We start from the raw sequence: 230,686 nt of genomic DNA, 5'->3' as shown, positions 1-230,686 counted from the left end.
TCTCGCCAATTGATGTTTTCTTCTCGTTTAGTCATTACTGCCTCTATCATGCAGCGCACTACTTCCCCTTCATCAAATTCAACTTCTGTGACCATAAAGTGCTTTTCTTTCTTCAAAGGGCTAACGGCCGTCCATTTACTGCGAAGTAGTTTCTTTGGATTGATTCGATTCATTGGTTCTGTCCTGTCTTAGTTTTTTAATACTTTATCTATAATCCTCAAAGAGTTAAAAAGATCACTTAAAGTTTAAAAAGCCCACGATTCAAACCCAGGTAAGTCATAACTAAAATCAATAAAACAAATCGTAAACTCGATACAATAGTTGTCACCAGAACAGAAACCTACTTCCCATGAGCCAAACAGAATTCCAACAAAAAATAGCGAGTTTCACTGCCATCGAACAAGCGCTTGATTACTTTGAGATTGGCTTTGATAGCAAGTTCATCGACCAAAATAGAGTCGAGCTTATGAAACGCTTTAATGGTTATCTGATCCTGTCAAAACCCGATGATTGGTTCTCAGGAAGAAGAGCGCTGAAAAACGCTTATTGTAAGGTTCAACGCAGCAAGTTAGATCGCCACACACGTTCAGCCTGTCGTGGGTGTACAACTTGTCAGCGTCGATAGATAGGAAGTACTGCTCAAAGTAGAGAACTAAAAAGTAGATAGTTGAAATAACATCTCATTACGATTTAGTTAGTGGTTTGCTCGAAAAAAAGTGTGCTAGTCTTACGGCAACTCAACTACGAGATAAAAACTACAATGAAAATTTTCAGCAATTTCGAAAGCGGCAACATTCACGTCGTTTCTGCAGATTCACCACAAAACATTCAACTGACGATCCCAGCAGACTACCAAACTGAAATCTCTCAGTGGTTTCACTTCCGCTTAGAAAGTGAAGCTCAACAATCTCACCACTTTGAAATCGGTCAATTGGCAACATCTGCCTACCCTGAAGGCTGGAAAGATTACGATGTAGTTGCATCGTATGACCGTGAAGAGTGGTTCCGTATCCCATCTCAGTTCGATGGCGATACATTAAGCTTCGATATCATCCCTGAACACGATTCAATGTACTTCGCGTACTTCGCGCCGTACTCATACGATCGTCACCAAGATCTTCTGCACAATGCTCAAACGCACCCTGCTTGTAAGCTTGAAACTCTAGGTCAGACGCTAGACAACAACGACATCACTTTGCTAACCATCGGCGAGCCAAGTGAAGAGAAGAAAAACATCTGGGTTATTGGTCGCCAACACCCTGGCGAGACGATGGCTGAATGGCTGATCGAAGGCCTGCTACAACGCCTACTTGATGAAACAGATACGGTTGGTCGCTCTCTTCTAGACAGCGTTGTGTTCAGAGTTGTACCAAACATGAACCCAGATGGCAGCATCCGCGGTCACCTGCGTACTAACGCGATTGGCGTAAACCTGAACCGCGAATGGCAATCACCTTCTATGGAACGCAGCCCAGAAGTATTCCTTGTTCGCGAGCGTATGCTAGAAACGGGCGTTGACCTGTGCCTAGATATTCATGGCGATGAAGCGATTCCATATAACTTTGTAGCAGGCAGCGAAGGCACGCCTTCATACAACGAGCGCATCGCGAAGCTAGAGAGCCACTTCAAGCAAGCACTGCTCACTATCACGCCAGAGTTCCAAGATGAATTTGGTTACGATAAAGACGAACCAGGCAAAGCAAACATGACAGTTGGCACAAACTGGATTGGTGAGCAATTCAAGTGTTTGGCTTACACCGTCGAGATGCCATTTAAAGATCACATCAGTCACGCTGACGAACTTTACGGCTGGTCTCCAGAACGAAGTGTCGCGTTTGGTCACGATATGCTAGCCGCAGTTTGGGCTACAGTAGACGAGCTATAAGGCGAACTAAGCTCATTAGCTTTACCTGTATCGCCTTTGGTTTATAAGAATCTGGGCTATAGATAGAACAAAGCCCAGCACTTGTGAAAGTGCTGGGCTTTTTAATATCGGCTTGGATGAGTGAATCTAACTTTAAAAGCTTTCTATGCCACTCTGAGGCTAGCAAAAAACACTGGGTATCTTTGCCTAATGTGGCGTTGTTCAGACACCATATCTTTGAAGCTCGGACCTTGTGATAACTGAACGATCACTTCGTCACCTTCTTGTCGCAATACAGCACCGCTAATATCGATACTGTTGTTGTCATGCAACCTCAAGGTGCCGGCCATTGAAAAGCCACGATAAACCGGAATGATGTTACGCATCATCAGGCGTACACCCTTTTCAGAAACTTCGCTGACATGAAAAAGCTCATCCTTAATTCGCATCACCGGACGAGCCTTTTGAGGGTACTTTAAGCGGTAATATTTGCGTTTCTGGGTGAATGAATCTTCACGCATTGGTGACTCCCTGTCTCTGTTATTTCGGTCAAGCAATAGGCTGTAGCTTCAATTGGTCTCAAATAAACACATTCACCAAATTGATAGCTAATAATTATATCGACTTCCCGAGCTAATGCTTTAGAGATTTATACAGAGAAACACTGATTGCTTAGCATTCAGTAAAAAATGAGAACTGAATCGGAAATGAAAACTAAGATGGAAACGAGAACTAAGCCGGAAATGAACTGAACCAATAGCTAAAAACCCAATTCTTCGCATCGCACCCTAAAGCTGAAACAATGCCAACTGAATGCTGAAGCCCACGAATAGAATCCCACACACAATGTTCATCATTTGCGAGGAGCGCTTATTATCCATACAAGCGCTTAAAGGTATCCGCCATTAAGATCACAACTAAGAACCACATCGACACCACTGACGCTTGAATTGCACCAAGTATCAAACTGTCTGTCACAATCGCATCTGTTGAAACAAATTGAGGGAATATAGAAAGATAAAACAGGACAATTTTAGGATTCAGTAGATTAGTGAGAAGCCCTTTGAAAAATTGCTTATAAAGCTTACTTCCCGATGCACTGACCACAGAGAGCACGCCCTCTTGAGCGCGCAGCGCCGCACGAAAATGGTTATACCCAAGCCAGACAAGATACAAAACCCCAGCCCACTTTAGCCCTTCAAAGGCCATGGGAGTGTTCGACAGTAATAAGCTTATGCCGTTAGCCGAGATAAAGGCATGAAAAAAGAAACCACATGACACGCCCAACACGTTCACAAATGCGAACAGCTTCCTTTGAGTTAAGGCTGTGCTTAATACCAACAGCGCATTTGGGCCCGGGATAATGGCAATAAAAAACACGATAACGATAAACAGCCAGATACTGTCCCAACTCATTTCGATCTCATTTCATGAACATTTTTAGGGCGGACATTGTACGTCCATTCAGTGCCATTACAATATGATAAACGCTTAATTATCGCGTATAGCTAACAGACATAATTCGCGCGTATAATGAATGTGTTTATCGTCTAACATACAAAACTGATTCTCTAACATTTGTAGCCCTGATAGACTCCACCTCCTTTTTGATACTTGGTTCATTTATGTCATTTGATAACCTCACCCTTAACGCAAAAACCGTCACAGCGATCCCTTCTCAATTCGACAAACCGACTGAGATACAACAAGCGGTAATTCCATCAATTATTGCGGGTAAAGACGTACTTGCGTTGGCTCAAACGGGTAGCGGAAAAACGTTGGCGTTCGGCTTACCTTTACTGAATAACATCAACCAAGATGTGAATGAACTGCAAGCACTGATCATTGTTCCAACCCGTGAACTTGCATCTCAAGTGACCAAATCTTTAGAGCCGATCGCAACAGCGCTTGATATCAAATTGGTAACGCTAACGGGCGGCGTAAATACTGATGATCAACAGCAACAATTATCGACTAAACCACAATTAGCCATCGCCACACCGGGCCGCTTACTTGCTTTAATCAAAAGTGATGAACTGGATGTCGCTCAGTGTTCATCATTGGTTCTTGATGAAGCCGACCGCCTGATCGACATGGGCTTTTGGCCAGATGTTCAAGCGATTACTTCAGCACTACCGAGCAAACGTCAGTCACTGTTGTTCTCTGCGACACTTCCGCCCGAATTAGTAGGTCAGGCTGAAGAGCTTCTTTCAAATCCAGTTAAGGTCACGACACATCAAGAAAACAGCGTGGTCGCGGCTATTGAAGAAACCCTGTATTTAGTGAACAAAGGCAGTAAAGCTCAAGCGCTCATCGCACTACTCAATCAACACACATGGCCGCAAGTATTGGTATTTATTGGCGCAAAAGACAATGCCGATGCATTAACCAAACGATTGAATAAAGCCAAAATCAGTGTGAGTGCGTTACATGGAAATAAGAGCCAAGAAGAACGAGAGCAAGCATTAGAAAGTTTCAAAAATGGCGAGACTCGTGTGCTTATCGCGACAGACGTGATGGCTAGAGGCATTCATATTGATCAATTACCTGTCGTAATTAACTTCGAATTACCCTCTCACTCAGCAACTTACGTACACCGCGTTGGTCGTACAGCAAGAGCAGGAAGTACTGGCTGCGCGGTCTCTCTGGTTAGCCACAGCGAAACTGACTACCTCAATGCGATTCGCACCTTGACCAATAAGCCGTTAGTGCTGCAACCATTAGAGGGTTTCCCGGTTACCGACAAACCTGCATCTGAAACGACCGCTCGCAAGCGTCCACCTAAAGATAAAATGGCCAATCGAAGAACAGCTAAAAAGAAAAGCATTAAGCAATTTAAAAGCAAACCAAATAGCTCTAAGTAACCAGAAATAACTCTAAGTAACCAGAAATAGAATGGTCAGCTCAGTTTGTACTGGGCTTTTTTATATGCAACAAAATACAAATTCACACCCAAAAACTTCCCTAAAGTTGCCAACTTAAATGACACTTTTGTGAATTATGATGCCAACGTATTGATTCTTGGTTGCTCAAAAAAAATACTCTTAAATCACGTTGACGCCCCTATATCTAGCAACTAGATTTTTCTATTAGTGTCTACAACAGGAGGTCATTGAAATGAAACGTGCTAGCTCTACATATCGATTACAACTGATTAAGGAAGTGGCAACTCGCCGAGATCGTCAACGTTCCAATGACCCGATGGCAAACTACATACAAACCCTAATAGATAATAAAGATGATTGTGATACTTCGGTTGAACGCAACCAGAGGTTCAGTGGCAGTCATTTTGATGAGCACATAGGTGGTTGGGTAAGTGACCACTGGGGTAACAAGTAGGACAAAGAGAGTAATCCAACCAGCATAATCGCTGTAGAATTCGTCTCCGAATTAACCTATCATCTGCAACAATTCCCTATCCTAGAGTAAGCAGAAAGTGTCTGAGTTAAAAAGAGAAAAAGAAGTGATGGTTGCCTTCCAAGTGATACCTCGCGTTAAAGAAGGCAACAACTTCGAAGTGGTTGATAAAGCCATTGAAGTTGTGAAAGCTGCCGATGTGCCTTTCCAAGTCGGTGCGATGGAAACTACGATGAAAGGTGAACTCAACCAATTACTCGATATCGTTAAAAAAGCAGAACAAGCTTGCTACGATGCAGGGGCGGTAGAAGTGATCACAAACATTAAGATTCACAGTAAAACCACCGAGGCCGATGATACATTTTGCACGTACCATCGTGGTGTAACGAAAGCGAATCACATGTTTGTTTAATCACATTTTTGTTTCTGAAAACTGAGCTTTAAGAAAGGCTCTGAAGAACCAGTGGTGTTATTGGAAAGGCATGTCTGAGAGGTGAGAAAGGATTTCCATTCGTTCTTCTTCTGACATCGAATGCCAATCACGCGGAGTCTCTTCAGGGTCATATTTTGCCCCGATCGGTTTTCGGTCAAGTGCTTTGACTGGCTCTTTTTTGATTTTTACGTTCTTTTTATTCATACCGACACCACTCCTTCAGGTACAAAGGTACCTACTTTAATATTACACCCCAACCATTATGTAAAGTAATAGTTACTTCGGAGTTAAATAAAATCTAAATACTTCCTCTTTAGCCAAAAAGATCTCTTTGGGGACTGGTATTTCCCTCTTCATCGACCTGCTTACCAATCAAGTTTTTTTGATTCATTATTTTTCTTCTATAGCGCTGACGACACAGCTTTATCACGTGCAATTGTTCTGACGGTGTCATCGACATCCAATTAAAGCGCTCTTCTCTCTTGCGCATACAACCGTTGCAATAGCCTTTGTCATCGCTTGAACAAACCCCAACGCAAGGGCTTGGAACTTGGAAAAACTCTAACTGCTCCACCATGCCTCCTTACACATTCAAAATTACGCTTACTCTCTCAAAAATAAGCGATTAATTTGTCGCCTGGCTCGTGAAATCCATACTAAACTATGACCTTATACTGACACATATAGTGTTTTGTAAACTATACTTTGAACCCATCAAGTTACACTTATCCGGTAACTTCGTTCTTTCCTTTGGAGCCTTATAATATGAAGTTTAGTTCAAAAAAATTACTAGCAGTAGCCGCTTTACCTATGATGCTAGCAGCATGCACAACAACAGGTGACAACGCGATGCAAGTAACACCAACCGATCTACAGCACCATAATTGGGAACTTGCGCAAATTGATGGCAAGGACATTGTGAAAAGCGAAGACCAAGCAGCTCCTCGTCTAGAGATCGGCGAAAAGATGACTGCAAACGGCATGGCTGGTTGTAACAACTTCTTCGGTCAAGGCGAGCTGAAAGACGGTCAATTCCGTATCAAGCAAATGGGCATGACAATGAAAATGTGTCACGGCTCTGCGATGGAAATCGAACAATCGGTTTCTGCTACTCTAAGCGAGTGGAGCGACGTAACGCTAACAAACGATACGCTAGTACTGAAAAACGATGTACACACGCTAACGTACACAATTCGTGACTGGGTAAACTAATCCGTCATCGAAACCAAATACTGATTAAAGGAGCCTGATGGCTCCTTTTTTATTGTCAGCTTGCCCTCACTACTTCTTCAAAATTGACACTCATCGCCGACTTTTCGTACCAGCCTCCAATAAACCTCAAAAATCTCTCATTTAGATGCAATAAATTCAACGGTTCAGCGGTCTGTTGCTAGGATGGCAAAAGCCTAGAGTCTGTCGAGTTTTCGAGGTGATTACAGATCGAACAAAACTCAACCGAGAACTCCCTGCTTGTTCTCAAGTAATTGATTGAATTTACTGTTGAATTAGAATTTATTTCAGAAACAGATAGAATAACTATTAGGGCATGTTGATCTTTCGTTAACCACGAAGGGTCAACACGCCCTAGGTCGTTTGAAAATACAATGCTCTTGCCCGTTCACTACCAAATGGAAAAGTTTATGAACAAGATAGTAAGTACGTTAGGAATCATGGCAACCGTTGCATACAGCGCAACCATTTATGCTGATGAAGCAACATCCACCGACAGCTGGAACCAAATAGAACAGCAGGCAGAGGGAGAAACTGTCTACTTTCACGCTTGGGGCGGAAGCCAAGAGATCAATCGTTACCTACAGTGGGCAGGCAAGAAATTACAAAGTGACTACGGTGTCACGTTAAAGCATGTGAAAGTGACCGATATTGCGGAAACCACCACTCGACTGCTTGCTGAAAAAGCAGCAGGAAAGAACAGTGAAGGCAGCGTCGATATCGTCTGGATTAATGGCGAGAACTTCCGCTCGATGAAAGACAACGCGCTATTGTTTGGGCCATTTACAGAGTCACTTCCAAATTGGCAGTATGTCGATAAGTCTCTGCCGATTGATGTTGATTTCTCAGAGCCGACAGAAGGCTTGGAAGCACCGTGGGGCGTGGGACAACTTGTGTTCATTCACGATCAAGAGACACTACACAACCCGCCACAATCGTTTTCAGAGATGTTGAGCTACGCTCAAGCTTTCCCAAATCGCTTAAGCTACCCTCGCCCACCAGAATTTCATGGCACGAGCTTCATTAAGTCTCTATTGATTGAACTAACAAACAATAACCCTGCACTGGCTCAGCCGGTTTCAGAAGACAACTTCCAAGAAGTGACGGCACCACTATGGGCTTACTTAGATAAATTCCATAAAGTGGCTTGGCGCGGTGGCAAACAATTCCCAGCAGGCACATCGGAAAGCATCCAACTTCTGGATGACGGACAGATCGATCTCGCGATTACGTTTAATCCAAACTCTGTTTATTCAGCACAAGCCAGTGGTCGCTTAGCCGAAACCACTAAGGCTTATGCTCTAGAAAGCGGCGCTCTATCTAACATTCACTTCCTGGCGATTCCTTGGAATGCCAATGCAACCGCAGGTGCTCAAGTGACCATTAACTTCTTATTGAGCCCGGAAGCACAGTCTCGCAAGGGTGACCTCAATGTTTGGGGCGATCCTTCGGTTCTGAGCAGCAAATACCTGACTGGCAGCGCTAAAAACACCCAGCAATTTAAATCGGTTGATGAACCACACCCTAGCTGGCAAAACGCGCTCGAGAAAGAGTGGCTTAAGCGATACGGTAACTAGTCTTCATGCTACGCGCTCTATATTTTGTTGTTATAGCTGTATGCATTATCCCGACCATTCCTGGGGTAGCGGGAGTCGTGGCTTCGTCACTGAGTTTCATCCCGCCCCTTGGTTTAGAGGAGCCGACACTCAACGGTTTTAGCCAAGTCTTTCAATGGGAAGGGGCTTGGCACTCTATTGGCTTAAGCCTAGGTTCAGCAATTGCAAGCAGCTATATAGCCTGCTTCCTGACCTTTTGTATTCTTCAAGCCTCTTGGGGAAACAAGTTTTGGAGAAAGATTGAGTTTACGCTATCGCCAATGCTTGCCATTCCACATGTAGCTTTCGCTATCGGCTTTGCTTTTCTGTTTAGTCCAACGGGGCTTGGCGCAAGAGCGGTACATCACTTGCTCGGCGAATCGGCTACCAGCTCTGAATTGGCGTTATTGGTGAAAGACCCATACGCGTTCGGCTTAATTATTATGCTCGCACTCAAAGAAGTCCCCTTCTTATTGCTGATGAGCATTTCGATACTTCAGCAAATTGATGTAGAGCGTATCACCAAGGTCAGTGCATCGCTCGGTTACAGCCGCGCTCAGATCTGGTGGAAATGTATTTTCCCACAATGGTTTACCAAGCTTCGTTTCCCAATGCTGGCGGTACTCGCTTACAGTGTCTCGGTTGTCGATATTGCTTTGATCATAGGCCCAACCAACCCGCCGACCTTTGCCGTTTTGGTATGGCAATGGTTCAACGATCCGGATCTTAACCTACTTCCGCGAGCTGCTGCTGGTGCCATCGTTTTGTTTGGTTTAGCTTCGTTGATCATCGCCTTGGCGCGTTTAGTTGAATGGGCGGTTCTTAAGTACTTTCGAACTTGGCAGTATTCCGGAAGAACAGGGGCAAACCTTCCGGGGAAAACGGTATTCACTGTCCTTGCTAGCCTTTCACTGCTGATCATTCCTTTAATGGTAATTTGGAGCGTTGCTCAGCGTTGGCGCTTCCCTGATTTACTGCCGAGCCGCTACAACATGCGCTTCTGGGAGTTCGAGTGGGATGCCATCATGAGTACTGTGGGTCAAAGCTTATGGATTGGTCTGATTGCCGCTTCAGTCGCTTTGTTGCTTGCGCTGGTGGCTCACGAATACAGAATCAAATACAAGTGGCAAGTTCCGAGCTTCATTATCGCTATTCCAATGCTAATACCACAGCTTTCAGTGTTGTTTGGTATGCAAGTCACGACCCTCTACATCGGCAGTAGTGCCTATGAGTTCTGGGTGATTTGGGCGCATGTTTTCTTTGCTTTCCCGTTCGTGTATCTGTCTTTGGATGGCCCGTGGAAAAGCTTCAATGATGGGTTGATTAAAGCCTCGCTGAGCCTAGGTAAATCGCCATTTCAGAGTTGGTATTCGATCAAACTACCAATCTTGCTTCCTGCGATTGCCTTTGCTTGGGCGGTCGGGATCAGCGTGAGTTTGGCCCAATACCTTCCAACATTAATGCTCGGCGCGGGCCGTATTAGCACGATCACCACAGAAGCCGTTGCACTTACCAGTGGTTTCGACCGCAGGGTGACAGCAATCTATGCCATTTGGCAGGCCCTATTGCCTCTGTTCTTTTTCTCTTTAGCGATATTAGTCAGCCGACTTCAACTCAGATATCGCCGTCTTACTTTTAAAGGTTTCCTAAGTAATGAGTCTGTACCTCAACGACCTCGCCATCCGTAAAACCGATGGAGATTCGCTGTTCTCAGCGCTAAACGTCACATTAGAATCTGGCCAAATACTGGCTTTGATGGGGCCGAGTGGCTGCGGAAAGTCGACCTTACTGGATGCGATTGCTGGTCACTTAAGTGAAGAGTTTTCGTACTCTGGCACCGTTGTGTTGAACAATATTCAGCTCGACGAGCTTCCATCACATCAGCGTGAAGTCGGTATTTTGTTTCAAGATGACTTGTTGTTTCCGCACCTCAAAGTATGGGAAAACTTGGCCTTTTCGTTACCGAACTCTGTTAAAGGTTCCGCTCGCCAAAAACAAGCAATGGCTGCACTAAAAGACATAGAGCTAACTCACTTAGCTGAATCTTTCCCGGATCAAATATCCGGCGGTCAACGCGCAAGAATAAGCTTGACTCGTATGTTGTTAGCCAAGCCTAAACTCGCCCTGCTTGACGAACCGTTCAGTAAGTTAGACCAAGAGCTCAGAGCACAATTTCGCGATTGGGTCTTCGAACAGCTGACCAAAGCGAATATCCCTACATTAATGGTCACGCACGACGAAGCCGATGTACCTCAAGGGGCAGAAGTACTGTCTTGGCCATGGAGAAGTAACCATGCTGGATAAGTACTCCATTAAGGTCATTAAGTGGCCATTAAATCAGTCTGCTAAGTTACTAAACCAATTGGGTATCACGGCCAATCAAACCACGTTATTCGGATTTCTGATTGGGTGTTTAGCGTTTCCAGCGTTGGCATTTCAACAATATGAGTGGGCGTTAGGCTTCATTGTGTTTAATAGAGTATGTGATGGGCTTGATGGAGCCTTGGCTCGAATCCAAGGCATTAGTGATGCGGGCGGTTTCCTCGATATCAGCCTAGATTTCCTATTCTACTCGCTGATCCCTTTTGGATTTGTCATTGCCAACCCAGAACACAACGCCATTGCCGGTGCATTTTTGATCTTCTCTTTTATCGGCACAGGCAGCAGCTTTTTAGCGTTTGCGGTTATGGCAGGCAAGCGAGGCATTGAAAACCCAGTCTATAAGCATAAGTCTCTGTACTACATGTCAGGGCTAACCGAAGGCACTGAAACCATCGCTTGTTTCATCGCGTTTTGTATTTGGCCTCAACACTTTGCGGTTATCGCTTACACCTTTGGTGCAGCTTGTTGGCTAACCACGTTCATGCGTATTTATTTTGGTTTTCAGACACTAAAAAACCAAGCTAGTTAATAAATGAGTTAGTTTCTTGCACCTATAAAAACGCCGCTCATTGTGAGCGGCGTTTTCTATATTAGTATGGATAATGCCCGCTAAATCATGACATCAAGCTTCAGCTGAAGCCGTGATTTTAAACCTCAATACCTTTAGGCTTGAATCAAGGTCGACATCGACAAACTCAGGCGGGTTGTCTAGGCGTTCAATAAACTCAACGCTTGGCGCTTCTTCTGCCATCGTCTCAATCAGGAAGTTTGGTGAGACTGCTGGTGAGTTCACACACGCAATCACTTCACCGCCTTCCGTTAGAAGCTCCGGCAAACGGCGTAAGATCTTTTTGTAGTCTTTAGTTAGGGCGAAGCTGCCTTTTTGGAACGAAGGTGGATCGATAATCACCAACTCATAAGGACCGCCCTTCTTGATTTTCCCCCACGACTTAAAGATATCGTAGCCAAGGAAGTTAACCGAGCGCATATCGTGTTCATTCAGACGGTGGTTATCGCGACCTTTGTTTAGCGAGCCACGTGACATGTCCACGTTCATGCATTGACGAGCGCCACCAGCGATAGCCGCGACAGAGAAACCACAAGTGTATGCAAACAGGTTAAGAACGTTCTTATCCTTGGCATTATCTTGTACCCACTGACGACCATTACGCATGTCTAGGAACAAACCGAAGTTCTGATTACGGCCAATGTCTAATTGGTACTTAAGGCCATGCTCAACCACAACCGGAGAGTCATTCAACTCACCCCATAGAACCTCTGAAGGCGCACCATCGGCATAACGGTGTTGCAGAACAATGCTTGTGCCCTGCTTTGATTGCCAGATATCTTTGTTGGTGAGTTCAACCAATCCAGCTTTAAGAGATGACAAGAATTCATCGTTGACTTCTTTAAACACGTTAACCAGTAGCTGTCCATCAACCCAGTCACATGTCAGTTGCTCTAGACCAGGCCAAAACTTACCGCGCCCGTGGAAAATACGGCGTAGTTCGTTTGGTACTTCATTAAGTTGCTGTTCAATATGACTAAAAAACAGAGGTAAAGCTGATGCTTCCATTATTTCACTCACTTAGTGTTTAGCTTTGGCCAAGTTAATGACCAAGGTTCAAGCCAACTGTCCAAACCGTTCGACACGGTTTCCTGATGCCACTTCTCACCCAAAGAGTTTAAGCTCCTTGGGTCGCAGACATATTCGTAGGCTTGTGATTGATAGGCAAATCGAATCGCGAAGGCATGTAGATAACCTCTGTCAGCCTCACTCGATGGATTATAAATAGGGTCACCAACAATGGCTGAGCCGATCGACTTCATCGCGACACGGATCTGGTGAGTTCGCCCTGTATAGGGTTTGCATAACAGCAGACGCTCACCGGGTTCAGCCGTTGCTGATAAAAACTGAGTAATCGCAGGGTTCTCTTTGGATGTCAGAAGTTTCCAACTTGAGCGTCGTGAACGCTCCATGTCTCCTGAGATCAAACCTTGCTTTTTCTTTGGCTTCTTAGAGCCAATCGCAAGGTAGTATTTTTCTACTTCACGCTTTGCAAATAGCTGTGAAAGCTCGCTCGCCGCCGACGCATTTTTTGCCAGCAGCAGAATGCCCGAAGTCATTTTATCTAGTCGATGAACGAGATACAGCTTAGGCTCATTAATTGCCTTAGCAACTTCTTGAAGCAACATGGTATCGCCATCGTCTTTGTGGACGCTGACTCCAGGATGCTTATTGATAAGTAAAAAATCAGAGTGGTTCAGAAGAATATCGAACATGTAAAGGCTAGCTCCATTGTAGAACGTGGAGTATACCTCGTCTGAACCCAGATTCCAGCTACGAAAAAGCCCAACTCACTCAATAAATATTGAATCGTTGGGCTTCTTTTCAGCAACTAGCGATCAGTGCGTGGTCTTTACTCGATTACCAATAGGTAAATAGAACCAAGCTACCGCTTTACCCCAGTTTAAACTTACCAACTAATGCTTCTAGCTCAGCAACCTTAGCGTTCAAGCCTGATGTATTTTCGGAGCTACGAGTTGCTAGCTGCAGAGATTGCTCAGAGATATCGCTAATCGCGGTAATGTCCGCTGCAATTTCTTTGGTCACAGCCGTCTGTTCTTCTGCCGCAGTCGCAATAGAGTTAACCATGCTTTGTACATTGCCCGCACCGCTCACAATCGCTTCTAGAGCCGAAACAGCACCTGAGCTTTGCTCAACACCAATCTCAACTAAACGACAGTTATCTTGAGTGTAAGTCACCGCTTCTTGAGTGCCCGATTGAATCGATTGAATGATGCCCGAGACTTCTCGTGTCGCTTTGGTTGTTCTTTCTGCTAGCGCTCGCACTTCATCGGCTACCACAGCAAAACCACGACCAAACTCGCCTGCACGTGCCGCTTCAATTGCAGCGTTAAGAGCTAACAGGTTAGTTTGCTCAGCAATGTCTTCGATTACCTTGATAACGCTACCAATCTGCTCACCGTGAGAACCTAGAGTATTCATTTGCAACGACATATCGCTCATTTGAGTCGACACTTGTTGAATACTCGCCACCATCTCAACAATCACGTTGCGGCCATCTTCTGCAGAGGTTTCTGAGCGACGTGCTTCTTCATAAGTTGAAGTACCTTGCTGCGCCACTTCAGAAATGGTCAAGCTTAGCTCTTCAGCAGCCGTTGCAATCAAGTTAGCTTTGTCTGCTTGAGCTGATGCACCAGTAACGATGTCTTGGCTAATAGAAGAGAGCTCCCCTGTCACCGATTGGACTTGGTGAGTCACAGACGAGATTGAACCTAATAGGTCTACTAGTGATTTCTGCATCTGGTTAATCGACTTAGCCAGTTCAGCCAATTCATCACCAGAATCATCAATAATGTCGCCTGCCGTTAGGTCACCATTTGCTACGCGTCGTGCTACTTGTTCTACACGAGTAAGACGATTGGTAATAGAGCTAGACAATAGATACGCAATCACACAACCAAAGACAATCGCAATAGCAGACAACACCATGATAGTGCGCTCGATGGTAGTAAACGTGTCGGTTAGTGTCAGTAGTGACTGTTCTGTATCTGCACGCTCACTTGCTGACGCTTGATCCAGTAAGTTCTCAATAGGGATAAGATTGCTCTCATACAAAGATCGTAGCTGTTGAATATTGGCTAGTAGCGCAGCTTCATCATTGATCTTCGGCACAAGCTTTGATTCAAACTCTTTAGTGAAACGCCCCATCAGGTCTTCAATTCGCTGAATACGGCGGTGGTCTTCCGAACCTCTACTCTCCAAACGCTTAGCCTGCTCGATAGCTTGAGCAAATTCGTTCTTGCTGGTTCGATAATCATTGAGTGCGTTATCAACCAGTGTAATTGCACCAAGCGCATCTCGGTATACATCACCCGCTTCATCAATCAGTACCAGGTAGGTAACAGTACCCGGAACATCGTCCATTCTAATTTCATCTGCGCTCTGGTGCGCGCCGATAACTTCTATCCATACAATACTGACTAACGTAACAAGCACCGCCAATATAGAGCCAAAACCGGCATACAGTTTCTTTCTCACTGACAATTTCACACAACACCTACCTAAATTAAATACCGATCAAAAATTCTTGATATTCAATATATCGGCTAGGTGACGGATAACTTTAGTGAATGTAATGTTTTATTTTTTGATAAGAATTAAGTATTTGAATAAAAAAACGGGAGCCATTGGCTCCCGTTTCTTAACTTACTTTAGCTCGCGATTGTAGCTTCTTAAAACTATAGCTTCTTAGAGATAAGCGCAGAGCCAGCAATAATACCAATACCTAGTAGCATGATTGCACCTTTACCGCTGTCGAAGCCAGAAGAGATACCCATGAATGCAACGATTGCGATAGCTACTGGGATGATGTACTTAACTAGCGTGTACCATAGACCGAATAGTGGGAAAGATACTTCACCATCGTTAGTGATTTCTTTCTCTAGGTCAGCACGGTTTAGTCTCCAACCAGCGAAGATACATACCAACATACCGCCAACCGCTAGGAAAATCTTATCCGTTAGTAGGTCGAAAATGTCGAACGCGCCAGTATCAAACAGTGTTGGACCGAAGCCGCCAAGTGATAGAGAAGCGAAGATACATAGAATCGCCATTACAACACTTGCAGACAGTACCGCTGTTACACGCTTCATGCCTTTCTCATCGATTAGGTAAGAAACCACAACTTCAAGTAGAGATACTGAAGATGTTAGTGCCGCAACACTCAAACCAACGAAGAACATAAGAGCAAATAGAAGACCAACTACGCCGCCCATTTCAGCGAATAGCTGAGGAACAACAACGAATACTAAACCAGGGCCCGCTGCAGGTTCCATACCGAACGCGAACATTGCAGGGAACATTGCAACACCAGCTAGAATAGCAACACCAGTATCCATTGCGGTTACCATTGCTGTTGTCTGAACTAGGTTCTCTTTCTTCTTAAGGTAAGAACCGTATGTCATCATACAACCCATACCAAGACTTAGAGAGAAGAATGCTTGACCTAGAGCGGCTAGGATTACATTGCTGTCTACTTTAGAGAAGTCAGGACTGAATAGGAACTCAAGACCAGCCATCGCGCCCGGAAGCATAATGCCTTTGATTGATACTACAATAAGGATAATGAAAAGAAGCGGCATCAGGATCTTACCTGCTTTCTCAATACCACCAGAGATACCTTTCATAACGATAACAACGTTAAGTAGTAGGTATAAGCCCATCCACATTAGTGGTTGAACTGGGTTTGAGATAAAGCCACCAAAGCTATCACCAATTGCTTCTGGTGCGTCTAGAAGACCACCTGCAATTTTACCGATGTATGCGATTGACCAACCGCCTACTACTGGGTAGAAACCCATGATAAGTAGACCACTGAATACGCCGATAACGCCAGCGAACGTCCAACGACGGTCAGTTGTTTTAAATGCACCTACTGCTGATTTTTGCGTATGACGGCCAATCGCAAATTCAGTCAGCATGACACTGAAACCAATAAAAATTACAAAAAACAGGTAAATGGCAACGAATGCACCACCGCCACTTTCGCCTGCTGTGTATGGGAATTTCCAAATGTTACCTAAGCCAACAGCAGAACCGGCTGCAGCCATTACGAATCCTAACTTCGAACCCCAGGTATCGCGGGGTGTTGTGGTTGTATTACTAGTAGCCACGTGTACTCCAAACTTTTGTGTTATGTGATGTTGTGTTTTGCTTTGGGTGGCGTCTTTAAAAGGAAGGTGTATAAATAAATTTACACACCTAAAAGATTTGATTGACGCTCGTTGTCTAGCAAGTAAACCAGTTTAAGAATAAAATTGGAAGAGCATACCGTACAAATTTCGTTAAAGATGTAAATTTTTATGGTTAAATGCCGACTTTTCATACAAAACAATCGTTTTCTTCTTAAGTTGACCAAAACTTAACAACTTTAACCTATTTACATCTTTTGCTCTATTTTGTAAATAGTTGAATCCTTAAATTCCCATATCCGTTAAATAGCATTACTATCTAAGTGTCTCTTTTTTCGAGTATTCAATGTGGATAAGCTTTATCATTTTTTAACTTTGGCCTCTGTTGTTTTGTACTGGGTTCTCGTAGCCGGTGTGACGTTTCGTGTTGTACTAAAACGACGCTCTGTCAGCGTTTCTCTTGCTTGGCTAATGGTTATCTACATTATCCCGATTGTTGGTGTAGCTTGTTACTTCCTTTTTGGTGAGCTAAACCTAGGCAGAAAAAGGGCTGAACGCGCTCATCGTATGTTTACCCCTTTCGGCGACTGGTTCCGTCAATTGAATGATTGCCAACTTCACCAACCAGGTAAAGTCGGCTCCCCTATCCATAAGATTGACGAGCTTTGTAACAATCGAATGGGCATCCCTGCACTCAGTGGAAACACTCTATCGCTGCAATCTTCACCAAACGAGATCCTACACGCAATTATCGAAGATATAGAAAATGCACAAACCAGTATCAAGATGGTTTTCTATATTTGGCATCCAGGTGGCCTGACCGATTCGGTTGCCTCTGCGCTGATTCGCGCTGCAAAACGTGGCGTAGATGTTAAAGTTTTGCTCGATTCAGCCGGTAGCCCTCGCTTTTTCAAAAGCCACTGGCAGTCAATGATGAAGGACGCAGGCGTTCAAGTCGTACAAGCACTAGAAGTGAGCCCATGGCGTATTTTCTTACGTCGCCTAGATTTAAGACAACACCGCAAAATCATTGTGATTGACGAGACTATCGCCTATACGGGTTCAATGAACATGGTCGATCCTGTTCACTTCAAACAAAGTTCCGGCGTTGGTCAGTGGATTGATGTAATGGTCAGAGTGACTGGGCCAACCGTTAATGTGTTATCCGCTATTCATGGCTGGGATTGGGAAGTTGAGACTGGTGAACGCATTCTCCCTGATATACCTGAATGCCCAGTTGAAGAAATCATGACACATCATCCGGTTCAAGTAGTGCCGTCTGGCCCTGGCATGCCGGAATATTTGATCTTACAAGTACTGACCATCGCCATCAATCAAGCGAATCATTCTGTACGTATTACTACACCTTATTTTGTGCCAAGTGCTGACTTACTCGAAACACTTAAGATGACAGCTCAACGCGGCGTAACTGTAGAACTGATCATTCCACACAATAACGATTCACTAATGGTTAAATGGGCTTCTCGTGCGTTTTATACCGAGTTGCTTGAAGCTGGCGTGAAGATCTATGAATTTTACGGTGGCCTTCTTCATACCAAATCGGTAGTGATCGATGAAGAGTTTTGCTTGATCGGAACCGTCAATATCGACATGCGCAGTTTGTGGCTCAACTTTGAAGTGACTCTGGCTGTGGATGATGTGCATTTCACGCAAAAACTGTCTGAGCTGCAGAAATCTTATATCGCTTCATCCCACTCTGTAGAGTTAGAACAGTGGGAGCAAAGAAACCTTAGTAATCGCTTCTTTGAGAGGCTGTTCTACTTGTTCAACCCACTCCTATAATTCCAGCAATGGTTCGATTATGGCTCGTTGTTTCCCCATCGATCATTTTTAACCTTTCACTGTTAACTGAGTGAAAGGTTAAAAATCGTAAGAAAAGCGCAAAAATCCCCGCTCCGCTCTTGCTTTGAACACTCTTGGCATGTTTTAAATAGGACATAACCGATTGATAAGGAATTCACAGCATGTCCGAGAACAAAACCACTAAACTTATCACTGCCGGTCGTGATAAGAAGTGGACCAATGGTGTTGTTAACCCACCAGTACAACGCGCTTCAACTGTCGTATTTAACTCAGTAGAAGAGAAGCGTAAAGCTACGATTAACCGCGCTAACAAGACCCTTTTTTACGGACGTCGTGGAACCAACACTCATTTTGCCTTCCAAGATGCGATGGTTGAAGTAGAAGGCGGCGCGGGTTGTGCACTGTACCCGTGTGGTACAGCAGCAATTTCGAATGCCATTCTCTCTTTTGTAGAAACAGGTGATCATATTTTAATGGTTGACACCTGCTACGAACCTACTCGTGATTTCTGTGACACCATCATGAAAAAGATGGGGGTAGAGACAACTTACTACGAGCCAACGATTGGTGAAGGTATCCAAGACCTTATCAAGCCAAACACTAAGGTGCTGTTTACTGAGTCTCCAGGCTCTGTCACCATGGAAGTGCAGGATATTCCAACACTAGCGCGTATCGCTCATGAACATGACATCATCGTTATGCTAGACAATACTTGGGCGGCTGGCGTGAACTTCTCACCGTTTGATTTTGGTGTTGATATCTCGATTCAAGCAGCGACCAAATACATCGTGGGTCACTCTGATGTGATGCTAGGTACGGCAGTCGCCAATGAGAAATGCTGGGATCAACTAAGAGAGCAAAGTTACTTGATGGGGCAATGTGTCTCACCTGATGATGCTTATTTAGGGCTTCGCGGCATTCGTACTCTTGATGTGCGTCTACGCCAACACGCAGAAAGCAGCTTGAAGGTCGCAAAATGGTTAGAGACTCGTCCTGAAGTTAACCACGTTCGTCACCCTGCTCTTGAGTCTTGCCCAGGCCATGAATTCTTCAAACGAGATTTTACTGGCGGTAATGGCTTGTTCTCTTTTGTACTAAACAACTCTAATATCAAAGCGACGACAGCGTTACTTGATGGAATGACACATTTTAGTATGGGTTACTCTTGGGGTGGATTTGAAAGTTTGATTCTAGCTAACGAACCAAGCAGTTTTGACAGCTTGAGAACTGTTGCCAATCCTAATTTCGAAGGTACCTTGATACGTGTTCATATTGGGTTAGAAGATGTTGATGACCTGATTGCTGATCTAGAGGCGGGATTAGAACGTTATAGCGCTCTGATTTAATCTGAGACGATAGGTCTAATATGCAAAAAAGGCAGGATATTCCTGCCTTTTTCTGTTTAAAGCATAACTCAAAATACTCATATTCAGATACTTCAGCTCATAATACAAACCGCTCATAGTCCAGAAGCTTTCAAAGCCAATATTGAACCTTAAAGCACATCCACTTAAAGATCTCAGAGCGATGAAAAATGGCTATGAATTTTTCAATTTCTAAGTGATTGTTCCGCTGAAATAAATAACACTTTATTTGTGTGGGCAACCGACTAAATGATCATTGACCATACCTGTTGCTTGCATAAACGCGTAACAGATTGTCTCACCAACAAATTTAAACCCTCTCTTCTTTAAAAACTTACTCATCGCTTTAGATTGCTCTGTAGAGGCGGGAACTTGAGACATCTCGGTCCATTGATTTTCAATCACCTTATTATCGACAAACTGCCATAAAGCATTGGATAGGGATCCAAACTCTTTCTGAAGCTCAAGGGTTGCTCGTGCATTGTTGTATACCGAAGCAATCTTGCCCTTATGCTTAACCACATCGAAGTGTTCGATAATATTCGGCACGTTGTCTTCATTCAGCTCAGCTAGCTTGTTTAGATCGTAATTATCGAACGCGGCACGATAGCCTTCACGCTTTTTAAGGATCGTAATCCAACTCAGACCTGCTTGAGCACCTTCTAAAGTAATGAACTCAAACAGAACTTGGTCATCATAAACAGGCACGCCCCACTCTGCATCGTGGTACTCCCTTTCAAGCTCATGTTTAAGCGCCCATGCACACGTTCTATCCACTGTATTAGCTTCCATTTCGATGGTCTCTTTTAGTAATCATACATAAAAATAATGCCCCAATTAGGGGCATTATTTCAAAGGTCAGTTGACGTTAAGCCACTTCAATTTTATGGAACAAACGATACAGCACAGGCACTACGATTAGCGTGAGTACAGTCGCAAAGCCTAAACCAAACATGATGGTTACTGCCATTGGTTTGAAGAAGATATCCGGTAGTAGAGGGATCATACCTAGAATGGTGGTAATCGCCGCCATACATACCGGGCGAACACGACTCAGAGCCGCATCAACAACCGCTACATACGGATCTTTACCAGATTTCATCTCAATCTCAATTTGATCAAGTAGTACGATACCGTTCTTCAGAAGCATCCCAGATAGACTCAAGAAGCCCAACAGCGCCATAAAGCCGAATGGTGTATTCAAGGCTAGCAAGCCTGTCGTCACCCCTATCAACGCCAATGGAACCGTTAACCAAACGATCAGAGGCTCTTTCACCGAGTTAAACAAGAACACAGTGATTAAGAACATGAACAAGTAACCCAGAGGCATGGTTGTGAACAGTGACGCCTGTGCATCTGCTGACGACTCATATTCACCCCCCCATTCCAATGAGTAACCCGGAGGCATCTCAATCGCTTCAATCTGTGGTTGTAAGCGTTTCTGTAGAGTTGAGGCCGTCTCTTCACCCAATAGATCAGGATCCGCCATTACCGTTAGCATACGCTTACGGTTCTTACGGATGATCAGTGGATCTTCCCATTCTAGCTCGTAACCTAACGTTACTTGTTGAAGTGGGATGTACTCACTTAATGCTGGGCTCCAGATCTTCATGCCTTCGATGTTACGAATATCGACACGCTCGTCTTCAGGCAAACGAGCCACAATCGGCATTAACGTTGTACCATCACGATACACACCAATCGACTTACCAGAGAAAGACATTGCTAGGAAATCATCAACGTCAGATTTAGTAATACCATAACGACGCGCTTGGCTTTCATTGAACTGAGGCTCTAATACCTTAGTTCTTTCACGCCAATCGTGACGAACGTTAAATGCGCCTTCATCAGCACGCATGATGTCCATCACTTGTGCAGCGATTGAACGTAAAACCGTTGGATCAGAACCCACAATTCGCGCTTCAATTTTCGCACCGCCACCAGGACCTAATTCGATCTGTTTAAGCTTGTAGTCAATCTCTGGGAACTGACCATTTACATGTTCACGGAAGCGTTTCATTAGCCCTTCAAGTACTTCATAACTTTTCACACGAACCGTTATCTCGCCGTAAGCGCTATAACTTTTCTCTGGCGCATAAGTCAGCATGAAACGTTGCAGGCCTTTACCCGCGGTTGTCGTGATATGTTCAACTTCGTCCTGCTCAGCTAGCCAACTCTCAAGCACTTTAAGCTTGGTATTGGTCGCTCGAATATCGGTACCTTCTGGCATCCACACATCCACTTGGAACATAGGTGTGGTTGAAGACGGGAAGAAGGCTTGCTTAACGAAACCAAAACCGTACACACTCGCGCCTAAACCAATAATCAGAACAAACATGGTTAACCAAGCACGCTTCATACAGAACTCAAGGAAGTTTTTGTAGATAACAAAAACCATCCCGTTGTATGGGTCCTTACCTTCGTTATCTGGATCGACCTTCTGACCTTTAAAGAACATGTCGGCAAAGAACGGCGTGAGCGAGATGGCAGTAAACCAACTCAGCATCAAGGAGATCAGTAGCACCGTGAACAAGGTGCCACAGTATTCGCCTGTTGAGTCTTCAGATAAACCAATTGGAGCAAACGCAGTCACCGCAATAACCGTCGCACCAAGCAGCGGCCATTTGGTTTGGGTTACGATATCGGTGGCGGCCTGCATCCGGGTTCGCCCCTTCTGCGTGCCGATCAATATCCCTTCCACCACCACAATGGCATTATCCACCAGCATCCCCAAGGCGATAACCAACGCGCCCAGTGAAATACGTTGTAGGTCGATCTTGAAGTACTGCATGAAAATGAATGTACCGAATACGGTCAATAGCAGTATCAAACCAATCAATAGGCCCGATCTTAGTCCCATGAAGAACAGTAACACCACGATTACGATCGCAACCGCCTGCCCTAAACTCACCACAAATCCGCTTACCGACTTGTTCACCTCTTTAGGTTGGTTATAAACCTCGGAGATGTCGATACCGACGGGTTGTTGATATTTAAGCTCGGCGAGTCTTCGATCAAAGTCTTCACCCACTGCGACCACGTTCACGCCTTGCGCAAAAGAGACACCCAGGTTAAGCGCGAGTTCGCCGTTATAACCAATGATGTTACTCGGTACCTCAACGTAACCACGGGTTACATTCGCCACATCTTTTAGATAGATAAGCCCTTGAGCGCCACCTTCTGTCAGAATTAAATCGCCAAGCTGCTCAACATTCTGGAACTCACCCGTTGGATGGATTCGAATATATTCATCACCAATCCTTACCGCTCCTGCACTTGATACAATATTTTGAGTCGATAAAAGGTTAAATACCGTGCTTGGAGACAGACCCAGAGAGCTTATCCGTTTCATCGATATCTCAATGAACACTTGCTCTTGTTGTTGGCCGGAAACAGAGACTTTACTGACCCCATCAACCAACTCTAGCTCTCGCCTTAGGTAATCAATGTAATCCAGCAGCTCTTTGTAGCTATAGCCATCCCCCGTCACCGCCAGCAAAATACCGTAAACGTCACCGAAATCATCGATGACTTGAGGATCATTGACGCCGGGTGGCAGTTCAACCTTGAGATCATTCACTTTTCGGCGAAGTTCATCCCATATTTGCGGAAGATCATCTGGGCCGTAGTTGTTCTTCATCGTCACCGTTACCTGTGATAGGCCGCGGCTAGAGATAGAGTTCACTTCGTCCACATAGGTAAGTTGTTGAATCGCTTTTTCTAGTGGGTAAGTAACTTCTTCTTCAACTTGTTGAGGTGTGGCCCCTGGGTAAGAGGTCACAACCATCGCATCTTTGATGGTAAAGGCAGGATCTTCTAAACGACCCAAGCCGAAAAAGGCAGAGACACCACCAATAAGAAAGATCAGAGATAGCATCCAGCTAATGACTTTGTTACGTATAAAGTAAGAAGCAACACCTGTGATCTGATCATCACCCTGTTGATCGTCATTTTGGGGCTTGTTATTTACTTCACTCATTGTTCGTCTCCTGAGACAATACTTCCACTGTCATCCCATCTCGCAATCGCGATACGCCTGCAACAACGACATGCTGCCCCATTTCTAATCCTTTCATGATCTGCAATGTTTTCTGATTGGCTTTTCCTATTACGACTTGCTGTTTTGAGACGGTACTGTCGTCATTAAGCACCCATACAGAAGAGTTCTGGCGCGTTAAATCATCGCCATCCGCATTAAACACAGCTTCGATTGGGATAAGTACCCCAGCTTTTAACTCCAAGCCGATATCTCGCCCATTTGACGTCACCTCAACGGCCATACCATCCAGAATCAAATCATCTTCCGGCATAGGTAGAGCAAGCGTCACCGTGAACGTGCCCGTGCTTGGGTCAGGTTCAGTGGTAAACTCCTTAATAGCCGCCGTGTATTCATTGCCACTGGGTACTCTTACCACAGCCTCAACATTCGATAACAGCTGTTCGCTAGGCTGATTCACGTAAATCTGGTCAGGCAGTTGGATAACAACCTCAACATCCTCGACACTGTGAATGTTCACGACCTGCTGGCCTACCTGAATATTTTCATATTGATCGACACTGACACGAGAAATGATCCCATCAACAGGAGCACGAAGCTTAGTGAACGACAAGCGCAGTTTTGCGAGTTCCAGCTCGGCATAAGCGATCTGGCGTTGAGCAGCAATTTCATCAAACTGTGACTTCGCCAATAAGCCTTTCTTCACTAGCGGACTTGAACGTCTGTATTGGCTGTTAATTACCGTGTAACGCGCCTGAGCATTGTCGACATCCAGTTGATAATCGGTAGGGTCAAGCTCTGCAATGATGTCTCCTTGTGAAACACGCTCACCTTCTTTCACATCAAGCTTATTGATTTCACCAGCGACTCGAAAGCTGAGATGAGCCTTCTCGGCAGCGTTTGCAACCGCTGGGAAATAGAGTTTGTCGCTAAAGTCGATGACTGAAATCTCGATAGCTTTAACCAAGGGCGTGTTATTCACTTCTACAACTTGTTTATCTTCACAAGCCGTAAGTAAAGCCAAACACGACAGTCCAGCGGCCACTTTAAGTGTTTTCATGTTATAGCCCCCTTTCCTTGATCCACTCTCGAACTTTAACGCCCGGTTCAAGACCATTAACACCAGAAGTTACGATGCGATCACCATCGTTCAACCCTGAAACAATATGGCGCTTTTCATCGATGATGATTGCGACATTTTCAACAATACCGTCGCTATTCACGCGCCACACAGAGACATCATCGCCATCAGTCATCATTGCTGATGTGGGAATTTTTGTGGCGGCTGCTAACGCTGAAACTAAATGAACTGTGCCTGACATACCCGGCAAAATACCAACATCGGTGGGTCTTTCCATTACCATGGTGACTTTGTACGACCCGGTTTTGGGATCCGCTTCAGTATCAACTTCTTGGAATGCTAAAGCGTAGGAGCTACCAGGGAAAGCATCAAAAACCATGGTTGCATCCGTCTCAAACCCTGAAGAAAAGCGCGTGATAAGTTGGTCGGGTAATAAGAATACGACTTTGAGGATTTGATTCGTTTGAATATTCATCACGCCTTGTTTAGCCGCAATGTATTCATGGTTTTCAGCAGGAATGATGGAGATAGTACCATCGTAAGGCGCAACCAAAGTGGTATAACGTAGGTTGGCTTTTGCTTGGTTAAGCACCGCTTTAGCAGAATTATGATTAGCTTTCGCTTGGTCGAAGTCTTGCTCAGATACGACGCGATCTTTGCGCAACTTAATGGAACGTTGGTATTGAACATCGGCAAGCTTAAAGTTGGCTCTCGCTTGCTTCTCTAACAACTGATATTCGTCAGGATTAAGCGTTGCAAGCCCATCACCTTTGGTAACCTGTTGACCAGATGTGACATCGATAGTCTGAAGTAGCCCTGGAACACGAAATGCCAGTACTGCTTTGTCACCAGCTTCTGTGGTGGCTGGAAAGCTACGTTCAAAAGCATTACTACCGACGGAGACAGTGAAGAGTTTGGCGGGTCTAGAATCAGGTTCAGGTACGGGAGGAAGCTCCTTACCACACCCAGACAACCCAGCTAAGGCTGTCAATAGGACAACGGAGGCTCTATACATTAGTGATCATCCATAACTATAAATATTTTTATAACATAGATTAATTACATGTAACTTACCAGTTATCGTAAGATTTATTTAGACAAAATTATTAAAAAAAATAACGGCTTGGAATAAATTTTCCTAAACCGTTATCTAATGTTTTTCAGGTTTACCACTACATGTTCTTAAATGCGCGGTCGACTTTGAAAGTATCCGAAGTCACATAAGCTTCCATATTGCGGACACTGGTCTCTAATTTCTGGAAATCACCCTCTAAAGTGCCCAGTAACGACTCTGCGGTTTGCCCTTTTTCCCAAGGTTTTTGCTTGAGCGTGTGCTCTTGTTTGGCCTTCATCTGATCGACATACTGAGGTGGTTGTTTTTCAAGCATAAATGTCAAAGCTACATACGCTAATAACACCAAAAAGCTACCACCAAGCAGTGCCGCCGAGATAACCAAGATGCGAACCAACCACACTTCAAGGCCAAAGTAGTTCGCTAACCCTGCACACACTCCAGACAACTTACCGTTAATAGGATCGCGATACAGTTCTCTACTCATAGTTTCGTCTCCAGTTAGGTGACTCCGCATCCAGTATTTTTTCTAGCGTTTTCACTCGATCTTGCATCGATTCAGCTTGAGCAGAAAGCTTGTGCAAACGCTGAAGATCCGTTTCTGAAAGACCATTACTGGATTTCTTCTTGCTGCGGTAATGTAAGAACAACCATAGCGGTGCCACGAAGATTAAAAAGACAATCAGTGGGCCTGCAATTAGAAATGTTGACATAGACAACTCCTAAAATTATTTATCGCGGTTTTCAACTTGTTGCTTCAGTTTCGCCAGCTCTTTTTCAATTTCATCTTGAGCTTGTAGATCTGCAAATTCTTGGTCTAACGATTTTGCGTTACCTGTTTTGGCGTAAACATCTGCTTCAGCTTCTAATTCATCCACTTTACGCGAGAATTGCTCAAACTTCGCCATTGCTTCGTGGGTTTTGCTTGAATGCAGATGCTTTTGAACATCACGACGATTGCTTGCCGCATTATTACGAATCATTAATGCTTGCTGCTTCGCACGTGTTTCTGCGATTTTGGTTTCAAGCTTGCCAATCTCACTGGTCAGCTTTTCGATGGTTTCGTGAACCAAGGTTTGCTCTGTGTGAAGGCTTTTGATTATATCTTCAAGTTTTTGCTTTTCTATTAGCGCCGCTCTAGCTAAGTCTTCACGTTGTTTAGTTAGTGCTAGTGTCGCTTTATTTTGCCAATCTAGAATCTGAGTTTCGATAGCTTCAACTTTACGCGCTAACTCTTTTTTATCTGCGATAGCTTTAGCGGAGTTAGTGCGAACCTCAACCAGCGTATCTTCCATTTCTTGGATAATCAGGCGAATCATCTTTTCAGGATCTTCAGCCTTGTCTAAAAGTGCACTGATGTTCGAATTTACAATGTCTGCAAAGCGAGAAAAAATACCCATGAGGAACTCCTTAATTACAATGATGGCAAATGTGCTTTAAAGCGTTATTCGATTTCTCAATCCACTTGCTCAAAAATTTACGTTTGTTGTTAAACCTACCATAAGTAATCCAAGTAACGTGCCAACTTTTAAGCCATTTATTATCAGATACTTACAATAAAATGGTGATTAACCCGAACCATGCTATGATGAATTTAGCCAAGTATTGGTATTTTTCACCACTACGACTCTTATACTTAAGCTATTTACATGATGTGATTTAAATAAAGCCCTCTAAATCACATCCATCGGCGCTCAAATCACACAAGGACCCGCTATGCAGCAGAACCTCATTGGTGAATCACCCAGTTTTCTCTCCGTTTTAGATAAAGTGTCCCAACTCGCACCAATCGAAAGACCGATTCTGATCATTGGAGAGCGTGGTACGGGTAAAGAGTTGATCGCACAAAGACTGCATTACCTTTCAAGACGTTGGGATCAACCTTTGATCTCATTGAACTGCTCAACCCTCAGTGAAGGTTTGATTGATTCTGAGTTGTTTGGTCATGAATCGGGGTCCTTTACGGGTTCGAAAGGTCGTCATCAGGGTCGATTTGAAAGAGCGGAAGGTGGAACACTGTTTCTTGATGAGCTCGCGACCACGCCCCTAGCCGTTCAAGAGAAGCTATTGCGCGTTATTGAATACGGGCAGTATGAACGTGTCGGCGGACAAAAAGCTTTAAGTGCCAACGTCAGACTGGTGTGTGCGACCAACGCTGACTTGCCAGACATGGCATTAAGGGGCGAATTCAGAGCCGACTTATTGGACAGGCTCGCGTTTGACGTGATTACTATACCCCCTCTTCGAGAGCGAAAAGAAGACATCACGCTGCTGGCAGAATACTACGCCATTAAGATGTGCCGTGAATTAGAATTGGAGTTGTTTGTTGGCTTTGCTCCGTCTGCCGTTGAGGCGCTGCTGGATTATTCATGGCCGGGGAATGTGCGAGAACTCAAGAACGTTATTGAGCGCGCAGTCTACCAGCACGGTAAAGACCCATATCCTATTGAATCTTTGGTGTTTAACCCATTCAAACCCGCATGGAAAATAGATCAAGATTCCACGCATGAAATTGGCAATGCGCCGTCCAACAGCCATACTTCATCAGAGAGCTTGTTTTCTTTGCCGCTTGATTACAAAGCATGGCAAGAACAACAAGACATCAAGCTGCTCAATCAAGCCCTAAAGCAGAGCAAGTACAACCAGAAACAAGCAGCAGAATTACTTGGATTAACCTACAACCAATTACGTGGAATGGTGAGGAAGTACGCGATTGTCGGACAAGCTAACGATAAATAGCTGTCCACGCTTGATTATTATTTGGAGCCGAATAAATAAAATGTTAAATTGTCCGGATCTTGAGGCTCCTCTAACGCCTCGTTTCGAAAAGTATTTCTTTTTATGAAAGCACTAATAAGACTATCACTGAGCATCTGTACGCTGAGCTTTCTCGCTGGATGTGGTGAGAGTGTGAATCACGAGCAAATCCGTGAAAAAGGCTTCATTTATTGCGGCCAAGGTAATCCTAGTACCTTCAACCCACAGCTGGTTGATAGTGGCATTACCGCAGAATCGCTGAGTCCTCAAATTTTCGATACACTGCTCACTCTTGATCCGATGACGTACCGACCAAAACAGAACTTGGCGACAAGTTGGTCTGTTGATAAATCAGGTACAGAGTACACGTTCAAACTGCGCCCAAATGTTGCGTTCCAAACCACAGACTGGTTCACCCCAACTCGTAGCATGAATGCACAAGATGTGGTGTTTAGCTTTGAACGTGTCATTGATAGTTCAAACCCATTTCATTATGTGGGTGGCGGCCTATACCCATGGTTTGCCGGAATCGACTTCAAAAACCTGATCGTCGATATCACCGCAGTTGATGACCTAACGGTGAAATTCCAATTAAGTCGCCCAGACAATTCGTTTCTCAACAATATCGCCACCAGCTATGCAGTCATTCACTCTAAGGAGTATGCCAATCAGCTCATTGCAGCGGATGAGAAAAATCGAATCGATTCCAATCCAGTCGGCACTGGCCCTTTCTACTTAGATGAATACCAAGTCAACGACCTAGTGCGCTTGAAAAAGAACAAGCACTACTGGAAAGGTGAAGTACAAATGGACCAAGTTGTGTTCGATACTTCGCAACGTGGAACAGGCACACTTGCCAAGCTTCTGCGTAGTGAGTGTGACGTGCTCAACTCACCAATTTCTAGCCAAATCCCTATTATTCAGGCTCATGAAGAGTTGAAGATTTCTGCTACTCCGGCGGTTAATGTCTCTTTCATCGCGCTGAATACTGAGCACCCTGCACTGCGTGACTCTCGAGTTCGTAAAGCGCTCAACTTAGCCATCAATCGTCAGAACATTCTTGATTCTGTGTATTACGGTACAGGAACCAAAGCCTACACCTTGCTTCCTCCGACTTCTTGGGCTCACCAAAAAGACAGCGTTCAAGTTCGCTACGACCGAAACTATGCGGTTGCGCTTCTCAAAGAAGCTGGCGTTGAACCTGGGTTAGAGCTTTCAATGTGGGTACCACTAGAGCCACGCGCATACAATCCAAGTCCAAGAAAAACGGCAGAACTTATCCAAGCAAACTTAGCCGATATTGGTATTGAATTGAAACTCTATACCGACGACCGATTTGACCGCACACAGTTGTCCTCTATTTCCTCAACAGACTTGTTGCTTACAGGCTGGATAGGCAATACCGGTGACCCGGACAACTTCTTACGTCCGCTGCTCTCATGCAGCTCTGAGCGTGCAGGGTTAAACGTCTCGATGTGGTGTAATTCAGACTTTGATTTCCTTCTCGACTTAGCATTAGAGATCAATCAACAAAGGCACCGTGTGAACTTGTACCGACAAGCCCAAAACATTCTCAATGAAGAAGTTCCTGTGATTCCTTTAGCTCATGGCGTGCAATTTCGCGTGCACGATCGTTCGCTAACAGGCTTTAAAGCAAGTCCTTTCAATGCCCAACCTTTTGATCAAGTCAGAAGAGAGGTGCAGTAATGTTTTGGTATACATTAAGACGTGTAAACTTATTCGTTATTACGCTAGGAATTCTGACCTTGGTAGGTTTTTCCCTGCTTCGATTAGACCAAACCTCACCTTGGGCAATTCAAGATTTTTGGCCCGGTTGGATTAGCTATATCACTGAATTATCGACGCTAAACTTTGGCCTAAGCAAACACGGTGTGCCTATCATCGATGAGTTGGTCCTGGTGTTCCCTGCAACGCTAGAGCTGTGCTTCTTTGCCTTTGTGTTGGCACTCATCATCGGTATCCCTTTCGGCACCATTGCTGGTATGAGACAAGGTAAATTTGTTGATACCACCATATCGTTCACCTCAATGGCCGGTTACTCTGCGCCTATATTTTGGGTCGCGTTGCTGATGATCATGGTGTTTTCACTGCACTTTGAAATGTTCCCAGTTGGTGGCCGATACGACCTACTTTACGAGATTGAACACGTGACTGGATTCGCGATGATTGACGCCTTTTTTGCCGAGGGTCGCTACCGTGCGCACGCACTACAAAGTGTTATCGAGCACATGGCGTTGCCTTGTCTTGTTTTAGCACTGGCGCCAACGACTCAGGTCATCCGATTGATGAGAGCGTCAGTGGCTGAAGTAATGACGCAAAACTACATCCGCGCTGCGCGAATTAAAGGTCTTTCCACTAGAGAGATCATCACGCAGCACGTGCTAAGAAACGCGATACCTCCGATTATTCCTAAGGTCGGTGTTCAGCTATCGAGTATGTTAACGCTTGCTATTGTTACCGAGTCTATCTTTAACTGGCCGGGCATTGGCCGCTGGTTATTGGATGCCTTATCGAATCAAGATTACGTTTCAATTCAAGCTGGTGTAATTGTGGTGGCTACCTTAGTTTTGACCGCTAATATTCTGTCCGATTTACTGGGCGCGATGATCAATCCACTGGTAAGGAAGGAATGGTATGCTAACAAATAACGTCTACCAAGAAGAACAGATTCCAACCCAGTTCGAACGTTTCTGGCGCAGCTTCCGCAGCAATAATCTAGCTATGTTTGGCTTGTGGTGTTTGGTGCTTATCATTCTGGTCACCGTCACTTCACCGTGGCTAGCCCCGCATGATGCACAAGAACAAACCGGTCACCTATTAACGCCGCCCTCTTGGGATCCTGCGGGAACGGTAGAATACTTTTTGGGTACGGATGACTTAGGCAGAGATATTCTCTCTCGCCTAATAATTGGCTCTCAGTTAACCTTCGGCGCCGCGGTGGTGATTACCTTTATCGCAGCCGTCATTGGTTGTCTGATTGGCGTACTTGCTGGTATGACGCGCGGTTTACTATCAAGCACGCTAAACCACCTGCTTGATACTGTTATGTCGATTCCATCTCTTCTGCTGGCGATTATCTTCGTGGCATTCCTTGGCTTTGGGGAGTTTAATATCTTGCTCGCCTTGTGCTTGGCACTGATCCCGCGCTTTATACGCTCGGTGTACATTGCCGTGCATGCTGAAGTAGAAAAAGACTATATTCTGGCTTCTCGCCTTGATGGTGCGAACGATTTTTACCTGCTATGGAACTCAATCCTTCCGAACATCCTTACCGTGATCGCTCTTGAAGTTACGCTGGCACTGTCAGTCGCAATTCTTGATATCACGGCTTTAGGTTTCCTAGGGCTTGGCGCTCAAGCACCGAGTACCGAATGGGGCTCCATCTTGGGTGATTCGGTCGAGTTGATTTACCTTGCGCCATGGACAGTTACCCTACCCGGCTTAGCTATTATGTTTACAGTTATCGTGATTAACCTCGTCGGTGAAGGTGTTCGCCAAGCGCTAAATGCAGGAATCGAATAATGCCGTTACTTGATATTCGACATCTAACCATCGAGATTGAGACCCCTCAAGGGATGGTTAAAGCCGTAGATCGAATGAGTATTACCCTCAATGAAGGGGAAATTCGTGGCTTAGTAGGTGAATCAGGCTCAGGTAAGAGTTTGGTTGCAAAAGCGATCGTCGGAGTATGTAAAGAAAACTGGAAGGTTTCTGCAGACCGAATGCGCTTAGGTAATATCGACCTACTGCAACTGACGCCGAAAGAAAGACGCCGAGTGATCGCCCGCGATATCGCAATGATCTTCCAAGAGCCATCAACGTGTCTTGACCCTTCTGAAAAAGTAGGTAATCAGCTCGTTGAAGCGATCCCTTCCCATTCGTTTGAAGGTCGTTGGTGGCAACGATTTAAGTGGCGTAAGAAGCAAGCGATCGCATTACTACACAAAGTCGGCATCAAAGACCACTCTCGCCTAATGGACAGTTACTCTTATGAGCTGACAGATGGTGAGTGTCAAAAAGTCATGATCGCAATGGCGATCGCTGCCAAGCCAAAAGTCTTGATTGCTGACGAGCCAACCAACGATTTAGACCCAATTACACAGTCTCAAATATTGCGTCTTTTGAGTCGTATGAACCAGATCAATAACACCACCATCGTGTTGATCGGCCATGACTTAACCACCATTACCCAATGGGCGACTCGCATTACCGTGATGTACTGTGGTCAATCGGTAGAATCCGCTGATACACCGAAGCTGTTGGATGCACCAAAGCACCCGTACACCGTTGCTTTGTTAAAAGCGATGCCAGACTTTAACGACTGGATTCCCCACAAGGAGAAGCTCCAGTCTTTGCCGGGGTCAATTCCACCGCTGCAACATCTTCCTATTGGTTGTCGATTAGGGCCTCGCTGCCCATACGCACAAAGGCAGTGTGTCGAGATCCCACATACGAAACGTATCAAGAACCATAAGTTCAACTGTCACTTCCCTCTGAATATGGAGAAGAAAAAGAAATCATGAGTGCATTATTAGAAGTCAGTGATTTGTCTAAAGACTTTACGACTCGCTCTGGTCTTTTCCGTAAAAAGATTCATCAGGCGGTGAAGCCAGTTAGCTTTTCTCTTGAAGCAGGCCAGACAATTGGTTTTATCGGCCAGAATGGTTCTGGCAAATCAACATTAGCCAGAATGCTCGCAGGCATGGTGGAGCCAACCGCAGGCGAGATCCGCGTGAATGGCGAAAAGCTAGAGCACAAAGACTACTCGACTCGTTGTAAGCTGATTCGAATGATCTTCCAAGATCCGAATACGTCACTTAACCCGCGTATTCAGATCGGTCGAATTCTTGAAGGTCCATTAAAGCGAAACACCAACATGCCTCCAGAAGCTCGTATGCGTCGTGTGAAAGACACACTACTGCGCGTAGGCCTTCTACCGGAACATGCGTATTTCTACCCTCAGATGCTTGCTGCAGGCCAGAAACAAAGGGTTTGTTTGGCTCGTGCCTTAATACTTCAGCCATCCATCATTGTTGCTGATGAAGCTTTAAATGGTTTGGACATGGCAATGCGCTCGCAAATCATCAATCTGTTCTTAGAGTTACAAGAAGAGATGGGCGTATCGTTCGTTTATGTATCTCAACACCTCGGTATTGTTAAGCACATTACCGACAAGATTATTGTCATGCATGAAGGCAATGTGGTTGAGAGTGGGGAAACAGATCAAGTGCTAACCAATCCAACTCACCAAATCACCCAAAGATTGGTTGAGAGCCATTTCTCCAAAGCGCCGAACCACTAACCTGGAATCACGCTACATTTAGCAGAGGGGAAAAGTATGTATCGAACAGCTTCAATGCTTCCCCTCTTGTTGGTGCTGTTGTCCTTTAACGCGACAAGCACACCGCTCACATGGCTAGATAGAAGCTTCGTCGAAACTGCCTTTTATACCGTCGCGCTTCAACACGAATACTCCCAAGGCAACAAACCGCTCGCCAAGTGGAAACAACCGATCAAGATTTGGATCGATCATCGAGTGGGCGATGAGGAACTGCATCAAGAGATCACAGAGCTTCATATCAAACACTTATCTGAAGTCACCCAACATCCAATAACAATCGTCAGTAAAGAGTCCGAAGCGAACGTTAAATGGATATACACAAGGCAGAGCCAGTGGGTATCTGAGGCGAAATCGGTGCTCAAGCTCAAATCAACTCAACATTTAAATAGCGCCATCTGCACGGCGGGCCATAGAACCAATTCTAAAGGCGAGATTGTATACGCTGGGATTGTAATCCCGGTTGATCAGGCAAGATCGCGAGGTAAGCTGGTCGCCTGTATCGTGGAAGAGATCACACAAGTTCTAGGCCTGCCGAATGATTCAGATAAAGCCTACCCTTCTATTTTCAACGACCACACGCCAGAAGACTTATTATCGCCGTTAGACGTAGTGCTACTGCAATTGCTGTATGAACCAGAATTGAAAGCTGGAATGACAAAATCTGAAGTAAAACCTATCGTTCGAAAGATACTCAAGAGATACAGCAAAACAGGTGTGCTTCAGCAAGCTTCTAAAGCCGCACAGCAAGCGCCTTTGTATCAGTTGATTGGGTATTGACGAATATACGTTGGAAGTAACTTAGATGGGATAATTGAATGATAGCGCTGCCTAAGAAAGGCAACGCTGACTGACGATGTTACTGTATTACGAAAGAACTAGCGCTTAGCTGCCTGCTTTTTCAATTCGAAGTCGAACTCATCCGGGAACAAGATAACGCCTTCTTCTTGCTCGTTCGGGAATACTACAACAGCAAGTTCGTCGTCTTCTAGACCGTTCGTCCAGCGACTGTGCCATTTGTTCAACGAAATAGACTCAGCTTTACACTCAGACCAATCACCCGTTGCCCATGATTCTGCGAACTCTTGGTTTGGCCATACTGGAACACAATCTTCATCTTCTGTGTTCAGCATTACACAACCGTGTTCATCGGTTAAGATCCATACTTCACGGTTTGCTACGATTTCTTTCACACAGTATTTCAGGCGTTGCTCGCCCGTATACTTGTTGATTTCAGCGATTTTTTTATCGTCTAGCTGTGTAGTCATCTTAATTTCCTACTTTAGTCAGTAACTTTGCTCTTAAAGCTATTTTATGCCGAGTGTTGTTAACTTCAAACATTATCGATGAAGAAGAAAGTCTACTTCAAAGAAAAACGCCTGCTAAATAAGCAGGCGTTTAATATTAAGCGACTTGATTAAACAAGCTCACCTTGTAGCCAAGGCCAGCCTTGCTTCTTACGGCTTAGTGTATTTTCCATCATTAATACGCCGCCTTTCTCGTGCTTAACCAATTTCTCAGCCCACTCACCTTTGTATAGAAGACGAGTTTGAGCAGTAGTGATATCTGTTAGCATTACCGCAGCGAACGCTAGACCGTCTTTCTCACAACGCTCTTCAAGATCAGCTTCTAGCGCTTCGATCATGCCGTCTACTTGCTCAAGAGTCGCAAGTTCAACTTGACCAACAACAACATCACGACCGTTGAATGGGTAGCCTTTAAGGTCTTTTTCTACTAGCTGTGCAGCAGATAGGCCTTCGATGTTTGTTTTTGCGATTAGAAGCGCTTTGATGAATGCATCAACGTCAGTTACGCCAGCAATTTCAGCAAGCTCAGCAACCGCGTCTTTGTCTTTTTGAGTACATGTTGGAGAAGCAAAACCAACTGTGTCTGAAAGAATTGCAGACATCATTAGTTTAGCGATTTGTTGAGAGATTGCGTGACCTTCAATCTTGAACATGTTGAAAAGTACAGTGTTTGTACAACCAACAGGCCAGATCCAAGCTTCCATTGGGTTTACTGTCATCACGTCGCCTAGACGGTGGTGATCAACAATACCTACGATCTCTGCATCAGCAACATCATCTGGTGCTTGTGCTAGATCTGAGTAGTCTACTAGCCAGATTTTCTCACCAGCAACAGAAGTACGAAGCTCTGGCTTTTCAGCACCAGCGACTTCTAGAATGTGTTGAGTTTCGCGGTTGATCTCGCCTTGGCGAATTGGTGTCGCTTCCTCGCCACGAGCCTTAAGAAGCTCAGTTGCAACTAACGCACTACAAATACTGTCACTATCAGGGTTTTTGTGACCAACAACTAAAATCATGTTTCTTCCTATTACACTAACAATTATGACTCTACCTTTAGAGCCTCTCTTTATTAGCCATACTTTACCTCATTTTTTTAGATTGGTCATGTTTCGTGGGTTTAGCCAATAGTAACAATAGATAAAAAAACAACAAATGCAATTGATAATTATTATCATTCGTATATATTTATCTTAAGCCACTAATTTTGAGTAACACCTATGGATCGACTAATCTCTTTTTTGCCAAGCAGTAGTGCTGCGAAAACAACTCAGTTTTCACTGTCATTTAAGCGCCTGCTTTTGCCTGTCTCACTTGCAGCTTTGGTTGCAGCCCCAGCTACACGAGAGCTGACGGTGACTACTTTGTCAGACGCGTTTTGGGCAGTGTCTTGTTATGTTGCTTTAACCTTGGCTATTTACCACTGGTTAAGTCTGTACATAAACAAAGATAACGTCTTCAATAAGCTCGTCCATCAATCTCGTTCAAACCAAGTGGTATTCGCGGCTCTCATGGGCGCGTTGCCCGGCTGTGGCGGTGCGATAGTGGTAACCACACAATTTATCTCGGGAAAACTCGGATTTGGTGCGGTAGTTGCGGTGCTCGTCTCAACCATGGGTGACGCGGCGTTCCTGCTCATAGCGAGCGAGCCTAAGACAGGTTTAGCCATGATGGCGATGGGCGTGATTGTGGGTACTGCGTCAGGCCGAATCATTAACTTGTTTCACGCAGACGACTTCTTACGCCCAAAAAAAGCACAGAAAAATGAAGCCGTTCACAGTTGCTCATCTCAATCCCAAGACAAAGAATCCGTCTCTAAAAAGGCGATCAACCTGCAAGGTTACCTATGGTCAGTGCTGATTATTCCCGGCGCTGCAGTAGCTCTACTTGGCTCTTTTCAAGTCGATGTAAACGAGTTACTCGCGTTGCCTGAAATGTCGATGGAATGGGCGGGAACAATTTTATTGATTAGCTCGATGTTTCTATGGGGTCTCACCCGTGAAATTGAAGATTACAAATCAGCCGTAAGTGAAGACGAGAAATGTGTAGGCTCTCATCCACTGCAAAAAACGGCTCAAGATACTAACTTCGTGACAGCGTGGGTGGTGGTTGCTTTTCTTTTCTTCGAATTTGGCTCTGTGATAGCAAATGTTGATTTTGCGACGCTATTCTCAAGCTGGGGCATCATGCTCCCCCTGGCTGGCGTGTTGATGGGTTTGCTACCGGGCTGTGGACCGCAATTATTGGTCACTAGCTTATACCTTTCAGGCGCCCTGCCACTTTCGGCTCAGGTAGGTAACGCAATTTCAAATGATGGAGATGCTCTATTCCCTGCGATTGCGATGGCACCGAAAGCAGCACTGGTCGCAACCTTGTATTCAAGTGTGCCCGCTTTAATCTGTGCTTATGGCTATTGGTTTATGTTTGAGATCTAACTTGATCAGAGTTAACTACATAGGCTTCTGTAAGGTCGGTACTTTGTATCGGCCTTTTTGTTTCCGTCTGCTTAAGTCTTTCCACAGGTTCTTTTTACATTCCCTTCCTGCTTCACTGCTTCTACCACCTCTCTCAAACAGCGCGTTACAGCCTGTCTCAAAAACGCCCTCTATTAGCCCTGTATAATGCTTATTTAGAAACACCAACACTGATATCAAAAATACAAAAAGCCCCTGTAAGAGTGCTTACAGGGGCTTTAATTCAAGCTTTAATCTTGGTTCTTAAGACAAGACTTAAGAAACTTCGATTGGACCACCGAATGAAGTTACTGGAGGCAGTTTGCCTTGGAACTTCTCGAAATCAACCAAACATGTGTTTGCTGACGTTGCTTGAGCAAGTTCAGACGTACCGATATCTTGAGTCAGTGTGTTTGGATCGCCGTATGTATCTAGCGCGCCCACTTTCTCGTTGATCGGACCGTACCAAGCACCTTCTTCGATACGAACAACACCAGGAGCGTAGCTATCCATTAGAACAGCACCTGCTAGTAGTTGACCACGGTCGTTAAACACACGTACTACATCGCCATCTTTGATGCCTTTCTTCTTAGCATCTACTGGGTTGATGTAGATTGGCTCACGGCCTTGTACCGCGTAAGTCGCACGCCACTCTTCAGATTCACACATCTGAGAGTGAAGACGCTTGTCTGGGTGACAAGATTGTAGCCAGTACGGGTGCTTGTCAGAGCCTGGACCACCGTGTGAACGTTCAGATTTCTCGAACCACATTGGGTGTTCTTGACAGTGCTCGTAACCCATGTTGCCAACAGTACGGCTTGTGATTTCGATGAAACCAGAAGGCGTGCCTAGTGCGTTGATCTCTGGATCTTCACGGAATGAAGCGTGACGAGTCCATGGCTTACCTTTGCCGAAGTCTAGGAAACCTTTCTCCCAGAACTCAGCAAACTCAGGCATTTCGAAGCTACCTTCGTTTGATGCGCGACATTCGTCGTACAGAGATTTAACCCACTGCATTTCGTCCATACCACGCGTGTAATCGTCGTAACGACCCCAACGCTTAGTTAGGCTAGACATGATCTCGAAGTCAGTCTTAGACTGGAACAGAGGATCCACTAGCTTGTGCATTGCGATCAAACCACGGCCAGAGTACGCGCCGTAACCATCGATATCGTTACGTTCCCACTGAGTACAAGCTGGAAGAACAATATCAGAGTGACGACAAGTTGCAGTCCAAGCGAAATCAACAGCCACTACAGTTTGTAGGCTCTTGAATGCTTTACGCATCTTGTTGCGATCTTGGTGGTGGTGCCACGGGTTGTTACCACTGAATACCATCATCTTGATGTCAGGCAGTGTCACTGTTGCGCCGTTTGCTTTGATCTTCTTACCTGGCTCTAACAGGCTATCTACCCAACGAGCAACAGGGATTACGCGGCTGTAACCGTTGTAATCAGTGTTAGTGTGCTTAGGCGATTGACCTTGGTCGATGTTCAGCGGGAAAGAACCCGGAGCAGCGAAGCCAGTTGAAGATACACCGATACCAGAGTAGTGGTGACCGTAAGAGATACCACCGCCCGGTAGACCAATTTGGCCAACCATTGCTGCGATAACTGCACACATCCAGTAAGGCTGTTCACCGTGCTCTTGACGTTGGATACTCCAACCAACAAGAATCTGTGTACGACCGTTAACCAGCATCTTAGCGAAGTCACGAATAGAGTCCGCGCTTGCGCCACAGATAGCAGAAGCCCATTCTGGCGTCTTCTCAACTCTGTCTTTCGTTTCACCTTGAACGTACTTGATGAAATCTTCAAAACCTAGACAGTAAGTTTCGATGAACTTCTTGTCGTATAGGCCTTCGTTGTAAAGAACGTGAGCAACACCAAGCATGAACGCCACATCAGTTTGTGGGTTGATGTACATTTGCTCGTTTTCTAGGTAACGACCTGTTTTGTTTTTAACAGGGTCAACAGAAACAACGTTGATCTCTTTCTTAGCAACTTTTTCTTTCAGCTGTTCTAGGTATGCGAACGACTCGTGAGTCTCACATGTCCAACCTACTTGAAGGTTTTTAACTGGATCGTTACCCCAAAGAACAATGTTGTCACTGTTTTCTAGGATAAGTTCCCAAGATGTACCTTGTGCGTAAACTTCAGTAGAACCTAGCACGTAAGGCATGATCGTTTGACCAGCACCTGTTGAGTAGTCACCGATTTTCTTCACAGAGTAACCGTGAAGTGCCATTGCACGTTGCATGTGGTTAGTACAGCTGTGGAACTGACCAGTTTGTCTCCAACCAGTTTGACCGGTGTGAAGCGCCCATGGACCGTAATCTTTCTGTACGCGCTCTAGTTCACGGTAAACAAGGTCTAGTGCCTCATCCCAAGTCACACGAATAAAGCGGTTGTTACCACGCGTATCTGCGCTGTATTTATGCTTCTTCAACCAATCTAGGCGAACCATTGGGTAACGCACACGTGATGGGCTGTAGATAATACCTTTAATACCTTTCAACATCTCAGTTGGGTGTTGATCGATTTCTAGAGGTTTAATTTCTTGTACTTTACCCGCATAAACACGAGCTCGGAATGCACCCCAGTGAGAACCAGAGACTTTCCACGCGCCGTCTGTTTCTGCAGCAGACGCTGATGCCGACGCCAATAAGCTTGGACCGATAACCGATGCCGCACTTGTAGTAGCGACACCTTTCAGAAAACTTCTTCTTGTAATTGCCATTGTGTTACTCCAATTGACGTCTTATTAGTGATGGCCTTCAGAAAAATCTGATGAGTGCTTCTGTAGATACTTAAGAACAAGTGCTTCTGTATCTGTATCGAAGTTAACGAACGCAATCATACCATCTAGCATGCCTACCCAACCGTTAGCGCTGAAGTGAGCTTCATCTGGCTGTGAGTGACACGTTGAACAGTTAGATTGGTACGCTTGACCAGCTGCGTTCCAGATTGGATCGAAGTTATCAACCATAGACTCTTTCTTCATCCAAAGTGCTAGGTTAACTTCTTCCCAAGGAAGACCAGTTAGCTCATCTTCTTTCTTCTCACCAACAGTGATTACGTCACTTTGAGATACTTCTTTCGTCAAGATTGCAGTCGAGATGTTCATACCGAAGTCTTCTTGGATTACACGTCCGAAGCCTTTCGCTTTACGCCAACCGTCGATTTGAATCTTAATCATGTCGCCTTTTTCGTCGATCACTGCAACTTTACTTGCAGGGCTTAATAGACCCGCTTCAACTGTTGCTGTCTCATCCGTATACATTGGTAGGTGACGAATAGAGATTACGTCTGAACCATTTGCGTAAGATGTGCTGCTTGCTACATTTTCTAGCTCGCCAACAATACCGCTCGCTGATGCCATATCTAATGGAAGGTTGTGAGCAATACCTTTGTGACAGTCAACACAGCTTTGATCACGCTCTGCCGCGTTCTTCATCTGGATACGCGCTGTTGGGCGCATGTTTTCGAAATCCATTGAATCGTAGTTGTGGCAGTTTTTACACTCTAGAGATTTGTTCGAAGAGAAGCGATCCCATTCGTGTTTAGCCAGTTCGATACGACGAGCTTCGAATTTCTCAGGCGTATCTAGGTCACCAAATACTTGAGCGAATACTTCTTTAGAAGCTTGCATCTTACGAGCGATTTTTGCTGTCCATTCATGTGGAACGTGACAGTCAGGACAAGTAGCACGTACACCAGAAGTGTTTTTCCAGTGAACCGTTTCTTGTAGTTCTACGTATACGTTGTCACGCATGGTGTGACAGCTTACACAGAATTCTTCTGTATTTGTGTGCTCTAGAGCTGTGTTAAAACCGCCCCAGAAAATAACACCCGCGATAAAGCCACCCATAGTTAGTACACCAAGACTGATGTGTACTGCTGGGCGAGTCATTGTGCGCCATAATTTAACTAAAAATGATTTCATGTTTAGCTCTCTTAAATATTGATTTTAAAAAATGTTGTTACTTAGAGGGCATTACATGCCGCCGTGAGCACCAGGAGGTCCGAATACAAACACTTGCAGTGCCCAAACTAGGAAGCCGTAACCGCCTACAAAAGCCACACTTAATATTGGGAAGAGAACCACCGCGATGAAGAGGAAAGACTTCCACTCCAGCGAATGTTTTTCGCTAGTTTCAATTTTATTAACATCACTCATACATTTTGCCTATTTTGTATTTAGTAATTTCGAGTAACCCATTCTATGGGGCTAAAGTTCTTAAGTATCTAACGACAAATTTTAGACCATACTCAAAGTAGGGTTCAATCAAATCTCCCGTTATAACCCTTGCTAATCAATACTTTTTTGAGCTCATCCAAAGTTGTTTTTAGTTAAACAAAGTTATTAAAAAGTATTAACAAATGTGAAGAATTAAGTATATTTCACAAATGTTAAATTCCAACATTTACGCAACCGTATTGTAACCAATTTTAACGTTTTACCTACTAAGTAGTAGCCAAAAAACCCTCAAATAACCATTATTTTGTACTTTGAATGTTAAATAATTGAGCCTTTTTTGAGTTCGACAGGTATGACTCTGAAATGCATCATTTGGCACTTTCAGATATGATAGAAGCCTTATTAAAAGGAAGCATTATGCAAGACGTTATTGATATATCTTGGTGGCAATTATTGTTTTTCAGTTCACTTCTCTTGCTACCAATTGTAATCAACCACAAGCTAAAACTTGGCCTTGGAAAAGAGGCTTCTATCAGCATCATTCGCATGACTGTTCAGCTATTTCTGGTTGGCCTCTACCTAGAATACCTGTTCACTTTGAATAGCTTGTGGGTCAATTTACTGTGGTTATTTACGATGATTATCGTTGGGGCAAGCTCGATTGTTGAAAAGTCCAAGTTACCCCGAAACCTCTTGTTAGTGCCTGTCGCTGTGAGCCTAGCGGTAACCTGTGTACCCATTGTCTTGTTCATCTGCTTATTTATCATTAAACCAACACCGGTTTTTAACGCTCAGTACCTTATCCCGATCGCAGGGATGTTATTGGGTAATAGCTTAAGCAGTAACATCGTGGCATTGCAGAACTTGTTCGGTGCTTTTGAAACGCAGAAATCAGAGTACGAAGCGGCTATCGCTTTAGGTGCCTCTCCTTCCTATGCTGCAGCGCCTTTTGTGCGTAATGCTATACAGAAAGCGATGTCTCCTATTATGGCCTCAATGGCAACCACAGGCTTGGTAACGCTACCAGGAATGATGACAGGACAAATCTTAGGGGGTGCTTCACCAATGATCGCGATTAAGTATCAACTGATGATCATGTTGGCTATTTTCGTGATGATGAGCTGCTCCTTAGCGCTTGCACTTCACCTATCGTTAAAGACTTCTCTGACCAAAGAAGGGCGAGTTCTCGCTCAAATACAGCCTTCAAAATAACCTCCCGACTCATCTTAGATCTGGTTACTCACTGAATTTGATACAGGTTATCCACAGAAATTGTGGATAACCAAATCAATATAGATCCTTTTTTGTCCATTTCGGCTCGCGCAAAGATCATTGCCATTGATCCTTGGGTGATTTCAAAGACATATACACACGTGCAGAACTGCGTTGTTAAGCGTTCAAATGATAATTTAAGAATTCAACGAGTAAGTTTTCCACAAATAAAAAACGGCCTGCAATGCAGGCCGTCTTGTAAATGTCATAAGTCAGTTCAATGTTTCCACTCTGAGCTTTAACTAATCTTGTCACTGAGCTAGTCACACAAGCTTTGTTGATCCGCCATCTTTATTAATCGCGTAAATAAATCAACCAATACCACATGCCAACAAAGATACCGCCGCCGATGATGTTACCGATAGTAACGGGCAGCAAGTTGTTCATCAGAAAGTCCATCATGTTTAGGTCAACATAGTCTGCTGGATTAGCCCCTGTCATTGTCCAGAATTCAGTTGGAGCAAATGTTTTGATACCGATAGCTAAAGGAACTTGGAACATATTCGCAATACAGTGCTCAAAGCCCGATGATACAAACATCGCGACAGGTAAAATCAGTACTGCAATTTTGTCAGTCAGTGTTCGTCCACTAAACGTCATCCATACCGCGATACAAACCAATACGTTACACATGATGCCAAGCGCGATAGCTTGGATAAAACCATGGTGCATTTTGTGCTGAGAGATGGCCATGGCATTCAAACCCACTTGCCCACGGTCGAACATGTACTGTTTAGTCAGAAGCATGCATGCCACTAGCAATAAAGCACCAATAAGGTTACCGATATAAACGGTCGCCCAGTTCTTTACTAGGGTTCCCCAGCTAATCTTGCCACTTGCACGAGCAACAAGAGTGAGCACCGAACTGGTAAATAGTTCACCGCCAGTAACAACAACGAGGATTAGGCCCAAGCTAAATGCAAGGCCACCTAGGACGCGAGTAATACCCCAAGGTAAATCACCAGCGCCAGTGGTTACAATTGTGTAGAACACAAACGCAATACCGATATGTATGCCAGCTGAAATCGCTAGGAGAAAAGATTTGGTTGGATCTTTGGTTGCTTTACCTACGCCAATATCTGCAGCGCGCTCAGCCATTTGTGGCGGTAATAATGAGTCAAATTGGTTTAGATTCATGATGATTTACATTTTGAAACATGTTGTCGGGAGCGCGATAATCCTCTCTTTCATTTCTGAATTCAAGAGCTATTTGGGACTCAAAATACCTCCCACAACCTTGTGGAAAGGAAATAGCCCAAGTTATTCAAAATTCATACGACTTTAGTAGTAAAAAGAAAACTATGCTGAATGATTAGTTATCAGCATAGAAAATAACACATCTATAAATATCAACAAGTTACGTTAAAAATAAAAGAATAACGTACACTAAAATGGCTCACAGAGCGCTTTTATTTCTAGATTTTGACATAGATCAACAGAACGTAAAAAAGCGCCCTAAGGCGCTTTTAACTCAATCACAAATAAAGAAATTAGTGATGCTAAACCGAAGGTTCAATCACTTCTTCTGATGATTGTTCTAGGGTTGAATCCTCTAGAGTAGATTCAACAGCTGGGGACATCACATCAGAGTCACTTTCGTTGGCCACTTTGCCACCTAAGCTTTTCAAACTATCCACTAACTCTTCTAAGCTTTTAATGTGAGCATCACTCTTGGTAATCTGCTCACCGAGCAACTCACTGTGCTTGGTCGCTTCAACCAATTTCTGTGTTTGTTTCTGATTCTCACTTTCTAACTTAGCGAGTCGTTCAGTCAAAGTTTTAATCTCTGACTTTAATGACGCCGTCATGTCTGAGCCTTTCAGCGCTTTAACACTCGCTACAATTTTTTGAGACTGAAGGCGCAATACAACATCACGGTGATCTTCATCATTAACCACTTGTGAAATGCTCAGCAACTGATTCTCTGCATTCAAAACCGATTGTTCGAACTTGTCGCCTTTTACACTCGCGAGCACTTTTACTTCATGAGCGACACTGCGCACGTGGTTCAACTCAAACTCCGCAGCGTGTACCGCATCTTCAATGATCGACTTTTCACGGGGACTGGCTTTGACTTGGCTTTCTGCCAAAGCAATTTGAGATGCTGCTTTAGCAAACGTCAGTGGAGCAACGTCATCGAAATCTTCATCTTCCAAGAACTCTAATTCGTTCTTCAAAGGTTCGATGTATTTCTTATGTGCCACTTTAACTTCTAGTAAGCGAGCATTGTTAAGAAATTCCACCTGCGCTTCTTGAGCGTCTTCAAGCTCATCGACCAGAACATACTCAAACAACTCGCTGTATTCTGAATACAAACGTTTGTAGCTCGAGGTAAACATGGTATCTGCGCCAAGAAACTTCAGGTAATCCATTTGGACAATCGAATCCGCGAGTACTCGATCAGCCTTCTTCTTTAACACTAAGATCGAGTCATAGTTTGATTTGATCAAAGCGATTTTTTCATCGAAGGCTTCAGCGTAAGTTAGGCTCGAAAAAATGGAGTAACTCTTGGTTATCCGAGTTTCGTCTTTAAGTAAGTCCGCATAAATGCTTTCAGCATCATCCCATGCGTCTAATAGTTCATTGTAATTCTCTGGTGCATAGAGAGACAATTGAGCATGGTCTTCAAGCTTAACTTCCCATTCGGAGTAAACGCTTTGGACAGACTGAAATGAACGGACCTCTATTGTCGATTCATTATTGTTGTTTGTGGTTTGGTTCGCGTCTGTCTGCTCTGAGGGTGTACTTTGACAACCTGAGATAGCAAATAGCATACTGATCGTTAATGCTACTTTGTTCGCTCTCACTTATGCATATCCTTTTTATACAATATTCGCTCAATGCAAATTATTTCTAGTCACAATATATTACAACCACTTAGCAATAAACATCACTGATGATTTAAGTGGGTGCAAATCACCCAATATAACCAAAATAAACTCATCACTCGATGATTAATCAATCAATTTGGTATCACTTATCAATTCTCTTTATTTGCTATTGCCTGAGCCGAGAATGCGCACTAAGGTGAAGGTAGAGAACGTTATGAATATATAGGTCAATTATGAAGTACAACGCTGAACATATTGCTGATTTAAACCTCCTTCTTCAATTTGATGTAAGTAGTGCAGCTACTGGAATTAAAGTCCATCAAGAGGCAGCTCAAGAAACTCAAGACGCTGTTAAGCGCCTATTCGAAAAAAACCTTTGTACTCAGCCAGACGGCGGTTACCTAACAGATGAAGGTATCGAGATGGCAGAGCGCGCAGACAAGCTTCTTCGCGTACTAAACTAAAGCTCCATTGTTCTAGTAAAAACTCCACTTGCTTCGGCCGTGGAGTTTTTTCATTTTTGGGCAAAGCTTTGTTAGGCTTATTGTAAATTCGTCATTTGCAGTTGTGAGGAACACATGGCTTCTATATTTATTGTCGGTGCAGGATGGGTAGGTGTACCTTTATCTGAACATTTAGAAAAACATGGTAACCGAGTAGTGGTCACGAAAACGACCCAAGCGGGAGCAGATGCCATTGGTAGCGAACAAATTCCATGTGAAGTGTTTAGCTTTGATTCATCCGATCCACAACAAACTATCGGGCGACTCTATTCATTGTTACTCGAAAACAACACTGAAATTGTGATTGGCAGCTTCCCTCCTGGCTTTAGAAAAGGAGCAGGACAAGAGTATGCCGACTACTGGCAGCAACTCACCAATGCATGCCAAAAGGCCAACATTAAAAAGCTCATTATGGTTAGTTCAACTACGGTATACCCAACTAAGCCGGGTGTGCTGAACGAGCTGGATGCATCACTCCCCCTTTCGACCTCAGATAACGAGCACGCGTCTTTATTTTCCGATAACGCACGAATCATGCTGCAAGCTGAACAGTCAGTGATTGATTCCGGTATCGACTACACCATTCTTCGCTTTAGTGGCTTAATCGGCCCAAGCCGTCACCCATCACGCTTCGCAAGCAAGTTAAAACAAGTCAGCACTCAAGCTCCAGCCAACATGCTGCACCTTGATGATGCAATTGGTGCTGTCGATTTCGCTATCAGTCAACTGCACAATGAAATAGTTAACGTGACCACACCAAATACAGTCAGTAAGGCGGAGTTTTATGCCGCGGCACTGAAAAGCGCCAACAGCAGTGAGCCTCTGCCCGCTGTTGTTGATACCCCAGACAAGTTAATCTCTTCGAAGAAGATTCTCGACTTAGGTTATTCATTTAAATTCGAATCCACACTGGACGCACTTCATGACTGAACAATCTATTGCTAACAAAAATCCCAACATAAAACTGCATCGCTCAGTCGACACCCTTTGGAACTTTATGTCGATGGGTCACAAGGTTACGCCTTCCGACTGTATCTTTGTATTGTGTAGCAACGATACTCGCGTAGCTGAATATGCAGCCGAGCTTTATCACCAACAGATCGCGCCTTACATCGTTTTTTCTGGCGGTGTGGGGCGCTTTACCGAAAGAAGCTTTGAACGCTCAGAAGCAGAAACATTCGCTTCTATCGCACGGGATTGTGGCGTGCCTGACTCTGACATTATCATAGAGAAACACGCAACAAATACTGGGGAAAATGTACGATTCACTCATAAGTTGCTGACAGAAAAAGGGTTATCGCCGAAGAGGCTAACCTTAGTTCAGAAGCCCTTCATGGAGAAACGTACCTACGCAACCTTCAGTAAACAATGGCCTGACGAAACTTCCGAGATTACCGTGACGTCGCGATGGCAAACTTGGGATGATTACTTTAACGAAGAGTTGCCGTTAGATATGGTGTTAGGCGCATTAATTGCTGATTACGAGCGAATCAAATCCTACCCAGAGAAAGGCTTTCAGATTGAGATGCCGATCCCCGACGACGTTGACCACGCCTATCAAGCATTGAAGAAGCTCGGTTTCGAATAAGCAAAAGTTAGACTTTGAACAAAGTAAAAGCTCGGCAGGAAATAAAACAAAAGCTCGGCTTGGAAGAAAGCAAAACACAGGCCCAATAAACAAAAACGGTGACACTTGGTCACCGTTTTTCGTTCTTTCGCGTTAGCAAATAGAGCTGCTTATTTACCTAACGCTTCTTTGTAGTGCAGACGGCAAACAGAAACGTATTTGTCGTTACCGCCAATAGCCACTTGGTCGCCCTCAGCAATCGCCACACCGTGCTCGTCGGTACGAATTACCATGTTCGCTTTACGGCCACAGTGACAAATTGTTTTAAGCTCAACAAGTTTATCTGCCCAAGACAGTAAGTAACGGCTACCTTCAAACAGTTCACCCAGGAAATCGGTACGTAGGCCGTAACAAAGTACAGGGATGTGCAGCTTATCAACCACTTCTGTTAATTGGTACACCTGCTCCTTCGATAAAAATTGGCACTCATCGATCAAAACACAATGACGCTTTTCTTCCTCATTGAGCTTTTTGATCGCATCAAACATGTTGGTGTCATTTTTAAACAGCTGAGCTTCAGATTGCAGACCAATTCGTGAGCTCACTTTACCGATACCATAGCGATCGTCCAAAGCTGCCGTAAAGATCACTGGCGTCATGCCACGTTCTTGGTAGTTGAATGAAGATTGAAGAAGCGTTGTTGATTTACCCGCATTCATTGCCGAGTAATAAAAATACATCTGAGCCACAGAAATATTCCTGTTAATTAAAAGTTGAAGATAGAAAAGGTGAAAATAGAGAATTCGTGCTAGAAAAAAGGGCTGAAAATCAGCCCTTTTTATAAGATTTACTTACGACGCCAAGTCGTACCTTCTGGGCCATCTTCCAGAACAATACCCAACTCGTTTAGCTTATCACGTGCAAGGTCGGCATTTGCCCAATCCTTTGAAGCACGAGAGTCGTTACGCAGTTTGATCAACGCTTCGATTTCAGCCACTTCGTCGTCGTTACCTGCCGCATCACCTTGTAGGAAGGCTTCTGGCTCTTGGTGAAGAATACCGATGATGTCTGCTAGTTCACGCATCAATGCACCCAGTCCGCTTGCTTTTTCAATGCTTTCAGGCTTGATACGGTTGATTTCACGAGCCATTTCAAACAGTACTGAATAAGCTTCAGGTGTGTTGAAATCATCGTTCATCGCTGTAGAGAATCGAGTCACGTACTCTTCGCCACCGGCAGGAGCGGCTGTAAGGTCTAGGCCACGAAGTGACGTGTATAGACGCTCTAGTGATGCGCGAGCTTGGTTTAGGTTATCTTCGCTGTAGTTTAGCTGGCTACGGTAGTGACCAGACATTAGGAAGTAACGTACCGTTTCAGCATCGTAATGTGCTAGCACGTCACGGATAGTGAAGAAGTTACCCAGTGATTTAGACATCTTCTCTTTGTCTACCATCACCATACCACTGTGCATCCAAGTATTTACATACTGAGTGCCGTGCGCGCAGCAAGACTGTGCGATTTCGTTTTCGTGGTGAGGGAACTGCAGATCTGAACCACCACCGTGGATATCGAAGTGGTTACCAAGAATAGACGAGTTCATTGCTGAACATTCGATGTGCCAACCTGGACGACCCGGCCCCCATGGCGATTCCCACGTCGGCTCACCAGGCTTAGACATCTTCCAAAGAACAAAGTCTAACGGGCTACGTTTTGCAGAATCGATGTCAACACGAGCACCCGCTTGAAGCTGCTCAAGATCTTGCTTAGAAAGCTTACCGTATTCGTCAAACTTCTTAACTTCGAACATCACGTCACCGTTGCTTGCAACGTAAGCAAAGCCACGTTGAATTAGCTTTTCTACTAACTCAATGATCTCTGTGATGAATTCAGTCGCACGAGGCTCGACATCTGGGCGTTTCATGTTCAATGCATCGAAGTCCGCGTGCATTTCACCGATCAGACGCTCAGTCAGAGAGTCACAAGACTCGCCGTTTTCATTAGCGCGCTTGATGATTTTGTCATCGATATCAGTGATATTACGAACGAAATTCAAATCGTAACCAAGGTAACGCAGGTAACGAGTTACCACGTCAAATGAAACGAACGTACGGCCATGACCAATATGACAGAGATCGTATATGGTTACCCCACAGACATACATACCGACTTTGCCAGCTGTAATTGGTTTGAATTCCTCTTTCTGTCTTGTGAGCGTGTTATATATCTTCAGCATGATCTCTATCTATTTTATGGATTAATCAAAATAAGCTCGCAGTATAACAAGTCATACCTTAATAGGTAATCCCTAAAAGCAGGAATTATACCAATCACGGTAAGTAGATGGTCATAAATAGCGCAGAAAAAATGCTTGAGAACAAGGAAGCTCTTTTCGACAAAAAGTTTCGATAAGTAGTTATTCTACATTCAAAATTTCTAACGACGTTATCAAGTGTTTTAACAAGCTAGGATGGCCAGTTATTTACTACGATTGGTATTACCTCAAACATCCGAGTTAAGTTAATGATTTGGTGATTTGAAAGTCTGCCAACATGCGCTAGAATTCGAACTTCATATTAAAAAGACAGTAAGGTAACAATCATGATCATCCTTCACACAAATTTTGGTGATATCAAAGTTCAACTTAACGAAGAAAAAGCACCAGAAACAAGCGCAAACTTTCTACAGTATTGCCGTGACGGTTTCTACGACAACACACTATTCCACCGTGTTATCGATGGTTTCATGATTCAAGGCGGCGGCATGACTTCTGGCCTTAAAGAAAAGGCAACTCGTGCAACGATCAAGAACGAAGCAAACAACGGTCTAGCGAACAAAGTTGGTACGCTAGCAATGGCTCGTACTATGGAACCGCATTCAGCCAGCTCTCAGTTCTTCATCAACGTTAACGACAACTCTTTCCTAAACTTCCGTAGCGAAAGCCTAGACGGTTGGGGCTACTGTGTATTCGCAGAAGTTGTTGAAGGCATGGACATCGTAAACAAGATTAAAGGTGTTAGCACTGGTTCTATGGGTATGCACCAAGATGTACCTCTAGAAGAAGTGATCATCACTGGTACTACAATCGAAGCTTAATTCATCGCTTTCGGTTAGTATTGATGAGCCGATAAAATCAGGATATAGGGAGCGAATCGCTCCCTTTTTTTAGACCTATGAAAACATATTTTATATCAGATCTGCACCTTTCTCCGTCACGAGAAGACATCACAGACTGCTTCTTAACCTTTATGAAGAAAGAAGCCGTAGAAGCGGATGCACTTTACGTATTAGGTGACCTTTTCGAATTCTGGATTGGTGACGATGATAAGAGTGAATTCGCGACTTCTATCCGCCAAGCGTTTATCGACTTAGTGAAAACAGGCGTGCCTTGTTACTTTACTCAAGGGAACCGCGACTTCTTAGTCGGCAAAAAATTTGCTAAGCAAACGGGCGTACAACTTCTCGACGAAGTTTCTACGATCGATATCTACGGGCAAAAAGCGGTAGTATTGCATGGAGACACTCTATGTACTGAAGATGTAAAGTACCTCGCCTTTCGCGAAAAAGTGCATCAGCCATGGTTACAATGGGTCTTCAACCGAATTCCATTTTTCATCAAGAAGAAAATTGTTTCAAAGGTTCAATCAGATATCAAAGATGACAAGCAGACCAAGTCTCTCGACATCATGGATGTGACACAGCAAGAAGTCGAAGATGTGATGGAACGAAACAATGTCGATCTGATGATCCACGGCCATACTCACCGCCCAGACATCCATACATTTAATGCTAACAATTGCACTAAAACCCGTATCGTACTTGGCGATTGGTATACGCAAGGCTCAGTGCTGGTGTTCACGCCGCAAAGTTTTGAACTACAGAATCGAGCGTTTAGCAATAGCTTTTAACATAACGCTTAAACTTTCACTTTGATTATTATTGTCGGTCAGACTTTCTTAGAAAGTGTATGGTAATTTCTAGTGAATTAGCTATTATCTCTCTACCAGAAATAAACCGAACACAGTACCAAGTTGAAATATTCATACGTAGCGCGTCAACCAATACTCGACACAGGCAAGAAAACCATAGGTTACGAGTTGCTATTCAGGGATGGTCCTAAGAACACTTTCCCTGAAGTAGAGCCGGAGCTCGCTACTAGCCGTTTGCTTTCCGATCACTTCTTATCGACCCACTATAATACGTTGGGTGATAAGCTTGGGTTCGTGAACTTCCCATATGCAAGCCTAATCAACTTAGTCCCTACTCTGTTCCCCAAAGAAAGCCTCGTTGTTGAGGTTCTTGAAGACTGCGAACCAACAGACGAATTACTTGAAGCAATCAAAACCATCTTTGACGCGGGTTATACCATTGCGCTAGACGACTTTGTGCCAAGTAAAGCTTGGAAGCGCTTCTTACCCTACGTTTCAATTATCAAGTTCGATATCCGTTTGACGCCAATTGCCAAAGCAGCGATGTTTATGAACTCTCTCAAAGGGCTAGATATCAAGTTCCTTGCTGAGAAAGTAGAAACGTACGAAGAATACCAAGAAGCGAAAAAAGCAGGCTTCACCTACTTTCAAGGTTATTTCTTTAGCAAGCCAGAGATGATCCAAACGCGTGCGCTCAACCCGGCATTCCTGACGACCGTTCAGCTGTTAAAAGAGATTGCGCACGACCCTATCGACTTTGGTGAAGTAGAGCGTTTAATTACGCTCGATGTGACCATGTCGTATAAGCTACTTACCTACGTAAACTCCGCTGGCGGTTCACCAACAACGATTCGTTCATTCCGCCAAGCGCTTATTTACCTTGGTGAACAGAAACTGCGTAAGTTCGTTTCACTGGTGGCTATCGCATCCGCGAAAGAAGATAAGCCGGACTCACTTTATGGCTTAGCGGTAATACGCGCACGTCAGTGTGAACTCTTGGTTGAGAAGATGAATGTTAAGGTTGAGCCTGGACAAGCCTTTTTGACCGGTATGTTCTCTCTGTTGGACTCACTCTTTGACCAACCATTGAAACAAGTACTCGATTCAGTGCCGATCGACATCGAGATCAAACAAGCCTTGATTCAACGTAAAGGCGTGTTAGGTGCTGTATTGGCGATGGTGGTTGCGTATGAGCAAGCTCGTTGGGAAGAAGCGACTCGTATTCGCCAGCTTCTCAAACTGAGTGAAGCTCAACTTGGTCAAGCTTATGACGAAGCGACGACTTGGGCTCAAGAGCTATTGTCTCCAGCCTTGAAATAGTAAACTTCGCGCTAACACTTTGATAATTTCAATAACTTCAACAGAAACTAAACTTTGGTGAGCGATCGTTTCTTGGTAAACTCCCACGCATTCACTTATGGCCTCTTAATAGAGGCCATTTTTACAGGATCTGACTATGTCTTTATGCCCATGCGGTAGCAAAAATACTTACCAACAGTGCTGTGAATCAGCGCACCTTCACCACAGTGCTGTTGAAACGCCTGAACAGTTGATGCGCTCTCGTTATTCAGCGCACGTGTTGGGTTTAGTTGACTATGTTGTTGCGACTTACCACCCTAGCTGCAACGCAGAAGCGCAAAGAGAAGGTATTGCCGAATCTATCAACAGTGATTGGGCAGGACTAGAAGTCATCGATACTGCGGTAGGCTCGCACCAAGACGAAGGCTTTGTTGAGTTTAAAGCTTACTTCAATGAAGAAGGCGCACAATACTGCATGCAAGAACGCTCTCGCTTTATACGTGAAGACGGTCTTTGGTACTACATTGATGGTACCTTCCCAGAGCAGGAACAAACTACACAACCAGAAATTGACCCACGCTTAAATCAAACCGTTGAGAGCTTTAAAATCGGCCGTAATGATCCGTGTATTTGTGGCAGTGGTAAGAAAGACAAGAAGTGCTGCGGGTAACTCGTTCGACTAAGAAGTCAGATTAAGAGAAGAGATTCCTGATGTCGCTTAGGCTCCTCGGAATGACGCAAAGTCAGAGGTTAGAAAAGTGACGTAGGGCTTAGAAATCTTGAAATCTTGAAATCTTGAAATCTTGAAAATTAAAAAATTAAAAAACTAAAAAGCCCCGTAAACATGTTTGTTTGCGGGGCTTTTGTCTGTCTTTTACGCGGTTCTATTAATCTAAAGAGAGCTTACTTATGACGCTCTTTCAGCTTATTTACCACATCATCCATCGATAAGCCTTGGTCTTGAAGAAGAACCATTAGGTGGTAAATCAAATCTGCTGATTCACACACTAACTCCGCCTTATCGCCCGACGTCGCCGCAAGCGCGACTTCAACGCCTTCTTCGCCCACTTTTTGCGAAATACGCTTGGTGCCACGGGCATATAGACTGGCAGTATAAGAAGATTCAGGATCGGCGTCCTTGCGGGCAGCCAATAGCTGCTCAAGCTGATGAAGCCACACCATCTGAGACTCTTCTTGCTTGTCTCCATCCCAACACGTTGTTGTACCTGTGTGGCACGTTGGACCAATGGGATTAACTTTAACCAGTAAGGTGTCGCTGTCACAGTCCAAGGCGATGTTTTGCAGTTGCAATACATTGCCCGACGTTTCACCTTTCGTCCAAAGACGCTCTTTTGTGCGAGAGAAAAACGTCACATTGCCAGTTTCACCCGTTTTCTCAAGTGCGGCTGGGTTCATGTATCCCATCATTAGCACTTGGCTTGACTGGTAATCTTGAACAATCGCTGGCACTAAGCCATCTACTTTTTCCCAGTTAATACGCTCTGACAATGCGCCTACTTCTGTTTTTGATAAGCTTACGGGTTCAAAACTCATAGTCGCACCTCTACATCTTGTTGTTTTAAATACTGTTTAAGTTCACCAATATTGATGACTTGTTTGTGGAATACCGAAGCCGCAAGTGCTCCATCCACGTTGGTCTTTTTATAAGCTTCAGCAAAGTGCTCCATTGCACCAGCGCCACCAGAGGCAATCAATGGCACATTACACACTTCACGCACCATGTTTAACTGATCGATATCATAGCCGTTACGAACGCCATCTTGGTTCATCATGTTTAACACAATCTCACCTGCGCCACGCTTCTGTACTTCCTGCACCCAATCTTTGGTTTCCCATTTGGTTGCTTTAGTACGCGCTTCATCGCCTGTAAATTGGTAAACCTGATATTTACCGGTTTCTTTGTCGAAGTATGAATCGATACCGACAACGATACACTGAACGCCAAACTTATCAGCAAGGTCAGTAATCAGCTGTGGATTAGCCAATGCCGGTGAGTTGATTGACACTTTATCCGCACCAAACTCAAGGATGCGCGCTGCATCTTCTGCTGATTTAATACCACCAGCGACACAGAAAGGGATATCGATCACTTCAGCTACGCGTTTCACCCAGCTTTTATCGACCACACGGCCATCACTTGATGCGGTGATGTCATAAAATACCAATTCATCGGCGCCCTCTTCTGCATAGCGTTGTGCTAGCGGAACGATGTCACCAATAATTTCGTGGTTACGGAACTGAACGCCCTTAACCACTTGTCCGTCACGGACATCCAAACAAGGGATTATGCGCTTTGCCAACATGCAAATGCCTCCTCTGCGGTAAACTTGCCATCAAGTAGTGCACGACCCACAATCACACCCGCAACACCGCTGCCTTTTAGCGCTTCGATATCAGCTAGGCTGCCAATGCCGCCCGATGATTGGAATTGCACTTGTGGGTACTGCTTACAAAGATCAACATAGAGCTCTACGTTTGATCCTTCTAGCGTGCCATCGCGTGAAATATCGGTACACAGCACGTGTTTAAGGCCAACCGTGAGGTAGTCTTCAATCAGCGCTTCAATGGTCACACCTGAATCTTCTTGCCAACCTGAAATCGCCACTTTACGTATGCCGCTTTCGTCAATATTGATGTCCAGAGCCAGCACGATTTTTTCCGCGCCGTACTTCTCCATCCAACCTTTCACCAACTCAGGTTGCTTAACGGCTGTAGAACCGACCACAACGCGCTGTGCGCCAGCTTCTAGCAGATCAACGACATCTTGTTCGTTACGCACGCCACCACCAATCTGGATGTTCGCAGGCGTGCTAGCAAGGAGCTTAGCAATCAAGTCTAACTGACGAGCCGTTGTGTCTTTTGCGCCCGTTAAGTCAACAAGGTGCAGCCAGCCAGCGCCAGCTTGGTGGTACAGATTAAACTGCTCTGCTGGGTCTACTTTGTATTCTGTTACTTGCCCGTAGTCTCCTTGGAATAAGCGAACTACTTGGCCTTCAATTAAATCTAACGCGGGAATAATCATTTACATTCCTTATATGGCAACGTTAGCCGCTGCCTAATCCTTATTACAATTCCAAGAAGTTCTGAATCAGCTTAGAGCCAGCTTTCGAAGATCGCTCTGGGTGGAACTGAACACCATAATAATTGCCACTTTGAACCGCCGCAGTGAACGGATTACCGTAATCACATTGTGCGATTGTGTAGTCGCCCACTGGCATTGCGAAGCTATGAACAAAGTAGAAGTATTCGCCTTCTTCAATGTCTTTAAATAGAGGATGATTAGGTGTTGCCGTTACGGTGTTCCAACCCATGTGTGGTAATGGCAAGTCGCCCGTTTCAAGTAAACGAACTTCACCATCACACAAACCTAGGCATTCAACTAACTCATCAGCCTTTTGACCTTTCTCTTGAGACAGTTTGCCTAACAGCTGCATACCTAGACAGATACCCAGCAGAGGCTTCTCAACTTGCTTGACAAGGGTAACAAGGTCACGCTCTTGCAGGTTCTTCATTGCCTCACTTGCTGTACCTACACCGGGTAGGAATAGCTTGTCGGCAGCAAGAACCACTTCTGGTTCTTTTGAAATTTCAACTGCGTAGCCCAAACGTTCAATCGCAAACTTCACCGATGAAACGTTGGCACAACCAGTATCAATAATAACGACTTTTTGCTCTTTCATACCGAACCCTTACAGAACGCCTTTGCTGCTTGGTAACTCGTTACCTTCAACTTTGATTGCTTGGCGAAGAGTACGGCCAAACGCTTTGAACAGGCTCTCAATGATGTGGTGATCATTATTGCCATCAGAAGAAAGGTGTAGCGTACAAGCCAATGTATCAGTTAGAGAACGGAAGAAGTGAACCACCATCTCGGTTGAAAGATCACCCACTTGCTCACGGCTGAATTTAGCATCGAACTTCAGGTATGGGCGACCAGAAAGGTCTAACGCACACTGAGCCAAACACTCATCCATTGGTAGGCTGAAACCAAAACGGCCAATACCACGTTTGTCGCCTAGTGCATCTTTCAATGCTTGGCCTAAAGCAAGAGCGGTATCTTCTACTGTGTGGTGATCATCGATGTGCAGATCGCCTTTCACAGTCAGGTTCATTTGGAAACCACCGTGTGTCGCGATTTGATCAAGCATGTGGTCGAAGAAACCCATGCCGGTATCGATCTTGTTGCCACCGGTTTCATCAAGGTTTACTGCAACCTTGATATCTGTTTCTTTAGTGGTACGAACTACTTCAGCAATACGCGCATTAACCGTCAGATCTTTAACGATTTGTGGCCAGTTAAGCGTGCCTTCAGTTTCCGCATCCGGGCTATATTGAATACCGCGGATTGCCATGTTCTCTGCCAGTTGAAGATCCGTCATTCGGTCGCCAATCACAACAGAGTGTTGGAAATCGACTTTACCGCCTTGTAGGTACTCTTTAACCATACCCAGTTTAGGCTTACGGCAAGAGCAGTTGTCTTCGTCAAAGTGAGGGCAAATAAGCACGTCGTCAAACTTAACGCCTTGAGATTCGAAGAACTCCATCATCATATTGTGTGGTGCATCGAAATCTTCTTGTGGGTAGCTATCGGTACCTAAACCATCTTGGTTAGTGACCATTACTAAGCGGTAACCAGCATCTTGCAAAGCAAGCAGGCTAGGAATTACTCGCGGTTCGAATTTTAGCTTGTCTAAACGGTCTACTTGAAAGTCAACTGGCGGCTCAACAATTAAGGTGCCGTCACGGTCTATAAAAAGTATTTTCTGTTGTTTACTCACTTGAACTTCCTTTTAATTTTAAATCTGGTGGCCTAGCTAAAATCAAACGCTAACCCAAAATATTGGTTTCACTTGCCAGCCCAATTAATCAACTCAAACTGGCAAATGTTATTACTGGTAAGCCTTTCATTACTGATAAAAGTTACGAATGAATCCAAGTGTCTTTTCGCACTCTTCGCGGTTACCAATACTAATACGAACACAGTCTTCAATAGGTGAATTACGCAAAATAATGCCCGTATCCCAAGCCGCTTTAAATAACTCATCGCCGTTCGGGAATTTCACCAGTAAGTAGTTACCCCAGCCATCAAAAACCGTCACTTGAGGCATACCTAATAGACCCGCCTGCAAATACGCTCGGTTAGCACTTAAATCTAGAACTTGGAACTTAGCTCGCGCTAGTCCTTGTTCAGAAAGCGCTTGAACGGCAATATCAGCAACTGGAATTGGAACTGGGTAAGGCGCAATCACTTTCAACAGTACATCGATAAGCGCTTTGTTCGCCAGCGTAAAGCCACAACGTAAACCCGCCAGAGCAAAAGCTTTCGACAAGGTACGCAGAATCGCAAGGTTCGGGTATTGCTCAAGCAAGTCGACCGTTGACGCTTCTGGACAGAAATCGATATACGCTTCATCCATCACCACAATCGCTTTGTCTTGCGTCATTTCAAGCAGTTTGATGATGTCTTTGCGATCAACTAAGTTACCCGTTGGGTTGTTTGGGCTACAAACAAACACTACTTTCACGTTGTCTAGTTGAGATTCAATAGCAGGAAGATCCAATTGCCATTCAGCCGTTAAAGGCACAACCTTGCGCTCAACACCAATCGTCTCGGCACTGATGGCGTACATACCGTAAGTCGGAGGGCAGTAAAGAATAGCGTCTTCGTTCGGCTCACAGAAAGCACGAATCAGTAATTCAATACCTTCGTCAGCACCACGCGTTGTCAGAGTTTGCTCTGATTTCACGCCTGCGTATTGAGCGTAAGCATCAATCAGCTCTTTTGGCTGACATTCGCTGTAACGGTTAAGACGAGACAAGTTCAGGTTGTACTCGTTATCAAACGGAGATTCGTTGGCGTTTAGCCATACATCACCAGTACCGCCTATGCGTCTTGCAGACAAGTAAGGTGTTAGAGCCTGAACTTGTTTTCTTGCTAACTTTTCCATGCCCTACCCTTATTTCGCTTTATTTAACTTTTCAACTCGGATAGTCACAGCGCGTTTGTGTGCATCCAAACCTTCGGCTTCCGCCATTGTTACTACTGTTGGCGCTAGGCCTTTCAACCCATCGGCTGTTAGCTCCTGCACCGTCATTCGCTTAGAGAAATCAGCCAAACCTAGGCTTGAATACGTCTTGGTATAACCGTAAGTCGGAAGAACGTGGTTTGTGCCGGATGCGTAGTCACCTGCAGATTCTGGAGACCAGTCACCAAGGAAAATTGAGCCTGCATTATCTAGCAATGGCAGCAATTCACGTGGGTTCTTGGTTTGAACGATCAAGTGCTCAGGACCGTAGAAATTCGAAATCGCAATCGCTTGAGTGATCGATTCAGCAATGATGATTAAGCTTGAAGCCAATGCTTGCTGAGCGATGTTCGCACGAGACAGTTCTTTCAGTTGCTTTTGAACCGCTTCTGTTACTTGGTCTGCAACCACTGGAGATGGAGTTACCAATACTACTTGAGAGTCAGGCCCGTGTTCCGCTTGGCTCAACAAATCCGCTGCAATGAAGTCTGCATCAGCCGTTTCATCAGCAATCACTAACACTTCAGATGGGCCAGCTGGCATATCAATAGCTGCTCCGCGGAAGTCATTACTCACTTGGCGCTTTGCTTCCGTAACGTAGGCATTACCTGGGCCGAAGATCTTATCGACTTTAGCCACACTCTCGGTACCGTAAGCCATTGCTGCAACCGCTTGACCACCACCAACGTTGTAAACTTCGTCGATCTTACAAAGCTTAGCGACATACAAGATTTCATCAGCGATTGGCGGAGGTGAACAAAGCACAACCTTACGACAACCCGCGATTTGAGCAGGAACACCTAACATAAGAACCGTTGACGGTAGTGGCGCACTGCCACCGGGAATATAAAGGCCAACAGTATTAATCGCGCGCGTCACTTGCTCACACACAACACCAGGCTGTGTCTCAACCTTAATTGGCTGCGGCTTTTGAGCTTCGTGAAACTTAGCAATGTTGCTATAAGCTTGCTCTAACGCTTGCTTCATCTCTGGTGTTAGACGAGCACACGCCTCTTCAATCTCACCCGAACTGACTCGGATAGATTCTGGAGTTACACCATCAAACTTTGCAGTCAGCTTTTTAAGCGCGGCATCGCCTTCATTTCGTACTTTTGCAATAACATCAGAAACAGTCGCTGTGATGTTTGCACCTTCAGTAATAGCTGGACGCTCTAATACCGAGTCTTGCTGTGATTCACTTAAAGATTGCCAAACAACGGTTCTCATCGTCACTACCCCATCATTTTTTCGATTGGTAATACTAGAATCGAGCTTGCACCCAACTCTTTCAGCTGTTCCATTGTTTCCCAGAACAAGTTCTCTGTACTTACTAGGTGCACGGCAACTTTGTCTTTGTCTGTAGATAGAGGAAGAACCGTTGGATCTTCAGCACCAGGCAGTAGTGCTTTGATTTGCTCTAGTTGAGAGGTTGGCGCGTGAAGCATGATGTACTTCGACTCTTTCGCTTGTTGAACACCCTGCATACGAGTCAGTAGTTTTTCAATCAGTGCGGTCTTGTCTGCGTCGAAGTCGCCAACACGTTGAATCAGTGTTGCTTTCGATTGGAAGATAGCTTCTGCTTCTTTTAGGCCGTTCGCTTCAAGCGTTGCACCTGTAGAAACTAAATCAGCGATAGCGTCTGCAAGGCCAGCGCGAGGCGCGACTTCAACCGAACCTGTTAGCATACAAGTGCTGAACTCAACACCCTGCTCGTCCATGTAGGCTTTAAGTAGTTGTGGGTAGGTTGTCGCAATACGTTTGCCCGCTAAGTCTTGTGGCCCGTTGTATTCTTCGTCTTTATTAATAGCGATTGAAAGGCGGCAACCACCGAAGTCTAAACGACGTAGTGTGCGGAACTCTGAAGGCTCTTTAAGAGCAACACGATCTAGACGAACTTCTTCTAGTTCATTTTCACCGATGAAACCAAGGTCAACTACACCATCCATGATAAGACCTGGGATGTCATCATCACGAACGAGTAACAAGTCGATTGGCATATTTAGTGAATGAACAACTAGGCGCTCACCCATGATGTTAAATTTAACACCACATTTTTTAAGTAGGTCTTGGCACTCTTTACTTAAGCGACCTTTCTTTTGAATTGCGATTCTTAGGCGTTGTGTCTGCATTGCTGTATCCCTGTGCAAATATTTGAATTTATTGATTATTTAAAAGCGCTAAAACTAAAAAACCCTCGGAAGACTTTGTCATCCCGAGGGTTTAAATCTAAATTCTTTGACTTAACCTCCGGGAGTAATCTTGCTCCCGGGTATACGTAAATCTCCCCGAAAGACTAGATAGGGTGATGATGGTGATGAATGTTCATTACTAATTTACGCATACTTATCAGCTCTTAGGTTGTTTGCTGTCTTGTCTCCACACTAACTAAGCTGACATCCTTTTTCAACCATTTATTCGAACTTTTTTCACGAAACTTAAAATTAAATTAACAGGCACAAAAAAGGGAGGCAAACGCCTCCCTGATAGTTTACTGATTAACTTTCAGTTTTAGCTTTTGCACGTCGCCATTTTGCAGCGAGAGAAGTAAGCCAATGCAAAACATACAGCAACAAACGTTAGAGACGCTGCGCCAAATGCGATGCCAATTGAAGATGTCATACCTAGAGTGATGAAACCAATGCACGATACGAACGCTACAGACAACGCGTATGGAAGCTGAGTCGAGACGTGGTCGATGTGGTTACAACGAGCACCAGTAGAAGACAGAATCGTCGTATCTGAGATTGGAGAACAGTGGTCACCAAATACTGCACCCGCTAGAACCGCACTTAGCATTGGAAGAATCAGTGCGATATCCGATGCTGCAGCCATATCACCCGCGATTGGTAGCATGATACCGAACGTACCCCAAGATGTACCTGTAGAGAACGCCATAACGCCCGCTAGAAGGAACAACATAACCGGTAACCAGTGGTAATCAATGCTGCCTGTTACTAGAGACGATAGGTAAGAACCCGTTTTCATGTCGCCGATAACAGAACCGATAGTCCATGCAAACACAAGAATCAGAATCGCGCCAAACATAGAGCTAGCACCGATCCACATTGTTCTTGCGATATCAGTCATAGATAGCTTTTGCTTGAATACTGTCGCTAGTGCTACTAGTAAGCCGATAACACCACCGTAAACAAGAGATTTACCAACATCTGTATTTTCGAATGCACCAAGTAGGTTAAACGCTTGACCATCAGCAGCTAACGCTTGACCGCCTGTGTAAAGCATCGCAGCTACAGTCGCTACGATCAATGAAACGATCGGCATGATTAGGTCAGAAACAGAACCGTTCTCGCTCTCTTCGATGTCTAGCTCTTCGTTTAGATCGTGAGCTTGCTGGCTATCGTTGTCGCCTTCAAAGCCACGACCTTGAGACGCTTCGATCTCGTGATCGCGCATCTTACCAACATCTAGACCGAACCACGCCACTGCGAACACCATCAATAGTGCAAATACCGCGTAGAAGTTCATTGGAATAAGACGAACATAAGCACCTAGAGCAGAATACTCTGTCACACCATGTGTTACTAAGATGCCACCAATAATAGTAATGATGTAAGCACCCCAACTAGAAGCTGGCATGATCACACACATAGGAGCCGCAGTAGAATCAAGAATATAAGCTAGCTTAGCGCGAGATACGTAGAAACGGTCTGTAACAGGACGAGAGATTGCACCCACTGCCAAGCTGTTGAAGTAATCATCAACAAAGATGAATACACCTAAAAATGCAGCAAGCAGTTTTGAACCACGCTTGCTCTTAACTCGAGACTGAGCCCACTCAGCGAATGCACGAGTACCACCAGAAAGCGTTAATAGCGCTGTTGTCATTCCAAGAATAATTAGGAAAGCAATGATGCTCATGTTCCAAGTATTGATACCACCATCTTCGATGAAAACACCAGATGCTTTAGTAAATACGTAGCTAGCGGCATTACCTACTGAATAGTCAGCCAGTAAGATGGCACCCATAACGATACCGACACCCAAAGAAACCAATACACGGCGGGTAACAATAGCAAGGCTCAAAGCCACAAGGGGCGGAAGCAAAGATAAAGGTGATGTTGCAAAATCTATTAAATTCATGATCTTCAAAAACCAGTTTTTTATTTGGCTAGAGATCTACTGCAGACAAACTTGATACGGCTGACCAAGCTCATGTTGAACTAAGCGAAAGGGAAGTGAACACTTCACCCAACCCTACAGTAGCGCTCCATAGTTTAAAATTAAGACTATGGCAGTGTTGTACCTATTGAGCACAACCCCAGCAAATTGCTTAGATATACAATTTACTTCGGCAATTACACCTTTCATTCCCGTTCATTGGCATCACCCCAACGGAAGTTACTTTTTATAATTGCACCTCTACGTGCGATAACATTATTAACCGTGTAAACCAGAGTTTAACAACAAATTAACCAACACCTCGCATCAGGTAGCCGCAATTGTACTCATCAAGAGCAACAATGCAACATATCATTCCGAGAAAAATAGCTTTTTGTTAATGAACTAATCAATAGAAGAATAGTCTACATAAGTTGACTACTCCACCTGTCACATATCATTTTTTAAGATATTCTTAATAATTATTATAAATTCAATAGAAATACTGCTCTGAATTTTCAACTATTCATCTCACTTTTATATTTAAATATGTAATAGAAGAAATACTATTTGTTTTATTCCTAGGCTCTGTTTATTATTAGGAAGATTATTTAGTTTACCTTGATGGAAAATATCATGTCTGAATTAACAAAAACTCTATTAAATATCCGCAGCCTTCGTGCGTTCTCACGTGAATTAACTCTTGAGCAACTTGAAGAAGCGCTAGACAAGCTGACTATTGTTGTACAAGAGCGTCAAGAGTCTGAAGCTGAAGAGCGTGCTGCTAAAGCAGAGCAAGAAGCTAAGCTTTCTGCTATTGCTGAACAAATTGCAAAAGACGGAATTGATGTTGCCGATCTTATTGCTGCACTTTCTGGTGAAGCAAAATCTAAAACAACAAAAGCTAAACGCGCTCCTCGCCCAGCGAAATACAAATACGTAGACGCAAACGGCGACGAGAAGACTTGGACAGGTCAAGGCCGTACGCCTTCAGCTATCCAAGAACAGCTAGATGCTGGTAAATCTCTAGAAGAGTTTGCTATCTAAACATTTAGTTTACTTAGTGAGTAATCAATTACACGCTAAGCGATAGAATTAATATTTAAGTCGACCCAAGTATTATTTACGACTTCAATATATTCAGAAACAAAAAAGGCTCCTTTCGGAGCCTTTTTTATATTTGTACTATCAGTATTAGAAACCAACTGATACTGATAGTACTACTGATTAAAGAAAGTAACTTATCTTTCCCAGTACGCTTCTTCTAGGCTATCTTCTCTTTCAGGAAGGCCACGAGATAAACGTGGAGAGTGTTGAACCAACACTTCATAGCTAGCACGGTTAGAATATTTACAAACTTGTGAGAACGAAGAGTACGTCAAGAATGAATGTTGGTGTTTACTTGAGTTTGGCACGTTTTCTTTGTGGTACTTATTAGCAGCCATATCATGTAATAAAGCTGATAACGCAGCATCACCTGCACCATTGGTATTTTTGATCTTTTCTGGTCCACCCATGTATGGCGCAATGTGCGAATACACTTTAGTTGGGTTTTCACATAAATCTTTATGCGCAGGACGGCTAAATTCAAAACGGTTGAATTCCGCAATTGAACCTGGAAGTAAAGGCAGTGACGTTTCACGCTTAGCTGCATCTTCTGTATAACCAGCCATAAATAGGCCAACAGGTCCCGCAGTACATAGAACAAGGTCTACCCAGTCTAGCGCTTTATCTGATGCAGCCAGTGGATCGCTTTCACCCGTTAACGCTTCAGCTTCGTCTTCATTCATTGCAACAACCGTTACGTGTTGCTCAAGGAAATCTTTCCAGAATTCTGGATCATCTTGAATAACGAACTTAGTACCTAGTGTAAGAACGACTGGCACATCGTATTTCTTCGCGTATTCGATCGCTTTCATTGTTGCTTCAGGCATCGGGTCGCCTGGCTTACAGCGAACTAAATAAGCCGTTAAAACTAAAGCAGAAGCACTTTTGAAGATTTTTTCAGGAATGCTTTCTGGTTTTAATTGGTTCATTTGTCCTTCGCTAATTGCGAAAGTACGTTCACCGTCTTCTGTAATTAATGCAAAGCAGCGACCAATTGCGCCATCTACCCCTTGTAAATGGTTCAGATCCATTCTGCTTGATGTATTACATAAATAGCGATAACCGTAACTACCAATCTTAATATCTTGGCTCATTACACCTAACAGTGTAGAACGGTCATCCGCTAGCACTGAATAGTTGTGTAATGTGTTACCAATTGTGCCACCAGCGTATTCATTGGTAATCAGGCACTGCTCTTTTAATTCTTGATACAAAGATTCAGCGGCTGCGTCGCCAATAACCAGTGAATGTCCCTTGCTCAAACCATACTTCTCAATAAGTTCAGAACTCACCTTTGCTTCAATATCCACCAATGTTTGGTCAATACCGATAATATGAGTGCGTGACATTCTTTTACTGCTTTGAGCTTGGCTCACTAGAGGATCACGAGCGTGAACCGGAAAGTAGTGCTTTGATTTACGTTGTCCAGGGAATTTCATAGGGCTAGTCTAAGTCAAGGGGAAATAGGTGGCGGATTCTACCGCGCTATATTTAACGCGGCAATCTTTCAAACTATAGCAAACGTTTGCTGAAGGTTTTTTTTATTCGGCTTCCATAAAGCTTAAATCAGGCAGCATACCCAAATGCTCTGCGTAACGTTTTTGATTAAACTCCGCGCCGTTTTTCATAACGTCAAATACTTCAATTGCCAGTGCACATGCCATAGCCGCAATTGCTTCTTCACGTGGAGTGCCTGTCATCATTAAACGCATCAACGTCTCTTTCACTTTCACTGGTTCGCCATCTTCAAGCTGGTTCTCGATGATCTCAATCAGCTCTTCTTCTTGCATAAATTCATTTTGTTCAGACATTTTTTTATCTCAGGTCTTGGATTTCGAGCGACTATGCCACATATACTTCTGACATCATAGCGACTCACCTCGCTCTCATGCGATTCTCTAACAAAGTCAGCGCACTATTTGTGCAAATGAAACTGTGATTCCGGTCTCGGATCTGTCACGGCGTTTCTCTTTCTGTTAGAATCTGCGACCAAGTAATAGTAACGGTGTTTAGACATGTCAGATATCAGCTCTGGAAACAGCGAAAAGAAAGTAATTGTCGGTATGTCCGGCGGTGTAGATTCGTCAGTCTCGGCGTATCTTCTTCAGCAACAAGGCTATCAGGTAGAAGGCCTTTTCATGAAAAACTGGGAAGAAGACGATAACGAAGAATACTGCACGGCAGCTGAAGATCTTGCTGATGCTCAAGCGGTATGTGACAAACTAGGTATCCACCTTCACACTATCAACTTTGCTGCAGAATACTGGGACAACGTATTCGAATACTTCCTTGAAGAGTACAAAGCAGGTCGTACACCTAACCCAGATATTCTTTGTAACAAAGAAATCAAATTTAAAGCATTCTTAGAGTTTGCGGATGAAGTGCTAGACGCAGACTACATTGCGATGGGTCACTACGTTCGTCGTACTTTCCCAACTCAAGAAGAGCTTGATGGCGGCGTAAAACCAGAAATGCTACGCGGTCTAGACAGCAACAAAGACCAAAGCTATTTCCTATACACGCTAAGCTCAGATCAAGTGGCACGCAGCCTATTCCCTGTCGGTGAATTAGAGAAGCCAGAAGTGCGACGTATTGCTGAAGAGCAAGACTTGATCACAGCTAAGAAGAAAGATTCAACAGGCATCTGCTTTATCGGTGAGCGCAAGTTCACTGAGTTCCTAGGCAAATACCTACCAGCACAACCGGGTAACATCGAAACACCTGAAGGCCAAGTGATTGGTCAACACCAAGGTTTGATGTACCACACGCTAGGTCAGCGTAAAGGCCTTCATATTGGCGGCACTAAAGGTGGTGGCGGTAACGAAGAACCATGGTTTGTTGGTGAAAAAGACCTTAAGCGTAATGTACTTATCGCAGTACAAGGTAAAGACCACCCTCTTCTGAAATCAGAAGGCTTGATCGCATCTCAACTTCATTGGGTAAATCGCACACCAATTACTGAAGTTATGACATGCACGGTAAAAACACGTTACCGTCAAACAGATATTCCTTGTACAATCATCCCAATTGATGATGAGAACATTAAGGTTATTTTTGATGAGCCACAAATCGCAGTGACCCCAGGTCAATCTGCAGTGTTCTACCAAGGCGAAGTATGTCTTGGTGGTGGTATCATCGAAAAGCGCATCTAATCAATCAAACGACAAACGATAGAAGACAACTAGGAGTTACTACGTGGCTAATACACTTTATGACCGTACTATTGCTTTCGCCGGAATTTGCCAAGCTGTGGCTTTGGTTCAACAAGTAGCGAAAGACGGCCATTGTGATAAAGATGCCTTTGAAGCTTCACTCAGTGCCATTTTAAATACCAACCCATCGAATACCGTGGGCGTATTTGGACGTGAAGCGAACCTAAAGCTTGGCCTTGAGTGCTTAGTAAAAGGTATCGATAGTACTCCAGCAGGTAGCGATATCACGCGTTACATCATCAGCTTGATGGCGCTTGAGCGTAAGCTGTCTTCTCGCAACGACTCTATGTCTCAGCTTGGTGACCGCATTCAAACTGCAGAGCGCCAAACTGAACACTTTGATCTGTTTGACGAGCAAATGATCAGCAACCTTGCAAGTATCTACCTTGATGTCGTCAGCCCTATCGGCCCTCGCATTCAGGTTTCTGGTACTCCGTCTGTACTTCAGCAGACATCGAGCCAACATAAGGTTCGCGCACTGCTTCTATCAGGGATTCGAAGCGCTGTGTTATGGCGTCAAGTTGGCGGTAAACGTCGCCACCTTATCTTCGGTCGTAAGAAGATGATCGAGCAGGCTCAAATCCTACTAGCTCGAATGTAGTTTATTAGCTCGCGCCTCGTCGCGAGCTTGTTTTTTGTATCAACACAACTCTCACGCAAACGATTGCGCAATGTGCGTGACAATTGAGATTGTTACTGGTATAAACCTCTCAAAATTTAGAAAACTCAATTCAGGAGAACACCATGGAACTGTCAGCATTGACTGCTGTTTCACCAGTAGACGGCCGTTACGGAAGTAAGACTATTGCATTACGCAGCATCTTTAGTGAGTTTGGACTACTAAAGTACCGCTCTATCGTTGAAATTCGTTGGTTACAAAAGCTTGCAGCAACTGATGCAATCAAAGAAGTACCAGCGTTCAGTGCAGAAGCTAACCAGTTTCTTGATGAACTAGCCGCTAACTTCAGCGAAGAAGATGCTCTACGTATCAAAGAGATCGAGCGCACGACTAACCACGACGTTAAAGCGGTTGAGTACTTCTTGAAAGAGAAAGTTGCTGGCGTTCCTGAACTTCACGCTGTAAACGAATTTATTCACTTTGCATGTACTTCTGAAGACATCAACAACACCTCTCACGCGCTTATGCTTAAAGAAGCTCGTGACACAGTGATTCTTCCAGAAATCCGTAACGTAATTGATGCTATCAAAGCACTTGCGAACGAGTACCGTGATATTCCATTACTGTCTCGTACACACGGTCAGCCAGCTTCTCCTTCTACTATGGGTAAAGAGATGGCTAACGTTGCGTACCGTATGGAACGTCAATACAAGCAAATCGAAAACGTTGAGATCCTAGCGAAAATCAACGGTGCTGTAGGTAACTACAACGCACACCTTTCTGCATACCCAGAAGTTGAATGGCACCAGTTCAGCGAAGAGTTCATCACTGAATCTCTTGGCGTAACTTGGAACCCGTACACAACTCAAATCGAACCTCACGATTACATCGCTGAGCTGTTTGATGCTGTTGCTCGTTTCAACACAATCCTTCTGGACTTCGACCGTGACGTTTGGGGCTACATCGCTCTTGGTCACTTCAAGCAGAAGACTATTGCTGGCGAAATCGGTTCTTCGACAATGCCGCATAAAGTTAACCCAATTGACTTCGAAAACTCTGAAGGCAACCTTGGTCTAGCGAACGCAGTATTCAGCCACCTTGCACAAAAACTTCCAGTTTCTCGCTGGCAGCGTGACCTTACTGACTCTACGGTTCTTCGTAACCTAGGTGTGGGTGTTGGCTACGCAATCATTGCATACACTTCGACTCTGAAAGGTATTAGCAAGCTTGAAGTTAACCGCGCTGCGCTACTTGCTGAACTAGACAAGAACTGGGAAGTATTGGCTGAACCAGTACAAACAGTAATGCGTCGTTACGGCATCGAAAAACCATACGAGAAGCTAAAAGAGCTAACTCGTGGTAAACGTGTAGATGGCGAAGGCATGCGTGCATTCATCGATGGTCTTGAGATTCCTGCAGACGAGAAAGTTCGTCTGAAAGAGATGACTCCAGCAAACTACATCGGTCAAGCAATCGAGCTAACTGACAAGCTGTAATATTCGAATTTCGAATCGCAGAATAGACTAAGGCTTCCCATGTGGAAGCCTTTTTGTTGAGCGGAACAAAGTGTATTGAGCACAAGAGACGTCAGCAAAATAATACAAAGCAACCCAGTATCATTACCCTACTCATCTCAATCCGTGCGATATCAACCAATCAATATCGTAATGCTTCATCACCAGTAACCCTCTATCGCCAGACACCTATTCCTCGAATACTTACTGTCTTAGATGCCAAGATCAAAAAAGACCTCCCGAAGGAAGCCTTTCAAATGTATCTTGTCGATTAGCGACTGAAGAATACGTAGCGATTACATGTTACGTAGAGAAGCAATACGCTTGTCTAGCGGCGGGTGGCTCATTAGAAGCTCTGTTAGAGACTTCTTACCGTTGATACCAAATGCCATCATAGAACCTTCTAGTTGTGGCTCATGGCTCACCTTTAGACGCTCTAGCGCTGCAATCATCTTCTCTTTACCCACTAGGTTCGCTGCACCTGCATCGGCATGGAATTCACGATGACGGCTGTACCACATCGTAATGAAGCTTGCTAAGAAACCAAATACCAATTCCAACACCATAGACACACCGAAGTACACCATCATGTTGCTGCCACCCTCTTCTTCGTTGTCATTCGACGCAACAATGTTGGCGATGAAACGAGATAGGAAGATAACGAACGTGTTCACTACACCTTGCATTAACGTCATGGTCACCATATCACCGTTCGCGATGTGGCTCACTTCATGCGCTAATACTGCTTCAGCTTCATCACGCGTCATGTTGTGCAGCAGGCCTGTTGATACTGCTACCAATGAATCGTCACGCTTAGCACCTGTCGCGAATGCGTTGATGTCTGGCGAGTCGTAGATCGCCACTGTTGGCATACCAATACCAACTTGTTGAGATTGACGGCTTACCGTCTCCATCAACCAATGTTCTGTTTCGTTACGTGGGCTTTCAATGACCATGCCGCCTACCGAGCGTAGCGCCATTTTCTTCGACATCATTAATGAAATGAATGAGCCGCCAAAACCAAATACCGCAGCCATCACCAATAAACCTGAGAGGCTACCGGGTTGCATACCTGTAACTGCGTATACAACATTAAGAACAACACTTAGTACCAATACAACCGCTAGGTTAGTTGCAAGGAACAACATTACTCGCTTCATTACTTATCTCCGCATGAAAGCTGTTTTTATAAAACTTATTGTTATAGACAAGGCAGACAGCAATAGATTCCAACCTTGAAGACTTATACTTACTTATACATATAGTCTTAGATTAAGAAAACAAGGTTAAGCATTAAATTGCAACATTTGATTACGAGACCACATCCGAATTAAATACACTCTATTAGACCTAAGTCGTATGGTGTCGATATAACAATCCGTTTACAGTGACTTCAGATGATTTATTGTCTAGTCCATGTACAAAAAGGAAAGGATCATGGTTGAAGGTACTAACACTCAAATGGCTATCGATTTACTGTGCTGTCACCTAGGGATTACTGAAGAAGAAGCGAAAAAGCAGGTTGGAATCCTAACACCGCAAACGGCACAGACAAAAATCACAGAAACTCAGCAAGCTTTAATGGGACTGACTAAAGAACATTAGTTCTAAGCTTGTTTATTAAAAGACCGGTTGTTTATCAACTCAAGGTCTAAAGGCTTAAAATAGCAAAAGGGCTGCAATCGCAGCCCTTTTCTTATTTAGTACATAACGTGGTAATTAAAGCGCAAGCAAAGGCTGCACATCAATGTACTTACCAATGTTTTTAGACTTCGCTTTTGGGACGTAAGGGATTTCACCTAACTTAGGTGCACCTAACTTATCTTCAAGCATCGCAATAATATCTGCGTAGTGCTCAGTACCTGGATTGATACGGTTTGCGACCCAACCTACTAGGTTTAGGCCATCAGCACGAATCGCTTCTGCCGTTAATAGAGCGTGGCTCAAACAACCAAGTTTAATACCCACAGTCAGTACCACTGGCAGTTGCTCTTTTTTAACCCAGCTAGAAAGATATTCATCGTCTGAAACCGGGACTCGCCAACCACCAGCACCTTCAACTAACACGATGTCAGAGTTTTTCTTATGCTCTTCTAGCTTCGCTGATAATACCGCCTCATCAATTACAACACCATCATGCTTAGCAGCGATGTGAGGCGATGATGGTAGCAACAACGCGTATGGATTGACGTCTTCGTAAGCAATATCTTGCGTCGCCGCTTCTTGAAGATGCAGTGCATCACTATTACGTAGTCCTTCAGGGGATTTTTCACTCCCTGCAGCAACTGGTTTGTAACCAATTGTTGATAAATCTTGTGCGGCCAAAGCTTGAAGAATCGCTTTTGAAACCACAGTTTTTCCCACTTCGGTATCCGTACCTGCAATGAATAATGCATCAATCATAATTGAATAACCCCTAAACAAACTTGATATGTTGCTGGTAAGAAACCTTGATGGTTCTTAAACTCTCGATATTCCCGATCAACAAGCTGCAACATGCGACGACTTGTTAAACCTTGTGAGCGACCACTTACGTGATTAGCGCCGATACCTTTAAGGTCGCGCATCAGTTCAAACGCAGTGTCGTACCAAACGGTGATGGTGGGCAAGTCTAGTTGATGAACGGTACAGCTAGATTGCGCTAACGCAATTTTTACCTTATTGATTGTAATAAAATGGTTAACGTGTTGATGTGCGTCAATTTTGGACCACGACTTTTTCAGTTCAAACAGCGACCCATCAAGCAAAGTTGAGAAAATAACACGCCCACCAGCCGCTGTAACACGCTTCATCTCTCTCAAAGGCGACGACAAATCGTCACACCATTGCAACGCAAGGCTAGAGAAAACGATGTCAAAGCACCCATCTTCAAACGGCAATTGTTCGGCATCGGCTTGTTGATATAAAGATACAGATGCACCACACCGCTTCTCTGCTGTTGCTAGCATTCCAACAGAAAGATCAGCGCAAACCACTTCGGCGCCTCGTTTTACAAGTTGCTCGGAGAAATAGCCAGTACCACAACCTAGATCCAGCACCTTAAAGCCTGACAGATCGCTGGGTAATTTATCCAGTAATCGGTGGCCAACATCGCGTTGAAATTCAGCGTGTTTGTCATAGGTTGTTGCCGCTTTACCAAAGGCTTCGGCAATCGCACTCTTATCTTGGCCAACGTAATTATGCACTACTGCTTCTTGTGACATTTACTGAGCCTCTTTATTTGATTCAAAGCTTGGATGGATACCCGGTTCAGTGCTTAAGTCGATGTTTCGTTCAATGGCTTGATGCAACGACCTGGTTAACTGGAGAATCTGTTTTGGGCTATGGTTAGCTGTTAACGTGATTCGTAATCGAGCAGTTCCAGCAGGTATGGCTGGCGGCCTTATTGCGGTCACCCAAACTTGGTTTTGCTTTAACTCTTCAGCTATTGATAATGCCGCTTGTGCTTCACCTATCACAAATGGCTTAATCGGAGTCTGAGTATCCACAAAGCCTTTCAAGCCGCTCACCTGCTCTGCATAGAGAGACCCTAACTCAGTCAGCTTTTCTCGGCGCCACTCTTGAGTTTGAGTCATCTTACAGGCATGAGATAAAGCCACCGCTTGTGAAGGTGGCATCGCCGTCGAGTACACATGATGACGAGCAAACTGAGTTAAGTAATCACCCACTTCTGACGAACAAAGAATCGCAGCACCAGAAACGCCAAATGCTTTGCCAAAGGTCACCACCAAAATATCGGGGGAGATTTGTGCTGCACTGCAACTCCCAGCTCCTTTATCACCTAATACGCCGATACCGTGGGCATCATCAACCGCCAACCAACTGTCGTATTGATGAGTCAGGTTAGATATCTGGCTGAGAGGCGCTTGATCGCCGTCCATGCTGAATACGCCCTCAGTGACGACCAAGGATTGTAGAGATCGGCTTAATAGAGACTCTAGATGCTGCGTGTCGTTGTGTTTAAAGCGTTTCATGGTTGCATGAGAAAGCATCCCCGCTTCCATCAAAGAGGCGTGATTAAGCTTGTCTTGCAGCAGAGAGTCGTCTTTTTCGAGCAGAGAAAACAACAAGGCTTGGTTCGCACTGAAACCAGAACTAAAGAGAATCGCACGTTCAAAGCCCAACCATTCACACAGCTGAGCTTCTAAATTTCTATGAGCAGGACTAAAACCCGTGACCAATGGCGATGCCGCACTGCCAGCACCATAAAGGGAAAGCCCCGCTTGCCACGCCTCTACCAATTCAGGGTCGTTCGCCAAGCCTAGGTAATCATTACTCGAAAAATTAATAAAGCGAGAACCTTCGCAATTAAGCAAAGGACCATTACTGTTTTCGAGCACTTTAAGTTGACGAGTTAGCCCCTGCTCACGGCGTTGAACAAGGGCATCTTTGATACGGGATTTAAACAGTGGCATCGTAGAACATGTCATCTTTCGTTGGACGAGCAGCAACGCGCTCCACTACTTGATCTAACAGTTCGTTTTCTTGAATTTCATCAGGCTTCTGAGCCACTTGTTGGCTGTTGATGCCTAACTTCTTAAACAGCTGCATGTCCGTGTCTTCATCTGGGTTTGGCGTAGTCAGTAGCTTACAACCGTAGAAGATAGAGTTCGCGCCAGCCATGAAGCACATCGCCTGCATCTGTTCATTCATATTCTCGCGACCTGCAGATAGACGAACCGCTGACATTGGCATCATGATACGAGCAATCGCAATCAACTTAATGAAGTCAAAAGATTCAACATCATCGACGTTTTCCATCGGTGTGCCTTTCACTTTCACGAGCATGTTGATTGGCACACTCTCAGGGTGTACCGGAAGGTTCGCTAGCTCTACCAGCAGGCCTGCACGGTCATTGGTACTTTCGCCCATACCAATAATGCCACCAGAACAGATCTTCATACCGGCATCACGTACGTGAGATAGCGTATCTAAACGATCTTGGTAAGTACGAGTGGTGATGATGCTGCCGTAAAACTCGGGAGACGTATCAAGGTTATGGTTGTAGTAATCCAAGCCTGCATCCGCTAACTCGCCAGCTTGATCAGGGGTTAACATGCCTAGTGTCATACAGGTTTCTAGACCCATACCTTTCACACCTTTGATCATATCAGTCAAGTGAGGCATATCGCGTTCTTTCGGGTTTTTCCACGCCGCGCCCATACAGAAACGAGTCGAGCCCGCGTTCTTGGCTTTTTGCGCCGCATCCAAAACACGCTCTACTTCCATTAGGCGTTCTTTGTCGACATCCGTTCGGTAGTGAGCACTTTGAGGACAATACTTACAGTCTTCAGGACAAGCACCAGTCTTAATCGATAGAAGCGTACTCACCTGCACGTGGTTGTGCTCTTGGTACTGTCTATGAACCACTTGAGCTTCAAACATTAAATCCATAAACGGTTTTTCAAGCAGTGCTGTTACTTCAGCAACTGTCCAGTCATGACGAACTTCCACGTGTCGATCCTTTTTTATTATTTGATGTTTCATCTCTATCAATAGAGATTGCATTTATGCTTGGCTAGTCTACCGACAAGCTTTAGACTGTCAACACATTGATAATATCAAAAGTTTACATATGGTTATTTTTTAACCGCACCAAGAATGGAAGTTACTATGGATCTCGCCTTTGATCGCCAGCATATCTGGCATCCCTACACATCAACGTTAACACCTCTGACCTGCTATCCAGTCACCAACGCAGACGGTGTTCACCTAGAATTAGAAGGCGGAAAACGAATTATTGATGGTATGTCATCTTGGTGGTCAACCATCCACGGCTACAATCATCCAGAGCTAAACGCTGCAGCTCATAGTCAAATCGATAAGGTTTCACACGTTATGTTTGGTGGCATCACCCACCAGCCCGCTATCGATCTATGTAAGAAGCTTTTGAATCTCGCGCCAAGTAATCTTGAGCATGTATTTTTGGCCGATTCAGGTTCAGTTGCCGTAGAAGTTAGCCTAAAAATGGCACTGCAATATTGGCACGCTAAAGGACAACCTCGTTCAAAGTTCCTCACACTAAGAGATGGCTACCACGGTGATACCTTTGCGGCGATGTCAGTGACCGACCCTGACAACTCGATGCACAGCCTCTACAAAGGCTTTTTACCGGAACATATTTTCGCTGATTCACCAAAAACAGGCTTTTGGGATGAGTGGAACTCAAGTGACATCGATAGTTTTAAAGAAAAGCTGGCAGCACACCATCAAGAAGTCGCAGCGGTGATCTTAGAGCCAATCGTTCAAGGGGCTGGTGGCATGCGCATCTACCACCCTGAGTTCCTAAAACAAGTTCGCTTACTGTGTGATGAATTCAACGTATTGCTGATCTTGGATGAGATTGCGACCGGGTTTGGCCGTACAGGGAAACTATTCGCTTGTGAGCATGCCGATGTTCAACCGGACATCTTATGCGTAGGCAAGGCTTTAACTGGTGGTTATATGACATTGTCAGCGACGCTGGCGAGTAAGGAAGTTGCTGACACGGTATGTGGCGGTGAAGCGGGCTGCTTTATGCACGGGCCAACATTCATGGGTAACCCATTAGCTTGCGCAGTCGGTGCGGCAAGTTTATCCATCATCGAGCAAGGTCATTGGAAAAATCAAACTCAACAGATCGAACAGCTTTTCTCTGAGTTGCTACCACCATTGCGAGAGCATGATCTTGTCAAAGACGTTCGCTGGTTGGGCGCGATTGGCGTCGTTGAAACCCACACACCTGTCGATATGGAAACCATCCAAGCTCACTTTGTAGAGCAAGGCGTTTGGATCCGTCCGTTTGGTAAGCTAATTTATATGATGCCTCCGTTTATTATCAAACCACAACATATTGAGCAATTGGTCGCTGCTATCGACACTGCATTACAAAATACTCATTGCTTTAAATAAGGCGTTTATTGCTCTAAACAAGAGCGACGATTATTTCTATATATCTTCATTAATAAATCATTTAATTAAACTAAAAGGCCTTACATAAAAGTAAGGCCTTAACTGCTTGAAGGTAACCGTCAGTTTAACGTAATTGGCTATCTTTACTTGCTCGACGGTTAAACAATGAATGTCGATGTGCGTCATGCTCTAATATTGACTGACATTCTATACACAAACGAACGCCTTTGATCGCGCGTCGTCTTTGTTCCGGAATCTCATCACCACACTCATCACAATAACGCAAACCCTCACCACCTCGAAGGTTTCCTCTTACACGAGAGATCTCATCATCAATGGTATTTTGTATTTGCTGGCTGACACTATCGTCACCAGCCCATCCTACGGCCATAAGCCCTCCTCAGTATTTGAACGAGAAAATCTATACCTACCGCGGTAAGAGCATATTATAGCCACATTTAAGGATTGTAATAATTATCAAAATCAATAAAACACTATTACACATAGGTAACAAAAATTATTTATTTCTCGCCCCTGCACTATTCTATAGGCAATAAAAAACCCAGCCTGTTGGCTGGGTTTTATAAGTAACCTAATGCTTAATCAATCTAATTAACCGATGTGCGTTACGCCGCCCATGTATGGTTGAAGTACTTCTGGGATAGCAATACGGCCATCTGCTTCTTGGTTGTTCTCAAGGATAGCAACCATAGTACGACCAACAGCAAGACCAGAACCGTTTAGTGTGTGTACAAGTTCAGGTTTTTTCTCGCCTTTACGACGGAAACGAGCTTGCATACGACGCGCTTGGAAATCCCACATGTTTGAACAAGAAGAAATCTCACGGTAAGTCTCTTGTGCTGGAACCCATACTTCTAAGTCGTAAGTTTTCGCAGAACCGAAGCCCATGTCACCTGTACATAGAATCACTTTACGGTAAGGAAGCTCTAGAAGTTGAAGTACTTTCTCAGCGTGGCCAGTTAGCTCTTCAAGCGCTGCCATTGAGTCTTCTGGCTTAGTGATTTGTACTAATTCAACTTTGTCGAATTGGTGCATACGGATAAGACCACGAGTGTCACGACCGTAAGAACCCGCTTCAGAACGGAAACACGGCGTGTGAGCTGTCATCTTAAGTGGCAGTTCAGCTTCATCAGTGATCGTGTCACGAACCATGTTCGTTACCGGTACTTCCGCAGTAGGGATAAGCGATAGAGTCTTAAGAGGTACGTCACTTACTTGCTCAGTTAGCGGGCTTGTGTGGAACAAGTCTTCGCCGAACTTAGGAAGTTGACCAGTACCGTAAAGGCTATCGTGGTTCACTAGATACGGTACGTACATTTCTGTGTAGCCGTGCTCATCACTGTGAAGGTCCAGCATGAACTGAGCAATAGCACGGTGTAGACGTGCAAATTTGCCTTTCATCACGATGAAACGAGAACCCGAGATTTTAACTGCGCTAGCAAAATCAAGACCGCCAGACATTTCGCCAAGATCGACGTGATCTTTCACTTCAAAGTCGTAAGTCTTAGGTTGACCCCAACGAGAAACTTCTACGTTATCGTCTTCATCTTTACCATCTGGCACTTCTGCATCAGGTAGGTTAGGAATAGACATTGTGATCGTTTCTAGCTCAGATTGAAGATCAGCCAATGCTACTTTAGCTTGGTCTAGTTCTGCGCCTAAGTTGCCTACTTCTGCAAGGATACGCTCAGCTTCTTCATGGTCGCCTTTTGCTTTCGCTTGACCAATGGACTTCGATCGAGAGTTACGTAACGCTTGTAGCTCTTCAGTTTTCATCTGAAGGGACTTACGTTTTTCTTCAAGTTCACGAATTGTCTCTACATCAAGGGTGAAGCCTCGACGTGCTAATTTTGCCGCTGTTTCATCCAGCTCAGCTCGAAGTAATTTAGAATCCAGCATTGCTAATCCTATGCTTTAGTTATTTGAATATTCAGTAGCTTGCTACTGAATCACTGCTAAACCCCTAAAACTGGTGTTATTTCGACCAATTTATAACGATTTAATTGAAATTTTATGACTAGGTAACGATATCCAAAAAAGACTACTTTTCATAGCGTTTTTGTGGGCTTTTTGCGTCCAAATCCGCCAGATAATCTAGCTTCTCGCCAATTTTGGTCTCTAAGCCTCGTTTTGTTGGGAAATAGTATTGCTTCTCTCCCATTTCAGGAGGCAGATACTTTTCACCAGCGGCGTAGGCTCCTGGTTCGTCATGAGCATAACGGTATTCTTGCCCGTAGCCCATGTCCTTCATCAAAGTTGTCGGTGCATTTCGCAAATGATGCGGCACTTCATATTCAGGAAGATTGTGAGCATCTGTTAACGCTTGCTTCCACGCGGTGTAAACGGCGTTACTCTTTGGTGCACATGCGAGATAAACAACCGCCTGCGCAATCGCACGCTCCCCTTCAGCAGGGCCAATGCGCGTGAAGCAATCCCAAGCCGACATCGCTACCTGCATGGCGCGAGGATCAGCGTTACCGATATCTTCAGAAGCAATCGCCAGCAAGCGTCTAACAATATACAAAGGATCACAACCCGCAGCAATCATTCGTGCTGACCAATACAAGGCCGCATCAGGGTTTGAGCCACGAATTGACTTATGAACCGCGGAGATTAGGTCGTACCAAATATCACCCTTGTTATCGAAACGAGCGACTTTCTCACCAGCCACTTCAGCCAACAACTGCAAGGTTATCGCTTTCTCGCCTTTATCGTTGTCTTCTGCCATGTCATACAGCAGTTCAAGGTAGTTAAGCGACATACGCGCGTCGCCGTTAACCAGTTCTGCAAGGCGATCTAAAACATTATCAGCAAAATCAACAGGCACATCACCTAACCCACGTTGCTTATCTTCAATCGCTTGGCGAATGACAAGAGAAATATCATCTGTGTTCAGGGACGTCAGTTTGTAGACACGCGCACGTGACAACAAAGCGTTGTTCAGTTCAAAAGATGGGTTTTCTGTCGTCGCACCAATAAAGGTCACGGTGCCATCTTCGATATGAGGCAGAAAAGCATCTTGCTGACTTTTGTTAAAGCGATGGACTTCGTCCACAAACAGGATGGTTCTGCGCCCTGCTTGCTTGTTCTCGCGCGCTTTTTCAATTGCAATACGAATGTCTTTTACGCCCGAGGTTACCGCCGATACGCGTTCCACTTCAGCATTCGCATAGTTTGCTGCAACTTCGGCTAACGTCGTTTTACCGGTGCCCGGAGGCCCCCACAAAATCATCGAGTGGATATGGCCCGCTTCCAACGCTCTGCGAAGTGGTTTACCTGGGCCTAATATATGCTGCTGACCGATGTACTGTTCGACAGTTTCCGGTCTCATACGAGCAGCAAGGGGACGAAAATCTTCGTCCCCCGCAAAATCTAAGCTGTAATTACTCAATTGCAATCTCTTGATTCGTTGATGGCATTAATGCCTATCGACGTACTACCAAACGATCTGCTTGTTTAGATCAGTTTCTTTGGTCGTCGACCTCGACACCTTCCGGTGCCACAAAAGTAAAGCGGTCTGCTGCAGGTTTACCCAAATCAACATTGCTAAAGGTAAACTCACCTTTTTGACCGTCTTGTTCAATCACATTAAAGCCCTGAACAATGCCCTTTTCGGTGATATTAATCTGGAAGTCGCCCTGATTAGAATCGACAGCAGTTGGCGTTAGCGTGAATTGGTTACCCGTTTGCGCCACATTATAGTTATCCCAATCACTTTCTTGGTTACGTGTAAGCAGGACAAAAGGTGTCTGTGATGTCGCTTGCTCTTGCCAATAAATGCTCACTTGCTCAATGAACGGGCTGTAGTACCACAAGCTTTGGCCATCAGATACCAACAAGTTTTCATCAGGGAACGTGGTCTCCCAGCGGAACAGGCTTGGGCGTGCAATCTCTACCGTGCCCTCACCTTCCATAACAACATCACCATCAGGGCTGGTCACGACTTGTTTAAAGTCAGCGCTGAAGCCTGCGTTTAATGCCAAGCGGCTACTCAACTCTTCTTTCGGAGAAGCAAACACTGAGAAGCTCATAAATAAAAGTGCGAATACTTTTTTCATCAATAATCCTGTTAGAACATAAGTCGGTCATATTTTCGATTTGACCGACTTAATGGGTATAAGTTCATAGGGCGTGTTGACCTTTCGTGGTTGAATTTTGTTCGAGATAAAAGCGTTTTAATCGCGGCGAGGGGGAAGTAGCCTAGTCATTCTAAGCAAATCTCCCTCAACAAAGAGTAAAACGCTTTTAGCCGAACCCTTCGGGCAGCGTTTGCTGGTCATTTCTACTACGCTATCGGCTTCTCATGTAGGCTAGCTACACATCAAAGCCTCTGCCTTGTATAAATACCCAGCAACTCGCTGCAAAAATCAGCTCGAGAGATCTACACGCCCTAGTAGAACTAATCTTTTGGTGGCGCTGGTGCTAAGACTTCTCGGTTACCGTTATGACCTGGAGCACTTACGATACCTTGAGCTTCAAGTTGCTCGACAATACGTGCAGCACGGTTGTAGCCAATCTTGAATCGACGCTGTACACCTGAAACTGAGCCACGACGTGAATGAACAACGTGTTCTACCACCTGATCAAACAGAGGATCGACCTCTTCATCACCTTCCATCTTCTCACCCGGAAGCAAGGTTTCTGGAGTTTGTTCGCCGTTGGTGATTTCATCAATATAGTTTGGCTTACCACGCGCTTTCCAGTTATTCACGACTGCGTGTACATCGTCATCAGATGCAAAGGCACCGTGAACACGAGTTGTATGGCTAGAACCAGGAGGCAAGTAAAGCATATCACCCATGCCCAATAGTGATTCCGCACCACCTTGGTCAAGGATAGTTCGTGAATCCGTTTTAGTTGATACCGTAAAGGCCACACGGGTTGGAATGTTCGCTTTAATAAGACCAGTAATAACATCCACTGATGGACGTTGCGTCGCTAGGATCAAGTGAACACCCGCCGCACGTGCTTTTTGTGCCAAACGTGCAATCAGTTCTTCAACCTTCTTACCAACCACCATGATTAGGTCGGCAAATTCATCAACGATAACCACAATGTAAGGCAGTTTCTCAAGCAATGGCGCTTCTGGGTCCATGCTGTCGCCCGGCTTCCACAGTGGATCGTGAATTGGGTGACCCGCTTCCGCTGCCATCTTAAGCTTATCGTTGTAACCTTTAATGTTACGAACGCCTAATGCTGACATCAGCTTATAACGTCGTTCCATCTCGCCAACACACCAACGAAGGGCGTTCGACGCATCTTTCATGTCGGTTACCACTTCAGACAATAGATGAGGAATACCCTCATAAACCGATAGCTCAAGCATTTTCGGGTCGATCATGATGAAGCGAACATCTTCCGGTGATGCTTTGTAAAGCATACTCAGAATCATTACGTTCACACCTACCGACTTACCAGAACCGGTTGTACCTGCAACCAGAACGTGAGGCATTTTCGATAGATCAGCAATAACGGCTTCACCAGCGATGTCTTGTCCTAGAACCACTGTCGTTGGCGATTTCGCTTCTTGGAACTGAGGGCTAGCAACCACGTCTGAGAAGAATACCGTTTGGCGACTCATATTCGGCAGTTCTAAGCCAACATAAGGTTTACCCGGAATCACTTCTACGACACGTACTGCCAATGCAGAGAGCGAACGCGCTAAGTCCATAGAAAGGCCAGAAATACGGCTTACTTTCACACCTGGAGCCAGATCAAGTTCGAATCGAGTGATTACTGGACCTGGGAAAATGTCGACAACGTCTGCTTTGATCTTGTAGTCCGCTAGCTTAGATTCAACAAGACGAGCAATTGCCTCTAGCGCATCACGGTCAATAAAGGTTTCACGCTTTTCAGGGTGGAATAACAATTCAAGCGTGGGTAATGGCTCAGCAGGCTTAGGTAAATTAACATCTTGTTGAACCAAGAACGGATTCTGCGCCGCTGCCATATTCGCTTGGGCTTCAGAAACAATGCTTTGGAATGCGGCGACATCTTGATCTTGATCTTGATGCGCAGGTTCTTCTTCCGTTACTTCTTCCCAAGGAAGATCAACAGTTGGCTCTAGGTTTTGTGCTGTTGGCTGTTCAGGTTCTGAATGTTCTTCTTGATAAGGGAAAGGTTCAAACTGTTCTTCGATTAATGCTGCGTCAGCTAATTCAGCTTCAGCCTGTTCTGATTCAAGCTCTGAGCCCTGTTGGTAGCTTTGCTCTTCCGTAACATCAAACGGTGAAGGTTGTGCAGAGAAATCGTCTTCCACGGTTGCTTCTGGCTCGCCCATAGGTGAAGCGTATAAAGATTCAGGTTGAACATCTTCAGAACCAAATTCGCCATTTACTTGTGGTGAGCTATCTAATTCTGGTTCAGCACTTCTAAGGTCAGCATGAGCAGGGCCAACTTCTGGTTGTTCGTTCTGCATGTATTGTTGGTAAGCAACCTGAGAATCATGCGCGTCAACCTGATCTTGTTCTGCTAGGTCATCTTCATACATGGCCGCATTTTCTAGCTGCTCTATCGTTGCATTCAACTGTTTAGAGCGCTCAATACCTTCTTCTAGCGGTTCTTCTGGCGCTTGGTAAACAGCTGCTGCAGGGATCGTTTGCTCTGACTCAATTACCGCTTGAGGCTGAACCTGAGGTTCTTCATGAACAGGAGCTTCTTGTTTCGCAGGAGCATCGACAGGCATATGAATATTGTAATGACGCTTCGGCGATGCAGCATTGTCTCGCGCATTTATCGCCACGTCTGCCGACTCATTGGTCGCAGAAAAACTCATCGCAGGATCTAGCGGATCATGCTCTGTTGATTCTTTGTTGCCTTCTATAGCAGGAACATCGCGGTAAGTTGGCGCTTGATGCTGCTGATGACGTTCTTCGATTAAATCGCGGTCTGCTGATTCTCTTAATTGAGGCTCAAGCAGCTCTTGGTCTTGGCCACGAGCCTTATTAACAGTAGACGTGAAGAATTTGATGGCACATTCACCCAACCATTCCACAATGCTTAGCCAAGAGATACCGGTTAATAGAGTGAAACCAGCACCCCATAAGAAAAGAAGAACCAGCGTACTACCAAGAACATTCAACGTTGGAAGTGCAAGGCTTGTTAAAACGTCACCTACCACGCCACCGGATGAAAAGTACCAGATGTCGTCAAAGTTGATATCCGCTAAACCACAACTCGTAAGAATTAGGATAGTCAGGCCAAGTAAGCGAGTGCCCCACAGCATGAAGTCGATCTGCTCGTCTTCATTACGTTTGCGGAATAAAACCCACGCAGCAACCGTCACTAAGATAGGCAGAGGGTAAGCCAAAGAGCCAAATACGAAGAAAAGCGTATCCGCCAACCAAGCACCTAGGTAGCCACCCGCATTTTGAATGTCACCACCCCACGCCGTTTGCGACCATGATGGGTCTGCAGGACTAAAAGTTAATAACGCAACGGCAAGTAGAATAGAGAAGAGAACACCGAGAATCAGACTGCACTCTTTGAGACGTTGAGAACCACTCAAACGAGGAGACTGAGGCTCTTCACTCGTTTTAATGATTGTTTCTACTTTATTACTGCTCTGCTTGAACATAAACCAACTTAATAATTAAACGGGATAAAAACATCTCGAGCGGCCAAAGCCGCTCGTTTCAATGAAACTACTGTTGATTTAACCATATCAAACAGAAAAACCCAATTCCAGAAAGCAAGAAAGCGGAACAAATGTCCGCTTTCTTTCATTTCACCAATTGTGACTAACGAGTTTTAATCACAAGTTGATTGGTTTGTTTCACTTCTTCCATTACTACGTAAGTTCGAGTGTCGTTTACGCCCGGTAGACGAAGTAACGTATCACCCAGTAGCTTACGGTAAGCACCCATATCAGATACACGTGTTTTTAGAAGATAGTCAAAATCACCCGACACTAAATGACACTCTTGGATGTCATCCAGTTTCTGCACAGCGGTGTTGAATTGTTCGAACACATCTGGCGCACCACGGTTCAATGTAATTTCAACAAACACTAAAAGTGAAGCATCAAGGTACTGTGGGTTCAGCAACGCTGTGTACCCAGTAATGTAACCTTGACGTTCTAAACGACGAACACGTTCAAGACATGGAGTTGGAGAAAGTCCTACTCGTTTTGAGAGTTCAACGTTTGAGATACGACCGTCTTTTTGCAACTCATTAAGAATGTTGCGGTCAATACGATCTAGTTCCTTGGACGGCTTCTTATAATTGTCTGCCATTTTTTATTCCACCTTATTACTTCCTTGCAAAAAAATATACTACAACTTTTTAATATTCAGTATCAAATTTTATCTAAACCTATCTATACTAGATATTAATTCGACAGAATTACCCTACACATAGATAAAACAACCAAAATAAAATGAGGAGTCAGGATGATCATTGGCGTACCTAAGGAAATCAAGAACCACGAATACCGCGTTGGTATGACCCCAGCTAGCGTGAGAGAACTAATCTCACACGGCCACCAAGTTTTTGTAGAAACCAATGCCGGTACTGGTATCGGTTTTTCAGACGATGATTACATCGCTGTAGGCGCATCCATTCTTCCTACTGCTGCTGACGTTTTCGCGAAAGCAGAGATGATTGTAAAGGTTAAAGAACCTCAAGCTGTCGAGCGAGCTATGCTTCGCGAAGGGCAAATATTATTTACCTATTTACACCTTGCACCAGATTTTCCACAAACTGAAGAGCTTATCAAGAGCAAAGCTGTCTGCGTAGCCTATGAGACTGTAACAGATAATATGGGTCGCTTGCCACTATTAGCACCAATGTCTGAAGTAGCTGGTCGTATGTCTATTCAAGCAGGTGCACAAACATTAGAGAAATCTAACGGTGGTTGTGGTCTTCTTCTTGGTGGCGTTCCAGGTGTTGAACCAGCAAAAGTTGTTGTTGTTGGTGGCGGTGTTGTAGGTGCTAACGCAGCACGTATGGCTGTAGGCCTTCGCGCTGATGTTACAATTCTTGACCGTAACGTAGATACACTGCGTCGACTTGATGAAGAATTCCAAGGTCGCGCAAAAGTGGTTTATTCTACTGAAGACGCCATTGAGAAGCATGTTCTAGAAGCAGACCTAGTAATTGGTGCAGTACTAATTCCTGGCGCAGCAGCTCCAAAATTGGTTACAAAAGAGCACATCGCTAAGATGAAGTCAGGTTCAGCAGTTGTTGATGTTGCAATCGACCAAGGCGGTTGTTTCGAGACTTCTCACGCAACCACTCACGCAGACCCAACTTACATTGTTGATGACGTAGTTCACTACTGTGTTGCAAACATGCCTGGCGCTGTTGCTCGTACTTCAACTTACGCACTAAACAATGCAACACTTCCTTACATTGTTAAGCTAGCGAACAAAGGCTACCGCGAAGCACTTCTATCTGATGAAGGCTTCCTAGAAGGTCTAAACGTTATTCACGGTAAAGTAACTTGTAAAGAAGTTGCAGAAAGCTTTGACCTTGAATACGTAGACCCAGCAGAAGCAATCGCAATGTTTAACTAATGATGTAATGACTAACTGAACGCAATAATCTTCTCGTTGAAGCGTTCAGTTAACTCATACACATTAAACAAAAAGCCAGTACGACATTATGTCGCGCTGGCTTTTTTGCATTAATGGATTTAGTTCGTAAAAACACGTAACAGTACGGTTTACCACTAGCGCTCGATTTTAACCCCATGAATCAATAGATTTCTTGGCGTAATACTGCGTTCACAGAACTCTTCAATCGTAGCTTCATAACCTTGCTCTTTCAGATAGATAGCGCGATCTAAAGCCAGCCATATCTCTAATGGTCGTCTAAAGACTTGTTGAACCAAACTCAGCTTTTCCATTTCCCAGAAAAGCGCTTCGCCTTGAATCAAATAAGAGTCAAAATCAATATCTGAGCCCAGCGATAGCTCTTTCACTTCAGATGCCCAACGGCAGAAAGATTCAAAACCCTCAGCTAACTCTGATTTTTTGATGCTCGGTACAGGAATGTATTCGTCAATGTTAAGTTCAGCCTTAAGCAACTGGCTGAAGCCTAGACGATAGCTCATCTCTAGTTGACGATGTCTTTTTACTCTTTCACCACCAGTAACGGTTTCTTGAAGCGGGATTCTCAAGTCGCTCTTACTTAACGTTAATGCTGAGCTTTTCGCGATAGAAGACATCGCTTGATAGTTTTCGTCTCGAATAAGATGATAACAACAAGGAGAAATAGTGACCGCTGGTAGCCCATGTGACACTGACTTTTTAACTAGCTCAACATGAAGATCACCACAAGCATGAAGGGCCACGGCATGTTGGTACGAATTAAACACGTCATCGGCCTTGTCTGAAAACGCATCTCCTTGAACAAAATCCATCGCTAACTTCTGGTCATCCGCAATCTTTTGTCCGCTTTCGCATAACGATTGCTGCCATTCAAAGCTAGTGACTTTTTGATCCGATTGCTGAGATAGGATTCGACCAAGAAAGCCTTTACCAGAACACCACTCGAGCCACTCTTTGCCATGGTGATGGCATAATGCAGCCTCGCCCATTGCGACAATTTGATGTAGCTTTCGGCCAGGAATACCATCAGCAGTACCACGTGGGAGGTCTAAACCAACCAAAGCAGTGTTATCGAACTGGATGTTTTGGGTAGCAGTTTCTAATTCAGGTAGGAAACGAGTCAGTTCCTCAATCAAAAGCTGAGGCTGCTCTTTTAAGGTTTGAATGCTTTCATTATCTAAGCTTTCTAACCAATCAACGAGTGGACGATTGACCTCTTTCCACGGCTGCTGTTGAGTTTGGCATAGGTGAAAAGGCTCTGAACGCCAGTAAATCTGGTGCTCTAACAAAAATGAATCGAGTATTTTAAATCGTGAATGCATGCTTCCCCCTATGATGCGTGGATTGTAGGGGTAAGAGGTCGAAATGGAAAGGCTCGATAAAGAAAACGAAAACTAAAAGCCCAAAAGAAAAACGGCCTGCAAATACAGGCCGAATAAGAATCTAGATTTACACGACGAGATTAACGAACTGGCAGCTCGATATCTTTAAACATCTCTTCGATCTCTTCATTCGATTTCAAAGAAATAGCTTGCTCAACCACAGGGCGAGTTAAGTGCGGTGCAAAACGCTCCATGAAATCAAACATGTAAGAACGCAAGAAGGTGCCTTTTCTAAAACCAATGCTGGTTGTGCTCGCACCAAATAGATGGCTCGCATCAATCGCAACCAAATCAGTATCTTGCTCGTGGTCAATAGCCATACTTGCAATTACACCAACACCAATGCCCATACGAACGTAGGTTTTGATTACGTCTGCATCGGTCGCAGTAAACACAACACGCGGTGTTAAACCTACTTTGTTAAACGCGGTATCAAGCTCAGAACGGCCAGTGAAACCAAATACATAAGTCACGAGAGAGTAAGCCGCAAGATCTTCGATCGTGATATTACGCTTCTGTGCCAGGGGATGATCTTTGGTCACGACGATCGAACGGTTCCAGTGGTAACAAGGCAGCATAATCGCATCTTGGTAAAGGTGTAGCGCTTCCGTTGCAATCGCAAAATTCGCTGTACCTTTAGCGACGGCTTCTGACATTTGGCTTGGCGTACCTTGGTGCATGTGAAGCGATACTTTTGGATAGCGCGCCGTGAAACCTTTAATCACATCAGGCAGTGCATAACGAGCTTGAGTATGAGTCGTTGAAATATTCAATGTACCCATCTCTGGATGTGTGTGTTCACCCGCTACCGCTTTAATGCTTTCAACGCGCGCCAAAATCTCTTGAGAGATACGAATGATATCCTCACCCGCTTGGGTAACCTGCGTTAGATGCTTGCCGCTACGCTCAAAAATCTGAATGCCTAGTTCGTCTTCAAGTAATCTAACTTGCTTACTAATGCCAGGCTGAGATGTGTACAAACTCTCTGCTGTAGCTGAAACATTTAGGTTATGGTTTACAACCTCAACAATGTACTTCAGTTGCTGTAACTTCATATCTAACCTCGTAATCCTTTACTCATTTCTGTGCTAACTTATTTGCAAAGAGAGCGTTATAGTCGCGTGTAATATAATTAATAGTTATAACGCTTCGAACACAAAAATGACAGGAAAATTGAGTTTTTCTAGCTTAACAAACAAAAACATCACTAACGCTTTGCAACCCAACCCTCATTCTCATACATTAGTTGGTAAGTTTTGATTGCCGATTTCGCTCAACAAGAGATAATCAGAAATTGCAATTTACGAGTGCCGATACACAATGGAATCGTGTATCCTCTCCAGTTAGCTATAGAAAATAATAAGCAGACTCAAATATATGAATATTGGTTTAATAATCGTCTTAGTAGCCGTTCTTTTGGTGTTAGTTTTAGGCTACAACATCATGCTTCAATATAAAGTTAAGGTAGAAACAGCGAAGAAACAGGAAGCTTCTCGTTATCTAACCATTATTGACGGTACAGAAGAACTGATTGGCAACGCTCATCACATGCCGTTTAGCCAAGATCTTCTTGTATGCTTAAACAATCGAATTCTTGATGCATTAGAAAACATGTATCAACTCGATCCAAAAAATAAGCAGCTTGACCAACGCATTGAAAGCGTAAAACAACAAATCACTCAGCTAAAAGAGAACTACAAAGGTGGCGAGAGTACCGCTTTCCGCGTACCAAGTAGTGACAAGCAAGCGATCATGATGCTTAAGTTAGTTAAACGCCTGCGTGATACGGTGCGCAACGAGCACAATAAAGGCCGTTTCGAGACTCAAGCTTATGTGGTTGAAAATGCTCGCCTAGAAACAATTCAAATCCGTATTAACATTGAAAATGTTATCAAACGTGCAAACGATTCGATTTCTCGCGGACAACCGGGAACAGCGATTCAGCTATTACGCAAAGGTATTGATGCTTTGGCGACTAAGAACGACTCGTACTCTAATCAAGCCAAAGAAAAGCTTCAACAGATGCTTAACGAGCTTGACCAGAAACGCCAAGACAAAAACGCTCAAGATTTGCAGCAGATGGAATCTAAAGAACGAGAAGACGATATGGATGCCCTCTTCGGTCAGAAGAAGAAATGGTAACAGTCTAACTCAACACTTAAAGGCCGCCTTATTTACATTAAATAGGCGGCCTTTTTTGTAGCTGTTGAATTTCCTTTCTCTGTATAGGGAGATCTCTTGAGCTGTGATAAAATCCCCGCATTATCAACAAACTTTCCCTGACCATGTATCAAGAATTACTCGCTCCAATCCACTCTTTTCTTAAAGCCGAAACGCCAGATTCATGGATAGATGAAGCCAAAAAGCCAGAAAATCTTCACATCATTCTACGCGATCACATGCTGTGTGAACTTAAGGCGGCACAGAGTGCTTTATTCCTTATTCGCAAGTACGCCGTCGATAAAGAAAGCGCGAAGCAACTGAATGAATGGATTTTGCCATACGAGCAATTTGCTTACCGTCGTATCGGAGACTTAGAGTCTCTGCGTGGTAAAAGCAACGTATCCAAGCAAATAACAGCGAAAGAAGGCTGTAATTACGGTGCTGACCTAATCGATAAGATGGTTTTACTGATCAAAGAAGAGCTGCATCACTTCTACCAAGTCATGGAGTTGATGGAGAAGAAAGGCGTGACTTACCAGCCAATCGAGGCGGGTCGTTACGCTAAGGGCTTGATCAAACAAGTTAAGACTTACGAGCCTGATGCTCTGGTTGATAAGCTTATCATCGGTGCGTTTATTGAAGCTCGCTCTTGTGAGCGCTTCGCTAAATTGGCTCCTTTCTTGGAAGAAGACATGGAGAAGTTTTACGTGTCTCTACTTCGTTCAGAAGCTCGCCACTACCAAGATTACCTTGAGCTAGCAGAACAGATCGCAGGGAAAGATATTTCAGAGCGTATTTCGCATTTTGCTCAAGTAGAAGCTGATCTTATCACTTCAGAAGACAGCGACTTCAAATTCCATAGTGGTGCTCCGGTTTAGGCTCCACACAGAACATTTAGTCCAGTTTAGACTAATCCAGACTAAAAAATTAAGGCCAGCAATTTGCTGGCCTTCTTTATTTATATCTCAATCCAAATATAGACTTAAGCAAGCGTACCGTTGATCTCTGCAAGTACAGCAGCAGGGTCTATCGCTTGCGTAATCGGACGACCAATAACAAGGTAGTCTGAACCTGATTCAATCGCTTTAGAAGGCGTCATGATGCGCTTCTGGTCACCAACATCTGCGCCGACAGGACGAATACCTGGAGTAACTAGCTTGAACTCTTGACCAAGTGCACCTTTAAGCAAAGAAGCCTCTTGTGCAGAACATACAACACCGTCTAAGCCAGAGTTTTTCGTTAGAGAAGCCAAGCGCATCACGTGTTGTTGTGGTTCAAGATCCAGACCGATACCCGCTAAGTCAGATTGCTCCATACTGGTGAGTACCGTTACACCGATTAACAGTGGACGATCTTTGCCATAAGGTTCTAAGATTTCGCGAGAAGCCGTCATCATACGCTCACCGCCACTTGCGTGTACGTTCACCATCCAAACACCCAGTTCAGCGGCAGCACGGACTGCTTTTGAACATGTGTTCGGGATGTCGTGGAATTTAAGGTCTAAAAATACTGAGAAACCACGCTTATGTAATTCACGAACAAATTCAGGGCCAAACAGGGTAAACATCTCTTTGCCCACTTTTAGGCGGCAAGATGCTGGGTCAATTCGATCGACAAAGGCTAACGCATCCGCTTGATTATCATAATCCAAGGCTACAATGATTTTTTGGTCGTTCATTTCATCTCCTAACGCAGTTAACTTTCTAAAAATTTCTAATCACCTAAGCAGGTGATAAATAACAGTCATAAAAATGCAGCCCGAAAGCTGCAATTAATAATTTGGTCTTAAAGTGACCACAAATCTATTCACCATCAAGCCCACGAATAGGCTTGATCGTCCCCCACCCTTTACATGAAGGGCAGTGCCAATACAAAGAGTGTGTCGAGAAACCACACTGACGACAACGGTAATGAGGCTTAACCTTAAGCTGTTCACCAACCATAGATTGAAGTGTGGTTAAGCTGTCTTTTGCTCGGCCTTCTTCTGCTTCCGCTAGGTGGTAATCGATTAATCGATAAAAACCTTTCATGGTTGGATTTTTAACAAGCTGCTTTGTCAGTAACTCTTGAGCAGAGCCTACATCTTCATGGTGAGCAACCAATTGCGCCAGCATCAGTTCGGCAGATACACCGGCTTTCTTCTGAATACACGCTTTGAGGAACTCGACCAATTGAGCTTCTTGTCCAAGCTTGTGGTAACACTCAGCAAGGGTTGGCAACACCTCACTGATAAAATCGATATCTTGTTCAAGTACCGATTCAAGACAATCAATTGTCTTTTGGTAATCTTCGTTCGCTAAGTGGAACTTCCCTAGTGCGATACTTGCGCGAACACATTTAGGGTCTTCAGAAAGCGCCTTCTTAAAATGCTGAAGCGCTTTAGAACGATTACCATCGGCTTGTTCTTGCATTGCAAGCTCACACCAGAAATGCGCGACTGTGGCACGCATCTTCATTTTTTTCTTGCCGAGCTTAACTAAGATATTTCCGTAATGGATAGCCTTGTTCCACTCACGGGTCTGCTGATAAATAGCCACCAACTGCTGTAAAGCGCCCTCTTTATGGTCAGGTTCTTCTACAAGTTGTTCAAAGATTTTTTCAGCGCGATCAAGGAAGCCAGAGACCATGTAGTCTTTAGCTAATTGTTGCAGTGCGAGATTTTTCTGATCGAGGGTAAGCCCCGAACGAGAGATGAGATTTTGGTGAATACGAATAGCGCGGTCGACTTCGCCTCTTGAGCGGAACAAGTTGCCCAAAGCCAAGTGAGTATCGATGGTTTCATTGTCTACTTGAAGCAGTTCAATAAAGTGATCAACCGCTTTGTCAGATTGATCTGACAGTAATAGGTTCAAACCCGTCACGTATTGACGGGAGATCTGGTGTGATTGCTTTTGTTTTTCTTGCTGAGCGTTACGATTACCCATATACCAGCCATAAGCGGCTGCGATGGGCAAAAGTAAGAACAGTAACTCTAACATCAAATATAGCCTTTAAGCTTTAGTATCAGCAGGGACCTGCTTTGATTGCTTATTGAGTTGCTTCTTCAAGCGATGAATTTTTAGCTGAGACCGCATGTGCATATTACCAAAGACTAACCAAGCAAGGGCGAAGCCTGAAACGAATACAACACCTAATAAACTTGATAGGTGGAAGTCACCTTGCGCTAGCAGATAGTTGAAATTCACAGTTGTTTGGTTTTGAGAGCCTAAAGCCAGTGCAATTAGGAAAAGTGCGATAACGGCGACTATTTTTATAATTTTCATAGTTCATCACTCATTGGTTGGTTAGCTGTACGATTATGCAGGAAAATTACTAATCAGACCACCATATTATGGTCATAAAAAAGCGGCATACATTATAGTATGCCGCTTTTCTTAATTCCGATAAGTAGGCTACATTCCTGAGTTTACTCGTTCACGCAGCTCTTTACCTGGTTTGAAGTGAGGAACGTATTTACCTTCTAACTCAACCTTGTCACCAGTCTTTGGGTTACGTCCAACACGAGGCTCACGATAATGCAGAGAAAAGCTGCCAAAACCGCGAATTTCGATTCGATCACCACTTTCTAGTGTTGAAGCCATATGCTCTAAAATGTCTTTTACAGCGTCTTCAATTTCTTTTGCAGAAAGATGCGTTTGCTCAGCGCACAGTCTCTCAATCAATTCAGACTTAGTCATAGTTACCCTCGTTGGTTTTCTTTTTAGAAATTATAGACCTATCGGAAAAATAAGCAAAAAAAAAGGAGCCTTACGGCTCCTTTCTTGGCTAGATAGCTATAATTCTCTTAATGAGAAGCTATTATTCGCCTTTAGCAGCTTTGAATGCGTCTGCCATTGCGTTACCGAACGCGCCTTCTTCAGACTTGTTCAGTGAAGCCATTGCTTCTTGCTCATCAGCTTCATCTTTAGCTTTGATAGATAGGTTGATTACGCGGTTCTTACGGTCTACACCAGTGAACTTCGCTTCAACGCTGTCGCCAACGCTTAGGATTAGAGATGCATCTTCGATACGGTCGCGAGAAACTTCAGAAGCGCGGATGTAACCTTCAACGCCTTCGATTAGCTCGATAGTAGCGCCTTTCGCGTCAACTGCAGTAACAGTACCGTTTACAAGAACACCTTTCTTGTTGTCAGCAACGTATGCGTTGAACGGGTCGTTTTCCATTTGCTTAACGCCAAGAGAAATACGCTCACGCTCTGCATCTACTGCTAGAACAACAGCAGAGATTTCGTCGCCTTTCTTGTATTCACGTACAGCTTCTTCGCCGGCAGCGTTCCAAGAAATGTCAGATAGGTGTACAAGACCGTCGATACCGCCTTCTAGACCGATGAAGATACCAAAGTCAGTGATAGACTTGATCTTACCAGTAACTTTGTCGCCCTTAGCTTGCATTTCTGCAAATGACTGCCATGGGTTAGCTTTACACTGTTTCAGACCTAGAGAGATACGACGACGTTCTTCGTCGATATCAAGAACCATAACCTCAACTTCGTCGCCAACATTAACAACTTTAGAAGGGTGGATGTTCTTGTTAGTCCAATCCATTTCAGAAACGTGTACTAGACCTTCAACGCCTTCTTCGATTTCAACGAAGCAGCCGTAGTCAGTTAGGTTTGTAACACGACCAGAAAGCTTGTGACCTTCTGGGTAACGCTTAGCGATTGCTACCCATGGATCTTCGCCTAGTTGCTTAAGACCTAGTGAAACACGAGTGCGCTCACGATCGAACTTAAGAACTTTAACTAGGATTTCGTCACCAACGTTAACGATCTCTGATGGGTGCTTAACGCGCTTCCAAGCCATATCTGTGATATGTAGAAGACCGTCAACACCGCCAAGGTCAACGAATGCACCGTAGTCAGTAAGGTTCTTAACGATACCTTTAACTTCAGTACCTTCTTGTAGAGTTTCAAGAAGTTCGTCACGCTCAACACTGTTTTCAGATTCGATAACAGCACGACGAGAAACAACAACGTTGTTACGCTTCTGGTCTAGCTTGATTACTTTGAACTCTAGCTCTTTGTTTTCTAGGTGAGCAGTGTCACGGATAGGACGTACGTCTACTAGAGAACCAGGAAGGAAAGCACGGATACCGTTAAGTTCAACAGTGAAACCGCCTTTAACTTTACCGTTGATGATACCAACAACAGTTTCAGCTTCTTCGCAAGCTTTCTCAAGTACGATCCAAGCTTCGTGACGCTTAGCTTTCTCACGAGAAAGTTGAGTTTCACCGAAACCATCTTCAACAGCGTCTAGAGCTACGTCTACTTCAGCACCAACTTCAACTTCAAGTTCGCCAGCAGCGTTCTTGAATTGTTCAGCAGGGATAGCAGATTCAGACTTAAGACCAGCGTCTACAAGAACGAAACCGTTCTCGATAGCTACTACAGTACCTTTAACGATGCTGCCTTGTTGGAATTCAGTTTCAGATAGAAACTCTTCAAAGAGTTGAGCAAAAGATTCAGTCATTATTTAATCTTCAATAATTAAACGTCCATGGGTATCCTACCGCATGGGGTTGATAAATTCGCCGGTCATCATCCTTGCGACCAACGTTCGTACTAGCTCGGCGAAATTACCCAGCCAGTTTCGATTCAATATAGTGTAGTGCTTTTTCTACTACCTGCTCAATATTCATTGAGGTGGAATCAAGCACTAGAGCATCCTCTGCAGGGCGAAGTGGCGCCACTGGGCGATTACGATCTCGGTCGTCTCGCTCTTGGATCTCGCTCAAAAGGTCGTCAAATTTAACATCTAACCCCTTCTGTTGCAACTGTTTAAGGCGGCGACTCGCACGCTCTTCAGCACTTGCATCTAAAAATATTTTCGCTTCAGCTTCAGGAAACACAACCGTTCCCATGTCACGACCATCTGCAACCAAACCAGGCGCAGCGCTGAATGCACGTTGACGACGAAGCAGTGCTTCGCGAACGCGAGGTAAAGCAGCAACTTTTGAAGCCGCCATGCCTGTCTCTTCTTTACGAAGTTCACTAGACACATCTTCACCTTCTAGGATAACCTTAACTAAGTCGCCTTCAGCAATAAACTGCACGTCTAAGTGTGTAGCAAGCGGTACTAAAGCATCCTCTGATTCAGTATCCACACCATGGTGAATTGCCGCTAAAGCCAATACGCGATAGATCGCGCCTGAGTCTAGAAGATGAAAGCCTAGCTTATCTGCTAGCAACATACACAGGGTACCTTTACCTGCACCACTTGGTCCATCAACCGTAATCACTGGGCTTTGAGAAGGCATCTTTTACTCCACGTTTTGTCGTAAGTTTTATTCTGTACTAGCGATTCGCCACTACTTTATAGGCGGCATATTATAGAGAAAAATTGGAACTCGAGCGAGGTAAATCTCAGATAATTCCGTGTTGATGATGCATAAACCAATGCAACTATCCCAATATCCGTTTGCTTAGGTCAATAAGACACACACGCGCTTTTCGATAGCGCACTTTTCGGTAGATAGAAAAAAGCCTCGCAATAGGCAAGGCTCATGATTTTTCATTTTGTAGAGCAAACAAGAATTCGCTCAAAGAAGCTTAACCAATAATAGCTCGAACCGCTTCTAGGTCTTCAGGCGTATCAACACCAGCCGCAGGTGCTTCCGCCGCAACGTCTACGTGGATTTTTTCACCGTACCAAAGTACTCGTAATTGCTCTAGGCACTCAATACGTTCAAGAGTGCTTGGTTCCCAGTTAATGTAGGTATTGATAAAACCCGCTCGGTAAGCATAGATACCAATATGACGAAGCAAAGGAGATTCCGCTGCAGTACCGTTGTTCGCGTAAGCATCGCGATCCCAAGGGATGGTTGCTCGGCTAAAATACAAGGCATAACCGTCTTTATCGGTTACAACTTTAACGGCATTAGGGTTAAACACTTCATCAGCATGAGTGATTTCCACACCTAACGTTGCCATCGGAGCTGTACTGTTAGCAAGATTGTTGGCAACCTGATTAATGATCGAAGGTGGGATAAGTGGCTCATCACCTTGAACATTCACGATAATATGATCATCAGGAATATTCATAACTTCAATCACCTCAGCTAGGCGTTCAGTGCCCGATTCGTGATTCGGTGATGTCATACAAACGGTCGCGCCAAATGCTTTAGCCGCTTTTTCAACTCGAGCGTCGTCGGTAGCGATAATAACGTTATCGGCACCCGCTTTCATTGACTGTTCGTATACCCATTGAATCATCGGCTTTCCACCAATGTCAGCAAGTGGCTTCCCTGGTAAACGGCTCGATTGGTATCTTGCAGGTATAACAACCGTATAAGACATTACTTACCCTCATCCATAGAAACGGTGCGAGCTTCAGGTTCTAAAAGAACAGGAATACCCTCTTTAATTGGGTAAGCAAGGCGATCAATTTTACAAACAAGCTCTTGCTTATCCTTGTCAAAAGTTAGTTTACCTTTACATACAGGGCAAGCAACGATCTCAAGTAGACGGTGATCCATAGTATTCCATAACCTCTTTTATTCTTTTTAAAATTTGCTGTTGCGAATCTTCATCGAACTGCGCAGAAACTGGAAGATACCACCAGTTATCTTGAGCATATTCTTCGCATTTTACAGCGTCTTTTTCTGTCATAATCAGATTCATACCTTTCTTAGCTAAGGCATGAAGTTCATCTTTATCAAAATCTTGATGATCGGCGAAACCCTGTGTGAATACCACATCACCATCAAGATCTTCCAATGTTTTAAAAAAGCGCGGTGGGTGGCCAATACCGGCAAAAGCAACCAGCTTCTGTAATTCAGCCACAGACCTTTTCTGACCAGTCTTTAGGTTAACCGCTTGGCTTGGAAGCAAAGACATCGAGAACTCTCGCCCATGCGCTTTACCGCCATTGTTAACCAAAAAGTCGACTTCATCTAAACGAGATACAGGCTCTCTTAACGGGCCTAAAGGAATTAGGCATTCGCTACCAAAGCGTCTTGCGCCGTCGATAACTGCAAATTCAATGTCGCGTTCAAGCGCGTAATGCTGAAGGCCATCGTCAGTGATAATCACATCAACACCTTTGCTCAGCAATGCTTTCACTGCGTTAGCTCGCACAGGGTCGACTGCGACTGGCGCACCAGTTCGCTTACGAATCAAGCGAGGTTCATCACCCGAATGCTCTGCTGGCGTATTTTCATTCAACACTAACGGATAGCTTGGTGCTTTTGCACCGTAACCACGAGACACAACTCCAGGTTTAAAGCCGTGAGCCTGAAGCATTTCTACTAACCAAATCACAACCGGGGTTTTACCATTTCCACCAGCGGTAATATTGCCCACAACAATAACAGGTAAAGGCGGGCGGTAGGTCTCTTTCTTCCCAGAGAGGTAAGCATCACGACGTTGACCACTAATCAATTTGAACAGCAGACTCAGTGGCCACAATAGCGGCCAGAGAAGATATTTCAACGGGTGATTGTTAAACCAAATCTTTTCGATCACAACAAAACCTAATTTATCCGCTGAACTGAATTCGGTGTAATTGTGCATAAGCACCATCATGCGCGATTAGCTCAGCATGTGCGCCCCTTTCTACAATATGACCATCATCAACCACTAGAATCTCATCAGCTTGCTCGATGGTAGAGAGTCTGTGTGCGATAACTAATACTGTTTTGTCTTTCTGCAGTTCTTCTAGTGCAGATTGAATCGCTCTCTCTGACTCAGTATCCAGTGCAGACGTCGCCTCATCAAGAATCAGCACAGGCGCATCTCTTAATAAAGCACGTGCAATCGCAATACGTTGTCTTTGACCACCAGAAAGGCTTGCGCCATTTTCACCAACAACGGTATCGATGCCATTTTCCATGCCTTCGATAAACTCACTTGCATGAGCAAGCTTAGCCGCGTATTCGATCTGTTCACGTGAATACTGTTCTTCTGCTGCGTAAGCGATGTTGTTAGCCACCGTATCGTTAAACAGATGTACATTTTGAGAAACGAGCGCAAAGTGCTCACGCAGATTTCTCAATTCGTAATCACGAATGTCGTGGCCATCAAGCTCAATTGAACCAGAGTCTACGTCATAAAAACGAGTGAATAGGTTAGCAATGGTACTCTTACCCGAGCCAGATCGCCCAACAAGCGCAACCGTTTTACCTTTCGGTATATTGAAGCTGATCTTATCAAGTGCTGGTTTCTCTGCACCGTCATAAGTAAACGTGACATCTTTAACAGCCACTTCACCCATTACAGTTTCAGGTTTCAACGTCCCTTTGTTTTGCTCGGTATCTAGATCCATCAAGCCAAATAGAGTCGTACTCGCAGCCATACCACGTTGGAATTCAGACGTTACGTTAGTTAACGCCTTTAGCGGACGTAATAGACCAAACATTGCAGAGAACACAACGGTAAACGTACCAGCAGTAAGCTCGGCTTTAATAGAATCGACACTAGCAAGGAATAGAACAACAACAATCGCAACTGATGCGATCATTTGAATAATCGGGTTAGCGGCCGCTTGAGCAGTGATTAACTTCATGCTTTGTTGGCGCATTTGGTTACTAACTTTATCAAAGCGGTGTTTTTCTAGATCTTGACCACCGTAAGTTAGAACCACTTTATGCCCTTTCAGCATTTGTTCAGCTGAAGAAGCAACGTGACCCATGCTAGTTTGCATGTTCTTAGAGATCTTTCTGAATCGCTTCGATACGATACTGATCGCCCACGCAACCAAAGGCGCTACAGCAAATAACACCAAAGATAACTGCCAACTATTCCAGAACATCAGCGTCAACAAGCCTATAATACTTGCACCTTCACGGACAATACTGACTAACGCTTTACTGGTTGCTGCAGACACTTGCTCTGAATCGTAAGTAATTCGAGATAGCAATGCGCCTGTCTGTTCTTTATCGAAGAAAGAAACAGGCATGTGCATGAAATGGCTGAAAATCTTACGACGAATTTCCATCACCACATTGCCAGAGACCCAACTCAAGCAATAGGTTGAAACAAAGCCACTGACGCCACGAACGAACATCATGGCAAAGATAATAAGTGGAAGTGTACGTAAAAAGTCAGATTCAGCATTACCAAAGCCTTCATCAAGTAACGGCTTTAGTAAGGAAATCATATAGGTATCAGAAACGGCATTTATAATAAGCGCAATTACCGCAACACCTAGGCCGGCCTTATATAATCGAATATAAGTCCAAAGTCTTTTAAATGTGACCCAGGTAGTTTCATCTGTTTGTGTTGACATAGAATCGCTTAATTTTCTCACAATAATCTATCTATTCTACTCCCTTACGGAGCATCTGCCTATACCACTGCCCGCCTTGTTGTTCTCTAATCGCATGATATTGCCAACCTTCTTTGCTAAGAGTGATGGTTATTTGTCCGCTTTCTCCAGTATCTAGCCAAGTACTCCCCGCTTCCTGATAACGTTCAATAACAAACTCACTCGGCATTCCCCACTGGTTGCCTTTGGCAAGAGAAGCTATCGCCAGCTGAGGAGACACCGCCTCAATAAACGACTTAATCGATGACGAATCGCTGCCATGATGCGGAACCAACATAACATCACTCCTTAGCTGTTCTCCTTCACGAGCAAGTAACCACTCACTTACCAGTTCAATATCACCAGTGAGCAACATTGAGAAATCAGCACTATGATCTGAGATCTTGACCACACACGAATGTGGGTTATACGCCCTCTTTACTTGCTTAGGCGGCCACAACACCTCAAAAACAACATCTTGCCAGTTCCAAACCTCTCCAATAGTACATGTTTGAATATTAGACGGGGCTTGAGTGATAGATTGGCGTTCTTGAATAATGTTCTGACTGGTTCTTATCCACTTTGGCGTATAGTTCTCAAGTAATGCCGGATAACCACCAGCATGGTCAGAATCGAAATGACTCACAATCACGCCTTCTAATTCATAAATCCCCCGCTGATTCAAAGTAGGAATCAACAAAGACTCAACAACCGAGCCTCCTGGCCACGCATTGCCAAGATCATAAACAACAATCTGATTGTTCTTTTCCAAGACCAAAGACAACCCATGCCCAACATCCAAGATATCAATAGTTAGTTTGTCTTGCTGGGGTTTGCTGAACTCCCACCACAGCACAAACACTGCAGTTACCAATATCGATAATGTTCGCTTGAAATACCGACTAACAAAGCTCAAAAACAAGATAAGGAATACTGATAATGCAATCGTCTGATTATCGACTTGGATCCAAAATCGCTCAGAGAAAGGAAGACTAAATACGAGAGGCTCAAGCGATAAGTCGACTAACTTCCACAGCTGACTGACCAAATCATTGTCTAGCGCTGTTATACCAACCACGCCAGACACTGACTCCGATATTAAGCTTAGAAACATTGCCAGAAACAACAGCGGGATCGTCACCATCGATACCCAAGGCAAAAGGAACAAGTTGTAGAAAACAGAGACTAAACTGACTCCTTTGAAAAACAACATCGAGGAAGGCGCGATAAGGAATGTCAGCATCAGTTGAAGCTTAATAAGTTGGAGTGCGTGGTCGATAAATGTAAAGCTTGAAGCTGAGCGCTGAGTATTACAGGCGATATAGAAAACAGCGCCCAATGCACCAAAGGACAACCAAAAACTGCTCGACAAAGCTGAAAACGGCCAAATCAGCAGAACCACGCACACACTTAAAGTAACATACCGAAGCAAACTGATATTTTGCCCACGCCACAAGAAATAACTCGCGATAACGCACATCACCAAAGCTCTCAAGGTTGGCAGCGTGAACCCAGCAAACCAACTATAGAAATACGCCAAGCCGAGCCCGAATATTGTAGGTAACCAAAGAAATGAAGGGGAAAGTAACCTTAATATCTTGCCAATCTGATAGCCGATACCAAAGGCAATCCCAATATGCAGCCCCGAAATAGCCATCAAGTGAATCAGGCCACTGCTTTTAAGCATATCCCACCGCTGAGGCGGAATAAGGTCTCGATATCCAAAACTCAAAGCGATAATGAGATCTTGATTTGCCAGCAGACTTAACCTTTCAAGGCTGGCTTCAAACCATTGGGCGCGTAAGTTGGTGCTAGAATGAATTCGGTACTTGGTATCTGCTCTGTAAGTTGCATTGGCAACCACGCCAGCACTAAACAAGTACTTTTCTCGGTCAAAGCCGGCTTCGTTGAGTTTGCCCCATATCGGCTTTATTGAGGCCGATAAATAGACATCATCTCCAAGCGTTAGCTTGAAAGGAGTAAACAAACGCAATTTTATCAATTGAGGAAAGATTAATTTTTCGCCGCCAATTGATCTGACTACTATTACGCTTTCAAAACCGTGGCTATTTTCACTAAAAAGGCTAACAACCGACGCATTTATGGTAGTATTCTGCCCTGATTGGAATAAGCGACTCGTTTGTATTTCAATCGCATTCCCTAGGCAGATAACTAGTATCAATGCTGTTACTGGACCTCTTGCACTCCGGAAAACGCTATACTTTGTTGATGCTAGCAGTAACAACAGCATCAATGGTGCCCAAACCCAATGTGGCATCACAGGCCAGAAGCTGGCAGACACAACTGTCGCAGCAAATGAAATCAAGAACCAAGTGTTAAACAAGAGAGTAGCTTCCTCCTATGCCAAGAAAGTTTATCAAACGATTTATGCCTGACCATGATCTAATCAAGCGTCAGAAAGCATTGAAAGTTTTTGGCAATGTTTTGTACAACCCCAACTTATGGTGCCTTAATCGTCGCTCTGCGGCTGGCGCGTTTGCTGTTGGGTTATTCATGGCGTTTGTCCCTCTACCAAGTCAAATGATTATGTCTGCAGGCCTTGCTGTCGCATGTGGCGTTAACCTGCCTTTAGCTGTCGCACTTGTTTGGATCAGTAACCCGGTTACCATGCCTGTTCTCTTCTACTTTGCTTATAAAGTCGGGGCGTTTGTTATGCATGTGCCACCGCAAGCCTTCCATTTCGAATTGTCTTGGGACTTCATCTTGGCGCAAATGAGCACTATAGGGCCTCCGTTCTTATTGGGTTGTCTGATTTGTGGCGTGGTTTCAGCAATGATTGGCTACTTTGGTATTCGCGGTTTATGGCGCTACTCAGTAGTAAGAAGTTGGAAGAAGCGACAAGCAAGGCACTGAACGCCATTTCTTGTTATTCAATCTAACCTTGTATGCGCTTCACTTAAAACGTACACAAGTTAAAATCGGATGAGCTACTTACCTCTGCAAGATTGGCATGTAACGAAAGTCGTAAAGAACACGAATTGAATTCAATAAAAAAGGATCCCACTGGGATCCTTTTTTGTATCGACTGAAAACTGACGGCCTGTTATTTAGGCGAATGCTATTTAGAACTCAGCACTGAGGCTGGATTCAACTTCGCCGCGCGTGATGCTGGGTACCATGTCGCCAGTAAACTCAGCACAATCGCAGTGCCGGAAACCACAACAACATCCGTCATATCAAGTTGTGATGGCAAGAAGTCGACAAAATAGATATCACCGGACAAGAACTGGTGATCGACCAACTTTTCAAGTCCTTTGATTAGTGTCGTGAGATTAAGAGCGACTAGCACACCTATTGCACTGCCCACTAAACTGCCTAACACGCCTGAGAATACGCCCTGCCAAACAAAGATGCGCTTCACAAGGCCGTCTGATGCGCCCATGGTTCTTAAAATCGCGATCTCCGATGCTCTGTCTTTGACTGCCATCATTAAGGTCGAGACAATATTGAAACAAGCAACACCAATAACCAGTACCATCACCAGATACATAATGGTGCGAACCAACTGAATATCTCGATACAAGAAGCCAAACTTTTGTTGCCAGCTTCGTAGATACACATACACATCAAGCTGGTTACCCACTTCACGCACAATAGAGTTCGCGTTCAGCACATCGGTCACTTTTAAAGAAACTCCGGTTACTGCCTCGCCTAGGTTTGCATAAGCTTGAGCATCGCCAATCGGGATTAGTGCCAAGCTGTGGTCTATTTGGCCATTAAGCGTCAGCAAGCCAACCACTTTCACTCGAACTCGTTTTGGCGCCTGAACTTTCACAGAACCGTTAACCGTTGGAATCATCAAGGTCAGATAGTCACCCACTTTCGCCCCCAACACGTTAGCCACACCAGAACCTAAGATGATTTGTTGTTGCCCTGCTTTAAACTCACTCCAAGCTTGTTTATCAATAAATTTCGATAGGCTTGATACCTGTTGTTCAAGTTGTGGATCAACACCGCGAACTTCAATTGCTTTGAGTTCTTTGCCCTTTTCAGCAAGCGCGGTAATTTTTACATAGGGTGCTGCAGCTACAACTTTATCATTTTTCACCGACTGCTCAATCACGTGCTCCCAGCGAGTCACTGGTTCATTTACACCCTCGAATTCACCATGTGGAATAACGGAAAGTACACGCGACTCAAGCTCTCGCTCAAAGCCATTCATTGCAGACAAACCGATAATGATCACCGCCACACCAACGGCAATACCAATCGTCGAAGACAAAGAGATGAACGACACCATTTTGTCTCGTTGTTTCGCTCGGCTAAATCGGCCACCTATCAATAGAGATAAAGAAGAAAACACTTAGCTCTCCTCTTTTTCTACGTTGACCAATAAACCATCTTGCATGTGAAGCTGGCGATCCATCTTACCTGCAAGTTCACCATCATGAGTTACTACCAAAAAGGCCGTGTCGTACTCGCGGTTTAGTTCACGCATTAAGTCGTAAATAGAAAGTGCGGTGTTGTGATCAAGGTTGCCGGTAGGCTCATCCGCCAACACCAAAGCAGGTTTATTGACTAAAGCTCGAGCAATCGCCACACGTTGCCTCTCACCACCAGAAAGCTCTGAAGGTCGGTGGTCAACACGATGACTCAATCCAACTTTATCCAACAGACGTTGCGCCTCTTCTTTTGCTTTAGCTGGCTTTTCACCACCAATCAGCAGCGGCATTGCCACGTTTTCTAACGCTGAAAAGTCCGAAAGAAGATGATGGAATTGATAAACAAAGCCAAGATGCTGGTTACGAAGCTTCGCCTGCTTATTTGAGCTCAAAGATGCTAAGTCTTGTCCGAGAAAGCTCACGCTGCCGTCAGACGCATCATCCAATGCCCCTAAAATATGCAATAACGTACTTTTACCGGAACCAGAGGTACCAATGATAGCGACTAGCTCACCCTTTTCGATTTCAAAGCTGACTCCCTTGAGAACCTCAGTATCTAACGAGCCTTCACGGTACGTTTTACGGATATCATTACATTGAAGAAAATTACTCATAACGAAGGGCCTCAGCAGGTTTCACAGACGATGCACGATAAGATGGGAATACAGTGGCAATCAAGCTAAGTGCAATAGCCAGAACCACAACAACGGCGATTTGAATTGGGTTAATTAAAATTGGCAACTGTCCACCAAATGAAAACAGAGCAACACCCATCGCCTCTAAAATAGTATTGAGGTTCATCGCTAGGGCAACGCCTAACACGCCACCAGAGAGCGCACCAATCACGCCACTACTTGCGCCTTGAACCATGAATATCCCCATAACTTGACCATCGGTCATGCCTTGGGTTTTAAGAATAGCCACTTCAGACTGCTTCTCCATCACCACCATGATAAGTGCCGAAATAATATTGAAAGCAGCAACACCGATGATCAGCCCAAGCATTAAGCCCATCATATTTTTTTCCATTCGAACGGCCTGGAAAAGCTCGCCACGTTGGTCACGCCAATCACTCCACACCCAACCTTCCGGTAGCGGGGTATTCGATAAATTTGCGACTTCAAATGGGTCATCAAAAAACAGTCGCCAGCCTGAAATCGTATCAGACTTATAACGCATCAATCGCCCTGCGTCTTTGATGTCGGTAACCATCAATTGAGCATCGATATCCGAGCCCGTGTTAAAAATGCCAGCTACGGTAAAATTTCGTTGACTAGGTATGCGCCCTAGTGGTGTGTATTGACTCGCGCTGGTCACCATTAGACGAACTTTGTCGCCCATCGATACTTTTAGGTTTCTCGCCAGAGTATGACCAAGAAACAGCTGATATTGCCCAGCTTGAAGTGAAGACAAGCGACCCGCGATTAAGTGGTCTTGAAGTGGATCATCAGAATTGGGTTGGATGCCAATCAAAAGGCCAGCAGAAAGCTGAGCAGGGCTCTGAATCACTGCCTCACTGCGAACAATCGGTTCAACATGACCATTAAGCGAAATTTGTTCTGCGAAGCTTGGGGCTTTTTCAGAAAGTGAGGTCGTGCCTCCTTGTTCATAAACCACCGCTTGAGGAAGAACGCCGAGAATTCGGTCTTTTAATTGCGCTTCGAATCCATTCATTACCGATAAAACAGTAATCAAAGACAGCACACCAATGGTGATACCTGCCGTCGACATGTAAGAAACAAAACGGCTAAAGCGATCACCTGAACGGCCTTTCAAATAACGCAGGCCAACAAACATTGAAATAGGATGAAACATACTTTGAACCATCAAAAAGGGATGCGGGTTAATGTAACGGGTATTGCTGTTACTGTGTAGGGGGTAATTGAAAATATAGAGTGAATTAACTCAATTAGTTAGGCCTGAAAAACAGAACCCTGTCAAAACACCAAATTTCAAACAACTATTTGATAGTTTCAATTAACTGACCTTGATTACTGCGGCCACATAGCGATAATCAATAGATCACTTCAAGGAACTAACGCATGACAGAACAAGAGTTTTTCACCGTTCACCATAGCCTTACCGCTAATATTGAACCAATGGACAGCGGCTTCACTTTACCTTCTCAAATTCAATTCGAATCTGAGATCCCAGCACCATTTGTGGTGGCAAGTGAATTTAGCCAATTGGATCTGTTAGCTGACAGCGCTCGAGCGGAACTGAAAAACAGCGACTTGAAGAATGTCACCAGTTTATTGGATGCACAAAACTCAAAATTAAACCTCTTGTTGAGCTTTATGTTATCGCAGCAAGATGATGAGAAATTTCGCACTCACACCTATTCATTTGGTGCGAGTCAGTTTTCCTGCTTTTCAAAAGCAGACATCGAACCGGGTCGCTTAGTAAAAGCCAAACTTTTTCTAGAGCACCCAGCTGCAGCCATTTATTGCTACGCAGAAGTATTTGCTAGCGAGGCGAAAGACTCAGGTTTCGAAATCAAATTTAAATACGCTCATCTTCGCGATACCGACCAAGACCTGCTAATTAAAGCGGCACTTTATCAACAACAGAAACTCTTGCGTCAACGCTCTCTAGACCGAGATAACAAGTAAATTAACATGACCAAAAAATCCATATTTACACTACCTAAACTTAAAGGTGCCGGTGACAAAAAGCACATCGGTAACCTAGTCGGTTCTTCTCTCGCTCTTGCCATTGCCAAACTCGCAGAGCAACACAACAGCCATACCGTCTTGGCTGTACCCGACCCACAAGTGGCGCTTAAGCTTCAATCTGAAATTGAACAGTTTACGGCACATGAAGTCGCATTATTCCCTGACTGGGAAACGCTGCCATACGATAGCTTCTCGCCGCACCAAGAGATCATCTCAGATCGTATCGCACGCCTTTACGCACTGCCAACACTAAAAGATGGCATCACGATCGTTCCGATCAGCACGTTATTGCAACGCCAGTCACCGCGAGACTTTTTGCTACAACACACGTTAATGGTGAAAACGGGTGATCTGTACTCGTTAGAGAAGCTGCGTCTTCAACTTGAAAAGTCTGGCTATCGTTATGTAGACCAAGTGTTTGGCCCGGGTGAGTATGCGAGTCGAGGTTCAATTCTCGACTTGTTCCCAATGGGCAGTAAAGACCCGTATCGAATCGATTTTTTCGATGACGAAATCGACACTATTCGTACTTTCGATCCTGAAAACCAGCGTTCTATCGAAGACATCTCTGAGATCCGCCTGCTGCCTGCTCACGAATTCCCAACCTCGGAAACAGCGATTGAAGATTTCCGTATTCGTTGGCGCCAACAGTTTGATGCGCGCCGCGAACCAGAATCGGTTTATATGCAGGTATCTAAAGGCACATGGCCTGCTGGTATTGAGTATTGGCAACCACTGTTCTTCGATCACACAGAAACCTTGTTTGATTACGTTGCCGATGAAGCGCAACTGCTGATTCTAGGTGATGTCGAGACTGCAGTAGACTCATTCCTAACGGACGTTGCTCATCGATACGAACAGCGCGGTGTTGACCCATTACGGCCACTTCTCACGCCTGAACAACTGTGGCTGAAGAAAGACGAGCTGTTCGCACACTTCAAACAGAAGCCACAAGTCAATCTGAGCTTAGATTCAATTGAAGAGAAAGCTGGACGTACCAACCTTCCGGTTGTGTCTCTTCCTGATCTCAGTGTTCAGCATCAGAATAAAGAGCCACTCGCAAACCTAAGAAAGTTCACTGAAGCCTTCGAAGGAAAAGTGGTCTTTTCAGTTGAGTCTGAAGGTCGTCGTGAAGCTCTGAGTGAATTACTGCGAGGCATTAAAGTTCGTCCAAGCGAAGTTGAAAACCTCGATGCGGCGATTAAAGGTATAGATAAGTTCAGCCTGATCTTAGGGTCAGCGGAACATGGCTTTATCCACGAAGAGCAAAACATCGCCCTTATCTGTGAAAGCGACCTGTTGGGTGATCGCGTTGTTCAGCGCCGTAAGAAAGACAAAAAAAGTGTTAACAGCGACACTGTCATTCGTCACTTAGCCGAACTTAAACCAGGTCAGCCTGTTGTACACATTGACCATGGTATAGGTCGCTACATCGGCCTACAGACTCTCGAAGCCGGTGGTATGAAAACCGAATACGTAACCCTTGAGTATCAAAACGATGCCAAGCTCTACGTACCTGTTGCTTCTCTGAACTTAATCGGACGTTACTCGGGTGGCGCTGAAGATTCAGCACCACTACATAAACTCGGTGGCGAAGCGTGGCAAAAAGCTCGTAAACGCGCCGCGGAGAAAGTCCGTGACGTTGCAGCAGAGCTACTTGATGTTTACGCCAAGCGAGAGCTAAAACCTGGCTACAAATTTGTGCTCGACCGTGGCCAATACGCGACTTTCAAATCTGGCTTCCCGTTTGAAGAAACCGATGACCAAGCGATGGCCATCAATGCTGTTATGTCTGATATGTGCCAAGCCAAAGCCATGGACCGTTTGGTGTGTGGTGATGTTGGCTTTGGTAAAACCGAAGTCGCGATGCGTGCAGCATTCGTTTGTACCGACAACAGCAAACAAGTAGCGGTTTTAGTTCCTACTACTCTACTTGCTCAGCAACACTTCGAAAACTTCCGTGACCGTTTCGCCAACTTGCCGATTCGTGTTGAGGTTCTATCCCGATTCAAATCAGCTAAAGAGCAAAAACTAATCATGCAAGATGTCGCCGACGGTAAAGTGGATATCCTAGTCGGGACTCACAAGCTGCTTTCGAGCGATATTAAGTTTAAAGACCTAGGCCTGCTGGTTGTCGATGAAGAACACAGATTTGGTGTACGTCAGAAAGAGAAAGTGAAAGCGATGCGTGCGGATGTCGATATTCTAACGCTTACTGCGACACCGATCCCGCGAACGCTGAACATGGCAATGAGTGGCATGCGTGACCTTTCGATCATCGCTACACCACCCGCACGACGCTTGGCAATTAAAACCTTCGTTCGCGAGAGTGATGATGCCATCGTCAGAGAAGCGGTGCTGCGTGAAATCATGCGTGGTGGCCAGGTTTACTTCCTACACAACCAAGTCGACACGATTGAGAAAACAGCAGAGTCATTGCAAAAACTGATTCCAGAAGCGCGTGTCACCGTTGCCCATGGTCAGATGCGAGAGCGAGAGCTAGAACGCATCATGAATGACTTTTATCACCAGCGTTTTAACTTGCTAGTGTGTACCACCATCATAGAAACGGGTATCGACGTACCAACGGCAAATACCATCTTAATGGACAGAGCTGATAACCTTGGTTTAGCGCAACTGCATCAATTACGTGGGCGTGTGGGTCGATCTCACCACCAAGCTTATGCCTACTTGCTAACACCTCCCCCGAAAGCAATGACCAAAGATGCCGTCAAGCGATTAGACGCCATTGCTTCACTTGAAGACTTAGGTGCAGGCTTTACGCTAGCAACCCATGACTTAGAGATTCGTGGTGCAGGTGAACTACTCGGTGATGAACAGAGTGGTCAAATCCAGTCGGTTGGCTTTACGCTTTACATGGAGATGCTTGAACAAGCGGTTGAGGCATTAAAAGAGGGACGAGAGCCATCGCTTGATGACCTACTGCGTGAACAAACTGAAATTGAGATGCGCCTGCCAGCACTGTTGCCTGATGACTACATCCCAGACATCAATACACGTTTGTCTACCTATAAGCGTATTGCGAGTGTGAGTGACACCGACGAATTGGCCGAGTTGAAAGTCGAGCTGATTGATCGCTTCGGCCTTCTACCTGATGCTACCAAAAACTTGTTGTCAGTTTCCGAGCTAAAATTAGCCGCGGCGTCAATCAAAGCGAAGAAAATTGAAGCTCACGATAAAGGTGGATTCTTAGAATTCTACCCAGATGCTGACATAAACCCGGCCTACCTTGTTAAACTGTTGCAATCTCAACCGCAAAAGTTTTCAATGGAAGGACCAACAAAGTTCAAGTTTACGATACCATTGGTCGACAGACGGAAACGAATTCAATTTGTTAGTGATTTATTGGGCGAATTCAGACAGAACTTGCTGCCTTCAGCATAAGACCCAATCCACTTGCACATATAAATTATCCAGCCGATAGATCGGCTGGAAGACGGAGTAAAAATGAAAAGACTGATCCCACTGCTACTATTGTTCGTCTCACTGCCAAGTTTGGCGCAGAGACAATTTGATATAGAAGTGATCATTTTTAAGCGTGCTGTTGATGCAGAAAAAGTGAATGAATCTTGGCCTAACACACAGCCTAAGATTTCACTTGATCGCGTTGGTTCATTTCAAGATACCCAATACCGAGCAAAGAAAGGCGTTCAAATGCTGCCTTACTCGGAATACAAGTTAACGCCTCAGAAAGACAAGCTACGTAAACACGCTGGTTTTGAAGTGCTAATGCATACCGCTTGGCGTCAGGGCGACCAAGGTAAGAGCTCGGCACCTGTATTCCACATTCAAGCAGGTAAAGATTTCTCTAAAGACTTCAACGCTGACGGTTCAGAGAAAGGTGCAGTAACTGCAGCAAATACTGATGGCTTCAAAGAAGAAACCATTGATAAGCCACTTTACGAATTAGACGGCAAGCTGCAAATCTACGTTCAGCATTACCTCTACGCTGAAACAACATTGGATTTAAAAGCGCCGAGCGTTCGTGAAGTGACTCTTCAAGAGCAACAAATCGAGCTAGATTCACCAGTAAGTGGCGCCGAAAGCAATGTTCAAGTGGGCAACCTCACTGAAATCTCTCCGACGGTTGAAGTGGAAGAGTTCCTTAAGAGCTACCGCATGGACCAAAAACGTCGTATGCGCAGTACTGAGACTCACTACCTTGATCACCCGCTTCTTGGTATGGTGATTCAAGTTCGACGTGTGGCGCAGTAAGTTACTTGCCGATTCGGCTATAATTATATAAATAATTCAATACGCCCTCCATTGTGAGGGCGTTTTATTACGCGGTACTTACTATCCTTATCTACACGTTACTTGGTACGTCCTATGAGCCCTGACTTTCAGATCAATACACAAAATCTCAGCCTCAAAATTATTGAAGCCTCAGGCGCTCAAGAATTTTCGCAGCTGGTTAAGTCCTCCCCGAGTTTATTGCCATGGCTCGACTGGTGTCATAGCGAGTTTTCTATCATCGAGGCCGAGAAATTCATTCTGGCGACTCGCTTAAACTGGGTTAAAGCCGAAGCGTTTGGCTTTGGTATCTTCGAGCGAAAAAGCGATAAGTTAGTCGGTATGGTGGCCATTAATGAGCTTTACCACACCTTTAACATGGCAAGTTTAGGTTATTGGGTAGGTGATGAATTTCAAAGAAAAGGGATAGCCAAGGAAGCGATGATTGCCTTATTTGAATTTTGCTTCGCACTGCTCAAATTAACGCGTTTGGAGGTTGTCTGCGATACAGAGAACCTACCCAGCCAAAAGCTGATCGAGAAATGTGGCGCTGAACGTGAAACCATTGCTAAGAATCGCTTTATCTTTAACGGTAAGCCGAAAGATGGCGTGGTTTATTCCGTGCTACCTCCAACCTCTTAACAGCTTAATAGCTTAATAGCTTAATAGCTTAATAGCTTAATAGAGTAACAATCCGTCACAACACGCAGTCGACACGATCAAAAAAGAACTCCGAAGAGCTCTTTTTTATTATCAGCGTAATGACCTTAGAAGGCTTACCTGATTAGTGAAGCTTTAGGTTTGGACGAAGTACACGGTTAATACGACCAACTAACATCATCAGCGATGTTTTAATTAGTCCGTGAAGCGCCATCTGATGCATACGGTACAAAGAGATGTAAACGATACGAGCAATACGACCCTCAACCATCATCGAACCTTTAGTTAGGTTACCCATCAAGCTACCTACCGTAGAAAATCGGCTTAGCGAAACAAGTGAGCCTTTGTCTTTGTAGATGTAATCTTTCAGGTCACGACCGTTCAACTTAGCAATGATGTTGCTGAATGCACAACTTGCCATCTGGTGAGCCGCCTGTGCACGTGGTGGAACGAATGAACCGTCTGCTTGCGTACATTGCGCTAAGTCACCAATAGCAAAGATGTTGTCATCAAGCGTAGTTTGTAGCGTGTTTTTCACAACCAACTGGTTGATACGGTTCGTCTCAAGACCACCGATATCTTTCATGAAATCTGGCGCTTTAATGCCTGCAGCCCAAACCATGATTTGTGCTGGGATCTTCTCACCATCTTTAGTCGTTAGGCCGTCAGCATCAGCTTGTGTAACCATTGTAGTCGTACGCACAGTTACACCAAGCTTCGTAAGCTCAGAGTGTGCTGCACTCGAAATACGAGGAGGTAAGGCTGGAAGAATACGCTCACCCGCTTCAACAAGGTTAACGTTCAGCTTGCTTGAATCTAGATCGCCAAAGCCATAAGTACGAAGCTCTTTAACCGCGTTGTGCAGTTCTGCAGAAAGCTCAACACCTGTCGCGCCAGCACCAACAATAGCAATATCTACTGTGCCTTGGCCGTTCTTAGCGTGAAGCTTTAAGAACTGGTTGTTCATTTCTGTACGGAAACGGTGCGCTTGCTCTGGACTATCAAGGAAAATACAGTTGTCGCGAACGCCTGGTGTGTTGAAGTCGTTTGACGTTGAGCCTAGCGCCATCACAAGAATATCGTATTCAAGTTCACGGCTTGGCATAAGCAGTTCACCGTGGTCATCTTTCAGTTCGCTCAGGGCGATCACTTTACGTTCACGATCGATGTCGTTCAGGCTGCCCATTTGGAAATCGAAGTAATGGTTTTTTGCGTGTGCGCGGTAGCTTAACGCATCAACACCCTCGTCCAATGAACCCGTTGCTACTTCATGAAGTAATGGTTTCCATAGGTGGCTTGCTTTACGATCTACCAGAGTAATCTGGGCACGCTTTTTACGACCTAAAGTGCGGCCTAGCTTAGTTGCTAGTTCTAAACCACCAGCTCCACCGCCTACTACGATAATTTTTGTCACAATGACAATCCTCTACAAAATGAATAAATGGGGTTCGGTTCGATTACTCCAACCGATAAATTCTATGTATCTACTCGGCCTTGAATGCGAAGGCTGTTACAAATTGGATTACCGCGAAAAAGAATAACGACAGCTCACCGAGTAGTTAGAGGGGTTACAAGCAACAAACATTGGCTTGCCGCTTTGCTCACTTGGATAAAAAAGGTGACTACCTGAGAGGTAGAGCACAAATAATGGGCAAGTTTTATCACTCGCTCTCAATTTTTCTTGATATTTATCAAAATATTTTGCTTGGGAACATTATATATAGCAAAAAGATGACCGCAACAAAAATCCTTACCCACAATGAGGATTCGCGGCGAATTAGTTAACGTTTGCGCAAACTTATCTTTAAATGCTCAAACTCTTCAAAAAATAACTACAACCATTTGATTAATGTTCGGCTCTTGGGTTCAGATGTAAAAAAAGCAGCACTCAATTGAGTGCTGCTTTTATAAAATAACTGGAATAATTAAGCGTTTTTAAACGCTTTCATTGTCTTCAAGTGCTGAGAGATTTTTTTGAACTTATGACTCTCTTTTTCGTCCCAGATGACATCATAATAATCTTCTAACGCGGCAGCTGTTTTGGTATTGTCGTGAATCTCATCTTCACGAGAAAGCACCACTAAACAGCGACCTTTGTTCTTCATACGATATTGAGCAACACACTTAGTCGCGATGTCTTCGTACTCTTCTGGACGGTCAATTCGACCTACCATGTTGTTCTCAGGGTGCAGATTCGGGTTGAACACCACCTGCTTGATACCACATAAAAAACCAATACGTTCAGACCAAAAACCACCTAAGCCTACACCACAAATAATCGGATGCGGGTCATCGGATTGCTCTATCACTTTATGCACTTCTTTTAGCAAATGTTGCATATCGTGTTTTGGATGCAAAGTACTGTAGTTAATGAAACGAACGTCATCATCAATGAATTGCAACTGCAGTATTTTTTCGTGATTGCCAGGGCTAGTTGAGTCGAAGCCATGTAGATAAATAATCATTAGTACCTCCTTGTTGAATATTGGTACGTTTTAATTAATCTAACATGAAAAATAAGGTTTTAAAGGGAACACGAACGAAATTATATTTTTCACTTCCTAAACGTGATCCTAGCTACATAAAGTGTGACTCAGCGCCTCTGCTTCACGCAGATAACTTTCATCGCCCCAGAGCTGATGCGCAAGTAAATACCACAGCATCGCCATCATTTGGCTTCTTGGTAACCATGCTTCTACCCCATCAAGCCAAGGTTGGGCATCATGGATGCCTCGCAGCTGACAGTACTGATTAACGGCTTCAGCAACTGGTAATACTGCAACAGCAATGGTCAGCGTAAGATCAAGTCTAGGGTCTGCTAATGCTGCATATTCCCAATCAATAATCTTAATCCCATCACTATTTCTCACTAAGTTATAACCACCTAAATCAAAATGGCACAAAGACAGGTCAACATTTGGGATACTTGGAGCCACGCGCCACTCTTGATAAATCTTGGTGCAGGTTTCAGTCTTATGAATCGCATCAAGTTGGAGCCAGTAATGATCGACTCGCGCCGTGAAACTGAATGGTTGCAGTGGTAATCGCGCAGTATTAACCAGATGAACAGAGATCAGCGTTTTCAACAGGTCATCGAGTTCTAGATCTTCGTAAAGTGTCTCACCCGCAATCCACTCAACCAGTAACCCCTGCTCATTCACTACCATTGGGCTTGGCCCGATACCGAGTCGCTCAATGGCAGACAGCACTTGGTACTCTTCATGGCGAGAAATGAAGAACGCTTTGGTGATAGGTGTGGTTGGCCGCCAAACATACGCAGTACCATCGGCATCGACCAACTTCCAACATCGATTGGTCAAACCGCCTGTTAATGTCTGTGCTCTAACTGGAGGCTCAGAAAAGTAACCGTCAAGCGAACTCAAACTGGTATCAAGAAGCTTAGCCTCAGACCAAGAAAAAATTGCCATATTTACTCCCTATAAACGTCTTCATTCCCTACAAAAAAGACACTGACCAAAAGCCAGTGTCTCTTCATAAACAGCACATCATGCACTGCATTGGCGTGTGACCAAGCTATACGCTGTCAAGATTAAGCGCTGCCAATACTAGACATTGTCAAATCCGGCTGCGCATAGTTGGCAAGTAAGCGAAATTAAAGGCCTAGTAGGCTCTTAGATTGTTGCTTACGGATTTCAGTCTCGTCAGCCCATTCAATCAAGCCAGACTCAAGATCCATTAGACGCATCGTCATTTTGTAGTATACGTCTTCATCGCTACCCGCTTTCTTAACGATGCTTGATAGGTTGCCGTACAGCATGTACTGAGCACCAACCATTTTACCGAATTGAATCGCTGAACTTTGGTTTACAAGCTCATCGTTGTTTTGGAAGTTCAATTGGTCACGAACAGACTCTACACGGTCCATATCAACGAAACGGAACTTACCAGAGTTCAGCATCTTAGTACTGATAGTGTCAGTGATTGACTCAGTATCGATGTGCTCACTTGTTTTGTTCTTGATTCGCTCTACAAACACGATTGGACGCTGTTCACGAGTAATGTAAGACACAGAACCAGACGCCATCATGCTATCGACCATTTCACCCGCAATCGTTTGAAGGTCAGTTGAACCGAAATCGATTGTCGTGGTTTCTACTGCTTGTGCATCACCGTAGCTTACCTTGTTTGAACAACCGCCTAAAATAACCGCTAAACCTAGTAGCGCAATGACACTCTTTTTCATTTTGTTTCCTCAACTTATCACTGAGCGGGGTTACCCACACTCTTAAATTCTTGTATTTACGAATCATGAGACCCGTTTAATCTAACTTACTGCTCTCGGAACTGGACTCTGAACTGAGTCGCTTTCGGGTTTACCGACACTTCCGACAACGAAATACTTTCAAAACCACGAACAATCGCTTGCTTCCAAGGACCTTGTTTAAGGTTGACCTCAAGCCCGGCATCGTCGTACCAGTAAAAACGATAAAGAATATGTTGATCGCCTTTATAGTTACTGTTTAAACGAACGATTCCTCGCGTATGACCGTCGACCAGATCGGTGCGAATATCTTCAACCTGTAAATGGCTGCCCAATACCTTGTCACCAAAGAAAACGTTCTGAGTCAGACTATCGACCCTTACGCCAGCTGTATTATCAGCACAACCAGCCAGAGCCATAACCGCTGCTAAGCTCACTAACCACTTTTTCATTACAGCCTCCCTAGCTGTTTATGCCACATTGTTGCATTGTTTCCTTGTCGAGAAATCCACACCAAGGTGGTCTGCCCTCCTCGAATATCAAAGTCGTACGTTTTAGCGCCCGCTTCCAACGTATATTGACCGCTGTTTGCTACAAACGTGCTGCTCTTAATCTCTGCAGGTAATGATTGCCAACTACGAGTGTCTGGTTGCTCTGTCAGTGTGTTCCACACGTTGAACAGAATATTACCGACATCATCGCCTTTGGTTGCCTCTTTACGAATGCGATCTTTCGCGACTACACGTAGCGCTTGGCGAATAACAATGCTCGTCATACGTTCAGATAGATCGTTCTGCGCCATCGCGTTTACATCAGTGATCAAATGTTCTTGTAGCGGCTGTCCGCTGATTCGCAAGGCAGAAAAGCGCTCTACGTTTTGACTTGGGTAATATGGCAGCGCAAGAGAGTATATTGCCCCCTGATCGCGACTGTCATAAACAGGTAAATCCAGTCGCCAACTGTCCATAGCTTGTACAGCGCTCTGCTCTTGAAGAACAATCACTCGCCCTTCACCTGCACTAAGTTTAGAAGATTGCTTATAGCGTTTTTCTAACGTCGCTAAATCTTGTCGCATCCCTAAACGAGCGGCTGTTGCCATGGTTCTATCGATGATTTCTTGGTTCTCTGGCATCACAGCCAAAGCGCGACGATAGTCAACGTAGGCGCTGTTTAAGTCATTTGACGCTTCATAAAGCAGACCAGACAAGAACATCAGATACGCATTCTGTACTGACTGCAGCTTTTTACCCGCATCAGGGTAATTAGCAAGGATGCTACCCACATTGGCAGACAAGCCTTGCTTCTTCGCATCGCTGGCTGCTTTGTCTAATTCTGCTTCGCGTTGCTTCTTCGCTTGTTCTTGAACTTGGTTGGCGCGACGCATTTCGATCACCGCACCTTCTAAGTCGTTTTTCTTAAGGTAATTTAAACCGAGATATAGATGAAGAAAGCCCAACTCATAATCGGCTGGCACATACTCGGTAATATTGTCATTCACAGCCAACGCACCCACACTGGTTGCACTGTCTGAGATTGAGATCACGGCTTTGCGTTGCTGCTCAGTAACCGCCTGATCAGCCACTTCAAACGAAGCCTTACTCTCAGGGTATTTTTGATCCAGCAGATTAATTCTGCCTCTTTCAAAGTTATCAAGGATGTCGCCTGCCGCGTAATCTGGTAGCTCTTGCTGAGCCTCTGAATAATCTCCAGATTTAACGGCTTGGTAGATCGCTTTGTTCTGTGCGCTGTAATGGCTGAACAGGCTTCCTGCAGACATACTCGCACAACCTACGGTCAACGCCGATAACAGGGCAATGGAAGCGAATCTAAACTGTTGCTTCACTTATCGTCTCCGTGCATGTTTAAAATGCCTACTTTATTAGGGTCTGCTGACCTTTAATGGTCTCATTATCAAAACGAAACATGTTGTAAAAAGGATCTCAAGCCAGTTGAAATCCTACTGATATAGCCTCTGCCTAAGCGATGCCGACATTCAGACAACAGATAGAACTTAAAGTTGGCATACAAACTACAAATTTTCCAACTAACTACTTGTGTTAACCCACTAATGAGCGCGTTTAAACTAGCTCATTAGCTTTCATTAACTCGTTAGCTTTTCATTAGCTCATTAATAGGGGGCCAAGTGGACGACCACCAACCAAGTGCATGTGAATATGATAAACCTCTTGGCCACCGTGAGAGTTACAGTTCACGATAAGACGATAGCCATCTTCTGCGATGCCTTCTTCTTTTGCTAACTTACGAGCAACAGTAAACATGCGCCCCATCATCGCTTCATCTTCGACTTCAACATCGTTGGTTGTCGGAATCAGCTTGTTTGGGATGATTAGGATATGGCTTGGCGCACGAGGGTTAATATCGCGGAATGCGGTTACTAAATCGTCTTGGTATAGTAGATCTGCTGGGATTTCTTTGTTGATGATCTTAGTAAAAATGGTTTCTTCAGCCATGTTTCTCTCCGATAAAACATTTATTTTTTAATGCTTTGAGTATGCGCTATGCCGCATCAAACCACAATAAATCTGCTTTAAAGCATAATAAAAAACACCGTTCAAATCAAAGAAAACGAGCCTTAGCTCTCAAGAATGGCATGTTGGTTATAACTGAGCGTTATTTTTGACGTATGCGTCATAAAACGCGTAAGCCGAGCTCAATAGAATGCTGACAATTTTGTTAGTTTTACTTTGACCTGACATTAGGTCTGCATTTTTATTTAGGGAGAAAGCCATGAAGGGATCTGTGATCAAGCGTATGTACGCTGGTTTCGCACTGATCATCATCATGTTCGCAGTCACGATAACCATCATGATGAACAGCATGAATCAGATACACAGCAATTTTGAGAGTGTCTCAGAAACCTCATTGCCACTTGTTGCGCTTTCAAATCAAACAAGTGTTCAATTGCTTTCTGCTGATAAGTCATTCAAAGATTTCTTAACCACACAAAACGCTGAACGCATGTCTGCAATGCGTACAGAATTTGCTGCATCACAAAACTCGTTTTCAGAAGTTCTCGGTAGTTTAGAAGCGGCAAGCCAAAACAATGCTTCACTTATTGAACGTATCGCGCAATTAAGAGCAATGGAAGAACGCTACTTCGCCGAAGCTGACGAAGCGATGAACAACTACGTTGCGATGTTCGAAGCGCAAGAACAAGTGCAAAAAGCCTCTCGTGACTTCCAACGTTTACATTCAGAATTAACCGTTGGCATGAAAGAGTACGTCGCCGACCAAAAAAGCATCTCTGTAAAAGTGATGGCAAAGAGCTACTTCATTAAACTGCAAGATGCAGAAGTCATCACCTCTGATGCACTTGCGAGCTCTGATGTTGCCTTCGTTCAGAAAGCCGTTAACCAAAACAAAAAGGCCGTTACTCATCTTAACTACGCTTATCGCGGCCTATCAACACAACTACCAGCACTTAAGAATGTCTTCGATGAGTCAGTTCAGAAGTTCACCAAAGACGTTGGTCAGAAAGGTGGCGTACTAGACAAACACAACAACTACCTACAAGCCAAGCAAGCGCTGTACGTGAACATCGCCAACCTAGCCGTAGAAGTTGACCAAGCAATGGCTGTTTTGGACTCGTTCAACGTGACTGCTGAAGAGCAACTCAACTCATCACTAGCAGACGCAAGCAGCATCTACGACAAAGGCCTATTCAACGCGATTGCCATTGGCATTGTTGTGACCGTGTTCGCTGCTGCAATTGGTTACCACATTGCACATAGCGTAAGAGAGCCATTAACTCGCATCCTAGGTACATTAGAAGGTCTAACCGAAGGTGATATGACTCAGCGTATCGATATTCGCTACGACAACGAGTTCAGCCGTGTGAGCCGTCACATCAATACCTTGGCGGACAACCTACACAACATCCTTGTGAAGCTGAATGACGCTTCAGATGACCTAACCAAGACAGCAAGCGTCAACCAAAAAACCTCTACAGAAACACAGGCTCAACTGAACAGCCAACGTGAGCAAACCGCTACCGTTGCGACCGCAATGACAGAGATGTCTCATTCTGTACAAGAAGTAGCGAACAGCGCGCAAAGCTCACTAAGCATGGTTCAACAAGTAGAATCGGCTTCTGAATCTGGTCGTCAGATCATGAACACCAACATCAGCACCATTAATCAGCTTGAGGTTCGCCTTACTGAATCAGTGGGCGCTGTAGGCGAACTGCAACAGATGAGTAGCCAGATTGGTTCAATCCTTGACGTTATTCGTGGTATTGCAGAACAAACCAACCTACTTGCACTTAACGCGGCAATCGAAGCAGCGCGTGCTGGTGAACAAGGCCGTGGGTTTGCAGTCGTTGCCGATGAAGTACGAGTGCTAGCGCAAAAGACCACTCAATCGACCTCTGAAATCGAGACCATGATCAGTAACCTGCAATCAAGCTCGAAAACAGCAAGCAACGTTATTGAAAGCTGTATGAGCGATATGGACATGTCGGTTCAACAAGCTTCAAGTGCAAACAGTGCGATGGAAGAGATCCAAGCCTTGATTCTAGAGATCAGCCACATGAGTACACACATCTCTCAAGCAGCCGCTGAGCAGAGTGAAACGTCTGGTGATATTGCACGCAACATCGAAGACATCAACCATATCGCAGATAAGAGTTACCAAGCGATGTCTTCAATTGCAGAAGCCAGCCAAAACCTAACAATTTTGGCGAATCAGCAAGGTGATTTAGTACATCAATTCAAACTATAGATAAATGAAGAATCGATAGATATTTAGTGAGATTGTTGAGACTTCTTACCCAATAGTGGTGACTAATTGAGCTAGGGCAACTTTTATCAAGGGTTGCCCTTGTTTTTTATGAGCTTTGTCATTATATGATTATTAAGGCTTGCTGCTTCCCGTTTTTTCTTTCACCTTTATGAGCGAGCCGCTATTAAGGAATTTATATGGCTGTTCATGTTGGCATTATCGATCAAGACCCCATTCGCTTGCTCACCCCATTACTTGATAACCGAACGGTCAGCACTCACATCGTGTTTATCGGTGACAAAAATCAAGTCAGTATGTACAAACGTTTAGACAGCGTTTTGCACAAGCGCGACATTACGAGTGAGTTTTTCGAAATTCCGACCATCGTAAATACATCTGTCATTAAAGAATCTATCCAAACCCTTGCCGAAGACCTCAAAGCACGCGGTCAAGAAGTGAAGCTCAACGCAAGTTGTGGCCTCCGTCACCGCCTACTTTCTGTGTACGAAGTATTCCGTACTTACCACTGGCCAATCTTCGTGGTTGAACCAAATAGCGACAAGCTTTGCTGGTTGTACCCTAATGGTAAAGAAGACGCACAAGTTCAAGACCGCATCACTATCGACGACTACCTAACTGTGTTCGGTGCTCGCGGTGAATTCAGCGATGTTCAGCTGTCTCCGCAACTGGATCAGAAACTTTATGAACTGGGTGAACGTTGGGCAAGTAACGCACTCGAACTAGGCCCTGGCCTTGCGACATTGAACTACCTAGCAACGACCTGCCGTAAAGAACAAAAACTTGATGTAGGCCTATCTGAGAAGCAACAAGGCTATCGCGAGCTCAACATGCTGCTGAGCGATTTGGTTGAAGCTAAAATTGCGACTTACGACAATGGTATTTTGACCTTTGCCAACGAAGACGCGCGCCGCTTCTCAAACGGTGAATGGCTTGAAACCTTGGTTCACAGCACAGTTAAGCAGATCCAAGATGACATGCCGACCATTCAAGACCGTTCTTTGAATGTTCAGGTATACCGTCAACTGGGTGAACGTGAGGTTCGTAACGAGCTTGATGTTGCCTCTGTGGTGAACAATAAGCTGCACATCATCGAATGTAAGACCAAAGGCATGCGTGATGATGGTGATGACACCTTGTACAAACTGGAATCGCTTAGAGACCTGCTAGGTGGCCTACAAGCACGTGCAATGTTAGTGAGCTTCCGCCCTCTTCGCCATAACGACATCACACGAGCTGAAGATCTTGGCCTTGCATTGATTGGCCCTGACGAATTGAAAGATCTTAAAACACACCTAACGGCATGGTTTACAGCTGCGGGTGGCAGTGAAGATCTAGAGTACTAAAAACCAATAAGCTCATGAGAGCTCAATGCTCTTAAGCAGATTGTTAAAAAGGCGAATGACGATTAAGTCACTCGCCTTTTTTGTTGTCTGTTTTCTCTATTGATTACTTTCAGACGGCACAAAAAAATGGCCGCATCATACGATGCGGCCATTTTCAAAATTTAATGTCACTTGAAGACTTAATGCTCTCTAAAACTCAGAGCACTTTAAGACTTAAAGCATTTTACGAACGGCTTCTACAACCACTTTGATTGAACGTGCTTCTGTTACTTTTAGAGTGTCGTGATCAGGCGTCTCTTTTTGAGTACGGTTGATGATTACACCAGCAACACAACCTGCTTTCAGACCAGAACTTGCACACATAGTTAGCAGTGTTGCAGATTCCATCTCGAAGTTTAGAACGCCCATGTCTTGCCATTCTTGCATAGAGCCTTGGAAGCGCTTAACAACGCGACCAGAGAACGTGTCGTAACGCTCTTGACCTGGGTAGAACGTATCGCTTGATGCCGTTACGCCCATGTGAACTGTTGCACCTGATTCATCAACTGCCGCTTTCATTGCTGTTGCAACTTCAAAGTCAGCCACTGCTGGGAACTCCATAGGAGCAAAGTGTAGGCTAGCGCCGTCTAGACGAACAGAACCTGTAGAAACAATCATGTCACCCACGTTTACGTGAGGTTGGATAGCACCAGTCGTACCAACACGTAGGAAAGTGCGAACACCAAGTTGAGCAAGCTCTTCAACTGCGATAGAAGTCGATGGACCACCAATACCTGTTGAACATACAACAACTGGTTTGCCGTCTAGCTCTGCGCGGTAAAGCGTGTATTCACGGTGACTAGCAAGGAATACTGGGTTCTCCATCTCTTCTGCAATTTTTTGCACACGAGCAGGATCACCAGGGATGATCGCAAGAGTAGCACCGTTAAGATCTGCTTCAGTAACACCTAAGTGGAAAACAGCTTGAGACATAGTTCGCTCCTTTTGGCTTATTGGGCTTTTTACCCTTATTTAAGCTCATAGTAAATTCGTGGGGTACGAACACACTCTAACCAAGCTCATTACAAAATGAAGTGACACATGTCACATGAATGATCGCAACAATAATTCAAGTTTCACAAAAAACCGATTGGCATCACAAAAATAAGCAATCCGCACACCTATGTTGCATACTAATGAGACAAAAAGCGCCTTTAACGTATTACCGCTAAAGGCGCTTTTATATTAAGAATGCTCTATGTCGGTGAGCTCGATTTAGTCCGCTTTAGATTTAAATCGAAGCAGACGCAATGCGTTCAATGTCACCAATGCAGTTGCACCACTATCCGCTAAAACTGCCACCCACAAACCGGTAATACCTAACAAGCTTGTCACCAAGAATACGACCTTCAAACCAAGCGCAAGGGCTACGTTTTGACGGATGTTGTTCATGGTCGCTTGCGACAGTTCAATCATCGCTGGCAGCTCAGTTAAACGGTTATGAGTCAGTGCTGAATCCGCCGTTTCCAAAGCGACATCCGTACCACCACCCATTGCGATGCCGACATTCGCCGTTTTCATTGCTGGTGCATCATTAATGCCATCACCGACCATCGCCACGTGCGACTGTTGAGATAACTCCTCAACGTAAGATACCTTGTCGCTTGGCAATAGGCTTGCCTTGTACTGCATACCAATCTTGCTACTGATCGCTGCTGCACTGCGCGGATTATCGCCGGTCAACATGATAGATTGAATACCTAATTCATTAAGTCGTTCAATCGCAAGCTTAGCGTCACTGCGTAACGTATCTTGCCAAGCAATCAGACCAATCACCGTCGTAGCTTGCTCTGTTGATTCTTCTTGATCTTTAACCTCAAGAGCAACCACAACCGTCTTGCCCTCACCTTCTAATGCTTCTACCTGAGAAACCACATCGGCACCAAGTTCGAACGTGACTTTAGACGGTGACAGAACCTGATACTTAACACCATCAACATCCCCTTCAACACCACTACCAATCAACGCTTTCTTGTTGTGTGATTCAGGAATCTCAATATTCAGGTCTTTTACTTTAGCGACAAGTGACTGCGCCAACGGGTGAGTAGAGCCAACTTCAATCGCCCCAACCACACGCAGCATCGCGTCTTGTTGCCACCCCGATAGAGGTTGAATATCCGTAACCTGAGGCTTACCTTCGGTCAGTGTGCCTGTCTTATCGAAGGCGATGGTTTGGATTTTACCAAGCTGCTCTAGCGCTGCGCCGCCTTTAATGAGCGCGCCACGTTTCGCTGCTGCTGCTAAGCCAGAGGTAATCGCTGCAGGAGTCGAGATAACCAAGGCACACGGACAAGCAATCAACAATAGCGCTAGGCCACGGTAAACCCATGTTTCCCATGGCTGCGCAAACAACAATGGTGGTGTGATGATGACCAACAGAGCCACTACCATCATTAACGGTGTGTACCAACGGCTGAACTTATCGAGGAATCGCTCTAGTGGTGCTTTACGAGACTCTGCTTCTTCAATCAGATGAAGAATGCGATCGATCGCGTTCTCACCCTGTTTTGAAGTGATGGTGATACGAACCACTTTATCGACCACCACAGCGCCAGCCATGATGCTATTGCCTTCGATGTGTTCAACAGGAACAGATTCACCGGTTAACGCACTTTCATCAAAGCTTGCCGCGTCTGTAATCAATTGGCCGTCAGCAGGTAAACGAGAGCCCGCGGCCACTTCAATCACATCACCTGGAACCAGTTCACTGACTGCTACTTCTACACGCTCGCCGTTGATGATCTTAGTCGAGTTTTCTGGTACCAATGCCATTAGCGCTTGAACGCCACTTCTTGCTCTTGATGAAGCAAACGCTTCTAAGCGCTCACCAATCAAGAACAACAATAGAACCATCGCTGCTTCCGCAGTTTCGCCAAGGTACAAAGCACCCAGCGCGGCAACACTCATTAAGGTTTCAATAGCAAACGGTGTACCTGAACGCGCCAGCTGAACCGCTTTCTTCGCCACCGGATATAAACCAAGCAGACAAGTTACCGTAAACAAGCCTTCACTTAATTGAGGTGAGGTGATTTTTACAAGCGCCGCAAACAGCATTGCCGCTGCAATCGCGATAATCTGTAAATTAGGTTGGATATAAGCTTGCCAAAAAGTCTCAGGTTGTTGTTTTTCTTTCTTTGAACCGACTTCCGTAAGAGGGAAACCCGTTTTGATAGAGACCTGTTCAATGGTGTCAGCAAGGCTTTGATTATCGAATTTCACAACCAGCTTTTCGGTAGCAAAGAGAACCTTCGCTTGAATAACACCGTCAATATTGCTGATCGCGTTTTCTATTTTTCTTGCACAAGCTGGGCAGTCCATTCCGGCAACCAGCCAACTTTTCGAAAATTTGGCGTCGAGAGATAAAGTTGAGGACTGACTGTCTTCTTCTCCACTGTCCGACGAACTACAACAATCATCTCCAGACGATGACGAAGTAGCAGAAGAGCTACAACAACCAGATGAAGTACCTGCTGCTGTGATGCTTGAAATTTTAGGGCTAGAGCAACTTGCTCCTGCCGCTTGAGGTTGAACGTCCACTTTTGCTGAGCGGCACGCTGCATGTTTTGCGCACATAATGTATCTCCTTAATACTCAAAAGCCTTGAGGTTGTTGCTAACTCACGAGCAACAGAACCTTAAGTTCATCAAAAGTATAAACCTTGGAGGCTACTCCAAGGTCAAGAAGAAGTTTCAAGAAAACAAAAATATTATGCCAGCGCCGATGGCTTACTGAGATTTAAGCTCCGCACACTCTTCACGGTTCGCCGATACATCATCAATAAGCACCGCATCGTGTGAACAGAATGGCTGTGTGTTTAGGCTGACAATCGACACATCGTCTTCCACTGGATCAACTTGAGATCCTTGCATCAGTTCAGCGATATGATGTCGAAGCACCAAGATACCTAAAATTCCGAACAGAACATTACCCAAAGCTTGACCATAAAGAACACCCAAAGCGCCATACCACTCCGAACCTAGATAGACGAACGGCAGAGTACCTAACGTGGCTTTGCCCAAATTCAATGCTGTCGAATAAAGCGGTTTGCCTAAGTTATTAAAAGAGGTGTTGGCAACAAATAGCGCACCGTTAAAGGTGAAGGTTAACGCCACATAGGTACAGAAAGCTGCCACAATGATTGCTGCATCACCTTGTAGACTAAAACCTTGAATGACATAACCTTGAACGAAGTACAACAGAATACAAACAGCGATAGTGTATGCCGTAGTAACCAGCAATGAGTTATTGAGTGTTTCCTTCACTCGGTCCATGCGTTCAGCACCAAAGTTCTGACCAATGATTGGCCCCACAGCGCCAGACAAGGCAAAGATAACCGCAAAACAAACTGGCGTCAGACGACCTATCACGGCAAAGCCCGCGACAAAGTCCTCACCATATTGTGCGATACCCGTTGTCACAATCGCATTACCGATAGGCGTTGCAGTATTAGTGATAATCGCAGGCAGCGCAATCGCCAATATTGGTCGAATATTAATGCGCCATTGCACAAAAGAAGGCGGAGCTACCAGCTGATGGCTGCGAATAAGAGGATAAAGCGAAAAGAATAGCACCGAGAAACGAGCGACAACCGAAGCGATAGCCGCCCCTTCGATGTTCCAACCAAAACCAAAAATAAACAGAGGATCGAGAATCGCGTTAACAATGCCGCCAGACAAAGTTGCCCACATCGAACGCTTAGCATCACCTGCCGCTCTTAAGCCCGCACCCGCTGCCATCGCTAACGCCAAAAATGGACCACTAGGTAGCAAAATCTGTAGGTAAGCTTGAGCGCGTTCGGCTGCAATGCCTTTGGCGCCTATCGCGGCTAGCAGCTCTGGAATATAAGCGAACATGATTGCAGTTATGGTTGAACTGATAACAAACGCAGTCAGCATGATACTGGTGCTTAGGTTTCGAGCGTGCTCTTGATTCTTGGAGCCGATGGCTTTGGACACTAATGCGCCCATGGCAATGGAAGTACCGATAGAAACGGAGGTAGAAAAGAAAGTCAGCGTACCTGCAAAGCCTACCGCAGCAGCCAATTCAACCTGTCCGAGCATACTGATAAACAGCATGTCGAGCAGATCGACCACAAATAACGCCATCAAACCGACAGAGCCAGCCCCCGACATCACCAATATGTGGCGCATCGTTGAACCTTCAACAAACTTTGCCGTTTGATTTGACATGAAACCTCCAAAAGTTGGAATACCCAAGAGCTAAAGCCTAATCAACTGTTCAACTGGCTAGGGATCCAAAAAGAAAGGATCGACCAAGAAAAGCGCTATACAGAAAAAAGGCGCTAGTGCGCCTTTTTTCAATTGAGAGTATTGAGAAAAATAATCGTTCTTAACACGCTACTATACCTGATGTTTGAAGCATTCTTCCAAGTTCTTGCCAATTGCTCTCAAAACATCAGTTCTGGTGATAATACCCACCAGTTTTCGATTATCGATCACAGGGTATGCTTTAGGTTTTCCAACCTGCATCATGTCCGCCAATTCAATAATGGATAAGTCAGGTGACACCGACAGCACTTCTTGGTACATACAGTCACCCACAAGGTGTGTGTCTTGGCAGAAGTAACTGACCTTCACAAGTTTCTCGAGTAAATCCTGCTCTGAAAGGAAGCCAATCACTTGTTCGTTATCATCGATTACGGGCCCACCCATATGGTGGCTACGCATCACTTTGTCTAACGCTAGACTTAACGGCATATCAGGAGTAAATGTCACAACCTGCTGCGTCATGTAATCTTTCACTTTAATAGAATGCATTGCGTTCTCCCTAAATACTTTGCGTCATATATTTTCTATCTTGTTAAGTTAATTGTTGTCTAAAATCTTGATTTTACTAAATGGATTTCAACAATTTTATTGATAGGCAAAACCTAACAAGACAAAAAAGTGAGACAAACAAAGGGTTGAGCACGTTTTCGAACGCCAGAAAAAAGAAAAAAAAGAGCCCTTACAAAGCCTTACTTTCCCTTGCTTAACCTTACTTAGCCGAGCTAGCCTGCGTAAATAAACCCTGTAATCTTCACCTCACTAATAATTAGAAATCCCGTTTTAGGAAGTTCATGCAACACGACAACAACATGTACGCGTATATTTACGCAGGTAACGACGGCACAGAAAACACACTCATCGCCACTATCGATAATCAAGAAAAACCGCTGATATCAAGCTGCGTTGATGAGATAAAACGCATGTCATGCTTAGCCATTGATTTAGCAGCAAAACACGACCTAAAAGTGAAGCTGGTGAAATATCAAAGAGAACAAGAGATCGACTTCGGCCTATTCGTTAAATAGTGAATCCGACACTGATTTGGTTAATCTCTAACTGGCAGCCATAGTAGCATTAGCAAGCGCAATAGCCGTGAATGGCTGCCGAATTCGACCTGACAAGCCTAACGGGTAAAGGCTATAATGATCAGACGGCGCCCTTGCCGATTTTCATTGTCCAAATACGGTTTACTATGTCTTCCCAAACCCCACCTAAAACGTATCTAACGAATTCCTTATCTAAGTTAAAAAGCTACTTTAGTGAGTTATTGGATTTCCAATCACGCATTTGGGTGGTTCATATCTTTGAAGACTCTATTACCGATCAGTCGTTTGTGATTAATGAAGATGGCTTTAAAGAACCGCTAGAGTGGATGAAAAAACGTGATTACCAAGCGAGAATGCTTGATCGTGTTGATAAGATGAAAATCTCACAGGTGATTGAGATTCAGTTCGAAGACAAAATGCATCGCTTGATGCGAGTGAAGTAGCTTTATTGTTTGGGCGTTCACGAAAAGCCCTTGCTAGAAATCAAGTATAAAAAGGCCAGCGCTCGCTGACCTTCTCTCATTGATTACAAACCACCATCTAACGCGCACAATACTCATGCCACAGGCGCACCGCTTTCTGGTATGCCTCAGTTTTATCGTGCGTTTCTGCAAAGAGAATGGCTGTCATGCTGTCGACAACGGTATTCGCCATTAGCGCCATATCTTCAGCCGATGTGCCAAGTACACATTGACTAGGAAGTGGCAGCTCTAGGTTCATCATCTCTTCCCAGTAGAACGATTCGACTTTGTCAGGAGAGCTCATCCATACCGTTTGGCTAACTTTAGGATTATATTCCGACTCACCGTTCATCCCTTTGAATGAAATCACCGAGTGGGATTTATTTCCGATAACATGCTCAACTTCCGCATGAAGTTGTGGAAAGCCAGGATGGAAACTGCCACGCAGACCTAAACGGCCACCACCAGGATTCAATGCTCGAACTACCGTGTTAATTGGTGTTCTCAAACCGTAGCGGTGTTTCCAACCAATCATGGTTTGTGCTTCGGGCGCAAAGTTAGCTAGCGGTAAATAAGCAATGCCGTCTTGTTCAAGAATCGACTTAGCATGTTCAGGGCTCTCAGCACTTTGCACACCGACATCTTGCAAATGGCTTTCAACGTGCGTCCTACCGCTCGGCTTATCCATATAGCCATGCATTAACACTTTATAGCCATTGTCAGCTAAGATTTTTGCCGCCAACAAGTTCCAAGGCTTGCCACTGGCGTTATCGTTACGCTTACCTGCATAACACGGCCAATCAATATCAGCGCCTAAATCTGGCACTCGAGATTGAAACGCTTTTACAAAGCCAGCGATCTCTTCATTGGTTTCATTCTGCACACGAATCAACATCAGTAGCATAGCCATTTGGTCGTCACCGACTTCTCCGCTTAAATACTCATCCATGATGCGGTAGGCTTGTTCGAACGATAAAGGCTTACGCCCTCTTTCTCCTCGTCCAACTGTACGAATACACTCTAAAATACTACTCATTGATTGTTTATTCTCTTCCGTTGATATCAATAAAATTCGAATACACTTTCGATTCTATGATACCCACCGTGCATTGCAAAGCGATTCAGTTGCTCTCGACCGAATTACCAATACGCGGATTGGTGTTCTAAAAGTAAACTTACTGGTGTAAAATTAGCGTATGTAATGCTAACCGCGACATATTGAGTAGTATCCCGATGACTGTAAAAAAAACGCTGAGCCAAAGAAAACGTGAATCGATCGTTGCCGCTGCTATCGCAGAGTTTACTGAGCATGGCTACAAGGCCACCAGCATGGATAAAATATCGAGTCGCGCAGAAGTATCAAAGCGCACCGTATACAATCACTTTGCCAGCAAAGAACTGCTTTTAGATGAGATTCTAGACAGCATTTGGAGCAAAACTCTGGCCGCAACGCATTTCCCTTATCAAGCAGAACTGCCACTTGAAGAACAGCTTTCGTCGATAGCCAATCAAGAACTTGAGTTACTTGAGTCTGAAGGCTTCATCGACCTGTCACGCGTGTTGTTCTCAGAGTATTTCCATAACGCCGAACTGGCGCATCAAGCGATGGAAAAATATTCCCAAGCAGAAAGTGGACTTACAACCTGGATTAAAGCCGCGTTGGCAGACGGTCGTTTAGTAGAACTAGACCCACAATTCGCCTCCACGCAGTTCATTGGTCTGCTTAAGTCTTTTGCGTTTTGGCCGCAAATCATTGGTCATGTGCCGTCACCGGATGCTGCGCACAAACAAGTGATCATTACTTCAAGTGTCGAGATGTTCCTTAAACAATATCAGGCGTGATTTTGGTGGTTGATGAGAATTCAACCACAATAAAACCATCACTGGTATCCGCTGTTATTTTCCCTATACTGCAACCCACTTTCGTCATTACGACTCAGTAAAACTTCAACTTTAGGTAACCCTATGATTACTTTCACCACCAACTTTGGCGATATCGAGATTGAACTGAACCTTGAAAAAGCGCCAGTAACGTCGAAAAACTTCCTTAAATACTGCCAAGACGGTTTCTACGAAGGCACGACATTTCACCGTGTTATTGAAGGTTTCATGATTCAAGGTGGTGGTCACACTATCGACATGACAGAAAAACCAACTCGCGCCCCAATCGTCAACGAAGCAAACCGTGGTTTGAAGAATGTGATTGGTTCTGTGGCAATGGCTCGGACTGATGCACCACATTCTGCAACGGCGCAGTTCTTCATCAACCTTGATGACAACGATTTCCTAGATCACACCTCAACAACCAATGCTGGCTGGGGTTACGCGGTATTCGGTAAGGTTTCAGCAGGTATGGATGTGGTAAACAAAATTGCGAAAGCACCAACAACCATTCGCTGGGGACACGAAGATGTGCCTTGCGAAGATATTGTGATTACAAAAGTCACTATTCGCGACTAATTCATTCACGTCCTTTCCCGCCCCTAGTGCATTCGAATTGATGGCATAAAGAAAAGAAGGCTGTGCGATAGGACTATGGTGGTAAGGGTTCGACTTTACCACCTGTATTCAAAGCTCGTTGTTAGAATAGTTACCAGCGAGAACGATAAGTACGGTGACACCCTTTGCACGTCTTATTCGCAGAATTTAACCCTTGCTCTGCACTCGACAAGTCTTGTTCAACACTCGCCTGATAAGGCTCAGAAAAGCACTTGAAGAACAACCCACACTCGGCCTTGCGCCGAGTGTTTTATTTTCGTCTCGACCATTTGATATAGCAAAATAGTGAAGCAATGATCACCGCCCCACCGAGCAGCTTCTGCATCTCTACACTTTCGCCAAGCACACTCACACTTAACAGCAGCGTCCACACAGGCTCAAGAATCATGATCAATGCCGCCACTTCCATGTTCACGGAGTGCTGACCGACCGTTTGTAGCAAGTAACGAATAGACGTTGCGATCACCGCAGAGACAATAAACCAGAAGACTAAGGTTTTGGTGATTTCGAACTCCGGCTGAGCTGTCATAGAAGCAAAGGCTAAACCACTCACACCCACCACAAACAGTTGCACACAGATTGATGCGATAGGCTTGATATTGGTAATCACACGCTTGTTCATCACAAAGTGAACAGACAACAAAATCGATGCTAGTAAGAAATAAATCTGACTCTGCTCAACATGCCAGCCGTTACCCAAAGTCAGCAACAGCATGCCAATAATCGCGATCGGGAAAGACATCCAAAACGCGCGATTAGGCTTAACTCGAAACAAAATCCAAGACACAAACGGTGCAATGATCATGGCTAAGCTCATGATGAATGCCCCTTCCGACAAGCTTTCAGTCACCGAAACTGCAAACACCCATACCTGCAATGAGGCAGACAACAACAAACCCACGCCGCAAAGAGACAGAATCTGCTTAAACGAAAGCTTACGAATATGGTGAATACAAAATGGCAGAAGAATAAGACTCGCGACGAGGAATCGCACACCAATGAACACTGGCCCAGGCATTTCTAATACCACCAGCTTAGATGCAATCCATCCCACCCCAGCTAGCAGGGTGGCAAATAGAAGGTAAAGCTCTCCGCGCATCGCTTTCACGTTCATCATTTTACTTAGTCCAATAACAAAAAAAGCAACCCGACTCTGCAAGGTTGCTTTTTATAAACATTCAACAGGATCGAGATACTATCTCAATACTCTGCTTCAGGCAGCTGTTTTTAGCCTGCGTATTCTGGGTAATCCGTTAAACCTTTTTCAGCACCACCGAACAATGTGTTTGGATCGTGCGCTGCAAGTGGGTAACCATTTTGAATACGAGCTGGTAAATCTGGGTTCGCAACGAATGGACGACCAAAACCAACCATGTCAGTTACGCCTTCAGCAACGGCTTTTTCGCCACGCTCGCTATCGTATTTACCCGCATAAATAAGGACACCCTCGTAGGCTTCACGAACTGCTGCTTTAAATGCTTTTGGCGTTTCAGGTGCATCGTCCCAATCAACTTCTGCAATGTGTAGGTAAACAATTTTGTATAGGTTAAGTAGTGCTGCCGCCGCTGTGTAAGTCTCTACTGGTGTAGCGTCAACCGTACCATTCAACGATGTGAACGGAGCAAGGCGTACACCAACACGGTCAGCACCAATCGCTTCAACCATAGCTTCAACCACTTCGCCTAGGAAACGTAAACGGTTTTCAATTGAACCACCGTATTCGTCAGTGCGGTTGTTTGCTTCAGAATCGATGAATTGGTTGATTAAGTAACCATTCGCTGCGTGAAGTTCGATACCATCAAAGCCTGCTTCAACCGCATTCAAAGCCGCTTGGCGATACTGTTCAACCACCTCTTTGATGTCTTGTTTCGTCATTTCACGAGGTTCAACCACATCAACAAAGCCCGGTTCATCAGTACCGTTATCGATGAATACCTTTACGTTTTGTGCTTTAAGTGCAGAAGACGAGATTGGCTGTTCACCACCAATGTTGTCTGGGTGTGTTACACGGCCTACATGCCAAAGTTGAGCGAAGATAACGCCCTCTTTTTCATGTACGGCATCAGTCACTTTTTTCCAACCAGCGATCTGCTCATCAGAATAGATACCCGGAGTCCAAGCATAGCCTTGACCCATAGGTGAAATTTGTGTGCCTTCAGCAATAATCAAACCTGCAGAAGCACGCTGAGCGTAGTAAGCCGCCATCATATCGTTTGCTGAATTACCAGGTTGCGTTGCGCGAGAACGCGTCATCGGTGGCATAACAATACGGTTTTTAAGCTCGATATTACCAAGTTGAATTGGTTGAAATAGTGCGTTTGTCATTGTTATATCCTCGATTAACCTAGTTGAATCAGTTCGATTTGGTAGCCGTCTGGGTCAGTAATAAAAGCGATATGAGTTGAGCCGCCTTTCACTGGACCCGCTTCGCGAGTGACGTTGCCACCTAGCGATTTGATTTTGTCACATGCTGCGTAAATATCTTCTACACCCAATGCCAGATGACCAAACGCGCTGCCCATCTCGTACTCATTCGTATCCCAGTTGTACGTTAGCTCGATAGTCGTGCCGCCTTGCTCATAGCCAACAAAAACCAATGTGTAGCGGTACTCTTTGTTTTCGTGGCGTTCAAGTTCCTTCATTCCCAATACCTTGGTGTAGAACTCGATAGACTTGTCTAAATCAGTAACTCGGATCATTGTGTGTAGGAATTTCATATTTCGCCCTTTTTAGCCCAGCAACCTGAGCCGATATAATCGTGAGTGGAGGTTACCCACTTCTTTGTTAGGGTTAATATACGAGCTGACAGCAAATAAATGAAATTATCATAAATTCTCATTGTGATAATTTTTTATTATAACTCACTTAATACAAGTGATTTGTTAAGAAGATATTTGGCAAACAAAAGATAGGGCGACGATCAGAAAGCGGAGCGCCAACTGTTTAGTGATTTAGACATGTCATTAGTCGTATTGATGATCTGCTCTCTCAACCACTTATGTGCCGGATCGGTGTTCTGTTTTTTCAACCAAATGAGGTAATGAGAGATAGGCTGATAATCGAAAGGCGGTTTGAACAACTGTAACCCAAGACGTTCCTGATACTGGTTCGCCATAGAAAGCGGCACAACAGTGATGTAATCAGTCTGGCTACACAGCATTAGGTTACTGGCCATAGAGCTGCCGTGAATTACAATTTTACGCGAGGATAAGTCTAACGAAGTGTAGTGAGTCAAACTTCTTACTTGGCGACGTGTTCTGGCTAAAACCGCATGTTGCTCACTGAGATATTGCGCCTCGGTGATCTCACCTTTGATCCTAGGGTGCCCATTTCGGCAAACAATCACAAACTCACTATCGTAGAGCTTTTCGCTCATCATGCTTGAATGCTCAGGCAACACAATGTCGATCATCAAATCAAACTTCTGAGTTAATAGATCCTCATGGACTTGATCATCACTATCTGGTTGGTCATACACCTCAAGAGATAAGCCTTGGTTAGATAACTGAGAAAATCGATCGAGCAACATCCACTTTAAATGTTCGGGAACCGAAGCCACAAACCTGCGCTCTGTACTCGCTTCATCAAACCCAGCCATACCTTGAAACACGCCGTTGAGCTCGTGTATTGGCGCTTTGATTTGCTCATACAAGCTTTGCGAGTAAGCAGTAGGCACAACCCCTCGCCCACTGCGCACAAACAACTCTTGGCCAATTTCATTTTTCAGTCGGCCGAGCGCAGTGCTGATCGTCGATTGATTGGTATTCAAATGATCGGCAGCCTTACTCAAACTGCCCTGCTCCATCACCGCTGAAAACACAGCCAATAAGTTAAAATTCGGAATGTCATTACTCATGATTCAGTGCTCATTTGGCGATAGATTTAATTATCTTATCGTAAAAACGATAGAATGAAACAACGGATGCTCATTGAGAAAACAAAACTGAGAAGGAAGCATCATATGGTAAAGAGCAAAAATGTCAGAACAACTCACTCTTTCGAATAGCTGCCACATTCGCCAGATTGGAATCTAAATCTCTTCGCTGTGCCAGTAACGCTTAATCCACCCAAACTCACCCTAGACTGGTCGGAGTATTCAATATTTCCGTCCTGCCTTATTGATACTTTTATAGCCACTTCTATGATCCAGGCTAATTAAATAGACATATTTTATAAGCCGAGTTTGAGCCTGTTCAAATAAACCCACCTCACGTTTAAGCAACCACTCAATTCATCGTAATTACGATAATTCAATATCGCAATAATGCGTAGATAGCACCAGTTACACTTCCTATTATTTCGCCAACAAATCAATTCTTAACCTAAACAGAAAACCTAAAAATGTGTAGATGATGGTGTTGCACACATCACGGAAGACGGCCTTAAAACCCAATGCAGCAAACGAACCTATCAATGGTAGACGTTACTTAAGAATGATTTCGCCAGGTGTTTTTAACACTCTATTCGCGAGAATGCGTTGTCTACGTGGTCAAAGCGATTTTTAATTGTCATCTAGTACTTTTGACTCAGTAGGTCTATACGGTTACGTGAGTTCAACACCTCTTTCAGATGTCTTCTAAAAGTCTTGTACCAAGGCTGCACTTTCTCTCTCCTTATTTAGGTTGAGATATGAACTTTATAAAAATCGTTTTCCAGAAAATCTGGGCCGTTGTGATGGTCTTGATTAAATTCTGCCTGTTTATGGCGGTAATGTTTGCTGGTGCATGGGCTCTTGCACCGTTAGGCACAATCCATTCTAAAGACATCGACATGTCTCAATTCAACAATCATCCCAATGAAATGATGATGAACTTCTTCCAGATGGAGTACTTCTCTGGTTACTTGTTCTCAGTGACCATTGCTGTCGTATTAGCCGGTATTTACGGCATGTGGCAATTGCATGAACTGGGAGTGCATAAAGCAAAAGAGCACAAAAGCGCTCACGTACAGATCGTGTTTGCACTGTCACTTTGTGGACTGTTCATCAGCAAAACATTCTGGGTTATCGCCTTGGTCATCGCATTGGCGAACTGGAAACATATTGGTCAATCACTGAGTGATGTGATTCGCCGTGGTGTACAACCTAAACGAGACGCGACTAATACAGAGGCCTCCGTAGTCCACGTATCACCTGAAGAACCAGTAACGGAGCCGTCTCAAACCAAACAATCTCCAGTAGAACAGTCTCCAGAAGCTCAGCCTTCAAAAGAAAAGACTCCAACAACACCATCCGCTACAGAAAAAGAGGTCGCATAATGAAAGAGATGATGATTCCATACATCCTAATTGTATGGTCACTGTTTGCGACAGGCGCACTTAAGAAGAACTTCAAGAACTACACATGGGCTGCCATTGGCGGCGTAACGATTCTTGCAGTATTAGCAGTAATCTCTCGCTTGTGGGCACCCGTTGATTTAACCAACTCAACCACAGTCAAAGCACCACACGCGGTGATGTCACCTATCTTTGGTCAGCAGATCGACCAAGTGCTTGTTGAGCACAACCAAATGGTTAAAGAAGGCGACATAATCTACACTCTCGTCGACATCAATTCTGCCGCAGATAAAGCCAAGATCGAATCTTCAATTGTTCAGAAAGAAGAACAAATCAAGCAGATGGATCGCGATTTAGAGCGTGCTGAAACGTCACCTGAAATCTTCAATATGCGTGACGTAGAAAAGTACGACTCTGATCTTCGAGTGCTGCATGCTGAACTGGTGTCGTTAAAAGCCGATTTACAAAAAGTAAATTGGGCGCAAGAGAAAAAGACCATTAGAGCTGAGTTTGATGGTCAGGTATCGATAGTGAATATTGCTGAAGGTTCTGTCATGGGTAACATGCACCTCTACAACACCAGCAAAAAGTTTCTTGAGATGCGTATTTCAGACCAAACTTATGGCTATGTTCAAGTAGGAGACTTCGCTGAGTTCTTCGTTGATGCATACCCAGGCCACGTGTTCCGAGCAAAAGTACACAGCTTTAATGCCGGTACCGGTGAGTCGAGTATTTCTCCACTTCAGGGGCCACAAAGCGTCGGTCAACACGTGGTAAGAAACGGCAATGGTTTAGGTCGTACTATCGTACTTGAGATCATTGAACCAGAAGGTTACAACATCCCTATTGGTTCAACTGGCGCGGCTTGGATCTCGGCAGAGAAACCACATCCGTTCTGGGGCTTCATTGATGTAATCGGCGCAGCAACAGTTCGCCTACAATCTTACAAGTCATACCTAGGTGCTTGGTAAACGATTAAGCTCTTGGTAAACGATTAGCTCTTGATAAGCAATTAAGTATTCAATGATTTGGCTGTTATTCACTCGTATCACAGCCACTCATGAACTAGCGACTAATTGTAAAACAAATGCCCTGAATTTCAGGGCATTTTTGTATCTGTTGCAAGCTCATTTACTAATTGATTTAGATCAAAATTAATCGCCAATACAATCGTTTATCAAACAAATCATCGAAAAAACGATAGATTGAAATATTATTACCGCGTAGATAGCGACCTCCCCCACCTCTATCATTTGGCTCAAGAAATCCAATTCCTGTATCCAAATATAAGGTCACTACCATGACTAATACATTCAAAAAAATGGCGCTTCCTGTTGCTATTGCGAGCACTCTACTTGCTTCTGGTTTTGCATCTGCAACGCCAACTGTAGAAGCGACATCGAAAGTCGGCCAAGAACTTCAGACGGCAAATGCTGCGCAATACCAAAACATTGATCTTGATGCTCGCTACAAGAGCGAGGTTCTATTCGAACACAAATCAAACATGTTCTGGGGAAAAGGCGAACGTATTCAAGTTGTTTCTAAAACAGGCGATTCTCTAGCTTACACTGCTGAGTCTGACCATGTTCACCCAATCCTCACCAAGCATGGTCGTAAAATGGACCAAGCAATCATCAAAGTAGATGACAACGTATATCTTGGTTACGGTTTCGGTCTAGATACACCCGTCATGATTGAAGGTACGGACGGCATCATCATTGTTGATCCAGGCGAGTCGGTAGAAATGGCTCAATCGGTTAAAGAGCAATTCCGTCAAATCACCGACAAGCCGGTTAAAGCAATCATTTATTCTCACAACCACATCGACCACATCTCTGGTGTGCGTGCGTGGGTGACTGACGAAGAAGTGGCATCAGGTGAAGTAAAAATCATCGCTGAAGAAGGCCTAACCGCTGCAGTGGCTAACTGGTCTTCAAACCTAGGTACTCTATTTGGTCACCGTACTTCTTACACAGGTGCTAAGCACGTAGAAGAAGGCGAGCACGGCACAGTAAACGACGGCCTTGGTCCACACTTCATGCAAGGTGCTATCTCGTTCATCGAACCAAACCTGCTTGTACCAAGCCAAAGCCACATCGAAATCGAAATTTCTGGCGTGAAAATGCACATCGAGAACGTGCCATCTGAAACTAAAGATGAGTTAGTGGTTTACTTCCCAGAACAAAAAATCCTGCACGCAGCAGAGGTTCTACAAGGCGAAAACTTCCCGAACCTACACACAATTCGCGGTACGAAATTCCGTGATCCAAGCATGTGGTTCAAGGGCATCGACGTTATGCGTCAATTCGATACAGAAATCATGATCAACTCGCATGGTCGTCCTGTTGAAGGCAAAGAAGCGGTAGCGGATGTACTAACGGCTTACCGTGATGCAATCCAATACACACACGACCAAACGATTCGTCACATGAACAAAGGTATGACGCCAGACGAGCTAGTTGAAGTGGTTAAACTTCCTAAGCACCTTGCAGAACACCCTTGGTTGGGTGAGCATTATGGTACTGTTGCACACGCTGTTCGCCAAATTTACGTAGGCTACAACGGTTTCTTCGAAGCCGATCCGTGGCAACTAGAGCCAATGGCTTATGAGCAGCGTGCTAAAGCTTTCGTAGAAATCATGGGCGGCCGTGATAACATCATCGACACAGCAAAAGCAGCGATGAAAGCAGAGAACTACACTTTTGCAGCGGAGATTCTTTCTTACCCTATCACGGTAAACAAAGATGACATGGAAGCGCGCTTACTAAAGGCACAAGCTTACAAAGCATGGTCTGCCGATCAAGTGAACATCAACTGGCGTAACTGGGCGTTGAATGCTGCAGCTGAACTAGAAGGTAATCGTGACTTCTCTAACATGATCAGTTTTGCTTCTGTAGACGTTCTAACTGCCCTACCAAGTAAACAAATCTTCGATATGATGACATCGACGTTAATCGCAGAGAACACGCTAGATGTGAACACTGCGCTAACTTACAACTTCTCTGATACCAACGAGTCATTCACTATCGAAGTGCGTAACGGTATTGCTCAGCTTCATGAAACGGCACTAGAAGGCGCTGATGTTCAAATCAACACTTCTCGTCAAGTATTGAACCAAATCTTGATGGCTGGTCCAAACGCTCAACAAGTGATTGGTACCAACATGCAGTCTGGTGCGTTTAAGTTCTCGAATGGCGACATTCAAGCCTTTGGTCTATTCATGAGCTACTTCGATAAGCCTCTTTCCCCTGAAGAGCTGATGCTTATCGTTCGTTAACTGACTCACGTTAGTTAAGGGCTCGCTAGGATAGCAAACGGATAAACATAGGGACCCTTCGCGGTCCCTTTATCTTTTGCTTATTATATAATTCAAACTCCTCCGCTCACATCAACTTTACTGATGGCGTGATGTGAAATATATACGTTCGACTCAAGGTTTCTAGATGCTAAAACGTTTCGCTCTGCTACTTTCACTCAGTTCATCTTTGGTTTTTGCTTGCGGCCTTCATCAAGATACCGGGTTTAGTTTGGTGACAGAGCCCGGTTCACTAGAGGTGTTTGGCAACGTAATCACAGCCAGACAAGACAATGAATTCAACAACCTCAATAAGCCAGATCACTTTCGACTCTTTGCCATCAAGGCTGCGCTTGCGAAACCCCACCCAAGCAAAATTGAGTTCAACTTGTTCGAAGCAATCAAAGGTCATTACAGCCAAGTGAAATTTGAGAAGGGGGTCGATGTCTCAGGCAGAGATACTTTGCCTACCGAGGAAGATCTATTACTGATTACGGAACTCGATGTGTTCGATGCGCTAGCAACTGGCACCATCTCTTGGGATCACGCGACACTAAACGGCTTAGTGATCATCAATGGCCCACAAGATAAACGAGAGCAGCTTGAAGATTGGCTTAGTGATATTTTTGAAGGGTAATAGCTTAAAGCGGGACAGATAAAAAGTCGTCAAACCCTCGGACTTCAGAACATTGAGGGTTCAACGACAAACTTAAATCAAAAAAGAGTAGGCAACGGAATCAACTCCAGCCCCAGCACACCACTGATGCTCATGACCACCAGCAGGGACACCTTAAACACCGTCTTTGACCACTGGATGTAGTTTAGGCAATCAACCTTACGAAACGTCACTTTAGTCCACATAAAACAGACTGCCGCCGACACCGCGAGGTATTCGTAGCCCGCTTCTCCGAGTAGGAACAGCGCCAACGAGACTGCGCCAAACGCCACCACATAGGCTTTCATGTGCTGATGCGCTTTGTCGACGCCCTCTTTCACCGGTAACACGGGAATGCCTGCATCTCGATAATCTTGAAGGCGAAACATCGCGATCGCGTACGAGTGTGGCATTTGCCATAAGCAGAACATCGCGAACAACAAAACCGCTTCCAAACTAATGTAATTAGTCACCGCCAAGTAACCAACCAATGGTGGAACGGCGCCCGAAATACTGCCGACTAAAGTGCCGTAAACCGATGTACGCTTGTACCACATGGTGTAGAAAAAGACGTAAAACACATAGCCAAGCAACACCATGACCGCAGAGATCGGATTAGCGAACTGAAACAGTAGCGCTGTGCCTGCCAGCAGTAAAACCAAGGCATAGACGAACGCGACGTCTGTATTGATGTTTCCTTGAACCAATTCTCGATTTTGTGTGCGCTTCATCTTTTGGTCGATGTCTCGATCAAAGATGTTGTTCACAACACAACCTGATGCAATCACAAGTCCCACACCCGCTAATGTTGTCAGTAACAACATCGCGCTGGCTGGTTCTGTTTTTGCGGCGAGGAAGAACCCCGCCGCAACAGAAATCAGGTTGCCGAAAATGATGCCCGGTTTGGTGATAGACAGATATCTTTTCAGCATACCCTAGCCTACAACTTCATGTTGACGTTCATGTTGTAGATGATCCATACCGAGCCAGCGATAAGAATCAATACAACAATGGCGGTAAACATCAGTGACACCAAGTTCCAACGCCCATCGGAAGATTTCGCTTCCATATGTAAGAAGTACTTAAAGTGCACAAAAATTTGCACCAACGCGCAGCCGAACAAGATCACGTACGTTTCTGTGCTTGGTAACACATGCGCCCACACGATGTAGAACGGAATAATGGTGAGAATCAGTGACGCAATAAAGCCTTTCACATAATCCGTTGCACCACTGTCTAGATGCTGTTCCATTACATCACCCCCATTAAGTACACGATGGTAAATACACAAATCCAAACGATATCAAGGAAGTGCCAGAACAAGCTCAAGCACTGGAAGCGCATCGACATGTTGTCGTTCAAGCCTTTGGTTGAAAGTTGGTGGTACGCCACCGCCATCCAAATCAGGCCAAACGTTACGTGCAAACCGTGTGTGCCAACCAAGGTAAAGAACGCAGAAAGGAATGCACTTTCTTGAGGGCCATAACCTTCTGCAATCAAATGATGGAACTCATACACTTCCATACAGATAAAGGCTAAGCCCAATACGAAAGTCACTTTGATCCAGCGCTTCAGTCCGGTCACGTCTTTGCGCTTCATCGCAATCATGCCAAAACCGAATGTGATACTACTGAACAGCAGCATCATGGTTTCGACAAACACGAACGGCAGTTCAAAGATGTCTTTACCTGTCGGCCCTGCAATTGATCCACTCTCAAGCACGGCATAAGTCGCGAAAAGCGTGGCAAACAGGACACAGTCACTCATCAAGTAAACCCAGAAGCCAAACAACTTGTTGCCCGCAGCTTCGTGGTGATGATCATGCGAATGTGCAAGATCATAAGTGTGTGACGGAGTATTAGCTTGCATACGTCGTCTCCAAGTCATCTTTATTGTCGTTATTATCACTATCAGCATCACCGTCAGCGCTGTTACCACGACCAGAATGATCGCCTTTCACTGACTGTTTTTTCGCTTCTGCAAGCTGCGCACGTCGAGCCGCTTCAATCGCTTTGATCTCTTCAACTTCCACGTAGTAGTCCACATCGTCGTTGTAGCTGTGTTGAATACACGTCACCACGATGCCCACTAAGCTTGCAGCCGCTAGCCACCAGATGTACCAGATCATTGCGAAGCCAAATGCCAACGCCCATGCAGACACATAAATGCCTGTCGGTGTGTTCTTCGGCATGTGAATACGTTCGTATTCTTCTTCCTGAGTTGGATCAAACTCGCCACTTTGCTTTTGATACCAGAACGAATCGATCTCATCGCCCTTAGGCAGTTTTGCAAAGTTATAGAACGGCGGTGGTGAAGACGTTGCCCATTCAAAGGTACGTCCGCCCCACGGGTCACCGGTTAGATCTCGGTTTTGGTCGCGGTCACGAACACTTACGTAAATCTGAACGAACTGACACACCACACCCATCGCAATTACGCCTGTACCTGCAGCCGCAACCGCCAGTAAAGGGAAGAACTCAGGGTTGATGTCTTGGCTCAAACGACGTGTCATGCCCATAAAGCCCAGAGCGTAAAGCGGCAAGAACGCCATCAAGAAACCGATGATCCAGCAGTAGAATGCGCGTTTGCCCCAAAGCTCGTTCAGAGTGAAACCGGTCGCTTTCGGGAACCAGTAACCAATCGCAGCAAAACAACCGAAGACAACACCACCGATGATTACGTTGTGGAAGTGAGCAATCAGGAATACCGAGTTATGCAGAATGAAATCTGCCCCCGGAACTGCCATCAATACGCCCGTCATACCACCCACGGTAAAGGTGATTAGGAAGCCCACTGTCCACATCATTGGTGTGGTGAAGCGGATACGACCTTTGTACATGGTAAATAGCCAGTTGAAGATCTTAACCCCGGTTGGGATAGAGATAATCATGGTCGCGATGCCAAAGAAGGCATTCACATTGGCGCCAGAACCCATGGTGAAGAAGTGATGCAGCCAAACCACAAACGCTAAAATAGTGATCGCCACTGTTGCCCATACCAGTGAGGTATAACCAAACAGTTTTTTGCGAGAGAAGGTTGCAGTCACTTCAGAGAACACACCGAAGATAGGCAAAATTAGGATGTACACCTCAGGGTGTCCCCATGCCCAAATCAAGTTCACATACATCATCACGTTGCCACCAAGGTCGTTGGTGAAGAAGTGCGTGCCGATGTATCTATCCAACGTCAGAAGCGCGATGGTTACCGTTAGGATTGGGAAAGAGATGATGATCAGGATGTTGGCACACAGAGATGCCCAAGTGAATACTGGCATCTTCATCATTGGCATAGAGGGAGTACGCATGCGCAAAATGGTCGCAAAGAAGTTCACACCCGTTAGCGTAGTACCCACTCCGGATATTTGCAGCGCCCATATCCAATAATCGACCCCGACTCCCGGGCTCGCCTCAATACCAGACAGCGGCGGATACGCCAACCAACCCGTACGGCCAAACTCACCTAAGCCAAGCGACATGTTGGTTAGGATAATACCCACCACAAATAGCCAGAAGCTCAAGTTATTCAGATAAGGGAATGCAACATCACGAGCACCGATTTGCAACGGCACGATGATGTTCATCAAACCGATAACCAAAGGCATCGCTACGAAGAAAATCATGATCACGCCGTGAGCCGTGAAGATCTGGTCGTAGTGATGTGGCGGCAAATAGCCCGTTTCACCGGCTGCAGAAAGCAATTGCTGGCTACGCATCATGACCGCATCAGCAAAGCCACGAACTAACATCACCATCGCAACAGCAATGTACATGAAGCCCAATTTTTTGTGGTCTACCGACGTAAACCATTCATTCCAAAGGTATTGCCACTTACCGGCTTTGGTTACCGCGTACACCACTAAACTGCCCACTAAAGCGATCATGGTTAACGTGACCAAAATAATGGGCTCGTGGTAGGGAATTGAGTCTAGAGTTAATCTTCCAAACATGACGATTATCCTTGGGTTTCCGGCAAACAGTTCATTGAACCAGGGTGCTGGGTCACGACATCAGTGAATAAAAATGGTGGGATACTTGAAAACAGCGTCACAGGCTCAGCCACACTTGGCGCGGCCAATGAACGGAACTGCTCCCAATCTTCGATGCGATCAGGGCTTGCTTTCACTTTCTCCACCCAGTTTAAAAACGCCACTTGATCAGGCATGGCCGATGCGGTGAATTTCATCTGAGAGAACCCTTTGCCACTGTAGTTCGATGCAAAGCCTTTGAAGTCACCTTCGTGGTTTGCAATTAAATTCAACTTGGTCACCATTCCCGGCATCGCGTAGATCTGCGAACCAAGACGCGGGATAAAGAACGCGTTCATGATGTTGTCTGAAGTTAGCTTAAACGTCACCGGTACATCTTTCGGGAACGCAACATAGTTAACCGTCGCAATGTTTTGCTCCGGATAGATGAACAGCCACTTCCAGTCCAGAGAGACCACTTCGATCACCATAGGTTGCACATCACTTTCCAGAGGCTTTGATGGCTCTAATTCGTGTGTTGTTCGCCAAGTGATGGTGGCTAGAATCGCGATGATGATGATTGGAATCGTCCATACCACCACTTCAATCTTGGTTGAGTGTGCCCAGTCAGGTGCATACTCTTCCGTGGTATTGCTCTCGCGGTATCGGTAAGCAAAGTAGATGGTCATCAGAATCACTGGGATGACGACAATCAACATCAGCAACAGAGCCGTGATAATCAGCTCTTTTTCCTGAACGCCAACGCTACCTTTTGGGTCGAGCAATGCGGAGTTACATCCTTCGAGCATCAGAACGGTTCCCAGCAAACCAATCTTCGACAAATTTGTCCTCGATAAAATGCGTTTATATCTTGAAGCTTCCATTAACTTTCTCGATGGTTATCCAGCCTCAGAACGAACGTCTGAGTACTGGTTGTCATGATCATTAGAATATTTATGTGTTGAGCATGTGAAACGCCGCATCTCAAAAAGCAATGCAATAAGGTTCGTTACTGCTGGGTTAAAACCACACAGAAAACATGACTTAATTGTTACACTTTGAAATACATTGTTACATTCGGCGCATTATGAAGAGTTGAAATTGAAAGCTCACCAAACAAACTTGGAAACTAACCTTCCATTTATGAAGACGAAAACTAAGAAGCAGTAAGCGATTAAGACACACATCAATAGCGTGCTACACAGATGGAGCCAGTACTGACAAGGGATTTAGAAAAAGTAGATAAACACTCGCTCACCACCAAAGCTCGGGGCAAGTTCAAGGTACATTAGAAAGAGCGAATAAATAGAAGTGTGACGCCCGTCAAAATTGTGAATTCACATACCATTTACAAGGTATTCACTGGTTAGATTATTCAAAACACCCACTCATTCACCAACAAGATAATCAAGCATTCATCTATGCACTAATGTGACGAATTGAAAGAATATAATGACTAACAGAAAGGATAATTTGACTAATTGAGGGCGTAATAGCGGTGAAAAGCACAACAAAAAGGTAGGAATTGGGATGAATTTATCGAGAATAACCACACCATAATCGAGCCAGATACGGCTCGATTATGGGCAATTAAAGAGTAGCCAAATTGAAGAGACGTTAAATTGAAAAACAGTTATGCCGCTTGAGTAGTCATGGATTTTCGCTGATTTCGAGTCATCAAATGATAAACCACAGGTACAAAGTAGAACGAGATAAGCGTGGTTAATACCGTTCCGCCAACAATCGCGACCGCGAACGGAGGCCAGAAACCACCGCCAGCGATGATCAATGGCATAAAGCCGCCAACAGTCGTTATCGTGGTTGAGCTGATATGGCGAGTACACGACATCACAGCTTCAACGACTGCATCTACATTCCCGGAGGAAGCCTCTTTATCGAGTTTCAATTCGGTCAAAATCACAATGGCCGCGTTAATCGCTAAGCCCGCAATCCCAAGCATCGCGATAATCACCGTAAAGCCGAACGGATAACCGAAGATCCATACCGACAACAGCCCTAGTCCACCAGCCAACCCTGCTACCATGAAGATGATGCTGCTCATTCGGAACGAGTTGAATGACATCACCACCACCAGCACCATCAATACCACCACGACTGCGACATTCGAGATGAGGCTGTTGACTGAATTGTCTCGCTCCGCTGATTCGCCACCAAAACCAATGGTGTAACCCGATGGCATCTCATAGCTTGCTAAGCGTTTTTGGAATTCATTAAGTACGGTTTGAGGTAAGACACCCGCTTCAATGTAACCCTCGATGGTATTCACACGCTGCCCGTTACGACGAGTAATCGCACCGCGACTGGTCGTCAATTCCAGTTCTGCCAGCGTCGAAACATTGATCCCTGTTGAGTAGACATCAGAACTGATTGGCAGACGAATATTGCTTAAGTGAACCAAGTTTTCACGCGCCTCATCTGCCACACGAACACGGATTGGTACCGACTCACTGCCTTCAATCACAGAGCCACTTTCACGACCTGTCAGAGTAGTTTGCAGCATACCTGCGAACTGGTTCAATGAAATACCATTCAGCTTTGCGGTGTCTTCATCAACCTTCAACCACACCTTCGGAGTACCTGGTTGCAGGGTTTCCCTTGTGTGCGTCACATGAGGAACACCCGCCAAAATCAATCGCACATCCTCACCAATCGCTTTCAACGTATCGAGGTTTTCACCATAGACACGCAGTTCAACGGGCGCGGTAAATGGAGGCCCTTGGTTAAGCTTACGTACCAAGATTTGTGCTTCCGGCACCTCTTCATCCAACACCTTTTGCAACTGTGGAATTAGCGCATTGGCTTGGTCAAAGTTCTCTGTTTTCACCATCGCTTGCGAGAAGTATGGCGCATTATTTTGCCTTGCTTGCAGGTTGTAATAGAAGGATGGGAAGTTAGCGCCCACGAGCCAATCAATGCGCTCCACTTCAAGGTAACGATGAATGATATCGTCTATTTTCTCAGAGGTATTCTTCGTCGCATAAATGCTTGCTTGCGGCGGCATGTACACCTGAATCTCAAACATATCTCGGTCTGATGGCGGGAAGAATTGCTCAGTCAGCTGAGACATACTCCAGTAACCAGTAAACGGAACCAACAACACCAAAGCAATCGTGATGATTGGATGCGTGACGCCAAAGCGAACAGAAGATGAGAACCAGCGCGTCAAAGCAGGAATTCTCAAACCCGTCATGTACCAATGGTGCTGCCCTTTCTTGTCGACATCACTGAGTTGTTTCGGCAGTAGCTTGGTCGCTAAACCTGCGATTAAGGTGTGCGAGATAATGTAAGAGCCGATCAATGAGAAAGAAACGGTAATCGCAATACCACCGACAAATTCACCCGATGCTCCCGGCATCAAGATAATCGGGGCAAACGCCAACACGGTAGTTAAGGTTGAGCCTAATAACGGCACCCATAAATGCTTCAATGCATTCATGGTCGCTTCAGCTCGCTGTTGTCCTTTCAAACGATAAGCTTGAATGGTATCGACCATCACCACCGCGTTATCAACCATGATCCCGAGCGCCACAATTAGGCCTGTCACCGACATTTGGTTAATCGGCACACCGGTCATTTTCATGATCGACAGGGTCAATAATGAGGTTAACGGCAGAGAAATGGCGACTAAGATCGCGGCACGCACGCCTAAAGTGACAAACAACACAATCAAAATCAGACCGAAACCGATCATCAAGCTTTTGCCTAAATCGTCTAAGCGAGTTTCGGTATAACCTTGCTGATTAAAGAGCACCGTCACCTTAACGTTACTTGGTAACTCTTGCTCAAATTTACCAATCAGAGCATTAGCTCGCGACGTCCAGTTGTCGACTCGCAGATCAGGATGCATTCTTGCCGCGACAATCACACCCGGCTCACCATCAATAATGGCAATCTGGTCTTGTGGGGTTTTCTCACCACGTTTCACAGAAGCAATGTCTTCCATACGGATGATGTGACCATTGCTATCAGTGGCTATTGGCACTTGCTTAATACGTTCAATAGAATCGAGTTCAGATTTAATTTCTAAGCCAAAGCGAGAATAAGCACTCACTAACTCGCCGGCGGAGTTCTTGGCGTCTGCCCCTTCGAGCGACTCAGCAATATTGGCACTTGAGCGCCCTAGAGCAGCGGCATCGGCCGTACGTAAACTGATTTGAATCTCTTCTTGCGGCATCCCGTATTCATCAACGAATTCAGTACCCGACAAAGTTCTTAGTCGCTTGGCGAGCTCTTTGGCATAACGGCCCAGCGTTAACCTATCAGGCTCGCCTGCACCAGACCAAGTTAGAGATGCGATGGTCGTGAAAGCATAGGTATGGTCGCTATCGAGATCAGGCGATTGAGCACCCGCAGGCAAAATGGATTCGATATCAGATAACTTGTCGCGAGCTTGGGACCAAACTGGCTCAGGCTCGGTGATGGTGTCATTCAATTCTAAGGTGACAATAGACACGCCCGGTCTTGAGGTTGAGCTCACGAGTTTAACTTCACTCAGCTCGCGCAGCTTGTTCTCGATAACTTCTGTTACCAAGGTTTCAACACGCTCGGCACTGGCTCCGGGGAAACTGGTAGTAATGTTCGCGTAACGGTTGATGATTACTGGGTCTTCTGCACGTGGCAACGTCATGAACGCAGAAATACCACTCACCATCAGCAGTGCGGTCATCAAGATAAGCAGTCGAGTGTTGGAAATAGTCTCTATTATTTTCATACTATTACCTACTCAGCCGCACTGACTGGTTTCACGATTTGGCCCGGAACTAAGCGATGTAAACCACTGGCGATGACCTGTTCACCGTCTTCAATCGCCCCACTCACGTACGCTTGTTGATTGTTGGCAAACAACACCTGAACACTTCTACGTTCAACCTTATTGTCTTCACCAATCACAAAGATGTTCCACACACCGCGCAATCCATCAATCAAACTCGTTAATGGCACCCAGTAACCTGAGTCATCAATCTGCTCATCAAATTTAAGGTAGGCAAGTTGCCCTTCCAATACCGATGATTGTTCAGGGAATAGGTAACGCAAACCGACACTGCGAGATTGGGTGTCGACCATTGCGCCGGGATTCAATAGCTCCACGGCATAATCTGTTCTCCCAACTCGGATGTTAGGCGAAGAAAGTGAGGTGACTTTTTGCATTTGGTGAGCAGGAATACCGATGAAGGCCTCTTTGCCCTCAGAAGCGAGCAGTGTAAGAGTTGGATTACCCACATTCACCACATCTCCGAGCGAAACAAAGCGCGTCGCGATGGTTCCAGAATAAGGCGCAAGCACTGTCGACTTCACCAATTTCAGTTCATTGCCTTTTACCGATGCATCGATGCGCAACAAGTTCGCCTGCAATACGCGTTGCTCACTGGTGAGAGAATCAATCTCCGCTTCGGCACTGAAGCCTTTCGCTTTCAATGAACGTTGACGTTTAAGGTTCGCTGCCACCAAACTCAATTGAGCTTTGACTTCTTCAGCCTGCGCTTTCAGTTGGCTAGACTCGGTTTCCAAAAGTTGGGTATCCAGTCTGATCAACGGCTGACCCGTTGTGACTGTGTCACCGACATCCACCAGAATCTCGTTTACTTTTCCGGCCAACTCGAAACCTAAATTGGCCTGTTGACCCGCCTTAACCACACCGACATATTCGCGTTGTACTGCATAAGAGGAAGACAGCGCCAAGGCCATCGTTTCCACGGTTAAAATAGTTTGGACGCTCGATGCCGTTTCAGAGGTTGAATCAACCGACTCTTGGGCTTGTTCCTTTTCGCCACATCCAACAAGAAAAGCCGACAACGCCACTGCCACTGCGCTTCCCTTCATCAATTTATACATACGTACTGTTCCTATGCGGTACTCAATTATGTTCTTTTTTTAGACTAACCAAATCAAACTAGACTGTCTAGTTTGATTGTGTTAAAAATAAGTTTCATCGTTAATGATTGATAAAACCATCACAAAAAGCATAATGCTTAGCGTAAAACGAGACACATAGAACTGAGCACCAACAGGCACCAAGCAAAGAGACAAACTAGGTAACGAGACAACACTAAGTAACGAGAAGCAAGCACGTGACTAAAATCATCAAGAGTGAACAGAAGAGATCGCAGATCTTAACCGCAGCCAGCCAACTTTTCTCTGAACATGGCTTCAAGATCAATATGGACCAGATAGCCAAAGCAGCGAACGTTTCTAAGCAAACGGTCTACTCTCACTTTAAAAACAAAGACGAACTTTTCGAAACCTGCATGCAAACCAAGTGTGCGGAGCGAGAACTCAGTCCTGCTGCCTTTGATATGGATGCTGCGGTGGGTGATGAGTTGGTGAAATTTGGTGTGAAGTTTCAGGATTTATTACTTGATGAACAATCTAGACAAACCTTTCAAAATGCCATTAGCCAAGCGAATACGCATCCAGAGATCGCCTCTATCTATTTAGAAACTGGGCCTCAGAAAACCACCAAGTTACTTGCTGATTATTTGCAGTCGAAAATAGACTCTGGTGATCTCACACTGTCGACATCAAGCTCGCCAGTCATTGCAGCACGCCAACTGTTGCTGATGTTTCACGGCAAATCGGCGTATTGGGGATTCTTCGGACACGATAGCGGAGAATCTGAAGAAGAAAGACTTCACTACACTCGCGAATGTGTCGCGCTATTCTTGAACGGCAACCAGCCTCGTTAATCTTAGAATATTTAACCGTTAGCTCGCATTTGAAGCTGACTCAAGAAGTAACTCATAGAAACGTTGAGCAGCAGGGCCTGTCTTGGCTCCTTTTGGTAAAGTCAGGTGCAGCGGAACGTGATACCCACTGCCATTTTCGACATTCAACACAGTGAGCTTGTCGCTACCTCGACTTTCAACAATGTGCTTTGGTAGTCGACAATAACCGACTCCCTGCTCTACCGCGCCAAACGCATGATCGAAATTATCCACCGTAATGCGCTGACTCGACTTCAACCAACCCACATCCTGTTTGTTCCCTTGGCTTTTAGTGCCTTGATTAGATCGTGTACCTAAATCTCGCACCACAATTTGCGGCAAAGACGACAGTTGATTCAACGACACTGAAACGGCACTTGCTAACGGATGTGAGCTAGCAACTACTGGCTCCATCATCGTAAAACCAAAGGCTTCGGCTGAGTAATTAGTAATAGGCAAGTTGATGATAGCCACATCAGCCAGTTCTTGAGTCACCATTTCCGTTGTTTTAGACAGAGACGTTTCAATCACTTGTATCGATGTGGTGTTGTTCTCCGTCAAAAATGTAGCCATTGGTTGATAAAGGCGTTCAAGGCAGCACAAGTGATCAACAGCAACCACAATTTCAGACTCAACACCTTTCGCTAGCTGTTCACTGATCAACTCTAGCTCGCGAGCTTGTTCCAACATACTGCTTGCACGGCGCAACAGTGATTTCCCATCCTCCGACAATACCGCCCTACGACCTTCAACCTGCACTAAAGTCACGCCTAATTGGTCCTCCAATTTTCTCAGCGCATAAATCAGCGTGGTGTGGCTCTTGTTCAATTGCACTGCCGCCGCCTGAATGCTGCCTGCGCGGTCAATCTCGTAAAGGGTTTGCCATTGGTCGAGGGTGGTTTTCAATCTCATCGGTCTAAAATCCTGACAGTTAATAACTATATTATGAACTTTTCTGTCTGTTTTTTACAGGTAATATCTATTCCAACAGGCAATCAAGCCCCCTACGTTTTGCGAAATGACCATGAGTCTCAGCGCAATACCAAGTAACTGTTTGGAGAAATAACCATGAAATTATTACAAGTCGATTTTGAATTTAGCGGCCCATTTGGTGAAGAGATGTCAAACGCCCTCGTTGACCTAGCAAAGTCTATTAACAACGAACCGGGCATGATCTGGAAAATCTGGACAGAGAACGAAGCTGAAAAACTGGGCGGTGGTGTCTACCTTTTTGAAGACCAACTCAGTGCAGAGACTTACCTAGCGATGCATAGCGCTCGCTTAAAAGAGATGGGTGTCGACGAAGTACGTGGGGTGATTTTTGACGTCAATCAGCCATTAACTACCATTAATAAAGGCCCAATCAACGGTTAATCAAACTTGTTCATTCGCTGAATGACAACAAAGATACTGAATAGCTAAGTCGCTAAGTAATAAATAGAGAGATACGTAATGAACAACAAAACTTTTCTTAGCCTACACGGCATTATTTACGCAGGGTTTGCCATCGCACTGTTTTTTATCCCAACGGTAATGTGGCCCATGTACGGCGTGGAAATTAATGATAAGTACGCTTACTTTCTCTCTCAACACACCAGTATCTTTTTGGGTGGTATCGCAGCGATAAGCTGGTTGCTTAGAGACATTGAACCTGGCGTGTCAGCTAAAAAGCTCATCCAAGGTTTGGTGGTTACGAATATGCTCGGCGCTATCATCACATTGTATGCGGCGTTTACAGGAATCTTTGTTGGCTTTGGCTGGAGTGATCCTGCGTTCTTCCTGTTTCTATCAATACTGAGCGTGTTGCAGGTTCGCAAGCAAGCTTAACCAATGAGTTCAGATAGCACAAACAAAAAAACACTCGGTATATGCCGAGTGTTTTCGTATTAAATCGTTAACTTTAACGTCAGGCTATGAGCGACCAAGCATACGACTTAGCGTGCCATCTTTATCGACAAACTGATGCTTCAATGCGCCTAATACATGCAGAGCAAGTGCCACCATAATCAGGTTCACTGAATTGACATGAACAAAAGAAGCCGCAGACTGTAACCATTCGGTTTTTTCACCAGCAGCGATAAGCTCGAAACCGAACACGTCTAATGCACGCCCACCAGCAACACTCATCACAGCACCAGAAATTGGCATCGCCAACGTCACCAACAATAAGAAGTGGTGAACACTTTTCGCTGCGATTTCTTGTGCTCTCGTCAATACGGCAACACTCTCAATTGCGCCCTCTTTAAAACGCAATACCAAGCGTGAAAGTGCGACAACTAAAACAATCAAACCCAACGATTTGTGTAGCCCCATCAACTCACCTTTTTCGGGGCCTCGCGGCATACCTTCAAATTGAAGTCCAATCACAAACACGACAAGGAACAAAATACCGGTAAGCCAATGGAAAAAAACAGTCTTTTTCGATAACGAATTACTCATAATGACCACTTTATGTCTCTAAACTTGATGCTATTTTCGCCTAATATCATTACGTTTTATAGGGTAAATACGTAAAGTTAGGTAAAGACAAATAGAAGCCAGAAATCGTTATTTTGTGTGCTCTACAAAAATCAACTTGTCAGTGTTGAAGCCACGCTCTTTAGACATGCTTTTGAACTTCTCCATCACCTCTGGCGCAACTTCTGGTGTTCTTGAAAGCAGCCATAAGTAATCGGTGTCAGGGCCAGAAACAAACGCGTACTGGTATCCCTCTTTGTCCAATTCAAACACCACATAAGCACCGTAGAAAGGGCCAAAGAAAGACACTTTCAAATAGCCTTGTTCAGAGCCTTCAACGAAGTACGCTTTTCCTTCCGCTTCGTTCCACTCACCCTCTTCGGCAGAGTATCCACGGTTAATCACCTTCACGCCACCATCATCACGCAGGCTGTATTCAGCGCTCACATTACTTAAGCCGCGCTCAAACGAGTGATCCAAACGAGCCACTTCGTACCATTTCCCTAGGTATCGTTCCAACTCAAACTGTTGAACAGGCTTAACCGTTTCGGGCATGCCAACACAACCACCCAATAAGATCACGCTAAGCAGCAATAATATTTTTTTCATCCTAACCTCGACTTGTTTTTATTAGTAATGCGAGTAAGTCTCGTGAAAACATAAACTTACATCCTTGGTAATACGTTAAATCCATTTTTATAGTTCACTTAACTGTAATTTATTCAGAACCTTATGTGAATCGTTTAGTCTGCGAATGGATTCGTAATCCTTTATTCATGAGCTGTATTCCCACAACCACCTCAAAAGATATTGGAATTACATGCAAACAAGAGAGCAATCAAGGACACTTTATTATTAAAAATTCACGATATGATTCTGGCCACTCGCTTTCTATACTTACTAAACAGTGGAACATGGAAGACATAATAATGAATAACAAGCTCACTCTGTCACGCACTGCATGGATAGCATTACTCGCAAGCTTATCGGCCGTAGCGCCGGTGCTTGCACAAGCCAACACTATTGTTCAAACACAAACAGCAGTTCAAGCGCAAACAACTGTTAAAAGCCAAAGTGCTGACCAAATTTTTACCAATGCAGATATATATGGGCATCGCGAGTCAGACTCGATCGTTACCCACAAAGGCAAGATCATCTTTATCGGTAACCAATCACAGGCGCAAACTTTTCAAGGGCAAAGCACTGATGTCATTGATCTAGACAATGCCTTTGTCTTGCCGGGGTTCATTGACAACCATAACCATGTGTTTGAAGCCGCCTCAGAGCTGGGTGGCAATTGTGAACTCGACTCTGAAGCAACATTAGAAGAGCAAATCCCCTACTTAGAAGCGTGTAAGATCAATGCTGATACCGATGGCAGAGGTTGGCTAATGGGTTATGGTTTTTCTTTAGAAGCAACGCTCGATAGCGACTCTGAATACACGCCACTAGAGATCATCGACAGTGTCTTCCCTAATCGCCCCGTGGTGCTTATGGAGCAGACTTCACACTCGATGTGGGTCAACTCAAAAGCACTAAAAATCGCTCGAATCAGCCAACAATCTTCAGACCCACAAGGCGGTGTTTATTTAAAAGACCAAGACAGCGGTAAGCTCAATGGCATCTTATTAGACAATGCTGGCGATCAACTGATGGAGATGGCTTGGAACAGACAAAGCGAACTGTTTGAGCAAAGCTACCAAGGGTTAATGTTCGGGCTTGAAGAAGCGGCAGCCCACGGCATCACTACCATTGGCGACGGTCGCATGTATTGGAAACGAAGTTGGTATGACGTTTGGCTAGAGGCCGAGCAAAATCAAGACTTAACGGCGCGTGTATCGCTGCGCCCTTGGGTGTATCCATCGATGGCAATGCCTTCTCAATTAGAAGTCTTTGAGAAGATGTATTCCGACGATAAAAGCCGTCTGTTACTTGTCGATCAGGTGAAAATGTACAGCGATGGCATCTTCATCAACGGCACCGCCAAAACACTCGCGCCCTACTTAGATACTTATCTGCCCCAGTCTCCTAATGGCTTGAACTATATTCCACCAGAACAAATGAAGGAGTGGCTAACTGCGCTCGAGAAAATCGGCTTTAGCGCCCACATTCATGCCATTGGTGATGGAGCGGTTCGTGAATCTCTTGATGCGATAGAAAGTATTCGCAAACAAGGTTCAACCAAACCCTACACCCTAACCCATGTCGAATTAATCAATGATGAAGATGTGCCACGCTTTCGCCAATTAGACGTGACCGCAGATTTCCAAGTCGGCTCTGATTACGTTGCAAGGCATCAACACCAATGGGCCGAAGCTTTTCTTGGTGCTCGCCGTGCCAAAGCCATGATGAACCTCGACGCGATACTCAAGACCGACGCGAATATCACCTTAAGTAGTGATTGGAATGTACACGACATCAACCCTTTGGTCGGCATCGCGAACAGCTTAATCATGGGCAAAACCGGCCTAACTGATATTTATACCGCGATTGATGCTTACACACTCAATGCCGCCAAAAGTCTTGGAATTGAAGACGTAACAGGTTCTATTGAGGTGGGGAAATCCGCTGACTTCGCCATTCTCGAACGCGACATCACCACAGTGTCAGCAAGACAAATCGCTAAGACTCAGGTGTTGATGACGGTGTTACGCGGGGATGTGGTTTACGAAAAATAAAGCCAATTAGCGTATCGAATTGGTTATCGCAACTCAAACGAAAACGAGCCAGCTTATTCAGCTGGCTCGTCTGTTATTCACATAGGTATTTTATGTTGTGTTACGCGTTGGTCTCTTTAAGCGCTTTCACATTTGAATCTTGTTTGTCATCCAGAGCAAAGTAGATCTTCGATACAATCACTTCAGCAACCAGAATCGTAAATACCACCGCGAAGAACGCGACAACACCGCCCCAAGGGCCTGTAAAACTCACCTTATCTCCGAACAGAAGGTTAATCGCTTCTAGCATCACGAATTTTGAGCCCACCAAAATGATATAAGTGGTGATTGCTCGGTAAACCTTAGGCGCGGTGCCCGGCTTGCTTTTGAAGTGCTCGGCAATCTTGTGCTCTAAACCAATAGAGAGCTTCAACAACAACGCCGCAATCAAAGAAATAGTGAAAGATTCAATGTTGACGAAGTCCCAGTACTCATCGAAAAAGTTAAGCACTACTAAGTCCACCAGCACGGCTAACGTGTAACCTACGAATAGACGTTGTGGAGTGTTGAACCCGTAAACTTTGCCTGATTTAGTCATTCTGTCTCTCTCTAATTTGATAAGTAGCCTTGATTTGAAATACATCTTAGCGTTCGAATCGAAGCAAAACTTACCATTTCATGACACTACTCAAAATCATTCACAACACAAATGAATCGTCATAGTGTCTTCGCCCCTCCACCTTCAATAATCCTGATCGCCCACGTATCACTGTAAAGTAAAATGGCACTCTCGAGTGATCTGCTACTACCAAGTAACCTGCCACTACCAACTAAAGAAAGAATAGCGACGCTAAATGGATGACCTTTATTTAAGCAATGAGTGTGTTAATTGAAATCTTGCGTCCAATAAGACATCTTCGATGCATCTGACTTACTGGCTTTGTATCCAATCCCCATCTTTGTGTGTCGGCTATTCATCACGTTTTGGCAGTGACCTTCGTGACCAGCCCAACTATTAAGACCGGCATTGTTAATTTGCCCATCACTTCGTGGACTGGTGTAACCGAAAATAGGAATCACAACCGAATTGGATGAGAGGACAAACGCATTCTGACCAGAACTGTTCACAACAAAGTGACCTTGAGCATCTCTTCGGTACTGCTCATCTGAGTTCAACTGGGCATTACTCGCCGTATTATTGTCCCAAGCGATAGGAGCTGCTGGTGGGTAGTTACCACTCGAAAACGATGAACCAAAGGCATCACAATAACGTTGTGTCGACCTCGCACAATTTGTCGAGATAACAGATTGGTACTTGATACTGTTCTGACTTAGATCTTCTGGAATATTCACAATTCGGCACCATTTTTCATCGGCAACGCCTTGACCGGGCATCCCCCAAATCGCACCATTCAATAATTGATTTGTATCTAGTGAAGCGAAATCGATGAGAGTGTCGCTATTAAGCTGACCTAGATCCAAATCGATCTTTCCAGATGAAGTGTTCAACTCAAAGATCGAGGCCCCAACCTCCTTAGCTGCTGCGTTAATTTTGTCGCGCTGTAATAATTCCCACGAATCACCAAACCGCTCTTTTGACTGCTCTCCATAAGCTTGAGCGATAAAATCGTAAGTAGGTAAATTAGACTCTGTGCCGCTCCCATCTTTGGAAACTACGCTGCCAACGGTTTTAAATTCCAACGAACTGTCGAACACCGCATCGTTAAACACATACGATCCCAAGAGCTCACTAGAACAAGAGTTACTTTGCATATCGTATCGATATTCAGAAATTGTACCGTCCACAAGTAACTGATGATCCTTCCTTTGCGCGCTTAATCCTGTGGTTTCGTAACAGTGCCAATCGTTAACAAAGTTGCTGCCATTATCGATAACGATTGTTGGTACAGCGATAGTCACATCAACCTCCTGAGTATCTCCACTCTTGAACGCAGGCAGCTCATTTTTGACGGTAATAGATGAGAAATTTCTGATTGGATCCGTTTCTTCGATAAAACCTTCGATCGCAAAAATCATATTGTTGCTAAGAGCTTTAATGTCAGGCTGCTGAGAGGTAGATGATGAGCCGGTATTACTTGGATTACTTGGATTACTTGGAACATTAGCGTTATTAGACGTTGTGCTGTCACCTCCTGATGAACTCTCTCCACCACAACCCGTAATAATCAGTGCTAGAAGGGCGACTGCCGAGATATTTTGTTTTTTCATGAGTTAATCCTTAAGCATATATTTTTCTTGATGTAAGGATGTTGCCTCATAGAACGAACTTAAATTTCAGACCAATGTCAGAGCCCCTAAATACTGACACCGATTTAACATTTTATAAGATATTGTCAATTTAACGTTCGACCTATAAGTGGATGAACTCATTCAGTATTTTCATTAAGCCTTCCGTTTTAGATCCAGTTACAGTTCGGTAAATTGACTCTCAACACAAGGTGACGACGATTTGAAATACACCTTAACGTTCGAGTAGGAAAAACTTAGAAATATTGCAAAGCACCAAAAGATAAGTCTCGTCATTGCTTGTCACCAAATGGCCATTCTTCAAATGCTGCGCCCCATATGATGACCCCATCAGCGACACACACTCATTTCCAAAAGGTGCAGACTATGAAAAAGCTAATCACTAACGCGAACGTATTTAACGGTGTTGATAACAACCTAATCGAGAACGTATCACTTCTTATTGAAGACAACTTGATTACTCAAATTGGCGAGGTTGATGCAACGTTAGCGGATGAAATCATTGATGCTCAAGGTGGCACAGTCATGCCAGGCCTGATTGATGCGCACGTTCATATCACGCTCTCTGCCTCTTTTAATGTCATTGATACGATGACTCGTGAAGAAGTGGCGATTCGCTCAGCAAAGATTTCAGAAGAGATGTTAATGCGCGGCTTTACTACCATTCGCGACGTGGCGGGCAATACGCTTGGCCTTAAAAACAGTATCGACAAGGGCTATGCGACTGGCCCACGCATTCTTCCTTCAATGGCGGCTATCTCACAAACCTGTGGTCACTCCGATTACCGTCAAAACCAAGCACAAGAGCGTTTAGCAAACGGCCATGAAGACTCACCAATGATGAAGCAAGGCTCAATGAAAGTGGCCGATGGGCGTTCAGAAGTATTGAAAGCGGTGCGTGAACAGCTATTCATGGGCGCATCACAAATCAAGATCATGGCTGGCGGTGGCGCATCTTCAACCTTCGACCCGCTAGACACATTGCAATTTACATCAGACGAGATGAAAGCCGCAGTTGAGGCCGCTTCAGATTACGGCACTTATGTCGCTGCGCACATCCACACCTCTGATGCGATGCGCCGAGCAGCTGAAGCGGGCGTGATGTCTTTCGAACACGCGACCATCATGGACGACGACATTGCCGAAATCATTAAAGAGAAAGGCATTTGGGTGATTCCTTCTTACTTTACCTCTTCATTGATTGCAGAGCGTAAGATCCCGCTGCCAAATGAAGAGACATACCGCAAGACAGAACGCGTAGGCAAAGCGATGTTCAAGTCAGCAGAACTGATTAAGAAATACGACATTCAGAACATTGCTTTTGGCACTGACTGTGTAGGTGAAACCAACGTTCACGCGACACAATTGAATGAACTTGGTGCGATTGAGCAAGTATTCGATACCATCACCGCGCTTCGCATGGCGACATCAAACTGTGGTCGCTTGTTCGAAATGTCGACCTACCAACACCCATACCAAGAAGGCAAGTTAGGTCAGATCGTTGAAGGCGCGTATGCCGACCTATTGATCATCGATGGCAACCCACTGGAAAGTGTTGCATGTGTGGCGAACACAGAGACACAAAAACTGATCATGAAAGACGGCAAGGTGTACAAAAACACGCTTTAACCTCGAAAAGCGCTCGTCCATTCACCATAAAAGCAACAAATCTAAAGCAAATAACCGAGATGACTAACTTGGTTGTTTGCTTTTCTTTGAATCGCCTAAAACTGATCTCGCTTTCGACCAACAAACTCTGACAACAACTCGATTCTATTTTAGATCAGCATAAATTGTGGTTGGAAAACCAAGGCGGCGAACGAGCACAATTAGGTAATACCGATCTAAGTAATCTAGCGCTTCAAGATGTTGACCTTCGTTGCGCCAACCTGATACGTACTGATTTTAGTGGCGCCGATTTATCGGGTGCGAACATGAATGAGGCTGACATCACCTATGCCAATTTCAGCCACGCGAACCTCAACAATACGAGCTTCCGCGATGCTGACCTACGTAACGCCAACATGAGTTACGCCCAAATGCTCAACGTCGATTTACTGCGTGCCGACTTGTTTCGCACTGACTTCAGCAATGCTCAAGTTAATGACTCTGCTTTCAAACGAAAAGACACAGGCAATACCATTATTGAGCTGCGAGATCCTACCCGACAGTGTCTCTCTGCCAAGTAGGTTCAAGCAGCGATGATCTCCAATGCGCTGATATTGTTGCATATTCATTCGATTATTCGATAAATACCGAATTGGACTGGGCACTCACCTACTGAGCTCAGGTCGTAATAGCAGATCTCGCCCCCATATCACTAAGCATCGAACGACATTGTTCTTACTTGGTTTTTGTTCTTACATATTTTCGATTCTCATGTATTATGTGCGCCCATAATTGTATGACAAATATGTAGTGCTGTTTCTGTATGACCAAAGCCACCAACCACGCGATTTTGCTCTTAGTATTCGCCAACCTGCTCGCCTCCTTTTCAGACGTCTCACTCAAAGTGCTGAACGGTGAAGTGCCCACGTTCCAATATGTGTTTATCCGCCAGCTATTGAGCGTGATGTTGCTGCTTCCTTTTTGGCTAAAGCTACCCAAAGAGACGCGCATGCAAGGTGGTTGTCGCATCAACTTCTTGCGGGCTCAATTCATCCTAGTGGGGAGTGGCTGCGCAATGATTGCCATCACACACCTCACCTTGGCGACCGCAAATGCGATGTTCTATGTTGGGCCCATTCTTATGCTCCCGCTTTCTATTGTTTTACTGAAAGAGAAGCCGACATCATCAAAAGTGGTCGCGACATTGATTGGTTTCGTGGGTGTGCTAATCGTTTTGCGTCCAGAGCAATTTCACTGGGCCGCTATTGCAGGCTTAGGCAGTGCGCTCGCTATGGGTGTCGGCAATATTTTGATTAAACGTCTTCACGCAGAACAACACATTATCTCGACGCTATTTTGGACCAGTGTAATGACCCTGCCTCTGGCGTTGGCTCTTGCTCTGCCTGCATGGGCGGCGATTGAATGGCGTCATGTTGGGTGGATTATGGCAATCAACCTATTCGTTCTGGGATACCATGCCCTTGTGGTGGTGGCTTATAAAAAAGCGCCAGCAAACCAAATAGCTCTCGCAGAATATTCGGGGTTGGTGTTTGTGACCCTATTTGGCGTGATGTGGTTTGACGAGATTCCAGACATGTTGACCCTTGTCGGCATCAGCCTGATCGTCATTCCTATGATGCCAATAAAATGGAAAAAGTACTTCAGCAGGTCAAATCAAACGGCGCTTGATGTAGAAGCCAATCAGCCTAAACCTTAATCGTAGGCAGCATCATTAAAGCACATTGAGCTAACCCACTTTCGACTTATTCAAACTAGAAAAGGGACCGGTATTTCTACCCGTCCCTTTTTATTTTCGTTTGTGTAAGGTGTTACTTAAGCTTGAACACCAACACTTTGTTGTATGCCGTTACCATCAGTAACTCTTGCTGTTTCCCGCTAATTTCTAGGTTGCTGATATGGCCTGCATCGATAGCAATGAAGTCTATTTTCTTACCGTCTTTGTCGAATACACCCACGCCACCGTGCGCTGCAACAAAGAGGTTGTCATCGGCATCAACAGCAACGCCATCAACCATAGGTTCAGAGCCAGACTCCGCCTTCACCTGGGCAAACTGCGTCTTATTGCTGAGTGACTGTCCATCAACATCAAATCGGTATACCCAGCCATCAGATGTGTCGGCAACGTATAACGAAGATTCATCAGAAGAAAAAGCGATGCCGTTTGGCAGCTTAAACTCTCCGGTGATCAACTTTAGATCACCATCTAAATAACGATAAACGCCATTAACCGGTTGCTCTGGTTCTGCCTTTGCTGGGCCGTAACCTTGGATACCAAACGGAGGATCGGTAAACCACACGCTGCCATCACTGTTAACGGTTAAATCGTTCGGACTATTAAGCAGTTTGCCGTTATACGTTGCAGCGACAATCACTTTCTCTCCGTTGCCCTCACGGTACGACAGCTTTCTATCATGGCGGGCTGCCCAAAGGTTGCCTTTCGCATCAATATCGAGACCATTGGCATAGCCAGAGTTATCATCAAAAACGCTCAACTTACCGTTAAGATCGTAAGAATAGGTTGTGTTATTTGGAATATCGCTAAACAAGAAACGTTGATGTTCCACATCCCATGTAGGGCCTTCAACAAAGCCAAATGAGTCTCCAACCAATGTTGGGTTGCTTTCTACAACAGAGGCAGCTGAAACATTCATAGAAGCAGCCATTGCAGCGGTAATAAGTAGTAATTTGTTCATTGTTCTTCTCCTTTCTGTTTACGTTTTGAATCTTAGTTTCTTGAAGGAGTGAGAAAAACAGTACAAAATGACTTAACTGTTTACTAAATGGTGTTAATGATGAATTTGATTTATATGCAGACCTTCTTGACTGTCGCCGAAGAGCTAAGCTTCACCAAGGCCGCTGAAGTATTGGATGTGTCGAAAGGTTTGGTGTCTCGGCATGTACAACGACTCGAAGAAACATTGAATTCTAAGCTGTTTCACAGAACGACTCGTTCTATCAGCCTCACAGAAGTGGGTGAAGAGTTGTATTCGAAAGCGAAGCAAATTCAACTATTAGCAACCGAAGCGGAAATGCGTGTCTTAGACATGACGCAGGAAGTGGCAGGCGATTTAAAAATTACCGCCCCGATAGAGTTTGGGCGTGCGCTTTGTCGTCATATCATCCCTACTTTCAAGCAAGAGTATCCAAAAGTGGATTTGATTCTCGACTTTGGGCCGATGAAAAAGAAGATAGAGTCTGGCGACTTTGACATTGCTTTCCGAGCCTACGATGAACTGCCTAATGATGTGATTGCCAACGATCTCGGGCACATCCGCAATGTTCTCGTTTGCAGTGCGGATTACGCATCAACTTACCCAATCGCCACCACCAAAGACATCCACAAATGTAGCTTCATTCTTAACAGTCAAAATGAACGTTGGAATCAGTTGGAGTTGGTCAATGGCGAGCAAACCTACCATGTTGAAGTAACCGGAAGCGTTAGCTCGAATACCTACAGTTCAATTTTGGAGTTAGCGATGCAAGGGATAGGTGTCGCCAGCTTGCCGTTCTATCAAGTTGAAGAGCAGCTCAAACAAGGTGAGCTTATTCACGTGTTCCCAGAATGGTCGATAAAAGTCCAAAAGCTAAGCCTTATCTATGCTCAAAGAAGGGTAACACCGCAGAAGTTGGTCACTTTTAACCGAGCCGTAAAAGAGTGGTTGGAATCGAATAACGCTTATACGTTGTGAGTTTTAGAACGCTAAACCTTTCAATTGGAACGTATGTGCGTTCCATTCATATCAGGCTCAATCGCAGTGCTTTCAATAGCTGATAGGCTGCCGTGTATTCGTCGATTTTGAAACACCCTCCCCCTCTAACTCCCCCTCAAGTTGAGTTCATCCCCCTCTCTAGATTGACGACCGAGGGGGAGAATCTTCTTTGGCGCTGAATGTGAAAATGCGCATGTCGCCATCGGCATTCAGTTCCTCCCCTTTCCACGAAATCATAATGGGTCGAAAATACGGATTAAGGGGAGATTAGGAGGGAATTTGAGGTTGGTGTGATTACCGAGGGAGGTTGGGCTAACACGGATTTGCCCCAAAATCACTTAGACCTTTTGCTCATTCGCATCCTGTTCATGGTTTTTCCCCTACTAAAAATTATCTGAAACTAGCACACAGAGTGATTCCCAACGCTTATCACTTTTGGTGTCATCGTTGGGTTTTGTGTTTATAGTGCAATGAGTTAGGTTTGGTGATAGCGTTGCTCACCTTAATGCGGCTATGACTACCTGAGGAAAGATGAAAGCTGATAAATCAATTTACATTATTATGATCGTTTTTATACTTAGCTTTTATGCTGGGCAAGCAACAAATTCCCCTGAACTTGATAACTGGAACTTTTTAGTCCAATTGAGTACGGTTTTTAGTGGGTTTGGTTCTTTAGGTGTACTGATCATTGCATATCAAGCGATGGTAAATTGGAGGCGTCAGCAATCTCAAAGCATAGTGATCCAATCAGCAATTGAAGTAGAAGACCTATTAACCAAATTTCATCTTGCGTGTATCAGTGACAATTTTGTAGGTAATCATGACCTGAATTTGTTCAAAGATATTGGGTTAATAAACTGGCGCTTAAGACGCAGAGGATTCAGTGTGCAGGAGTTAAAAAAAATAGAGCAGACAATGAGTGAAATTGCTCAATCGCTTAGAGTAACTCAGACTATACCTCAGGATTTAGCAGATCGTCTTTTGGAAGATATTAATAACTTTTCACGCTCTTTTTAGCATGATGACAACAATTACTTCAAGACAGACTCACAAATGTGTACCATTTTCGCTTCGCTAAAATTTTGGCACATATTCATTCGCCACTTAAGCGAACGTTATAGCGCAATATTAGATTTGAATTTGGGAAAATAATAATGAATAAATCAATCATAGTTGGTTCATTGGTGATTGGAGCTTGTGTTGTCGCTAGCCCCTTTATTTATGATTCGGTAAAAAAGGCGCAGCGTGAAGAACAGCGCGAAAAAGTCGCAGTGCAGATAGAAATTACAGATGTCACAGCTCTAGAAAACGCTGCAAACCTTTACAAAGAATCAAAAGGTAAATGCCCAAGTAAAGCTTCTGAGATGGTAGGAGTGACCATAAAAAGAGAGCCTAAAGATCGCTTAGGTTTGGAATACGAAACGGCTGGAGACTGTCAGTTTAAGTCTTTCAAAGGAATAACTTCGAGTAGTATTTAGTTTAAAGTTGGGTCGCTATAACACATTTGAGCCTCCCTTTCTTCGTGCATAATAGCAGCAGTATCTTTTGGCTGCATAAGCAGCCAATGCTCTGAATCCGCCTGCTTCACTTTCCCAAACTCAAGTTATCCGAAGTTGGCAGTCTCGATCACAACCCTTAAATTGAAAATGTCCAGAAACGTTTTTAAAATTGATCAAACTCTATTGTCCTCCGACAACAATGGCTAGATATAGAGCGAGCATAGGGTCAGATAGAGTTTAAAAGTAGGTAGTGGTTAGGGGGGAGTTGGTGATCTTAATTACACATCCCTGTGTAACGTATTTTGAATGTCAGCTGGCTTTAAAGAGCTTCATAAATTGACTAAAGCGTGGAATCAGGTTTTGCACAGTCGGCGCATCGGGAATCTCATTTACAAAAATCATAAAGCGCTGTGCTTTACTTTTATCACCTTGAGCAGTCCCTGCTAGTATTGCTTGAGCTAAAATTACATGCTCAGCGGTAACGTCCTTATTCGAAAATTCGTGAATCAACATAGAAAATCCTAATAAGTATAAATACGGATATAATAATACAATATATTGATGTTTATATCGATAGCTTATGGCATTCATCAATGTCAGATTTGTGTAAAAACAATACTGGACAGTGAGCTTAGTGACTTTTCATACTTATGCTAATTCGTGATTTGCTAATACTTGGTTCTTCGAAACTCATTTATGTCCAGAAGCTTCGTAGGATGAATTTTTACCTTTGGCACTTCCTATCTCGAAAGTGCCTTAAACGTTTCATTAGGTATGGCACGAGTAATACAACTAGCTAATGTGAAAAACAGGCACATTACTCACCAAACAGCGATAAAAAAAATTCGTTTCCAACTTTTGAAATAGACCCAGTAAAGCGCAGTGTTATTTTTTGTTATTGTGGATCTACATGCCCAGAACAAGTATAGGACTGACCATCAACACCACGAATTGCGATCTGGTAGTTCAGCGCCAATCCATTACCAACGATGTCTGACAGGCCCTCAGTTTCTGGATTGTTCATACGATCGTGGTACATCTGACAAACGTGTTCTTCACCATGCCATTTTGATTGCACCTCTTCGATTCCATCAGCCTCGATGTCTACGCGAGCAACTCCATTTGTGCGCTTTGCTGCTTTGGTCGTGATGATCGTCGTCGTCATTGATGTATAACGGATACCATCGATTTTCGAACTGGCTTCGGTAAGTTGGTCGTGGTCTGCGTGTGTGATAATTGGGTCAGACACGAAGGCGTTCGCAGCCTTTACCTTTAAGCTGGTACAGCCAGTAATTGTCATAAGTGCAAGTGCGATAGCTGTTAAACCAATGGTTTTGATTGAGGTCATTTCATTGTCCTGTTAGTCATTCTGTCTGGGATTTAATATAAACAATAAAACACTGTATTATTAGTTCAAACTATGAATACTAACTTACCGATAATGGAAATCCGCGACTAGCATTGGTTACTTGTTTAAGACCACTCTAAGTCCAACTCCAACTCTTCACGTGCTTGGTCGTGAATGTCCTTGGGGGTTCGTGTCATAAAGGGCTATGTTAGATCCGGGTTATCCATAAACTTTGTCAAATTAGAAAAAACGTAACTCAATTTTATCCAAATCTAATTCAGCACACCCAAAAACAAAAAGGGATTGGTATCTCTACCAATCCCTTCACTACTTATTTATAAAGTAACGGCTCTTACTCTCTACAAACTCTCAATTGCCTTTTGAACCGCAGGGCCAATCTGACGCTTACGCGAAGTGACACCTTCCAAAGTCAGCATGTCACTTGTTGGTTCAGCGTTGAAAGCCGATTTGATGACTTGATAGTCGCTTTCATCCACCCACAATAAGTTCGCTTCTTTGTTCTTGGTATCTGTGATTGAAAAGAACAGATGGTCTAGCCCGTTCTCTTTTTTGTAAGTCTTCATTGCTGCTAGAAGATCGTCTTTACGGTCAATCAGTTGTTGAGCCATTAGTGTTTCAGCAACACCGATACCCACCTGTTTGCCACCGTACTTAAAGTTTTTGTAATCCAGCGTCAGAATGGTTTCAGATGAAAGGTGGCTAAGATCTGACTTAGCAATCAGCATCTGTTGGCCGAAATCTTCGATATCTGAAATACCTGCAACTTTTGCCAGTTTTTCAGCATATTCACGATCATGCTCAGTCGTGGTTGATGATTGGAATACCACAGTGTCAGAAAGGATCGCGCCTAAGCCTACACAAGCAAGGTGCTTAGGTAGTGTCACATCCAGCTTTTCAGCGTTGTCAGCCAGAATAGTTGCAGCCGATCCCCAACCTCGAATATCCATTTCGACAATTTGTGGGGTGTTAATCGGTGAGCCACCAATTGCGTGATGATCAACCACAGCAACAATCGATGCTTGGTCGATAGTTGGTGCTAGTTGAGTGACTTGATTGAAGTCCACCAGCCCCACTCGGTATGAAGAGTAATCTGTCTCTACGCGTGGTGATTCAGCATTACAGTAGTTCAAGATGAAGGTGGATTCTGGATTGATAGGCTCTGGTACTGTCGCTGTACCGCCATAGATATGAGCCGCGAGCATCGCAGACATTACCGTGTCGCTGTCTGGGCTTAGGTGCCCTGTCCATACGAGATCTTCACTGTTTTCATTGGCAGATTGTTGAAGACTGAAAGCATAGCTTGCTGAGCTAAAAGACATAATTAGGGCTGCAACGACAGGGGTTAGCTTCACGGGTATTTCCTTATTTGAATGCGATATAGAAGCCCATAAGCTAAACACCAAAAATTTCAGAACCGTGTCACTAATATTTCAGATTTACTTCAGTGAGTAACGAAATGTAATTTCCCTCTCTTTGAGAGTCTTCTTCTCCCATCAATTGTACCTCCCCCTTTCTATTACACGCCCGCCACAACCAATTTTGGATTAGTTCAGCTTTTCATTATTTCACAATGAATTTCAATGAACCCTAATGATAAGAAAGCTAAGATACTGATTTATTTACCTCATAACATCATCAACCCACATATTAGAAATAAGATAATCTTATTAAAAATGGATTATCGAAAGGCACAAATAAGGCTACAAAGCAGCCTTATTGAGTAAGCATAAATGAGCTATTGATTCACCGATATCGAGGTTCTGTTCCTCCCCTTTCCCACTACTGGTAAGGGATCGGAGATGTAAACCAAGGGGAGGTTAGGAGGGGATTCTAGTGTTTGTATCGAAAGGTATTACTATCATCAACAATCTCGATTTTAACAGGCACGGTGCCTTGTTTAACGTTGCCGATTTTTGCAAATGCCTTGTGCGACAGGTCGATCACTCGGCCTTTTACATAAGGGCCTCGATCATTAATTTTCACATCAACAGACTTGTTATTGTCTGTATTGGTCACTCTCACGATAGTCCCGAATGGCAAGGTTTTATGAGCCGCAGTAGTCGCATTCATATTATACGTCTCACCACTTGCTGTGAGCCTTCCATGGAATTTATCGCCATACCAAGAAGCTTTACCAGCAAGAGCATGTGACTTGGCATATTCCTTTGTTTTAGAACTGCCGACAGCCGACGTTGAGGTGCATCCGGCAAGCAAAGTAATAAGAAAAGCGGCAAAGATAAGGTTTAGTTTTTTCATGCTATTTCAGTAGATCTTCTTCATGTAATGTTTATCTATTTTCATTGTAGTGCGGTTCAGCAGTATTGAACTGAGTATTATGAGTTCTCAGCGAAGGCTATCACTAGTGTGATTGCGCAATGTTTTCATGAAGCACGCTCGCTTCAGTCATATTCATGAAAGGTTTTATCTTCAAAACGTCAACTTTAACAACGTCTTAAATCTGTATATTTCTTAATCACTTCATGTAGATAAGTCACTCAGCCAAACATCCAAATACAAAAAAGGATTGGTATCTCTACCAATCCTCTCTATGGGATGTTTCGTTTTTCTGCCTATGGTAGGTAGATAACGCAATTGTCCGTAATCAGTCACCTACGCTTCTTCTCGGCTGTATAAGTTACGCTTTACTGGTTTGTACCGAACTTGCCACAGGCTTAGCTTTAGTTTCAGGCACCAAAGACATCAACCCGGTAATAACAAGAGCAGCAACACCCGACATCGTGACTGGTGAGCCAAATATGCTTTGCACTAGCTTGGGCGCTTCTTTCAATAAATCCGGCACTAGCATCACCCCAAGCCCTAAGCCTAGTGAGATGGCTATCGTCATGATTCTGCGGCGATCCAGTTTCTCATTAGCGATGATTTTGATGCCCGCAGCAGCAACCGTGCCGAACATCACTAATGTCGCCCCGCCCAAGACTGGCTTTGGAATCGTCATTAATACCGCACCTAAGATGGGAAATAGCCCTAACAGAAAAAGAATCGCGGCAATAAAATAGCCGATGTAGCGACTCGCGATCCCCGTAAAATGGATCACACCGTTGTTCTGGCTGAAAGTCGTGTTCGGAAAAGTATTGAATACCGCGGCGATAAGTGAGTTCACGCCGTCACCCAGCACGCCAGCCTTGAGTCGATTGAGGTATTTAGGCCCTTTAACCGGCTGCCCTGAGAACATGCTGTTGGCGGTAAGGTCACCCGTGGTTTCAATAACGGTAATCAAGTAAATAAAAGCGATAGGCAGGAAGGCTTGCCAATCAAAAGCGAAGCCATATTTAAATGGGACAGGAATACTCAATAGCGGTTGAGAAGCAAAAGAAACCATAGACGCTTTACCCATCAAAATGGCAACGCCCCAGCCAACTACCAACCCAACTAAAATCGACGACAGCCTAACCATATTATTGTTACTCAGGTTAAGCACGACTATGGTTCCGAGGACGATGGCACCCAACATCAGATTGCTTCCAGAGCCAAAATCTTCGGCACCAACGCCACCAGCAATATCTGTGACGCCAACTTTAATCAAAGAGATGCCAATTGTGGTGATAACGATTCCGGTTACAACTGGGGTGATCACCACTTTCAACTTTTCGATAAAACGCGATAGGACAATTTCTACAAACGCACCGAAGAAACAAACGCCAAAAATGGTGGCGAGCATTTCATCCGGCCCACCGCCATTCGCTTTAACAAGGAAGCCCGCACCTAATACAGATCCCAAGAACGCAAAGCTGGTCCCTTGGACACAGATCATCCCTGCGCCAACTGGCCCTATTTTTCTAGCTTGTATAAAAGTTCCAACCCCAGACACCATCAGTGCCATGCTGATCAAATAAGGGATGTGTTCACCCAACCCTAAAACACCGCCAATAATGAGCGTTGGTGTGATAATGCCAACAAAGCTGGCTAATACATGCTGCAGCGCCGCGTAACTGGCTGCTTTAACTGATGGTCGATCGTCTAATCCGTAGATCAATTCACTGTTCTGTTCCATGTGACTTCCTTTATGTATTTTTTATTGTATACAATTTACATAAAGGCAATAGAGCAACATATATGCCAATGGTTTAACATCATACTTATCAATCAGTTAAGTTTTCAATCAGTCCAACGTGCACTATAGAGCAACAATGTCGGCTTGTTTTAGTGCAACCGATAGTTTATCCGATGTTCCCAAATTTAGCCCTACAGACACAAAAAAGGATTGGTATCGCTACCAATCCTCTTTAGGGGGTGTTTCGGTTTTTCTACCTATGGAAGGCAGTAACGCTATTACTCGTAATCAGTCGCGTAGGTGTCTTCGTATGTGTGCGAGTAAAATTCGAATAGGTTGCCAAACGGGTCTTCTAGATAAACCATTTGTGCTTGTTTTAGTTCGTCTTCTGGGTGGTAACGCATGATGTCCATACGGACCTTACCGCCAAACTCTTCAACACGTTTAATCGCTGAATGAAACTGCTCTTTTGGAAGCTGTAGACAGAAGTGGAAGATACCTAGACGTGAGAAATCAACTTCGTGACGCTCTTGGCGCTCTTTCATTTCGAACAGCTCAACACCGATACCATCAGATGTTACTAGGTGTGCAATGTTGAAGCCTTTGAAGCCTTCACCAAATACTGCGATACACATACGGCCGATTGCTGATTCGCGCTCTTCCATTACTTTGGTGTTGTTCATTACGATTCTTAGACCCAGAGCTTTCGTGTAAAACTCGACTGCTTGGTCCATGTCACCCACCATGATGCCTACGTGATTCATTTTCATAACTTGCTCCAAATTCGTTTTAAATTCTGTGCTTTTCGAAGTCTAGCTTCGGTGTTTCGTTTCGATGGAGAGAGTATAGGTACATGCGTTAATTAACTTAAATTATCATAATTTATATTAATGATAATTTTTTGTTATTTACAGTTTGATATAACAACTCAACTCACGCAAAGAAACCATACCGAACCCTACCTACATAGACACATAGATACATAGATACATAGATACACACACCAATAGAGATAAGCCCAATGTAGAGAACAACCTAAAGAGCATAGCTACTTAAATTGGGAGTTGTTGATGTTTGATGGCTTTTGTTAATTGTTTTTGTTGATAGCTTTTACCGATAGCCTTTTCCTTTCGAAGATAGGATTCGCCTATTGAATCTATAGAAATGTCCGATTTCACTAATTTTCGGTGGCAATGCAATATATCTACATCGACGCGGGATAGCGTTAAACACTATAAATTAGAAAGAGAGTCAAATCATGATCAACACAGAAATCAAACCATTCAACGCAACAGCATTCAAAAACGGCGAATTCGTAGAAATCACTGAGCAAGACGTTAAAGGCAAGTGGGCTGTATTCTTCTTCTACCCAGCAGACTTCACGTTTGTATGTCCAACTGAGCTAGTTGACCTACAAGACAAATACGCAGAGCTTCAATCTCGCGGCGTAGAAGTTTACTCAGTATCAACTGACACTCACTTCTCTCACAAAGCATGGCACGATACTTCTGACAAAATCGGCACTATCGAATACTTCATGGTAGGCGACCAAACTGGCAACATCACAAATAACTTCAACGTTATGCGTGAAGGTCAAGGCCTTGCAGACCGTGCAACGTTCCTAATCGACCCTGAAGGCGTTATCCAAGCAATGGAAATCACAGCTGAAGGCATCGGCCGTGACGCAGAAGACCTACTACGCAAGGTTAAAGCAGCACAATACGTAGCCGCTAACCCAGGTGAAGTTTGCCCAGCTAAATGGAAAGAAGGCGAAGAGACTCTAGCTCCATCTCTAGACCTAGTAGGCAAGATTTAATCTAAGCCTAGCTAACAAGAATAGTTAAACGGTTCTACAGGCGCGCTTCGGCCTCCCTCCTAAAGGGCAGTTGCGCGCCACCCTTTCAAACCATCAAAACCACAATATTTGCCGACTTGCGCCCCCTTTTTATTTTCCTTTTTCAGCAAGAAGGTATTGGTCAATACCAAGACACAGAATTTAAGAGCAGGCACGATTATGTTAGATCAAGCAATGAAGCAGCAGCTAAAAGCATACCTAGAAAACCTAAAAACCAATGTTCAGTTAGTGCTGAGCCTAGATGACAGCGATACCGCAGACAAACTCCAAAACCTAGCAAACGACATCGCGTCTTTAACGGACAAAATTGAAGTAACACGCGATGATAGCGCAAGCACGCGCAGCCCTATCATGCAGGTAGTGAACCAAGAGAAAGGCACAGCGATCGGTTTCGCCGGTTTACCAATGGGTCACGAGTTCACGTCTCTTGTACTGGCACTGCTTCACAGTGGCGGTCACCCAATCAAGCTTGAAGCTGACGTAATCGAGCAAATTAAAGAATTAGATCAAGAGCTGAATGTAGAAATTTTCATCTCACTATCGTGCCAGAACTGTCCAGAAGTGGTTCAGGCATTCAACATGATGTCAGCGATTAACCCGTTGATTAAGACTACCATGATTGATGGCGCAGCATTCCAAGAGGAAGTGAAATCTCGCGATATCATGGCAGTACCAAGCGTGTTCATTAATGGTGAACTATTCGGTCAAGGCCGTATGTCACTGGCTGAGATCCTTAATAAAGTAGACTCAGGTGCAGCGGAAAAGAAAGCAGCAAACCTAAATCAACAAGCACCATTTGACGTGTTAGTTGTGGGTGGTGGCCCTGCAGGTTCTTCAGCAGCAATTTATGCAGCACGTAAAGGCATTCGTACAGGTGTGGTTGCTGACCGATTTGGTGGTCAGGTAATGGATACCATGGCAATTGAGAACTTTATCTCAGTGAAAGCAACAACAGGTCCTAAGCTAGTGGCTAGCTTAGAAGAGCACGTAAAAGAGTACGGTGTTGAAGTAATGACTGAGCAGCGCGCTGCAAACATCATTGCTGCAGAAGACACAAAAGACGGCTACATCCATGTTGAATTAGAGAGTGGCGCAACACTACGAGCTCGCTCTGTTATCACCAGTACAGGTGCACGCTGGCGTGAAATGAACGTTCCGGGTGAACAAGAATACCGCAACAAAGGCGTGGCTTACTGCCCACACTGTGACGGCCCACTGTTCAAAGGCAAGAAAACAGCCGTTATCGGCGGTGGTAACTCAGGTATTGAAGCCGCTATTGACCTAGCAGGCATTGTGGAACACGTAACCGTACTTGAATTTGCAGACACATTGCGTGCCGACCAAGTGCTTATCGACAAAGCGAACGCAACACCAAACATCGAAATCATCAAGATGGCACAAACAACGCAAGTGATTGGTGATGGCAACCGTGTAACCGGTCTGGAATACAAAGACCGCAACACCGATGAACTTAAACAGATTGAACTCGCAGGTATCTTTGTTCAAATCGGCCTGATGCCAAACAGCGAATGGTTGAAGGGTTCGAAAGTTGAGCTCTCACCACGCGGTGAAATTGAAATTAACGCTCATGGCGCAACATCAATGAAAGGTGTGTTCGCAGCGGGTGACGTAACAACCGTACCTTACAAACAGATCATCATTGCGATGGGTGAAGGTGCGAAAGCAAGCTTAGGTGCATTTGACCACCTAATCCGTAACTCAGCTCCAGTTAAAGAGGCTGAAACCGCTTAACCTTTACACTGAAAAGCTTAAAGCTTTTAACTCAAGCTCCTTAAATATTTGTTAACTTAATTCTTTACTGTTAACGACTTAGTCGACATTTAGACGCCACTCCTATGGATTTAGGAGTGGTTTTTTTCTTTGTGATTTACGCCGGTTGATAAAGCATAAAGGCAACCACCATCGCTAAGCTTCCGCCCAAGCAACGGTTCACAAACATCATCTGTTTTGGTGATTGCAGTAGCTTTTTAAGCATGGTGCCGCAATACGCCCACACCAACATGCACGGTACACCGGTAATCACCATACCCGCGATAATGGTCACGACTTGAATCAAGTAATCTGCATTCGGAGTGATGAACTGCGAAAACACGGTTAATGACGCTATCCAACCTTTAGGATTTAACACCTGCACCAACACACCCGACACAAAGCCTGAACGATTGTCGGTGGTGCTTTCTTCGATTTGCATATTCACAATCGACCACGCCATGAACAGCAAATAAGCCGCACCCGCGTATTTCAAAATGCTGTATAGCTCTGGGTAAAGGGTAAATAGGCTCACCAAACCGACACTAGAACCCGCCAGTACGATGATGATGCCAACAGCGTTCCCAGAGATAAAAGGTAAAGTCGCAGCAAATCCATAACGACTTGAAATCCCAAGTAATGCGATATTGCCTGCCCCAGGGGTAATTGCAATTGATGTTGAAAATAGCAAGAACGCCAGCATTAATTGAGAGCTCATTTCCTCTCACTCCTAATAAGTAAAGTATTTATAGGGAGAGAGTTTACAGATTCGACTAGGAATTAAATTGCTATATAGGCTAATATTAATCCAAATTTGAGCAAGAATTTTCCAAAATAGCCATGAAGCAGAAAGAATCCACCAAAGAAGTATTGGATGACACAGATATCGCCATCTTAGAGCATATCCAGCAAGACGGACGCATGAGCAACAGCAAGCTCGCAGAGAAGGTCAACCTCAGCGAAACCCCATGCTGGCGTCGTTGGAAACGCATGGAAGAAACTGGCTATATCGATGGTTACGCCGCTAAGCTGAATCGTAAGAAATTAGGCTTTCATGTGGCTGGTTTTACTCTTGTGACCTTGGGTAACCATGAAGTTGAAAACACAGAACCATTCGAAGAATTTGTCGCGGTAACCGATTGGATTCCTATGTGTCACTGCATTGCAGGCGCCGCCGATTACATGGTGCAAGTGTTGGCCAAAGATTTGGAAGAGTACTTTGAGCGTATTAGCTCGATCAGACGAGTCAAAGGCGTGAGTGCGATTCAGTCGAACATCTCAGTAAAAGAGTTGAAAAACAGCTATCGATTACCGCTTTCAGATTAGCTCCCTAAAACACATAAAACAAAAAGCCCAGCCGCGATAGATTTCTAAAGTCTAAGGCTCTGGGCTTAACGTTATTATTTACTGGGTTAACTGGCTTAGCTATTCACAAGGATGAGCTAAATGGATCAAGGCTAAACCACCGAGTGATGTTTCACGATATTTCTTGTTCATGTCTTTACCGGTTTGGTACATGGTTGCGATGACCTTATCGAGTGAGATCAAAGACTTGCAGTTTCGCTTCAATGCCATGCGAGATGCATTAATTGCCTTCATCGCACCCATCGCATTTCGCTCGATACACGGCACTTGAACCAAGCCGCCAATTGGGTCACAAGTCATACCCAATGAGTGTTCCATCGCGATTTCCGCCGCAATACAGATCTGCTCATTGCTGCCACCGCGTAGTGCCGTTAATCCCGCAGCCGCCATAGAGGATGATACGCCTACCTCACCTTGGCATCCCACTTCCGCACCAGAGATCGAAGCGTTAGTTTTGTACAGAATACCAATCGCGCCCGATACCGCTAAGAAATCTTTTAACTGCTTAGTATCCAACTCTTTAATGAAGCGATGGTAGTACATCAACACAGCAGGAATAACGCCCGCCGCACCATTGGTTGGTGATGTTACCACTTGGCCACCAGCCGCATTTTCTTCGCTAACCGCAAACGCAAACAAGTTAATCCAATCCATGATTTCCATTGGGTCGTTTTCAACCGCCGCATTCGCTTCTAACTTTTTCAGTAGGTTAGGCGCACGACGAGTTACGTTCAAACCACCATCAAGAATGCCTTCGGTTTCAAAGCCACGCTCCATACAACGACTCATCACTCGCCAGATTTGATCCGCTTTCTCTGAAATAATGTCAGCGCCTTCGAACTCCGCTTCATTTTTTAGAATCATACCACCGAGGCTCATCCCACTATTGTCAGCTTGTTGAAGCATTTCATCGGCGTTTTTGAACGGGAAAGGAACTTCTACCGCTTGGGTTTGAGTACCATTTTGCAGTTCATCAGCAGTTGCGATAAAACCGCCGCCAATCGAATAATAAGTTTCATCGACAATCACGTTGCCACTCTGGTCAAACGCAGTAATCATCATGCCATTTTCATGCAGAGGCAGATTGTCTTTGTGGAACAACATGTCGGTTTCGTAGTTGAAGGCAATGTGCTTGGTGCCCGCTAAATCCATCTCACCACTGTCTACGGCATGACGCATTGCTTGGTTTGCGCTGGTGATTTTGATGGTGTCTGGTTTATTGCCGAGTAGCCCCAATATTGTAGCTCTGTCGGTGTGGTGACCTATGCCAGTCAATGACAAAGAACCGTATAAATCCACCTGAATACGCGTCACTTCTGCGATTTTATCAGCGATTAATTGTGTGAAATGGAAACCCGCAATCATTGGGCCGTTGGTGTGAGAGCTCGATGGCCCAACACCAATTTTGTATATATCAAAGATCGATAACATAGATATACCAGTAAAAAATCGGTCAATTAAGAAAGAGCGGCATAAAGCCAATCAGGGATAACAGTACAAGCAGCAATCGTCACAACAGCGAACACCAACAAGCCATAATGACTCGCGGTAGGCTTTGCAAACAAATGCTTTTGCTTTTCTATAAATTCATTTTGTTGCTCGGTTACCTCTCCCCAGAAGCGGCTCACAACAACACCTAACACTAAGAAAACCACAGTGCCAATCAAGGCAAACCAAGGCCAAGCTATTCCGCTGTATTTGGCGATGAATACGACGGCCACACTGCCAATACTGCCCGCAATTACGCCTTTCTCGTTTGCTTGTTTGAAGAACAAACCCAAGATGAAAGAGCCAAGGCGAATACCAACAAAAATAGAGGTTAAGCTCGCAATCGTTTTAAGCACTGATTCATTAGAAACAGCCAGTAACGCAGGCACAACAACCGACGCTGCAGCAACCAGGCTCATTTTTCTAGCCACTGATTCATAGTGCGCGTCAGAGGCTTGCTTACGGAAGAAGCGCTTATAGAAATCGAACGTTGCGACCGTCGCCATTGAGTTATAGGTGGAATCCAATGTCGACATTGCCGCAGCCGAAAGTGCTGAGATCACCAAACCAACAATGATTGGGTTGGTATGGTTAAACACAAAATCGAGAATCACTTCGTTGCTGTTTTCAAAACTGCTGTCTTGATAAAAGACACTTAACAGCACCCCCATCACAGCAAAGAACAGATAAACAAAAAATGCGCCGTAGCCACAAAGCAACATCGATTTTTGCGCTGTTTTAACACACTTAGTCGCCAATGTTCTTTGAATAATCAGTTGGTTAGTGCCATACACACTCAGGTGCAAGAAGCTCACAGCCACTACGCCGGCCCACAATGTGGTATCGACGCCTAAGTCAAAATCGAGATTGATGATATTCAAATGTTCAGGAGACAACATCTCGCCCGCATCGATTTTCATCAGCAATAAAACAAAGATCGCAATGCTGCCGATAATCAACACTGCTGACTGAAGCATGTCAGTCCAGATTACAGTCGAGATACCACCCGCATAGGTATACAACGCAGTAAATACGCTGATGTAGATGATCGCCTCAGAGATACTCACTGGCAGCACTTGCACTAAGATCAGGGCTACCGCATACAGAATAACCCCTGCCGAAATACACTGAACCACAATGAACACGATGGAATTGATCGTGCGAGCAACAACGCCAAAGCGGTGCTCTAGGTATTCGTAAATCGAGGTTAGGCCGAGCTTGTAAAACACCGGAACAAAGAAAAGCACAGTGAAAAAGATCACTATTGGATAGTTCAAATGTACGCTCATCGCTTCCATGCCTGAGCTATAAACCCAGCCCGGCATGCCAACGAACGTCATTGCGCTGATGTAGGTTGCAAGAATCGACACACCTGCCGTAAACCAACCAAACTGTTTTCCACCAGTCGAAAAGTCGCCACCGACGCTATAGCGCCTATTAACTAAGTAGCTGATAAACAAAGTAGTTAGCACATAAAGAGCAATAACCACAAAACTTGAGTACGTAACCATTTTTAGATTCCGTTTATTGTATGTCGCAATTAATTCGCTGCCAATAGTACTCAAAAATGGATGTTTTCCCTCAAAAACCCACAATAAGTGTGACTATTATCACTAAGATAGACGATTAAACACTCAAACCACCCCACAAAGCACAAAAACCCAGTTAAATGAGATCAAGATCACTAAAATGCACAAAATGGGTACGCACTCATTTTAAAATTGACTTTGATCACGGATCTAATAACCACAAAAATTCTATTATCTCTCCCGAAATGAAGACGGTGTGATGAAGCTAAACAATCAACACACAATAATTAAAACCAAAACCACCCTATATAAAATAAAGGTTTATCGGTCATGACCATTAAAAAACACATGAGCGAAGTTCCTATGATTCAAAGGGTAGCCGCATATCTAGCAATTCTAGTAGGTTACTTTTTTTATTGTTATAACTTTGTAATTATTGACTACGTACGCCCATACATTGTGGAAGAATATGCTGGTATTAGCCTTTCTGATACCGCTCAGTTCTACACTTGGCAGTCGGTTGGTGCTCTGATTGGTGCTCTGAGCTGTGCATGGTTCGCAACCAAGTTCGGCAAGAAGTCCACACTAATAGCAATTACGGCATTAAACGGTGGTGCAACCATCATCAACATGATGTTTACCGACTACGCCACTTGGGCTGCAATGCGTTTCATCATTGGGCTATCTTTAGGTGGTTACTTCACGGTAGCAGTAAGCCTGATGATTGGCCTATTTACACCAACGGTTCGCGGTAAGTTGACTGCTTTTGCTTCTTCAATGTTCTCTGTTGCTTTAGTGGCAATGGGCGCTTACGCAGCCTTCATTACAAGTGTTGATGCACCTTGGCAGAGCCTAATGTGGGTAGGTGGTATTCCACCGCTTGTAGCAGCAGCGTTAATGATCTTTGTATTACCAAGCGACAAAACTGTGATCGCCTACGGTGAAGAAGATCAACAAACAACAACCAATACAGCTGGGGAAGTAACCGAAGCTAAAAAAGGTTCTTGGGGTGAGATGTTAAGCAAGCCTTACCGCAAAATTACGATTACTTGTTTACTTCTTTCTGGTCTTAACTTCTACGGATTCCAATTCTTCGGTGGCTTTGTAACTACCTACCTGAAAGATGTTCGTATGTTTGATGGTGCAACCATCGGTTTGATCTTCTCTATCTCAGCATTTGGTTCACTCTTCGGTGCTTGGTTCTGGGGATGGGCAGCAGATAAGTACGGTCGTAAGATCAACGCGTTCGGCTTCATCCTCGCAGGTATCATGGTTTCTATCTTCTTTGTCGCACCTGGCGACATGATGATTGGCGGCCTAAACATGCTGGCTCTTCTGGGTCTTATCTACAACTTCGGCCTGTCTGCTTCTGCAGTATGGGGCGGTTACTTCTCTGAATTGTTCCCAGCACGCTTGCGTAGCTATGGTGCAGCTTTATTCCATGGCGGTCGTATTATCGGCATGTGGGCACCAATGGTTCTTATCTTCATCCAAGAGCGTACCGACCTACAAACAGCAATGTGGGGCTCACCAATCGTATGGATTATCGCCGGCCTACTATGGCTAACACTGCCTGAAACTCTAGAAGGTGGCGTCTTCGATAAGAGCAAAAAAGCTGAAGCAGCAAAAGCTTAATTCGAAACTCATACGCTGAAGTTTAAATACGAAAAATTTAAAGCCGGCTGATAAGTCAGCCGGTAACAAAATCAAATCGAGTCCTGTTCCGAATGTTGACTCGACAACACAAAGAGAAATTATTATGTCTAAATATCAAGAAGCGAAACGCATTGTTCGTGAATACTTCGATGCAATGGAAAACGCAACTCACGAGAACGTTGCTGAAGTTTTAAAAGCACACACTTCTGAAGATTACTTGTGGCGCGGTGTTTACCCATTCCGCGAGCAAGAAGGCGCACAAGCAGCAGCTGACGTATTCTGGGCACCAATGATGAAGTCAATGACTCGCATGCAGCGTCGTCAAGACATCTTCATCGGTGGTAACAACGAAGTTAACCCAGATCAGATTTGGGTAATGAGCATGGGTCACTTCATGGGTCTATTCGACGCTGAATACCTAGGTATGCGCCCAACTGGCAAGATCATGAACGTTCGCTACGCAGAATTTAACTGTGTTGTTGATGGCAAAATCACTAAGACAGGCCTGTTTCTAGACCTACTAGGCATGATGGATCAAGCGGGTTGCTACCCACTTCCACCATCAACTGGTAAGCACTTCGTATACCCTGGCCCACGTAACCACGACGGTCTGCTATTCGAAGACGCGGCTCCAGAAGAAGGTGTTGCGACACTTGCTCTAGTAAACAAAATGGTTGATGACCTGTCTGCTCTTAACGACAGCGGCGCGATGGGTTGCCCACCAGAAGTACTAGCGAAGAGCTGGTCAAAAGACATGATTTGGTACGGCCCATGTGGTATCGGCGCGTCTTACACAATTCCTCGCTACCAACAACAGCACCAACTTCCTTTCCGTAACAACCTGAAAGACAAGAAGTTCAACGGCCACGTTTGTCGTTTCGCTGAAGGTAACTTCTCTTGTTTCTTCGGTTGGCCAAACCTATCAAACACACCAACAGGTGGCTTCCTAGGTATGACTGGCGGTGAAGTACGTGCAAACATGCAAGTAGTTGACGTTTACTACCGTGACGGTGACAAACTGTCTGAGAACTGGGTTCTTATCGACCTTCCTTACTGGCTACAACAGCAAGGTCTAGATGTGTTCGAACGCACTTCAAGCATCATGAACCCAACGCTGTAATCGATACGCTTTAATCCAAAAGATTGAAACGAAATAGTGGCAACCTAAATAGACATCTGATTTAGGTTGCCACGCTTACTGGGGGACCCTTCTCGCTCCTAGTAAGTGCTCCAACCAATTCATTATTGCTCCACTAATAACTGAATCTACTAGTGCCTCATGGATGGGGTACACCCTGCCAAACCATTAACAATATAACGGGCTTGAAAGCACGGTGGCTTTCTACGGCCTGAATAAAGAGAATTACAATGAAAAAGTCGATTCTTTCAGCAGTGATCCTGACAGCACTTACCTCAGGTTCTGCTTTTGCTGCACACACTTTTACCAATGACGCGGGCGATAGCCTTACTTTAGACGGTCGTTTCGACGTTCGTTACCAAGATAAGGGCGGCGACCACAACGGTGAGTGGAACAGCGGTAGCTCTCGTTTCGGCCTTAAAGGTCAAATGGGACTCGATAACGGCTGGACTGGCTTTGGCCATGCTGAATGGGGTTACAACTCAGGTGCTAACGGCGACAATATTTACGACCGACTTCTATACGCAGGCGTAGAGCACGACAAATACGGCAAGATCGCAGCAGGTACTAAGCAGTGGTCTACTTTTTATGACGTCGCATGGTACACCGACTTAGGTCGTGTCTTCGGTACTCGCGGCTCAGGTGTTTACAACCTTTCTGACTGGGGTATTGCATCTGGTACAGGTCGAGCAGAAAACTCCATTACTTACCGTAACTCAATCAACGACCAAGTAAGCTACGGCTTCACTTACCAAACGACACGTGAAGAAGTGGCACTAGCGAGTAATGCGACAGCTTCATTGAAAAACGGAATGGGTGCGTCAATCACTTACAAACCGGTTGATGGCGTAACACTAGGTGCAGCTTACCACCAAAATGAAATTGCAGACCTAGACTCAGGTGTGGTTGGCGTAGAAAATGGCGACAACATGCGCATCATGCTATTGGGTGCGAACTACAGCAACGGCGGCTTCTACGCAGGTGCCACTTTCCATGTTGGCGAAAACTGGGAAGCTGTAAGCCAAGGCGGTACGGATGTAATGTTCGATACCCTAGGTGGTGAAATCTACACGTACTACCACTTCGACAATGGCCTACGCCCTACGTTGAACTACAACTACATGGAAGATCGTGATGACCAAACAGATGGCTATGAGCGTAACCTGCTTATCCCTGGTGTTGAATACCACTTCCAGAAGAACAAATTCCTAGTTTGGACTGAATACCAATTCGACCTAGGTAAAGATCAGCTCGTTGGCAATAAATTCGAAAACAGAGATGACCAATTCGCTGCAGGTATTCGTTACTACTTCTAACGCCCAGTTAGTCGATTCATAAATTCTTTAAACAAAGCTCTGCTCTTACGCAGAGCTTTTTTGGGTCATACCCAGAATAATATTCAACACTCTCTATTAACCCTTATTTTTCATCCAATCATGGCATATTGTATTTTTGAGTACGTACCTAATTATGTTACTCTATGCACAATCAATTTGGTTCAAAAGTATGGTCTATGAGCTCTCCAAAACACTCCACGGCGTCAAAGCCAACCGTCACCTCTAAAGATGTCGCTAAACTTGCTGGCGTTTCTCAATCAACTGTATCTCGTGTATTTGTCCCGGGCAGTTCAGTGTCTGAAAAGACCAAGCAAAAAGTGTTCGATGCAGCAAAATCGTTGAACTATCGTCCCAATGCCTTTGCCCGCAGTCTGACGACAAATGAGTCCAAATTGATTGGCTTAGTTTTCCCAGATGCCGACTACCCTATCCACATGAAAACTCTGCAGCTTATCTCTACTGAGCTACAAAAGCAGGGTTACTCTGCGGTATTGATTCCTTGGCAAGTGGATGGAAACGACAACCACTCGATTCCTAATATATTCCAATACCGAGTTGATGGCGTAATTGCTGCTTCGGCGACCTTTAATAAGTCGCTTTATGAAGAGTGTGAAGAGTTCAACATCCCCATTGTTCAGTATGCTCGTGTAGTTGAGGGGACTAAGAGTAGCCATGTAATAAGTGACAACTACGCCGCAGGCCAAGTCGCCGCTCAACATTTACATAGCGTAGGAACAAAGTCAGCGGTTTACCTGACAGGTAACGTGCCAACCTACACCAACGGCGAGCGTGAATCGGGCTTTTGCTCAGAATTCGAAGATCTAACAGGCAAGCAAGCTCGTGTTATTGAAGCTGACTATGACTACCTTGATGCTCTAGATACCATTCGGACTCTGTTTTCAGAACCCACACATCCTCAAGCGATTTTCTGTGCGACAGATAACCTCGCGATGGCAGTAATGGATGTGGCGCGCTTAGAATTTAACCTGCGTATTCCAGAAGATCTTCAAGTGATTGGTTTTGACGATATCCCACAGACTCAATGGTTGAACTACCAACTCACTACCTTCAAGCAAGATTTCAGACGCCTTGCACGTGAATCAGTGAAAATTGTCGTTAGCCAGATTCAAGAGCAAGACACGAGCTTGGTTAAGCTGATGGTGCCAGTGAAGTTCATTGAACGAAAAACGACGCTAAAATAGAACCAACGTTAAGACGCTTTCAAACAAAAATCCCGCTCAGTGTGAGCGGGATTTTTTATGATATCTAACTAGTTACCTACACCACCGGTCTTCTCTGCCGGAGAATCAGGCGTTACTGGAGGCCACTCTTGGAAGGTTGCTAGGTGTTGTTGGACAGCAGCTTGTGCCGGGCCAAATGCCCACATTTTTTGTCCCATCCATTTTAGGTACATGCCCGACTCTTCCGCCGCTCGTTCGTATGGGTCACGACGTAAGTTAAACAGCAATGGTGCGTTTAGCTCTTCTTTAGGGCCACTCCAACCGTGGTTTTGCACGATGAAATGCGCCTTCCAATCACCAACACGAACCGCTTGCAGCTTGTCTCGTTCGTAGTAGTAGATCTCTTTACGGTTTGACTCGCCTTTCTCGGTCAGCATATCCACTTGGTTGTAACCATCAAGGTGCGCTTTAAAGCCATCGTGACCTTTCAGCAGTTTTTCTTTTAGATCCGTTGGACCACCAGCCGCAGCGACAAGAGTGGGTAACCAATCCATACCATCAAAGATGCCATTGCCTACAGTACCCGCTGGGATTTTACCCGGCCAGCTAACCAATGCAGGGGCTCTTACGCCACCTTCCCAAGTTGTGCCTTTCTCACCGTGATAAGGTGTCATACCGCCATCTGGCCAAGTCATGATCTCTGGGCCGTTATCGGCAGTGAAAATGATGATGGTGTTGTCAGCAATACCGAGTTCTTCCATCTTCGCCATCATCTCACCGACGTGATCATCAAGATCTTTCATGACCACTTCTTGGAGTCCCCAACCGTTTTGACCGAGCATCGCTTCGTATTCAGGTGACAGGTGCGTCCAAACGTGACCGCGTGATGGACAGTACCAAGTAAAGAATGGCTTATCCGCTTCAACCGCCCTTTCGATGAAGTTGATCGCGTGTTTATTCACTTCATCATCGAGTGTACGCATACGCTCAATCGACAATGCACCATCATCTTCGATCGTTTGACCACCTTTGCCATCTGATCTTGCGTAAATGACATTACGAGGTGCAAAGGCATCCAAAGATCCATCTTTTGGCCAATCTGGATCTTCTGTGTATTCCATTGCATTCAAGTGATACAACCAACCCCAATACTCATCAAAACCGTGCATTGTCGGTAGGAATTCATCTCGATCACCAAGATGGTTTTTACCAAACTGACCCGTAACATAACCCATGGTTTTAAGAATCTCAGGAAGCGTTGGCGTGTCGGCACTTAAACCAACTGGGCCACCTGGCAATCCGACTGAGTGCATGCCTGTTCGAACAGGGAGTTAACCCGTTAAGAATGCAGAACGACCCGCCGTACAAGAGGGTTGAGCGTAATAATCGGTCAGTAGCATGCCCTTTTCAGCAATACTATCGATGTTCGGTGTTTCGCTGCTCATCACACCATTGTGATAAGCACTCAGGTTTGATATCCCAATATCATCCGTGAAGATAACAAAAATATTCGGTTGCTCTTGGGCTGACCATGCTGATAGCGAAAAGCTGCTCAACACACTCAGAACAACAAGGTGGAAAATCCTTTTCATAGAATGTCCTTATACTGTTTCAGATTGCTCTTTGTGAACCATTTTTATTCCTACCAAACCAAAGCCAAGCTCCAATAGTAGATAGACGACAAGTAGCCAGTGAGGCATGCCATCTATCAACAAGCTAATGACTCGGCCGGCAGCCAAACCCAACATGAAGACCACCAAACTGTAGAGTGCTGGCAGTCGGTATTTCTTTAGTAACGCCCCTGCTATCCAAAACAGAGCCAACGCTAAGTACAACCCCATCACAGCACGAAAGATATGAGTGACATTGATAGGGCTAGCATCAATTCCGAAAAGATAATCAAGGGAGACAACGGGGGCATAACCGTACGACAACGCAATCGGTGTTAAACCCAAAACAGCGACGAACAAAAAAACACTTTGTGGCTTCATATCCTTACTCTTTTAATTTGGCTCTTTTCAAAAAACATAGTCTACAATCAGCAATATACAAGTTGCATATGTGGAAAATGGATAGTTAAAACACACATTTACATTCGTGCTATTTCACATCGAAGATAAGGATATCAATATGGCTAAATGGCATTACCTACTCGCATCAGCATTGGTTGCCAGTTCAACCGTAAATGCTCAGGAAGCAAGCACACAAGCGGATACAAAAAAGTGGCAACATAGCTTCGAAATTTACGCGCTCGCACTCAACATCCGCGGAGACAGCACCATTAGTGATTTGTCTGCTGATGTCGATGTTGATCCTGCATTCATCATGGATCATCTTGATATGACCGCAATGGTGCGTTTAGAGGGTATCTATGACAATCAGTGGGGCTATTACATTGACTACAGCTTCATGAAGTTAAGCGGAAAAACAAACTCAGTGTTAGGTAGCAACCTAGAGGTATTGAGGGGCAACCTTGATATCCGACAAGGTGTTTTAGATGTGAAGGGGTTTAAGCGCTACCAGTACGATTTTGGCACGATTGATTATCTGTTTGGGCTTCGTTGGTGGGATAACGACATCGATGCCAAGCTTTACGGTTCAGGTGGCAATCTAAGTGCAGACCGATCACTCGATGAAGATTGGGTTGATTACCAAATAGGTGTGAGATGGATAACGCAGATCAATAAGGATTGGAAGTTTCACGCAACCATTGATGCAGGGCTTGGTAGTGACACCAACTTTACCTCATCTCTGTTAACTGGCGTGCGATACCAGATAAACAGTTGGTCTGACTTAAATGTTGCCTACAAATCGACCTGGGTTGATTACGAAAACAAGGGGACCTTTGAATACGATACCGCATCGCAAGGGTTCCTGATTGGTTGGGCTGCTCATTTCTAGTCAAACAATAAGAGGTAAGCCTGATATCGTTAGGCTTACCTGACAATGTCAATCTTTCAAGAGTTAATGCCGGTTTTAACTAACGAACAAGCAAAACTACCCATCAACGACCTAGTTATTCACAGTGTTTGGAACTACGCACTCTTTCTTCATGATAGTTAAGCCGGCCTCGAGAGTTTCTGTCCAAGCTTGTTCGACGCTTTCATCGTAGTGAGGGTCATATTTTTTAACTGTATTGAGTAACGAATTGAACCACTCGTTGAGTTCTTGCTCAGAGATATCCATTCCTAAATCTTTATGTCGCTTCCCAAGCTTTTTTACCGAGTTTCGTACGCTCGGCAGACCCGCAGAGTTATAGATAAGAATGATCGAGGCTTTAAGCATCTTGGTTTGTTGCTCTAACCCTATATTTTCAAAACGTTCTGAAAACCTTGGGTTATGCTCGCAAAAATCAGCCAAAAACGTTTCGAGAAATTCTTGGTCAATCCGGCAGCGCTCAAAACTTTCATAAAACAGTTCGTTCGGTTTCATCTAGCCAGTCCTTTGCAAAATTTTGAGTTATCGGGAAGCTAACAAGTCCAGAGCCGCAACTTAGCCAACTCCGAACCATCAATATGATCTAAGTATACGCCACTGTGGCATAAAATGAACGATGGCATAACGTAAACTACGGCATAAAGTGCGTTGCACAAATCTTGTTTCCATCAGGATCTCGCAAATAAGCCATGTACAAGCGACGCTCGTCAGAACCTCTCGCTCCGGGGCCATTTTCAATGCTGGTACCGCCATTTTCGACGCCAACTCGATGCCACTCATCTACAACTTCAGGAGAAGGCGCAAGAAAACCCACCGTCATGCCGTTGCCGTGAGTCGCAGGCTGACCATCAATCGGCTTCGTTAAGCCCAACACACCTGTTTGACTAACGTAAACACAGCGCCCTTTAGGATCAACAGAGCCTTCGCTATAACCAAGCACTTTCATGATTGGGTCATAAAAAGCCTTCGCGCGTTCAATATCTTCGGTACCGAGAAAAACATGGCTGAACATAACTAACCTCTTCTTCTATTGAAAGAACAACCTAAACTAGACCTATAATTCGTGTTTGTCTAGGCACGCTATTCGGTCACAACTGTTGCTTAACCCATTGAGCAAACACCTGAAACTTAGTTCGCTGTTCCATGCCTTTCGGGAACTCAGTTAGTCTGTTCAACAATTCGTTGTGCGCCCTGCCCTTGGTCATGCAAGATATCATCAGGATTTAGCAAGTTGCACTTTTGCATACTCAAGCATCCGCAACCGATACAGCCGGTTAAGTTCTCTTGTAGCGATTTAATCTGCGCCATTTTACTGTCGAGTTGCCCCTGCCACTTCTTAGCAACGCGCTCCCAATCTCGCTTAGTCGCGGTATGGTTCATCGGCAGTGTCGATAATTCTTCGGTGATCTCTTCCAGCGTGAAGCCTATCGACTGCGCGACTTGGATCAACGCAATTCGTCTCAACATCGCCGACTGATAACGGCGCTGATTTCCGTTAGTACGAATCGAAGCAATCAACCCCTTGGTTTCGTAAAAACGTAACGCCGAAGGAGCCACGCCACTGCGCTCAGCCAACTGGCCTATGGTGAGGTATACGATGTTTCTCATTACGACACTATCCTTGAGATCATAAATATTTAAAGCTTACTTTAACTTTAGAGTAGCGACCTATTGTTACCTTAACCAATTAATGTCCTTAAACTTTGACAACGGGCGCAATGAAAAGCAATCGTGAACATGGCTGCTTTGTTTTATTGTGGTGTTCTCGCTCTCTAAATCTGACTCATGATCGATTTCAGGCTCTCGGCCATTTCGGCATTGATGATCTCACCCGTTTCTACATTAAAGTTGTCGTAGAAACTTGGCACCGACATCGACCCCTTCACATCTGCATCAAAGTAAGGTGCCGAATTTACCGCAGACGACAACACAGAGTTTGCGCCGCCTGGGCCTGGTGATGTGGAGAGCATCACAACAGGTTTGCCTTGGTACACTTTCATGTCGATTCGTGATGTCCAATCAAACACATTCTTAAAGGCTGCGGTGTATGAGCCGTTATACTCTGCAAAAGAGATGACCACAGCATCTGCTTCGCCAATCTTGCTAAAAAAGCGTTGAGCGTGTTGATGAACACCTGAATCTTGCTCTCTTTTCTCGCTGTAAATTGGCATCTCGAAATCATTAAGGTCGAGCACCTCGACTTGCGCGCCTTCGACTAAACCTGCGGTGTACGCTGCAAGTTGTTGATTAATTGATGTTGTACTGTTGGTCGCGCCAATCGCTAATACTTTCATTGTTGATCCTTGTTCATTTTTCTCACCTTTTTGCACTCATGACTTCAATTACGGAGCTCAAAATTCATAACTGAAGATTCGTAACGTCTGTTTGATAACATCAAAACCTGCACTAGGCGACAAGGTGATAGATTGTGTTTTTAGATTGGGGATGATGATAAAACCTCAAGTTAACTTGAGGTAAAGCGATATTTTCAAAATATAGGAAATAGTTTAAAAACACTTATAAAGCAGTTGATTATGAAAGGTTTAACATAGGTTGGCATTACACAGGAAAAAGTCAGCACACCCAAAATACATTGAGTGTGCTTTATCGAAGTATTATTTACTTAAAGTGATTTAATGGACAGACACCAGAGTAAGCGACACCGGATAGCTCGGCCATTTCGCGATTCCATGTTGCCAAATCATGAGGGTTAAATTGATTCAAATGATCATGCCCACATGCCCTCGCCATCACTTGCATTAATTCTGTCGAGGCTTCAAAGAAGTTCTTAAGCTGGTTCGATGCTTTCTCGACATTCAAACGCTGACGTAAATCGGCTTTTTGAGTTGCAATACCAGCAGGGCAATTATTGGTGTTACACATTCTCGCCGCCACACAACCTATCGACTGCATGGCACTGTTTGAGATAGCGACACCATCAGCACCAAGCGCCATCGCTTTTACGAAATCCATCGGCACGCGCAAGCCGCCCGTGATGATCAATGTGACTCTGTCACTGACCCCTTGTTTATCGAGATACGCTCTAGCGCGAGCGAGTGCTGGAATAGTGGGAACACTGATATGGTCACGGAACATTTCTGGCGCCGCCCCTGTACCGCCACCACGCCCATCTAAGATGATGTAATCGGCACTGGCATCAAGCGCGAACTGAATGTCTTCTTCGATGTGATTGGCACTTAACTTAAAGCCAATCGGGATACCGCCTGTCACCTCTCGAACACGGTCGGCGAACTTTTTAAAATCCTCGACCGTGTTAAGGTCGACAAAGGTGGGTGGAGAAATCGCTGCCGTGCCCGCTTCAATGCCACGCACCTCCGCGATCTTGCCTATGTTCTTCGCGCCCGGTAAGTGCCCGCCCGTTCCGGTTTTGGCACCCTGCCCGCCTTTAAAGTGGAAGGCTTGAACGTTTTTGAGCTTAGCTTCATCGTAACCAAACTGAGCACTGGCTAATTCATAAAAGTAGCGAGAGTTCGCCGCTTGCTCTTCGGGTAACATACCGCCCTCACCGGAGCAGATACCCGTCCCTGCGAGTTCGGCACCTTTCGCCAATGAGACTTTTGCTTCTTCAGATAGCGAGCCAAAACTCATATCAGACACAAACAAAGAGATGTCCAATTTGAGTGGCTTCTTCGCTTTGGGGCCAATAATCAGTTCAGTTCCAACGGGCACATTCTCCAGCAAAGGCTTGGTGGCCATTTGCGCGACCATCACTTGAATATCGTCCCAGTGAGGCAATAGATGTCTTGGAACGCCCATGGAGGTCATTGGCCCATGATGTCCAACCTTGGATAAACCATCACGCGCCAGTTGATGAATAAACTCGACGGTAGGTTCTTCTTTGGTTGCGCTCGCAGCTGGCGACAAATCTGGCGCAGCCGCTTGAATGTGAACCTCCGGGCCTTCTTGCCCAACTTGTTCCGCTGTGAACTGTTTATGAGTGCCATCGCAGAAAGGAAGGTTGTTGGAATGCTTACAGCGACAAAGGTAGGCGTCTCCGCTCTCTTCGGCGACAAAGCTTTTCGGTTTGAACCCCGTACCGGCATGAGAACCGTCACAAAACGGTTGGTTTTTCGATTTACCACAGGTACAGAAGTAATACTCTTCCCCTTCAGTTAGCTCCACTTTGATTGGCTTGGTATCCGCTATCACTGGATTCTTCATAGTTCGTTCACCTTTATCTTTTTTATCATTTGATGACTGAAGCGATGGCTTGCTCACAAGAGTAAAGTAAAGGTGAGATATGTGACGAATTCAATAAATGAGACTGATATACAAGGTGAGTAAACCGACTAAAAACAGTCATGACCGACTGAGCTCAAACAAAAATGGCTACCTAGTAGGCAGCCATTATGGGTGAGAGCTTAGTCAAAACTAATGCACTGAGGGTTAATCAAACAATTCGATAACCAATTTATTGTCTTTAATCACTAGATTGGGTTCCGATGACTTAATCAACGACTCTTGAACCTTGTTGCTGTCGAGTTTGTAAACCGGAGACTGGGACAAAGCAAAACCTATCATCGATACAGCTGGTTTGAGTAGTGTCTCTATTTCAGGCGAAAGCTGTTTGCCTTTTTCTTCAAAGCGCTCTAGTCGCAGCGACTTTAGATACACCTCGCCACTCTCCTTGTCGTATTCGGGAATCGCGCTGAACTCTAAGTCTAAATCCAACCCCATATTAGGCATATTCAACACTTGAACTTTTGCATTGGTATTCGCCAACACGGACACGCGTTGTGCATCGGCTCGACCAATTTGCACTTCTAGATCATCCACAGCCACTTGTGCGTACATCACACTTTGTACACCAACCTCTTGTTCTAGCATCACTGAGTCTTCAAGGTACTTCGTCATTTCTTGCTCGGTAATACTGTAGCTAACACAACCACTGAGCATCAGGGCTGTCACAGCTATAATCAAACGGTTCATTAACTTTGTTGTCATTGGAGATAGGCTCTTATTTTTTAAATGCATGGAACGGATGTTACCTCGAGATGATACTGTAAATTGGTTGTCACAATAACAGTGTCGGATAACTGGGCAGAATGATCCACCTAAATGGTGATGTCGTATCAATGAGAATTGACGAAAATAGTAAGGAAAACAATGACTGCATTAACGATATTTTACGATGGAACCTGTCCACTTTGTGCAAAAGAGATGGCAGCACTGACTAAGTCTGATTCCAAAGATCAGATCCAGACCGTCGATATCTACAGTGAAGCGTTTTCAAACTACCCGCAAATAGATGCCGAGGCAGCCAATACAATCTTGCATGCACTGGACGAAAACGGAAAGCTGCTGCTCGGTTTAGACGTGACTTACCAAGCGTGGAAGCTAGTAGGAAAGGGTTGGCTGTATGCCCCGTTACGTTGGGCGATTTTTAAGCCAATGGCAGATTGGTGTTATCTACGGTTTGCCAAAAATCGATATAAGATTTCGTTTTGGCTAACCGGAAAATCACGTTGCAACGGTAACAGCTGCACAAAATAGTGTTGAGTTAAGACATGCCGCTGGCGACTTTGTAGTAAACGATGCCAAATAGGGCTGCGAACACCAATACCGTAACGGCCACTTTCAACCAAATAAATTTCATGCTTTGTCCTTTTAATTCTGTTTACTGTTCCACGCGACAAGTTAGCACAACAAAACATACGGTTGTGTAATGATTGATAGAACTTTGTAGTCATACCAATCACAGTAGGTAAGTGTCAAGAAATAGCGCAGGAAAAAAGCTTGAGAACAAGGCGGCTCTTTTCGACAAGAAGTTTCGATAAGTAGTTATTCTACAATCAAAAAATCTAACGACTTTATCGAGATTTTTAACAAGCTAGGGTGAACAGTTATTTACTACGATTGGTATCAACCCTGATTCCCAGAGAGAACCTTTATGTCGGCAAAAGAGAGAAACCTTCCCACACATCGAATTTCTAGATTCAGTAAGTTCGCTTCGTTGGCGACAAGAGTCGCGGGTAACGTGCTAACGGAAGGCACCAAACAAATTGCACAAGGCAACAGGCCCAAAGCAAAAGACTTACTGTTAACGCCACAAAACATTGCTCGCCTGACCGATCAACTCGCACACCTGCGCGGTGCGGCTATGAAGTTAGGACAGATGCTATCAATGGATGCGGGTGATGTCTTAGAACCAGAGTTAGCCGACATTCTCTCTCGCCTGCGCTCCGATGCCGATCCACTGCCAACAAAACAGCTCAATCAAGTGTTAGAAAGCTCGCTCGGGAACCATTGGAAAACCGAATTCCTGTCCTTCAATTTTAAACCGATCGCCAGTGCATCTATCGGACAAGTTCACCAAGCCTATAGTGATGCTGGGGACAAACTCGCAGTCAAAGTCCAATACCCCGGCATTAGAAAAAGTATCGACAGTGATGTAGATAACGTGGGCACGCTGCTCAATATTGTTGGCTTGATACCAAAGTCGGTCGACTACAAAGGCTTGTTAGAAGAGGCAAAGAAACAGCTCCACGATGAAGCAGACTATGCTCGCGAAGCTGATTACGCAACTCGTTACCATGATGCATTGAAAGAATACTCTCACTTAGTCGTACCTAAGATTCATCCGCAAGTCTCTTCAGAATCGGTGCTCGCCATGGACTTCATCGAAGGCGTCTCGATAGAGCAAATCGAAAGTTACGACCAAAGCACACGTGACTTTGTAATGCACAGCTTACTGGAGCTTCTGTTCAGAGAGTTGTTCGATTTTAAGATGGTGCAAACCGATCCCAATTTCGCCAACTACCTTTATGTTGAAAACACCCGACAAATTGGCTTATTAGATTTCGGAGCAACCCGTGAGTACAGTGACCGCTTCAGCGAGGGTTATCGCTTGGCCTTTTCCTCTGTCATTAACAACGATGAGCAAGTGCTCAACCGAGCTTTAGAGCAAATAGGATTCTTTAGCGAGACAATTCTTCCCGAACAACGCCAAGCGATTCTAAATCTAGTGAAGATGGCCTGTGAGCCGATGTTAGTTGACGAAGAGTACGACTTCAAAGCCAGTGGATTGGCACAAAGGCTTCGTGAAGCAGGCACCATTTTGAGCATGGAACAAGAGTATTGGCATACGCCGCCCGCCGATGCGCTGTTCCTGCACCGAAAAATTGGTGGCATGTATCTATTAGCGGCTCGCCTTGGTGCAAAAGTGAATATCAGTCGCTTGGTCGCTCCATATCTTATCTCAGAGAGCAAAAGCACAACTAAAAGCGCGAGTTAATGAGACAGTAAATAATACGCAAAGTGATCATTTCATCGTGCTCAAGAGTAATAACCATTACGCCAACTAAAATGAGCCAACCCTATGAAATGTTCACTACTTTGCTCAACCGCACTGATTACAAGCCTCACGAGTTCCATCGCCTTTGCAGCGAGCTGTCCCGAAATACTTAATGGCAAACAGCGCTTGTTAAACTCAACCGAAGAAATCGCCTTGTGCGATGAGTTTCAAGGCAAAACTCTATTGGTGGTAAATACAGCGAGCCAATGTGGCTTCACTCCGCAGTTTGAGCAACTCGAGCAACTTCATCAAACCTACAAAGACCAAGGCTTCACGGTTATCGGTTTCCCAAGTAATGATTTTCGCCAAGACAAGGGAAGCGAAGAGAAGACGGCAAAGGTTTGTTACCTAGACTATGGCGTGACCTTCCCAATGATGGCGCGAGCTTCACTGTCTGGTAGCAACGCCAACCCCGTGTTTACAGAGATACAACAGCAAGCGGGCGTAACGCCTAAATGGAACTTTTACAAATTCTTGATCAGTAAAGAAGGTAAAGTCGTCGCCACCTTCCCTAGCTCCACATCTCCAGTGAGTGCCACGCTCAAAAACGCGATTGAGCAGCAGTTATGAAGGCGGATTACATGGCAACAACTCAAACCCGTAACACCATGGCCAAACTGGGGTACATGGGGTTAATTCCGTTTTTATTCGGTCTTCTCCTTTCGCTCACCGACAGCCAATTTATGGGGATAAGCGGTGAAACGCTGTTCATCACCTACAGCGTGGCAATTTTGAGTTTTCTTTCAGGGATCTTGTGGGCAAATGGCATCGAAAACTTTGAAAGCCAATCAAGTAACAAAGCACTGCTAATAAGCAACGCGATTGTGCTCATCGCTTGGCTGGCAGTATTGCTTGGCGAACAAAAAGAGCTAGTGACAACTCTGATTTTCATCTTTGGTTATATTGCGGTTTGGCGAGCTGAAAGGACGATGAGAGAAGAGAACCAGAGCCAAGGTCCTGATGGCTACTTTGATATGAGGACTCGGCTGACCTCTAGTGTCGTGTTAATGCACGGTATCGTGATGCTAACCTAGCGCTACGAGATTGTCTTTGAAGTGTGAGCCTTTGATTTAGTTAAGCGCCTTTGTTAAAAACCGTTAGCAACAATCTAGATGATGAGCTTCATCACTAACCTCGGCTCATCATCACCAAAGTAGTTGTCTTCTTGCTTGATGGTAACGAACCCCATCGATGCATAAAGCGCACGAGCCGATGTGTTATTTGGGTCTACAGTGAGCAAAAGCCTAGCATCTCGAGGCAACTGCTCAACCGCCTGTTGCATCAGTTTCCGGCCAACTCCCATGCCACGATAATTCTGGTCTACAGCCAATGATAGGACCCAAAACTCATTCTGCTTGTCTGTGGTTGTCGTTAAGGCATAGCCAGCAATCTTTGAGTCTTGCTTAGCAACCAATAAACCTTTGCCCCAGCAATCAAAGGCCTGACGAAAGAAAAACAGCGGATAGGCGTGAGCGCCAAACAAAGCATGTTCAAGCTGGTAGATATCAGCCAGTTCTTGTTTTTCCGCACAAACAACATTCATAGATAGACCTCATTTAAACCGAACCTCAAGTTTAAACATGCAAACTCAAAGGTGCTATTAACAATATATCAACAGCCTAAAGGCTTACGAACTACCTTAACGAAGATGCCACTTAACTAACGCCTGAGGAGTAGATTAGGTTACTTATGTTTTACTGTCGAATAACCAACAAATTTGCGCCAGATAACGCAAGAAAAACCGAGCACGCTTTGTTGAAACGTTTTGCCATTTGTGGCTTAGAGAACCAGTTTCTGAGGTATAAGCCAAATGCCGCGTAGATCGATATCGCGAGCATTTCTAACACTAGAAAGGTGCTACCTAAAACAAAGAATTGAGTATTTACGTTCGCTGAAACATCGACAAATTGAGGAAGGAATGCAGTGAAAATGAGTATCGCTTTTGGATTGCCAGCAGCGAGTGCAAATTCTTGTTTAAACAGACCAAACCAATTCTTATTTCGTTCGATATCCACGACCGGACTGGCGTGTGAGCGCCATAGGTTGAACGCGATCCACAACAGATACATCGCGCCAAATAGTTTGATCAGGAAAAACAGCGTTTCAGAAGTATAAAGCACAACCGCTAAGCCAGATGCAGCCAAAGCAATCATGCCAGAAAAAGCGAGGATTCTTCCTAGGCCTGCGACAAAGGCGGCCTGAAATCCGTAACAACGGGCGTTGTTCATTGATAACAAATTGTTTGGGCCCGGAGTCATGTTGAGCGCAAAACAAGCGGGGATAAACAGCAGTAACTTCCAGATTTCCATTGGTGCTTCCTAATTGCCAAATGCCGTGATTATAAAATCCTTAAACAAGGTCTTATCGTTTATAACAGCATTTCATATCTTTTGTAACTGCATAAAAAATAAGCACCAAATCTATACAGTAAATTTTCAATCAGTTCTCAAAAAACTGTTCGTACTCGGGTGTCGCTAGATTTTCGGCGACACCAATCTCACCGACGAAATAGATAGCGCTCGCAATTGTATCTATCGTTGGGTTTGATTCTCGCTCTGGGAAGTCGCCAACAGCAGGAACAGATTTTGGCGCAGACACCGAACTACAAACAAGGCTATTACATACCCTGTTTTGATTTTCTAAGGAGATAGCTTCAGGAACGTCAAAGTGCTGAGTGAGTACGTCGTGGTTAGACAATTCAGACGAAGCGTACGATAAGGTTGAGAATAGAGCTGAGAGCACAATCCACTTGTTCATGTATCTTTCCATTGATGGCATTCATTGAATTTATAAATACTATCGAATCTCACACATTATGAACAGTGTTTTATTTTAATTTGCGTGAGACTGCTTACCCAGCATCAACTTGTCGAGCAGAGCTTGCGGGACAACGATCACTGAGTATTTAACAAAGGCCACCAGCGCGATTACACCAACAGCCGATCCAAGAATAAAGTCATGGACATCAACCAACACCAATCCCAGAAGTTGATCACTCGCTATCGCTACTAATGCGATGCTAACTGCGGTTACCCACTTGCTGTGTTCATAAGGTAATTGTTCCATCGCTTGGCTTACAACATACAGAAGCATGAGCCGCACAACATAAGTTGCACAAAGAACCGCGACAACACCCCACACGCCATAAATAGGCGTCACTGTGAAATAACCAATGGCCGCCAAGACCGCACATCCACCTTGAATCCACATTTGAGATTGACTCGAATCGCCACTGAAACAACCAAGGTTAAGATAATCACCTGCATTTTTGATAACGCTAATCGCAAGCAGCGCAACAACAATGGCCCCCGCGTAATGATAACTGCTCGGTAAAATGAGAGAAATAAATCCGGGTACCGTTAGAATCATCAACGAACCTAAAACAATGGCGAGGTTCACTCCGACTAACGCCCTATCGGCACACATCTTACTGCCACCCGGCTGTTGAAGCATCGCCACACGGTTTGGAAACCACCAAAGCGCGTAAGGCTGCAACAACAGACCAAGAATCAACGCGAACTTTCCGCTAACCGCATAAATCGCGAGTTCTTCGACACCGACGAAGCTTGCCATTACCCAGCGGTCGAGCCCCATGATCATATACATTGATGCACCGCCAACCAGAACGGGCAGTCCGAATTTTAAGATCTTCGCCGAGTATTTGAAGCAACCAAAAGATCCCATCTCTTGCCATTGATAACGCACTAAACAAACCATTAGCAACACACTGGATACCGCAGCTGAAATCAACACGCCATCTATACCGTATCCAGCCTCAAGCAAAACAAAAGTCATGATGGCTTGAACACCGGCTTTCAACACATTGAGCATGCAAAAACGTTTCGCCATCGCGTTCATACGCATCAGCGTTAGCGGGATAGAAATCGCCCCATCGAGCATGGTAGGAATAAGCAGAAGCAGTATCTGGTAAGGCTGGAATTCAACTGGCAACATTAAGATTAACAACGGCATACTGAGGGCAATCAAGGCGCCCCCAAGCACGCACACCAGCACGCTCAATGTGAAGCAGTTCGAGACGAGCTTTTGCTTTTCATCACCTTCGGCGACACCCACATAACGATACATGGCATCGACAATACCGAAGCTGAACAATATCGTCCCAATGTCTGCCAGCAAGACAATGGCTTCTAAGGAACCATACTCTGCCAACGTCATATTGTGCGTAATGTACGGGATCATCACCAATGAAATCCCTTTCATCATTAATATACCGATGGCGTAGTAAGCCGACTGCTTTAAAGAACCCATAGTCGTCACCTTTTCCTTATCAAGCTGGCTTTAGGAAACTTTTACAGTCTCCAATTAGGTGTCGCAATGTGCGTTTTTGAGGTGACATGACCAAAGAACGGAAACTGTAGGCAATAGCCTGTCTATTCTGTTGTAAACCTCGATAATAGTCAGCATAACCTTCCAGTATTCTCGCCTTTGCGATTTTGAAGCTAGAAGTGGGTAGATTCCATCGTTGACTGTCATTTTGGTAATGTTGAAGAATAGTCTCTATAGACTGCAAATTTCTCAATTTAAGACTTTCAGTTTGGGTAACAGAGCTCGCTCTCATCAAGTAGCCAACCTGCACCGAGTTCAACACACCGATCTGATGGTTTTCACTCATTCGAAGCCACAGTTCCCAATCTTCCCCATACTTGATGTCAGCATTGAAACTGTCTGTTTGAGAAAACACATCCGCTTTCACCATGACCGTTGATGTTCCAATCACGTTATTTTCTATGATGAACTCCAACGGGTTCTCGATATTGATGAACAGCTCATCTTGATCTTGAAACTGCGACCAGTAACTAAAGCAGTCGACTATTACTTGGTAATCTTCAGTAAGATGCTCGTAGTTAGTAAAGCTCATCGCGAGATCAGGGTAACGTTGATGAAATTCGAGTTGGCGCTCAATTTTTTCAGGAAACCAGAAATCGTCTGCGTCTAAAAAAGCGATGTATTCACCGGTCGCCTTTTCAATCCCTAGGTTTCTCGCTTGAGGCGCACCAACACCCAATGTGGACAACGTAATAATGCGTTCATCGTCTATAGAAGCAAGATACGTCGACGTTCCATCGTTACTGTTATCGTCAATGACAATCAGCTCAACATCTTGATGAGTCTGCTTTAGTACACTACCAATCGCTTTCGGCAGGTAATCCAAACAATTGTAGGTAGGAATAACAACACTTACTTTAGCCATAATGACGCCCTCAGATTTATACGTTATATGGCTGACGTTGCATGTTCTATGCCGAGAGTGTCTTACTACAAAATCACCTCTATATCAGTCACCTACGCGTCCATTCTCAAAATGACGACCAAACACAGATGTTCAAAAAAACTGCAACTCCAATTTGATTATCAATTTGAGAAAACGAGCCACCTCTTAAGGGGTAACCTTCGAAAAGCAATCAGAAAGCCCTCCAAAGCTACGATTCGATCTTGGTTCGTATCTTGCTTTATTGGTTATTACCTTGGCTTGATAGCTTTAGTCATATGGATTTGAGGAGTAAGGAATGAAGAAAGTAGCATTTGTGGCGCCAACCTACCCAGTACTCAGTGAGACCTTCATTCAAACAGAAGTCGACTCTGTGAAAGCGTGTGGGCACGATGTTTGTGTAATGACGTTCAAAATTGAAAACAGCGAAAAACAGTTCGACTACGACATTGTCGAAATAGGTAAAAATGTTCGGATGGGTAAAGTCGCCAGCATTAACTGGATAGGGTTCATCAAGGCTGTCTCATTTATTTCTAAGCAAACCAGTATGCCCAAAAAGTCACTGTTCGCTTATGGTTTTAAATTAGCGCTACAACTTGCGGAAAGCGACGTCGAACACGTTCATGCGCATTTTTGTCAGCACACTACAGCACACGCCATCGTCGCGGCAAAACTGCTGAATATCACCTGTTCGTTCGTTGCTCATGGTCATGATGTTTACGAGTTCGCTTATGACATTGAACATAAAATCTCATCGAGTGATTTTGTGGTTGCAGTGTGTAAAGACATGCTCGCTGACTTCAATACCATGGCGAAAGGAAACATTAAGCTCCTGCACTGCGGAGTGAATACTAAACAATTCCAACTCAACCCAAAAATCGAAACGAAGCAACTTCGCTTTATTTTCCTTGGCCGATTAGTGGAGCAAAAAGGTATCCACCATCTTATTGATGCATTGGCGCCGATTGCCGAACCTCTCGACATTCATCTCGATATCATCGGTACTGGCGATTTAGAGCAACAATTAAAGTTACAGGTCAAAGAGCAAGGGCTCACTCGAAACGTGACCTTTCTTGGCGCTAAGCCTCATGAATGGGTGAAAGAGAAACTATCGAATTATGACAGCCTAATCGCGCCCTTCTGTTTTTCCGAAACCGGATGTGTGGATACAGGGCCTCTGGTTTTAAAAGAAGCGATGGCTGTGGGAACGCCAGTCATTACCACCAACATCATGGGATGCAAAGAGATCGTCTCACCAGAGACAGGTTTTGTGGTTAACGAAAAAAACGTGGAAGAATTAAGAGAAGCGATTGAGCGTTTCGCGCAGCTAAGCAGTAACGATAAAACATCGATGAGTTTAAAGGCGCGTGAGAGAGTGAAAGACAGTTTTAACTCGATCAAACAAGCTCAGCAATTATCTCGTTGGATAGAGAACCCAGCTCCATAAGAAAACGGAGCACCACAAAAACAAAAGAGCGCTACATCCATTTGAAATGTAACGCTCGTCTAGCACTGCCTAATGATGGCGACTTATGCTTTCAGTGACTTTCAGTAGCTTTTCATTGAGAAGCCTAACTAGCCTGCTCGCAGTGCCAAAATAGACTCAATATCTTCGATGTCACGATATTGAGCGAGTTGTTGCTCTTTCGATGAAATAGCCACAATCGACATTCTATCGGCCAGTTCGTTACCTTCAATACCAACGTGACCGTTCACATGGTAGATGGTAATTTTTGAAGCCAGTTCTTGGTAGAGCGCATACGCAGGCTTAATAATATCGAGGTTTTTGATCTCGCCGCCCGACTTAGTCCAGCCCTTTTTCTCCCAACCCGTTGCCCACTTAGTAATACAATCTATCGAGTACTTAGAGTCACAATAGATCGCTACAGACAGACCCGCGTTTAGCTTCTCTTTTGCGAGCAAAAACGCCTGTTTAAGGCCATGCAACTCAGCGGTATTATTGGTACCAACAGGTTGATACAAGCCATACCACAATTCGGTTAATTGGTTGTTTTGGTATACCGCTAACCCCGTCCCTGCTTCACCAGGGTTTGGTTCACACGCACCATCGGTAAAGATCTTTATATCAAAAGGCATATCTGTGATTTGCTGCTCCGAAAGAGGCGGCACCTTAGCTTTCGTCGCCTTACCCGCAGAGTTTGGCTTTGTCGCTGTAGAACCTGACGCAGACGACGTTTTACCACCGAAAGCAGACTCAGCCTCGCCTAGTGTTGGGAACGATTTATATCTCGCACCAGCAAAGCCATCGACTTGAGACTTACAGTCATTCCAAGTGGTAAAAATACCCGGTGTACGACCTTTCCAAACCACATAATATTTCTTAGCCAAACTAACTCCTTACCAAAACCTAAACACACAAACAGTGAATCAGTACATTAGATGCCACCACGCTATACGTTGCAAGGTCTATCACTCTAAAACAGGTCTAAAAAAGCTGCGTTCATAACTCACGATGCAATCAACTTCGTCTGCAAATTCAAACGCTTTAATACACTCGGCATCGTTCAACGATTTAATCCGATACTCTTCATAGGCAGCCAAACTTTCAAAGGTAAACAGCGCCAAGGCAATATTGTTCGCCCCTTCCGACGGTAAAAAATAACCATTGTGTTGGCCCCCGAATTTAGCGACCAGAGGAATCCACATTTTTGCGTATGCCTCAAACTCATTTACCTTTTTAGGATCAATCACATATCGAACATAACAAGTAATCATATTTATACAGCCCTTAAATAATAGGAGAAACACAAAGCCTAAGTTGACATTGAAGTTGAAGCTCACGAGAAAAGGTAATCAACCGCGACAAGGTTATAGAACAAAAACACCGCCATGCTAACGCCGATCGTTAGTAGCACATTGCCTGTTTTCCAAATCAACAAGCCAGTCACCACCGCGCCTATCAAGTATGGGTTTTCAAGGCTTGGCCAAAATGTTTGTTCAGGAGCAAATACAATTAGCCCCCAAATCGCAGTCAGCACCGCTGGGCTTGAATAGCGCAATAGGCGCCTTGCGGTTTGATTGAGTCGAAGCGGGATTGCAGGCTCAAGAAACAGATACCGACTAAAGAAAACAATCGCAGTCATGAGGAATATCGTTAACCAAATCATCTCTATTTACCCTCCGCGATTGGCTTATTGCTATTGTTTCGTTCTTGAAATGACTCGCTGAAAAAGCCCGCTAACATGCCAGCAATCGCTGCAATCATCAGCCCGCCTTCAACATTGTTGACCGACATCGCGACCGAGGTGACCAATGAAACAACCACACACACCACGACGGGTAGAGTTCGGATTAATGGAAAAACCAACGCGATAAACGTTGCGGCTACCGCGAAGTCGAGACCGATTTCATTGAGTGACGGGATTTGGCTTCCCGCGACAATGCCAACAAAGCTCGCGATATTCCAAACAAGGTAAAAACCTCCACCTACACCCGCGGCATACCAACGATTAAACTCTTGCTGAGACTGCCCACTACAAATCGCAAACAGCTCGTCGGTGAGCCAAAATCCGAGTAATAGGCGCCAACGCGCAGGAAGATGACTGATTTTGTCTCGCATCGATACGCTATACAGAAAGTGCCTTGAGGTGATGAACAGTGTGGTCAACAACATGGTCCCTAAACCAATACCCGCTTTGAACATACCCGCTGCGACAAGTTGCGCTGAGCCAGCAAATAAAATAGCCGACATCGCTTGCGCTTGAAGTTGATTCAATCCGGCATCTATCGCATATGAACCGGCTAGAATTCCCCAAGGGATTACCGCAATACTCAAAGGCATTCCCGCTAAAACGCCTTTCCATAACTGTGTTCGTCTATCCATTCTTTCACTATCCATATAGTTCTTTTCTCTTTTCACATTAGCTATTCAATGTAAGAGGAGTTGAGTCGGTTCGATTGTACAAACTTGCTCGATTTCGCGAACGAATTAGAGCATTTTAATGTATTGCCCCGGCGTGTAGCCATTGGCCTTTTTGAAGTGTCGATGAAAATGGCTTTGATCATGAAAGCCACACTCTTGCGCTGTATCAGAAATGGTATGTCCTTGTTTCAATAACTTACGCGAAAGCCTTAACCGAGATTGGATTTGATACGCATGTGGCGGAAGACCAAACTCTTTTTGAAAAGAACGCACTAAGTGAAACGGGCTCAATGCCGCCAGTTTAGAGAGTTCTTCTAGAGACACATCGGCTTGTGGAAAGTCATCTAAGAACTCTTTCACTAAGACAAGCTGGCGCTGAGTTTTCCCATCGAGTTGAGGGTTAAGCGGCGATTTTCCGTGTCGGCTAATCAGTTTAACCAACATTCCGTACATCAAGGTTTCTCTTAACAAGCGATTGTCAGATTCATCAATCGTGTTAAAGACTAATCTCAATTGATTGGCGAGTTCAGGATCTTCAACAACCGCTCTTGGGAAATAAGGCGCGCCGTAATTCGGTAGGTTAAGCTCTTGAGTGATCTTGGCAAGTTGCTCTGGGAGTGGATACATGGCTCGATACGCCCAACCGCCTTCAGTGGCAGAGTGACCGCTATGAACTTCGTCGGCATTGACCAGAATAATCGCATCTTGTGGTGCTATATGATGCCCGCCCGTTCGATAGAAACGCTGAGCGCCCTGCTCGATGACTCCCAGCGTATAGCCCTCGTGGCTGTGGCGCGAGAAGTTCTGCTTTTCGTATTCAGCATTAAGAATTTCAAGGCCGCCGAGCTCTTCGGTTATCTTATACTCGGCCTTTTCTTTAGAGCGTTTATTGTTCTCCATAACAATTCCTAAGCCTGTTAATTATCGAGCGACTTATCAGTCTACTCTATAGTCTCTTTCAGCTTTTGTACAAAATTGCGCTTTTGGCGATTAATGCGCTTTTGACCGAGGAATTAAACAACTCAATAACGCGCTCTAATTGCGAGTAAAGTCATGCTGTTTAGGTACTTGGCGAAGAATTGACAAATCAGTAACTTAATCATGCTCATAATCCCCACCAACTATTGGTAACTGTCCAGAGATATTATGAAGAAAGCCTTAGCATTGATCTTTTTCTTAAGCCTTACAGGCTGCACGCACAATCAATCCAAAGCACTAAGCATGAACTCCTCGTCGGTTAATACATACCCACAATCAATGTCGAACCTGCAACTGTGCGACACCTTATATTACGGGCGCTCGAGTAACCAAACATTGGCGGCCATTGGCAGCGAGTTTAATCGAAGAGGATTGTCGAAGAGTTGGTGTGATACTGAAACCAATAAGCTCTATCTAACAAAGACAATTGATTGGGTAGCTGAACAAGTCGAAGACAAAGAAGATTCAGAGGAAGAAGCGTCTGCCGTTGTGTTGCCTGCGAATTAGATTGAGTAATCAGGGCTAACCAGACCATCTTATCTAGCATGCATTAGAAGAGTAATGACAATTGTCATTACTCTTCAATGATCACTTCACTTAGCCGATACCAACCATCAGGCTGTTTCCCTATATTTGCCAAATTCAAAGGTTTACTGTCACGACTTTCACTCACTGCTATTTCGATATAATAACGACCGACATTTAGATCTGTCGGCAATGAGAAGTTCGCAATAGATTTATAATCCCCAGGGAGCCAAGCTTCGCTACTTGTACTATCTTTTGCAAACGAAACCACCTGATCGTTGCTGTTTACTAATCGATAATATGCATAATAAGGTTGGTATGTTGGTGCCACTCCATCGTTAAAAAGATGAGCTTCCAGAGAGAGGTTTTTCCCCATCGACAGGTAAGCTGAATGACGAATCGTATCCACTCGAAAGCGATATCCAATTTTTAGCAACGCATTATCTAACAAATCGCGGTACTGTTCGGGAATTGGCTTCGATTTCAAGTTTAGGCTACTCGCATGCTGATTAATCGCCCAATCTAATGAGGCAGCCACTTGAGCTCTTGTGTAATGTTGTGTGGCTAGCCAACCATGCATGTCACCACAGACTTCAAAACTAACCGGCTGGCGCTGCCAAGCCGTATCAAATATTGGTGTTTGCGAGTTTGCTTGTTGAATTCGATACGGGTAGTCATCGTTCATATGACTCCAAGTAGGGCCAAAATTATGCCAATCGCCCCAGCAATCGGCACGCCAGCCAGCACCTTTTTCTAATGCGTATGCGAAAGAATCCCCCCCGTTGATAAGCATTAATTTTGCAGTATTTGGGAATGCTGAAAAGTGCAGATCAACGAACTTATTTAACTGATGTTCTGAATACCTACTAAATAGTGGTTCAAGCTCTGGAAAGTTGCTGTTATGCCACTCTCCCCAAGAACCCACCATACCTATGTCAATCTGAGCAAGCCGCGAGTCATTATCGTAACGTTGCCCGAAAGCACTAAGTAATTTTTCTACATAGTATAAATAAGTTGGGTCATCGAGATCGGCTACGAAAGTTTTTCCATTTTCAACCCACTGCCCTTCGATACCTTTATCGATGAGCCATTGTGGAATTTTTGTTCCTGAGAATGGTTCATCAAGTGTCATAAAACGCAAAGCTACTCGCTTTGATTGCTTGGCATTCTGTTCAAGCAAGTCATCAATGAGAGAAAAGTTGTATTCACCTTCGCTTGGCTCAAGTTCACTCCAATAATACCGGTAGTATCCCATTCCCGAGACAGGATATTGCTCAAGAGTTAATACGGTACCCCACCCGTCGTGAAACGTTTCAACCCCCATACCTGGATTAGAGATAGGCGTATTGAGTGCCGTGATTGACGTCACTTTATCCCCTACTTCGTCAGCATAGGCGTATGAGGTAACAAAGCATGCTAACGATAATAGGTATAGCCATGAGCACTGCCAGTTAATGACTTTTTTCACTTGTTTATTTCCTATCATTTATCACTCAAGTTCAACCCTTATAGTGATTGAAACCAGTCCCATATACCTAGTGAAAAGCTCTCGAACAGATCGATACCCAGTGCAGACTTTAACAAATACAATGCCAGTAGAGCGAGCATCCCCCCCGCAAGGACAAAGGTAGTTAGCAATACCGTTGTAGCATAGACTAACCATTTAGACTCACCTTGACGCTCTGCTGTACGACGATCACGCCCACTCAACAGCACGACATAATAGCGCTTGCCAAACCAAGGAAAGCTTTTACGGATATCAACGGAATGTTTTGCGACTAAGCCAACTTGATTAACTGCTTTTTCAATAGCTTGCCTTTGTTCTTCACTCAAGCTTTGTTGCGTTTCTTGCTGTAAAACTCGGTAAAATTGAGTCACAGCCCGGCTCTTATTAGGCTCATCCGTATCATTGTTTTTATTAAGACGATTAGTCACGCTTGCTTCCCAACATGTTATTGTAAACATTCACCGTTTGATCAGCGATTTTATGCCAGTCATATCGTTCTAAAAAGTGTTGATAGTCTTGTAGAGGCAGCACACTCCTTTTCTTTATTGCCTGTGATAATTCATCTATATTTTTGACTGGGTAATAGCAATCAGATTCAAGTCCAACCGCACTGTTTGGCGCAATATCGCTAACCACCACAGGTAAGGAATATGACATCGCTTCTAGCAGTGCAATAGGCAGCCCTTCATGATAAGAAGGCATTACGAATAACTTAGCTTGAGAAAATACAACTTGTAGTTCCTCCCCTTTGAGAAAACCGGTCAGTATAACGCCTGGGGTGTCCTTCGCTGCTTGTTTTAATGAGCGACTGTATTCACTTTCATGATCGGAATCTCCGATCAGTACGAGCGGCATATCAAGCTTGGATTTTGCGTAGGCTTGGAGAAGATCATGGAAGCCTTTTTCTTCAACAAAACGTCCTACCGCGACAATATATCCTCGCGCACTTAACTGGTAGCGATCTAATATAGATGATACGACATCAACAGGCAGAGACTTAGCCGGGTTAACTCCATTATAAATAAGATGTGCATCATCTCTTTGATAAGATTGCTTAATAAGGTCATTAATCACCTCTGATATGACAATGACTTCATTGGCATATTTAACGGCAAAACTCTCACCGAGCTTCAAAACAATCTTTGCTAGCTTCCCCCATTTCTCACGCTGATAATCTGGACCATGATGGGTGAATACCACTTTCTTTCCAATCAAACGTAACAGTGGCACGACTAACCCAGGGCCGATCGCATGAACATGCACCACATTCGAGCCATCCGTTAAGGTAGAAAATGCCGCAATAGTCGAGTGAACAATAGCTTCTAGCGATGTCTTTTTCGGAGCCCACAGTGCTTTGGTCTCGACCCCCTTATAACTCCTCGCTTTATAAGCGACATAAGGAGAACGAGCGATAACCTCTATCTCAAACCCTTGCTTAACGATAAGAGGGTAAAGGTGCTGACAGTGAGTTTCGACTCCTCCTAATACATCAGGAATACCACGCGTCCCTAGTACGGTTACTTTCATGATTGTTCACCCAATAAATTTTGATACAAATCGACCAACTGCTGATGATGTGCTCTCAATGAATAGCGAGACTCTAAGCGTTGTCTTGCTTGTTCACCATAGTACTTTGTAAGCTCTGGCCGTATCGTAAACTCATCCATCACATTGGCAAGATCATGGGCATTACCCGCTTCAAATAAACGCCCCTCCTTTCCATCTCGAACTTGCTCGGGGATACCTCCAATATTAGCGCCGATAATAGGCTTCCCGTACGACATAGCCTCAAGCACTGACATAGAACAGTTTTCATAGCATTCCGAAGGGACAATAACTGCACTCGCTTGTTTAATGAGTAAATGTAAATCCGGCCCCGTTTTAAAACCTAGCCACTCGACCTTACTCTGTTTCCCTGATAGGGAGTCTGCAAGTGGTCCTGTACCGGCTATTTTTAATGGTATCGATTGGTTAGACAACTCGTATGCCGCTACCATTGTCGCTACGCCTTTTTCCTGACTCAACCGCCCTAAATATAAAAAATATCGATGATCTGCCACGTCTTGCTGATCAACGTTCTCGTTAATGCCATTAACTATGACCTCAATTCTATTATTAGGGAGCTTGCGACGAATGATATTGGCTAAAAACTGGCTAGGTGAAACTATCACATCCAGTGATTGATAATTCTGAGCGAGCGATTGATACAGAGCCTCTACAACAAGTAAGCCACTTTTAAACCATGATCCTTGTTGGCAGCGATATCTTAAAGCGTTAAAAACACTTCCTTGTAAACACGCTTCACAGGTGTGTCCATCACGATACATTGTATAACTAGGACAGGCTATTTTAGTATCATGAGCGGTGAGTACCGTTTTACATCCGGCTTGTTTAGCAACCTTGATAATTGAGGGGGTCAGCTGGTGATAAATGTTGTGAAAGTGAACGATATCGGGTTGCTCGGTAGCAATCAACTCAGAAAGCTTTTCACACGCCTCTATGTTATGCACAAACCGCATTGCCGTTTTCAACGCGCTAAGTAAAGTAGCATTAGCGTGATAATCCACGTTATTGACGAAACTAGCACTGTAATCAGATACCAAGTTGTCATTGTGAGCCATTGAAAAGTCGATAACCGAAAACCCTCGATCCATCAACATTTCTCTTTCTTGAAAAAAGACCGTTTCAGCGCCCCCCTTTAAGAAAAAAAACTTATTCACCACCAATACTTTCATGACACATCTCGCTCTAACACTTTATGTGACGGTGGTTGATTTGGGTCTTTAATGGGCAACAACAAACCATTTACCAATCCGGCTGAAAATACTGTCAAATTAATAATGCTCTGCACACCGTCCTTTATTGAGCGGTTTTTAAACGCCTTCGCAGCAAAGAAAAGCATCAATGGCAACAGGCTAATGGTCAACAACGAAACATTACCCACCAGCAAGGCCAAAATTAACCAAGCAAGATAGCAAGCAAAGATCAGCTCATTACGCACCACACTCACAGCTTTTCGAAAATACGCTTTACCAAACGCGCTCTTTAGCAATTCGCCTGACGCAAACAAATAACCACGATTCCATCGGTAGCGCAGTAACGTTAACGTCGGCATATCATAAGAAGTATGATGGAAAAACGGGGTATCCAAACGATGCAATTTGTAACCAGCATGTTCGAGTCTCATACCAAGCTCGGCCTCTTCATAGGCATGCAATGTGCGATGTGTAAGATAACCGATATCATTGACTGCACTCGCCCGATACAGCCCTCCCCCGGCTAAATGACTACAATCACCAGTAGGGTATATTTTGTGATGCCTTTGTTGGCGAGATTTAAATTCGTAGCTATTCGCTTCATCCATTTCAACCGTCCCCGCCACCGCGGCGTAAGTCGGCTCTTTTTCCAGAAATGCTATCGCCGCATCAATGAATCCGTCTTGTAAACGCATATCACCATCCAATAACAATAGATAGTCACCAGTGCTGTATAAATAGCCAAGTTGATGGCCTACGCCGCAGCAACGATCATTAGCGTTGATTAACGTCACGACTTTAGCGCCATTCTCTAACGCAATTTTTTGCGTATCATCATCAGATAAGCTATCGGCAACAATGACATCATATTGATAATTCTTAAGCTGACTTTGAACGCTTTTAATCGTCGCAGCAATACCACCTTGTTCATTGAGTGTTTTTATAATCACGGTGACTCTAGGTAAAGAACTCATAACCTTGCCCCCGATTGAATAACAGTCTTACGTATGATTAGACTTCCGCCAAGTGAAAAATAGAAAAGGAACTGCAACATAGGCACCAACATTAAAATTTGGCTGTAAGGTAAGCTTAATAAACCTGCAAAACTAAATGCAATAAATGCAGGTTGCCAAGAGAGCAATTGAATGTCTTGCATCGATAACAGCTCACGTTTTAGCACTTCCTTGGGCATTGACACCTTTAGCGCCAATAAAATTGGACATAAAAATAGGACTAACCCAACGACGCCAAATTCCCACAACATCATGCTTAGTGACGTAGAATCTAGAAGGACATTAAATATTTGATTCAAGAAACCTGGAGCTACCGAACTACCGTGGTTGGTTGCATTTAACCCATAACCAAACCACACGTTAGACCATCCATAAAGCTGACTATTATCCAACCAGAAAAATAGCGTGGTCATCCGCCCTAACTCTCCCGTTGGTAAGATGTAATTTGAGTCATATATATACTCTAAAGAATCCCAAAACACCTTTAAAGCACTGTGGTCAGGGTCGGTATCAAAAGCGGTTGCGTAAGAGGCAGCAAGGACAACTATTGCCAATAAAACTAACAACCCCATGGTACAAACCATAAGAAGCACTTTCTTAATATCCTTTTGCCTAACGCCGTAAACATAACTAGGGCACAGCCAAACAAAAATTAAAAGTATAGGAGCAAGCAAAATGACGAACTTAACTTCACCAAGAACACACAAAATAAACGCTGCAACAATATGTAGTATCATGTTAAGCCGACTAACTACACCATGCCTAAATTCAGACAATTTAAGGAGCATGACAAGTAAACAGAATAACCCTAATGCTGCCGTGTTTCCCCCGCCCATAGGGTCACCACCGAAAGTCCCTACCACAGAGTCCCACTTTTCAAATTCACCTTTCAAAGCGACACGTTGTGGGACAACAACTAAAATCTGATACAAGATAACTGGGAATTGTAGATAGAAAATCCAATATAGCATCTGCACCACGCGGTAAAGCTGCGACTCTCGGATAAACCCCAATAGTAAGCATAGAAAAATAAGCGACAATGCAAGTTCGTTCTTCCAACCTACAATGGTCACCGTCAGCCCATTTTGTAGAACTGTCGACGCTAAGATCAACGTATAGGCCCCCACCAACAACAATGTGAGTACTGTTTCTATATTATCTAACTTAACCGCTTCATAATTGGTTTGCATCAATAGCAACAAAACCATCGCAAAGGCAGCAACAAATGGCAGCCAAAGCACTGCGCCGACACCAGTCAGATACTGTACTAGCCCACAAGCAACTAACGTTACAAACGTGTATACCTGCAAAAACAGACCATTATTTATCTTCAAGTAACCTCCATCGTTCGACGAAGTCGCACAGCCGTTTTATTCACTTCAAAATAAATAAACAGGTATCGAATAGAAGACAGTAGGGCGAAGGCAATAACCGAGTATGCATAATCACTTATAAAAAATGGCAGCGCACCAAAAGCCAATACCACCACCATAAGTTGCTCAAGCTGAATGCGAAGGAAATACTTGGGAGAGCCATAAACCAACTCAAGAACGGTCAATGGGCACACCGCTAGCGCCATAAACAAATACGGTAGCATATAGCGAGAAGTTGGCACTGAAGCGACCCATTCAGCGCTAAACCCTAATTGCATCACTATGGGGTAGAAAATGAAAACTCCAAGCACCGCCGTAGTCCCCATAGCAAAGAGTAACCGGCGCACCTTGGAAAATTCAGCGTAATTAAACTGATTGCGTCTAAAGTCGACAGACCAAGTGGAAAAAATAGAGTTTCTTACAGCGTTACCAATGATAACAATAGGCGCTAAGCAAAATCGGCTAACTACGGCGTAATAACCGGCTACAACAGGACTGAACCACACGTTAATAAGGATAACGGGTAAATTATTATTCACCATCGCCAAAATCTCAGCGCTCCCAACTTTGACAATATGATGTTTGTGCTTACGGAAAAACAGTGACAAGGATGAAAGCGAGAATTGCTGTAGATTCATCACGTTTCTTGGTAGAGAGTAACCAATACATAGCAACATACACACTAGCAACGATGCTCCCCAAGCCCAATAGAATGCACTCAAGTCTTCACTGACAGCAATAAGTAACAACACTAACATCGAAATCGATGTTCGCTGTAAAGCTAGTGACTTCATTTTTTGAACTCTCAGCAGTAGATTCTCAGAGATCAAAACCCATGCATGTGCCAACGTTAACATCAGAGTTTGAAGAATGGGACGGTCAAACAAACATGCAATGCCCATAGAATAAATGACCGACGCACAAACACTAAATAACAAGCAAAAAGAGACATTTTGCCCTAGCTCGTTACTCTGTTGTTTTGGCAATAGCAGCTGTGATGCAAACGTACAAACTTGTGCTCCGATTAAGGCAATACTGTACGTTAACGCGTATGAGCCGACTTCCGACATCCCGTACCAATGCGAAATCAACCATATCGAACCAGCCCCAATTAACTGAGACAATATCGATGATGTCGCAATAGTGGAAATGCTTTTAAGCAAGCTCACTAAGAGCCCTCGATATTGAGTAAATCCATACTACCTTGAGCAATAAAACGCAGAGACTCTTCACCCACAACTCGGTCATCACTCACTTGATTGAGTACTCCAAAAGCTCGCTGGTCCAACAACGGCGACAACTTATTTAGTTGATGCTTTATTTCATTCGCCGTATGTTGATCAGATTTGACCACGACAATCAAGCTATCCAAAAAGCGCAATAGGAGCTGTGCATCCTTACTATCATTCAGAGCTGGAAGCTTTATGATGACAGATTCAAAACGCTGACAAAGTGCCAACAATGCAGATTCACATTCTGGGCGAGCAAAAAAAGTTAATGGTGATTCAGCCAGGGTACCAGGGGCGATATAAGACAATCCCTGTGATATTGGCATAATGACTTGCTCAATATCGAGTTGTAGTGCTTCTTGTAATGATGAAGACTTGTTTTCATCACCTATTTGTACCGAACTCAATTGGCTAAACACCAAATGACTAAACCCAGCAATTTCTTCCTGTACGTTAAACTTAGGGGAACTGCAGTGACTGTCCGCAACAATATCTCTTGTAAATTCGCCTTCTCCACGATAATCCAAATCAAGCAGTAAAGTTGGTTTCACTTCACTGACCGCAGCAGCTAATAATAACGCCGTCGTCGTTGCACCTTCTTGTCGGTATGACGATACGACACCGACACACTGACTACTTGGGCGAGCTAAAGATAATGCGGTATAAGCGCCATTTCCGATCTCGTTGGCATATTGGTTGGAACGAATTTGCTTACCTAACATCCATGTCGACATCGGTTCACTTGTAAATGAAGGCATGTCAGTTAGTGGAATTAATCCAAGCTTTGCTTCCAGCTGTGCAAGAGTTGTTATTGTTTGCTTTGTGGCTGCTCGAATAATGACAACCAAAGCACTAACTAGCATTGTCATAATACTTATCATCACGACTAACAATGGCTTGTTGGGTTTCGCTGGACGCTCACTAGCCACCGCGGGATCATAAATTCGTGCATCTTGCTCTCTATACGTCGTATTAAGAGTATGCTCAGTAGTACGCAGATAAAGCTGCTCATACAGCGATTGCTTTTGAGTAAGATCTGCCATCAAGCCATCATAATGATCACGCTTATCTGCAAGTGCAAAGAAGTCTTTTTTATGCAGAGCTAAGAGCGCTTTATAATGATTTTCTTTGATAAGTTCTGCTTGATATTTTTGCTGAAGCCCTAATTTTAGCTCATCAAGCAGGCGTACAGTTTGCTTGTGAATCACCTCAATTTCAGCATTGGCCTCAAGAACTTTAAGGTGTTTAGGTCCATATCGTCGATTAAGATCTGATAATTTCCGTTTTGCTTGTATAAGTGCAATTCTAAGATCTTGTAGCTGAGGGTGGGAGGAGAAGTCAGGCAACGAGGTGAGAGTCCCTGTATCACCTTTCATATATTGGCTCACCAATTCATAATTAGCTTGAGCAGCTAAGCGCCTCTCTTTTGCATCCGCCAATTTATTGGTAATAATCCCAAGTTCTTCTGTTTCAAAACCATCAACACCTCGGAAGGTCAGTAACCCCTCGCTTTGCAAAAATGCGTCTATTTCTTTCTTTTGCTGACTAATTTGTTGTTTGAGTACACCTAGCTGTTGCGTATTCCATCGTTTAGCTTGCTGGGTTTTAGCAATTTTTTGCTCCACCGTATAATCAATAAAAGCTTGTGCCACTGCATTTGCGATTGTTGAAGCTTGTTGTGCGTTCGTAGATTCATAAGACACATAAACTAATTGAGTTAAGCGGACTGAAGTAAATGTTAGGTGTCGCTTCAACTCTTTAACCGCATGGTTAATGCGTAGCTCTCGAGGCAGTGTCCAATCGCCATTGCCAGTTAACGTTGAACCATTAAACTCTTCATTTTGTTGCAGTTCTAACGCTTCAACAGCTTTAACCAACACGACTCTAGATTGCATTAGGTTAAATTGCGTTTCATAGTACTGTGAGCGAGCAGAGTCATAATCTTCGATCGGATCAACCGGAGAGACATTGTCCGATTGCGCTTTAATCAATACTGTCGCAGTCGAGACATACTTAGCCGTCATCGACCAAATCACTGGCAGGCTTAACCCCGTTACAACTACTGTAACCAGCAATAGCTTAAGCCCATGAATTTTCAGAGCAGCCAAAAACGGTGCAAAGTTAACGTTACTTTCTAAAGGTTTACCACGTTCTACCATTACTTTTATCACCTTAGAAAAAGCTCTTCTCAACAATAACAACATCGCCGGGATAGACAGAGTGTGTCATCTCGACTTTTTTTATCATTTCTTTTTTCCCTGAAGGGCGAATGTTAATATCACCTCTATCAGCCCGATCAGTGAAGCCACCGGCCATAGCAATCGCTTGTTCTACAGTAAGTTGGGGCTCATATTCGTAGCCATTAGGGTTTTCAACTTCCCCAAGAAGGTAAAATTTACGGAACCCTTCCATAGTAACGGTCACCATTGGCGAGCGAATAAACCCAGCTTTCAAACGAGTTTCAATATCATGCTCTATCGAGTCTGTCGTTTGTCCTGAGAGCTGTACTCGACCTATATAAGGAAAATTAATATCACCACGCTTGCCTATCTTTAAAGACATCGACATTTCTTTCTCCCCATACACCCAGATTCGTATCTGGTCCCCTGGCCCCAAAAGGTACTCTCGAGTCTCACTGTTAGCCGGATGATGGCTATTTTCAAGAGTCATGGAAGTAGTATTTTTCACTTCTTTTTCAGGTGCTATCGTGTTTGCGGCTGCAGCAAAACTAATACAGCCCATCAACACACAGTAACCTAATAACAGTAGCTTTATTTTTTTCATCTCTAGATCTGTACCTTTAGTGCCAATCCAATTGTGTTTTTGTCATAGCCAAGTTTACGACTCACCGAGGATTGGGAGTTATCTCCGATGAAAAACACGACTTCATCCTCGCTCGAACGTTTGCGGGCGAACTGATAGTTCAACTCAAGCCTAATAGAAGGCCGAAAATCATATCCTAACGTGACTGACGCAACGTCTAGATCATCCTTTCTATCATTCTGTTCTACCCGATAGTCATCGACTTCTCTTCCATAATCAACCGTAGTACTTAACCTCTCGACCCACCAATGATGTTCCCACGATAGACCGACCTTAGTGTTAAGAATATAACCACCTTCTTCCGTTGGGTCTTTGACTCTACGCCAACCATATAAAGACCACTTCGAATGCTTGAGTGGTTGCCAGTTAATATTGGCGTCCCAATTTAAACCACTGAACGATTGTGCCTCTCTGTTATTCGGAAAACGCTTGTACAACCAAGCTAAATCAGTCTCTATTAACAGCTTTCCCGTTCTTTGGGACTTCAAACCGATAAGCGCATAATGTTCACTCGAATCCTTAGCCGAATTCGCTTCATAGCTTCGTAGGTTACTAATTAGACTGTATCGAAAACGAGTCCGCGATGAATACTGGTCGAACAATTCAGCAGTTATAGTATTTTCGTTCCATTCCTGCTCCTTTATATAATGGTAGAAGTCACTGGATGCGCTTTGAACTTCGTCCAACTCATCAAACGCTATATCTTTAACCTGCCACGCAAGGTCTAATTTCCCCCGCCCCTCAGGCGCACCATAGCTATATCGTATCTCACTATTTAAGAACCGGTTTTGTAACGGTGTATTCACTCCAAAAGACGTAAACTGAGTAGGATTGAAACCTTCCGTTAGCTCTGTCCCCCGTTCTTCATGCCCCCAATCTTGCTGGATAAACCAATCAAGACCGTGCTTAAGCCCGAACCTCAACGAAGATCGAAACATTAAAAAATGGTCGGTGTAATCATCATCGCTTGCACTGTCGTAGCGTGAATAATCACCAGAATACACCAACACATAGCGGTCCTCTCCACGCTCGCCTACTGCACGCAAGTACGGTGTTAATTTGGTGTAAGCTGATGCAATCTCGTTCATAGGGTTAACTTGGTATGTCACATTTGAATCCTGACCATACTCAGCGCCAACTTCTGACTGGACATCGATACCCGCTACTGAGATATGCGACTTGGGAGTAAGCTCTGCATGACAAACTTGGCTAACAAAACCAAATAAAACTACAGCGCTGATACTTAGTAGGCTAGTACGCCTTTTCACTAACAAACCCTTTAAATACCGTTAGAAACACTATTTTAATGTCCAACCAAAGCGACCAGCTCTGTAAGTAAACGATGTCATACTGAACCCGTTTACTCATTTTATCGACGGTTTCTGTCTCTCCACGATAGCCATTAATTTGTGCCCAACCTGTTATACCTGGCTTGATTTTGTGTCTAATCATATAGTTAGAGACAATCTTTCGATATTGCTCATTGTGAGCAACTGCATGAGGTCTTGGCCCTACGATAGACATTGAACCTTGTAAGACATTAAAGAATTGAGGAAGCTCATCTAAAGATGTTCGGCGAATAAACGCACCAAACTTTGTCACTCTTGGGTCTGAATGCGTTGCTTGTTTAAAATCGTCCCCGTTCTCCATCACATTCATAGAGCGAAATTTCCATACCTTGATCTTTTTTCCACCCAGACCATAACGATCTTGTTTAAACAAGATGGGACCTTTAGAACTGAGTTTGACTCCGATTGCCACAGCACAAAGAACAGGCGTAATAAGCAACAAAATGAGGCTAGCTAAGACAATATCTTCGATACGCTTGATCACTCCACCTATCCCATCAAATGGAGTACCAAAGATACTTAACGTTTGTACATTACCAACAGACTTGAATTGGGATGCTGATAGGTTATAGCTATACAGATCGGGAACCATAAAAGTATCGACGGTAGTATCAGATAAAAGTGTCAGACAACGAGTGATTCGCTCTTTTGCAATCATAGGTAACGCAATGTAAACCTCATCAATCTGGTTGTGTTGCGCTTGTTCTATCAAAATATCTACAGTGCCAACATAACGAGATTTAATCATATATCCAAACCGTTCTTCCTTACGGTCGTCATACAGTTCAATCTCTATGTCCTGGCTCCTATAATAAATCAGCAATTGCTTCTCCAAAGCAATTGCTGCTGGTGATAGCCCGACAATCGCTATTCTCTTTACCTTTTTGTACTTTTTAAAACACGAACGATAGATCGTAAAAGCAATAACTCGAATTAGAATGGTTGATAACATAGCGCTAGCAAACCAGATATAATACAAGCCATTGTTAAAGTGACTTATTTGACTTCCGACTAAGTCTTCTACGTTATATTTTACGATCTCCATTGCGATCAAAGTAAAGAAGGCTGTCGCAACAATTCGAACAATTGAAGAATCGAGGCGCCGACGTACATGAACACGATATAAATGACAATACTCGCCGAATAACAAAAAGAATGTCGCGACAAAAAACGCCGCTGCCACATCGATTGCGGTTTCATCAACAAATACCGTATTGACAATAACTGCTAAAGACAGATTTATTAGTAAAAAGTCTGTAGCTTTAAATAATGGTGCGTAGCCGTCTTCTGCAATTTTCAGAGCTTGTTTTGTATTCATAAACAAAAAAGACACCTCGAGACATATCGTTAACTGTATTCATTTGATATTAGCCAATTTCTCTCCAATTTATGTGACTTAAACATAAATCTACGAGTTGCCCGCATAGAAGTATAGTAAACACGCTACAGTCTTATTAAAGATATAGATGTTCATATTTAACTTTTATCAAACTCTCTCTCAGTAAAGGGTACACTATGCACCATAGCCATTAAAGAGCACCTTCAGTCGTATATTGGTTTTATTCGCGCGATCTAAGAAAATTGACAATCTACTAACTAAAACTTTGAAGAATTTCGCGAGATATAATCTTAAGAATATCAATAGACCATTAATTTATATTTATTTTAAATATCAAGCCTATTAATTAGTGTCTATATAAAAGCTTTGAATCTATCGAATAAAGTCCAAGTACAAACGAGATGGGTGGGAACGTTACATAAATTGCAGATAGCAAAAAGCCGCTCATGAAGAGCGGCTTTTTTAAAGGGTGGGAACCCAGCCACATCCCGGCACACAAGTCACTCGCTGCGGCTGCTCCCTTCCAGGCCTGACCGAGTTCACGAGCTATTGTTGCGGGAGGACCAGGCCCCCATAGATTCGTTTTCTAAGAGGCTTGCCTCAAAGAGTGATTGGATTATTAAGCATCACAGCAACCATTGCAAGCCCTTCCACCCTATTTTTGAACAATTACGGTCTAAGTGCTTATCCTTTATTCAAACCACTAGAAAATCGCAGGTAAATTCACCATTTACCTGCATTTGGAAAGTTTGGATTGCTGAAGTACTAGACATCGATGTCTTCATTATCTTCTGTACGAATGATGTAGTCAGTCATCCACGCGGTGCCTAATAGACACAACCACACCACAAAGACAGGGCTTGGAACTTCGATACTTGGAGTAATTACCAGAGCCGCAAAACCGACCGTTGGCAGTGTCCAACATAATAGTTTATTCCAGCGGAACGTTTTCAAGCGCGTCAGCGTTTCCATTGATGCCATGATGCCCGTTATACACAAGGCCACCAAAGCAGCATAAGGTAAATCGGCTATCCATAATGGAAGTATTAAGCCTAATGACCACCAGCTGTGTCGGCTGGCTGGCTTAAGGTGATTTGCCGCCCACCAAATTACGATGATAGATAAGGTTTGAAGTGTGGTAACCCACGGGACGCCTTCAAGCTTGCCTGCTGATTGCGTGACCATGATTCCGACCTGCAACGTAGTCACGATCAAGCCAGAAATAATCACGACCGACAAACTACTGCGTCTTGAGAAGACCACCATCAATAGAGGGAATAGTACCCACGCACTGACAGACAGCGTGATGGGCTGCAAAGGAAGGGTTAGACCATAAGTAGTCATGGAAACAAGCAAAGCTAATCCAGCTATGCCCCCCTGCGGTAAAATCCATAAGGCAGGAATTACCATTGCAAGCACCGGGATATCTCCCTCACTTAAACTGATTGCTCTCGCGCAAACAACCGCTAATAATGTGGTGATCAAGAACTGAAACGTTGTAAATACCATAGCCCTCTCCTTCTACCGATCCGTGGTACCATACCAATCGTAGTAATTAACTGGTCACCCTAGCTTGTTAAAAAACTCGATAACCTCGTTAGATTTTTTGATTGGAGAATGACTACTTATCAAAACTTCTTATCAAAAAGAGCGGCCTTGCTCTCAAGCTTTTTCCCTGCGCTATTTTTGAACACTTACTTACTGTGATTGGTATTTATGAACTAGGAACATTTAGTATGGACCAATTTTTGAGCCAAATCTTTGCTGTGATTCACCAAATTCCATATGGGAAAGTAACAACTTATGGAGACATAGCACGTTTTTCAGGATTTCCGGGCTATGCGCGCCATGTTGGTAAAGCGCTGGGTAACCTGCCAGAAGGTAGCAAACTGCCTTGGTATCGAGTGATAAACAGCAAGGGTGAAATATCTTTAAAGGCTGATTCGTTCGACAGACAAAAGCAGCATTTGGTTAAAGAAGGGGTTGAGGTGAGTGATGCAGGAAAAGTTAAACTCAGAATATACAAATGGCAGCCCTAGAGCTGCCACTAATCGTCAATTCAACTGGCTAAGTTAAGCCAATCAAGATGCCTTAACAGTGGCATCGATTTCTGATTAACGAACACCAACCAAACGTAGGTCTGCTTGCTGTGTATTTTCTACATCAGTAATTACTGACTTAATCGTGTCCGTTATGAAACGCAGTTTACCGTCAACATGAATCGATGCGCGCATGTTGTAACGGTGGTTAGCTTTAATTTTGTCGTTGTCGTAGCTCAGCTCGAATGCGAACGGTACTTGCTTACCGTCTGTGGTGAACTCTTGAGTTGCGATAACCGTCGATGGTGCATCAGCCAGTGAGATATCTTCTAGCGTAACGGTAACCACTGCATTCTCTGGCAATGCAATTCTTTCACGGTAGCTTACTGTTCCTGAAATCACTTGAGTGTTCTCTGCAACCACTTCTTGAGAAGCGCTCGTTTCTGATGTTGCTTGGCAACCAACAAGTAGGCCAAACGATACTAAAGACGTAATAAGAATTAGAGCCTTTTTCATATTCAATTTCTCTCAACATGTTTGCCGGACTCGGCAAATCTACTCACCAATTATAAGAGAGCTTTCATATTCTGTCTTGAAACCCTATGATTTATTGACAGATATCTGACTAAGCTAAATGATTAACACCATAATCTGACACCCATTTTACGAAGAGGAATGCTGGCGATGAGTCAACCTTTACAAGAATTACTAAGTTTACTTCAGCTAGAAAAACTGGAAGAAGGTTTATTCCGTGGGCAAAGTGAGAACCTAGGCCTACCACAGGTATACGGCGGTCAGGTATTGGGACAAGCGCTTTCTGCTGCTCGTTATACCGTTCAAGACGACCGTAGTGTTCACTCGTTCCACAGTTATTTTCTGTTTCCCGGCGATCCTGAAAAGCCAATCATTTACGATGTTGAGAACCTACGAGATGGACGCAGCTTTAGCACACGCCGTGTAAAAGCGATTCAAAATGGCCGCCCTATTTTCTATCTCACTGCTTCTTATCATGGCGATGCGCCAGGGTTTGAGCACCAGATTTCAATGCCTGATATTCCGGGACCAGAGAACTTTGCCTCAGAAACTGAATTAGCGAGCCACATTGCGGAATTCTTACCAGAGAAACTGCGCAAAACCTTCTGTGGCGAAAAGCCGATTGAGATGCGTCCGGTAACGGTGGTAAACCCACTGAAACCTAAGAAGACGGAAGCGAAACAATACCTTTGGGTAAGAGCGAATGGCGCGATGCCAGACAACCACTTGATCCACCAATACCTGCTTGCCTACGCATCGGATTGGGGATTCTTAGTGACGGCGCTTCACCCACATGAAGTCTCTATCATGACGCCAAATTTTCAAGTGGCGACGATTGACCACTCAATCTGGTTCCACCGCCCATTCAAAATGGACGAATGGCTGCTTTATGCGATTGAAAGCCCAACGGCAGCGAACACTCGCGGCCTAGTGCGCGGCGAGATCTTCAACCAGAAAGGTGAGCTGGTAGCGACAGCAGTACAAGAAGGTGTGATGCGTTTTACTAAATAGCACTCAAATAAATAGCGGATAAACGCTTCTTACAAGCCCCAAATACGCACAAACAAAAAGAGGCTAAGTTTAATACCTAGCCTCTTTCTTTAATCACGCTTAAGAAAACTCGTCACGCAAAAATCAATAAAACCTACTCAACTTCTAACGTTGGCTCAAACTCGCCTTGAACTCGCGTTTTAATGCCATCACTTGCGTCTCGTAGAAGGTTAAATGGCGATAACACTACGCCTTTCACCGCGCCCTCAGCGGCTCCCTGAGCGAGTTCCTTACTCTTATCAGCTAACAAATTAGCTTGTGCCAAAATACCTGGGACTTCCGCTCGTAGCATTTCAGATTCCGTGACGATGACAGGAATAGTCTGTTCGCGGTAAGACTTACTTTCAGCGAGCATTGGTGGCATTACGTCTACGCGGTATCTCTTTAATTCAGTTAATGTTGGTGGAATAACATCGGTTCTTACCTGCTCGACTTCCGTTCGAACATTTTTCACTTCATCTAATATCGCAGGGATTTTGTTGTCGACCGAGGCTACGGTTTGATTCACATCATCGATCGTCTTTCTAACTTCTTCGACAGTGTTTAACACCTGAGGAGCAAGATCGCTGACATGTTCTGCAAGCGCTAATAGCTCTTCTACTTTGAGCCCTTTGGTGAGGCCCGATATGTCTTCGATAACTTGCGGGTAAGTATCAACGATTTCACCGACTTTATTAGTCAATGAGTAGATGGTGTAACCCAAGTAAAAAATGGCGACCGCCAGTACCAGCTGGATAGCGGTAGATACTTTTGCAAACATGAATAATCCTTTTCTTTATCGCAGAGACGAGATCTAAACTGAGAAGATAGTTAAACTAAAGCGATAGTTAATCTATTACTAGGCGCAGCTTAAAGCGGCAATGCTGTCGTGTACTTCAATGGTTCCATCGCAAACGTCGAGGTCACATTAGAGATACCATCAATGCTATTCACTAAGCGTTTGTAGAAATCATCAAAGCACTTCATGTCTTTCACTTGAACCTTCATCATATAATCATACTCGCCCGCCATACGGTAGAACTCCATCACCTCTGGAAATTCAGACACGGTGTTTACAAAACGACCGTACCACTCATGAGAGTGATCGCTGGTTTTAATCAACACGAACGCGGTAAAGGAAAGGTCGAGTTTTTCAGGATTCAACAACGCGACTTTTTTCTCAATAATGCCGTTTTCTTCAAGTCGCTTAAGCCTTTTCCAACAAGGCGTGGTCGTCAAGTTGACCGCTTCAGATATGTCATTCAACGACAGCGTGCTGTCCTCTTGTAACAGCCTTAATATCTTTTTATCTACGGCATCTATCACAATTTCACCAAACCACTTTTAAAGAGAATAATTTTCTACAATTTAAGCAAAACAAAGGAAATATGGCAAAGTTTTTCTCCTTAGATATCGCTAGATTATAACCATACCAATTACAAATAATTCCTACTTAGTATCAAGAGAATGCCTATGTGTACTGACCATCAATGGATTAACAACGCGATTCGTAAAATTGAAGCTGATTACCAACGCTCAGCGGATACGCACCTGATCAAGCTCGATTTACCTAGCGTAGAAGGCATTGATATTTATCTTAAAGATGAAAGTACACACCCTACTGGCTCTTTGAAGCATCGTTTAGCGCGTTCTCTGTTCTTATACGCTATCTGTAACGGTTGGGTTGGCCCAGAAACAACGATCATTGAATCTTCATCGGGCAGTACGGCGGTGTCTGAAGCGTACTTTGCTCGCCTACTTGGTCTTCCGTTTATTGCGGTAATGCCAAAATGCACAGCGAAGAAGAAGATTGAGCAGATTGAATTCTACGGCGGCCAAGCGCATCTTGTGGACCGCTCAGATGAAATTTACGATGAGTCTCGCCGTTTAGCAGAAGAGTTGAATGGTCACTACATGGACCAATTTACTTACGCTGAGCGCGCAACCGACTGGCGTGGTAACAACAACATCGCGAACTCGATTTTCAATCAAATGCAGATGGAAGATCACCCAGTTCCGGCATGGGTAGTAATGAGCCCAGGTACTGGCGGTACTTCAGCGACTATTGGCCGTTTCATTCGCTACCAACAGCATGAAACTAAGCTTTGTGTTGTCGACCCAGAGAACTCAGTATTCCTCGAATACTTCCAAACAGGCAATGCGAACGTGAAAGGCAATACATTCAGCAAGATTGAAGGTATTGGTCGCCCACGTGCAGAACCAAGCTTCATTCCTGGTGTGGTTGACGAAATGCGTAAAATCCCAGACGCAGCAAGCATCGCAACGACACATTGGTTGTCTGATATTCTTGGCCGCAAAGTTGGCGCATCAACCGGTACTAACATGTACGGCGTGCTTCAGCTAGCCAGTGAGATGAAAGCGCGTGGAGAAACAGGGTCTATCGTGACTTTGCTATGTGATAGCGGTGAACGTTACCTAGACACTTACTTCAATGACGAGTGGGTAAATCTGAATATCGGTGACCTACAACCTTATGCAGCGAAGCTAGAAGCTTTCTCGCAAACGGGTGAGTTGGCTTAACCACAGAACAAACACCGACGCAAAAATAAAAAGAGCCCTGATGGGCTCTTTTTTGGTTTGTTCTATTCATCAATTTCTAGCGAGAACAAATTATTCTGGCTTCTGCTTCGCTTCAAATGCCGCAAGTTGCTCAGGTGTCGCTTTTGGCTGATGGTTTTGTTTCCACTCATCGTAAGTCATGCCATAAACGCGCTCACGAGCGTCATCGATATCCAAATCTAGGCCTTGTTGCTCAGCTTCGGCTTTGTACCATTTACTGAAACAGTTGCGGCAGAAGCCCGCCAAGATCATTAGGTCGATGTTTTGCACATCTTTATTGCTATCTAAATGTGCTAACAGGCGACGAAAGGTTGCTGCGTCTAGTTTATCTTGTTCTTCTTGAGAAAGATCTTTGTATTTAAATTCAGCCACTTTACTTTCCTTTAGTATTTGTTTTCTTGTATTCATTCGTTGAGCTGTAGTTGTTATACAAAAAAAGCCTGCCATTCGCTAGGAGCAAACGCAGGCTTTTCTATATTGTTACACTATTCCATGTTCATTGGCCGTGCGTGTTCATTAACCGTGACTGCTTCTTCCCACGTTATCATGGCTCAGCTCTTTATTTAGAACCGCTTCCACATGACCAGGTGAACGTGTTGTGCCTGAAATCAATCGGTACATCGCAGGGATGACGAACAGAGTAACCAACGTCGCGAAGCCCATACCGAAGAAGATAACTGTACCCACTGCCACTCGGCTTTCATAGCCTGCGCCTGTTGAGGTAATCAATGGAACTGCACCGGCTAGCGTCGTAAACGCCGTCATTAAGATTGGACGCAAACGTCGTGCTGAAGCATCAATGATCGCCTTTTCAAACTCAATGCCACGGTCACGAAGTTGGTTAGCAAACTCTACGATCAGAATACCGTTTTTAGTTACCATACCGATCAACATGATCATACCTATTTGGCTGTACACGTTAAGACCTTGGTTCATCAGTACGAGGCCTAAGAAGCCACCGAAGATACCCATAGGAACCGTGAACATCACCACTAACGGGTTGATGAAGCTTTCAAACTGCGCAGCCAATACCAAGTACGCGACTAGCATCGCTAACGCAAACACCACTAAAATACTCGATTGGTTCTCTTTGAAGTCTTTTGACTCTCCAGAGTAGCTCACAGAAATATCACCCGGTAGTTGCTCAATCGCTTGTTCATCAAGGAAGTCGAGTGCGTCACCCAACGTATAACCTTCCATTAAGTTCGCTTTAATGGTCACCGATTTCTGCTTGTTGTAGTGCGACAAACGAATCGATGAAGCGACTTCTTCAATATGCGTCAGCGTATCTAGTGTCACTAACTCACCAGATTGAGTACGCATATAGATTTGACTTAAGTCGTTAGCGTTATTGAAGCTATTTTCATCACCACGAAGGTAAACATCGTATTCTTCGCCACGGTCCACAAACGTGGTTTCGCTGCGCCCACCAAGCATGATTTCTAACGTATCTGAAATGTCTGAAACGCTAACACCTAGCTCTGCTGCACGCTGCTTATCTACGGTTACCAATAGCTCTGGTGTTTTCTCAGAGTAATCGATGTCCGCGCCTTCCATCATTGGAGAATCTTCAGCCGCTTGTTTTAAGAGCTCTGCCCACTTCTGAAGTTCAGAGTAATCAGAACCGCCAAGTACGAATTGAACAGGCTCACTTGAACCACCTTTGAAGCCCGGCATGAACGGGAATACACGCACATCTGGAATGCCGTTCAACGATTTACGAACTTCGTTCAACGCTTCTTGTGCGGTAACGTCACGCTCATCCCAGTCTTCTAGTATCATGATTACGAAGCCCGTTTGGTCACCCGCATTACCACCAAACGCTGGTGATTGAATACTGAATGACTTCAAGAAGCCCTGACCAAGCAATGGCATTAAGCGTTCTTCAACGATGTCCATGTTGGCAGACATACGGTTGTAACTGGTTGCATCGGCACCACGAACAAACGCAAATATAACCCCACGGTCTTCTTGTGGCGTCAGTTGCGACGGCACTTGTTGCATCAAGCCATAACTACCGCCCATACACGCGATAATGATGATTGGAGCGGCCCAACGCCAGTTAAGAGCACGGCGCAATACCGCGCGGTATCCAGACTCAAGCTTGCCAAATACGCGCTCGACAAACAAATTGAAACGGTTTGGTTTAACGTTCGCTTTAAGGATCTTACTGCCTAGCACTGGCGTTAGCGTTAATGCGACTAGCGACGAGAAGATCACCGACATCGCAAGCAATACAGAAAACTCGGTAAACAATAGGCCAACCATGCCGTCCATGAACGAGATTGGTAGGAATACCATTACCAATACAAGCGTTGTTGCGATTACCGCGAAGCCTACTTCACGAGTACCTTTATAGGCCGCAAGCAGCGGTGACTCACCACGTTCAATATGGTGGAAAATGTTCTCAACCACCACGATCGCATCATCTACCACCAAACCAATCGACAGGATAAGTGCCATCAAGGTAATCAGGTTGATAGAGAAACCGAAGTAGTACGCGGCAATAAACGACGAGATCAGAGATACAGGTACGGTTACCGCTGGAATAAGTGTTGCACGTGCTTGACCAATAAAGATATAAAGCACAAGGATAACCAAGCCGCCCGTGATAAAGAGCGTGCTGTAAACCTCAGAGATTGAGCGGTCGATAAAGACAGTTGAGTCATAGTCGACAGCCAAACGAGTACCGTCTGGCAAGAACTTTTGAATTGCTTCGACTTCTTTATGGACTAAGTCAGCCACCTCAAGTGGGTTCGCATCTGACTGAGGCACGATACCCATACTTACGTTAACAACGCCGTCACTCTTAAAGGTCGAGTTCTCGTTTTCTGCGCCAATGTAAACATCCGCTACGTCTTTCAAGTAGATAGGTGTGTTATCAGAGGCACGTTTAACGACTAGATATTCGAAATCTTCCGCTTCAGTGTAAGAACGAGCAGTACGAACCGACATCACAATCGCATCGTTACGTACTTCACCACCTGGGCTTTCAATGTTCTCACTGTTCAGAGCAGAAGTGATGTCCGAGGTAGTAACGCCACGACCCGCCATCTGCGCAGGTTTCAGCTTCACGTACATTACTTTGTACAAGCCACCTGAGATATCCACCGAGCTCACGCCAGAAATCAAACTAAAGCGGTCAATCAACACACGTTCGGTGTAGTCGGTTAACTGCGTTCGGTCCATCTCCGTCGAACTTAAGTTGATGTAGACCGAAGCTTCACCACTACCATTGTTCTTATAAACAATTGGGTCGTCGGCTTCATCTGGCAATGAACGCTGCGCACGAGCTACAGCATCACGAACATCACTCACACCGGTATTGAGGTCGTAACCAAGCTCAAAAGTAATCGTGATACGCGACATACCGTTACGCGTTGTGGATTCGATCTCATCGATACCACTGATGCCGGATAACTGGTCTTCAAGGTTGGAGGTTATTTGGCTTTCAATGATGGTGGCAGACGCACCCTCATAACGAGTACTGATCGATACTACCGGGCTTTCAATATCTGGCATCTCACGAACCGCGAGCTTATTGAAAGAGACAATACCAAACACAACCAATAGTAGGCTCAATACGACGGCCGCTACTGGTCTCTTTACAGAAACATCAGATAACAACATTAGTTAGCGCCTTCTTGTGCTTTTTTATCACTTGCTGCATCAGCTGGGCGATTAACGGCAAGCTCTTGAACCAAGACGCCGTCACGCATGTTCACGATACCTTGCACCACGATCTTCTGGCCAATTTCGATGCCTTTGTCGATCACGACTTCGTTATCGATACGTGCCCCAAGGAAAACTTCTGTACGAGTTGCTTTATTATCTTCGTCGATAACATAAACGAAACGCTTCGTACCTGAATACTCAAGCGCTTGAACTGGAATGATTGGCGCTTCCACTGGTGGGAAGTCCATATCCGCCGCCACTAACATACCTGGCTTTAGATAATCATTATTGTTGTCGAAGTGGATTCGAACTCGAAGGTTCAAGGTTTCAGCGTTAATACGAGAATCAATGCCTACTACAGTACCAGTGAACTGAGTGTCGCCCCATGCGCTAGTGCGAGCCGTTACTTTCATACCTTTAGACAGTTTAGAAAGGTAGCGCTCCGGGATCTGCAGATCTAATTGCATTACCGATAGGTCATCTAAGGTCACGAGTTCAGTACCTGCAGTCACCATTTTACCGCGGCTAAAGTCGATAAAACCAACAGTGCCCGAGAATGGCGCGCTGATGTGAAGATCTTTCAGATTGGCATTTGCAGCAGCTAAACGAGCGTTGGCGATCTCTACATTGGTTTTCTGAGCGTCAATTTCAGTTTGCGTGATCGCGTTACGTTTCACTAGGCGTTGAAATTCCGCTAGCTTACGTTTCTCGTCTTTTAAATACGCTTGCGCTTCTGCAACTGCTGCTTTTGCTTTGTCGTCATCTAATTGAACCAACATCTGCCCTTTGGTGACATCTTGATTGGCTTTGATGTTGATAGAGTCAACTCTGCCCGCTACTTCAGAGGTAATGATCACAGATTGTTCTGCTTCTAACTTACCTACCAAAGAGAGAGATTGGCTAACTTGGTGAATATCAACTTGCTCAGTAACAACAGTGACAGTGCTAGGGCCCATGCGTTTAGCTAGTGCGGCTGGAGACGCCATAAGAATAGACAAGCTAAGCAGGGTTAAAACAGATTTATGCTTCATAATAATGGTCTGCAAGTAAGGTTTATACCAATCACAGTGAGTAAGTGGTCAGAAATAGCGTAGGGAAAAGGCTTGAGAACAAGGTAGCTCTTTTCAACAGATAGTTTCGATAAGTAGTTATTCTACAATCAAAATTTCTGACGCTGTTTTCGAGCATTTTAACAGGCTAGGATGACATGTTATTTACTACGATTGGTATTAATATCTATAAATGAAATTAACCGTATTCTATCAACTGATGAATGCTGTAACGTCAAGAAGTGTAAATCTAGATTAAATTCCATTTACGTTTCTTGGCGAATTGCACAAACCAAACACAATGTAGAAAGCGAGTTACCTCAAGGTGTTACCTATCACTACGTAAACCTTAGTATAGATGTTCACTTCCCGAGCAATATGCGTACTTTTCGCCATCTTTGCCCAAAAAGGCAGCATTCAACACAAAACCATAAGAAAAACTCTTTACAGGTTTAACGTGTTTGCTATGATGCGCTCCGCACTTGAGAGATGCGTTGGGAAAAACATCTCTTTAGCCTATCCATTATGAGTTAGGAAAAAACACCCTGGAGGGGTTCCCGAGTGGCCAAAGGGAGCAGACTGTAAATCTGCCGGCTCCGCCTTCGATGGTTCGAATCCGTCTCCCTCCACCATATTCTTCTTACCTCTTTTAAGAGTTAAGAGAACAACCTGATTGATGGGCTTATGGGAAAACATCAATTTAGGCTTACTTTGTGAAGAGTAAGACACACCCTGGAGGGGTTCCCGAGTGGCCAAAGGGAGCAGACTGTAAATCTGCCGGCACTG

Annotated in this window: 214 protein-coding genes, 2 tRNA genes, 1 other RNA gene, 4 pseudogenes, 1 riboswitch and 1 other annotated feature (2 of these 223 running past the window's edge); of the genes and pseudogenes, 82 read left to right on the top strand and 139 right to left on the bottom strand. The window is 44.6% G+C overall.

The window, feature by feature from the left end; translation table 11 throughout:
* Positions 1-173 carry the 5' portion of a TIGR02450 family Trp-rich protein gene (locus AB6E51_RS01385; protein ID WP_017065368.1) on the bottom strand. Its footprint begins 40 nt before the window's first position, so the window shows 173 of its 213 coding nt (coding positions 1-173); its start codon is at positions 171-173; its stop codon lies off the left edge, out of view.
* Positions 174-349: 176 nt separating this feature from the next.
* Between AB6E51_RS01385 and AB6E51_RS01380 the strand changes: the two genes are divergently transcribed.
* Both AB6E51_RS01380 and AB6E51_RS01375 read left to right on the top strand, forming a co-directional pair.
* Positions 350-625, top strand: a complete 276-nt coding sequence (locus tag AB6E51_RS01380; RefSeq protein WP_102333174.1) for a nitrogenase-stabilizing/protective protein NifW — start codon at positions 350-352, stop codon at positions 623-625.
* A gap of 135 nt (positions 626-760) precedes the next feature.
* Positions 761-1,885: a M14-type cytosolic carboxypeptidase gene (locus AB6E51_RS01375; RefSeq protein WP_017060330.1), complete on the top strand. Its 1,125-nt coding sequence runs from the start codon at positions 761-763 to the stop codon at positions 1,883-1,885.
* Positions 1,886-2,028: 143 nt separating this feature from the next.
* Here the strand turns inward: AB6E51_RS01375 and AB6E51_RS01370 are convergent, their stop codons facing one another.
* On the bottom strand, positions 2,029-2,385 hold the full coding sequence (locus AB6E51_RS01370; protein WP_017060329.1) for a hypothetical protein: 357 nt from the start codon (positions 2,383-2,385) through the stop codon (positions 2,029-2,031).
* Between the two features lie 267 nt (positions 2,386-2,652).
* Positions 2,653-3,280: pseudogene (locus AB6E51_RS01365) on the bottom strand (LysE family translocator).
* A 209-nt stretch (positions 3,281-3,489) separates the two neighbouring features.
* On the opposite strand from AB6E51_RS01365, the gene AB6E51_RS01360 reads away from it, so the two are divergent.
* The 3 genes from AB6E51_RS01360 (at position 3,490) to AB6E51_RS01350 (ending at position 5,633) form a co-directional block, all read left to right on the top strand.
* Complete coding sequence (locus tag AB6E51_RS01360) at positions 3,490-4,728, top strand: DEAD/DEAH box helicase (RefSeq protein ID WP_372058816.1); 1,239 nt, start codon at positions 3,490-3,492, stop codon at positions 4,726-4,728.
* Between the two features lie 253 nt (positions 4,729-4,981).
* A complete protein-coding gene (locus AB6E51_RS01355; protein WP_017057116.1) occupies positions 4,982-5,203 on the top strand; it encodes a hypothetical protein in 222 nt (73 codons plus the stop codon).
* Positions 5,204-5,330: 127 nt separating this feature from the next.
* Positions 5,331-5,633: a thiamine-binding protein gene (locus AB6E51_RS01350; RefSeq protein WP_017065764.1), complete on the top strand. Its 303-nt coding sequence runs from the start codon at positions 5,331-5,333 to the stop codon at positions 5,631-5,633.
* Between the two features lie 57 nt (positions 5,634-5,690).
* Here the strand turns inward: AB6E51_RS01350 and AB6E51_RS01345 are convergent, their stop codons facing one another.
* Both AB6E51_RS01345 and AB6E51_RS01340 read right to left on the bottom strand, forming a co-directional pair.
* The gene (locus tag AB6E51_RS01345; RefSeq protein ID WP_372058815.1) at positions 5,691-5,858 is read right to left on the bottom strand and encodes a hypothetical protein; all 168 of its coding nucleotides are present in this window, start codon (positions 5,856-5,858) and stop codon (positions 5,691-5,693) included.
* Between the two features lie 109 nt (positions 5,859-5,967).
* The gene (locus tag AB6E51_RS01340; protein WP_017060324.1) at positions 5,968-6,231 is read right to left on the bottom strand and encodes a DUF1289 domain-containing protein; all 264 of its coding nucleotides are present in this window, start codon (positions 6,229-6,231) and stop codon (positions 5,968-5,970) included.
* 188 nt (positions 6,232-6,419) lie between these two features.
* Between AB6E51_RS01340 and AB6E51_RS01335 the strand changes: the two genes are divergently transcribed.
* The 5 genes from AB6E51_RS01335 to AB6E51_RS01315 all read left to right on the top strand — a co-directional run bounded on the left by AB6E51_RS01335 (position 6,420) and on the right by AB6E51_RS01315 (position 11,390).
* Positions 6,420-6,866 carry an META domain-containing protein gene (locus AB6E51_RS01335; RefSeq protein WP_004734625.1) on the top strand — a complete coding sequence of 149 codons (447 nt, stop codon included), beginning with the start codon at positions 6,420-6,422 and terminating at the stop codon, positions 6,864-6,866.
* 428 nt (positions 6,867-7,294) lie between these two features.
* Positions 7,295-8,461 (top strand): ABC transporter substrate-binding protein, encoded by a 1,167-nt coding sequence (locus AB6E51_RS01330; protein ID WP_017060323.1) that lies wholly within the window; start codon positions 7,295-7,297, stop codon positions 8,459-8,461.
* Between the two features lie 5 nt (positions 8,462-8,466).
* Positions 8,467-10,167 (top strand): ABC transporter permease, encoded by a 1,701-nt coding sequence (locus AB6E51_RS01325; protein ID WP_372058814.1) that lies wholly within the window; start codon positions 8,467-8,469, stop codon positions 10,165-10,167.
* Complete coding sequence (locus AB6E51_RS01320; protein WP_017065359.1) at positions 10,133-10,783, top strand: ATP-binding cassette domain-containing protein; 651 nt, start codon at positions 10,133-10,135, stop codon at positions 10,781-10,783. Before AB6E51_RS01325 ends, AB6E51_RS01320 begins: the two co-directional genes overlap by 35 nt.
* Positions 10,773-11,390: a CDP-alcohol phosphatidyltransferase family protein gene (locus tag AB6E51_RS01315; protein ID WP_017060320.1), complete on the top strand. Its 618-nt coding sequence runs from the start codon at positions 10,773-10,775 to the stop codon at positions 11,388-11,390. Before AB6E51_RS01320 ends, AB6E51_RS01315 begins: the two co-directional genes overlap by 11 nt.
* Before the next feature lie 93 nt (positions 11,391-11,483).
* Here AB6E51_RS01315 and AB6E51_RS01310 read toward each other — a convergent pair whose 3' ends face one another.
* The 4 genes from AB6E51_RS01310 to AB6E51_RS01295 all read right to left on the bottom strand — a co-directional run bounded on the left by AB6E51_RS01310 (position 11,484) and on the right by AB6E51_RS01295 (position 16,561).
* Complete coding sequence (locus tag AB6E51_RS01310) at positions 11,484-12,437, bottom strand: class I SAM-dependent methyltransferase (RefSeq protein WP_372058812.1); 954 nt, start codon at positions 12,435-12,437, stop codon at positions 11,484-11,486.
* An 8-nt stretch (positions 12,438-12,445) separates the two neighbouring features.
* Positions 12,446-13,144 carry a TIGR01621 family pseudouridine synthase gene (locus AB6E51_RS01305; RefSeq protein WP_017060318.1) on the bottom strand — a complete coding sequence of 233 codons (699 nt, stop codon included), beginning with the start codon at positions 13,142-13,144 and terminating at the stop codon, positions 12,446-12,448.
* Between the two features lie 178 nt (positions 13,145-13,322).
* Positions 13,323-14,939, bottom strand: a complete 1,617-nt coding sequence (locus tag AB6E51_RS01300; protein WP_372058811.1) for a methyl-accepting chemotaxis protein — start codon at positions 14,937-14,939, stop codon at positions 13,323-13,325.
* Between the two features lie 188 nt (positions 14,940-15,127).
* Positions 15,128-16,561: a sodium-dependent transporter gene (locus tag AB6E51_RS01295; RefSeq protein ID WP_050546918.1), complete on the bottom strand. Its 1,434-nt coding sequence runs from the start codon at positions 16,559-16,561 to the stop codon at positions 15,128-15,130.
* 366 nt (positions 16,562-16,927) lie between these two features.
* Between AB6E51_RS01295 and cls the strand changes: the two genes are divergently transcribed.
* The 3 genes and pseudogenes from cls (at position 16,928) to AB6E51_RS01280 (ending at position 19,963) form a co-directional block, all read left to right on the top strand.
* Positions 16,928-18,382 carry a cardiolipin synthase gene (gene cls / locus AB6E51_RS01290; protein ID WP_102429174.1) on the top strand — a complete coding sequence of 485 codons (1,455 nt, stop codon included), beginning with the start codon at positions 16,928-16,930 and terminating at the stop codon, positions 18,380-18,382.
* 182 nt (positions 18,383-18,564) lie between these two features.
* Positions 18,565-19,749: a cystathionine beta-lyase gene (locus AB6E51_RS01285; RefSeq protein WP_017065338.1), complete on the top strand. Its 1,185-nt coding sequence runs from the start codon at positions 18,565-18,567 to the stop codon at positions 19,747-19,749.
* A 20-nt stretch (positions 19,750-19,769) separates the two neighbouring features.
* Positions 19,770-19,963: pseudogene (locus AB6E51_RS01280) on the top strand (hypothetical protein).
* A 29-nt stretch (positions 19,964-19,992) separates the two neighbouring features.
* Here AB6E51_RS01280 and AB6E51_RS01275 read toward each other — a convergent pair.
* The 7 genes from AB6E51_RS01275 to pspA all read right to left on the bottom strand — a co-directional run bounded on the left by AB6E51_RS01275 (position 19,993) and on the right by pspA (position 27,317).
* A complete protein-coding gene (locus AB6E51_RS01275) occupies positions 19,993-20,559 on the bottom strand; it encodes a DNA-3-methyladenine glycosylase I (RefSeq protein ID WP_102429173.1) in 567 nt (188 codons plus the stop codon).
* A 76-nt stretch (positions 20,560-20,635) separates the two neighbouring features.
* Positions 20,636-23,746, bottom strand: coding sequence for an efflux RND transporter permease subunit (locus tag AB6E51_RS01270; protein WP_017060313.1), 3,111 nt, complete (start codon positions 23,744-23,746; stop codon positions 20,636-20,638).
* A complete protein-coding gene (locus tag AB6E51_RS01265; protein ID WP_102332937.1) occupies positions 23,739-24,824 on the bottom strand; it encodes an efflux RND transporter periplasmic adaptor subunit in 1,086 nt (361 codons plus the stop codon). Before AB6E51_RS01265 ends, AB6E51_RS01270 begins: the two co-directional genes overlap by 8 nt.
* A 1-nt stretch (position 24,825) precedes the next feature.
* Positions 24,826-25,860: an efflux RND transporter periplasmic adaptor subunit gene (locus tag AB6E51_RS01260; protein ID WP_017086192.1), complete on the bottom strand. Its 1,035-nt coding sequence runs from the start codon at positions 25,858-25,860 to the stop codon at positions 24,826-24,828.
* 157 nt (positions 25,861-26,017) lie between these two features.
* Complete coding sequence (gene pspC / locus AB6E51_RS01255) at positions 26,018-26,404, bottom strand: envelope stress response membrane protein PspC (RefSeq protein WP_029222097.1); 387 nt, start codon at positions 26,402-26,404, stop codon at positions 26,018-26,020.
* The gene (pspB, locus tag AB6E51_RS01250; RefSeq protein ID WP_004734605.1) at positions 26,397-26,630 is read right to left on the bottom strand and encodes an envelope stress response membrane protein PspB; all 234 of its coding nucleotides are present in this window, start codon (positions 26,628-26,630) and stop codon (positions 26,397-26,399) included. The genes pspC and pspB overlap by 8 nt, the downstream gene beginning before the upstream one ends.
* Before the next feature lie 15 nt (positions 26,631-26,645).
* Positions 26,646-27,317: a phage shock protein PspA gene (gene pspA / locus AB6E51_RS01245; RefSeq protein ID WP_004734604.1), complete on the bottom strand. Its 672-nt coding sequence runs from the start codon at positions 27,315-27,317 to the stop codon at positions 26,646-26,648.
* A gap of 316 nt (positions 27,318-27,633) precedes the next feature.
* Here pspA and pspF point away from each other — a divergent pair, with 316 nt between their 5' ends.
* The 7 genes from pspF to AB6E51_RS01210 all read left to right on the top strand — a co-directional run bounded on the left by pspF (position 27,634) and on the right by AB6E51_RS01210 (position 34,813).
* Positions 27,634-28,656, top strand: coding sequence for a phage shock protein operon transcriptional activator (gene pspF, locus AB6E51_RS01240; RefSeq protein WP_065583878.1), 1,023 nt, complete (start codon positions 27,634-27,636; stop codon positions 28,654-28,656).
* A 102-nt stretch (positions 28,657-28,758) separates the two neighbouring features.
* Positions 28,759-30,381, top strand: a complete 1,623-nt coding sequence (gene sapA / locus AB6E51_RS01235) for an ABC transporter substrate-binding protein SapA (protein WP_108185272.1) — start codon at positions 28,759-28,761, stop codon at positions 30,379-30,381.
* Positions 30,381-31,343 (top strand): ABC transporter permease subunit, encoded by a 963-nt coding sequence (locus tag AB6E51_RS01230; protein ID WP_017060307.1) that lies wholly within the window; start codon positions 30,381-30,383, stop codon positions 31,341-31,343. Before sapA ends, AB6E51_RS01230 begins: the two co-directional genes overlap by 1 nt.
* Positions 31,330-32,217 (top strand): putrescine export ABC transporter permease SapC, encoded by an 888-nt coding sequence (sapC, locus tag AB6E51_RS01225; RefSeq protein WP_017065331.1) that lies wholly within the window; start codon positions 31,330-31,332, stop codon positions 32,215-32,217. Before AB6E51_RS01230 ends, sapC begins: the two co-directional genes overlap by 14 nt.
* Positions 32,217-33,218, top strand: a complete 1,002-nt coding sequence (locus AB6E51_RS01220) for an oligopeptide/dipeptide ABC transporter ATP-binding protein (RefSeq protein WP_017060305.1) — start codon at positions 32,217-32,219, stop codon at positions 33,216-33,218. The genes sapC and AB6E51_RS01220 overlap by 1 nt, the downstream gene beginning before the upstream one ends.
* On the top strand, positions 33,215-33,997 hold the full coding sequence (locus tag AB6E51_RS01215; RefSeq protein WP_017060304.1) for an ATP-binding cassette domain-containing protein: 783 nt from the start codon (positions 33,215-33,217) through the stop codon (positions 33,995-33,997). Before AB6E51_RS01220 ends, AB6E51_RS01215 begins: the two co-directional genes overlap by 4 nt.
* Positions 33,998-34,033: 36 nt before the next feature.
* Positions 34,034-34,813 carry a DUF2927 domain-containing protein gene (locus AB6E51_RS01210; RefSeq protein WP_372058810.1) on the top strand — a complete coding sequence of 260 codons (780 nt, stop codon included), beginning with the start codon at positions 34,034-34,036 and terminating at the stop codon, positions 34,811-34,813.
* 98 nt (positions 34,814-34,911) lie between these two features.
* Here the strand turns inward: AB6E51_RS01210 and AB6E51_RS01205 are convergent, their stop codons facing one another.
* A complete protein-coding gene (locus AB6E51_RS01205) occupies positions 34,912-35,301 on the bottom strand; it encodes a DUF2750 domain-containing protein (protein ID WP_004734596.1) in 390 nt (129 codons plus the stop codon).
* Positions 35,302-35,450: 149 nt separating this feature from the next.
* Positions 35,451-36,356: a manganese-dependent inorganic pyrophosphatase gene (locus AB6E51_RS01200; RefSeq protein WP_017065328.1), complete on the bottom strand. Its 906-nt coding sequence runs from the start codon at positions 36,354-36,356 to the stop codon at positions 35,451-35,453.
* A gap of 201 nt (positions 36,357-36,557) precedes the next feature.
* Here AB6E51_RS01200 and AB6E51_RS01195 point away from each other — a divergent pair, with 201 nt between their 5' ends.
* On the top strand, positions 36,558-37,772 hold the full coding sequence (locus tag AB6E51_RS01195; RefSeq protein ID WP_372058808.1) for a putative manganese transporter: 1,215 nt from the start codon (positions 36,558-36,560) through the stop codon (positions 37,770-37,772).
* 294 nt (positions 37,773-38,066) lie between these two features.
* On the opposite strand, the gene torA is transcribed toward AB6E51_RS01195, so the two are convergent.
* Genes torA through torE form a run of 3 tightly spaced genes read right to left on the bottom strand, consistent with a single transcriptional unit; the run spans position 38,067 to position 41,969 of the window.
* Positions 38,067-40,529, bottom strand: coding sequence for a trimethylamine-N-oxide reductase TorA (gene torA / locus AB6E51_RS01190; protein WP_065675739.1), 2,463 nt, complete (start codon positions 40,527-40,529; stop codon positions 38,067-38,069).
* A 24-nt stretch (positions 40,530-40,553) separates the two neighbouring features.
* Positions 40,554-41,735, bottom strand: coding sequence for a pentaheme c-type cytochrome TorC (gene torC, locus AB6E51_RS01185; RefSeq protein WP_004734592.1), 1,182 nt, complete (start codon positions 41,733-41,735; stop codon positions 40,554-40,556).
* A gap of 51 nt (positions 41,736-41,786) precedes the next feature.
* Complete coding sequence (gene torE / locus AB6E51_RS01180; RefSeq protein WP_017060298.1) at positions 41,787-41,969, bottom strand: trimethylamine N-oxide reductase system protein TorE; 183 nt, start codon at positions 41,967-41,969, stop codon at positions 41,787-41,789.
* 438 nt (positions 41,970-42,407) lie between these two features.
* On the opposite strand from torE, the gene AB6E51_RS01175 reads away from it, so the two are divergent.
* Positions 42,408-43,202 carry an ABC transporter permease gene (locus AB6E51_RS01175; RefSeq protein ID WP_004734590.1) on the top strand — a complete coding sequence of 265 codons (795 nt, stop codon included), beginning with the start codon at positions 42,408-42,410 and terminating at the stop codon, positions 43,200-43,202.
* A 354-nt stretch (positions 43,203-43,556) separates the two neighbouring features.
* Here AB6E51_RS01175 and focA read toward each other — a convergent pair whose 3' ends face one another.
* Together focA and AB6E51_RS01165 are read right to left on the bottom strand one after the other, a co-directional pair.
* A complete protein-coding gene (focA, locus tag AB6E51_RS01170) occupies positions 43,557-44,399 on the bottom strand; it encodes a formate transporter FocA (RefSeq protein ID WP_372058806.1) in 843 nt (280 codons plus the stop codon).
* Between the two features lie 362 nt (positions 44,400-44,761).
* Complete coding sequence (locus AB6E51_RS01165; RefSeq protein ID WP_102332943.1) at positions 44,762-46,069, bottom strand: ATPase; 1,308 nt, start codon at positions 46,067-46,069, stop codon at positions 44,762-44,764.
* A 257-nt stretch (positions 46,070-46,326) separates the two neighbouring features.
* Here AB6E51_RS01165 and AB6E51_RS01160 point away from each other — a divergent pair, with 257 nt between their 5' ends.
* The 3 genes from AB6E51_RS01160 to AB6E51_RS01150 all read left to right on the top strand — a co-directional run bounded on the left by AB6E51_RS01160 (position 46,327) and on the right by AB6E51_RS01150 (position 48,184).
* Positions 46,327-46,557 (top strand): TIGR02647 family protein, encoded by a 231-nt coding sequence (locus AB6E51_RS01160; RefSeq protein WP_017060280.1) that lies wholly within the window; start codon positions 46,327-46,329, stop codon positions 46,555-46,557.
* A 114-nt stretch (positions 46,558-46,671) separates the two neighbouring features.
* Entirely contained in the window at positions 46,672-47,526 is an 855-nt protein-coding gene (locus AB6E51_RS01155; RefSeq protein ID WP_371724993.1) for an NAD(P)H-binding protein, read from the top strand.
* Positions 47,519-48,184 carry a YdcF family protein gene (locus AB6E51_RS01150; RefSeq protein WP_372058804.1) on the top strand — a complete coding sequence of 222 codons (666 nt, stop codon included), beginning with the start codon at positions 47,519-47,521 and terminating at the stop codon, positions 48,182-48,184. Before AB6E51_RS01155 ends, AB6E51_RS01150 begins: the two co-directional genes overlap by 8 nt.
* A 149-nt stretch (positions 48,185-48,333) precedes the next feature.
* Here AB6E51_RS01150 and AB6E51_RS01145 read toward each other — a convergent pair whose 3' ends face one another.
* Positions 48,334-48,912: a thymidine kinase gene (locus AB6E51_RS01145; protein ID WP_017060277.1), complete on the bottom strand. Its 579-nt coding sequence runs from the start codon at positions 48,910-48,912 to the stop codon at positions 48,334-48,336.
* Positions 48,913-49,010: 98 nt separating this feature from the next.
* Positions 49,011-50,396, bottom strand: coding sequence for a cysteine--tRNA ligase (gene cysS, locus AB6E51_RS01140; RefSeq protein WP_372058803.1), 1,386 nt, complete (start codon positions 50,394-50,396; stop codon positions 49,011-49,013).
* 365 nt (positions 50,397-50,761) lie between these two features.
* Here cysS and AB6E51_RS01135 point away from each other — a divergent pair, with 365 nt between their 5' ends.
* From AB6E51_RS01135 to AB6E51_RS01120, 4 genes are all read left to right on the top strand, one after another.
* Entirely contained in the window at positions 50,762-51,256 is a 495-nt protein-coding gene (locus tag AB6E51_RS01135) for a peptidylprolyl isomerase (RefSeq protein WP_017060275.1), read from the top strand.
* 77 nt (positions 51,257-51,333) lie between these two features.
* Positions 51,334-52,068, top strand: coding sequence for a UDP-2,3-diacylglucosamine diphosphatase (gene lpxH, locus AB6E51_RS01130; protein ID WP_017060274.1), 735 nt, complete (start codon positions 51,334-51,336; stop codon positions 52,066-52,068).
* Positions 52,069-52,191: 123 nt separating this feature from the next.
* Positions 52,192-53,409 carry an EAL and HDOD domain-containing protein gene (locus AB6E51_RS01125; RefSeq protein ID WP_029235542.1) on the top strand — a complete coding sequence of 406 codons (1,218 nt, stop codon included), beginning with the start codon at positions 52,192-52,194 and terminating at the stop codon, positions 53,407-53,409.
* 136 nt (positions 53,410-53,545) lie between these two features.
* Entirely contained in the window at positions 53,546-54,058 is a 513-nt protein-coding gene (locus AB6E51_RS01120; RefSeq protein WP_372058802.1) for a YchJ family protein, read from the top strand.
* A 233-nt stretch (positions 54,059-54,291) separates the two neighbouring features.
* Here the strand turns inward: AB6E51_RS01120 and hisIE are convergent, their stop codons facing one another.
* The 9 genes from hisIE to AB6E51_RS01075 all read right to left on the bottom strand — a co-directional run bounded on the left by hisIE (position 54,292) and on the right by AB6E51_RS01075 (position 63,536).
* Positions 54,292-54,942 carry a bifunctional phosphoribosyl-AMP cyclohydrolase/phosphoribosyl-ATP diphosphatase HisIE gene (gene hisIE, locus AB6E51_RS01115; protein WP_017060271.1) on the bottom strand — a complete coding sequence of 217 codons (651 nt, stop codon included), beginning with the start codon at positions 54,940-54,942 and terminating at the stop codon, positions 54,292-54,294.
* Positions 54,939-55,712 (bottom strand): imidazole glycerol phosphate synthase subunit HisF, encoded by a 774-nt coding sequence (gene hisF, locus AB6E51_RS01110; RefSeq protein WP_017060270.1) that lies wholly within the window; start codon positions 55,710-55,712, stop codon positions 54,939-54,941. The genes hisIE and hisF overlap by 4 nt, the downstream gene beginning before the upstream one ends.
* The gene (gene hisA / locus AB6E51_RS01105) at positions 55,694-56,431 is read right to left on the bottom strand and encodes a 1-(5-phosphoribosyl)-5-[(5-phosphoribosylamino)methylideneamino]imidazole-4-carboxamide isomerase (RefSeq protein ID WP_017067391.1); all 738 of its coding nucleotides are present in this window, start codon (positions 56,429-56,431) and stop codon (positions 55,694-55,696) included. Before hisA ends, hisF begins: the two co-directional genes overlap by 19 nt.
* 43 nt (positions 56,432-56,474) lie before the next feature.
* Positions 56,475-57,089, bottom strand: coding sequence for an imidazole glycerol phosphate synthase subunit HisH (gene hisH / locus AB6E51_RS01100; RefSeq protein ID WP_017060268.1), 615 nt, complete (start codon positions 57,087-57,089; stop codon positions 56,475-56,477).
* 9 nt (positions 57,090-57,098) lie between these two features.
* Positions 57,099-58,187, bottom strand: coding sequence for a bifunctional histidinol-phosphatase/imidazoleglycerol-phosphate dehydratase HisB (hisB, locus tag AB6E51_RS01095; protein WP_017067390.1), 1,089 nt, complete (start codon positions 58,185-58,187; stop codon positions 57,099-57,101).
* Positions 58,188-58,316: 129 nt separating this feature from the next.
* Positions 58,317-59,357 carry a histidinol-phosphate transaminase gene (gene hisC / locus AB6E51_RS01090; RefSeq protein WP_372058801.1) on the bottom strand — a complete coding sequence of 347 codons (1,041 nt, stop codon included), beginning with the start codon at positions 59,355-59,357 and terminating at the stop codon, positions 58,317-58,319.
* A 9-nt stretch (positions 59,358-59,366) separates the two neighbouring features.
* On the bottom strand, positions 59,367-60,668 hold the full coding sequence (gene hisD, locus AB6E51_RS01085) for a histidinol dehydrogenase (protein ID WP_017065318.1): 1,302 nt from the start codon (positions 60,666-60,668) through the stop codon (positions 59,367-59,369).
* A complete protein-coding gene (gene hisG, locus AB6E51_RS01080; RefSeq protein WP_017060264.1) occupies positions 60,668-61,564 on the bottom strand; it encodes an ATP phosphoribosyltransferase in 897 nt (298 codons plus the stop codon). The genes hisD and hisG overlap by 1 nt, the downstream gene beginning before the upstream one ends.
* 53 nt (positions 61,565-61,617) lie before the next feature.
* Positions 61,618-61,753 (bottom strand) — a sequence feature (His leader region).
* A 190-nt stretch (positions 61,754-61,943) separates the two neighbouring features.
* Positions 61,944-63,536 carry a Na+/H+ antiporter NhaC family protein gene (locus AB6E51_RS01075; protein WP_372058799.1) on the bottom strand — a complete coding sequence of 531 codons (1,593 nt, stop codon included), beginning with the start codon at positions 63,534-63,536 and terminating at the stop codon, positions 61,944-61,946.
* A gap of 112 nt (positions 63,537-63,648) precedes the next feature.
* Positions 63,649-63,826, bottom strand: a riboswitch (Lysine riboswitch).
* 364 nt (positions 63,827-64,190) lie between these two features.
* Between AB6E51_RS01075 and AB6E51_RS01070 the strand changes: the two genes are divergently transcribed.
* Entirely contained in the window at positions 64,191-64,601 is a 411-nt protein-coding gene (locus tag AB6E51_RS01070) for an H-NS family nucleoid-associated regulatory protein (protein WP_017060262.1), read from the top strand.
* Between the two features lie 194 nt (positions 64,602-64,795).
* Here the strand turns inward: AB6E51_RS01070 and AB6E51_RS01065 are convergent, their stop codons facing one another.
* Positions 64,796-66,100, bottom strand: a complete 1,305-nt coding sequence (locus AB6E51_RS01065) for an inosine/guanosine kinase (protein ID WP_017060261.1) — start codon at positions 66,098-66,100, stop codon at positions 64,796-64,798.
* Positions 66,101-66,202: 102 nt separating this feature from the next.
* Positions 66,203-66,472 carry a hypothetical protein gene (locus tag AB6E51_RS01060; RefSeq protein ID WP_371720809.1) on the bottom strand — a complete coding sequence of 90 codons (270 nt, stop codon included), beginning with the start codon at positions 66,470-66,472 and terminating at the stop codon, positions 66,203-66,205.
* A 204-nt stretch (positions 66,473-66,676) separates the two neighbouring features.
* On the opposite strand from AB6E51_RS01060, the gene mnmA reads away from it, so the two are divergent.
* From mnmA to purB, 3 genes are all read left to right on the top strand, one after another.
* Positions 66,677-67,813: a tRNA 2-thiouridine(34) synthase MnmA gene (gene mnmA, locus AB6E51_RS01055; protein ID WP_372058556.1), complete on the top strand. Its 1,137-nt coding sequence runs from the start codon at positions 66,677-66,679 to the stop codon at positions 67,811-67,813.
* A 43-nt stretch (positions 67,814-67,856) separates the two neighbouring features.
* Positions 67,857-68,474, top strand: a complete 618-nt coding sequence (gene hflD, locus AB6E51_RS01050; protein WP_017060259.1) for a high frequency lysogenization protein HflD — start codon at positions 67,857-67,859, stop codon at positions 68,472-68,474.
* A 143-nt stretch (positions 68,475-68,617) separates the two neighbouring features.
* A complete protein-coding gene (purB, locus tag AB6E51_RS01045; RefSeq protein ID WP_372058557.1) occupies positions 68,618-69,988 on the top strand; it encodes an adenylosuccinate lyase in 1,371 nt (456 codons plus the stop codon).
* A 314-nt stretch (positions 69,989-70,302) separates the two neighbouring features.
* Here purB and htpX read toward each other — a convergent pair whose 3' ends face one another.
* Complete coding sequence (htpX, locus tag AB6E51_RS01040) at positions 70,303-71,166, bottom strand: protease HtpX (protein WP_029235495.1); 864 nt, start codon at positions 71,164-71,166, stop codon at positions 70,303-70,305.
* 277 nt (positions 71,167-71,443) lie between these two features.
* Between htpX and AB6E51_RS01035 the strand changes: the two genes are divergently transcribed.
* Positions 71,444-71,611: a hypothetical protein gene (locus AB6E51_RS01035; protein WP_017060256.1), complete on the top strand. Its 168-nt coding sequence runs from the start codon at positions 71,444-71,446 to the stop codon at positions 71,609-71,611.
* Between the two features lie 114 nt (positions 71,612-71,725).
* Here the strand turns inward: AB6E51_RS01035 and bioD are convergent, their stop codons facing one another.
* Genes bioD through bioB form a run of 4 tightly spaced genes read right to left on the bottom strand, consistent with a single transcriptional unit; the run spans position 71,726 to position 75,460 of the window.
* Positions 71,726-72,409: a dethiobiotin synthase gene (gene bioD, locus AB6E51_RS01030; protein ID WP_017060255.1), complete on the bottom strand. Its 684-nt coding sequence runs from the start codon at positions 72,407-72,409 to the stop codon at positions 71,726-71,728.
* Positions 72,406-73,209 (bottom strand): malonyl-ACP O-methyltransferase BioC, encoded by an 804-nt coding sequence (bioC, locus tag AB6E51_RS01025; protein ID WP_017060254.1) that lies wholly within the window; start codon positions 73,207-73,209, stop codon positions 72,406-72,408. The genes bioD and bioC overlap by 4 nt, the downstream gene beginning before the upstream one ends.
* Entirely contained in the window at positions 73,210-74,421 is a 1,212-nt protein-coding gene (gene bioF, locus AB6E51_RS01020) for an 8-amino-7-oxononanoate synthase (protein WP_017060253.1), read from the bottom strand.
* Positions 74,408-75,460, bottom strand: coding sequence for a biotin synthase BioB (bioB, locus tag AB6E51_RS01015; RefSeq protein WP_016792500.1), 1,053 nt, complete (start codon positions 75,458-75,460; stop codon positions 74,408-74,410). Before bioB ends, bioF begins: the two co-directional genes overlap by 14 nt.
* A 159-nt stretch (positions 75,461-75,619) precedes the next feature.
* On the opposite strand from bioB, the gene bioA reads away from it, so the two are divergent.
* On the top strand, positions 75,620-76,897 hold the full coding sequence (gene bioA, locus AB6E51_RS01010; protein ID WP_372058558.1) for an adenosylmethionine--8-amino-7-oxononanoate transaminase: 1,278 nt from the start codon (positions 75,620-75,622) through the stop codon (positions 76,895-76,897).
* Between the two features lie 124 nt (positions 76,898-77,021).
* Here the strand turns inward: bioA and AB6E51_RS01005 are convergent, their stop codons facing one another.
* The 6 genes from AB6E51_RS01005 to lrp all read right to left on the bottom strand — a co-directional run bounded on the left by AB6E51_RS01005 (position 77,022) and on the right by lrp (position 85,152).
* A complete protein-coding gene (locus tag AB6E51_RS01005; RefSeq protein WP_017060251.1) occupies positions 77,022-77,288 on the bottom strand; it encodes a DksA/TraR family C4-type zinc finger protein in 267 nt (88 codons plus the stop codon).
* A 221-nt stretch (positions 77,289-77,509) separates the two neighbouring features.
* The gene (gene serS, locus AB6E51_RS01000) at positions 77,510-78,817 is read right to left on the bottom strand and encodes a serine--tRNA ligase (protein WP_372058560.1); all 1,308 of its coding nucleotides are present in this window, start codon (positions 78,815-78,817) and stop codon (positions 77,510-77,512) included.
* Positions 78,818-78,959: 142 nt separating this feature from the next.
* Positions 78,960-80,315, bottom strand: a complete 1,356-nt coding sequence (locus AB6E51_RS00995) for a replication-associated recombination protein A (protein ID WP_017060249.1) — start codon at positions 80,313-80,315, stop codon at positions 78,960-78,962.
* A gap of 64 nt (positions 80,316-80,379) precedes the next feature.
* A complete protein-coding gene (gene lolA / locus AB6E51_RS00990; RefSeq protein WP_017060248.1) occupies positions 80,380-80,976 on the bottom strand; it encodes an outer membrane lipoprotein chaperone LolA in 597 nt (198 codons plus the stop codon).
* A gap of 341 nt (positions 80,977-81,317) precedes the next feature.
* Positions 81,318-84,494 (bottom strand): DNA translocase FtsK 4TM domain-containing protein, encoded by a 3,177-nt coding sequence (locus AB6E51_RS00985; RefSeq protein ID WP_372058562.1) that lies wholly within the window; start codon positions 84,492-84,494, stop codon positions 81,318-81,320.
* A gap of 163 nt (positions 84,495-84,657) precedes the next feature.
* Positions 84,658-85,152 carry a leucine-responsive transcriptional regulator Lrp gene (gene lrp, locus AB6E51_RS00980; protein WP_004734558.1) on the bottom strand — a complete coding sequence of 165 codons (495 nt, stop codon included), beginning with the start codon at positions 85,150-85,152 and terminating at the stop codon, positions 84,658-84,660.
* Positions 85,153-85,308: 156 nt separating this feature from the next.
* On the opposite strand from lrp, the gene ald reads away from it, so the two are divergent.
* Complete coding sequence (ald, locus tag AB6E51_RS00975; protein WP_102332952.1) at positions 85,309-86,433, top strand: alanine dehydrogenase; 1,125 nt, start codon at positions 85,309-85,311, stop codon at positions 86,431-86,433.
* 155 nt (positions 86,434-86,588) lie between these two features.
* On the opposite strand, the gene AB6E51_RS00970 is transcribed toward ald, so the two are convergent.
* Complete coding sequence (locus tag AB6E51_RS00970) at positions 86,589-87,791, bottom strand: methyltransferase (RefSeq protein WP_102332953.1); 1,203 nt, start codon at positions 87,789-87,791, stop codon at positions 86,589-86,591.
* Between the two features lie 140 nt (positions 87,792-87,931).
* The gene (gene cysB / locus AB6E51_RS00965; protein WP_017060244.1) at positions 87,932-88,906 is read right to left on the bottom strand and encodes an HTH-type transcriptional regulator CysB; all 975 of its coding nucleotides are present in this window, start codon (positions 88,904-88,906) and stop codon (positions 87,932-87,934) included.
* A gap of 322 nt (positions 88,907-89,228) precedes the next feature.
* Between cysB and AB6E51_RS00960 the strand changes: the two genes are divergently transcribed.
* Together AB6E51_RS00960 and miaE are read left to right on the top strand one after the other, a co-directional pair.
* Complete coding sequence (locus tag AB6E51_RS00960; RefSeq protein WP_102332954.1) at positions 89,229-89,993, top strand: DNA repair protein; 765 nt, start codon at positions 89,229-89,231, stop codon at positions 89,991-89,993.
* A gap of 143 nt (positions 89,994-90,136) precedes the next feature.
* Positions 90,137-90,892, top strand: a complete 756-nt coding sequence (gene miaE / locus AB6E51_RS00955; protein ID WP_017060242.1) for a tRNA isopentenyl-2-thiomethyl-A-37 hydroxylase MiaE — start codon at positions 90,137-90,139, stop codon at positions 90,890-90,892.
* 104 nt (positions 90,893-90,996) lie between these two features.
* On the opposite strand, the gene pyrF is transcribed toward miaE, so the two are convergent.
* From pyrF to AB6E51_RS00900, 11 genes are all read right to left on the bottom strand, one after another.
* On the bottom strand, positions 90,997-91,692 hold the full coding sequence (pyrF, locus tag AB6E51_RS00950) for an orotidine-5'-phosphate decarboxylase (protein WP_017060241.1): 696 nt from the start codon (positions 91,690-91,692) through the stop codon (positions 90,997-90,999).
* 124 nt (positions 91,693-91,816) lie between these two features.
* Positions 91,817-92,992 carry a lipopolysaccharide assembly protein LapB gene (gene lapB / locus AB6E51_RS00945; protein WP_017060240.1) on the bottom strand — a complete coding sequence of 392 codons (1,176 nt, stop codon included), beginning with the start codon at positions 92,990-92,992 and terminating at the stop codon, positions 91,817-91,819.
* A 12-nt stretch (positions 92,993-93,004) separates the two neighbouring features.
* Complete coding sequence (locus tag AB6E51_RS00940; RefSeq protein WP_017060239.1) at positions 93,005-93,277, bottom strand: LapA family protein; 273 nt, start codon at positions 93,275-93,277, stop codon at positions 93,005-93,007.
* Between the two features lie 129 nt (positions 93,278-93,406).
* Complete coding sequence (gene ihfB, locus AB6E51_RS00935) at positions 93,407-93,691, bottom strand: integration host factor subunit beta (RefSeq protein WP_017060238.1); 285 nt, start codon at positions 93,689-93,691, stop codon at positions 93,407-93,409.
* Positions 93,692-93,812: 121 nt separating this feature from the next.
* Positions 93,813-95,483, bottom strand: a complete 1,671-nt coding sequence (gene rpsA, locus AB6E51_RS00930; RefSeq protein WP_010439921.1) for a 30S ribosomal protein S1 — start codon at positions 95,481-95,483, stop codon at positions 93,813-93,815.
* A gap of 106 nt (positions 95,484-95,589) precedes the next feature.
* On the bottom strand, positions 95,590-96,270 hold the full coding sequence (gene cmk, locus AB6E51_RS00925) for a (d)CMP kinase (RefSeq protein ID WP_371724657.1): 681 nt from the start codon (positions 96,268-96,270) through the stop codon (positions 95,590-95,592).
* A 292-nt stretch (positions 96,271-96,562) separates the two neighbouring features.
* Positions 96,563-97,309, bottom strand: a complete 747-nt coding sequence (gene kdsB, locus AB6E51_RS00920; protein WP_017060236.1) for a 3-deoxy-manno-octulosonate cytidylyltransferase — start codon at positions 97,307-97,309, stop codon at positions 96,563-96,565.
* Complete coding sequence (locus AB6E51_RS00915) at positions 97,309-97,488, bottom strand: Trm112 family protein (RefSeq protein ID WP_004736429.1); 180 nt, start codon at positions 97,486-97,488, stop codon at positions 97,309-97,311. The genes kdsB and AB6E51_RS00915 overlap by 1 nt, the downstream gene beginning before the upstream one ends.
* Positions 97,469-98,476: a tetraacyldisaccharide 4'-kinase gene (gene lpxK / locus AB6E51_RS00910; protein ID WP_029235494.1), complete on the bottom strand. Its 1,008-nt coding sequence runs from the start codon at positions 98,474-98,476 to the stop codon at positions 97,469-97,471. The genes AB6E51_RS00915 and lpxK overlap by 20 nt, the downstream gene beginning before the upstream one ends.
* 13 nt (positions 98,477-98,489) lie before the next feature.
* Positions 98,490-100,238, bottom strand: coding sequence for a lipid A ABC transporter ATP-binding protein/permease MsbA (gene msbA / locus AB6E51_RS00905; RefSeq protein WP_017060234.1), 1,749 nt, complete (start codon positions 100,236-100,238; stop codon positions 98,490-98,492).
* A gap of 31 nt (positions 100,239-100,269) precedes the next feature.
* Positions 100,270-102,600, bottom strand: a complete 2,331-nt coding sequence (locus AB6E51_RS00900; protein WP_372058563.1) for a DNA internalization-related competence protein ComEC/Rec2 — start codon at positions 102,598-102,600, stop codon at positions 100,270-100,272.
* Between the two features lie 17 nt (positions 102,601-102,617).
* On the opposite strand from AB6E51_RS00900, the gene AB6E51_RS00895 reads away from it, so the two are divergent.
* Positions 102,618-103,130: a DUF2062 domain-containing protein gene (locus AB6E51_RS00895; protein WP_017060232.1), complete on the top strand. Its 513-nt coding sequence runs from the start codon at positions 102,618-102,620 to the stop codon at positions 103,128-103,130.
* 205 nt (positions 103,131-103,335) lie between these two features.
* On the opposite strand, the gene lolE is transcribed toward AB6E51_RS00895, so the two are convergent.
* Genes lolE through lolC form a run of 3 tightly spaced genes read right to left on the bottom strand, consistent with a single transcriptional unit; the run spans position 103,336 to position 106,474 of the window.
* Complete coding sequence (gene lolE / locus AB6E51_RS00890; protein ID WP_076676706.1) at positions 103,336-104,580, bottom strand: lipoprotein-releasing ABC transporter permease subunit LolE; 1,245 nt, start codon at positions 104,578-104,580, stop codon at positions 103,336-103,338.
* Entirely contained in the window at positions 104,581-105,273 is a 693-nt protein-coding gene (gene lolD / locus AB6E51_RS00885) for a lipoprotein-releasing ABC transporter ATP-binding protein LolD (protein WP_017083246.1), read from the bottom strand. It abuts the gene before it with no gap.
* On the bottom strand, positions 105,266-106,474 hold the full coding sequence (gene lolC / locus AB6E51_RS00880) for a lipoprotein-releasing ABC transporter permease subunit LolC (protein WP_372058564.1): 1,209 nt from the start codon (positions 106,472-106,474) through the stop codon (positions 105,266-105,268). Before lolC ends, lolD begins: the two co-directional genes overlap by 8 nt.
* A gap of 227 nt (positions 106,475-106,701) precedes the next feature.
* Here lolC and AB6E51_RS00875 point away from each other — a divergent pair, with 227 nt between their 5' ends.
* From AB6E51_RS00875 to AB6E51_RS00860, 4 genes are all read left to right on the top strand, one after another.
* The gene (locus tag AB6E51_RS00875) at positions 106,702-107,271 is read left to right on the top strand and encodes a hypothetical protein (protein WP_017065300.1); all 570 of its coding nucleotides are present in this window, start codon (positions 106,702-106,704) and stop codon (positions 107,269-107,271) included.
* Between the two features lie 6 nt (positions 107,272-107,277).
* A complete protein-coding gene (gene mfd / locus AB6E51_RS00870) occupies positions 107,278-110,739 on the top strand; it encodes a transcription-repair coupling factor (RefSeq protein WP_372058565.1) in 3,462 nt (1,153 codons plus the stop codon).
* A 63-nt stretch (positions 110,740-110,802) separates the two neighbouring features.
* A complete protein-coding gene (locus tag AB6E51_RS00865; RefSeq protein ID WP_076645518.1) occupies positions 110,803-111,570 on the top strand; it encodes a peptidoglycan binding protein CsiV in 768 nt (255 codons plus the stop codon).
* 114 nt (positions 111,571-111,684) lie between these two features.
* Positions 111,685-112,230, top strand: a complete 546-nt coding sequence (locus AB6E51_RS00860; protein ID WP_017095638.1) for a GNAT family N-acetyltransferase — start codon at positions 111,685-111,687, stop codon at positions 112,228-112,230.
* A gap of 142 nt (positions 112,231-112,372) precedes the next feature.
* On the opposite strand, the gene AB6E51_RS00855 is transcribed toward AB6E51_RS00860, so the two are convergent.
* The 7 genes from AB6E51_RS00855 to hinT form a co-directional block, all read right to left on the bottom strand.
* Complete coding sequence (locus tag AB6E51_RS00855; protein WP_004736261.1) at positions 112,373-113,662, bottom strand: NAD(P)/FAD-dependent oxidoreductase; 1,290 nt, start codon at positions 113,660-113,662, stop codon at positions 112,373-112,375.
* 511 nt (positions 113,663-114,173) lie between these two features.
* Positions 114,174-114,713, bottom strand: a complete 540-nt coding sequence (gene ycfP, locus AB6E51_RS00850; RefSeq protein WP_004736262.1) for an alpha/beta hydrolase YcfP — start codon at positions 114,711-114,713, stop codon at positions 114,174-114,176.
* Positions 114,714-114,821: 108 nt separating this feature from the next.
* The gene (locus AB6E51_RS00845) at positions 114,822-115,676 is read right to left on the bottom strand and encodes a phosphotransferase (RefSeq protein ID WP_372058568.1); all 855 of its coding nucleotides are present in this window, start codon (positions 115,674-115,676) and stop codon (positions 114,822-114,824) included.
* 185 nt (positions 115,677-115,861) lie between these two features.
* Positions 115,862-116,452, bottom strand: coding sequence for a penicillin-binding protein activator LpoB (gene lpoB, locus AB6E51_RS00840; protein ID WP_017060223.1), 591 nt, complete (start codon positions 116,450-116,452; stop codon positions 115,862-115,864).
* A gap of 86 nt (positions 116,453-116,538) precedes the next feature.
* Positions 116,539-116,922 carry a YcfL family protein gene (locus tag AB6E51_RS00835; protein WP_372058570.1) on the bottom strand — a complete coding sequence of 128 codons (384 nt, stop codon included), beginning with the start codon at positions 116,920-116,922 and terminating at the stop codon, positions 116,539-116,541.
* Positions 116,922-118,313: a COG3014 family protein gene (locus AB6E51_RS00830; protein ID WP_371720824.1), complete on the bottom strand. Its 1,392-nt coding sequence runs from the start codon at positions 118,311-118,313 to the stop codon at positions 116,922-116,924. Before AB6E51_RS00830 ends, AB6E51_RS00835 begins: the two co-directional genes overlap by 1 nt.
* Positions 118,314-118,590: 277 nt before the next feature.
* Entirely contained in the window at positions 118,591-118,941 is a 351-nt protein-coding gene (gene hinT / locus AB6E51_RS00825; protein ID WP_017065295.1) for a purine nucleoside phosphoramidase, read from the bottom strand.
* Positions 118,942-119,218: 277 nt separating this feature from the next.
* Between hinT and AB6E51_RS00820 the strand changes: the two genes are divergently transcribed.
* A complete protein-coding gene (locus AB6E51_RS00820) occupies positions 119,219-121,210 on the top strand; it encodes a methyl-accepting chemotaxis protein (RefSeq protein ID WP_229648073.1) in 1,992 nt (663 codons plus the stop codon).
* A gap of 197 nt (positions 121,211-121,407) precedes the next feature.
* Entirely contained in the window at positions 121,408-122,574 is a 1,167-nt protein-coding gene (locus tag AB6E51_RS00815) for a DUF1887 family protein (protein ID WP_017065293.1), read from the top strand.
* Between the two features lie 213 nt (positions 122,575-122,787).
* Here the strand turns inward: AB6E51_RS00815 and udp are convergent, their stop codons facing one another.
* The 4 genes from udp to AB6E51_RS00795 all read right to left on the bottom strand — a co-directional run bounded on the left by udp (position 122,788) and on the right by AB6E51_RS00795 (position 128,390).
* Positions 122,788-123,546, bottom strand: a complete 759-nt coding sequence (gene udp / locus AB6E51_RS00810; RefSeq protein ID WP_372139803.1) for a uridine phosphorylase — start codon at positions 123,544-123,546, stop codon at positions 122,788-122,790.
* Between the two features lie 282 nt (positions 123,547-123,828).
* Positions 123,829-126,186: a zinc/cadmium/mercury/lead-transporting ATPase gene (locus tag AB6E51_RS00805; protein WP_372058571.1), complete on the bottom strand. Its 2,358-nt coding sequence runs from the start codon at positions 126,184-126,186 to the stop codon at positions 123,829-123,831.
* Between the two features lie 152 nt (positions 126,187-126,338).
* Positions 126,339-127,802 carry an MATE family efflux transporter gene (locus AB6E51_RS00800; protein ID WP_371724662.1) on the bottom strand — a complete coding sequence of 488 codons (1,464 nt, stop codon included), beginning with the start codon at positions 127,800-127,802 and terminating at the stop codon, positions 126,339-126,341.
* A 171-nt stretch (positions 127,803-127,973) separates the two neighbouring features.
* Entirely contained in the window at positions 127,974-128,390 is a 417-nt protein-coding gene (locus AB6E51_RS00795; protein WP_017060213.1) for a CBS domain-containing protein, read from the bottom strand.
* 302 nt (positions 128,391-128,692) lie between these two features.
* Here AB6E51_RS00795 and AB6E51_RS00790 point away from each other — a divergent pair, with 302 nt between their 5' ends.
* Both AB6E51_RS00790 and AB6E51_RS00785 read left to right on the top strand, forming a co-directional pair.
* On the top strand, positions 128,693-128,926 hold the full coding sequence (locus tag AB6E51_RS00790) for a hypothetical protein (protein ID WP_017060212.1): 234 nt from the start codon (positions 128,693-128,695) through the stop codon (positions 128,924-128,926).
* A gap of 167 nt (positions 128,927-129,093) precedes the next feature.
* Positions 129,094-129,390 carry a hypothetical protein gene (locus AB6E51_RS00785; RefSeq protein ID WP_029235295.1) on the top strand — a complete coding sequence of 99 codons (297 nt, stop codon included), beginning with the start codon at positions 129,094-129,096 and terminating at the stop codon, positions 129,388-129,390.
* A gap of 97 nt (positions 129,391-129,487) precedes the next feature.
* Here AB6E51_RS00785 and AB6E51_RS00780 read toward each other — a convergent pair whose 3' ends face one another.
* Positions 129,488-130,474, bottom strand: coding sequence for a glycosyl transferase family protein (locus AB6E51_RS00780; protein WP_081324522.1), 987 nt, complete (start codon positions 130,472-130,474; stop codon positions 129,488-129,490).
* Positions 130,475-130,641: 167 nt separating this feature from the next.
* Here AB6E51_RS00780 and AB6E51_RS00775 point away from each other — a divergent pair, with 167 nt between their 5' ends.
* The gene (locus AB6E51_RS00775) at positions 130,642-131,250 is read left to right on the top strand and encodes a TetR/AcrR family transcriptional regulator (protein WP_017065287.1); all 609 of its coding nucleotides are present in this window, start codon (positions 130,642-130,644) and stop codon (positions 131,248-131,250) included.
* 123 nt (positions 131,251-131,373) lie between these two features.
* Entirely contained in the window at positions 131,374-131,868 is a 495-nt protein-coding gene (locus tag AB6E51_RS00770; protein WP_017060208.1) for a peptidylprolyl isomerase, read from the top strand.
* A 130-nt stretch (positions 131,869-131,998) separates the two neighbouring features.
* Here the strand turns inward: AB6E51_RS00770 and AB6E51_RS00765 are convergent.
* The 5 genes and pseudogenes from AB6E51_RS00765 to AB6E51_RS00745 all read right to left on the bottom strand — a co-directional run.
* Positions 131,999-132,115, bottom strand: a pseudogene (locus tag AB6E51_RS00765) (cytochrome c); the annotation flags it as partial.
* Between the two features lie 42 nt (positions 132,116-132,157).
* Positions 132,158-133,024 carry a DMT family transporter gene (locus tag AB6E51_RS00760; protein WP_372058572.1) on the bottom strand — a complete coding sequence of 289 codons (867 nt, stop codon included), beginning with the start codon at positions 133,022-133,024 and terminating at the stop codon, positions 132,158-132,160.
* A 110-nt stretch (positions 133,025-133,134) separates the two neighbouring features.
* Complete coding sequence (locus AB6E51_RS00755; protein WP_017065285.1) at positions 133,135-134,232, bottom strand: alkene reductase; 1,098 nt, start codon at positions 134,230-134,232, stop codon at positions 133,135-133,137.
* Between the two features lie 14 nt (positions 134,233-134,246).
* Positions 134,247-134,624 (bottom strand): lactoylglutathione lyase, encoded by a 378-nt coding sequence (gene gloA, locus AB6E51_RS00750; protein ID WP_017066787.1) that lies wholly within the window; start codon positions 134,622-134,624, stop codon positions 134,247-134,249.
* A gap of 203 nt (positions 134,625-134,827) precedes the next feature.
* A complete protein-coding gene (locus AB6E51_RS00745; RefSeq protein WP_017068098.1) occupies positions 134,828-135,763 on the bottom strand; it encodes a LysR family transcriptional regulator in 936 nt (311 codons plus the stop codon).
* Positions 135,764-136,536: 773 nt separating this feature from the next.
* Between AB6E51_RS00745 and AB6E51_RS00740 the strand changes: the two genes are divergently transcribed.
* From AB6E51_RS00740 to AB6E51_RS00725, 4 genes are all read left to right on the top strand, one after another.
* Entirely contained in the window at positions 136,537-137,163 is a 627-nt protein-coding gene (locus AB6E51_RS00740; protein ID WP_372058573.1) for a magnesium transporter, read from the top strand.
* The gene (locus AB6E51_RS00735) at positions 137,163-138,152 is read left to right on the top strand and encodes an efflux RND transporter periplasmic adaptor subunit (protein WP_017060202.1); all 990 of its coding nucleotides are present in this window, start codon (positions 137,163-137,165) and stop codon (positions 138,150-138,152) included. Before AB6E51_RS00740 ends, AB6E51_RS00735 begins: the two co-directional genes overlap by 1 nt.
* A 329-nt stretch (positions 138,153-138,481) precedes the next feature.
* Positions 138,482-140,458, top strand: a complete 1,977-nt coding sequence (locus AB6E51_RS00730) for an alkyl sulfatase dimerization domain-containing protein (protein ID WP_372058575.1) — start codon at positions 138,482-138,484, stop codon at positions 140,456-140,458.
* A gap of 166 nt (positions 140,459-140,624) precedes the next feature.
* Entirely contained in the window at positions 140,625-141,113 is a 489-nt protein-coding gene (locus AB6E51_RS00725) for a hypothetical protein (protein ID WP_372058576.1), read from the top strand.
* Positions 141,114-141,190: 77 nt separating this feature from the next.
* Here the strand turns inward: AB6E51_RS00725 and cyoE are convergent, their stop codons facing one another.
* The 7 genes from cyoE to AB6E51_RS00690 all read right to left on the bottom strand — a co-directional run bounded on the left by cyoE (position 141,191) and on the right by AB6E51_RS00690 (position 150,948).
* On the bottom strand, positions 141,191-142,063 hold the full coding sequence (gene cyoE, locus AB6E51_RS00720) for a heme o synthase (RefSeq protein ID WP_004736301.1): 873 nt from the start codon (positions 142,061-142,063) through the stop codon (positions 141,191-141,193).
* An 8-nt stretch (positions 142,064-142,071) separates the two neighbouring features.
* On the bottom strand, positions 142,072-142,383 hold the full coding sequence (cyoD, locus tag AB6E51_RS00715) for a cytochrome o ubiquinol oxidase subunit IV (RefSeq protein ID WP_004736302.1): 312 nt from the start codon (positions 142,381-142,383) through the stop codon (positions 142,072-142,074).
* The gene (gene cyoC / locus AB6E51_RS00710) at positions 142,383-143,000 is read right to left on the bottom strand and encodes a cytochrome o ubiquinol oxidase subunit III (RefSeq protein WP_010439790.1); all 618 of its coding nucleotides are present in this window, start codon (positions 142,998-143,000) and stop codon (positions 142,383-142,385) included. The genes cyoD and cyoC overlap by 1 nt, the downstream gene beginning before the upstream one ends.
* Positions 142,990-145,077, bottom strand: a complete 2,088-nt coding sequence (gene cyoB, locus AB6E51_RS00705; protein ID WP_372058578.1) for a cytochrome o ubiquinol oxidase subunit I — start codon at positions 145,075-145,077, stop codon at positions 142,990-142,992. Before cyoB ends, cyoC begins: the two co-directional genes overlap by 11 nt.
* A 5-nt stretch (positions 145,078-145,082) precedes the next feature.
* Complete coding sequence (gene cyoA / locus AB6E51_RS00700; protein ID WP_081326284.1) at positions 145,083-145,979, bottom strand: ubiquinol oxidase subunit II; 897 nt, start codon at positions 145,977-145,979, stop codon at positions 145,083-145,085.
* A 749-nt stretch (positions 145,980-146,728) separates the two neighbouring features.
* Positions 146,729-149,827, bottom strand: coding sequence for an efflux RND transporter permease subunit (locus tag AB6E51_RS00695; protein WP_372058579.1), 3,099 nt, complete (start codon positions 149,825-149,827; stop codon positions 146,729-146,731).
* 8 nt (positions 149,828-149,835) lie between these two features.
* Positions 149,836-150,948, bottom strand: a complete 1,113-nt coding sequence (locus AB6E51_RS00690; RefSeq protein ID WP_372058581.1) for an efflux RND transporter periplasmic adaptor subunit — start codon at positions 150,946-150,948, stop codon at positions 149,836-149,838.
* A gap of 236 nt (positions 150,949-151,184) precedes the next feature.
* On the opposite strand from AB6E51_RS00690, the gene AB6E51_RS00685 reads away from it, so the two are divergent.
* Positions 151,185-151,799 carry a TetR/AcrR family transcriptional regulator gene (locus tag AB6E51_RS00685; protein WP_004736309.1) on the top strand — a complete coding sequence of 205 codons (615 nt, stop codon included), beginning with the start codon at positions 151,185-151,187 and terminating at the stop codon, positions 151,797-151,799.
* A gap of 18 nt (positions 151,800-151,817) precedes the next feature.
* Here the strand turns inward: AB6E51_RS00685 and AB6E51_RS00680 are convergent, their stop codons facing one another.
* Complete coding sequence (locus AB6E51_RS00680; RefSeq protein WP_372058583.1) at positions 151,818-152,729, bottom strand: LysR family transcriptional regulator; 912 nt, start codon at positions 152,727-152,729, stop codon at positions 151,818-151,820.
* 156 nt (positions 152,730-152,885) lie between these two features.
* On the opposite strand from AB6E51_RS00680, the gene AB6E51_RS00675 reads away from it, so the two are divergent.
* Together AB6E51_RS00675 and AB6E51_RS00670 are read left to right on the top strand one after the other, a co-directional pair.
* The gene (locus tag AB6E51_RS00675) at positions 152,886-153,191 is read left to right on the top strand and encodes a monooxygenase (RefSeq protein WP_108086737.1); all 306 of its coding nucleotides are present in this window, start codon (positions 152,886-152,888) and stop codon (positions 153,189-153,191) included.
* 78 nt (positions 153,192-153,269) lie between these two features.
* The gene (locus AB6E51_RS00670) at positions 153,270-153,644 is read left to right on the top strand and encodes a hypothetical protein (protein WP_372058585.1); all 375 of its coding nucleotides are present in this window, start codon (positions 153,270-153,272) and stop codon (positions 153,642-153,644) included.
* Between the two features lie 84 nt (positions 153,645-153,728).
* On the opposite strand, the gene AB6E51_RS00665 is transcribed toward AB6E51_RS00670, so the two are convergent.
* Together AB6E51_RS00665 and AB6E51_RS00660 are read right to left on the bottom strand one after the other, a co-directional pair.
* On the bottom strand, positions 153,729-154,256 hold the full coding sequence (locus AB6E51_RS00665; RefSeq protein ID WP_372058587.1) for a cytochrome b: 528 nt from the start codon (positions 154,254-154,256) through the stop codon (positions 153,729-153,731).
* A 108-nt stretch (positions 154,257-154,364) separates the two neighbouring features.
* Entirely contained in the window at positions 154,365-154,883 is a 519-nt protein-coding gene (locus AB6E51_RS00660) for a lipocalin family protein (RefSeq protein ID WP_102429133.1), read from the bottom strand.
* Between the two features lie 320 nt (positions 154,884-155,203).
* Between AB6E51_RS00660 and AB6E51_RS00655 the strand changes: the two genes are divergently transcribed.
* The gene (locus tag AB6E51_RS00655) at positions 155,204-156,952 is read left to right on the top strand and encodes an amidohydrolase (RefSeq protein WP_372058588.1); all 1,749 of its coding nucleotides are present in this window, start codon (positions 155,204-155,206) and stop codon (positions 156,950-156,952) included.
* Between the two features lie 100 nt (positions 156,953-157,052).
* Here AB6E51_RS00655 and AB6E51_RS00650 read toward each other — a convergent pair whose 3' ends face one another.
* Both AB6E51_RS00650 and AB6E51_RS00645 read right to left on the bottom strand, forming a co-directional pair.
* Positions 157,053-157,529: a hypothetical protein gene (locus AB6E51_RS00650; RefSeq protein WP_372058590.1), complete on the bottom strand. Its 477-nt coding sequence runs from the start codon at positions 157,527-157,529 to the stop codon at positions 157,053-157,055.
* A 287-nt stretch (positions 157,530-157,816) separates the two neighbouring features.
* Positions 157,817-159,160 carry a CAP domain-containing protein gene (locus AB6E51_RS00645; RefSeq protein WP_229648056.1) on the bottom strand — a complete coding sequence of 448 codons (1,344 nt, stop codon included), beginning with the start codon at positions 159,158-159,160 and terminating at the stop codon, positions 157,817-157,819.
* A 405-nt stretch (positions 159,161-159,565) separates the two neighbouring features.
* On the opposite strand from AB6E51_RS00645, the gene AB6E51_RS00640 reads away from it, so the two are divergent.
* The 3 genes from AB6E51_RS00640 (at position 159,566) to AB6E51_RS00630 (ending at position 162,524) form a co-directional block, all read left to right on the top strand.
* Positions 159,566-160,828 (top strand): amidohydrolase family protein, encoded by a 1,263-nt coding sequence (locus tag AB6E51_RS00640; RefSeq protein WP_102429130.1) that lies wholly within the window; start codon positions 159,566-159,568, stop codon positions 160,826-160,828.
* Positions 160,829-160,992: 164 nt separating this feature from the next.
* Positions 160,993-161,388: a pentapeptide repeat-containing protein gene (locus tag AB6E51_RS00635; protein WP_017060189.1), complete on the top strand. Its 396-nt coding sequence runs from the start codon at positions 160,993-160,995 to the stop codon at positions 161,386-161,388.
* 242 nt (positions 161,389-161,630) lie between these two features.
* A complete protein-coding gene (locus AB6E51_RS00630) occupies positions 161,631-162,524 on the top strand; it encodes a DMT family transporter (RefSeq protein WP_076645582.1) in 894 nt (297 codons plus the stop codon).
* Between the two features lie 112 nt (positions 162,525-162,636).
* Here AB6E51_RS00630 and AB6E51_RS00625 read toward each other — a convergent pair whose 3' ends face one another.
* The gene (locus AB6E51_RS00625) at positions 162,637-163,521 is read right to left on the bottom strand and encodes an SMP-30/gluconolactonase/LRE family protein (protein ID WP_372058592.1); all 885 of its coding nucleotides are present in this window, start codon (positions 163,519-163,521) and stop codon (positions 162,637-162,639) included.
* Positions 163,522-163,620: 99 nt separating this feature from the next.
* Between AB6E51_RS00625 and AB6E51_RS00620 the strand changes: the two genes are divergently transcribed.
* The 3 genes from AB6E51_RS00620 (at position 163,621) to AB6E51_RS00610 (ending at position 166,016) form a co-directional block, all read left to right on the top strand.
* The gene (locus tag AB6E51_RS00620; RefSeq protein ID WP_372058593.1) at positions 163,621-164,517 is read left to right on the top strand and encodes a LysR family transcriptional regulator; all 897 of its coding nucleotides are present in this window, start codon (positions 163,621-163,623) and stop codon (positions 164,515-164,517) included.
* A 552-nt stretch (positions 164,518-165,069) separates the two neighbouring features.
* Entirely contained in the window at positions 165,070-165,555 is a 486-nt protein-coding gene (locus AB6E51_RS00615; protein WP_017062728.1) for a hypothetical protein, read from the top strand.
* Positions 165,556-165,692: 137 nt separating this feature from the next.
* On the top strand, positions 165,693-166,016 hold the full coding sequence (locus AB6E51_RS00610) for a hypothetical protein (protein ID WP_017062729.1): 324 nt from the start codon (positions 165,693-165,695) through the stop codon (positions 166,014-166,016).
* Between the two features lie 330 nt (positions 166,017-166,346).
* On the opposite strand, the gene AB6E51_RS00605 is transcribed toward AB6E51_RS00610, so the two are convergent.
* From AB6E51_RS00605 to AB6E51_RS00580, 6 genes are all read right to left on the bottom strand, one after another.
* Positions 166,347-166,550, bottom strand: a complete 204-nt coding sequence (locus AB6E51_RS00605) for a pyrophosphatase (RefSeq protein ID WP_102420170.1) — start codon at positions 166,548-166,550, stop codon at positions 166,347-166,349.
* A 382-nt stretch (positions 166,551-166,932) separates the two neighbouring features.
* On the bottom strand, positions 166,933-167,385 hold the full coding sequence (locus AB6E51_RS00600) for a hypothetical protein (protein WP_017089087.1): 453 nt from the start codon (positions 167,383-167,385) through the stop codon (positions 166,933-166,935).
* Between the two features lie 359 nt (positions 167,386-167,744).
* Positions 167,745-168,758 (bottom strand): manganese-dependent inorganic pyrophosphatase, encoded by a 1,014-nt coding sequence (locus AB6E51_RS00595; protein WP_372058594.1) that lies wholly within the window; start codon positions 168,756-168,758, stop codon positions 167,745-167,747.
* 478 nt (positions 168,759-169,236) lie between these two features.
* Positions 169,237-169,662 (bottom strand): septal ring lytic transglycosylase RlpA family protein, encoded by a 426-nt coding sequence (locus tag AB6E51_RS00590; RefSeq protein WP_372058596.1) that lies wholly within the window; start codon positions 169,660-169,662, stop codon positions 169,237-169,239.
* 379 nt (positions 169,663-170,041) lie between these two features.
* Positions 170,042-171,418, bottom strand: a complete 1,377-nt coding sequence (locus AB6E51_RS00585; protein ID WP_372058598.1) for a uracil-xanthine permease family protein — start codon at positions 171,416-171,418, stop codon at positions 170,042-170,044.
* A gap of 278 nt (positions 171,419-171,696) precedes the next feature.
* Positions 171,697-172,188, bottom strand: a complete 492-nt coding sequence (locus tag AB6E51_RS00580) for a VOC family protein (protein WP_017065261.1) — start codon at positions 172,186-172,188, stop codon at positions 171,697-171,699.
* Between the two features lie 488 nt (positions 172,189-172,676).
* On the opposite strand from AB6E51_RS00580, the gene ahpC reads away from it, so the two are divergent.
* Together ahpC and ahpF are read left to right on the top strand one after the other, a co-directional pair.
* Positions 172,677-173,234 carry an alkyl hydroperoxide reductase subunit C gene (gene ahpC, locus AB6E51_RS00575; RefSeq protein WP_016798107.1) on the top strand — a complete coding sequence of 186 codons (558 nt, stop codon included), beginning with the start codon at positions 172,677-172,679 and terminating at the stop codon, positions 173,232-173,234.
* Positions 173,235-173,432: 198 nt separating this feature from the next.
* Positions 173,433-175,025 (top strand): alkyl hydroperoxide reductase subunit F, encoded by a 1,593-nt coding sequence (ahpF, locus tag AB6E51_RS00570; RefSeq protein ID WP_372058599.1) that lies wholly within the window; start codon positions 173,433-173,435, stop codon positions 175,023-175,025.
* Between the two features lie 136 nt (positions 175,026-175,161).
* Here ahpF and AB6E51_RS00565 read toward each other — a convergent pair whose 3' ends face one another.
* Positions 175,162-175,761 carry a LysE family translocator gene (locus AB6E51_RS00565; protein ID WP_372058601.1) on the bottom strand — a complete coding sequence of 200 codons (600 nt, stop codon included), beginning with the start codon at positions 175,759-175,761 and terminating at the stop codon, positions 175,162-175,164.
* 122 nt (positions 175,762-175,883) lie between these two features.
* On the opposite strand from AB6E51_RS00565, the gene AB6E51_RS00560 reads away from it, so the two are divergent.
* Complete coding sequence (locus AB6E51_RS00560; protein ID WP_372058603.1) at positions 175,884-176,369, top strand: Lrp/AsnC family transcriptional regulator; 486 nt, start codon at positions 175,884-175,886, stop codon at positions 176,367-176,369.
* 99 nt (positions 176,370-176,468) lie between these two features.
* On the opposite strand, the gene AB6E51_RS00555 is transcribed toward AB6E51_RS00560, so the two are convergent.
* Together AB6E51_RS00555 and AB6E51_RS00550 are read right to left on the bottom strand one after the other, a co-directional pair.
* On the bottom strand, positions 176,469-177,839 hold the full coding sequence (locus tag AB6E51_RS00555) for an L-serine ammonia-lyase (RefSeq protein WP_136979737.1): 1,371 nt from the start codon (positions 177,837-177,839) through the stop codon (positions 176,469-176,471).
* A 26-nt stretch (positions 177,840-177,865) separates the two neighbouring features.
* Positions 177,866-179,407, bottom strand: coding sequence for a sodium:solute symporter family transporter (locus AB6E51_RS00550; RefSeq protein WP_017065256.1), 1,542 nt, complete (start codon positions 179,405-179,407; stop codon positions 177,866-177,868).
* 348 nt (positions 179,408-179,755) lie between these two features.
* Here AB6E51_RS00550 and AB6E51_RS00545 point away from each other — a divergent pair, with 348 nt between their 5' ends.
* The 4 genes from AB6E51_RS00545 to AB6E51_RS00530 all read left to right on the top strand — a co-directional run bounded on the left by AB6E51_RS00545 (position 179,756) and on the right by AB6E51_RS00530 (position 184,758).
* Entirely contained in the window at positions 179,756-181,060 is a 1,305-nt protein-coding gene (locus tag AB6E51_RS00545) for an MFS transporter (RefSeq protein ID WP_372058605.1), read from the top strand.
* 124 nt (positions 181,061-181,184) lie between these two features.
* Positions 181,185-182,201, top strand: a complete 1,017-nt coding sequence (locus AB6E51_RS00540) for a nuclear transport factor 2 family protein (protein WP_372058607.1) — start codon at positions 181,185-181,187, stop codon at positions 182,199-182,201.
* Positions 182,202-182,449: 248 nt separating this feature from the next.
* Positions 182,450-183,535, top strand: a complete 1,086-nt coding sequence (locus AB6E51_RS00535; protein ID WP_017065839.1) for a porin — start codon at positions 182,450-182,452, stop codon at positions 183,533-183,535.
* A gap of 197 nt (positions 183,536-183,732) precedes the next feature.
* Positions 183,733-184,758, top strand: a complete 1,026-nt coding sequence (locus AB6E51_RS00530; RefSeq protein ID WP_372058608.1) for a LacI family DNA-binding transcriptional regulator — start codon at positions 183,733-183,735, stop codon at positions 184,756-184,758.
* Between the two features lie 68 nt (positions 184,759-184,826).
* On the opposite strand, the pseudogene AB6E51_RS00525 reads toward AB6E51_RS00530, so the two are convergent.
* Positions 184,827-186,329 (bottom strand): annotated as a pseudogene (locus tag AB6E51_RS00525) (arylsulfatase).
* A gap of 9 nt (positions 186,330-186,338) precedes the next feature.
* The gene (locus tag AB6E51_RS00520) at positions 186,339-186,728 is read right to left on the bottom strand and encodes a DUF4345 domain-containing protein (protein ID WP_017062182.1); all 390 of its coding nucleotides are present in this window, start codon (positions 186,726-186,728) and stop codon (positions 186,339-186,341) included.
* 139 nt (positions 186,729-186,867) lie between these two features.
* Between AB6E51_RS00520 and AB6E51_RS00515 the strand changes: the two genes are divergently transcribed.
* Positions 186,868-187,638 carry a DUF481 domain-containing protein gene (locus AB6E51_RS00515; RefSeq protein ID WP_372058610.1) on the top strand — a complete coding sequence of 257 codons (771 nt, stop codon included), beginning with the start codon at positions 186,868-186,870 and terminating at the stop codon, positions 187,636-187,638.
* A 111-nt stretch (positions 187,639-187,749) separates the two neighbouring features.
* On the opposite strand, the gene AB6E51_RS00510 is transcribed toward AB6E51_RS00515, so the two are convergent.
* The 6 genes from AB6E51_RS00510 to AB6E51_RS00485 form a co-directional block, all read right to left on the bottom strand.
* Positions 187,750-188,169, bottom strand: a complete 420-nt coding sequence (locus tag AB6E51_RS00510; protein ID WP_017065249.1) for a globin — start codon at positions 188,167-188,169, stop codon at positions 187,750-187,752.
* A gap of 136 nt (positions 188,170-188,305) precedes the next feature.
* Entirely contained in the window at positions 188,306-188,686 is a 381-nt protein-coding gene (locus tag AB6E51_RS00505) for a VOC family protein (protein WP_017071825.1), read from the bottom strand.
* A 146-nt stretch (positions 188,687-188,832) separates the two neighbouring features.
* The gene (soxR, locus tag AB6E51_RS00500; protein ID WP_017062186.1) at positions 188,833-189,282 is read right to left on the bottom strand and encodes a redox-sensitive transcriptional activator SoxR; all 450 of its coding nucleotides are present in this window, start codon (positions 189,280-189,282) and stop codon (positions 188,833-188,835) included.
* A 164-nt stretch (positions 189,283-189,446) separates the two neighbouring features.
* Entirely contained in the window at positions 189,447-189,968 is a 522-nt protein-coding gene (locus tag AB6E51_RS00495; RefSeq protein ID WP_017062187.1) for an NADPH-dependent FMN reductase, read from the bottom strand.
* Positions 189,969-190,293: 325 nt separating this feature from the next.
* Complete coding sequence (locus AB6E51_RS00490; protein ID WP_372058612.1) at positions 190,294-191,856, bottom strand: glutamate synthase-related protein; 1,563 nt, start codon at positions 191,854-191,856, stop codon at positions 190,294-190,296.
* Positions 191,857-192,081: 225 nt separating this feature from the next.
* Positions 192,082-192,639 carry a DUF1439 domain-containing protein gene (locus AB6E51_RS00485; RefSeq protein ID WP_372058614.1) on the bottom strand — a complete coding sequence of 186 codons (558 nt, stop codon included), beginning with the start codon at positions 192,637-192,639 and terminating at the stop codon, positions 192,082-192,084.
* A gap of 162 nt (positions 192,640-192,801) precedes the next feature.
* On the opposite strand from AB6E51_RS00485, the gene AB6E51_RS00480 reads away from it, so the two are divergent.
* From AB6E51_RS00480 to AB6E51_RS00465, 4 genes are all read left to right on the top strand, one after another.
* Positions 192,802-193,188 carry a thiol-disulfide oxidoreductase DCC family protein gene (locus tag AB6E51_RS00480; RefSeq protein ID WP_017062190.1) on the top strand — a complete coding sequence of 129 codons (387 nt, stop codon included), beginning with the start codon at positions 192,802-192,804 and terminating at the stop codon, positions 193,186-193,188.
* Between the two features lie 397 nt (positions 193,189-193,585).
* The gene (locus tag AB6E51_RS00475; RefSeq protein ID WP_372058616.1) at positions 193,586-194,929 is read left to right on the top strand and encodes an ABC1 kinase family protein; all 1,344 of its coding nucleotides are present in this window, start codon (positions 193,586-193,588) and stop codon (positions 194,927-194,929) included.
* An 84-nt stretch (positions 194,930-195,013) separates the two neighbouring features.
* The gene (locus AB6E51_RS00470) at positions 195,014-195,559 is read left to right on the top strand and encodes a glutathione peroxidase (protein WP_017062212.1); all 546 of its coding nucleotides are present in this window, start codon (positions 195,014-195,016) and stop codon (positions 195,557-195,559) included.
* Positions 195,556-196,023, top strand: coding sequence for a DUF3429 domain-containing protein (locus tag AB6E51_RS00465; RefSeq protein WP_372058618.1), 468 nt, complete (start codon positions 195,556-195,558; stop codon positions 196,021-196,023). The genes AB6E51_RS00470 and AB6E51_RS00465 overlap by 4 nt, the downstream gene beginning before the upstream one ends.
* 74 nt (positions 196,024-196,097) lie before the next feature.
* On the opposite strand, the gene AB6E51_RS00460 is transcribed toward AB6E51_RS00465, so the two are convergent.
* From AB6E51_RS00460 to AB6E51_RS00440, 5 genes are all read right to left on the bottom strand, one after another.
* Positions 196,098-196,532: an N-acetyltransferase gene (locus tag AB6E51_RS00460; protein ID WP_017062214.1), complete on the bottom strand. Its 435-nt coding sequence runs from the start codon at positions 196,530-196,532 to the stop codon at positions 196,098-196,100.
* Between the two features lie 151 nt (positions 196,533-196,683).
* Entirely contained in the window at positions 196,684-197,298 is a 615-nt protein-coding gene (locus tag AB6E51_RS00455; protein WP_102320553.1) for a LysE family translocator, read from the bottom strand.
* Between the two features lie 130 nt (positions 197,299-197,428).
* Positions 197,429-197,746 carry a hypothetical protein gene (locus AB6E51_RS00450; RefSeq protein ID WP_017070274.1) on the bottom strand — a complete coding sequence of 106 codons (318 nt, stop codon included), beginning with the start codon at positions 197,744-197,746 and terminating at the stop codon, positions 197,429-197,431.
* Between the two features lie 75 nt (positions 197,747-197,821).
* Positions 197,822-199,258, bottom strand: coding sequence for a lipopolysaccharide biosynthesis protein (locus AB6E51_RS00445; protein WP_017067059.1), 1,437 nt, complete (start codon positions 199,256-199,258; stop codon positions 197,822-197,824).
* 19 nt (positions 199,259-199,277) lie between these two features.
* Complete coding sequence (locus AB6E51_RS00440; RefSeq protein WP_136974210.1) at positions 199,278-200,201, bottom strand: glycosyltransferase; 924 nt, start codon at positions 200,199-200,201, stop codon at positions 199,278-199,280.
* A gap of 316 nt (positions 200,202-200,517) precedes the next feature.
* Between AB6E51_RS00440 and AB6E51_RS00435 the strand changes: the two genes are divergently transcribed.
* Positions 200,518-201,666 carry a glycosyltransferase family 4 protein gene (locus AB6E51_RS00435; RefSeq protein ID WP_372058619.1) on the top strand — a complete coding sequence of 383 codons (1,149 nt, stop codon included), beginning with the start codon at positions 200,518-200,520 and terminating at the stop codon, positions 201,664-201,666.
* Between the two features lie 128 nt (positions 201,667-201,794).
* Here the strand turns inward: AB6E51_RS00435 and AB6E51_RS00430 are convergent, their stop codons facing one another.
* The 5 genes from AB6E51_RS00430 to AB6E51_RS00410 all read right to left on the bottom strand — a co-directional run bounded on the left by AB6E51_RS00430 (position 201,795) and on the right by AB6E51_RS00410 (position 205,002).
* Complete coding sequence (locus AB6E51_RS00430; RefSeq protein ID WP_136974212.1) at positions 201,795-202,568, bottom strand: viroplasmin family protein; 774 nt, start codon at positions 202,566-202,568, stop codon at positions 201,795-201,797.
* A gap of 81 nt (positions 202,569-202,649) precedes the next feature.
* Positions 202,650-202,955, bottom strand: coding sequence for an NIPSNAP family protein (locus AB6E51_RS00425; RefSeq protein ID WP_017070270.1), 306 nt, complete (start codon positions 202,953-202,955; stop codon positions 202,650-202,652).
* A 62-nt stretch (positions 202,956-203,017) separates the two neighbouring features.
* Positions 203,018-203,347, bottom strand: coding sequence for an AzlD domain-containing protein (locus tag AB6E51_RS00420; protein ID WP_372139802.1), 330 nt, complete (start codon positions 203,345-203,347; stop codon positions 203,018-203,020).
* A 2-nt stretch (positions 203,348-203,349) separates the two neighbouring features.
* On the bottom strand, positions 203,350-204,078 hold the full coding sequence (locus AB6E51_RS00415; RefSeq protein ID WP_372058620.1) for an AzlC family ABC transporter permease: 729 nt from the start codon (positions 204,076-204,078) through the stop codon (positions 203,350-203,352).
* Positions 204,079-204,168: 90 nt separating this feature from the next.
* A complete protein-coding gene (locus AB6E51_RS00410) occupies positions 204,169-205,002 on the bottom strand; it encodes an AraC family transcriptional regulator (protein WP_136979715.1) in 834 nt (277 codons plus the stop codon).
* Positions 205,003-205,248: 246 nt separating this feature from the next.
* Here AB6E51_RS00410 and AB6E51_RS00405 point away from each other — a divergent pair, with 246 nt between their 5' ends.
* Entirely contained in the window at positions 205,249-205,587 is a 339-nt protein-coding gene (locus AB6E51_RS00405; RefSeq protein WP_017631023.1) for a hypothetical protein, read from the top strand.
* Positions 205,588-205,654: 67 nt separating this feature from the next.
* Here AB6E51_RS00405 and AB6E51_RS00400 read toward each other — a convergent pair whose 3' ends face one another.
* From AB6E51_RS00400 to AB6E51_RS00340, 13 genes are all read right to left on the bottom strand, one after another.
* Positions 205,655-207,073, bottom strand: a complete 1,419-nt coding sequence (locus AB6E51_RS00400; RefSeq protein ID WP_372058622.1) for a DUF4832 domain-containing protein — start codon at positions 207,071-207,073, stop codon at positions 205,655-205,657.
* Between the two features lie 38 nt (positions 207,074-207,111).
* Complete coding sequence (locus AB6E51_RS00395) at positions 207,112-207,483, bottom strand: hypothetical protein (protein WP_170964679.1); 372 nt, start codon at positions 207,481-207,483, stop codon at positions 207,112-207,114.
* Between the two features lie 49 nt (positions 207,484-207,532).
* Positions 207,533-208,639 (bottom strand): glycosyltransferase family 4 protein, encoded by a 1,107-nt coding sequence (locus AB6E51_RS00390; protein ID WP_372058624.1) that lies wholly within the window; start codon positions 208,637-208,639, stop codon positions 207,533-207,535.
* Positions 208,636-209,847 (bottom strand): glycosyltransferase family 4 protein, encoded by a 1,212-nt coding sequence (locus AB6E51_RS00385; RefSeq protein WP_102333003.1) that lies wholly within the window; start codon positions 209,845-209,847, stop codon positions 208,636-208,638. Before AB6E51_RS00385 ends, AB6E51_RS00390 begins: the two co-directional genes overlap by 4 nt.
* On the bottom strand, positions 209,844-210,842 hold the full coding sequence (locus AB6E51_RS00380; protein WP_372058626.1) for a glycosyltransferase family 2 protein: 999 nt from the start codon (positions 210,840-210,842) through the stop codon (positions 209,844-209,846). The genes AB6E51_RS00385 and AB6E51_RS00380 overlap by 4 nt, the downstream gene beginning before the upstream one ends.
* The gene (locus tag AB6E51_RS00375) at positions 210,839-212,215 is read right to left on the bottom strand and encodes a capsular biosynthesis protein (protein ID WP_123283004.1); all 1,377 of its coding nucleotides are present in this window, start codon (positions 212,213-212,215) and stop codon (positions 210,839-210,841) included. The genes AB6E51_RS00380 and AB6E51_RS00375 overlap by 4 nt, the downstream gene beginning before the upstream one ends.
* Positions 212,212-213,423 (bottom strand): lipopolysaccharide biosynthesis protein, encoded by a 1,212-nt coding sequence (locus AB6E51_RS00370; protein ID WP_123301820.1) that lies wholly within the window; start codon positions 213,421-213,423, stop codon positions 212,212-212,214. Before AB6E51_RS00370 ends, AB6E51_RS00375 begins: the two co-directional genes overlap by 4 nt.
* Positions 213,423-215,642 carry an exopolysaccharide transport family protein gene (locus tag AB6E51_RS00365; RefSeq protein WP_102333007.1) on the bottom strand — a complete coding sequence of 740 codons (2,220 nt, stop codon included), beginning with the start codon at positions 215,640-215,642 and terminating at the stop codon, positions 213,423-213,425. The genes AB6E51_RS00370 and AB6E51_RS00365 overlap by 1 nt, the downstream gene beginning before the upstream one ends.
* Positions 215,643-215,655: 13 nt before the next feature.
* A complete protein-coding gene (locus AB6E51_RS00360; protein WP_372050168.1) occupies positions 215,656-216,258 on the bottom strand; it encodes a polysaccharide biosynthesis/export family protein in 603 nt (200 codons plus the stop codon).
* 11 nt (positions 216,259-216,269) lie between these two features.
* Complete coding sequence (locus AB6E51_RS00355) at positions 216,270-217,574, bottom strand: outer membrane beta-barrel protein (RefSeq protein WP_102333008.1); 1,305 nt, start codon at positions 217,572-217,574, stop codon at positions 216,270-216,272.
* Positions 217,558-218,973 (bottom strand): undecaprenyl-phosphate glucose phosphotransferase, encoded by a 1,416-nt coding sequence (locus AB6E51_RS00350; RefSeq protein WP_123301823.1) that lies wholly within the window; start codon positions 218,971-218,973, stop codon positions 217,558-217,560. Before AB6E51_RS00350 ends, AB6E51_RS00355 begins: the two co-directional genes overlap by 17 nt.
* 493 nt (positions 218,974-219,466) lie before the next feature.
* An RNA gene (gene ffs / locus AB6E51_RS00345) (signal recognition particle sRNA small type) lies at positions 219,467-219,563 on the bottom strand.
* 196 nt (positions 219,564-219,759) lie between these two features.
* Complete coding sequence (locus AB6E51_RS00340) at positions 219,760-220,503, bottom strand: hypothetical protein (protein ID WP_372058627.1); 744 nt, start codon at positions 220,501-220,503, stop codon at positions 219,760-219,762.
* Positions 220,504-220,730: 227 nt separating this feature from the next.
* Here AB6E51_RS00340 and AB6E51_RS00335 point away from each other — a divergent pair, with 227 nt between their 5' ends.
* Positions 220,731-221,033, top strand: coding sequence for an MGMT family protein (locus AB6E51_RS00335; protein WP_017058952.1), 303 nt, complete (start codon positions 220,731-220,733; stop codon positions 221,031-221,033).
* Between the two features lie 75 nt (positions 221,034-221,108).
* Here the strand turns inward: AB6E51_RS00335 and AB6E51_RS00330 are convergent, their stop codons facing one another.
* Positions 221,109-221,549 carry a YbaY family lipoprotein gene (locus tag AB6E51_RS00330; RefSeq protein ID WP_017058951.1) on the bottom strand — a complete coding sequence of 147 codons (441 nt, stop codon included), beginning with the start codon at positions 221,547-221,549 and terminating at the stop codon, positions 221,109-221,111.
* A 168-nt stretch (positions 221,550-221,717) separates the two neighbouring features.
* Between AB6E51_RS00330 and tesB the strand changes: the two genes are divergently transcribed.
* Positions 221,718-222,578, top strand: a complete 861-nt coding sequence (tesB, locus tag AB6E51_RS00325) for an acyl-CoA thioesterase II (protein ID WP_029235187.1) — start codon at positions 221,718-221,720, stop codon at positions 222,576-222,578.
* Between the two features lie 133 nt (positions 222,579-222,711).
* Here tesB and AB6E51_RS00320 read toward each other — a convergent pair whose 3' ends face one another.
* Both AB6E51_RS00320 and AB6E51_RS00315 read right to left on the bottom strand, forming a co-directional pair.
* A complete protein-coding gene (locus tag AB6E51_RS00320) occupies positions 222,712-223,377 on the bottom strand; it encodes a hypothetical protein (RefSeq protein WP_372058628.1) in 666 nt (221 codons plus the stop codon).
* Between the two features lie 89 nt (positions 223,378-223,466).
* Positions 223,467-223,922, bottom strand: a complete 456-nt coding sequence (locus tag AB6E51_RS00315) for an Lrp/AsnC family transcriptional regulator (protein WP_010439581.1) — start codon at positions 223,920-223,922, stop codon at positions 223,467-223,469.
* A 147-nt stretch (positions 223,923-224,069) separates the two neighbouring features.
* Between AB6E51_RS00315 and AB6E51_RS00310 the strand changes: the two genes are divergently transcribed.
* Complete coding sequence (locus AB6E51_RS00310; RefSeq protein ID WP_372058629.1) at positions 224,070-225,137, top strand: PLP-dependent cysteine synthase family protein; 1,068 nt, start codon at positions 224,070-224,072, stop codon at positions 225,135-225,137.
* A gap of 90 nt (positions 225,138-225,227) precedes the next feature.
* On the opposite strand, the gene AB6E51_RS00305 is transcribed toward AB6E51_RS00310, so the two are convergent.
* From AB6E51_RS00305 to AB6E51_RS00295, 3 genes are all read right to left on the bottom strand, one after another.
* Positions 225,228-225,548 carry a DUF1244 domain-containing protein gene (locus tag AB6E51_RS00305; protein ID WP_010439576.1) on the bottom strand — a complete coding sequence of 107 codons (321 nt, stop codon included), beginning with the start codon at positions 225,546-225,548 and terminating at the stop codon, positions 225,228-225,230.
* 144 nt (positions 225,549-225,692) lie between these two features.
* Complete coding sequence (vexH, locus tag AB6E51_RS00300) at positions 225,693-228,806, bottom strand: vibriobactin export RND transporter permease subunit VexH (RefSeq protein WP_372058630.1); 3,114 nt, start codon at positions 228,804-228,806, stop codon at positions 225,693-225,695.
* Positions 228,806-229,882: an efflux RND transporter periplasmic adaptor subunit gene (locus AB6E51_RS00295; RefSeq protein ID WP_372058631.1), complete on the bottom strand. Its 1,077-nt coding sequence runs from the start codon at positions 229,880-229,882 to the stop codon at positions 228,806-228,808. Before AB6E51_RS00295 ends, vexH begins: the two co-directional genes overlap by 1 nt.
* A gap of 565 nt (positions 229,883-230,447) precedes the next feature.
* Here AB6E51_RS00295 and AB6E51_RS00290 point away from each other — a divergent pair.
* Both AB6E51_RS00290 and AB6E51_RS00285 read left to right on the top strand, forming a co-directional pair.
* Positions 230,448-230,532, top strand: a tRNA-Tyr gene (locus AB6E51_RS00290).
* Between the two features lie 102 nt (positions 230,533-230,634).
* Positions 230,635-230,686: transfer RNA gene (locus tag AB6E51_RS00285), tRNA-Tyr, on the top strand (it continues 133 nt past the right edge of the window).

The organism is Vibrio sp. 10N.247.311.47 (assembly GCF_041467535.1).
Classification (GTDB): domain Bacteria; phylum Pseudomonadota; class Gammaproteobacteria; order Enterobacterales; family Vibrionaceae; genus Vibrio; species Vibrio crassostreae_C.
Note: the sequence above shows the minus strand (reverse complement) of the source record. Positions and strands in the feature narration are given on the sequence as shown.

What these genes read in the sequence shown, in the direction of transcription:
- AB6E51_RS01380 (WP_102333174.1), top strand. Translation starts at nt 350, where the DNA reads ATGAGCCAAACAGAATTCCAACAAAAAATAGCGAGTTTCACTGCCATC.
- AB6E51_RS01375 (WP_017060330.1), top strand. Translation starts at nt 761, where the DNA reads ATGAAAATTTTCAGCAATTTCGAAAGCGGCAACATTCACGTCGTTTCT.
- AB6E51_RS01370 (WP_017060329.1), bottom strand. Translation starts at nt 2,385, where the DNA reads ATGCGTGAAGATTCATTCACCCAGAAACGCAAATATTACCGCTTAAAG.
- AB6E51_RS01360 (WP_372058816.1), top strand. Translation starts at nt 3,490, where the DNA reads ATGTCATTTGATAACCTCACCCTTAACGCAAAAACCGTCACAGCGATC.
- AB6E51_RS01355 (WP_017057116.1), top strand. Translation starts at nt 4,982, where the DNA reads ATGAAACGTGCTAGCTCTACATATCGATTACAACTGATTAAGGAAGTG.
- AB6E51_RS01350 (WP_017065764.1), top strand. Translation starts at nt 5,331, where the DNA reads ATGGTTGCCTTCCAAGTGATACCTCGCGTTAAAGAAGGCAACAACTTC.
- AB6E51_RS01345 (WP_372058815.1), bottom strand. Translation starts at nt 5,858, where the DNA reads ATGAATAAAAAGAACGTAAAAATCAAAAAAGAGCCAGTCAAAGCACTT.
- AB6E51_RS01340 (WP_017060324.1), bottom strand. Translation starts at nt 6,231, where the DNA reads ATGGTGGAGCAGTTAGAGTTTTTCCAAGTTCCAAGCCCTTGCGTTGGG.
- AB6E51_RS01335 (WP_004734625.1), top strand. Translation starts at nt 6,420, where the DNA reads ATGAAGTTTAGTTCAAAAAAATTACTAGCAGTAGCCGCTTTACCTATG.
- AB6E51_RS01330 (WP_017060323.1), top strand. Translation starts at nt 7,295, where the DNA reads ATGAACAAGATAGTAAGTACGTTAGGAATCATGGCAACCGTTGCATAC.
- AB6E51_RS01325 (WP_372058814.1), top strand. Translation starts at nt 8,467, where the DNA reads ATGCTACGCGCTCTATATTTTGTTGTTATAGCTGTATGCATTATCCCG.
- AB6E51_RS01320 (WP_017065359.1), top strand. Translation starts at nt 10,133, where the DNA reads ATGAGTCTGTACCTCAACGACCTCGCCATCCGTAAAACCGATGGAGAT.
- AB6E51_RS01315 (WP_017060320.1), top strand. Translation starts at nt 10,773, where the DNA reads ATGCTGGATAAGTACTCCATTAAGGTCATTAAGTGGCCATTAAATCAG.
- AB6E51_RS01310 (WP_372058812.1), bottom strand. Translation starts at nt 12,437, where the DNA reads ATGGAAGCATCAGCTTTACCTCTGTTTTTTAGTCATATTGAACAGCAA.
- AB6E51_RS01305 (WP_017060318.1), bottom strand. Translation starts at nt 13,144, where the DNA reads ATGTTCGATATTCTTCTGAACCACTCTGATTTTTTACTTATCAATAAG.
- AB6E51_RS01285 (WP_017065338.1), top strand. Translation starts at nt 18,565, where the DNA reads ATGTCCGAGAACAAAACCACTAAACTTATCACTGCCGGTCGTGATAAG.
- AB6E51_RS01275 (WP_102429173.1), bottom strand. Translation starts at nt 20,559, where the DNA reads ATGGAAGCTAATACAGTGGATAGAACGTGTGCATGGGCGCTTAAACAT.
- AB6E51_RS01270 (WP_017060313.1), bottom strand. Translation starts at nt 23,746, where the DNA reads ATGAGTGAAGTAAATAACAAGCCCCAAAATGACGATCAACAGGGTGAT.
- AB6E51_RS01265 (WP_102332937.1), bottom strand. Translation starts at nt 24,824, where the DNA reads ATGAAAACACTTAAAGTGGCCGCTGGACTGTCGTGTTTGGCTTTACTT.
- AB6E51_RS01260 (WP_017086192.1), bottom strand. Translation starts at nt 25,860, where the DNA reads ATGTATAGAGCCTCCGTTGTCCTATTGACAGCCTTAGCTGGGTTGTCT.
- pspC (WP_029222097.1), bottom strand. Translation starts at nt 26,404, where the DNA reads ATGAGTAGAGAACTGTATCGCGATCCTATTAACGGTAAGTTGTCTGGA.
- pspB (WP_004734605.1), bottom strand. Translation starts at nt 26,630, where the DNA reads ATGTCAACATTTCTAATTGCAGGCCCACTGATTGTCTTTTTAATCTTC.
- pspA (WP_004734604.1), bottom strand. Translation starts at nt 27,317, where the DNA reads ATGGGTATTTTTTCTCGCTTTGCAGACATTGTAAATTCGAACATCAGT.
- pspF (WP_065583878.1), top strand. Translation starts at nt 27,634, where the DNA reads ATGCAGCAGAACCTCATTGGTGAATCACCCAGTTTTCTCTCCGTTTTA.
- sapA (WP_108185272.1), top strand. Translation starts at nt 28,759, where the DNA reads ATGAAAGCACTAATAAGACTATCACTGAGCATCTGTACGCTGAGCTTT.
- AB6E51_RS01230 (WP_017060307.1), top strand. Translation starts at nt 30,381, where the DNA reads ATGTTTTGGTATACATTAAGACGTGTAAACTTATTCGTTATTACGCTA.
- sapC (WP_017065331.1), top strand. Translation starts at nt 31,330, where the DNA reads ATGCTAACAAATAACGTCTACCAAGAAGAACAGATTCCAACCCAGTTC.
- AB6E51_RS01220 (WP_017060305.1), top strand. Translation starts at nt 32,217, where the DNA reads ATGCCGTTACTTGATATTCGACATCTAACCATCGAGATTGAGACCCCT.
- AB6E51_RS01215 (WP_017060304.1), top strand. Translation starts at nt 33,215, where the DNA reads ATGAGTGCATTATTAGAAGTCAGTGATTTGTCTAAAGACTTTACGACT.
- AB6E51_RS01210 (WP_372058810.1), top strand. Translation starts at nt 34,034, where the DNA reads ATGTATCGAACAGCTTCAATGCTTCCCCTCTTGTTGGTGCTGTTGTCC.
- AB6E51_RS01205 (WP_004734596.1), bottom strand. Translation starts at nt 35,301, where the DNA reads ATGACTACACAGCTAGACGATAAAAAAATCGCTGAAATCAACAAGTAT.
- AB6E51_RS01200 (WP_017065328.1), bottom strand. Translation starts at nt 36,356, where the DNA reads ATGATTTTAGTTGTTGGTCACAAAAACCCTGATAGTGACAGTATTTGT.
- AB6E51_RS01195 (WP_372058808.1), top strand. Translation starts at nt 36,558, where the DNA reads ATGGATCGACTAATCTCTTTTTTGCCAAGCAGTAGTGCTGCGAAAACA.
- torA (WP_065675739.1), bottom strand. Translation starts at nt 40,529, where the DNA reads ATGGCAATTACAAGAAGAAGTTTTCTGAAAGGTGTCGCTACTACAAGT.
- torC (WP_004734592.1), bottom strand. Translation starts at nt 41,735, where the DNA reads ATGAAATCATTTTTAGTTAAATTATGGCGCACAATGACTCGCCCAGCA.
- torE (WP_017060298.1), bottom strand. Translation starts at nt 41,969, where the DNA reads ATGAGTGATGTTAATAAAATTGAAACTAGCGAAAAACATTCGCTGGAG.
- AB6E51_RS01175 (WP_004734590.1), top strand. Translation starts at nt 42,408, where the DNA reads ATGCAAGACGTTATTGATATATCTTGGTGGCAATTATTGTTTTTCAGT.
- focA (WP_372058806.1), bottom strand. Translation starts at nt 44,399, where the DNA reads ATGAATCTAAACCAATTTGACTCATTATTACCGCCACAAATGGCTGAG.
- AB6E51_RS01160 (WP_017060280.1), top strand. Translation starts at nt 46,327, where the DNA reads ATGAAGTACAACGCTGAACATATTGCTGATTTAAACCTCCTTCTTCAA.
- AB6E51_RS01155 (WP_371724993.1), top strand. Translation starts at nt 46,672, where the DNA reads ATGGCTTCTATATTTATTGTCGGTGCAGGATGGGTAGGTGTACCTTTA.
- AB6E51_RS01150 (WP_372058804.1), top strand. Translation starts at nt 47,519, where the DNA reads ATGACTGAACAATCTATTGCTAACAAAAATCCCAACATAAAACTGCAT.
- cysS (WP_372058803.1), bottom strand. Translation starts at nt 50,396, where the DNA reads ATGCTGAAGATATATAACACGCTCACAAGACAGAAAGAGGAATTCAAA.
- AB6E51_RS01135 (WP_017060275.1), top strand. Translation starts at nt 50,762, where the DNA reads ATGATCATCCTTCACACAAATTTTGGTGATATCAAAGTTCAACTTAAC.
- lpxH (WP_017060274.1), top strand. Translation starts at nt 51,334, where the DNA reads ATGAAAACATATTTTATATCAGATCTGCACCTTTCTCCGTCACGAGAA.
- AB6E51_RS01120 (WP_372058802.1), top strand. Translation starts at nt 53,546, where the DNA reads ATGTCTTTATGCCCATGCGGTAGCAAAAATACTTACCAACAGTGCTGT.
- hisIE (WP_017060271.1), bottom strand. Translation starts at nt 54,942, where the DNA reads ATGAGTTTTGAACCCGTAAGCTTATCAAAAACAGAAGTAGGCGCATTG.
- hisF (WP_017060270.1), bottom strand. Translation starts at nt 55,712, where the DNA reads ATGTTGGCAAAGCGCATAATCCCTTGTTTGGATGTCCGTGACGGACAA.
- hisA (WP_017067391.1), bottom strand. Translation starts at nt 56,431, where the DNA reads ATGATTATTCCCGCGTTAGATTTAATTGAAGGCCAAGTAGTTCGCTTA.
- hisH (WP_017060268.1), bottom strand. Translation starts at nt 57,089, where the DNA reads ATGAAAGAGCAAAAAGTCGTTATTATTGATACTGGTTGTGCCAACGTT.
- hisC (WP_372058801.1), bottom strand. Translation starts at nt 59,357, where the DNA reads ATGGAAAAGTTAGCAAGAAAACAAGTTCAGGCTCTAACACCTTACTTG.
- hisG (WP_017060264.1), bottom strand. Translation starts at nt 61,564, where the DNA reads ATGCAGACACAACGCCTAAGAATCGCAATTCAAAAGAAAGGTCGCTTA.
- AB6E51_RS01075 (WP_372058799.1), bottom strand. Translation starts at nt 63,536, where the DNA reads ATGAATTTAATAGATTTTGCAACATCACCTTTATCTTTGCTTCCGCCC.
- AB6E51_RS01070 (WP_017060262.1), top strand. Translation starts at nt 64,191, where the DNA reads ATGTCTGAATTAACAAAAACTCTATTAAATATCCGCAGCCTTCGTGCG.
- AB6E51_RS01065 (WP_017060261.1), bottom strand. Translation starts at nt 66,100, where the DNA reads ATGAAATTCCCTGGACAACGTAAATCAAAGCACTACTTTCCGGTTCAC.
- AB6E51_RS01060 (WP_371720809.1), bottom strand. Translation starts at nt 66,472, where the DNA reads ATGTCTGAACAAAATGAATTTATGCAAGAAGAAGAGCTGATTGAGATC.
- mnmA (WP_372058556.1), top strand. Translation starts at nt 66,677, where the DNA reads ATGTCAGATATCAGCTCTGGAAACAGCGAAAAGAAAGTAATTGTCGGT.
- purB (WP_372058557.1), top strand. Translation starts at nt 68,618, where the DNA reads ATGGAACTGTCAGCATTGACTGCTGTTTCACCAGTAGACGGCCGTTAC.
- htpX (WP_029235495.1), bottom strand. Translation starts at nt 71,166, where the DNA reads ATGAAGCGAGTAATGTTGTTCCTTGCAACTAACCTAGCGGTTGTATTG.
- AB6E51_RS01035 (WP_017060256.1), top strand. Translation starts at nt 71,444, where the DNA reads ATGGTTGAAGGTACTAACACTCAAATGGCTATCGATTTACTGTGCTGT.
- bioD (WP_017060255.1), bottom strand. Translation starts at nt 72,409, where the DNA reads ATGATTGATGCATTATTCATTGCAGGTACGGATACCGAAGTGGGAAAA.
- bioC (WP_017060254.1), bottom strand. Translation starts at nt 73,209, where the DNA reads ATGTCACAAGAAGCAGTAGTGCATAATTACGTTGGCCAAGATAAGAGT.
- bioF (WP_017060253.1), bottom strand. Translation starts at nt 74,421, where the DNA reads ATGCCACTGTTTAAATCCCGTATCAAAGATGCCCTTGTTCAACGCCGT.
- bioA (WP_372058558.1), top strand. Translation starts at nt 75,620, where the DNA reads ATGGATCTCGCCTTTGATCGCCAGCATATCTGGCATCCCTACACATCA.
- AB6E51_RS01005 (WP_017060251.1), bottom strand. Translation starts at nt 77,288, where the DNA reads ATGGCCGTAGGATGGGCTGGTGACGATAGTGTCAGCCAGCAAATACAA.
- serS (WP_372058560.1), bottom strand. Translation starts at nt 78,817, where the DNA reads ATGCTGGATTCTAAATTACTTCGAGCTGAGCTGGATGAAACAGCGGCA.
- lolA (WP_017060248.1), bottom strand. Translation starts at nt 80,976, where the DNA reads ATGAAAAAAGTATTCGCACTTTTATTTATGAGCTTCTCAGTGTTTGCT.
- AB6E51_RS00985 (WP_372058562.1), bottom strand. Translation starts at nt 84,494, where the DNA reads ATGTTCAAGCAGAGCAGTAATAAAGTAGAAACAATCATTAAAACGAGT.
- lrp (WP_004734558.1), bottom strand. Translation starts at nt 85,152, where the DNA reads ATGGCAGACAATTATAAGAAGCCGTCCAAGGAACTAGATCGTATTGAC.
- ald (WP_102332952.1), top strand. Translation starts at nt 85,309, where the DNA reads ATGATCATTGGCGTACCTAAGGAAATCAAGAACCACGAATACCGCGTT.
- AB6E51_RS00970 (WP_102332953.1), bottom strand. Translation starts at nt 87,791, where the DNA reads ATGCATTCACGATTTAAAATACTCGATTCATTTTTGTTAGAGCACCAG.
- cysB (WP_017060244.1), bottom strand. Translation starts at nt 88,906, where the DNA reads ATGAAGTTACAGCAACTGAAGTACATTGTTGAGGTTGTAAACCATAAC.
- AB6E51_RS00960 (WP_102332954.1), top strand. Translation starts at nt 89,229, where the DNA reads ATGAATATTGGTTTAATAATCGTCTTAGTAGCCGTTCTTTTGGTGTTA.
- miaE (WP_017060242.1), top strand. Translation starts at nt 90,137, where the DNA reads ATGTATCAAGAATTACTCGCTCCAATCCACTCTTTTCTTAAAGCCGAA.
- pyrF (WP_017060241.1), bottom strand. Translation starts at nt 91,692, where the DNA reads ATGAACGACCAAAAAATCATTGTAGCCTTGGATTATGATAATCAAGCG.
- lapB (WP_017060240.1), bottom strand. Translation starts at nt 92,992, where the DNA reads ATGTTAGAGTTACTGTTCTTACTTTTGCCCATCGCAGCCGCTTATGGC.
- AB6E51_RS00940 (WP_017060239.1), bottom strand. Translation starts at nt 93,277, where the DNA reads ATGAAAATTATAAAAATAGTCGCCGTTATCGCACTTTTCCTAATTGCA.
- ihfB (WP_017060238.1), bottom strand. Translation starts at nt 93,691, where the DNA reads ATGACTAAGTCTGAATTGATTGAGAGACTGTGCGCTGAGCAAACGCAT.
- rpsA (WP_010439921.1), bottom strand. Translation starts at nt 95,483, where the DNA reads ATGACTGAATCTTTTGCTCAACTCTTTGAAGAGTTTCTATCTGAAACT.
- cmk (WP_371724657.1), bottom strand. Translation starts at nt 96,270, where the DNA reads ATGCCTTCTCAAAGCCCAGTGATTACGGTTGATGGACCAAGTGGTGCA.
- kdsB (WP_017060236.1), bottom strand. Translation starts at nt 97,309, where the DNA reads ATGTCTTATACGGTTGTTATACCTGCAAGATACCAATCGAGCCGTTTA.
- AB6E51_RS00915 (WP_004736429.1), bottom strand. Translation starts at nt 97,488, where the DNA reads ATGGATCACCGTCTACTTGAGATCGTTGCTTGCCCTGTATGTAAAGGT.
- msbA (WP_017060234.1), bottom strand. Translation starts at nt 100,238, where the DNA reads ATGTCAACACAAACAGATGAAACTACCTGGGTCACATTTAAAAGACTT.
- AB6E51_RS00895 (WP_017060232.1), top strand. Translation starts at nt 102,618, where the DNA reads ATGCCAAGAAAGTTTATCAAACGATTTATGCCTGACCATGATCTAATC.
- lolD (WP_017083246.1), bottom strand. Translation starts at nt 105,273, where the DNA reads ATGAGTAATTTTCTTCAATGTAATGATATCCGTAAAACGTACCGTGAA.
- lolC (WP_372058564.1), bottom strand. Translation starts at nt 106,474, where the DNA reads ATGTTTCATCCTATTTCAATGTTTGTTGGCCTGCGTTATTTGAAAGGC.
- AB6E51_RS00875 (WP_017065300.1), top strand. Translation starts at nt 106,702, where the DNA reads ATGACAGAACAAGAGTTTTTCACCGTTCACCATAGCCTTACCGCTAAT.
- mfd (WP_372058565.1), top strand. Translation starts at nt 107,278, where the DNA reads ATGACCAAAAAATCCATATTTACACTACCTAAACTTAAAGGTGCCGGT.
- AB6E51_RS00865 (WP_076645518.1), top strand. Translation starts at nt 110,803, where the DNA reads ATGAAAAGACTGATCCCACTGCTACTATTGTTCGTCTCACTGCCAAGT.
- AB6E51_RS00860 (WP_017095638.1), top strand. Translation starts at nt 111,685, where the DNA reads ATGAGCCCTGACTTTCAGATCAATACACAAAATCTCAGCCTCAAAATT.
- ycfP (WP_004736262.1), bottom strand. Translation starts at nt 114,713, where the DNA reads ATGATTATTTATCTACATGGCTTCGACTCAACTAGCCCTGGCAATCAC.
- AB6E51_RS00845 (WP_372058568.1), bottom strand. Translation starts at nt 115,676, where the DNA reads ATGGCAATTTTTTCTTGGTCTGAGGCTAAGCTTCTTGATACCAGTTTG.
- lpoB (WP_017060223.1), bottom strand. Translation starts at nt 116,452, where the DNA reads ATGAAAAAGAGTGTCATTGCGCTACTAGGTTTAGCGGTTATTTTAGGC.
- AB6E51_RS00835 (WP_372058570.1), bottom strand. Translation starts at nt 116,922, where the DNA reads ATGAAAAAGTGGTTAGTGAGCTTAGCAGCGGTTATGGCTCTGGCTGGT.
- hinT (WP_017065295.1), bottom strand. Translation starts at nt 118,941, where the DNA reads ATGGCTGAAGAAACCATTTTTACTAAGATCATCAACAAAGAAATCCCA.
- AB6E51_RS00820 (WP_229648073.1), top strand. Translation starts at nt 119,219, where the DNA reads ATGAAGGGATCTGTGATCAAGCGTATGTACGCTGGTTTCGCACTGATC.
- AB6E51_RS00815 (WP_017065293.1), top strand. Translation starts at nt 121,408, where the DNA reads ATGGCTGTTCATGTTGGCATTATCGATCAAGACCCCATTCGCTTGCTC.
- udp (WP_372139803.1), bottom strand. Translation starts at nt 123,546, where the DNA reads ATGTCTCAAGCTGTTTTCCACTTAGGTGTTACTGAAGCAGATCTTAAC.
- AB6E51_RS00805 (WP_372058571.1), bottom strand. Translation starts at nt 126,186, where the DNA reads ATGTGCGCAAAACATGCAGCGTGCCGCTCAGCAAAAGTGGACGTTCAA.
- AB6E51_RS00800 (WP_371724662.1), bottom strand. Translation starts at nt 127,802, where the DNA reads ATGTCAAATCAAACGGCAAAGTTTGTTGAAGGTTCAACGATGCGCCAC.
- AB6E51_RS00795 (WP_017060213.1), bottom strand. Translation starts at nt 128,390, where the DNA reads ATGCATTCTATTAAAGTGAAAGATTACATGACGCAGCAGGTTGTGACA.
- AB6E51_RS00790 (WP_017060212.1), top strand. Translation starts at nt 128,693, where the DNA reads ATGCAACACGACAACAACATGTACGCGTATATTTACGCAGGTAACGAC.
- AB6E51_RS00785 (WP_029235295.1), top strand. Translation starts at nt 129,094, where the DNA reads ATGTCTTCCCAAACCCCACCTAAAACGTATCTAACGAATTCCTTATCT.
- AB6E51_RS00775 (WP_017065287.1), top strand. Translation starts at nt 130,642, where the DNA reads ATGACTGTAAAAAAAACGCTGAGCCAAAGAAAACGTGAATCGATCGTT.
- AB6E51_RS00770 (WP_017060208.1), top strand. Translation starts at nt 131,374, where the DNA reads ATGATTACTTTCACCACCAACTTTGGCGATATCGAGATTGAACTGAAC.
- AB6E51_RS00760 (WP_372058572.1), bottom strand. Translation starts at nt 133,024, where the DNA reads ATGATGAACGTGAAAGCGATGCGCGGAGAGCTTTACCTTCTATTTGCC.
- AB6E51_RS00755 (WP_017065285.1), bottom strand. Translation starts at nt 134,232, where the DNA reads ATGACAAACGCACTATTTCAACCAATTCAACTTGGTAATATCGAGCTT.
- gloA (WP_017066787.1), bottom strand. Translation starts at nt 134,624, where the DNA reads ATGAAATTCCTACACACAATGATCCGAGTTACTGATTTAGACAAGTCT.
- AB6E51_RS00745 (WP_017068098.1), bottom strand. Translation starts at nt 135,763, where the DNA reads ATGAGTAATGACATTCCGAATTTTAACTTATTGGCTGTGTTTTCAGCG.
- AB6E51_RS00740 (WP_372058573.1), top strand. Translation starts at nt 136,537, where the DNA reads ATGAACTTTATAAAAATCGTTTTCCAGAAAATCTGGGCCGTTGTGATG.
- AB6E51_RS00735 (WP_017060202.1), top strand. Translation starts at nt 137,163, where the DNA reads ATGAAAGAGATGATGATTCCATACATCCTAATTGTATGGTCACTGTTT.
- AB6E51_RS00730 (WP_372058575.1), top strand. Translation starts at nt 138,482, where the DNA reads ATGACTAATACATTCAAAAAAATGGCGCTTCCTGTTGCTATTGCGAGC.
- AB6E51_RS00725 (WP_372058576.1), top strand. Translation starts at nt 140,625, where the DNA reads ATGCTAAAACGTTTCGCTCTGCTACTTTCACTCAGTTCATCTTTGGTT.
- cyoE (WP_004736301.1), bottom strand. Translation starts at nt 142,063, where the DNA reads ATGCTGAAAAGATATCTGTCTATCACCAAACCGGGCATCATTTTCGGC.
- cyoD (WP_004736302.1), bottom strand. Translation starts at nt 142,383, where the DNA reads ATGGAACAGCATCTAGACAGTGGTGCAACGGATTATGTGAAAGGCTTT.
- cyoC (WP_010439790.1), bottom strand. Translation starts at nt 143,000, where the DNA reads ATGCAAGCTAATACTCCGTCACACACTTATGATCTTGCACATTCGCAT.
- cyoB (WP_372058578.1), bottom strand. Translation starts at nt 145,077, where the DNA reads ATGTTTGGAAGATTAACTCTAGACTCAATTCCCTACCACGAGCCCATT.
- cyoA (WP_081326284.1), bottom strand. Translation starts at nt 145,979, where the DNA reads ATGGAAGCTTCAAGATATAAACGCATTTTATCGAGGACAAATTTGTCG.
- AB6E51_RS00695 (WP_372058579.1), bottom strand. Translation starts at nt 149,827, where the DNA reads ATGAAAATAATAGAGACTATTTCCAACACTCGACTGCTTATCTTGATG.
- AB6E51_RS00690 (WP_372058581.1), bottom strand. Translation starts at nt 150,948, where the DNA reads ATGTATAAATTGATGAAGGGAAGCGCAGTGGCAGTGGCGTTGTCGGCT.
- AB6E51_RS00680 (WP_372058583.1), bottom strand. Translation starts at nt 152,729, where the DNA reads ATGAGATTGAAAACCACCCTCGACCAATGGCAAACCCTTTACGAGATT.
- AB6E51_RS00675 (WP_108086737.1), top strand. Translation starts at nt 152,886, where the DNA reads ATGAAATTATTACAAGTCGATTTTGAATTTAGCGGCCCATTTGGTGAA.
- AB6E51_RS00670 (WP_372058585.1), top strand. Translation starts at nt 153,270, where the DNA reads ATGAACAACAAAACTTTTCTTAGCCTACACGGCATTATTTACGCAGGG.
- AB6E51_RS00665 (WP_372058587.1), bottom strand. Translation starts at nt 154,256, where the DNA reads ATGAGTAATTCGTTATCGAAAAAGACTGTTTTTTTCCATTGGCTTACC.
- AB6E51_RS00660 (WP_102429133.1), bottom strand. Translation starts at nt 154,883, where the DNA reads ATGAAAAAAATATTATTGCTGCTTAGCGTGATCTTATTGGGTGGTTGT.
- AB6E51_RS00655 (WP_372058588.1), top strand. Translation starts at nt 155,204, where the DNA reads ATGAATAACAAGCTCACTCTGTCACGCACTGCATGGATAGCATTACTC.
- AB6E51_RS00650 (WP_372058590.1), bottom strand. Translation starts at nt 157,529, where the DNA reads ATGACTAAATCAGGCAAAGTTTACGGGTTCAACACTCCACAACGTCTA.
- AB6E51_RS00645 (WP_229648056.1), bottom strand. Translation starts at nt 159,160, where the DNA reads ATGAAAAAACAAAATATCTCGGCAGTCGCCCTTCTAGCACTGATTATT.
- AB6E51_RS00640 (WP_102429130.1), top strand. Translation starts at nt 159,566, where the DNA reads ATGAAAAAGCTAATCACTAACGCGAACGTATTTAACGGTGTTGATAAC.
- AB6E51_RS00630 (WP_076645582.1), top strand. Translation starts at nt 161,631, where the DNA reads ATGACCAAAGCCACCAACCACGCGATTTTGCTCTTAGTATTCGCCAAC.
- AB6E51_RS00625 (WP_372058592.1), bottom strand. Translation starts at nt 163,521, where the DNA reads ATGAACAAATTACTACTTATTACCGCTGCAATGGCTGCTTCTATGAAT.
- AB6E51_RS00620 (WP_372058593.1), top strand. Translation starts at nt 163,621, where the DNA reads ATGAATTTGATTTATATGCAGACCTTCTTGACTGTCGCCGAAGAGCTA.
- AB6E51_RS00615 (WP_017062728.1), top strand. Translation starts at nt 165,070, where the DNA reads ATGAAAGCTGATAAATCAATTTACATTATTATGATCGTTTTTATACTT.
- AB6E51_RS00610 (WP_017062729.1), top strand. Translation starts at nt 165,693, where the DNA reads ATGAATAAATCAATCATAGTTGGTTCATTGGTGATTGGAGCTTGTGTT.
- AB6E51_RS00605 (WP_102420170.1), bottom strand. Translation starts at nt 166,550, where the DNA reads ATGTTGATTCACGAATTTTCGAATAAGGACGTTACCGCTGAGCATGTA.
- AB6E51_RS00600 (WP_017089087.1), bottom strand. Translation starts at nt 167,385, where the DNA reads ATGACCTCAATCAAAACCATTGGTTTAACAGCTATCGCACTTGCACTT.
- AB6E51_RS00590 (WP_372058596.1), bottom strand. Translation starts at nt 169,662, where the DNA reads ATGAAAAAACTAAACCTTATCTTTGCCGCTTTTCTTATTACTTTGCTT.
- AB6E51_RS00585 (WP_372058598.1), bottom strand. Translation starts at nt 171,418, where the DNA reads ATGGAACAGAACAGTGAATTGATCTACGGATTAGACGATCGACCATCA.
- AB6E51_RS00580 (WP_017065261.1), bottom strand. Translation starts at nt 172,188, where the DNA reads ATGAAAATGAATCACGTAGGCATCATGGTGGGTGACATGGACCAAGCA.
- ahpC (WP_016798107.1), top strand. Translation starts at nt 172,677, where the DNA reads ATGATCAACACAGAAATCAAACCATTCAACGCAACAGCATTCAAAAAC.
- ahpF (WP_372058599.1), top strand. Translation starts at nt 173,433, where the DNA reads ATGTTAGATCAAGCAATGAAGCAGCAGCTAAAAGCATACCTAGAAAAC.
- AB6E51_RS00565 (WP_372058601.1), bottom strand. Translation starts at nt 175,761, where the DNA reads ATGAGCTCTCAATTAATGCTGGCGTTCTTGCTATTTTCAACATCAATT.
- AB6E51_RS00560 (WP_372058603.1), top strand. Translation starts at nt 175,884, where the DNA reads ATGAAGCAGAAAGAATCCACCAAAGAAGTATTGGATGACACAGATATC.
- AB6E51_RS00555 (WP_136979737.1), bottom strand. Translation starts at nt 177,839, where the DNA reads ATGTTATCGATCTTTGATATATACAAAATTGGTGTTGGGCCATCGAGC.
- AB6E51_RS00550 (WP_017065256.1), bottom strand. Translation starts at nt 179,407, where the DNA reads ATGGTTACGTACTCAAGTTTTGTGGTTATTGCTCTTTATGTGCTAACT.
- AB6E51_RS00545 (WP_372058605.1), top strand. Translation starts at nt 179,756, where the DNA reads ATGACCATTAAAAAACACATGAGCGAAGTTCCTATGATTCAAAGGGTA.
- AB6E51_RS00540 (WP_372058607.1), top strand. Translation starts at nt 181,185, where the DNA reads ATGTCTAAATATCAAGAAGCGAAACGCATTGTTCGTGAATACTTCGAT.
- AB6E51_RS00535 (WP_017065839.1), top strand. Translation starts at nt 182,450, where the DNA reads ATGAAAAAGTCGATTCTTTCAGCAGTGATCCTGACAGCACTTACCTCA.
- AB6E51_RS00530 (WP_372058608.1), top strand. Translation starts at nt 183,733, where the DNA reads ATGAGCTCTCCAAAACACTCCACGGCGTCAAAGCCAACCGTCACCTCT.
- AB6E51_RS00520 (WP_017062182.1), bottom strand. Translation starts at nt 186,728, where the DNA reads ATGAAGCCACAAAGTGTTTTTTTGTTCGTCGCTGTTTTGGGTTTAACA.
- AB6E51_RS00515 (WP_372058610.1), top strand. Translation starts at nt 186,868, where the DNA reads ATGGCTAAATGGCATTACCTACTCGCATCAGCATTGGTTGCCAGTTCA.
- AB6E51_RS00510 (WP_017065249.1), bottom strand. Translation starts at nt 188,169, where the DNA reads ATGAAACCGAACGAACTGTTTTATGAAAGTTTTGAGCGCTGCCGGATT.
- AB6E51_RS00505 (WP_017071825.1), bottom strand. Translation starts at nt 188,686, where the DNA reads ATGTTCAGCCATGTTTTTCTCGGTACCGAAGATATTGAACGCGCGAAG.
- soxR (WP_017062186.1), bottom strand. Translation starts at nt 189,282, where the DNA reads ATGAGAAACATCGTATACCTCACCATAGGCCAGTTGGCTGAGCGCAGT.
- AB6E51_RS00495 (WP_017062187.1), bottom strand. Translation starts at nt 189,968, where the DNA reads ATGAAAGTATTAGCGATTGGCGCGACCAACAGTACAACATCAATTAAT.
- AB6E51_RS00490 (WP_372058612.1), bottom strand. Translation starts at nt 191,856, where the DNA reads ATGAAGAATCCAGTGATAGCGGATACCAAGCCAATCAAAGTGGAGCTA.
- AB6E51_RS00485 (WP_372058614.1), bottom strand. Translation starts at nt 192,639, where the DNA reads ATGACAACAAAGTTAATGAACCGTTTGATTATAGCTGTGACAGCCCTG.
- AB6E51_RS00480 (WP_017062190.1), top strand. Translation starts at nt 192,802, where the DNA reads ATGACTGCATTAACGATATTTTACGATGGAACCTGTCCACTTTGTGCA.
- AB6E51_RS00475 (WP_372058616.1), top strand. Translation starts at nt 193,586, where the DNA reads ATGTCGGCAAAAGAGAGAAACCTTCCCACACATCGAATTTCTAGATTC.
- AB6E51_RS00470 (WP_017062212.1), top strand. Translation starts at nt 195,014, where the DNA reads ATGAAATGTTCACTACTTTGCTCAACCGCACTGATTACAAGCCTCACG.
- AB6E51_RS00465 (WP_372058618.1), top strand. Translation starts at nt 195,556, where the DNA reads ATGAAGGCGGATTACATGGCAACAACTCAAACCCGTAACACCATGGCC.
- AB6E51_RS00460 (WP_017062214.1), bottom strand. Translation starts at nt 196,532, where the DNA reads ATGAATGTTGTTTGTGCGGAAAAACAAGAACTGGCTGATATCTACCAG.
- AB6E51_RS00455 (WP_102320553.1), bottom strand. Translation starts at nt 197,298, where the DNA reads ATGGAAATCTGGAAGTTACTGCTGTTTATCCCCGCTTGTTTTGCGCTC.
- AB6E51_RS00450 (WP_017070274.1), bottom strand. Translation starts at nt 197,746, where the DNA reads ATGAACAAGTGGATTGTGCTCTCAGCTCTATTCTCAACCTTATCGTAC.
- AB6E51_RS00445 (WP_017067059.1), bottom strand. Translation starts at nt 199,258, where the DNA reads ATGGGTTCTTTAAAGCAGTCGGCTTACTACGCCATCGGTATATTAATG.
- AB6E51_RS00440 (WP_136974210.1), bottom strand. Translation starts at nt 200,201, where the DNA reads ATGGCTAAAGTAAGTGTTGTTATTCCTACCTACAATTGTTTGGATTAC.
- AB6E51_RS00435 (WP_372058619.1), top strand. Translation starts at nt 200,518, where the DNA reads ATGAAGAAAGTAGCATTTGTGGCGCCAACCTACCCAGTACTCAGTGAG.
- AB6E51_RS00425 (WP_017070270.1), bottom strand. Translation starts at nt 202,955, where the DNA reads ATGATTACTTGTTATGTTCGATATGTGATTGATCCTAAAAAGGTAAAT.
- AB6E51_RS00420 (WP_372139802.1), bottom strand. Translation starts at nt 203,347, where the DNA reads ATGATTTGGTTAACGATATTCCTCATGACTGCGATTGTTTTCTTTAGT.
- AB6E51_RS00415 (WP_372058620.1), bottom strand. Translation starts at nt 204,078, where the DNA reads ATGGATAGTGAAAGAATGGATAGACGAACACAGTTATGGAAAGGCGTT.
- AB6E51_RS00410 (WP_136979715.1), bottom strand. Translation starts at nt 205,002, where the DNA reads ATGGAGAACAATAAACGCTCTAAAGAAAAGGCCGAGTATAAGATAACC.
- AB6E51_RS00405 (WP_017631023.1), top strand. Translation starts at nt 205,249, where the DNA reads ATGAAGAAAGCCTTAGCATTGATCTTTTTCTTAAGCCTTACAGGCTGC.
- AB6E51_RS00390 (WP_372058624.1), bottom strand. Translation starts at nt 208,639, where the DNA reads ATGAAAGTAACCGTACTAGGGACGCGTGGTATTCCTGATGTATTAGGA.
- AB6E51_RS00385 (WP_102333003.1), bottom strand. Translation starts at nt 209,847, where the DNA reads ATGAAAGTATTGGTGGTGAATAAGTTTTTTTTCTTAAAGGGGGGCGCT.
- AB6E51_RS00380 (WP_372058626.1), bottom strand. Translation starts at nt 210,842, where the DNA reads ATGAGTTCTTTACCTAGAGTCACCGTGATTATAAAAACACTCAATGAA.
- AB6E51_RS00365 (WP_102333007.1), bottom strand. Translation starts at nt 215,642, where the DNA reads ATGGTAGAACGTGGTAAACCTTTAGAAAGTAACGTTAACTTTGCACCG.
- AB6E51_RS00350 (WP_123301823.1), bottom strand. Translation starts at nt 218,973, where the DNA reads ATGAATACAAAACAAGCTCTGAAAATTGCAGAAGACGGCTACGCACCA.
- AB6E51_RS00340 (WP_372058627.1), bottom strand. Translation starts at nt 220,503, where the DNA reads ATGGTATTTACAACGTTTCAGTTCTTGATCACCACATTATTAGCGGTT.
- AB6E51_RS00335 (WP_017058952.1), top strand. Translation starts at nt 220,731, where the DNA reads ATGGACCAATTTTTGAGCCAAATCTTTGCTGTGATTCACCAAATTCCA.
- AB6E51_RS00330 (WP_017058951.1), bottom strand. Translation starts at nt 221,549, where the DNA reads ATGAAAAAGGCTCTAATTCTTATTACGTCTTTAGTATCGTTTGGCCTA.
- tesB (WP_029235187.1), top strand. Translation starts at nt 221,718, where the DNA reads ATGAGTCAACCTTTACAAGAATTACTAAGTTTACTTCAGCTAGAAAAA.
- AB6E51_RS00320 (WP_372058628.1), bottom strand. Translation starts at nt 223,377, where the DNA reads ATGTTTGCAAAAGTATCTACCGCTATCCAGCTGGTACTGGCGGTCGCC.
- AB6E51_RS00310 (WP_372058629.1), top strand. Translation starts at nt 224,070, where the DNA reads ATGTGTACTGACCATCAATGGATTAACAACGCGATTCGTAAAATTGAA.
- vexH (WP_372058630.1), bottom strand. Translation starts at nt 228,806, where the DNA reads ATGTTGTTATCTGATGTTTCTGTAAAGAGACCAGTAGCGGCCGTCGTA.
- AB6E51_RS00295 (WP_372058631.1), bottom strand. Translation starts at nt 229,882, where the DNA reads ATGAAGCATAAATCTGTTTTAACCCTGCTTAGCTTGTCTATTCTTATG.